The organism is Pseudomonas sp. LBUM1652 (assembly GCF_059716105.1).
In genome coordinates this window covers 4,171,251-4,401,936 of record NZ_CP166804.1, presented here as the reverse complement: position 1 = coordinate 4,401,936, position 230,686 = coordinate 4,171,251, and the positions used below count along the sequence as shown (strand labels likewise).

The window sequence follows — 230,686 nt, the reverse complement described above, 5'->3', positions numbered from 1 at the left end:
GCAACTGGCCGATATCGTCGTGCAGCTCACGGCTGAGGCGATGGCGTTCGTTTTCCTGGACTTCCAGCAGGCGGTCAGCGAGTTCTTGCGGCTGGAATTTGATCGATTTGCGCGACAGCCGATATTGCACCCAGACGCAGGCGGTGGCGGCGATGTTCAGCAGCAACAGTCCCAGGCCGATCTGTGTGGAAAAACCATAGGTCAGCAGGCTGCCAAGTGTGGCCGCGATACACAGTATGAGCGTGAACCGGCGTGCATTTTCCCGGGAGGGTGGCCATGTTGTGATCGACTTGAGGCTGGCGTACATAACGGATGGAGCCAATGGATTTTCGCTGCGGGCAGACCGGCCGGTGGCTGGCGGGTCTCTGTCTGAAAATGCTGTCAATTATGTTATTGATTTCAACGTGGTTCAGTGTGCGTATTTTGACTGCCAACTTCGTAGATGTCTTTCTCTGAAGTCACTGTGCCATTAACTAGAAGGCAACTAGTGGGCGGCATAATACCACTTAAGATACCGTTGGTCGCGTTCGCTATATATGTCCAATGAGCCAGCAAATACGCCATGTTGGACGCGAGTTCCATAACTGGGGGAAATCGATTTATTGTCATCGATAGATATCGGTGTTGCCTGAAGTTGGGTTCTTTAGACACAGGCAAACCCTGAGCCCGGCTGGAAATATTCGCCTCTGTCAGGTGTGATTATTTAATTCGATTTGTCGCTGGCAGGTATGAACTGTTCAATTGCGACATTGGACGATGCGAACGGCGATCTTGTCAGCGGTGGATCACACCCTATCAGGCCTGGCGCTCCGAAAAGGACAAGAGGGGCAAGCGTTTGGCTGTGAGCGCTGGTTGAAACTCGGGTTGACCAACTTGAAAGGCGAAGGCCTCGATCAGCAAGGTTTGTTCACTGTTATCGAGGCTCAGTTGTCCGGTGTTCTGGTCGACCAGTTCAAGTTGCCAGGCCATCAGTGTGAAGCAATCCTTCAATGCATCCAGGGCCTGTTGGTGCAGGTCGACGTGGTCCTGAGCCAGATTGAGCAAGCCGTAAATATGCAGGGAAAACTCGGAAATCGCTTCAAGCGCCAGGGCTTCAGCTCTGCTGGCAAGCTTGAGGAGCGTGCTGAGCATGCAGTCGATGGCGTCCTTGTCGTTGCTGATCAGTTGCAGATGACTGAGGCATTCTTCGGACTTGGCCAGGAGCGTTTCAGCTTCGACAAGAAATTCGGGGAACCGTTGCGCCCACTCTTTACGGTCGATTGGCATGCTTATCTCCACAACGTCATGTCTGATGAGGGAATGCCGTGTGTGACGACGATCGTGAATCGTCGGGAGATCGCGCCCAGACGTGCAGGTACACAGGCTGAGAGGTTCCAGGGGGTTTGTTTCCGCTGAACTGCGATCGCACACAATAGCCTGACTCCGTTCATGCAATGAGAATGGCGTCACATTAATGGCTATTGGATATTGCGAATATCAGGTTGGGCCTGATTGTTACTAGGGGAATCCCTTAGGCGCGGGAACCTACCGTGCAAACCGAGGTCGCGCCGCGAAGACTTTAGCAGATGAAAAACACGGGGCCAGTAAAGCATGATGTTAATGTGACATCAATGCCCTGATGTGGCATTTTGATAGTGATTTCTGCGGGGATCAAGATTCGGCATTTACAGCCGATAACACCTCTTAGTGAATTCATCAGAACAACCCCAGGAGTCATTGATGGCCGGCATTCTCGACACGGTAGACCAACGCACGCAACTGGTGGGTGAGAATCGCCTGGAAATTCTCATGTTCCGCCTGGCCGGACGGCAATTGTTCGCGATCAACGTGTTCAAGGTTCAGGAGGTTCTGCAACTGCCAAAGTTGACCCTCATGCCTCAGCGTCACCCGTTTGTCTGCGGTGTGGTCAATCTGCGCGGGCAGACCTTGCCGGTGATCGACCTTTCGCAAGCGATCGGCATGCGTCCACTGGTACCCGGTCCGAACAGCACCATCATCGTCACTGAGTACAACCGCTCGGTGCAGGCCTTCCTCGTCGGTGGTGTGGATCGCATCGTCAACATGAACTGGGAAGCCATTCTACCGCCGCCAACCAGTGCTGGCCGCCAGCACTATCTGACCGCGATCAGCAAAGTTGACGATCAGTTGGTGGAAATCATCGACGTCGAAAAAGTGCTCGCCGAAATCGTTCCGTACAACGCCAAGGTATCGCGCGACAAGCTCGATGATCCGGTGCTGGAACGTGCCCGTGGCCGAGAAGTGCTGCTGGTGGACGACTCCAACGTGGCACTCTCGCAATTGCGTGACACGCTTGGCCAGCTCGGCGTGAAAATGCACATTGCCAGTGATGGCCTGAAGGCGCTGAACATGCTCAAGGCCTGGGCCGACACCGGCGTGAACATGACCGACAAACTGCTGATGGTGTTCACCGACGCGGAAATGCCGGAGATGGACGGCTATCGCCTGACCACCGAAATCCGCAACGATCCACGCCTGCGTGGGCTGTACGTGGTGTTGCACACCTCGCTGTCAGGCAGTTTCAACGACTCAATGGTGAAGAAGGTCGGCTGCGATAATTTCCTCTCCAAGTTCCAGCCGGACAAACTGGTCGATGTGGTTCGCCAGCGTCTGATGCTCGATGAAGTGCTGGCCTGATAGCCCTGCTCAAAGGCTGACTTCATGTCAGCCTTTGATTCGTTGATGAAGCTCGTATAGGGTGGCGTTTTTTACCCATCAGGGAGCTGGCCATGCTGCGTCTGAGCGCGCTTTATCGTTACCCGTTGAAATCCGGCAAAGGCGAGGTTCTGCAAGGGATCAGCCTGGACAAGCTGGGGCTTGAGGGTGATCGACGCTGGATGCTGGTGGACGAAGCCAGCGGGCGTTTCCTGACTCAGCGCGCAGAAGCGAAGATGAGCCAGTTGTCGGCACTGTGGAATGCCCACGGCGGACTGACGCTCAGCGCACCTTCGCATGCGTCGATTGAAATCGCCGTGCCGGACAGCGGTGCCGAACTGCGTGGTGTGACCATTTGGCGTGACACCTTGCGGGTGCCGGACGCTGGCGATGACGCAGCGAAGTGGGCCAGTGATTTCATCGGTAAGCCGACCCGTCTGGTGCAGGTGCCTGTGGATCGTGCGCGTACGACGCAGGCTGGTTATGGCAAGGAGGACGATCAGGTCGCATTCGCCGATGGTTTTCCGTTGTTGCTGATCGGTGAAGCGTCGCTGCAGCACCTGGCGCAACAGGTCGGACGGCCGCTGGAAATGCTGCGTTTCCGGCCGAATCTGGTCATTGAAGGCAGCGACGCGTATGCCGAAGACAGTTGGAAGCGTGTTCGTATTGGCGATGTCGAGTTCCGCGTAGTCAAGTCGTGCTCACGCTGCATCCTCACCACCATCGACCCGCAAACGGGCGAGCGCAGCGCTGATCGCGAACCGCTGGCGACGCTGCAAAAGACTCGCGCGCAGGCCGATGGCGCGATGTTCGGGCAGAATCTGGTGAATGACAGCAATGGTCGTCTTGAGGTCGGGATGCCGGTGGAAATTCTCGAGTAACCCAACCCTGAAATGAAAAATGCCCGTGTCTTTGGACACGGGCATTTTTATTACGCCGGGGGAAAGCCGTGGACTCAGCCGCGGTATTCGCACAGGTAAGCGGTGTCGACTGCGACTTTCAGCTGGAACTTGCTGTTGGCCGGTACGTTGAACTGGCTGCCGGCGGCGAAGGTTTCCCAATCGTTGCTGTCGGGCAATTTGACGCTCAGTGCGCCGGAAACAACGTGCATGATTTCACGCTGGGCCGTGCCGAATTCGTATTCGCCCGGAGCCATGACGCCGATGGTCGCCGGACCTTCAGCGGTGCCAAAGGCGATCGACTTGACGGTACCGTCGAAGTACTCGTTGACTTTAAACATGGGCGATTCCTCGAAAAGGGCTAAAAAGTGGGGCGGCCAGTATGCACAAGGCCATTAACGCCGTCACGCCCCTAAAGCGGCAGAACCAGCGGCAGCAAGCGTGCGGTATTGCGCGCATCCTCCAGCGCCCGATGTTGCTGACCGCTGAACTGCATGCCGGCCAGTTGCAGCGCGCCGTTGAGCCCCAATGGCCGTTCCAGGCGCCGGGCCTTGGCGAAGCGTTGCTTGAGGTTCATATGCGGCACCCGGCTCAAGGCGCTGTCAAGTTGTAGCCGCTGCCATTCCTGCAATAACTGTTTGCGGTCGTAATCGCCCCAACTCGCCCAGCCTTCAAGACGTGTCTGATGCTGACCAAGCCAGCGCTCGAACGCTGGCCAGACCTCCGTCAAAGGCTGCGCCGTGTCGATATTGGCCTGGGTGATGTGCGTGAGTTCACGACAAAACGGCGTCAGCAATGGCCGACGTGTGGGTTTGACGAAACGCTGAAAGTGATCCTGTTCGCGTCCCGCACGATCGACCAGCGTGGCGCCGATTTCGATGATTTCCATTTCCGTAACCGGCCAGCCACCCTCGTCGGTGGTGGCTTCCAGATCAATGACCAGCCAATGGGGCATCGCAGGGTTCCTGATTTCCGCGTCCTGATAGATCAGAGCGTAGTCAAACCCTGCGTTTGCGCCTGGCGACTCACTCTACTTGCAACAGAACCTGACGATTTTTTACCTGATCGCCGACCTTGACCTGCACCCGCTTGAGCACGCCGTCGATGCCGGCCTTGAGCGGGTGCTCCATTTTCATTGCCTCCAGCACCACCAGCAATTGACCCTTGCTGACCGCGCTGCCTTCGCTGACCAGTACGTCGACGATGGCGCCATCCATCGGCGCCTTCAAGGTGCCGGAGCTGACGCTGGTCTGACTGCCGATCACGGCATGAGTTCGATCCTCCAGGCGCAGGCTGCCGGGATGGGTGAACAGCCAGAGTTGCCCGACATCGAGGCGATAGGCGTGACGTTGGCGCAGGCCGTCGATTTCCAGCGTGACCGATTTTTCGCTGTGATTAATCAGTTTCAGTTCAAGGGAGCGTTCCGCGGTTTGCACCTCAATCACCTCTCCCGCGAGCTTGAGCAGTTGCACGGTCCAGTTCTGCTCATCGAGGCCAAGCCGATAGTGCAGCGGTACATTGGCGTTGTTGCGCCAATGGCTCAAGGGCGCTCGGTGCTGTCGAGCGGACGCCTGGTAAAACAGCACAGCGGCAATGGCCAGTTCTTCGGCACTCGGTGTGTACGGGTGCAGGCTTGGGTGATCGCTGAAGTGCCGAGGAATGAATCCGGTACTGAATTCGCCACTGATGAACTGCGGATGTTGCAGCAGGTTGTCGAGTAATCGCTGATTGCTTTGTACGCCCAGCAGGACACTATCCTGCACCGCGCGCAGCAGTTTGCGCCGCGCCTCTTCACGGGTAGCGCCGTGAGCGATCAGTTTGCCGAGCATCGGGTCATAGAACGGGCTGACCGATTGCCCTTCGAACAGTCCGTGATCGATTCGTGCGCCGTGCTCAAGCGCCGGTTCCCATGCTTCGATGCGGCCGGTTTGCGGGAGAAAATCTTGCGTCGGATCTTCGGCGTACAGCCGTACTTCCATCGCATGACCATGGAGTTGCACTTGCTCCTGGGTCAACGGCAGCGGCTGCCCCTCGGCGACCGATAATTGCCAGGCGACCAGATCCAGCCCCGTGATCAATTCAGTCACCGGATGTTCCACTTGCAAGCGGGTGTTCATCTCCAGAAAGTAGAACTGCCCGCGCGCGTCGAGCAGGAACTCCACGGTGCCAGCGCCGACGTAATTCACCGCGCGCCCAGCCTTGAGCGCCGCTTCACCCATGGCCTGGCGCAACTCGGCGGTCATGACCGGGCAGGGCGCTTCTTCAATGACTTTTTGATGGCGCCGCTGGATCGAGCAGTCGCGTTCGCCAAGGTAGACCAGGTGGCCGTGGTGATCGCCAAACAGTTGCACCTCGACATGTCGCGGTTCGATCAGTGCTTGTTCGAGGATCAATTCGTCATTGCCAAATCCATTGAGGGCTTCAGAGCGGGCGGTACGCAGTTGTGCAGGCAGCTCGTCAGCGTTGTGCACAAGACGCATACCGCGCCCGCCGCCGCCGGCGCTTGCCTTGATCATCAGCGGGTATCCGATGCGTTCGGCTTCGCGCAGCAACGTTGCGTCGTCCTGTTCTGCACCTTGATAACCGGCAATGCACGGTACGCCGGCATCGAGCATGGCGAGTTTCGACAGGCGCTTGCTGCCCATCAATTCGATGGCGTCGGCGCTCGGGCCGATGAAGGTCAGCCCGGCCTGTTCGCAGGTTCGGGCGAATTCGGCGTTTTCCGAGAGGAAACCGTAGCCGGGGTGGATTGCATCGGCCCCGCTGCGGCGAGCCGCGTCGAGGATGGCGGGGATGTTCAGATACGACTGCTGCACCGGCGCCGGGCCGATGTGCACGGCTTGATCGGCCATTTGCACGTGCAGTGCATCGGCGTCGGCATCGCTGTAGACGGCGACGGTGCGATAGCCGAGGGCTTGGGCGGTGCGCTGGATACGGCAGGCGATTTCACCGCGGTTGGCGATCACGATTTTGTGGATGGCGGGCATGGGCTGTTCCCTCGAAAGTTGCGGTGTATGTGCTGGCCTCTTCGCGGGCAAGCCCGCTCCCACAGGGTCAGGTGGCCCACCCGGGTTTGCGTTTTTGCATGAACGCCATGGTTCCTTCGATTCCCTCGGCACCCGTCACCGCTTCGCTGAACCACTGCGCCGCCTCATCCAGCAGCTCACTTGATGGCTGCCCGGCACTGGCCAGCAGCAGTTGTTTGGTCATGGCATTCGCCTCTGGTGCACAGCACAAAACATGTTGCAGCACCTCATCCAACCGCTCGGCCAACGCTTGCGCATCCTGCTCGACAAAATGCACCAGCCCCAACCGCCGAGCCTGATGGCCGTCGAAACGCGCAGCGGTTAGGGCCAGGCGTCTGGTTTCAGTCAGGCCGATGCGTTGCACCACAAACGGGGCGATCTGCGCCGGTAACAGGCCGAGACTGGTTTCCGGTAAGCCGAACTGCGCTTTGTGGTCGGCAATTGCGATGTCGCTTACGCAGGCAAGACCGAATCCGCCGCCCATGACCGCGCCTTGCAATACGCAGATCAGCACTTGCCGCGCGTGCTGAGCTTCTTCGAGCAGCGCGCCGAACGTCCGGTTCAAATCACGGTAAGCGTCGGCTCCCTGGGCGCGGGCACTGGCCATGTCCTTGATGTCGCCGCCAGCGCAGAAATGTCCGCCGCTGCCGCTGAGCACCAGGGCCCGAACAGTCCGGTCATCGTGAACGGCCGCCAACACGGCGCGCAATTCGGTGACCATCTGCAGGCTCATCGCATTGCGGCTGTCCGGGCGATTGAGGGTGATGTGGAGTACGCCGCCGTGCAGCTCCAGCAGCAGCGTCTGGCAAGCGGGTAGGGTGCTCATTTCTTTTTCCCCGGCAAAATACCCATCAGTTTGCAGATGATCCCCAGCATGATTTCGTCGGCGCCGCCGCCAATGGACACCAGTCGCACATCGCGATAGGCGCGGGCCACCGGGTTGTCCCACATGAAACCCATGCCGCCCCAATATTGCAGGCAACTGTCGCTGACTTCGCGACCAAGGCGCCCGGCCTTCAGCTTGGCCATCGAAGCGAGGCGGGTGACGTCCTGGCCTTTGATGTACTGCTCGGTGGCCTGATAGACCAGCGCTCGCAGGCATTCGATTTCGGTCTGCAGTTCGGCGAGGCGGAAGTGGATCACCTGATTGTCGATCAGTGCACTGCCGAAGGTCTTGCGCTCCTTGCAATACTCAATGGTGCTGTCGATGCAGTATTCCAGGCCCTTGATCATGTTCGCCGCACCGAACAGACGTTCCTCCTGAAACTGCAGCATCTGCATCATGAAGCCTGCGCCTTCGTGACCGATGCGATTGCGCTGCGGCACGCGCACGTCGTCGAAAAACACTTGGGCGGTTTCCGAACTGCGCATGCCGAGCTTGTCCAGATGCGAACTGAGGCTGATCCCGGGCGTGTTCATCGGCACCATGATCAGTGACTTGTTGATGTGCGGCTTGTCGTCCGAAGTGTTGGCCAGCAGGCAGATGAAATCGGCTCTCGGCGAGTTGGTGATCCACATTTTGCTGCCGTTGATCACGTAGTCGTCGCCATCCTTGCGCGCGGTGGTCTTGAGCCCGGCAACGTCAGAGCCGGCACCGACTTCGGAAACTCCGATGCAGCCGACCTGCTCGCCGGTGATCGCCGGACGGAGGAATTCTTCGCGCAGTTCATCGGAGCCGAAGCGCGCCAGCGCCGGGGTACACATGTCGGTCTGCACGCCGATCGACATCGGAATGCCGCCGCAGTGAATGGTGCCGAACTCTTCGGCCGCGACAATCGAATAGCTGTAATCGAGGCCCATGCCGCCGAATTTTTCCGGTTTGGAAATCCCTAGCAAACCGAGTTCGCCAGCCTTGCGGAAAATCTCGTGGATCGGAAAGCGTCCGGCCTTTTCCCATTCCTCGACGTGCGGATTGATCTCATGGTCGACGAACTGGCGGACGGTGCGGCGCAGCGCTTCGTGTTCCGGGGTGAAGATCATTTTTATTGTTCTCCGTAAGATCCGTGGCGGTCAGAACCGGCTGACGCCGAAGCTGTTGGGTTGTAGTGCGCGAATGTCCGCTTCGTGACAGATATCCAGCAGGTAGCCGAGCAGGGTGCGCGTGTCGCGTGGATCGATCAGCCCGTCGTCCCACAGGTTGGCGCTGCCATACAGCGCGGTGGATTGGCTGTCGAGTTTCTGCGCGGTGACCTGTTCGAGCATGTCGAGCATTTTTGGATCGGGCACCAGCCCGTCCTTGAGCTGTTTGGCTTCGGTGACGATGCGCAGCACCTTGCCGGCCTGGGCGCCACCCATCACCGCCGTACGGCTGTTGGGCCAGGCGAAGATGAACCGTGGATCGAGACCGCGTCCGCACATCGCGTAGTTGCCGGCGCCGTAGGAGCCGCCGACGACAATCGTCAGTTTAGGCACCCGTGCGTTGGCCACCGCTTGAATCAGTTTCGAGCCGTGTTTGATAACGCCTTGCTGCTCGGATTCGGTACCGACCATGAAGCCGGTAGTGTTGTGGAAAAACAGCAGCGGCGTCTGGCTCTGGTCGCACAGCTGGATGAACTGCGCAGCCTTGCTCGCGCCGTTGGGGGTGATCGGGCCGTTGTTGCCGATGAAGCCGCAGGCGCGGCCCTGGATTTTCAACTGGCCGCAAATGGTTTGCTGATCGAACTCGCCCTTGAATTCGAGGAACTCTGATTCATCGGCGATGCGCGCGATGATTTCGCGCACGTCATAGGGCTTCTTCGGATCGTCCGGGATCAACCCCAACAGTTCATCGATGGGGTAGAGCGGCTCCTTGTACTGCGGTTCCGGCAGCCACGGCAGTTGTTCATTCCACGGCAACATGCGCAGGATTTCGCGAACCTGACGGACACCGTCGGCATCGTTCTCGGCCAGGTATTCGGCAGTGCCGGCGACCTGTGCGTGCATCTCGGCGCCGCCCAGTTCTTCATCGGTGGCCACTTCACCGGTCGCCGCTTTGAGCAGCGGAGGGCCGGCGAGAAACAGCTTGGCTTTGCCGCGCACTACCACCACGTAATCCGACAGCCCCGGTTGATAAGCGCCACCCGCCGTGGCCGAACCGTGAACCACGGTGATCTGCGGCAAGCCCATCGCCGACATGCGCGCCTGATTGGCAAAGCTGCGCGCGCCTTCGACGAAAATTTCCGCCGCGTAATTGAGATTGGCGCCGCCGCTTTCGGCCAGGGTGATCACCGGTAGTTTGTTTTCCTGGGCGATCTGTTGCAGGCGCAGGGATTTTTTCAGGCCGCTGGGCGAGATCGTCCCGCCCTTGATCGCGCTGTTGTTCGCCACCACCATCGCGCGAATGCCCGACACGTAACCGATGCCGGCAATCAGCCCGCCACCGGCCGCGCTGCCGTCCTTGTCATCGTGCAGTTTGTAACCGGCGAGGCTGGCCAGTTCGAGGAACGGCGCGCCGGGGTCGAGCAGCAGGTTCAGGCGTTCGCGCGGCAGCAATTGCCCGCGCTTGTCGAATTTCGCCTTGGCTTCAGCGGCCTTGTTCAGCAAGTTCTGTTCGAGTTGTTGCACTTGCTCGATGGCCGTAAGCATCGCCGCACGGTTGCGGGCGAATGCTTCGCTGTGCGGATCGAGTTGGGACTGGATCTGCGCCATGGCTTACTCCTTGTCCTTGAGTACGTCCGGAAGGTACGCCCGGTGGAAACCGTTGTACGACTCGCTGTGCGTCGCCTTGTGCAACGGCCATGCCCGACTGCCGAGACTGGCGGCGCCGTCGATTTTCAGCGTGCTGCCACTGATGAATGCTGCCGCCGGGCTGAGCAGAAACACAATCGCCGCGCTGACTTCCGACTCGGTGCCGATGCGTTTGAGCGGCACGTGTTCGCGCAGGGTCGGGATCACCGCTTTGAACGCGCCTTCGTAGGTGTCCATGCCGCTGGACGCAATCCAGCCCGGCGCAACCGCGTTGACTCGCACCCCGGCATAACCCCACTCGAACGCTGCGGTCTTGGTGAAATTGTCCATGCCCGACCGTGCCGCGCCGGAATGGCCCATGCCGGGCATGCCGCCCCACATGTCGGCGAGCATGTTGACGATATTGCCGCCGTGCTTGCTCATCGACTGGTTGAACACTTCCCGCGCCATCAGGAAACCGCCGACCAGATTGGTGCGCAGCACGGTTTCGAAACCTTTCTGATTGATAGAAGCCAGCGGCGACGGGTATTGGCCACCGGCGTTGTTGACCAGTCCGTGGATCGGCCCATGTTCTGAGATCAACTCGGTGACCAGCAGTTTGACGGCTTCTTCATCGCGGATATCGCACGCTTTCCAGTGCGCGCGACCACCGTCCTCGGCGATCTCGGCAGCAACCTTTTGCAGCTTTTCCGGCTTGCGCCCGACCAGCAGCACATTGGCGCCGAGGGCTGCGAGCTCATGAGCGGTGCAGCGACCGATGCCGCTGCCGCCACCGGTGACGATGATGGTTTGGCCGCTGAACAGATCGGCTGTGAAAATCGACGCGTAAGCCATGCAAACAATCCTCTAGTCGAACTGCTCGGCGATGCTCTGTGGCACCGGGATCTGGATTTCCAACAGTTGCTGGGCGAAGGCTTTGCCTTGCGGATCGATGCGCAGACTGGCCACGCCACCGCCGCCGAGGGCGTTTTCCAGGAGAAAATTCAGGCTGTGGGTACCGGGCAAATACCAGCGTTCGACCCGACCGTGAATCGGGTCGAGGACATGGCTCATCCAGTCGACGATGACCGCCGGGGTCAACGCTTCGGCGATCCACGGCAGGTATTCGGGCCGGCGTGGCAGGACGCCAATGTTGCTGTGGTTGCCCTTGTCACCGGAACGCGCCACGGCCAGTTTCACCAGCGCAACACTGGCGTCGGCGCGGCCTTGAGGTTTGGGGGGTTGATCGGCGATTGGCAGATCGTGGCTGTCGAGTGCGGTCAGTGAGGGCAGGGCGCATGGGTGTTTTTCACCGGCCATTTCGACGTGCAGCGCGCAGGCACTTTTGTCGATCAGGAACGAAAACAGGCGGATCACCGGATAGACCGTCGGCCGTCCGCCGACGATGCCGGTCAGCCCCGGCGCCATGCCGGTCGCGGCCTGGGCGATTTCCCGGGAGAACACAATCAGCGCCTGTTTGTGCGGATGGCGCACCGCAATTTTTATCACCACTTCGCGGCTGTCGCGCCGCTGGCCGTGGGGGCCGTAAGTGGCTTCGCTGCCCAGAAGTTCAATGTTGGTTTCGCTATAAGGCACCCAGCCTCGTTGACTGAACATCTCGGCGGTCTTGTCGATGATCGCCTGGCTGACGCGTTGTGCTTTTTCCACCGCGTCGATGCCGGCGATCAGGCAACTGGCGGTGCAGCGGAAGCCGTCCGGCCAGGTGGCGCTGACTTTGTATTTGTCGCTGGCAGGCAGACCTTTGGCGCCGTGCACATGCACTGCGTTTTTACCTTGTTGCTGAAGTTTGACCTGACTGAAATCGCAGACCACATCTGGCAACAGATAGGCCTGCGGATCACCGATTTCATAAAGCATCTGCTCGCCAACGGTCAGCGGCGTGACCAGTCCGCCGGAGCCTTCGGGTTTGCTTACGATGAATTGGCTGTCGGCGCTGACTTCTACGATCGGGAAACCGATGTGCTCGTAATCCGGCACGTCGCGCCAGTCGGTGAAGTTGCCGCCGGTGCATTGCGCGCCGCATTCGATGATGTGTCCGGCCAGCGCGGCCTGGGCGAGTTTGTCGTAGTCGTGCCACGACCAGCCGAATTCATGTACCAGCGCTGCGCTGACCACGGCGCTGTCGACTACCCGGCCGGTAATGACGATATCGGCGCCCAGTCGCAGGGCTTCGACGATGCCAGGGGCACCGAGGTAGGCGTTGGTCGATACGCACATCGGTGGCAGAGGGGCGCCGGTGAACATTTCGCTGATGCCGGTGAGTTGTTTGAATTGCGGTTGCAAGTCATCGCCCAGCAGGACGGCGATTTTCAGTTCGACGCCGGCCTTGTCGCACGCCGCTTGCAGCGCCGTAGCGCAAGCCTGAGGATTGACCCCGCCAGCATTGCTGATGACGCGGATTTTCTGCTCGGCCAACTGTGGCAGCAGCGGCGTCAGCACGTCGACGAAGTCACCGGCGAACCCGGCCTGCGGGTCTTTCATGCGTGCGCCGGCCATGATCGACATGGTGATTTCGGCCAGGTAATCGAACACCAGGTAATCCAGGCATCCTCCCGCCACAAGCTGCGCGGCGGCGGTTGACGTGTCACCCCAGAAGGCACTGGCGCATCCGATGCGAACGGTTGTGGGCATTTTTGTCTCCGACTCAGGAACCTGCGACAGAAGTGTCTGGAGGCTACCAAGCAAGCGCTTGGTTTGTAAACAACTGAAACTATCTTCTACCCAAGCGCTTGCTTGGTCGCCGTCGGCGGCTTAAATTGCGCGCAACCCTGCGGTTTCAGGGGGCAACAGACTGATCGACTGTAGGAGAGAACGGGTGGACGAGCAAAAAGCCCTGAGGGTCATGCGCGAACTGGTCGACGGCGGCCAGTTGACCGACCCGGACAGCGCCCGTGGCAAATTGCTGCAAGTGGCGGCTCACCTGTTCCGCAACAAAGGCTATGAGCGCACCACCGTGCGCGATCTGGCCGGCGCGGTGGGCATTCAGTCGGGGAGCATTTTTCATCACTTCAAAAGCAAGGATGAAATCCTGCGCGCGGTGATGGAAGAAACCATCCGTTACAACACTGCCTTGATGCGCGCAGCGCTCGCCGACGCCAGCAATGTCCGCGAGCGGGTGTTGGCGCTGATTCGCTGCGAATTGCAGTCGATCATGGGCGGCAGCGGCGAAGCCATGGCGGTGCTGGTCTACGAATGGCGCTCGTTGTCCGAAGAGGGCCAGGCCAAAGTTCTCGCGTTGCGCGATGTTTATGAAGACATCTGGCTGCAAGTGCTGGGCGAGGCCAAGGACGCCGGATTTATTCGCGGCGACGTCTTTATTACCCGACGTTTCCTCACTGGTGCATTGTCCTGGACCACCACTTGGTTCCGTGCCGGCGGCAGTTTGAGCCTGGATCAGTTGGCCGATGAGGCGCTGATTCTGGTTCTTGAAGAGCGTTGAAGCACTTTCTATCGGGTCGGGAAACTGGCTAACTGGGCGAAACCGCCTAGCTTGAATGCATTGATCGGTACTTTTTCGGGGAGTGGGGTGTTTTGAAGTCTTCGCCAATTCGGACGGCCGCGGGGTTTTTGCTCGCAGCGCTGGCTGCAATATGGGTAATGCCCACACAGGCGGCGCAATTGGTGCGGGTGGGCGCGGCGCATTTTCCGCCCTACACCGTTCGCCCGGAAAACGGCGCCGACACCGGTCTCTTGCCACAATTGGTCGAGGCGTTGAATCGCCTGCAAAGCGACTATCAGTTCGTGCTGGTACCGACTTCGATTCCCCGGCGTTTCGGTGATTTCAAGCAGGGCCGGATCGATATGGCGATCTTCGAAAACCCGGAGTGGGGCTGGAAGGAGATTCCCCACACCGACGTCGATATGGGGCTGGAGGACGCCGAAATTTTCGTCGCACAACGGGAAGAAGGGCGCAAGGAGAGCTATTTTGCCGATCTCACCGGCAAGCGTCTGGCCTTGTTCAGTGGTTATCACTACGAGTTCGCCAACTTCAATGCTGATCCAAAATTCCTTGCCCATAACTTCAAGGCCACACTGACCTATTCCCACGACAGCAACCTGTTGATGGTGCTGCGCGGGCGCGCGGATATCGCGCTGGTGACCCGCTCCTATCTGAGTGATTACCTGCTGCGCAACGAAAAGGTGCGCGATGAGTTGCTGGTGTCGCAGCGCATCGATCAGGTCTACCACCACTACGCAATTCTTCGTCCAACCGCACCAATAACCGGTGATGCGTTCGGCAAACTGCTGAAAGGTTTGCGCGACAACGGTGAGATGCTGAAAATCTTCGATCCGTACCGGATTGCGGTAGTGCCGGTGCCCCATCACTGAAGCACTGATTGCTGCCCAAGCCTAAATTTCTCCGCTCGGCTCACGTCCCATCGTTGAACTGTCGACGATTATCGTGAGCCCGACCCATGTCCAATCTGAATGACCTGACTGCCCTGGCCTTGCCTTCGGGCAGCCAATTGGTAGCCGATGCAACCGAAAGCCGTCTGAGCCTGAGCCTGGATGGGCAACCATTGATTCGCCTGCGACTGGATCGTGAGGCCAAAGGGCCGATCCAGATCGATGAGCGTTTTGCCCTGCCGCCTGGCCAGGCGCTGTGGGCTGCCTGTTACTGGCTGTTTGCGCGGGACCCGGAGTGCCAGCAATTGACCTGGCAACTCGATCAGCCACCGACCGAGGCCTTGCTCAGCGGTTTGTTGGTAAAGACCGATGTAGCCGGTGAGTATTGCTGCGAGCGCACGCTGTTCTGGCAACTGCCGCAACCTTGGCTCGGCGCGTCGCTCACTGGCAGCTATCCGCAGCAAATGGTCATCAGCGGTGGCAAGCGTCATCCACAGCGGCCGGTGAAGCCGCGGGGTGAAGTCTATCGGCGTTTTGATGCTCGTCTTGGCGCATGGATTTCCCTGCGTACGGTAGAGATCGAAGAGGATCTGCCGCGTTTCAATCGCTGGCAGAACAGTCCGCGGGTGGCCAGTTTCTGGCAGGAAGAGGGCAGCATTGAAAAGCATCGCGAGTACCTGAGCAAACTCGACGCCGATCCGCATTCGCTGACCTTGATCGGCTGTTTCGATGATCAGCCGTTTGCCTATTTCGAAGCCTATTGGGCCAAGGAAGATCGCATCGCACCGTTCTACGAAGCCGACAACTACGACCGTGGCATTCACATGCTGGTAGGGGAGGAGGATCACCGCGGTCCGCACAAAGTAGCGAGTTGGTTATCGGCGCTGGTGCACTACCTGTTTCTGGATGACCCGCGCACGCAGCGCGTGGTTGCCGAGCCGCGTGCCGACAACGCGAAGATGATCGGCCACATGCAGAATCAGTGCTTCCATTGCGAGAAAGAGTTCGACTTCCCGCACAAGCGCGCGGCGCTGATGATCCTGGGGCGTGAGCGGTTTTTTGATCGCTGTAAGTTGGCTTGAAGCAAAAGATCGCAGCCTTCGGCAACTCCTGCACGGGTATCGCGTTAACCCTGTAGAAGTTGCCGAAGGCTGCGATCTTTTTTGTGCGGACAACTCGGTTTCAGCGACGACCCACAGCCACCGCATCCCGACGACTGCCCGACACCTTGCGGCAGTGCACCAGAGCATCACGAATCATGAAGTTGACCAGGGTCGGCGAGACGCCGAGTTCCTTGGCGATGTCCTTTTGCGGCACGCCGTGCAGGCGGTACATCTCGAATGCATAGCGAGTGCGGCTGGGCAGCTCGGTCAGCGCATCGGCAATGTTTTCCAGGGTCGAGAAGTTGATGTGCGAGGTTTCCGGCGAAGCACCTTGAATGACCACGTTCAGCCCTTCCTCTTCAGGGCCGGAATACTTCTGCTCCAGCGCCTGTTTGCGGTAGTGATCGATGGCGAGGTTGCGCACGATCTGGAACAGATAACTCAGTTGAGCCTTGATCGACGACGTGATCGGTGGTGCTGATTGCAGTCGGAAAAACGCATCCTGCACGACATCCTCGGCACGCGAGCGGCAGCCAGTAATGCGCGCTGCAATTTTGACCAGAATCAGTCGGTTGTCGACAAAAGCCTGGAGTAGCGGTGAATCGCACCTGCTTGTGGATACTTGTTCCGTCATGGAAATCACCTTGCTGCCAATTGGTTCGTGGGACGCCGGGGAGAGGAGGGGCGCCCTACACATCGAGCGACAAATTATGTTGAATGATAATGATTGTCAAATGAGAAAGAGAAGTAATGCTCTGAATTATTGCGATCTGAGAACTGCGACACGCCTCCGCACCCCGGCCCCATTGACGATCCAGCCTGCCGACTAATTATTTCAAGACGTCATCCGTTCTCATTGGTGAATGGTTCCGGATAAAGAGTCCCGGCCAGACAGCATTCCCATGCCTTGCGCGGTCGGCGTAGACCGCGTCCTGCATGCCCTCGAAGGGCGTGACGCAGCAACCCGATTCCACTAGCAAGCCGAATTCAGGCAGGAAACCTCATGACCGACGCGTTCGAACTCCCCAGCACCCTGGTCCAAGCCCTCAAGCGCCGCGCGACCCTGACGCCGGATCGACTGGCCTTGCGTTTTCTCGCTGAAAACGAAGAGCAGGCTGTGGTGCTCAGCTATCGCGAACTGGATCAGCGCGCGCGCACCATTGCTGCCGCGTTGCGGGCCGAGGCCGAGTTCGGTGATCGCGCGGTGCTGTTGTTTCCCAGCGGTCCGGATTACGTCGCGGCATTCTTCGGTTGCCTGTATGCGGGCGTGATCGCGGTGCCGGCCTATCCGCCGGAGTCCGCCCGCCGTCATCACCAGGAGCGTCTGCTGTCGATCATCGCCGACGCCGAACCGCGCCTGCTGCTGACCAGTGCCGACCTGCGTGAAGCGCTGCAACAGATCGAAGGTGCGCCGCCGCTGTTGTGCGTCGATACCCTCGACAGCGCATTGGCTGATCGTTGGGTCGAACCCGATCTGCCGGCAGACCACATCGCCTTTCTGCAATACACCTCTGGCTCTACTGCATTGCCCAAAGGCGTGCAGGTCAGCCATGGCAACCTGGTCGCCAACGAGTTGCTGATCCGTCACGGTTTCGGCATCGATGTGAACCCGGACGACGTCATCGTCAGTTGGCTGCCGCTGTACCACGACATGGGTTTGATCGGCGGATTACTGCAACCGATTTTCAGCGGCGTACCGTGCATCCTGATGTCGCCGGCGTACTTTCTTGGTCGGCCATTGCGCTGGCTTGAGGCGATCAGCCAATACGGCGGCACCATCAGCGGCGGGCCGGATTTCGCCTACCGTTTGTGCAGCGAGCGGGTCAGTGAATCGGCGCTGGAGCGTCTCGACCTGAGCCGTTGGCGTGTGGCCTATTCCGGCTCTGAGCCGATCCGTCTCGACACCCTTGAGCGCTTCGCCGAGAAGTTCGTGACCTGCGGTTTCAGCGAAGACAGTTTCATGGCCTCCTACGGTCTGGCCGAAGCGACGCTGTTCGTTGCCGGCAGCCCGCGTGGCACCGGTATTCCCGCGCTGCGCGTGGACGATCAGGCGCTGGCGCAAAACCGCGCCGAGCCTGGCGATGGCAGCCCGATCATGAGCTGCGGCATCAGCCAGCCGGAGCACGCGGTGCTGATCGTCGAGCCGACCAGTCTGCAAGAACTCGTCGACAACGCCGTTGGCGAAGTCTGGGCTGCCGGGCCGAGCATCGCTCATGGTTACTGGCGCAACCCCGAGGCCAGCGCCAAGACCTTCGTCCAGCACGCCGGCCGTACCTGGCTGCGCACGGGGGATCTGGGTTTTATCCGCGAGGGAGAGCTGTTCATCACCGGTCGTTTGAAGGACATGCTGATCGTGCGCGGCCACAACCTGTATCCGCAGGACATCGAGAAGACTGTCGAAAACGAAGTGGAGGTGGTGCGCAAGGGCCGTGTCGCCGCGTTTGCGGTTACTCAGGACGGCGAGGAGGGGATCGGTATCGCCGCGGAAATCAGCCGCAGCGTGCAGAAAATCCTGCCGCCGGACGCATTGATCAAAGCCATCCGCCAAGCGGTGGCCGAGGCATATCAAGAAGCTCCGAGTGTGGTGGTGCTGCTCAATCCGGGCGCGCTGCCAAAGACTTCCAGCGGCAAACTGCAACGTTCGGCCTGCCGCAATCGTCTGGCCGACGGCAGCCTCGACAGCTACGCAGTGTTCCCTTCGACCACTTCCGAAACCCGGGATGCGACGGCATCAGCCTCTGAACTCGAAACCCTGATCGGCAAAATCTGGGCCGAACAGCTGAACGTCAAACAGGTCAACGCCGACGATCACTTCTTCCTGCTCGGCGGCAACTCGATCGCCGCCACGCAAGTGATCGCCCGCGTCCGCGAGGAACTGGGTCTTGAACTGAATCTGCGCCTGCTCTTCGAAGCCCCGACCCTGTCCGCGTTCGCCGCTGCGGTGGCGCAACAGCAACAGGACGGCGGCAGCGCTCAGGGCGAAATCACTGCCCTGTCGCGCAGTGAGCCGATGCCTCAATCGCTGGCACAAAACCGTCTGTGGATCACCTGGCAGCTCGATCCGCAAAGCAGCGCCTACAACATTCCCGGCGGCCTGCGCTTGCGCGGTGAACTGGACGAAGACGCTTTGCGCGCCAGTTTCCAGCAACTGATCGACCGCCACGAATCCCTGCGTACACGCTTCTTCGAACGCGACGGTGTGGCGCTGCAACAGGTCGACGCGACAGCTGAATTCAATCTGCAACTGATCGACATCAGCGACCTGCCAGCCCATGAGCGTGAGGCCCGTGCCCGGCAGATCCGTGAGGACGAAGCGCGTACCCAGTTCGATCTGGAAAAAGGCCCACTGCTGTGGGTGACGCTGATCCGCCTCGACGATGAAGATCACCAACTGCTGGTGACGCTGCATCACATCATCGCTGACGGCTGGTCGCTGAACGTGTTGATCGATGAGTTCTCGCGTCTGTACGCCGCCGATTCCCAAGGGCAACGTGCCGAACTCGCACCGTTGCCAACTCAATACGCCGACTACGGCAGCTGGCAGCGCCAATGGCTGGCGCAAGGCGAGGGCGAGCGGCAACTGGCGTATTGGAAAGCGCAATTGGGGAATGAGCATCCGACGCTGGAACTGGCCACCGATCATCCGCGTTCCGCCTTGCAGGTTCACAGCGCGGCACGACACAGCGTGCGCTTGGGCGTCAGCCTCAGCCAAGCGATCCGACAGACTGCCCAAGCGAACGATGCCACGCCGTTCATGCTCTTGCTATCGGCGTTCCAGAGCCTGCTGCATCGCTACAGTGGGCAGCGTGATATCCGCATCGGTGTGCCCAATGCCAACCGTCCGCGCCTGGAAACCCAAGGCCTCATCGGCTTCTTCATCAACACCCAAGTGCTGCGCGCTGACGTCGATTCGCGGCTGTCCTTTATCGAGTTGCTGGCGCAAACCCGTCAGGCTGCACTCGGCGCACAAGCGAATCAGGATCTGCCATTCGAACAACTGCTCGAAGCTTTCCCGCAGGCCCGCGAGCAAGGTCTGTTCCAAGTCATGTTCAACCATCAGCAGCGCGACCTGAGTGCGCTCAAGCGCCTGCCGGGCCTGCTCGCCGAAGAATTGCCGTGGCACAGCCGCGAGGCCAAGTTCGACCTGCAACTGCACAGCGAGGAAGACCGTAACGGGCGCCTGACGCTGTCCTTCGACTACGCCAACGAACTGTTCGATGCGCAGACGATCGAGCGTCTGGCCGAACACTTCAGCAATCTGTTGCGCGACGTCTGTGAGCATCCGCAACACGCCATCGGCGATCTGCAACTGCTGACCGCCACTGAACACGATCAGCAAAAAGACTGGAGCATCGCCCCGTGCGCCCCGGCGCAACAATGGCTGCCAGAGCTGCTCAATGAACAAGTGCGCCTGACCCCGGAACGCACCGCGCTGGTCTGGGACGGCGGCAGTCTCGATTTCGCCGAACTGCACACGCAAGCCAACCGCCTGGCGCATTACCTGCGCGACAAAGGCGTCGGCCCGGATGTCTGCGTGGCCATCGCTGCCGAGCGTTCGCCGCAGCTGCTGATTGGCCTGCTGGCAATCATCAAGGCCGGCGGCGCCTACGTGCCGCTGGACCCTGATTATCCGGCTGATCGCCTGGCCTACATGCTCAGCGACAGCGGCGTCGAACTGCTGTTGACCCAGACCGAATTGCTTGACCGCTTGCCGGCCAGCGAAGGCGTCAGCGTTATCGCCATGGACGCGTTGCACCTGGAAAACTGGCCGAGCCAGGCACCGGTTTTGCACCTGCACGGCGACAACCTCGCCTATGTGATTTACACCTCCGGCTCCACTGGCCAGCCGAAAGGCGTCGGCAACACGCACGCGGCACTGGCCGAACGTCTGCAATGGATGCAGAACACCTATCGCCTCAACGAAACCGACGTGCTGATGCAAAAGGCGCCGATCAGTTTCGACGTGTCGGTGTGGGAATGCTTCTGGCCGCTGATCACCGGTGCACGTCTGCTGATTGCCGGCCCGGGCGAACACCGTGATCCGCATCGCATTGCTCAGCTTGTTCAGCAATACGGCGTGACCACGCTGCATTTTGTGCCGCCGCTGCTTTCGTTATTCGTCGACGAGCCGCTCAGCGCTGAATGCACCAGCCTGCGCCGTGTCTTCTCTGGCGGCGAAGCCTTGCCGGCGGAGTTGCGTAACCGCGTACTGGCGCAACTGCCAGCGGTGCAACTGCACAACCGATATGGCCCGACCGAAACCGCGATCAACGTCACTCACTGGCATTGCACAACGGCCGATGGCGAACGCTCGCCGATTGGCCGACCGCTGGGCAACGTGGTGTGCCGCATTCTCGACGCCGACCTCAACCCCATGCCGGCCGGCGTACCCGGTGAACTGTGCATCAGCGGCATCGGCCTGGCCCGTGGTTACCTCGGCCGCCCGGCACTGACTGCCGAACGTTTCGTTGTCGATCCATTGGGTGAGCAGGGCGCGCGTCTGTACCGTACCGGCGACCGTGCACGCTGGACAACCGACGGCGTCATCGAATACCTCGGCCGTCTCGATCAACAGGTCAAGCTGCGCGGCTTTCGTGTCGAACCGGAAGAAATCGAAGCGCGTTTGCTCGCTCAAAACGGCGTCGCCCAAGCCGTGGTGCTGGTACGCGAAACCGCCGCTGGCGCACAACTGATCGGCTACTTCACCGCCACCGACGCCCGCGAAGATCAGGACGCGCAGATCACTCGCCTGAAAACCGCTCTGGCCGCTGAACTGCCGGAATACATGGTCCCGGCGCAACTGATGCGCCTTGACGAAATGCCCCTCAACCCGAGCGGCAAACTCGACCGTCGTGCCTTGCCTGAGCCGCAATGGCAAGTGCGCGAACACGTCGAGCCGGTCACTGAACTTGAGCAACAGATCGCCGCGATCTGGCGTGAAGTGCTGGGTCTGGCGCAAGTTGGCCTGCGCGACGATTTTTTTGCCCTCGGCGGTCACTCGCTGCTGGCCACGCAAATCATCTCGCGTAGCCGTCAGGCCTGCGACGTCGAGTTGCCGTTACGGGCGCTGTTTGAACACAGCGAACTCGGTGATTTCGCTGAACAGATCCGTCTGATCCAGGCCAGCGGCCGCACCAACAAACAGCCGCCAATTGAAAAAGTCGACCGCAGCCAACCGGTACCGTTGTCCTATTCGCAACAGCGCATGTGGTTCCTCTGGCAGATGGAACCGGACAGCCCGGCGTACAACGTTGGCGGCATGGCGCGCCTGCGCGGCGTATTGCATGTCGAGCGTTTCGAGGCAGCGTTGCAAGCGCTGATCCTGCGTCACGAAACCCTGCGCACCACGTTCCCGAGCGTCGATGGTGTTGCTCGTCAGCGCGTGCATGCCGAGACTGGCGTGCGCATGGACTGGAAGGACTTTTCGAAACTCGCGTCTGATGTCCGTGAGCAAAACGTCCAGCAACTGGCTGACGAGGAAGCACACCAGCCGTTCGATCTGGAAACCGGTCCGCTGCTGCGTGCCTGTCTGGTCAAGACCGCCGAACATGAGCATTACTTTGTCCTGACCCTGCACCACATCGTCACCGAAGGCTGGGCGATGGACATCTTTGCCCGCGAACTCAGCGCGCTGTACGAAGCCTTTGTCGATGACCGTGATTCGCCGCTGGAACCGCTGCCGGTGCAGTACCTCGACTACAGCGTCTGGCAGCGTAACTGGCTGGAGTCCGGCGAACGTCAGCGTCAGCTCGACTACTGGACCGCGCAACTGGGGCGCGAACATCCGCTGCTGGAACTGCCGGGCGACCGTCCGCGTCCGCCGGTGCAAAGCCATCAGGGTGAACTGTTCCGTTTCGACCTGAGCGACGATCTCGCCGCCCGCGTCCGTGCGTTCAATGCGCAAAACGGTCTGACCCTGTTCATGACCATGACCGCCGCGCTCGCCACGCTGCTTTACCGCTACAGCGGCCAGAACGATCTGCGTATCGGCGCGCCGGTGGCCAACCGCATCCGCCCGGAAAGCGAAGGGCTGATCGGTGCGTTCCTCAACACCCAGGTGTTGCGCTGCCAACTCGACGGCAAGATGTCGGTCGGCGAGTTGTTCGAGCAGGTTCGTCACACCGTGATCGAAGGCCAGTCCCATCAGGATCTGCCGTTCGATCATCTGGTCGAGGCTCTGCAGCCACCGCGCAGCGCTGCTTACAACCCGCTGTTCCAGGTGATGTGCAATGTGCAGCGCTGGGAGTTCCAGCAGAGCCGCATGCTCGCCGGCATGACCGTCGAGTACCTGGCCAACGATGCGCGGGCGACCAAGTTCGACCTCAACCTGGAAGTCACCGACCTCGACCATCGCCTCGGGTGCTGCCTCACGTACAGCACCGATCTGTTCGACGAACCGACCATCGCGCGCATGGCCAAACATTGGCGCAACCTGCTGGAAGCGCTGATCGCTGATCCGCAGCAGCGCCTGAGCGAACTGCCGCTGCTCGACAAACCTGAGCAGCAGCACCTGCTCGACAGCCTTGGCATCGAGCCGGGTGAGCATCGTCTCGATCAGTGCATCCATCACCTGTTCGCCGAGCAGGCCCTGGTGCGCAAAGACGCGCCGGCCCTGACCTTCGCCGGCCATACCCTGAGTTACGCCGAACTCGACGCCCGCGCCAATCGCCTGGCCTGGGCGCTGCGTGAGCGTGGCGTCGGGCCGCAGGTGCGCGTGGGGTTGGCGCTGGAACGTTCGCTGGAAATGGTCATCGGCCTGCTGGCGATCCTCAAGGCTGGCGGTGCCTATGTGCCGCTTGACCCGGAATACCCGCTCGACCGTCTGCACTATATGATCGAAGACAGCCGCATCGGTCTGCTGCTCAGCGACCGTGCGATGTTCAAAGCGCTTGGCGATTTGCCGCCGAGTGTGGCGCGCTGGAGCCTGGAAGATGACAGCGCGGCACTGGCGGATTACCCGGCCACGGAGCTGCCCTTTATCAGCCTGCCGCAGCATCAGGCCTACCTGATTTACACCTCGGGCTCGACCGGAAAGCCGAAAGGTGTGGTGGTCTCCCACGGTGAAATCGCCATGCACTGCCAAGCCGTGATCGAACGCTTCGGCATGCGCCCGGACGACTGCGAGCTGCACTTCTATTCGATCAACTTCGATGCCGCCACCGAGCGTCTGCTGGTGCCGCTGCTGAGTGGCGCGCAAGTTGTGTTGCGTGCGCAAGGTCAGTGGGACGCCGAAGAAATCTGCGGGCTGATTCGCACCCATCGCATCAACGTGCTGGGTTTCACCCCGAGCTACGGCAGCCAGTTGGCGCAACTCCTGGCGACGCAAAACGAAGTCCTCCCGGTGCGGATGATCATCACCGGCGGCGAAGCATTGACCGGCGAACACCTGCAACGGATTCGCGCAGCGTTCAAACCGAGTCTGTTCTTCAACGCCTACGGCCCGACCGAAACCGTGGTCATGCCACTGGCCAGTCTGGCCCCGGATTTGTTGGAGGAGGGCGCCGGCAGTGTGCCGATCGGCAGCGTGATCGGTGCGCGTGTTGCGTACATCCTCGACGCCGATCTGGCACTGGTGCCGCAAGGTGCGACCGGCGAACTGTTCGTCGGCGGCGCCGGTCTGGCGCAGGCTTACCATGATCGTCCGGGCATCACAGCCGAGCGTTTTGTCGCTGATCCGTTTGCCGTCGATGGCGGTCGCATGTACCGCACCGGCGATCTGGTGCGCCAGCGCGCCGACGGTCTGGTCGAGTACCTGGGCCGGATCGACCATCAGGTAAAAATCCGTGGTTTTCGTATTGAGTTGGGCGAAATCGAAACCCGCCTGCTCGATCACGATTCGATCCGCGAAGCGGTGGTGCTGGCAGTGGATGCGCCGAGCGGCAAGCAACTGGTTGCCTACCTCGTCACCGAGATCGCAGAGCAAAGCGAACCCAAACAGGCCGAATTGCGCGAAGCCCTCAAGTCGCACCTCAAGACGCAATTGCCGGATTACATGGTGCCGACGCACCTGATCCTGCTGGCTAGCATGCCGCTGACCGCCAACGGCAAACTCGACCGCCGCGCCTTGCCGGCGCCGGACCCGGAGCTCAATCGTCAGGATTATGTGGCACCGAGCAACGAGCTCGAGCAAACCCTGGCGCAGATCTGGTGCGAAGTACTTAACGTCGAACAGGTCGGGCTCAACGACAACTTCTTCGAACTGGGCGGCGACTCGATTCTGTCGATTCAAGTGGTCAGCCGAGCGCGCCAGCAGGGCATTCATTTCAGCCCGCGTGACCTGTTCCAGCATCAGACCGTGCAGACTCTCGCCGCTGTGGCGAGTCGGGGCGAGCAGGTGACGGCCGAACAAGGTTTGGTCGCCGGTGAATCACGTCTGACGCCGATTCAGCACTGGTTCTTTGATACTGATATTCCTCAGCGTCAACACTGGAACCAGGCGTTGCTGCTGGAGCCGACCGTTACGCTGGAACCGCACCGTCTGGAGCAGGCGCTGCTGGCACTGATCGAGCAGCATGACGCCTTGCGTCTGCGCTTCACCGAGGCCAACGGCGAGTGGCAAGCGACGCACCAACCGGTGTCCGATGCGCCTGTGCTGTGGCAAGTGCGAGTGTCCTCGATGGACAAGTGTGAGGCATTGTTCGCCGATGCCCAGCGCAGTCTCGATCTGGAAAATGGCCCGCTTCTGCGCGCCTTGCTGGTCGATGGCCCGGAGGGTCAGCAACGCCTGTTCATCGCTATCCATCACTTGGTGGTCGACGGTGTGTCGTGGCGCGTTTTGCTCGACGATCTGCAAACCGTGTATCGCCAACTGGAGGCCAATCAGTCAGTCAAGCTGCCGGCGAAAACCAGCGCCTTCAAGGATTGGGCGGCACGCTTGCAGGCTTACGCCGGCAGCGAATCCCTGCGTGAAGAACTCAACTGGTGGCAAACCCAACTGGCCGGCCCGAACGCTGATCTGCCATGCGAAAATCCACAGGGCGGCCAGCAAAATCGCAACGCTCAAACGGTCAGCGTGCGTCTGGATGCAGAACACACCAAACAACTGCTGCAACAGGCGCCAAGCGCTTATCGCACCCAGGTCAACGATCTGTTGCTGACCGCCCTGGCCCGCGTGATGTGCCGCTGGAGCGGACAAGAGTCGGCGCTGATTCAGCTGGAAGGTCACGGCCGCGAAACCCTGTTCGACGAGATCGACCTGACCCGTACCGTCGGCTGGTTCACCAGTGCCTATCCCCTGCGCCTGACTCCGCACAACATCGAAGAGGCCGCAGGACAGGGCGCTTCGATCAAGGCGATCAAGGAGCAACTGCGCGCGGTGCCGCATAAAGGTCTGGGTTATGGCGTGCTGCGTTATCTGGCCGATGATTTCAGCCAGCGCAGCATGTCGGCGCTGCCGAACGCACCGATCACCTTCAACTACCTCGGCCAGTTCGACCAGAGCTTCGGCAGCGATGCGCTGTTCCGTCCGCTGGATGGGCCGGTCGGCGCGGCCCACGATCCGCAGGCACCGTTGCCGAACGAGTTGAGCGTCGACAGTCAGGTTTATGGCGGTGAATTGCTGCTGCGCTGGACCTTCAGCGCCGAGCGTTACGACGCGCAGACCATCAATGATCTGGCCGACGCCTACCTCGCCGAACTGCAAAGTCTGATCAGCCATTGCCTGCAAGACGAGGCCGGTGGCCTGACGCCTTCGGACTTCCCGCTGGCCAGACTGACCCAGGCGCAACTCGATGCCTTGCCAGTGCCGGCCACGCACATCGAAGACGTTTATCCGCTGACGCCGATGCAGGAGGGCATGCTGTTGCACACCTTGCTCGAACCGGGCACCGGTCTGTACTACATGCAGGATCGCTACCGCATCAACAGTGAACTTGATCCCGAGCGTTTCGCTCAGGCGTGGCAAGCGGTGATCGCCCGTCATGAGGCACTGCGTGCATCGTTCTGCTGGAACGTCGGCGAAGACATGCTGCAAGTGATTCACACCCCGGGCCGCACGCCGATCGAGTACCTCGACTGGAGCGCCATCAGCGATGCCGATCAAGAGCCAAAGCTGCAAGCACTGCTGAAACGCGAGCGTGAGGCCGGGTTCGATCTGCTCAATCAGGCACCTTTCCACCTGCGCCTGATCAAGGTCGGTGCGGCACGCTACTGGTTCATGATGAGCAACCACCACATCCTCATCGATGCCTGGTGCCGTTCGTTGCTGATGAATGACTTCTTCGAAATCTACACCGCCCTTGGTGAAGGTCGCGAAGCCCAGTTGAGCGTGCCGCCGCGTTACCGCGATTACATCGGCTGGCTGCAACGCCAGAGCCTGGCCGAGGCGCGCCAATGGTGGCAGCAGAACCTGCGAGGTTTCGAACGCACCACGCCGATCCCGAGCGACCGTCCGTTCCTGCGTGAACACGCCGGTGAAAGCGGCGGGATGGTCGTCGGCGACCGCTACACCCGACTCAACGTCGAGGACGGTGCCCGTCTGCGCGAACTGGCCCAGGCCCATCAACTGACCATCAACACCTTCGCCCAAGCGGCGTGGGCACTGGTGCTGCGGCGCATGAGCGGTGATCGTGACGTGCTGTTCGGTGTAACCGTGGCCGGGCGTCCGGTGGAAATGCCCGAGATGCAACGCACTGTCGGCCTGTTCATCAACAGCATTGCGCTGCGGGTGCAGATCCCGGCGGACGATCAGCGCGCCAGTGTGCGTCAGTGGCTGAGTGCTTTGCTCGACAGCAACATGCAATTGCGCGAGTACGAATACCTGCCGCTGGTGAGCATTCAGGAACAGAGCGAACTGCCGAAAGGCCAGCCGCTGTTCGACAGCCTGTTCGTCTTCGAAAACGCCCCGGTGGAAGTTTCCGTGCTGGACCGCGCGCAGAGTCTTAACGCGACTTCGGACTCGGGTCGTACCCACACCAACTTCCCGTTGACGGCGGTGTGCTACCCGGGCGATGACCTTGGCCTGCATCTGTCGTATGACCAGCGTTACTTCGACGAGTCGACGATCGAGCGGATGCTCGGTGAATTCAAGCGTCTGCTGTTGGCGCTGGTCGATGGCTTCCATGGCGACATGGCCGACCTGCCGTTGCTCGGCGCTGAGGAACAGGACTTCCTGCTTCACGATTGCAACCAGAGCGCCCATGGCTATCCGCTGGAGCACAGCTATGTTTCGCTGTTCGAAGCGCAGGTCGCGCAGCATCCACAGCGGATTGCTGCCAGTTGCCTCGATCAGCAATTGAGTTTCGAGGCGCTGAACCACAACGCCAACCGTCTCGGTCATGCACTGGTTGCGGCCGGGGTGCAGATGGATCAACCGGTGGCGTTGCTGGCCGAACGTAACCTTGATCTGTTGGGCATGATCATCGGCAGCTTCAAGGCGGGTGCCGGGTACCTGCCGCTGGACCCGGGCCTGCCGAGTCAGCGCCTGCAACGGATCATCGAGCTGAGCCGCACGCCAGTGCTGGTGTGCAGCGAGGTGTGCCGCGCGCAAGCGCAGACTTTGCTGGATGAATTCAGCTGCGCCAATCGCCCACGTCTGCTGGTCTGGGAAGAGGTGCAAGCAGCCGCGACATCCTTGGTAAACCCAGGCATCCACAGTGGCCCGGACAATCTGGCCTATGTGATCTACACCTCGGGTTCCACCGGCTTGCCGAAAGGTGTGATGGTCGAGCAGCGCGGCATGCTTAACAACCAGTTGAGCAAGGTGCCCTATCTGCATCTGACTGACGCTGACGTCATCGCGCAGACCGCTTCGCAAAGTTTCGATATTTCGGTCTGGCAATTCCTCGCCGCGCCGCTGTTTGGTGCGCGGGTCGACATCGTGCCGAACACCATCGCCCACGATCCGCAAGGTTTGCTGGTGCATGTGCAGGAACAGGGCATCACCGTGCTGGAGAGCGTGCCTTCGCTGATTCAAGGCATGCTCGCCTCGGATCGCCTGAGCCTCGACGGCCTGCGCTGGATGCTGCCGACCGGTGAAGCGATGCCGCCCGAGTTGGCGCATCAGTGGCTGTTGCGTTACCCGCAGATCGGCCTGGTCAACGCTTATGGCCCGGCGGAATGTTCCGATGACGTGGCGTTCTTCCGCGTCGACCTGGCCTCGATTCGCGGCAGTTACTTGCCGATCGGTACACCGACCGACAACAACTTGCTGTACCTGCTTGATGGCGCGCTGGAACTGGTGCCGTTGGGTGCGGTGGGTGAGTTGTGTGTGGCGGGCACCGGCGTCGGTCGCGGGTATGTCAGCGATCCGCTGCGCACTGCACCAGTATTTGTGCCGAACCCGTTCGGCGCGCCGGGCGAGCGTCTGTATCGCACGGGTGACCTGGCGCGACGTCGTAGCGATGGCGTGCTGGAATATGTTGGCCGGGTCGATCATCAAGTGAAGATCCGCGGCTACCGCATCGAGCTGGGTGAAATCGAAGCGCGTCTGCACGAACAGCCGGAAGTCCGTGATGCGGCGGTTGGCGTGCAGGAAGGCGTAAACGGCAAGCACTTGGTCGGGTATCTGGTTGCTGCGGGTTCGGCGGTCAATCCGAGTGAACGTCTGGAGCGAATCAAACAGCGCCTGCGTGCCGAGCTACCGGAATACATGGTGCCGCTGCACTGGTTGTGGCTGGAGCAACTGCCGCTCAACGCCAACGGCAAACTCGATCGCAAAGCCTTGCCGGCGCTGGAGATCGGCCAGTTGCAGAGCCAGGATTACCTGGCCCCGCGTAACGAACTGGAACAGACCCTGGCGGATATCTGGGCCGAAGTGCTGAAGGTCGACAAGGTCGGCGTGCGCGACAACTTTTTCGAACTGGGCGGCCATTCGTTGCTGGCGACGCAGATTGCTTCGCGAGTGCAGAAAACCCTGCAACGCGACGTACCGCTGCGGGCGATGTTCGAATGCAGCACGGTGGCGGAACTGGCCGAGTACATCGATGGGCTGGCGGCGAGTGATATCACCGAGGAGAAGGTGGATCGCTTGAATGACCTGATGGCGGAGCTGGAGGGCTTTTGATTTTCTAGCGCCTGAACCGGCCTCTTCGCGAGCAGGCTCGCTCCCACATGGGGTTTGTGTCGATCGCAGATCCCCAGTGGGAGCGAGCCTGCTCGCGAATGGCGGCGCTACATTCGCGTACATTTCCAGGGTTGACGATCCAGAACCGGCAGCTCAGTCTGCCGGTTCTCTTTTTTCCCGCGCAGGTGAATCGATGCCTTTTTTCACGGTGGACGGACAAGCCCTTCATTACATTGACCAGGGCACCGGCCCGGCTGTGCTGCTGGCCGGCAGTTACCTGTGGGACCAAGCCATGTGGGCGCCGCAGATCGCTGCGCTGTCGCCGCACTATCGGGTGATTGCGCTGGATCTGTGGGGCCATGGCGAGTCCGGGCGATTGCCGCAAGGCACCACATCTCTGGACGACATCGCCCGTCAGGCGCAGGCCTTGCTTGATCATCTGGATATCGATCAGGTGATTTTGGTGGGATTGTCGGTCGGCGGCATGTGGGGCGTGCGTCTGGCACTGGCGGCACCGCAGCGGCTCAATGGTCTGGTGTTGATGGACACCTATGTTGGTGTTGAACCCGAGCCCACCCGTCAGTACTACTTCTCGTTGTTCAAACAGATCGAAGAAACCGGCGAAATCTCGGAGCAATTGCTCGATATCGTCGTGCCGATTTTCTTCCGGCCGGGGATCGATCCACAGTCGGCGCTTTACCAGGACTTCCGCGCAAAACTGGCGGCGTATTCAGCCGATCGCCTGCGCGAGAGCATCGTGCCAATGGGCCGCATCACCTTTGGTCGCGATGATCTGTTGCCGCTTCTGGGCGAGCTGAATGCAGCGACCACGCTGGTGCTGTGCGGCGATCAGGACAAGCCACGGCCGCCGTCGGAAGCCAAGGAAATGGCAGAGCTGATCGGCTGCCCGTGGGGGCTGGTACCGGAGGCAGGGCATATCTCCAATCTGGAGAATCCAGAGTTTGTGAATGAGGCATTGCTGAAGTTTTTGGCTGAGCGCAATTAAAAAGATCGCAGCGTGCCACAGCTCCTACAGAGGATCGCATTCTTCTGTAGGAGCTGCGGCACGCTGCGATCTTTTGATCTTGCTTACTTCGGCCCGAGAATCTTCACCAACTTGTCCGGCGTCGGTGCGCCTTGCTGCTGTTGCAGTTCACCCTTGTCGTCCATGTAGAAAATCGCTGGTGTGGCCTGCAACTCCAGGTCTTCCATCAACTGCATGTTCGCTGCGAGTTTGGTTTGCACCGCCGCTGGAATGTCTTTCAACGCCTTGAGCGAGCTGCTCTTGCCGGCCTTTTCGTGATCTTCCAGGGCTTTACTCGGATCCTTGGCCGCCAGCAGCGCGGCGGACTTGCCCGGGCTGTCTTCGCGGATGATACCGACCATGATGTGGCGCAACTGCACCTTGCCGGCTTTGACCCAAGGTCGGGCCTGTTCCCAGAACATGTTGCAATACGGGCAATTCGGATCGCTGAACAGGTACACCGTGCGCGGCGCATCTTTGTTGCCGTCCTGAATCCAGTTGCTCGCCTCGAACTTGGCCCAGACTTCCTTGGCCAGCGGCGCGTAGACCAGTTTTTGCAACGGGTCGCTGCTCAAGTCTTTGCCATCGGCGTCGTACAGATTGCCCAGCAGCACGTGTTTGCCGTCCGGGGTCAGGTACAGCGCCATGCCGCGGTTCTGGTACTGCGCCGCGTAACCGCGCAAGCCATCGGGGGCATCGAACTGGCCGACGATTTTTGCGCCTTTGGCTTCGATCTGTTTGATCGCCGCAGGCAATTCTTCAGCGGCCTGAACCGACGGCAGTTGCAGCAGGGCAGTGCCCAGAATCAGCGTCAGCAGGTGGCGGAGGCGGGGCATGGCAGTTTCCTTGAAGAGGTGGACGGTGCGGCGGTCGGATTTGGGGTATCGAAGTTTTCCAGGGCGCGAGCCAGGCTGGCGTTCGACAACTCGCCCAGATGACTGGCCAACAATCGACCATCGGGGTTATAGAACAGGGTAGTCGGCAATGCCATGGAACCCACGGCCTGGCCCAGTCGGCCGCCGCGATCGAACAACACGTTGTTGAGGCTCAGGCCTTGAGTTTCGAGAAATGTCGCCACGCTTTGCATGCTTTCGGCCTGATTGACGAACAGGAACGTCAGGTCCGGGCGTTGCTGCTGGGCATTTTCCAGCACCGGCATTTCGCGCCGGCACGGTGGACACCAGGTCGCCCACAGGTTGATCACCAGCGGGCCGCCCTTATAGTCGCTGAGTTTGATGGTTTCCCCGGCAGCGTTACGCAGGGTGATGTCCGGCAGTCGGGTGCCTTGTTCGTAGATGTTCAGCGACAGCGTCGCCAACAGCCAGAACGCTACACCGCTGGCGACGCCAAAGCCCAAAGGCCGACGCAGGCCCGGACGCCGCCAGCCGCGATACAGCGCGGCGAGCAGCAGGACGATCACCCCCGGCCAAGCGAGGAAACCGCCATCGCGCAGATCGACGATCTGCCACGGATCGTTGCGGTAGTGCGACCAATACAAAGCCACAAAGGCAATGCGCGCTGCCAGCATGCCGAGCAGAAAAAGACTGAACAGCGCCGACTCGGGATTATCGCCACCGCGTTTGGCCACTCGCCAACCGACGAAGGTTGCCAGTGCCAAGGCACTGATCAGCAGCAGGTGGTTAAGCGCGATGGCAAAGGTGCCGAGGGTGAAAGTCAGCATTAATTGGCGTCTCGGGTGGTGGTCCAGCGTTGCAGGAACGTATCGGCATCGACTTCGCCGGTGATGCGCTGGCTGCGGCGCTCTTCGCCATCGGCGCCGATCCACACGAAACTCGGTGGCCCGGGCACTTTATAACGGCTGAGCAATTCGCGACTGGCGGCGTTGTCGGCGGTGACATCCAGTCGAAGCAGACGTACATCGCTCAGCGCCTGCATCACCTTGTCCTTGCCGAACACCTGCTTTTCCATGACTTTGCACGATACGCACCAGTCGGCGTAGTAATCGAGCAGCACCCACTGGCCCTGAGCCTTGGCGGTATCGAGTTCGCGTTGCAGTGCCGCCGGATCCTTGATCGTGGTGAACGCGTCATGGCCACTCGGCGCGGCGCTGGTTGCACGACCGGCGCTGTAAACCTGCAATGGCTGATACGGATCATCGCTGCCGCCTGCCGCACCTACTACCAGCAAACCGCCCCATAACCCGAGCAGTAATCCAGTAGCACCAAACAGTTGGGCGACACGGCCAAAGCCATCGGACTGTTTCCAGGCACAATAAGCAGCGATCAACAGCAGGGCGCCACACAGACCGAGCCACAACGATGGATCCAGCACCGGGCGCAACATCAACAATGCCGTCGCGAGGAACAGGAAACCGAAGATGCCCTTGAGCAGATTCATCCAATCGCCGGGTTTTGGCAGGAAGCGATTGCCGACCGTCACCAGCAGCAACAGCGGCACACCAATGCCGATCCCCAGCGAGAACAGGATCAACCCGCCGTGCAAGGCGTTGCCGCTTTGCGCGATATACAGCAGGGCACCGGCCAGCGGTGCGGTCATGCACGGACCGACCAGCAAGCCAGATAGCGCGCCGAGCACGCCAGCACCAATCAGGCTGCCGCCGCTGCGACTGCGCGAGGCGTGTTCCAGTCGATCACGCAAGGCCACTGGCAATTGCAATTCAAAGAAGCCGAACATCGGTAGCGCCAGCACCACAAACACTGCCGCGAAGGCGCCGAGCAGCCACGGATTCTGTAACCAGGCTTGCAAGTTTGCCCCGAGCAGCGCAGCAATCACGCCCATCGCGGCATACACCAGCGCCATGCAAATCACATAACTGCCGGCCAGTGCGAAACCACGGCGTGGCGTCGCGCCACTGCCGACAATCATCCCGGCCAGAATCGGCAACATCGGCAACGTACACGGGGTGAACGCCAATAGCAGGCCGAGGCCGAAAAACACCAGCAGGCTCCAGCCCAGCGCTCGTTGTTGCAGGCTGCTGGCCAGAGCTTGATCCGGTGCTTCGGCGCCTGCCGAGGCGGTCGCTTTGCCGCCCAGATCAATGACCCGGGTTTGCGGCGGATAACAAAGGCCCGCATCGGCACAGCCCTGATAACTGACTTTGATCTGCCCGGTGGCCGCCGCCGGGATCTTCACTTCCAGCCCTTGGCGATAGACCGGTTGTTCACCGAAGAACTCGTCGCTGTGGGATTCACCTTCGGGCAATGTTGGCTGCTGCTCGGCGGTCAGGCCGTCGAACTTCAGACGTTTCTGGTACAGGTAATAGCCGTCGGTGATCTGCCAGAAGAGCTGGGTTTCACCCGATTCCAGGCGTTCGGAGGTGAGTACAAACGCTTTGTCGACCGGCAAAAACTCCGGTTTAGTCTCAAAAGGATTGTTCCCGGCCTGGGCCAGGCCCGAGATCAGAAGCGTAAACAGTAGAAAAATATGACGCATGGAGAAGCCTTGTCCCTGTGCAATTGAGGTGCAGAATGGGCGGCGGCGATTAACCGATAATTAACCGTATCCTACAAGGCTCCCCGGGTTCGGCCAATCAGTCACGCAGCAGTCCGGGCCAATTGCTGTCATTGATTGGGTGCGGGCCGGAGACCAGTCGATCCGTCTGAATGTTGTAAATCAGGTACTGGTTGTTGGTGAGAAAGATGTACCAGTAACTGTCTGCGAAAGTTCGATCATTTTGTGCGGCCGTGATCATTCGATTTTTGAACGGGATCAACGCGCCCATACGATGCTGGCCGAACGGGTTGCGGGTCAGTGTTTTTGCTTTGTAGTTGAACGTCAGGTAATGACCGTCATTGAGAATGAACCTGAAAAGAAAAGGGTGCCCCGTTATTTCTGCCCACGTGCCGGCAATGATTTTGTCAAAGTAGGGAACAATCGGTTTCCAGAGCGTATCGGCGACTTTGTAAATACCGGTGACCCTATCTTCATCCTGGTTGTATTTGCACACGGCCGGTATGTCGCCGTAGTAAAAGAACAGCCAGGCGATGTCTTCGTCGCTACCGGCGTTGAACCCCAGCGAGGTCGAGGTAAATCCGAAGCGCAAATCCTTGGCATGCAGATCAAATGCATCCCAGCGACCCATGATGGGGCGTGGATAGCCATCGGGTACCGTATTGTCGCCAATGCTGAATTGAGAGTAAGTGTCGGTGTTTTTGAAGAAGAAATAGATTCTATCGGGGCCGGAGCGCCAATCAACGGCAACGAAGTTTTCAAGTTTTGGCATGTTTGTTAATTCCTTTTAACGGGTTGTTTTAATGTGCAGGCAGGTTATCCGGCTGGATTAATTATCAGTAGTGCTTAAGTGTGGGATTTCATTTCTCGGGACTTATTGAAGTGCCGGCAGTGCGCAATTAAGGAATGTGTTCCGCCGGGTGCAGGCCTGCTCAATTCTGCGAGCGGCTTCCCGTCACTACCGAGGATGGCCATAATTGCCGCTTAATCCTCACCTGCTTCACTCGCATTTTTTTCAGGGAGCGCCCATGCACGTACTGGTTTGCGAAGACGATGAGCTGATCGCCAGCGGCATCGTTGCCGGCCTCACGGCTCAAGGGCTGACTGTCGAGCACGTCAACACCGCGTCCAAGGCGCGGGCGATGCTCAAGGTTGCCGAGTTTGACGTGATGGTGCTCGACCTCGGCCTGCCCGACGAAGATGGCCTGAAACTGCTGCAGCAACTGCGCCAGCACGGTCTGGAGATTCCGGTGCTGATTCTGACCGCACGCGATTCGGTCACTGACCGGGTCGACGGCTTGCAGGCCGGTGCCGACGATTACTTGCTCAAACCGTTCGATCTGCGTGAGCTATTCGCCCGTCTGCAAACCTTGCTGCGTCGAGTGGCCGGGCGCAGCGTCAACCTGATTGAACACGGTGCGTTGACCTACGACCCAAGCAGCCGCGAAACCATGCTGGCCGGGCAACCGGTGGATTTGTCGCGACGCGAACAATCCCTGTTGCAGGCTCTGCTGCACAATCGCGGTCGGGTGCTGTCCACCGAGCAATTGAAAGACAGCGTCTACGGTTTCAATGATGAGCTGGAGAGCAACGCGTTGAACGTGCATATCCACCACCTGCGCAGCAAACTCGGCAAAGGCATCGTCGAAACCGTGCGCGGTCTGGGTTATCGCCTGGGGCCGGCCGATGGTGGAGAACAAGGCAAGTGATGAGTCTACGACTGCGCCTGAGCCTGACTCTCGGCGCCGCGTTTGCGCTGATCTGGGCGCTGGCGGCCGCCTGGATGCTCAGCGACCTGCGCAATCAGATGATGTTTTCCCTTGATCAGCGTCTGGTGGCGTCGGCGCGCATGGTCGCCGGTTTGCTGGAGCAACTTCCGACGTTGCCGAGCAAGGGCGAAGGCACCCATTTCAGTGCCGAACAACTGAACATTCCCGGTGGCATGGCCTGCCAGGTCAGTTCCTTGCGCGGAGAAATTCTCGCACGCAGCCACAACAATCCCGAACAAGCGCTGGAAGCCGAGAAAATGGGCTTCCACGACCAGATGATCGACGGTGCGCCGTGGCGCAGTTTCACTCTCGCCCGGGGCGATGTGCGGATTACCACAGCGGATCGGCAGATCGAGCGTGAAGCGCTGAACATGTCGATCCTGCTGGCGGCGTCGGTGCCGGTGGGCGTGGCGTTGCTCGGCTGCCTGTGCCTGCTGTGGCTGGGGATCGGCCAAGGGCTGGCGCCGCTTAACCGTCTGCGTGAGGCCTTGATGCGGCGCAATGCCGATTCGCTCGAACCGTTGCAATTGCAGGCGTTTCCCAGCGAATTGAAGCCGTTGCTCGATACCCAGAATCAACTGTTCCAGCGCATTGGCAAGACCATCGAGCGCGAACGTCGGCTGACCGGCGACGCCGCCCACGAGCTGCGCAGCCCGCTCACGGCGATCAAGACCCACCTGCAAGTGGCGCGCATGACCGACGGTGCCGCCCGCGATCAGTCGCTGGCCAAGGCCGAGGAGGGCGCTGATCGCCTGCATCGCACGCTTGAGCAATTGCTGTTGCTGGCGCGGGTCGAGGGCAGCCTGTCGTTTGACGACGGCTCGCAGTGCAGCGCCGAGCAAGTGGCGCGGCTGGCGATTGCCGATGCCACGGGCGGCGAGCGCCTGCGAATCAAATTGCAACTGCCGGAACAGCTTTCGACAGCGCCCTTGCAAATGCCGGCGGTGCTGTCGATTGCCGCGCTGCGCAATCTGCTCGACAACGCCCTGCGCCACACCCCCGAAGACTGTGCGGTCGAGTTGAGTCTGGAAACCATCGGCAACCGCGTACGTTTTATTGTGCGCGACCATGGCCCGGGCATCGCTCAGGATGATCTGCAACATCTGACCCAACGTTTCTGGCGCAATGGTCAGAGTACCGGCTGCGGCCTGGGCCTGGCGATTGTTCAGGCCATCGTCCAGCGTTGCGAATGTGCCCTGCATTTCGACAGCCGCCCGGATGGGCTGCGCGTTGAGTTGACCATGCCATTGCAGACCATTTGAAACCCTCTCGCGGGATCTGCATGCGGCACATCAAATGTAACCTCTCTCCAATGGCTATCCGGCTGTCGTGACGTTAAGGTCACGACAGCTTTGACTCAATGGATTGAGGGAACAGCGCCATGGAAGCACCCATCTGTATTCGTCCGGCCATCCTGGCCGACGTCGGCATCATCTGTCGCATCATCGAACGTTCGATCCGCTTCGGTTGTGCGCTCGATCATCGCAACGACCCGCTTATCGTCAACGACTGGATCCGGCAGCAATCTGCCGATTTGCTCAGCGCCTGGCTTGCCGACCCGCATTTCTATCTGAATATCGCCTTGCTGGCGGACAAACCGGTCGGTGTCGGCATGGCTCAGGGCCGTGGCGACATTGTTCTCTGCTATGTACAACCGGAATCCTTTCGCCGTGGCGCGGGGCGAGCGCTGATGAACGATCTGCAAGGCTGGCTACGGGTGCATGGTGTACTTCACGCCCACCTCAACAGCACACGCACTGGCGAAGCGTTCTATCGTCATCTGGGCTATCGCGAATCTGAACCACCCCTCATACACAAAGGCTTGCAGATCCTGCCCATGTACAAGCCACTGCCATTATCCGGATGACGAGTCGATCAAGGGGCTAAATCCTCGCCTCGCTTATGCGTTTCCAGAACAGGAAAACCTGCAAGTGCGCCCCGCGACCGGAACGCGCACCTGTCCGGTGTGCTGTTTTGGTCACAATCCATAGCGAATTGAGGGGTCGAGAGATGTCAGTCGCCACCAGCCTTATCGAAGAGTCGCCGGCCCGGGTTACCACGGTGCCAGCGGAAACGTTGTATCAGTTCAATGAATCGCCACTGCTGACCCGTCAGGCACAGCAGGAATCCAATGCCCGCAGCTATCCGCGCCGCATTCCACTGGCGCTCAAGCGTGCCAAGGGTCTGTATGTCGAAGACGTCGAAGGGCGCACCTTTATTGACTGCCTGGCCGGTGCCGGCACGCTGGCACTGGGGCATAACCACCCGGTGGTGATCGAAGCGATCCAGCAGGTATTGGCCGATGAGTTGCCGCTGCATACGCTCGACCTGACCACCCCGGTCAAGGATCAGTTCGTTCAGGATCTTTTCGGTCTGCTGCCGGTTGAGCTGGCGGCGCAAGCGAAGATCCAGTTCTGCGGCCCGACCGGCACTGATGCAGTGGAAGCGGCGTTGAAACTGGTGCGCACTGCGACCGGGCGCAGCACGGTGCTGTCATTCTCCGGTGGTTACCACGGCATGAGCCAAGGGGCGTTGAGCCTGATGGGCAGCCTGGGGCCGAAAAAACCGCTGGGCGCATTGCTCAGCAACGGCGTGCAGTTCATGCCGTTCCCGTATGACTATCGTTGCCCGTTCGGCCTCGGCGGCGCAGCCGGGGTGAAGGCCAACCTGAGCTACCTGGAAAACCTGCTCAACGATCCCGAGGCCGGCGTGCAATTGCCAGCAGCGGTGATCGTCGAGGCGGTGCAGGGCGAGGGCGGGGTGATTCCGGCGGATATCGAATGGCTGCGCGGCTTGCGTCGGATCACTGAGAAAGCTGGTGTGGCGCTGATTGTCGACGAAATCCAGAGCGGTTTCGCCCGTACCGGCAAGATGTTTGCCTTCGAACACGCTGGCATCATCCCGGACGTGGTGGTGCTGTCCAAAGCCATCGGTGGCAGCCTGCCGCTGGCGGTGGTGGTGTATCGCGACTGGCTCGACACCTGGCAGCCGGGCGCTCACGCCGGCACCTTCCGCGGCAACCAGATGGCGATGGCAGCAGGTTCTGCGGTGATGCGTTATCTGGTTGAGCACAAAGTGTGCGAACACGCCGCCGCCATGGGTGCGCGCTTGAGCGAGCACCTGCGCATCCTGCAGCGCGACTTCCCGCAACTGGGCGATATTCGCGGCCGTGGCTTGATGCTTGGCGTCGAACTGGTCGACCCGAACGGCGCGCCGGACGCACTCGGCCATCCACCAGCGTTTGCGCGGCTGGCACCGCTCGTGCAGCGCGAATGTCTCAAACGCGGTTTGATTCTGGAGTTGGGTGGCCGTCACGGCGCGGTGGTGCGTTTCCTCCCGCCGCTGGTGATCACCGCTGCCGAAATCGACTGCGTTGCCGAGATCTTCGGTCGTGCGTTGGCTGCTGCCATCGCCGCCGAGTAAATTTTTCGCCGCGCCGAACGTTCTTTCTACATACCCGGCTGCACCTGCCGTGCAGCCCCCCCCTACAACGATGGAGAACCAGCATGACGTCAGTATTCGACCGCGAGGACATCCTCTTTCAGGTCGTGGTCAACCACGAAGAGCAGTACTCGATCTGGCCGGATTACAAGGCCGTGCCAGAAGGCTGGCGCACCGTGGGCAAGAGCGGCCTGAAAAAGGAATGCCTGGCCTACATCGAGGAAGTCTGGACTGACATGCGCCCGCTGAGCCTGCGGCAGAAAATGGAAGGGCAGGCTGCGGTTCAATAAGCTTCCGGCCAAAAAGAAACCCGCTGGACTGGAGACAGTCAGCGGGTTTTTTCATGTCCGGAACATGCGTTGTCTTTGCTGGCCTCATCGCCAGCACGCTGGCTCCCACATGGGATCACCTAACCCTGTAGGAGTGAGCCTGCTCGCGATAAACGATAACGCGGTGTAACTGAGCTTACGCCCCACTCAACCCCTTGAGCAGCAGATCCACATTCCCCTCAAGCTCCGCCACCGGATCTTCGGCATCAGTACTCAACACCACCAGATGACTACCGGACTCGGCGATCGCCGCTTTCACCGCGTCTGACGGTTGTCGGTGATGCAGCACCACCGCCACGTCATTGTCCTTGAGCGCCGCCGTCAATTGCTTCAAATCCTCCGGCGTCCACTCTGTATCAGGACGTGGATCCTGCCCGATCAGCTCCAGATTCAGGCTACCGATCAGATAGCCGAAGTGATCGCTCAAGCTCATCACACTCAGATTGTCTGCATTGGCCAGACGCGCCTCGCTGTCGGCGCTGAGTTTGAGCAGGCGCTGTTTCAACGCCGCCAGGTTCGCTTCGATCTTCGGCTTGGCGGTCGGTGCCAGACGCACCAGATCCGCTGCCATCACGTCTGCCATGCGCCCCATGTTGTTGCTCGCCAGCCATGGCTGGCTGTTCAGTCCATCGACCTTCAACCCTGGTTGCACGGCAATACCGGGCAGGGCACCGTCGACCGGGCGTGCGGCATCGACCTCAACAATACGGATGTTGCTGCGACGGGCGATCGGGTACAGCGGGTCATCGGCCCACAGCGAGCGCACGCCGATGACCGCGTCGGCATTACTCGCCAGTTTGTCCAGCGCCGGAGCGCCGCGACCCGTGAAGTAAGCGGTCTGGCGGCTGCCCGGCAAGTTCGCCGGCGCCGCGCGTTCCAGGTTGATACCGGTGCCTTTGAGCAATGCTTCGCCCAAGCCGTAGGTGATCGGTAGCGAGGCCAGCACCCGCAAGGGCTTGGCGCTTTCGGCGGCCATCAACGGGCTGCAGACCACGCCGCACAGCGCCATGCTCAGGGTCAGTTTTCTCAGTGAAAAAGCCATTTATCCAAGGTTCCCTTTCAGACTGGGTACGACACCGCGCGCGATGGCGGCGAGGGCGAACGCAATGCCGGCGACCAGAATGATCGCGGCGCCGGACGGGATCGGCAGATCGAAGACGATCGGCGCAAGGATCCCGCACAAGGTGCTGACGGTGGCAATCAGTACCGAACACCAGAAGAAGCCCTTGAGCGACTGGCTGAGCAAACGCGCCGCCGCCGCCGGAATCACCAGCAGGGCACCGACCAGAATCGCACCGATGACTTTCACCGCCGCCACGGTGATCAGCGTCACCAGAATCACGAACAAGTAATCGAGGGTCTTCACCGCCACCCCCCGTACCGCCGCCAGTTGCGGATTGAAGCTGGCCAGCATGATGCGGTTGTACAGCGGCAGCGCGAGGGCCATGACCAGCGAACCGACGATGGCCAGCACCGCCAGATCATTGCCGTTGACGGTCAGCACCGAACCGAACAGCACGTTTTCCAGAATGTGTACGTTGATCTTGCCGGCCAGAATCAGCAGCAGGCTCGCACCCAGCGCCAGGGATACCGAGAGGAACACGCCGATCAAGGTGTCAGGCGCCAGACCCGTGCGGTTGCGCAGGTAGTTGAGCAGAATGCCGAACAGCAGGCAGTAACCGAACAGGCTGCCATACGGCCCGGTGTAGGGTTCGCCGAGCAGGATGCCGATGGCCACGCCGGTTAGCGCTGCGTGGCCGACTGCTTCGGAGAAAAACGCAAAGCGCTTGACCACCACCAGCGTGCCGAGGCCGCCGAGCACCGGGCCTATCAACAGACCCGCGAGCAGCGCATTGACCACAAAACCATAGGCCAGCGCTTCGGGCAGGTAACCCGACGAGGCCCAGCCCTGAACCATCAAACGAAAGGCTTCGTAACTCATCAGACAGCGCTCCGTGGATGGGTCGAAAACAGCGTCAGCAGACGCTCCGGGGTCAGCGCCTGTTGCGGTGTGGCATCGAACAGCACGCGACGGTTGAGACCGGTGACGCGATCGGCCAGACGTCCGACCGCCTCCAGATCATGTTCGATCCACAACACGGTGATGCCCGCCGCGCGCCAGTCCCCGAGCAGGCGTTCGAACACCTGAATCCCGGCCTCGTCGAGCGCCGACATCGGCTCATCCAGCACCAGCAGTTGCGGCGCCGGGATGAGCCCTTGGGCGAGCAGGACCCGCTGACGTTCGCCGCCGGACAGCGCGCCCATGCGTCGCTTGCGCTTGTCTTGCATGCCGACCCGTTCCAGCGCCTCACCGATGGCGCCAGCGTAGTGTTTGCTCAAGCCGAGAAACGCCGGGCGGCGCTGGCACATGGCGGCCATGAAATCGTCGACCGTCATTGGCAAGCCGCGGTCGAATTCCAGCGCTTGCGGCACGTAGCCAATGGTGTCGGGCTCGCCGGGCCATTGCAGGCTCAACTGGCCTTGATGCGGCATTTGGCCGAGCAAGGTCTTGATCAGCGAACTCTTGCCACCACCGTTGGGGCCGACCAGCGCATGCACGCTGCCGGGGTGTACCTGGAAGGTGACCTTGTCGAGAATGGTGGTGCGCCCAAGGGTCAGGCTGACATCAGCAAAATCGAGAGTCGGCCCGCAAACCTGTGGGAGCGAGCTTGCTCGCGAAGGTGTCGTGTCAGCCAACGGATGCGTTGAGTGTTCAACCGCATTCGCGAGCAGGCTCGCTCCCACAGGGGTTTCGGACTGGTCAGAGAAGGTTTCTTTGGAGGTCATGCCCCTGACTCCTGAATCGCCCGCACCACGGTGTTGAGGTTGCCGGTCATTTCCTTTTCGTACTTGTCGGTGGTGTATTCGCCGTAGGAAATGTGCGACAGCGGGTACAGCTTCACACCGGACTCTCGCTGAATGGTGTCGACGTAAGAGGACGGAAAGTCCATTTCCGAGAAGATCACCTTCACGTCCAGTTCGCGCAGTTGGTCGATGGTCTTCTTCAACTGGCTCGGGCTCGGCTCGATACCGTGGGCCGGTTCGACCACGGCCGTCACTTCCAGACCGAATTCGCGCAGCAGGTAGTCGTAAGCCGCGTGAACGGTGGCGACGCGCAGTTCGGCGTTCGGTGCCTGGGTCAGCTTGGCCAGCGCATCGGCGCGCATCTGCCGCAGACGTTTGCCGTAGGCACGGGCGTTCTGGGTGTAAGTCTTGGCGTTGTCCGGGTCGAGTTTGCCCAGTTCCCGGGCGATGTTGTTGACCTGGGCAATCGAAGCGCTGATCGACAGGAACGTGTGCGGGTTGACCACTTTGCCGGCACCGCGCGCGGCAACCCCGGTGGCGGCCAGCAGCGGCACGTTTTCGTTGGCTTCGATGGTCTTGATGCTCGGTGTTTCGCTGGCGGCGATCATGCGGTCAGCGAAGTCGTCATGGCCGACACCGTTGAGCACGATCACGTCCAGGCCGCTGATACGTTTGATGTCCTCGGCCCGTGGCTCGTAAGCGTGCGGGTTGAAACCGGCCGGAATCAGCGGCACGACCTCGGCCTTGTCGCCGACGATGTTCGCCACGTAGCTGTAATAAGGATGCAGGGTAATGCCGATGCGCAGGCGTTTTGCCTGATCGGCACTGGCCAGTGGGCTCAACAGACAGGCACACAGGCCCATTAGAAACAGGCGCAACAACGGACGGCGTGGCGATGAAATAGACATGGGCAAACGGTCTTCTCTCGGGTGAGTGCGAGGAATCAATGGCGATGTTCGCGGGTAACCCCGGCATCGTATTGCGCGACGATCTGTTTCCAGCCGGCGGCGGACAGGGCCGCGTCGGTCAGCGCTTGAGGCGCCTTGAGTTCGGCTTGGCGGTTGAGCCATATATCTGGCGCCGCTTTGGCATCGGCATCGACGCGCATCAGAAACGAACCGGCGACGGCAGGCGTCTGGCTGTGACCGAAATAGGCGCTGTCGGCCTGCATTTGCCAGACGTGACCGCCACGACTGACGGAACTGGCGTCCTGGGCAAACGGAGCGAAACCTTCATCCGCCAGGTTTTGCGGGGTTGGCAGGGTTTTCTGCTCTTCACGCAGCAACTGGATTTCGTCCAGCGTCACCCGCAGGTCGGCATAGATGCCTTGCTCGGCGGCGCTAAGGTCACGCCGGGCATCGAACTGGTTGCTGGCGACGGGCTCCGGTTCATGGGAAACCCCGCGCCAGGCCACCGCGGAGCCGGCCAGCGCGAGGATCAGCAGACACAACAACAGGACGTTGAGGGTTTCGTGGCCAGCACCTGCCGGGCGCACGATTTGTGTGGTGGGCGTACTCATGGGGCTTCGATATCCGCTTGGTCGATTTCGACTACGTGGCCTGGGCCCGCGTCGAACAGCACGTAGAACTCGGCGCCGGGTTTCTTGAAGGTCAGGGTTGAGTCACTACCGAGCTTGCCGGGCACCAGAATGGTTTCGTCGTAGCCAATCACGTCGAGGGTCACGCCCGGGGCGCCGCTGCCGTCGGAAAAACCGCCGGTGCATTGGATCTGCTCGTCGTCGATGGCTTTGCATTCACACATCGGGTTATGCGCCAGAGCGCTGGCGCTGAAACCGGCGAACAGCACCAGCAGCGCGGCGCTCAGCCGCAGGCGGGAAGGGCGAGAGCAGCTCATGGTTTGGCTCCTTGTGTGTTCAGCCAGGCAAGGGTGGCGGGAGAGGCCTGGCTCAGGGGAATCGAGGCCTGATGCATGCTGCCGTCCCAGCCTTCCATGGTGATCCACAGTTCGGCATCGGCTTTGGTTTTTTCCGGGACTGGCAGTTGGGCACCCATGCGGTAAGGGGTGCCGAAGAAAATCACTCCGGCGGCGCGCAGACTGCGGGGTTTGCCGATGCGCAGATAAGTCGCCTTGACCTTGTCGACGCAAGCGTCACACAGGGCGGCGTTGAAGCCTTTCAGATAACCGGCCGGGCCGCCGCGCGGCGCTTCTTCGCGCAACTCGGCGAGGCGCAGGCTCCAGGGGCCGACCTGAATTTCGCCGACTTCCCGTTCACCGAGGCCACTGTCGCCGCGGAACAGGGCGGCATCGGCGAAGTATTTGGGCATGAAGCCCAGCGGAATCAGCAGCAACAGCACGTTGATGTGAAACCGCCATTTGTGCCAGAACAGACTCAGGCGTGAGGGTTGAGCAGAAGCAGTGGATTTGCTCACAGGTTGGCCTCCGACACTTCACGATTCATGGCCGGTTGGGGCAGGACACGATTCTTTTTACTTTCCCGCTTGAGTGCGTTGGCGGTCGCCAGGGCGGTGCGTTTGGTCCAGATCAACAGGCCGCTGAGCACCATCATGCTCAGCAGCAGGCCGAAGAAAAACCAGATCAGCTTGATCCACAATCCGCCAAAGTCCCCGGTATGCAGCGGGCGCATGGATTCGGTGACGAATTCCAGTGAGGAACGATCGGACAACAACCGCGAAGCCGCCATGTCACCGTTGTACGGATTGATCGTGGCGGTCTGGAACATCAGCGGATACCAGCCCCGGCCACCGACACTCATATGGCTGTAGGCATTGCCCGGCAGGCTGACGAAACTGACCTCCAGGCCGGGGATCTTCTGCTGGGCGATTTCAATGGCGTGATCCAGGCTTATTCGCGTGGGCGGTGAGCCGTCCGGCGAAAGCGGTACAGCCTCACGGGCCATTGCCGGGATGATCGGTTCGCTGGAAATGGAAATCTGGTTATCCGACAGCAACGCCTGAATCAGGAACCAGGTGCCGGTGATGGAAATCACCGCAATGAACCAGATCGACCAGATACCGCTGAGACGGTGGAAGTCTCCCCAGAAAATCCGCGCGCCGTGGCGAAAGCGCAGGGTCGGGTTAAAGAAACCTTTCCAGAAGCGTTTATAAACCACCAGCCCAGTGATCAGCGAAACCAGCAAAGGCAGGCCGAGGAACGACACCAGATACCAGCCCCAGCTGAAACCGTTGGTGAACGGCACGAGCCACCAGCCATGCAATGCACGGGTGAACGCCTTGAAATTGAAGGTCGGTGCCGTGCCCTGGATCACCCCGGTGTAAGGGTTGACGTAGACCGTCAGCGAACGACCGTCCGGGTAGCTGACCTCTACGTCCAGGGCAAAGTGTGATTCGTCGGGGCGGCTGATGCTTTCGACCACGGTCTGTGGTTCGGCTTTCTTGATCGCCGCCAGCACCTGATCGTAGCTGAGCAGCGGTGCATCGTCCGACGGCTGACTGGCGCGCATCTGCGGATTGGCGAGCCAGACGATCTCCTGGCTGACCACCGCCAACGTCCCGGTCACGCAGACGATCAGGACGAAAAACCAGATGGGTAACGCGAGCCAGCTATGCACCAGGAACCACAGTTTGGAGCGGGATTTCTTCGACATGATTACGCGTCTTGATTTCGGTGGAAGGGAGCACGGCTACGGGCTTCGCAGCACGGGATTCCCCGAAAGGCGTTCGTGGCTTTTGCCTACGCGAACGGCCTGCATCTCTATAGGACGGATGAGCGAGGTAAATCCCGATGATCGATATGAAAGCAAATGTTTCGCAATTCGCATCTGCACCACTGAACCCTTGTGGGAGATCAAACACGATTCATGAATGACGCCATCACCCTCCGCCAATTGATGCCCGCCACCCGCTCCCTATGATGGAAATCACCCGGATTGCCTCAGTGAGCGCCTTTGATGACCCCCAGAACCCTCTACGACAAACACATCGATGCACACACGGTGTGCCGCCTCGACGATCAGGGCCACGTGCTGCTGTATATCGATCGTCAGGTGATCAATGAGTACACCAGCCCGCAGGCTTTCAGCGGTTTGCGCGATGCCGGACGTGACGTCTGGCGCCCGGGCACTGCGCTGGCGGTGGTCGATCACGTCAACCCGACTGCGCCTGTGCGAGTGGCGGCAATGGCTGATGAGGGCGGCGCGCGGCAAGTGTCGTATCTGGCGGAAAACTGCCGGGACTTCGGCATCGAGCTGCTGGATATCCTCGATAAGCGCCAGGGCATCGAACATGTCATCGCTCCCGAGCAAGGCTTCATTCTGCCGGGCATGGTGATTGCTGCCGGCGACAGCCACACCACCACCTATGGCGCACTCGGCGCCTTCGGTTTCGGCATTGGTACCTCGGAAATCGAGCATCTGCTGGCTTCGCAGACCCTGGTCTACAAACGCCTGAAAAGCCTGCGCGTGACCGTTGATGGCGAACTTGCCCCGGGGCTGACCTCAAAAGACGTGATCATGGCGCTGATCGGCCGGATCGGCGCGTCCGGGGCCACCGGCTTCGCCATCGAGTTTTGCGGTTCGACCATCGACGGTCTGAGCGTTGAAGCGCGGATGACCATCTGCAACATGGCGGTCGAAGCCGGTGCGCGCGGCGCATTCATGGCGCCGGACGACAAGGTCTTCGCCTACCTCAAAGGCAAACCCCGGGCGCCCGCAGGTGAGCTGTGGGAGCGCGGACTGACAGCGTGGCGAGAATTGCACAGCGATCCGGGCGCGGTGTTCGACCGGGAAGTTCATCTCGACGCCAGCCTGCTCGAACCGATGGTCACTTGGGGCACCAGCCCGGATCAGGCCGCCGCCATTGGTGCGCGAGTGCCGGATCCACAGGACATCAACGACCCGATCCTGCGTCAGGGCATGCGCCGCGCCCTCAAATACATGGGCCTGGAAGCGGGCATGGCGCTCAGCGATATCGTCATCAGCCATGCGTTTATCGGCTCATGCACCAACGCGCGGATCGAGGATTTGCGTGATGCCGCCAGCGTCGTGCGCGGGCAACGTGTGGCTGGGCATGTGCGGGCGATGATCGTGCCCGGCTCCAGCGAAGTCCGCGCCCAAGCCGAGGCCGAAGGTTTGGCGCAGATCTTTATTGATGCCGGTTTTGAGTGGCGCCAGTCGGGCTGCTCGATGTGCCTGGCGATGAACGACGACGTACTCGCTCCCGGTGACCGCTGCGCTTCGAGCACTAATCGCAACTTCGAGGGCCGTCAGGGCGCCGGCGCGCGCACCCATCTGATGAGCCCGGCAATGGTGGCCGCCGCTGCGATCACAGGACGACTCACCGACATCCGCCACTTTGGAGAACGCTCATGAGCCTGCAGCCCTTCACTCAGGTCAGCGGCCAGGCCGCGCCATTGCTGGCGGCGAACGTCGATACTGACGTGATCATGCCTAAACAGTTTCTCAAGGGTATCGATCGTCAGGGACTGGATCGCGGCTTGTTTTTCGATCTGCGGTTTCTGCCCGATGGCACGCCAAATCCCGAATTCGTGTTGAACAAGCCAGCCTGGCAAGGGGCGAGTTTCCTTGTGGTCGGGCCGAATTTCGGCTGCGGTTCCAGCCGTGAGCATGCTGTGTGGGGCTTGCAGCAGATGAGCATCCGCGCGCTGATCGGCAGCAGTTTTGCCGGGATCTTTTATGACAACTGCCAGCGCAATGGGGTGTTGTTGATCTCGCTGGAAGAGGCGCAGGTGCAGCGGATCGGGCAGCTTGTCGGCCAGCCTGACAGCGCGCGGATCAGTGTTGATCTGGAGGCACAGCAGATTGAATTGGCGGATGGCTCGGTGATTGATTTTCAGATTGATACGTTGCGCAAGACTGCGCTGTTGCTGGGGCTGGATGCGATCGGCAGCACGTTGCAGCGGCATGAGCAGATCAAGGCGTTCGAGCGCGAGCATCTAGCTAACAACCCTTGGCTGTCCTGATACACCTCTGACCCTGCAGGCGTGAGCCTGCTCGCGATAGCGGCCATTCAGTCAATGATGATGTTGGCTGACACTGTGCAATCGCGAGCAGGCTCACTCCTACATTGGTTTTGTGGAGTTTTAACTACAGGGACAGATCCCGGAAATGCACCTGCAAAAACTCCACACACGCGCGCAATTTCCCCGAATGCGCCAACCGCGTCGGGTACACCGCCCAGACGTTGGCGCTCTGACTGTAATCGTCCAGCACCTGCACCAACCGTCCCTCATCCAGCAACGGCTTCACGTCCCACAATGAGCGCAGCAACATCCCACGACCATCCAGCGCCCATTGCAGGACGATCTCGCCATTGTTCGACGACAACGGCCCGCTGACCCGCACGCTTTCCTGCGTGCCGTCACGATGCAGATCCCAGATGCCGAACGCGTTGTCGCGCTCCTTGATCACCAGGCAATCGTGCTGCTGCAAATCATCTAGTGTCTGGGGCGTACCACGTCGTCGCAGATAGTCCGGTGCGGCACACAACACCCGTCGGTTGCTGGCCAGACGGCGAGCGATGTGTTGGCCGGGAATGTCATCACCCACGCGGATCTCCAGATCGAAACCCTCATTGACGATGTCCACCCCCCGGTCAAACAAATCGAGGCGAATCTCCAGTTGCGGGTAACGCTCGGCCAGCAACGAAACTGCAGGCGCGACGTGATTGCGGCCGAAACCGAAACTGCTGCAGATGTGCAGACGCCCAGACGGGCTGTCATGGGCGTCGGAAAGTTCGTCGTGCAGTTGCTGGAAGTCATCGAGAATGCGCAACGCCCAGCGCTGCACCCTTTCGCCGTCCTCGGTCAGAGACACGCGGCGACTGGTGCGGTGCAACAGGCGCGTGCCGAGGGTGGTTTCGAGAATCTGGATGCGCTTGCTGACGTAAGCCGGGGAAAGGCCCAACTCATCCGCCGCAGCGGCGAAGCCGTTCTTGCGGATCACGGTGAGCAGCACGCGCAGGTCTTCGGGCAGGGGCACGGTGTCTTTCTTCTGGGTCATGGCAAAACGAGCACTTGCGGCACAAGCCGCCAGCATAGCATCGGCACTTGCAGGCTCGGTTCAGCGCAGAAAATCCAGCGCTTCGGCGAGCAATAGTTCGGGGATTTCTTCGGCGATGTAATGGCCGGCGGGCAAGGATTGGCCGCTAACGTTGGCGGCGACCTGCTGCCATTCCTTGAGCGGATCGAAGCAGCGCCCGACCGTGCCTTCGGCACCCCACAAAACCCGCAGCGGCAGATTCAAATGGCGCCGCGCAACGATGTCGGCGCGATCATGTTCCAGATCGATGCCGGCGCTGGCGCGGTAGTCCTCGCAGATACCGCGAGCGCTGCCCGGCTGCTGCAAGCAGCGCAGGTATTCGCCGAACGCTTCGTCGGTAAACGGCTTGAGTCCGGCACTGCGACTGCCCATCACGCTGCGCAGGTAAGACTCGGGATCGGCCTCGATCAGGGTTTCCGGCAGCGGCGCCGGGCGAATCAGGAAGAACCAGTGCCAGTAGGCGCGGGCGAAGGCTTCGTTGGTTTGTGCATACATCGACAGGGTCGGGGCGATGTCCAGCAGCATCATGCGTTGCACGGCGGCGGGGTGGTCGAGCGCCAGGCGATGGGCGACCCGGGCGCCACGGTCGTGGGCAAGGACCGAGAACTGCTCGAAGCCCAGCGCCTGCATCAGTTCGATGTTGTCCCGGGCCATTTCGCGTTTTGAGTAGTTGTGGTGCAACTCGTCGGCGGCCGGGCGCCCGCTATCGCCATAACCGCGCAGGTCGGCGGCGACCACGGTGAAGTGCTCGGCCAGTTGTTCGGCAATCTTGTGCCAGATCACATGGGTCTGCGGGTGACCGTGCAACAGCAACAGGCCCGGGCCGCTACCGCCGAGACGATAGGCAATGTCGACGCCGTTGACGTGACGCTGGTTTTTGAGGAATCCGGCAAACATCGGGCTGATCCTTGTTCAGGGTTTTATAGATGCATCCTGAAATTGTCCGGGGGTTGGGGCAAGGGGCAAAGCGTGAGGGGCGGGTTCATGAAGTGTGTTGTCAGTGATGGCCTCATCGCGGGCAAGCTCGCTCCCACAGAGATCTGAGGGGTGACAGCTATTTATGCCACCCCGCGAAACACTGTGGGAGCGAGCCTGCTCGCGAAGAGGCCAGTGATAACACTCCAAAGCTCAACCTTGTTGAAACATCTCCATCGCCCGCTGCTTGATCTGCTCTTCAGTCAGATCTTCCTTGTGCGTGGCCAGAAACCACAGATGCCCATACGGATCCTTCAACGTCCCGCTGCGATCACCGTAAAACTGATCCTTGACCTCGGACACCACCGTCGCACCGGCATCCAGCGCCCGTTGGAATGATTTATCGACATCGGTCACGTATAGATGCAAACCGACTGATACAGCTTTGTCGGGATTGCTCAATGGCCCCTGATCGCACGGCGAGCCGAGCATGATTGCGCTGTCGCCAATACGCAGCTCCGCGTGGCCGATGCCGCCGTCGGGCATGGCCAGACGCATGACTTCGGTGGCACCGAAGGCTTTCTTATAGAAATCGATGGCCTCAGCAGCCTTTTGGATGCCGAGATACGGGGTAATGCTGTGATACCCCTCCGGGATAGGTTTGACGCTCATGACGTTCTCCCTGATTGTTGTTCTACGAGGTGTAACTTCACCGGATTACCGGAAAAACCACTATAGGGCTGTCTTCGCGGCCAGGATTTTCGCCCGACGAGCAGCACCCATCATCAGTCCTGGATAAAGTGTGGCCCCGGCCCCTGTTCGCCCAACACGTCACCCTGATTGCGCAACGGGCAGGCCTCCATCGACAAACAGCCACAACCGATGCAGCCCGTGAGCCGGTCGCGCAGCAGTGTCAATTGATTGATCCGCTCATCCAGCTCCCGACGCCACTGCTCAGACAGAATCTTCCAGTCCGCTGCCGTCGGTGCGCGATCATCCGGAAGATTTTTCAGTGCCTCACCGATCTCTGCAAGAGGAATCCCCAGACGCTGCGCAACTTTGATCAACGCCACCCGGCGCAGCACGGTTCGTGGATAACGGCGTTGATTGCCGGCATTGCGCTGGCTCTTGATCAAGCCTTTGGATTCATAAAAATGCAGCGCGGTGACCGCAACGCCGCTGCGCGCCGCGACCTCGCCGACGGTTAGCTGCTTGTGCACATTCTCTTTGGTGATCATTTGAAGAGAGCTCTTGACCTTGACTTAACTAGAGGTTTTACCCTGCGCTTCGTCGAGTCGCAAGATTCGCCTTACAGCCAAGTGGGGACTTTTCATGCAAACATCAGCGAAAAATCGCAGCTTCACACAATTGATCGAATTCGAGATCGAGCCACGGCAGCAACCGGCGCTGGTCTCGGCGCTGTCGATGCAGACCGAGCGTCTGGCCCAGCGCTACGGAGGTTTCGTCAGCGCGAGTGTGCAAGCCAGCGACGATGGCCGGCGGGTATTGAGCTTTCTGCAATGGCAGAGCCGCGAGGCGGGGGAGGCCGCATTCAGCAGTTTCGAAAGCGGCGAGCAGGATTTCTGGCAGTTAATCCGCACCCATCAGGCGAAAACCGTGACTTTCAACTCGTTTCAGGTATTGAGCAGCATCGCCCGCAGTCACGACGATGCACTGCACTGCAATCTGGTGAGTTAGATGGACAACTGGATCAGCTGCTTAGAACGTTTATCGATTTTTATAGATATCTAAGAGATAGGAGCAGTCATTGCTGATTCACTGATAGCCACTATTGAAAGCGTTGATTTCTGCGCGAGCGTACCGGGGCGTAGCCTTTCTCCATCGACCCCCACCGCTCGCCAGGACGCTCCCATGAATCGTTTACTGACTGTTTCTCTGCTGCTCGCTGTCTCCGTACTTGCCGGTTGTGCCTCTCACAACTCTCCAGAGCTGCGCCCCTACACCGAAGAAGAATCTCGGGAGTTGGCGATGGAAGCGCTGAACCGCAGCGGTTTGTCCTTTGACGAATACCACGCTAAAAAAGCTCAGTTGCTCGGCCAGTCGCAGTTCGACAAGAAGGCTGAAATGAGCGCGGAACGTGCCGTACAGCTGCACGGTCGGCCAAGCTGAAAACAAACTGTACTGCTAGAAGTTTTACCCAACTGTCCGTGGGTTTACCGGCCTGCGTGGGATAGGGTCTACACCTGAATGACCCTGACGGATTTGCCCACGATGACCCTCTCGCTTGATCTATTGTTGGGCTTTGCCCTGTTTGCTCTTGTCACCTCGATAACGCCGGGGCCAAACAACACCATGTTGTTGGCATCGGGCGTGAACTTCGGCTTTAACCGCACCATCCCGCACATGCTGGGCATTACCTGTGGCTTTTTTGTCCTGGTGGTGGCGGTCGGTTTTGGCCTGGGCGCGGTGTTTCAGACCTATCCGATTCTTTATACGATTCTGCGTTATGTCGGTGCGGCGTATCTGTTGTATCTGGCGTGGAAGATTGCTCACTCCGGACCGGTCGGTGACAACGTTCAAGGCGAAGCCAAACCGATCAGCTACCTCGGCGCAGCAGCGTTCCAGTGGGTCAATCCCAAAGCGTGGATCATGGCCATCGGTGCCATCAGCACGTACACGCCGATGCAGGGTTACTTCACCAATGTGCTGGTGATCGCTGCGGTGTTCGCCATCATCAATCTGCCGAGCGTCGGCGTCTGGGCGGCGTGCGGCACGCTCCTGCGCAATGTGCTGAAGGACCCGCGCTGGTTGCGCGTGTTCAACTGGGGCATGGCGGCGTTGCTGGTGGTTTCCCTGTACCCGTTACTTCTCGAAAGCTTTAGCTGACGCATTGCTTCAACCGCCGGCCCGATGCCTGTTAAGCTCGGCTTCAGGAGCGTTCCTACGCACTTTTAAATGAAGTTGTTCTTCTTTAACGGCATCCGATCAGGTATTGATGACGCTCTCGAACCGACGCGCAGCTCACAAGGCTGCGCTGTGCCGTTTGCAGATACGAGCCTCCTGATCCCGGAACACGCTCTGCGAGTCTTTTATGAACACACGTCCGTTGTATTTCGATTACGCCGCCACTACTCCGGTGGACGAGCGGGTCATCCAGGTGATGATCGAATGTCTGGGGTTTCACGGTAATTTCGGCAACCCGGCTTCCAGCTCCCATGCTTTTGGCCAGCAGGCCCGGCAAACGGTTGAGCAGGCCCGCCGACAAGTCGCCGAACTGGTCGGCGCGCAAGCCGAACAGATCGTCTGGACTTCCGGTGCTACCGAGTCCAATAACCTTGCTCTCAAAGGTGTAACCCAAGCGCGCGGCGTGTCCGGCGGGCACATCATTACCAGCCAGATCGAACACAAAGCCATCCTCGATACCGCCCGTCAATTGCAGGACGCTGGCGTTGCCGTGACTTATCTGGTGCCGGACGCCGACGGCCTGATTACCCCGCAAGCGGTCAGCGAAGCGATGCGTGATGACACCTTTCTGGTGTCGCTGATGCTGGTTAACAACGAACTCGGCACCGTCAACGACATCCCTGCCATCGGTGAAGTCGTTCGCGGTCGCGAGGCGTTGTTCCATGTCGATGCGGCTCAGGGCGCGGGCAAAGTGGCAATCGATCTGACGCAATGGCCGGTTGATCTGATGTCGTTCTCGGCGCATAAACTCTACGGCCCCAAAGGCATCGGTGCGCTGTACGTCGGCCCGCGTGCGCAACAGCGCGTCCAAGCGCAGATACATGGTGGCGGGCATGAGAGCGGGTTGCGCTCCGGAACACTTGCGACGCATCAGATCGCCGCGATGGGTGCGGCATTCGCCTTGGCCGCTGCCGTATTCGATGAAGAGAAAAACTCCATCGTCGCTTTGCGTGAATGCTTGCTCGAACAACTTTTGAGCCTGCCGGGCGTGCGCCTCAACGGCAGTGCCACGCAACGCATTCCGCATACCTTGAGCCTGACCTTCAGCGAAGGCGAGTTCAATAGTGCGGCGCTTAGCCATTCAATCGCATTCTCCGCGACCTCGGCCTGCAATTCCGCGAGTAACGCGCCATCCCACGTGCTGTTGGCACTGGGACATGACACAAGGCTGGCCGGGCGTACGATTCGCCTGAGTCTCGGCCGTTTCACCACCGCTGAAGATATCGACAAGGCTTTTGAACTGATCAAGACCGCCTGCACCAGTGCTCCGGCATTCTGGGCAACAGGGCTTTAAACGCGCCGACCTGATGGCGACGAACAATAACGATGAAGTGATTGGCAGGAGACATGATGAGTACCCAGACTTTGACCGAGGGATCGGTTCCCCAGCGCCTGGCGCACACCCGTGAACTGATGCGCCGCGAAGGCATTCATGCGCTGTTGGTGCCTTCCGCCGACCCGCATCTGTCGGAATATCTGCCGGGGTACTGGCAAGGCCGCCAGTGGCTGTCGGGTTTCCATGGCTCGGTCGGGACTTTGATTGTCACCCACGATTTCGCCGGCGTTTGGGCCGACAGTCGTTACTGGGAACAGGCGACCAAGGAACTCAATGGCAGCGGCATCGAGCTGGTCAAGCTGCAACCCGGTCAGCCAAGCCCGCTGGACTGGCTAGCCGAGCAGACACCTGAAGGTGGCGTGGTTGCGGTCGATGGCGCGGTGATGGCAGTGGCCTCTGCGCGCACACTGGGCAGTAAACTTGAAGCGCGCGGTGCCCGTCTGCGTACCGATATCGATCTGTTGACGGAAGTCTGGAGCGACCGGCCGACGCTGCCGAATGCACCGATCTATCAGCATCTGCCGCCACAAGCGACCGTCAGCCGTGGCGATAAACTCGCCAAACTGCGGGAAACCTTGCAGGAGCGCGGCGCCGATTGGCACTTCATCGCCACCCTCGACGATATCGCGTGGCTGTTCAACCTGCGTGGCGGCGATGTGTCGTTCAACCCGGTGTTTGTTTCCTTCGCCTTGATCAATCAGCAGCAGGCCACCTTGTTTGTCGCGCTGAGCAAGATCGATGCGCAGTTGCGCGCAGTACTGGAACACGATGGCGTGACGCTGCGTGATTACAGCGAAGTGTCCGGCGCCTTGCGCGCCGTGCCGAGTGGCGCGAGCCTGTTGGTGGATCCGGCGCGCGTCACCAGCGGTCTGCTGGATAACCTCGACAGCGGTGTGAAATTGGTCGAAGGCTTGAACCCGACGACACTGGCCAAGTCGCAAAAAAGTGAAGCCGACGCCGCGCACATCCGTAAAGCGATGGAGCAGGACGGCGCAGCGCTGTGCGAATTCTTCGCCTGGCTGGAGTCGGCCTGGGGCCGCGAGCGCATTACCGAACTGACCATCGACGAGAAGCTCACCGCTGCCCGTGAACGTCGTCCGGATTACGTTTCCCTGAGTTTCAACACTATCGCGGCATTCAACGCCAATGGCGCGATGCCGCACTATCACGCCACTGAAGAAGAACACGCGGTGATCGAAGGCGACGGCCTGTTGCTGATCGATTCCGGCGGTCAGTATCTCGGCGGCACAACCGACATCACGCGGATGGTGCCGGTCGGTACGCCAACCGAAGAGCAGAAGCGCGATTGCACGCGCGTGTTGAAAGGCGTGATTGCGCTGTCGCGGGCACAGTTTCCGAAAGGCATTCTATCGCCGTTGCTGGATGCCATCGCTCGCGCGCCGATCTGGGCTGAAAGCGTCGACTACGGTCACGGCACCGGTCACGGCGTCGGTTATTTCCTCAATGTTCACGAAGGCCCACAGGTCATTGCCTATCAGGCAGCGCCGGCGCCGCAAACCGCGATGCAACCGGGCATGATCACTTCCATCGAGCCTGGTACTTATCGTCCTGGCCGTTGGGGCGTGCGTATCGAGAACCTGGCGATGAACCAAGTGGCGGAGAGTAGCGAGTTCGGCGAGTTTCTCAAGTTTGAAACCTTGACCCTGTGCCCTATTGACACGCGCTGCCTGGTGCCAGCGTTGCTGACTCAGGACGAGAAACAGTGGTTCAACGCTTATCACGCGCAGGTGCGTGAACGGTTGAGTCCGTTGCTCGACGGTGCTGCGCTGGAATGGCTGAACACGCGTACTGCGGCCATTTGATGGGTTGGCACTCAGGCGCTGAAGTCCGCGCTTGAGTGCCGGGATCAATCTAGGTCAAGGCTTCTTCGACGAAGTCCAGGCGATCCTGCCCGAAGAACATCTGGTTGCCGACAAACATTGTTGGGGCACCGAAAACGCCACGTTTAACCGCGGTTTCGGTGTTCACCTTCAGTGCAGCCTTCACGGTTTCATCGTTGGTCAACGCCAGGACTTCATCGGGATCGAACCCATGTTCGATCAATACGCCAGCAACGATTACCGGGTCGTTGAGGTTTGCGCCTTCCACCCACAACGCAGCGAACAGACAATCGATAAACGCCTCAAAGCGTTCCGGCTGGCGTAGCTGTATGCCAGTGACGGCGCGCATCAACAGCAGCGTGTTGATCGGGAAGTGCGGGTTGAACTTGAGGGACACGCCATACCGTTTGGCGTAACGATCCAGATCCTGAAACATATAGCGACCCTTGGCCGGAATCATTGCCGGCGATGCATTGCCGGTCGCCTTGAATACACCACCGAGCAACATCGGAATGTATGTCAGCTCGCTATTGGTATCAGCGCAGATCTTTGGCAGCTGGGTGTAGGCCAGATACGTCGCAGGGCTGCCTAGGTCGAAATAGAATTCCACGGTTTTCGTCATTGTCGCTGCTCTCTATTTATTGTTTTGGGCGGTGGGTTCACCAGCGTTCGTTCCAGGGACGCAGATCCAGCTCAAAGGTCCACGCATCACGTGGCTGACTGTGCAAATACCAATAGTTTTCGGCGATGTGTTCTGGGTTGAGAATACCGTCCTGATCCTTGGTGGCGTATTTCTCAGGGAAGCTGTTGCGGATGAAGTCGGTATCAATGGCTCCATCGACTACCACATGGGCGACGTGGATGTTCATAGGGCCAAGTTCCCGCGCCATGCTTTGCGCCAGTGCGCGAATGCCGTGTTTAGCTCCGGCGAACGCGGCGAAGCCTGACGCACCGCGAAGTCCGGCAGTGGCACCGGTGAACAGAATCGTACCGCGCTGACGGGTGACCATGCGTTTGGCTACTTCCCGGGCATTGAGGAAGCCGGAGAAACAGGCCATTTCCCAGATCTTGAAATACTTGCGCGCGGTTTCTTCGAGGATGCTGCAGGGCACGTTGGCGCCGATGTTGAATACAAAGGCTTCGATTGGACCGAGGCGGGTTTCGATGTCTTCAATCAGAGCGATTACGTCTTCTTCTTTGCGCGCATCGCAGGCAAAACCATGAGCTTCGCCGCCCTCAGCCTCAATGGCCTCCACCAGCGGCTGCAATTTGTCGGCGCTGCGCCGTGTAACACAGGCGATGAATCCTTCCTTGGCAAAGCGCTTGGCAATGGCTCCGCCGGTTGCATCGCCTGCACCGACAACCAATACGACCTTCTTGTTATTCATGGGTAGACCCCTTTAGTAAACGATCGTTAAGTGAACGAACGTTATGCTAGGATCCGGTTAACGTCAAGGCGGTCAATTCGAGGGCAAACACATGCGTTACTCCGCCAGTCACAAGCTGGAAACCCGGGAGAAATTATTGCAGAACAGTGCGCTGTCGGCGAAGCGATCCGGGTTTTCCACGGTCGGTGTCGATGGCTTGATGAAGGCTATTGGCCTGAGTGGCGCGGCGTTTTACAGCCACTTTTCGTCGAAAGATGCGCTGTTTATTGCCATCGTCGAGAGAGAGTTGGGGCAAAGCATGGAGCGATTGGGTGGGCAAAGCGAGCCGGATCGCGAGCGGCTGCAACGCTGCCTCAGACATTATTTGAGCATGGCTCATGTTGAACAACCCGAATCTGGCTGTGCTTTGCCTGCGTTAGGCGCGGAAATCGCTCGCTCGGATATTCAGGTACGTGAGCAGGCAGAGCTGTGGATCTGCCGGCTTCAGGAGAGTTGGGCGCGGATACTTGAGAGTGACAGTCTGGCATGGTCGGTTCTGTCGCAGTGCGTGGGAGCACTGGTGGTGGCGCGTATGTTGGCCAGCCCGGACATTCAGAGAACAGTGCTGAAGTCCAGCCATGACGAGATTTGTCGCCAGATCACCAGGCAGCCCTGACCTATTTACAGATGACGATCATGCTGCGGCTGGTATAGCCCGCAGGATTGAGGCCGAATGGATAGTCGCCAGGCTCCTCCACGGAATCCCCCGATTTGGCGATAACTTTGTAGCCTTTCGGAGCGCAGGAGCTGGCTGCGCTGTTATAGCACTGGTCCCAGGAGGACGAGAGCCCCGAGCAGTTGATGTGCAGCCCTTTTTTGCCGTGCTTTACCTGGGTTTTCGAGGTCGCCGCGCAACCCGCGATTGCGAGTACGGCGATCAATATCAAAATTCGTTTCATTCCCGTCCTTATAGCGGCCACGAGTCTGGCGCTCGGGTCTGCCTGTATTCGCCTGCGCTCAAAGCGTTTTGAAATCCCTGTACGAAAAAATCCATGTCTGGCATTGGGTTACGAGCCTAAACATGGCCTATATGAACGCCAATTGCCAGACCTTCGTTAAATCCTGTTTCAATCTGCCGCGATGGCAGGCTTGGCGGCACTGCCCATGGTCATTGTCGCGCCGACGGAAGCCAGAATAATGCACAGGATCGCCATCCATTGTGACAGCGTGAGGTATTCCTGCAGAAACAGCAGGCCCGACAATGCTCCGAACGCGGGTTCGATGCTCATCAAAGTACCGAAAGTGCGCGCGGGCATGCGGGTGAGCGCGACCATTTCCAGTGTGTAGGGGAGGGCAGTGGACAAGATCGCGACGCCAATCGCGATTGGAATCAGTGATGGTGTCAGTAGCGCAGCGCCAGCATGCACGATGCCTATGGGGGCTACAAACAATGCCGCAATCATCACGCCTAACGCTGCGGTCGTGACGCCGTTGTCAGCGCCGGCCTTCTGACCGAACAGAATGTAAAGTGCCCAGCAGACTCCGGCACCCAGGGCGTAACTTGCACCGATCAAATCGATTCCGGCAGTGGTTGCTCCCGTCGGTATCAACAGCATGAGTCCGGCGGCGGCCAGGCCGATCCATAGAAAGTCGATGGCGCGACGGGATGCATATATAGCTACAGCGAGCGGGCCAGTGAATTCGAGAGCAACTGCTATGCCCAGCGGCACTGTGCGCAATGACATATAGAAGAGGAAGTTCATGCCGCCCAGCGCCATGCCGTAGACAATCACTGTGCGCAACGACTTGGATGTCAGCTTCGCGCGCCACGGACGCAGCAGTAACAACATGATCACGCTGGCGAAGATCAGACGCAGAGTGGTGGTTCCTTGAGCGCCCACTACGGGGAACATGCTTTTGGCCAGGGATGCACCGGACTGGATCGACGCCATGGCTATTAATAGCAGGCCAACCGGGAACAGCATGGAGGCAAGAGAGCGTGGTTGGTCATTCATTGCGCGGCATCGTCCGAAATAAGAGCAGAGTATTGTTTTGGCTATTGGGCAATATACTGCGCAATCTCGCCTATGCCGTCTATATATAAGCTGGGTTTTCAGCTGTTTCGATGAAAAGTAAAATTAACGGTTGACGGCAGACTCTGGAAGTCTATAATTCGCCCCACTTCCGGCGCAGTCGAAACGGAAAACTCCTTGAGATTCAATGAGTTATACGGTTTTCGGCGGCGGGTTGCTTCAGTTCGCCGAAGCCTGGAGGGAGTTGAAAGAGCGGTGATGTTTGGCTCTTTTAACGGTTCGATCTTCTCGGTCGAAAGCGGAGAAAAAGAGGTGTTGACAACAGCGAGTAACGCTGTAGAATTCGCCTCCCGCTAACGAGAGATCGGAAGCGCAAGTGGTTGAAGTTGTTGAAGAATTCTTCGAAAACTTCTGAAAATAATCACTTGACAGCAAATGAGGCTGCTGTAGAATGCGCGCCTCGGTTGAGACGAAAGATCTTAACCAACCGCTCTTTAACAACTGAATCAAGCAATTCGTGTGGGTGCTTGTGGAGTCAGGCTGATAGTCAACAAGATTATCAGCATCACAAGTTACTCCGCGAGAAATCAAAGATGTAACCAACGATTGCTGAGCCAAGTTTAGGGTTTCTTAAAAACCCAAAGATGTTTGAACTGAAGAGTTTGATCATGGCTCAGATTGAACGCTGGCGGCAGGCCTAACACATGCAAGTCGAGCGGATGAGAGGAGCTTGCTCCTGGATTCAGCGGCGGACGGGTGAGTAATGCCTAGGAATCTGCCTGGTAGTGGGGGACAACGTTTCGAAAGGAACGCTAATACCGCATACGTCCTACGGGAGAAAGCAGGGGACCTTCGGGCCTTGCGCTATCAGATGAGCCTAGGTCGGATTAGCTAGTTGGTGAGGTAATGGCTCACCAAGGCGACGATCCGTAACTGGTCTGAGAGGATGATCAGTCACACTGGAACTGAGACACGGTCCAGACTCCTACGGGAGGCAGCAGTGGGGAATATTGGACAATGGGCGAAAGCCTGATCCAGCCATGCCGCGTGTGTGAAGAAGGTCTTCGGATTGTAAAGCACTTTAAGTTGGGAGGAAGGGCATTAACCTAATACGTTAGTGTTTTGACGTTACCGACAGAATAAGCACCGGCTAACTCTGTGCCAGCAGCCGCGGTAATACAGAGGGTGCAAGCGTTAATCGGAATTACTGGGCGTAAAGCGCGCGTAGGTGGTTTGTTAAGTTGGATGTGAAATCCCCGGGCTCAACCTGGGAACTGCATTCAAAACTGACAAGCTAGAGTATGGTAGAGGGTGGTGGAATTTCCTGTGTAGCGGTGAAATGCGTAGATATAGGAAGGAACACCAGTGGCGAAGGCGACCACCTGGACTGATACTGACACTGAGGTGCGAAAGCGTGGGGAGCAAACAGGATTAGATACCCTGGTAGTCCACGCCGTAAACGATGTCAACTAGCCGTTGGGAGCCTTGAGCTCTTAGTGGCGCAGCTAACGCATTAAGTTGACCGCCTGGGGAGTACGGCCGCAAGGTTAAAACTCAAATGAATTGACGGGGGCCCGCACAAGCGGTGGAGCATGTGGTTTAATTCGAAGCAACGCGAAGAACCTTACCAGGCCTTGACATCCAATGAACTTTCCAGAGATGGATTGGTGCCTTCGGGAACATTGAGACAGGTGCTGCATGGCTGTCGTCAGCTCGTGTCGTGAGATGTTGGGTTAAGTCCCGTAACGAGCGCAACCCTTGTCCTTAGTTACCAGCACGTAATGGTGGGCACTCTAAGGAGACTGCCGGTGACAAACCGGAGGAAGGTGGGGATGACGTCAAGTCATCATGGCCCTTACGGCCTGGGCTACACACGTGCTACAATGGTCGGTACAAAGGGTTGCCAAGCCGCGAGGTGGAGCTAATCCCATAAAACCGATCGTAGTCCGGATCGCAGTCTGCAACTCGACTGCGTGAAGTCGGAATCGCTAGTAATCGTGAATCAGAATGTCACGGTGAATACGTTCCCGGGCCTTGTACACACCGCCCGTCACACCATGGGAGTGGGTTGCACCAGAAGTAGCTAGTCTAACCTTCGGGAGGACGGTTACCACGGTGTGATTCATGACTGGGGTGAAGTCGTAACAAGGTAGCCGTAGGGGAACCTGCGGCTGGATCACCTCCTTAATCGACGACATCAGCTGCTCCATAAGTTCCCACACGAATTGCTTGATTCATTGAAGAAGACGATAAGAAGCAGCCCGAAATTGGGTCTGTAGCTCAGTTGGTTAGAGCGCACCCCTGATAAGGGTGAGGTCGGCAGTTCGAATCTGCCCAGACCCACCAATTTTGTGTGGGAAACGCCTGTAGAGAATACGGGGCCATAGCTCAGCTGGGAGAGCGCCTGCCTTGCACGCAGGAGGTCAGCGGTTCGATCCCGCTTGGCTCCACCACTACTGCTTCTGAAGTTTTGAAAGCTTAGAAATGAGCATTCCATCAGTATGATGATGAATGTTGATTTCTAGTCTTTGATTAGATCGTTCTTTAAAAATTTGGGTATGTGATAGAAAGATAGACTGAACGTTACTTTCACTGGTAACGGATCAGGCTAAGGTAAAATTTGTGAGTTACTCTGAATTGAGTATTATCGAATTTTCGGCGAATGTCGTCTTCACAGTATAACCAGATTGCTTGGGGTTATATGGTCAAGTGAAGAAGCGCATACGGTGGATGCCTTGGCAGTCAGAGGCGATGAAAGACGTGGTAGCCTGCGAAAAGCTTCGGGGAGTCGGCAAACAGACTTTGATCCGGAGATGTCTGAATGGGGGAACCCAGCCATCATAAGATGGTTATCTTGTACTGAATACATAGGTGCAAGAGGCGAACCAGGGGAACTGAAACATCTAAGTACCCTGAGGAAAAGAAATCAACCGAGATTCCCTTAGTAGTGGCGAGCGAACGGGGACTAGCCCTTAAGTGGCTTTGAGATTAGCGGAACGCTCTGGAAAGTGCGGCCATAGTGGGTGATAGCCCTGTACGCGAAAATCTCTTAGTCATGAAATCGAGTAGGACGGAGCACGAGAAACTTTGTCTGAATATGGGGGGACCATCCTCCAAGGCTAAATACTACTGACTGACCGATAGTGAACTAGTACCGTGAGGGAAAGGCGAAAAGAACCCCGGAGAGGGGAGTGAAATAGATCCTGAAACCGTATGCGTACAAGCAGTGGGAGCCCACTTTGTTGGGTGACTGCGTACCTTTTGTATAATGGGTCAGCGACTTATTTTCAGTGGCGAGCTTAACCGAATAGGGGAGGCGTAGCGAAAGCGAGTCTTAATAGGGCGTCTAGTCGCTGGGAATAGACCCGAAACCGGGCGATCTATCCATGGGCAGGTTGAAGGTTGGGTAACACTAACTGGAGGACCGAACCGACTACCGTTGAAAAGTTAGCGGATGACCTGTGGATCGGAGTGAAAGGCTAATCAAGCTCGGAGATAGCTGGTTCTCCTCGAAAGCTATTTAGGTAGCGCCTCATGTATCACTGTAGGGGGTAGAGCACTGTTTCGGCTAGGGGGTCATCCCGACTTACCAAACCGATGCAAACTCCGAATACCTACAAGTGCCGAGCATGGGAGACACACGGCGGGTGCTAACGTCCGTCGTGAAAAGGGAAACAACCCAGACCGTCAGCTAAGGTCCCAAAGTTATGGTTAAGTGGGAAACGATGTGGGAAGGCTTAGACAGCTAGGAGGTTGGCTTAGAAGCAGCCACCCTTTAAAGAAAGCGTAATAGCTCACTAGTCGAGTCGGCCTGCGCGGAAGATGTAACGGGGCTCAAACCATACACCGAAGCTACGGGTATCACCTTCGGGTGATGCGGTAGAGGAGCGTTCTGTAAGCCTGTGAAGGTGAGTTGAGAAGCTTGCTGGAGGTATCAGAAGTGCGAATGCTGACATGAGTAACGACAATGGGTGTGAAAAACACCCACGCCGAAAGACCAAGGTTTCCTGCGCAACGTTAATCGACGCAGGGTTAGTCGGTCCCTAAGGCGAGGCTGAAAAGCGTAGTCGATGGAAAACAGGTTAATATTCCTGTACTTCTGGTTATTGCGATGGAGGGACGGAGAAGGCTAGGCCAGCTTGGCGTTGGTTGTCCAAGTTTAAGGTGGTAGGCTGGAATCTTAGGTAAATCCGGGATTCTAAGGCCGAGAGCTGATGACGAGTCATCTTTTAGATGACGAAGTGGTTGATGCCATGCTTCCAAGAAAAGCTTCTAAGCTTCAGGTAACCAGGAACCGTACCCCAAACCGACACAGGTGGTTGGGTAGAGAATACCAAGGCGCTTGAGAGAACTCGGGTGAAGGAACTAGGCAAAATGGCACCGTAACTTCGGGAGAAGGTGCGCCGGTGAGGGTGAAGGACTTGCTCCGTAAGCTCATGCCGGTCGAAGATACCAGGCCGCTGCGACTGTTTATTAAAAACACAGCACTCTGCAAACACGAAAGTGGACGTATAGGGTGTGACGCCTGCCCGGTGCCGGAAGGTTAATTGATGGGGTTAGCTAACGCGAAGCTCTTGATCGAAGCCCCGGTAAACGGCGGCCGTAACTATAACGGTCCTAAGGTAGCGAAATTCCTTGTCGGGTAAGTTCCGACCTGCACGAATGGCGTAACGATGGCGGCGCTGTCTCCACCCGAGACTCAGTGAAATTGAAATCGCTGTGAAGATGCAGTGTATCCGCGGCTAGACGGAAAGACCCCGTGAACCTTTACTATAGCTTTGCACTGGACTTTGAATTTGCTTGTGTAGGATAGGTGGGAGGCTTTGAAGCGTGGACGCCAGTTCGCGTGGAGCCAACCTTGAAATACCACCCTGGCAACTTTGAGGTTCTAACTCAGGTCCGTTATCCGGATCGAGGACAGTGTATGGTGGGTAGTTTGACTGGGGCGGTCTCCTCCTAAAGAGTAACGGAGGAGTACGAAGGTGCGCTCAGACCGGTCGGAAATCGGTCGTAGAGTATAAAGGCAAAAGCGCGCTTGACTGCGAGACAGACACGTCGAGCAGGTACGAAAGTAGGTCTTAGTGATCCGGTGGTTCTGTATGGAAGGGCCATCGCTCAACGGATAAAAGGTACTCCGGGGATAACAGGCTGATACCGCCCAAGAGTTCATATCGACGGCGGTGTTTGGCACCTCGATGTCGGCTCATCACATCCTGGGGCTGAAGCCGGTCCCAAGGGTATGGCTGTTCGCCATTTAAAGTGGTACGCGAGCTGGGTTTAGAACGTCGTGAGACAGTTCGGTCCCTATCTGCCGTGGACGTTTGAGATTTGAGAGGGGCTGCTCCTAGTACGAGAGGACCGGAGTGGACGAACCTCTGGTGTTCCGGTTGTCACGCCAGTGGCATTGCCGGGTAGCTATGTTCGGGAAAGATAACCGCTGAAAGCATCTAAGCGGGAAACTTGCCTCAAGATGAGATCTCACTGGAACCTTGAGTTCCCTGAAGGGCCGTCGAAGACTACGACGTTGATAGGTTGGGTGTGTAAGCGCTGTGAGGCGTTGAGCTAACCAATACTAATTGCCCGTGAGGCTTGACCATATAACACCCAAGCAATTTGCGTCGAAAGGCCAGATTGCGGTGTGTGAAGACGAAACGAACCGAAAGTTCGATGTTCACAAAACACCGAAAGCTGTCACATACCCAATTTGCTGAAGCGAGGCCAACAGGTCACGACTCAGTACCCGAATTTCTTGACGACCATAGAGCGTTGGAACCACCTGATCCCATCCCGAACTCAGCAGTGAAACGATGCATCGCCGATGGTAGTGTGGGGTTTCCCCATGTGAGAGTAGGTCATCGTCAAGATTAAATTCCGAAACCCCAATTGCGAAAGCAGTTGGGGTTTTGTTTTGTCCGCAGGAAAGTTTTTTGCTCGCGTCAGCCACATCAAACCATCGCAACAGCTACCGCTGGGAAAATCGTTCTGAAGTGACCGGGTAGTTTTGGTATGGTGCAGCTCGTTTTTTCACGGACTGATGTCATGCCCACGGATCGGCACTCATTTATGTCAAAGAGTTGCTGTAGAAATGCCTGAGCCAATCCCGATCAAAGATCACGAAAAAGAGACGCGTCTGGTCAACACGCGATTGATCGCCTGCGCCTTGTTCGTCTTCGCTGTCAGCTGTGCCCTCGTCGTTCGCATGTACATTCTGCAAGTTGTGGAATTCGACTATCACTCGACCATCTCTGAAAACAACCGGGTGCACGTCTTGCCAATCCCGCCGACACGCGGGCTGATCTACGACCGCAATGGCGTGCTGCTGGCCGACAATCGTCCCAGTTACAACCTGACCATCACTCGTGAACGCGCGACTGATGTGAATCAGGAGCTGGATGAGGTTATAAATCTTCTGCATCTGCCTGCAGAAGATCGCAACGTGTTCGACAAGGCTATGAAGCAGTCTCGGCATCCATTCACGCCGGTGACGCTGTTTTACGAACTGACCGAAGAGCAGATTGCCGTGTTAGCGGTCAATGAATTCCGTTTGCCTGGCCTTGATGTCGAAGCGCAGTTCGTCCGTGATTACCCTCTTGGTGCGCACTTCGCCCATTCAATAGGCTACGTAGGCCGGATCAACGAGAAAGAATCCAAGACCCTCGACTCGGTTGAATACCGTGGCACCCAGTCCATCGGCAAAACCGGTATCGAGCGCTTCTACGAAGCACAACTGCACGGTCACGTCGGTTACGAGGAAGTTGAAACCAACGCCCAAGGCAGAGTACTGCGCGTGCTCAAGCACACCGACCCGGTGCCAGGCAAAAACATCGTCCTGAGTCTCGACGTCAAACTGCAGGAAGCAGCCGAGGCCGCGCTGGGTGATCGTCGTGGTTCAGTTGTGGCGCTTGACCCGTCCACAGGGGAAGTGCTGGCCATGGTCAGCAATCCGAGTTTTGACCCGAACCTGTTCGTCACCGGCATCAGCTCCAAGGAGTATTCGGCGCTGCGTGACTCCATCGACCGACCGCTCTTCAATCGCGTGCTGCGTGGCTTGTACGCGCCGGGCTCGACTATCAAACCGGAAGTGGCGATCGCCGGCCTAGATGCCGGCGTGGTAACGCCGCAGAGCCGCGTGTTCGATCCGGGCTATTACCAACTCCCGGACTTCGATCACAAGTACCGTAACTGGAACCACAGCGGCGACGGCTGGGTAGATATGGACGCCGCGATCATGCGTTCCAACGACACCTACTTCTACGACCTTGCGCACAAACTGGGCATTGATCGCCTGCACGACTACATGGCCATGTTCGGTCTTGGTGAGAAAGTCTCGCTGGATATGTTTGAAGAATCTCCCGGACTGATGCCGTCCCAAGCCTGGAAGCGTGCCACAAGGCGACAGGCTTGGTTCCCCGGCGAAACAGTCATCCTCGGCATCGGTCAGGGTTATATGCAGGTGACGCCGCTGCAACTGGCTCAAGCCACCGCACTGATTGCCAATAAAGGTGTGTGGAACCGTCCGCATCTGGCCAAGACCGTCGATGGCGTAGCACCTGTGGACGAGCACCCGATGCCGAACATCCTGCTCAAGGATCCGCGCGACTGGGAGCAGGTCAACCATGGCATGCAGATGGTGATGCACGATGCGCGCGGCATTGCCCGGGCGGCGGCAGCGGGTGCGCAATACCGTATAGCTGGCAAGAGCGGCACGGCGCAGGTGGTGGCGATAAAGCAAGGCGAGCGCTACAACCGCGAGAAGACGCTGGAGCGCCACCGCGACAACGCCTTGTTCGTCGGTTTCGCTCCAGCTGAGCATCCGAAGATCGCGATTTCGGTGATGATCGAAAACGGTGAGGCGGGTGGTCGTGTCGCAGGTCCCGTGGTGAGGCAGATCATGGACGCCTGGTTACTCGATCAGGATGGCCATCTCAAGCCGCAATACGCGGCGCCGAGCAAGGCGCCGGGTGATCCGCACGTTTAGTCGGAACTCAGACCTTCTCATCGATTCTTTTGGCATCGATCGCGGCATCGCGTGCGGCCACAATGGCTGCATCCGAGGCCGGCGTGCCCAGCTCACCTTTGCGCCATAACTGATGCGAGAAAAGGCCGTCTATGGCTTCAGCGCTGGGCGCCTTGCCCTTGGGTAGAAAAAGGGCTGCCATATCAATGGTGTTGGCGAAGTTTTCTTTGGTCAGGTTGTACTTGCCCAAATGGCTGCCTCCCCACCCGGCATCCGCCGCGACCAACTCGATGGACGTGTCCCGATAACTGAGTGCCGCCGTTTTCAATGCGCCTGAGGCATTGAGCAGTGAGTTGAGTTGATCCATGTCTGAAGCGCTCAGCTCGTTGTCGGGGTTCAGCGCTTTGAGGTTGCCATCGGCTTCAACAGTAAAGCCGAATTTCTTGTTGGCGATATCCGGGAAGGTGTAACTCAAGGCCGATTTGAAGTCTTCAAACGCCAGTTTCAGCGATTCGTGGGCGTTTTTGTGCTGTTCGGCAATTTGAGGGAAGTCAGCTGCCTGGGATCGGCCTAGCCAGACATCGATCGCTTCCATGGTCGGGCTGATTGTCTGGGCTTCATCACTGGGATGATAAACCGCCGCCGGATTGAGGTTGACCGCCGCCTTTTTGAGGTCTTCGCTGAGCGACGCTGTTGTCAATGGTTGGGCTGTTTTGCTCAGCTCAAAGGCTGATGGCTGGATAAAAGCAGAGTTTAAAGAGATCGCCATTTCGTCATTCCCTGATCGTTGGTTGTCAGCCCTTTATCGGCGATTAGAGACTTGCCTTTAGTTATAGGGCGACAGTGGGCATTACTGAATGTGTCGGAGACATTCCAAAAATCATGCCCCGGGAACCGGGCAACTCATGTCACCTTCTTCACACTTCAAATACTGCTTCAGCGCCTCGACCCGCACCTTGGTCACAGCCGTCATGCAATTGCTGTAAACCCACGGATAAACACTCCCGCCTGTCACGCCGGACGACGAAAACTTGCACTCGGCATCACGAAACCCGATCCACGCCCGCTGCGCATTCACCAACAGCTTCTTGCCATCCGGGTTGTCCTTCAAACGCCCGGTGATCTGCTGATATACCTTATTCAACTCTTTGTCCGCCGCTTTGAAATCCTGGCCGGCACACTGGTTCATGGTGGCTTGGTCGCTGGCATTGGCGCAGTCGACGGCGGCGTGGGCGAGGGCCGGGAAGAGAAATGACGTCAGGGCCAGGAGCAGGCGTGGGGACATAAGAAATGCTCATTTAAAGTTAAAGAGCAAGCAGTGTAGCCGGACTAAACAGGGTACCGGGCAGCCGTTTGATACAACTTCAGGTTGGACATGTGGTCATACAAGCCTAGTGTTCAGAACAGGAGGTGACGTGTGAAACCAGTACCTAACAGCTTTGAACGCAAGATAACGCTCAAATCGCCACGATCGCATGTCTGGCGCGCGCTGGTGGATGCCGAGGCGTTCGGCCAGTGGTTTGGCGTAGCGCTGGAGGGCAGACGTTTTATTGCCGGTGAATGGACACAAGGTCAGGTCACATATCCGGGTTATGAACATGTGCTGTGGAATGTGCTGGTCGAGCGGGTCGAGCCGCAGCAGTTGTTTTCATTCCGTTGGCATCCGTATGCAGTCAATCCGAAGATCGACTATTCCCAGGAGCCGACGACGCTGGTCAAGTTCGATCTGCAGGATTACGAGGATGGCACGTTGCTAACGGTGTCCGAATCGGGGTTTGCCCATATTCCCGATATCCGCCAGAAAGAGGCGTATTACAGTGACAGCCGTGGCTGGGAAGAGCAATTGAGCAGGCTCGAGCGCTTTCTCGCCGAAAGCGCCAAGGCCCGTCTGCGCGAAAACAGTGACGCTTCGTCGCTCGATGACTGACACGTCTAAGGGTTTTCGGAAGGGCTGCTATGGCGAATGTCTTACACGCGATGGTAGCTATTGCGACTATTGCCGATTGGATCCAGCGCGTAATCTACACACATCAACTGAAGCACAGGGAGTGCTTCAGGATCAGGGATGATCGACCATCTGCAAGGATCGCTGCCGACAGGGAGTCGATAATGGTCTTGGGAAAAACCCGCTTCGGCGGGTTTTTTTTCGTCTGTAGAAAAGTGCTGCGCTTAAACACAAACACCGCCGGATCGCGGTGTTTGTGCCTCGACAGGTTTACGAAGCGATCAACTGCCGCAACACATAATGCAGAATCCCGCCCGACTTGAAGTACTCCACCTCATTCAAGGTGTCGATCCGGCACAGCACTTCGATTTTCTCCTGGCGCCCGTCTTCACGGGTGATCACCAGGGGCAGGTTCATCCGCGGCGTCAGTTCGACGCCGCTCAGGCCCAGAACTTCAAAGGTCTCCTTGCCGGTCAGGTTCAGGCTCTTGCGGTTCTGATCAAGCTTGAACTGCAATGGCAGCACACCCATGCCCACCAGGTTGGAGCGGTGGATCCGCTCGAAGCTTTCCGCGATCACGGCTTTGACGCCCAGCAGGTTGGTGCCTTTGGCTGCCCAGTCCCGACTTGAGCCCGTGCCATATTCCTGTCCGGCAATCACCACCAACGGCGTTCCCGATGCCTGATAACGCATGGCCGCATCGTAGATCGGCATTTTCTCGCCGGTGGGAATGTAAAGGGTGTTGCCACCTTCTTCGCCGCCGAGCATTTCGTTGCGGATGCGAATATTGGCGAAGGTACCGCGCATCATCACTTCATGGTTGCCGCGACGTGAGCCGTAGGAGTTGAAGTCTCGCGGCTCCACACCTTTTTCGCGCAGATAGCGTCCGGCCGGGCTGTCGGCCTTGATGTTGCCGGCGGGGGAGATGTGGTCAGTGGTCACCGAGTCGCCCAGCAGCGCCAGTACCCGCGCAGCTTTGACATCCTTGATCTCCGGGAGCGGGCCGGAAATATCGTCGAAAAACGGCGGATGCTGGATGTAGGTCGAGTCGTCCTGCCACACATAGGTTGCCGCCTGCGGCACTTCGATGGCTTGCCACTGCTCGTCACCGGCAAACACCTCGGCGTATTCCTTGTGGAACATCGCGGTGTTGACTTGACTGACCGCGTCGGCGATTTCCTTGCTGCTTGGCCAGATATCACGCAAGTACACCGGATTGCCCTGCTGATCGTTACCCAGCGGTTCGCTGCTGATATCGGTACGCACAGTACCGGCCAAGGCATAAGCCACCACCAGCGGCGGCGATGCCAGCCAGTTGGTTTTCACTAGTGGATGCACCCGGCCTTCGAAGTTGCGGTTGCCGGAGAGCACCGAGGCGACGGCGAGATCGGCTTTCTGAATAGCCTTTTCGATCGGCTCGGGCAAAGGCCCGGAGTTACCGATGCAGGTCGTGCAGCCATAGCCGACCAGAGAGAAGCCGAGCTGGTCGAGGTACTGCGTCAGTCCGGCGGCCTTGTAGTAATCGGTGACCACTTTCGAACCGGGTGCCAGCGAGCTTTTGACCCACGGTTTACGGGTCAGGCCCTTTTCCACGGCTTTTTTCGCCAGCAGCCCGGCCGCCATCATCACGCTCGGGTTGGACGTGTTGGTGCAAGAGGTGATCGCAGCGATGACCACGGCACCGTTTTTCAGGCGATAGGTGTGGCCTTCATATTCGTACTCCGTTTCCCCGACCAGATCGGCATTGCCCACGGCCACGCCGCCGCCACCTTCACTTTCAAGGCGTCCTTCTTCTTTGCTGGTCGGCTTGAATTGCAAATCGAGGAAGTCGCTGAAGGCCTGGGCGACATTCGGTAATGAAACGCGATCCTGCGGGCGTTTCGGCCCGGCAAGACTGGCCTCAACGCTGCCCATGTCCAGCGACAGGCTGTCGGTAAATACGGGCTCCTGACCGGGCACACGCCACAGGCCCTGAGCCTTGGTATAAGCCTCGACCAGTTTCACCACTTCTGGCGGCCGTCCGGACAGGCGCAAGTACTCCAGCGTCACGTCATCGACCGGGAAGAAACCGCACGTCGCACCGTATTCCGGCGCCATATTGGCGATGGTCGCGCGGTCGGCCAGCGGCAGATCGGCGAGGCCATCACCGTAGAACTCGACAAATTTGCCGACCACGCCTTTCTTGCGCAGCATCTGCGTTACCGTCAGCACCAGGTCGGTGGCGGTAATGCCTTCCTTGAGCTTGCCGGTCAGTTTGAAACCGATCACTTCCGGAATCAGCATCGACACCGGTTGCCCGAGCATCGCCGCCTCCGCCTCGATCCCGCCGACGCCCCAGCCAAGTACGCCGAGGCCATTGATCATGGTGGTGTGGGAATCGGTGCCAACCAGGGTGTCGGGGAAGGCATAGGTGCGGCCGTCTTCGTCCTTGGTCCACACGGTGCGGCCGAGGTATTCGAGGTTGACCTGATGGCAGATCCCGGTGCCCGGCGGCACCACGCTGAAGTTGTCGAAAGCGCTCTGGCCCCAACGCAGGAAGGCGTAACGTTCGCCGTTGCGCTGCATCTCGATGTCGACGTTCTGTTCGAAAGCGCTGGCGGTAGCGAATTTGTCGACCATCACTGAGTGGTCGATCACCAGATCCACCGGCGACAACGGATTGATTCGCTGCGGATCACCGCCAGCCTTGGCCATGGCGGCGCGCATCGCAGCGAGGTCGACCACGGCAGGGACACCGGTAAAGTCTTGCATCAGCACGCGGGCGGGACGGTACTGGATTTCCCGGTCGGAGCGACGCTCCTTGAGCCAGGCGGCGATTGCCCTGAGGTCGGCGCCGGTGACGGTTTTTTCATCTTCCCAGCGCAGCAGGTTTTCCAGCAGGACTTTCAGCGACATCGGCAGCGTGTCGATATTGCCGAGGCTCTTGGCGGCATCAGGCAGGCTGAAATAGTGGTAGGTCTTGTCGTCGATCTGCAGGGTCTTGAGGGTTTTCAGGCTATCGAGGGACGGCATTACAATCACTCCTTTGAATCCGCACGGCTACGGATTGAGGGGACGGGCAGAGCTAACAACGTAGCCCTGTTTTCAGTAGCTGGCTAATAACTGGACTCTATGGGCAAGTCCAAGGTTCCGACTTCGGCTATCATGCGCCGGTTTTCGTGACAGGCTTTGCTGCAACGCAAGACCTGAGCATCGCGCGGAGGGCGAATAATCGTCCTCTGCCCAGGAGTAAGAATGAACACCCTATTCATGCATTGCCGGCCCGGCTTCGAAGGCGAAGTCTGTTCGGAGATTTCCGACCTCGCGGCGCAGTTGAACGTGGCCGGCTACGCCAAGGCCAAAGCGGCCACCGCGTGCGCCGAGTTTGTCTGCACCGAAGAAGACGGCGCCGAGCGCCTGATGCGCAGTCAGCGTTTCGCCGAGTTGATCTTCCCGCGCCAATGGGCGCGTGGCGTCTTCATCGATCTGCCGGAAACCGACCGGATCAGCGTGATCCTCGCGAATATGGCCGAATTCCCGGTGTGCGGCAGCCTCTGGCTGGAAGTCGTCGACACCAACGACGGCAAGGAACTGTCGAACTTCTGCAAGAAATTCGAAGGCCCGCTGCGCAAGGCCCTGACCGGCGCCGGCAAACTGGTGGATGACGCCAGCAAGCCGCGTCTGTTGCTGACGTTCAAAAGCGGTCGCGAAGTGTTTCTCGGCATGGCCGACGCCGGTAACTCGGCGATGTGGCCGATGGGCATTCCACGTTTGAAGTTCCCGCGTGAGGCGCCGAGCCGTTCGACGCTGAAACTGGAAGAGGCCTGGCACCACTTTATCCCGCGTGATCAGTGGGAAGATCGTTTGCACAGCGACATGACCGGCGTTGACCTCGGCGCAGCGCCGGGCGGTTGGACCTGGCAACTGGTCAATCGCGGCATGCTGGTGACTGCCATCGACAACGGCCCGATGGCCGAAAGCCTGATGGACACGGGGTTGGTGCAGCACTTGATGGCCGACGGCTTCACCTTCAAGCCCAAGCAACCGGTGGACTGGATGGTTTGCGACATCGTCGAGAAACCGGCGCGTAACGCGGCGATGCTCGAAGAGTGGATTGGCGAGGGCCATTGCCGCGAGGCCGTGGTTAACCTGAAATTGCCAATGAAGCAGCGTTACGCCGAGGTGAAGCGCCTGCTTGAGCGCATCGCCGATGGTTTCAAGGCGCGCGGGATAAAGGTCGATATCGGCTGCAAACAGCTGTATCACGACCGTGAGGAAGTGACCTGCCACCTGCGCCGGCACGATGTGAAAAAGACCAAAAGATGACCGAGCACCCGGCAATGCGCGACAATGCCGGCCAGTTTCAGGAGTGAATCATGAGTGAAATGATCGACACGCCGGTCGACGGCACCCTCGACGCCACCGGCCTCAATTGCCCGGAGCCGGTGATGATGCTGCACCAGCACATCCGTGATCTGGTGCCTGGCGGACTGCTCAAGGTGATCGCCACTGATCCCTCGACTCGCCGCGACATTCCCAAGTTCTGTGTGTTTCTCGACCACGAACTGGTGGGGCAGCACGAAGAGGCCGGTACTTACCTGTACTGGATTCGCAAGAAGTCCGGCTGACAGACAAAAAAAGACCTGCAAATGCAGGTCTTTTTTTATGGCTGATCAGCCCAACGAACGACTGATACGAATGCGCTTGCGTGCGCTGCGTGTCAGCCTGATCGACAGCATCAGCGCCGCACAGCTCAAGCCCACGATCAAACCTTGCCACAAGCCGCTCGGACCACGCGGTTCGCCGAGCCAGTCGGTCAGGCCGAGGGCGTAACCCACCGGCAGGCCGATGCCCCAATAGGCGAACAGAGTCAGGATCATCGTCACCCGAGTGTCCTGATAACCGCGCAGGGCACCGGCGGCGGTGACCTGAATCGCATCGGAAAACTGGAACAGCGCCGAGTACACAATCAACATCGCCGCGATGTGAATCACCGTCGGATCAGCCGTGTAGATCGCCGCAATCGGTTCACGCAGCAGCAACATCATGCTCGCCGACAGACAGGCATAAGCCAGCGCGGTGCCCATGCCGACGCCTGCGGCGAAACGCGCCTCGCGTGGTTCTTCGCGACCGAGAGCCTGACCGACGCGCACGGTCACGGCCATGCCCAGCGAGTAGGGAATCATGAACACCAGTGAGCTGACGTTCAGCGCAATCTGGTGCCCGGCCACCACGGTAGCGCCAAGGCTGCCGATCAGCAGCGCGATCACCGCGAAGATGCTCGACTCGGCAAACACCGCGATGCCGATCGGCAGACCGATCGCCAGCAGACGCTTGATGACTGCCCATTGCGGCCAGTCGAAGCGGCTGAACAGTTCGCTCGAACGATAAGCCGGTGCCCAGCGCTCGTAACCGGCCAGGCCCAGCGCCATCACCCACATCACAATTGCCGTGGCCCAGCCGCAGCCAACGCCACCCATGGCTGGCACGCCGAAGTGACCATAAATGAACACGTAGTTCAGCGGGATATTCAGCGCCAGCCCGCACAGGCCCAGCACCATCGCCGGGCGGGTACGACCGAGGCCGTCACTGAAGCAGCGCAGCACATGGTAGAACGCCACCGCCGGCAGACCACTGGCGATACCGTGCAAATACTGCATGCACGGGCCGATCAGCTCTGGATCGACTTTCATCAGGTGCAGCACCGGTTCGGCGGCAACCAGCATGGTGGTCGCGATCAGTCCGACCACCAGCGCCAGCCACAACGCCTGACGCACGATCGGGCCGATCTCGCTATGGGTGCCGGCGCCGTAACGCTGGGCGACTTTTGGCGTGGTGGCCAGCAGGGTGCCGGTCATCAGCAGGAACACCGGCACCCAGATCGAGTTACCCAGTGCCACGGCCGCCAGATCCTTCGGTCCGACGCGACCGGCCATCACTGCATCGACGAAGCCCATGGCCGTGGTTGCCAGTTGCGCGATGATGATCGGCAACGCCAGGGCGAGCAGGTTCTTGAACTCCAGGCGAATCCGCGCGGGGCGGGTCAGGGAGACGGCGACAGGTTGGTCAGTTACAGAATTCACAGGCAAAGCGTCCACGGAGATTGATGCGCAGGGCGCCGCATTCTACGCCGCTGACGCTTTGGTCAGGAAAAATCCTCTGTTGCGGATTTGTAATCACAAAGCCTGCTGGCCCAACCGTGCATCTGCACCTAAACTGCCGATCCGCCCAAGGAGCCCGCCATGCTGATTGTTGCCGACGAAAATATTCCGCTGCTCGATGCCTTTTTTGAAGGTTTCGGCGAGATCCGCCGGGTACCGGGCCGCTCCATCGACCGTGCGACGGTCGAGCAGGCTGACGTGTTGCTGGTACGTTCCGTGACCAATGTCAGCCGTGCGTTGCTGGAAGGCAGCAAGGTGCGCTTTGTCGGCACTTGCACCATCGGCACCGATCATCTGGATCTGGAGTATTTCGCTGAGGCCGGAATTGCCTGGTCGAGCGCGCCCGGCTGCAACGCCCGGGGCGTGGTCGATTACGTGCTCGGCAGTCTGCTGACCCTCGCCGAAATCGAAGGTGTTGATCTGACTCAACGCACTTTCGGTGTGGTGGGCGCAGGTGAAGTGGGCGGTCGTCTGATCAACGTCCTGAAGGGCCTGGGCTGGAACGTGAAAGTCTGCGATCCGCCGCGTCAGGCTGCCGAAGGTGGCGATTACGTCAGCCTGGAGCAAATCATCGAGCAGTGCGATGTGATCAGCCTGCACACGCCACTGACCCGCAGCGGTGACGGCGCGACGTGGCATCTGTTCGATCAGCAACGTTTGCAGCAACTCAAACCCGGCGCGTGGCTGATCAATGCCGCACGCGGTCCAGTGGTGGATAACGCTGCACTGCGCAAAGTGCTGCTGGAGCGCGAAGACCTGCAAGCTGTTCTGGATGTCTGGGAAGCCGAGCCCGAGGTCGACGTGTCACTGGCTGATCTCTGCGTCCTGGCCACGCCGCACATTGCCGGTTACAGCCTCGACGGCAAACAGCGCGGTACAGCGCAGATCTATCAGGCTTACTGCGACTTTATCGGTGTGCCTGCAAGCATCCAGCTCACTGACTTACTGCCAGCACCCTGGTTGTCGGAAGTGACCTTGCATGCTGACAGCGATCCGGCTTGGGCGTTGGCGATGTTGTGCCGTGGCGTGTACGACCCGCGCCGGGATGACGCAGATTTTCGTCGCAGCCTTGTAGGCAATGTCAGCGAGCAGCGGGCGGCGTTTGATGTGTTGCGCAAGCAATATCCGGTTCGGCGCGAGATTGAAGGGCTGAAAGTGCGGATCGCCGGGGATTCGCCGGTGTTGCAGCAGATTGTGGCGGCGCTGGGCGCGGTGGCAATCTAAGCCACCGCACTGGCAGACAGAAAAAACCCGGCCAAAGGGGCCGGGTCAGGAAGACGGTGGCTACATCACTTTTGTTCGGCAGGCTTGACCAATCGCTTATCCAGTTCGCGGCAGGCGTCCTGGATCATGTCTTCAGTGATCGGTACTTCGCGCCCCTGTTCATCGATAATCGAGCAACCCAGAGTCTGGCCGGGCTTGGTGCGGATCACTTCAATCTTGTCTTCGCTGCTTTGTTGCAAGGACATGGCCTGTCTCCTCATCAGGTTGTGCGCCTAGGTTAAAACCCCCACGTGACCGGGCTGTGACAACTCCCTGCGGTCTGTCGGCGGCATCTCCACTCAAACAGAAATGACCGCTCGTCTCAACCGGGACTTTAGACCAATAGCAACTATGGCCTAGTCTTTGGGGGCATATTTAACCTGACTCATTGTGATTTACAGAGTTCCACCCCATTGAGCTTGTAGGTTGGCCCTATTCATCCGTACAGATGTGAACCCGAATGATCTCGATGCTTTCCTCAAGGCACCGGCGCGCCCTGCGCCTGACCAGCCATTTTCTTGCGCCGTATCGTTGGCAGGCCTTCGGCGCGCTGCTCGCGTTGATCCTCACCGCTGGTATCACTCTGTCGATGGGGCAGGGCATCAAACTACTGGTCGATCAGGGATTCATGACCCAGTCGCCGCACCTGCTCAATCAATCCATTGGCCTGTTCATGCTGCTGGTGCTTGGTCTGGCGGTGGGTACATTTGCCCGGTTCTACTTGGTGTCGTGGATCGGCGAGCGTTGTGTGGCGGACATTCGTCGACAGGTGTTCAACCATCTGGTGTACCTGCATCCGGGGTTCTACGAGGACAACCGCAGCTCGGAAATCCAGTCACGCCTGACCGCTGATACGACATTGCTGCAATCGGTGATCGGCTCGTCGCTTTCGCTGTTTCTGCGCAATCTGCTGATGGTCATCGGCGGCGTGGTGTTGCTGTTTATCACCAATCCAAAACTTACCAGCATCGTCGTTATCGCCCTTCCATTGGTGATCGCGCCGATCCTGATCTTCGGCCGCCGCGTGCGTAACCTGTCGCGGCTGAGCCAGGACCGGATTGCCGACATTGGCAGCTACGTTTCCGAAACCCTCGGCCAGATCAAAACCGTGCAAGCCTACAACCATCAGGTGCAGGACGAGCAGCGCTTCGCCACCACTGTCGAACAGGCTTTCGAAACGGCGCGCAAACGAATCTTCCAGCGGGCATGGCTGATCACATTGGTCATCGTGCTGGTGTTGGGTGCCGTGGCGGTCATGCTGTGGGTTGGCGGGATGGACGTGATTGCCGGGCGAATTTCTGCCGGTGAACTGGCCGCGTTCGTCTTCTACAGCCTGATTGTCGGCAGCGCTTTCGGCACACTGAGTGAAGTGATTGGCGAGCTGCAACGCGCGGCCGGCGCCGCCGAGCGGATTGCCGAATTACTGCGCTCGGAAAATATTATCCAGCCGCCAACCTCCGGATTGGTAACGTTGCCTGCGCGGGTGAGGGGCGAGTTGGAGCTGCAGGATGTAAGGTTTTCCTACCCTTCAAGGCCAGAAAGCTACGCCGTCGACGGTTTGAATCTTACGGTCAGGGCAGGCGAAACCCTGGCATTGGTGGGGCCGTCCGGTGCCGGTAAATCCACGGTGTATGACTTGCTGTTGCGCTTCTACGATCCCGGCCAAGGCCGGATTCTGCTCGATGGCGTGCCATTGACGAGTCTGGATCCGCTGGATCTGCGTCGCTGTTTCGCCCTGGTTTCACAAACGCCGGCACTGTTTTTTGGCAGCGTGGAAGAGAACATCCGTTATGGCTGTCCGACGGCGACGCTGGAGCAAGTCAAGGAGGCGGCGCGGATTGCTCATGCTCACGACTTTATTGAGCAGATGCCCGACGGATACCAGACCCATTTGGGCGATGGCGGTCTCGGACTCTCCGGCGGCCAGCGTCAGCGGTTGGCTATCGCCCGGGCGTTGTTGGTTGACGCGCCGATCTTGCTGCTGGACGAAGCTACCAGCGCCCTTGATGCGCAAAGTGAACACCTGATTCAGCAAGCCTTGCCGAGCCTGATGCACAACCGCACCACACTGGTCATTGCCCATCGTTTGGCCACGGTGAAGAATGCCGACCGGATTGCGGTGATGGATCAGGGCAAGCTCGTGGCAATCGGTACGCATCAGGAATTGATTGTGAGCAACCCGTTGTATGCACGGCTGGCGTCATTGCAGTTCAGTGATGGCCAGCACGCGACAACCAACTAGTTGGCGCCCCATAAAAAATGCCCGCATTTCTCAATGCGGGCATTTTCGTTTAATCGAACCGTAGTCGATCACTGATCATCAAAATAGCGTTCATGCCAATCCACCAGCGGTTGCGGCGAATTGAGCTTCTGGCCGTAGATCACCGAATAAGACAGCACGTTTTGCACGTACTGGCGGGTTTCGTCAAAGGGGATGCTTTCCACCCACACGTCGAAACTCAGGTGATCAGCGCCGCGCAGCCACTGACGTACGCGGCCTGGGCCGGCGTTATAGGCGGCGGAAGCGAGTACGCGGTTGCCGTTGAACTGGCTGTGCACCTGGCTCAGATAAGCAGCGCCGAGCTGGATATTCTTGTCCGGATCGAGCACTTGCTGCGGCGAGGCCAGCGGAATGCTGAACTTGCGCGCGGTTTCCTTGGCGGTGCCGGGCATCAATTGCATCAGGCCGCTGGCGCCGACGCCGGAGCGGGCGTCATCCATGAAGGCACTTTCCTGACGGGTGATGGCGAACACCCAGCTCGAATGCAGGCCGCGAACCTTGGCTTCCCGAACGAGGGTTTCGCGGTGGGCCATCGGGAAGCGAATATCCAGATCGTCCCAGTACTGAGCCTGACTGATTGTGCGGATCGCCGGGAAATACCACTTCAGGTCATAGGCAAGTTTCGCCTGGGCGACCATTTCGTCACGGTTGAAGTGGCGGCTGACGTGATACCACTCGCGGCGACCGTCGACGATCTGCCCGCGGGCATGGAATTCCAGCGCGCGGCGCACGCCCGGCGTATTGCGTACCTTGTTGATCAGCGCCTGATTGAGCACCAACGGCTTATTGTTCAACGAGTACGGGGATTGCGAGCGATCGGCGGCGAGGAAGCCGTAGAAATCACGCTCCCGTGCCAGACCTTTGTATAGCGTCTGCGCTTCCGGGTTTTGCGGTTGCGCCAGTTCCAGGCTGCGTGCCTGCCAGTAGCGCCAGCGATTGGTGGTCGCCAGATCCTGCGGCAGGCGGCGGGTCAGTTGATAAGCGTCGTCCCAGCGAGCCAGGCGCAGCAACAGGCGCAGGCGCCATTCGGAAACGGTGTTGTCACGCAACTCCGGATCGTATTTGGTCATCACGTCCAGCGCGCGGCTGTCGAAACGCCGAGCCAGAGTCAGGCCGATTTCCCGGGCGATCGCGACTTTCTCATCGCGGGAGAAATGCATGCTGCTGGCGTAACCGTCGAGCAACGCCATGGCCTTTTCCGGATCCTGGCGGGCCAGGCGGCGCAGGCCAAGGCTGACCACGTCGGACATCGGCTCATCGGCCGGGGTGAAACGCGACTGTTGATTCAACAGCTCGGGTTTCTGCGCCACATCGACCAGCAAACGACCGCGTGGGGCGAGGGTGGTCAGGCCGTTGACCAGGCTGTTGGCCAGCGGATAGTTGCGCGCCTGAGCCGCAAGTTTGGTGCGCTCCCAGCGTTTCTGTTCGGTCAACTGGCCGTCGGCGGCCCAGATGCCGAACAGCGCATCACACGCGGCGGGTTGCGATTTGCCAGTCAGCCAGAGCTTGTCGGCATTGGCGTAGCCCTCGGCTTTTTTACCGTGGGTAATCTGGTACTGCGCATTGAGGCAGTCCAGTTCAGTGAAGTTGAGTTTCGGGTCGTAATACTTGACGAAGGTCGCCCAGTCCCCACGGTCGGCGAGCCAGCGCAACCAGCGCAGCTTCATCCAGTTGGCCTGGGGCAGGTCGCCGTGTTCGGCGAGGAATTTCTCGATTTCCGCGTTGCTCGCGGTTTTCAGGCGCGCGGTCAGTTCGTCGTAGGCCAGATACGGTTCCAGCGGATAATCGGCCAGAGCCTGGCTGTATCGGAAATACGGGCCGGTATCGCCCTTGGCCAGCGCGCGCTTGGCTTCATCGTAATACTGGCGCTGGGTGGACAGGTCCACCGCCTGGGCGGATTGAACGGCAGTGGCGGTAAGTAGCAAACAGGACAAAACACTGAGAAGGCGACTGCGCATGAGACATCCGGGCAGAGAAATCATGACAAGTGCCGACAAGGATCAGCACTGAATTGTCTGTAGCTTAGCCTTTTGCCAGCAAGCGGCGAAAGCTTTGCCGGCCTCGCAGCACAAGTTCGCAACAAATGTTGTGCAGAGTGCTTCAACAGACAAATTGCCGGCCTGTTGAAGCCCTATCTCAGGTAGAATGCGCGCCCGGTTTTTGGAGAAGCTCATGACCCTGCTCAAATTCAGCGATGTGTCCCTTGCATTCGGCGCGATGCCGTTGTTGGACAAGGTGTCCTGGCAGATCGCCCGTGGTGAGCGGGTGTGCATCATCGGCCGCAACGGCACTGGCAAGTCCAGCATGATGAAACTGGTCAAGGGCGACCAGAAGCCCGATGACGGCTCGGTGTGGCGTGCCCCCGGTCTGAAAATCGGCGAATTGCCGCAAGAATTGCCGGTGGCCGACGAGCGGACGGTGTTCGACGTTGTGGCTGAAGGCCTCGACGGCGTTGGCGCATTGCTCGCCGAGTACCATCACCTGAGCCAGAACATCGTCACCGACGCTGATCTGGACAAGCTGATGCACGTCCAGCACGACCTCGAAGCCCGTGACGGCTGGCGCTTGCAGACTCTGGTCGACAGCACCCTGAGCCGCCTGCAACTGCCGGCCGACAAGACCCTCGCCGAACTGTCCGGCGGCTGGCGTCGTCGCGTACTGCTTGCGCAGGCGCTGGTGTCCGAGCCGGATCTGCTGCTGCTCGACGAGCCAACCAACCACCTGGACATCGGTGCGATTGCCTGGCTTGAAGAAGCATTGAAGGATTTCCAGGGCGCCGTGTTGTTCATCACGCACGACCGTTCCTTCTTGCAAAACCTCGCCACGCGCATCCTGGAACTGGATCGCGGCGGCCTGATCGACTGGAACGGCGACTACGCCAGCTTCCTCGTGCACAAAGAAGCCGAGCTCGCTGCCGAAGCCACTGCCAACGCGCTGTTCGACAAGCGTCTGGCCCAGGAAGAAGTGTGGATCCGTCAGGGCATCAAAGCCCGTCGTACCCGTAACGAAGGCCGCGTGCGCGCCCTGAAAGCCCTGCGCGTCGAGCGCAGCGAGCGTCGTGAGCGTACCGGCAAGGCCAACATTCAGCTGGATACCGCCGACAAATCCGGCAAGCAGGTGATGGTGCTCGAGAACGTGAGCTTTGCTCATCCGGGCGGCCCGTTCCTGATCAAGGATTTCTCGATGGTTCTGCAGCGCGGCGACCGTATCGGTCTGCTTGGCGCCAACGGTACCGGCAAGACCACCCTGTTGAAACTGATGCTCAACGGTCTGCAACCGACCAGCGGTAAAGTGGAAGAGGGCACGCGCATCGACGTGGCTTACTTCGACCAGTTGCGTCATCAGCTGGATCTGGAAAAAACCGTTATCGACAACGTCGCTGAAGGTCGCGACTTCATCGATATCGACGGTCAGAGCCGCCACGTACTGAGCTACCTCGGCGACTTCCTGTTCAGCCCGCAGCGTGCCCGCACGCCGGTCAAGGCGCTGTCGGGTGGTGAGCGTGCGCGCTTGCTGCTGGCCAAACTGTTCAGCAAACCGGCGAACCTGCTGGTTCTCGACGAACCGACCAACGACCTCGACGTGGAAACCCTCGAGCTGCTCGAAGAAGTGCTGCTGACCTTCAACGGTACTGTGCTGATGGTCAGCCACGACCGGGCATTCCTCGACAACGTGGTCACCAGCACACTGGTCTTCGAAGGTGAAGGCAAGGTGCGTGAATACGTCGGTGGTTATCAGGACTGGATCCGTCAGGGCGGTTCGCCGCGTCTGTTGGGCGTGACCGAAAGCAAGTCGGGTAAGGCGGATCTGAATTCGGCGGTGGTAACTGCCGAGCCCGCGCCGGCAGCCGCTGCTCCGGCAGCCAAGAAGAAGCTCAGCTATAAGTTGCAGCGCGAGCTGGAAGCCTTGCCAGGCGACATCGACGCCAAGGAACAGCAAATCGCAGCGGTTGAAGCTGAAATGGCCGAAGGTGGTTTCTATCAGCGCCCTGCGGCCGAAACCGCCAAGGTGATTGCATCGCTTGAGCAGTTGCAGGCCGAACTGGATGCTCTGGTGGAGCGCTGGGCCGAGCTGGATGCCTGATTGATCCGGCAATAAAAAAGCCCGGCCTCATTCGCGTGAGGCCGGGCTTTTTGCAGGAACTGCCGAAGGGTTTAGCGTTTGACCAGATGCACCGCCAGCACATCACAAGGCGCGCCGTGCAGTACATCGTTGGCGGTCGAGCCGAGCAGCAGCGCCAGACCATGCCGGCCGTGACTGCCGACCACGATCAAGTCGCAGGTCTTTTCCTTGGCGAAATGGTGGATTTCCTGGCGCGGCTGGCCGTAGGCCAAGTGGCAGTTGGCACCTTCGAGTTCGGAGTACTTGAGCTTCAGGCGCTCAAGGCGTTCCTTGGCTTGATCGAATTGCTGCTGTTGCAGTTGTGACAGGTCCATCGGCACGTCGCCGCCGAATGCCATGGCCATCGGTTCGACAATATGTACCAGCGACAGCTGGGCGCCATTGCTCACCGACAGCTCTCGGGCGCGGTGGATAACAGGGTCGCACTCTTCGGTCAGATCTACGGCGACCAGGATGTGGTGGTAGGGCATGAGGTGCTCCTCCTGAGGTTTCAATATTGGTAAGTATGGCTGGTTTCAAGCGCATTGGTTCCAAAGTGACGCAATGGGCTCATCAAGATTCGGGAGTACAGATATGACGGTCTGGATAGTGGTGTCAATCCTGCTGGTGGTATTGAGTCCGCTGGCGTGGTTGCGCCCATCGCGGGCGCAGAGTGGCCGCATCGCCCTGCGCATGGAGGCTCGGCGCATCGGCCTGGCCATGCAACTGGCACCTCAGGAATGGCCGCACTGGCTGTCGCAAGAGCCGCCGAGCCCGTGCGCGCAGTACCATCGGCCGCGCCGTGGCAATCAGCCGGCGTGCTGGACGTACTGGCAGAAATCGCCGGGCGTGTGGGTCAATCAGTGGCAAGAAGTCTGCGAAGATGGGGCGTTGCTCAATCATTTCGAAAAATTGCCGGACAACGTCTTCAAGGTGGAGGCGGACAAGCAGATGATTGCTTTGTATTGGGGCGAGAAGGGCGAGGCGACGGTTTTGAAGGAAATCGACGCCACACTGAAAGCGCTGGCGTGACTCGCGGAATTTTCGCACTGCAACGGTGCGAAGGGGCCGGCAGACGAGCAATAAAAAGCCCGACATCATTCATCGGGCTGGGTTGGCCAGGCAGGCCGGTAACTCTTTTTTCACTGAAGTAACGTCGGTAAGTCAGCAAATTTTTCTGTAGTCCTGCCAGCGTAGCCTGTTAAACAAGGCTTGCCGCGAATTAGGGCGACTTTTCTAACTATTGATCTTATGAATGGCTGCACATGAAGACGCGTGTTGCTGGTCTTCGTGGTACGGAAATGACCGCAAAGTCGCATTTCAACCCGTATTTTGGGCGATTGACAATTGTTGGAAATTCCGTGAAGGTGACGTACCCAAATCAAACGGGCGTATGAATTGAGCGTTTGTCTTACAGAGCGCTCCTACAGAATCCCGACTATCGCGTTGGCGGGTGTGCCGGGTGGATTGGCGTCAGCATCGACGAAAAAGCGTCCTGCCGAGCCATTCGCCTGCGTCCGACGTGTACTGTTCAGCTTCCATATCGTGGAGATCAGTTGATGATTTACGAAGGTAAAGCCATCACGGTTAAAGCTCTTGAAAGTGGCATCGTCGAATTGAAATTCGACCTCAAGGGTGAGTCCGTCAACAAGTTCAACCGTCTTACCCTGAACGAACTGCGTCAGGCCGTAGACGCCATCAAGGCAGATGCTTCGATCAAGGGCGTGATCGTCAGCAGTGGCAAGGACGTGTTCATCGTCGGCGCCGACATCACCGAATTTGTCGACAACTTCAAGCTGCCGGATGCCGAGCTGGTTGCTGGCAATCTCGAAGCCAACAAGATCTTCAGCGATTTCGAAGACCTCAACGTTCCGACCGTGGCCGCGATCAACGGTATCGCACTGGGTGGCGGTCTGGAAATGTGCCTGGCGGCTGACTACCGCGTCATGTCCACCAAGGCCAAGATCGGTCTGCCGGAAGTCAAACTGGGTATCTACCCAGGCTTCGGCGGTACTGTGCGTCTGCCGCGTCTGATCGGTGTCGACAACGCTATCGAGTGGATTGCCGCCGGTAAGGAAAACCGCCCTGAAGACGCCCTGAAAGTCAGCGCAGTCGACGCCGTGGTTGCTCCAGAGAAGCTGCAGGAAGCTGCCCTTGAACTGATCAAGCGCGCCATCTCCGGCGAGTTCGACTACAAGGCCAAGCGTCAGCCGAAGCTGGAAAAGCTCAAGCTGAACGCCATTGAACAAATGATGGCTTTCGAAACAGCCAAAGGTTTCGTGGCCGGTCAGGCTGGCCCGAACTATCCGGCGCCGGTTGAAGCAATCAAAACCATCCAGAAAGCCGCGAACTTCGGTCGTGACAAGGCGCTGGAAGTTGAAGCTGCAGGTTTCGTCAAACTGGCCAAGACCTCTGCCGCGCAGAGCTTGATCGGTCTGTTCCTGAACGATCAGGAGCTGAAGAAAAAGGCCAAGGCCTACGATGAAATCGCCAAGGACGTGAAGCAGGCAGCCGTACTCGGCGCCGGTATCATGGGTGGCGGTATCGCTTATCAGTCGGCCTCCAAAGGCACGCCGATCCTGATGAAGGACATCAACGAGCACGGTATCGAGCAGGGTCTGGCCGAAGCCGCCAAACTGCTGGTTGGCCGCGTTGATAAAGGTCGCATGACCGCAGCGAAAATGGCTGAAGTGCTCAACGGCATTCGTCCGACCCTATCCTACGGCGATTTCGGTCACGTCGACCTGGTGGTCGAAGCTGTGGTCGAGAACCCGAAGATCAAGCAAGCCGTGCTGGCGGAAGTCGAAGACAAGGTCAAAGAGGACACCATCCTCGCGTCCAACACCTCGACCATTTCCATCAGCCTGTTGGCCAAGGCCCTCAAGCGTCCGGAAAACTTCGTCGGCATGCACTTCTTCAACCCGGTGCACATGATGCCGCTGGTGGAAGTGATCCGTGGCGAGAAGTCCAGCGAGCTGGCAGTTGCCACCACCGTTGCCTACGCCAAGAAAATGGGCAAGAACCCGATCGTCGTCAACGACTGCCCGGGCTTCCTGGTCAACCGCGTGCTGTTCCCGTACTTCGGCGGTTTCGCCAAGCTGGTCAGCGCCGGTGTGGACTTCGTCCGCATTGACAAAGTCATGGAAAAATTCGGCTGGCCAATGGGCCCGGCGTACCTGATGGACGTGGTCGGCATCGACACCGGTCACCACGGTCGTGACGTGATGGCTGAAGGTTTCCCGGACCGCATGAAGGATGACCGTCGCTCGGCCATCGACGTGCTGTACGAAGCCAAGCGCCTGGGTCAGAAGAACGGCAAGGGCTTCTACGCCTACGAGGCCGACAAGAAAGGCAAGCAGAAGAAAGTCGCCGATCCGTCGGTACTGGAAGTGCTCAAGCCGATCGTTTACGAGCAGCGCGAAGTCACAGACGAAGACATCATCAACTGGATGATGATCCCGCTGTGCCTGGAAACCGTGCGTTGCCTGGAAGACGGTATCGTTGAAACTGCCGCTGAAGCCGACATGGGTCTGGTCTACGGCATCGGTTTCCCTCCATTCCGTGGTGGTGCGCTGCGCTACATCGATTCGATCGGTGTTGCCGAGTTCGTTGCCCTGGCTGACCAGTACGCTGATTTGGGCGCGCTGTACCACCCGACCGCGAAGCTGCGCGAAATGGCCAAAAACGGCCAACGCTTCTTCGGTTAAGCGCCCCCAACTAGAGTGAGAGTGAACTTATGAGCTTGAATCCTAGAGACGTCGTGATTGTCGACTTCGGTCGTACTCCGATGGGCCGCTCCAAGGGCGGCATGCACCGCAACACCCGCGCCGAAGACATGTCGGCGCACCTGATCAGCAAACTGCTGGAACGCAACGCCAAGGTTGATCCTGCAGAAGTCGAGGATGTGATCTGGGGCTGTGTAAACCAGACCCTGGAGCAGGGCTGGAACATTGCGCGCATGGCGTCGCTGATGACCCAGATCCCGCACACCTCGGCCGGTCAGACCGTCAGCCGTCTGTGTGGCTCGTCGATGAGTGCTCTGCACACTGCTGCGCAAGCGATCATGACCGGCAACGGTGACGTCTTCGTGGTTGGCGGCGTCGAGCATATGGGTCACGTGAGCATGATGCACGGTGTCGATCCGAACCCGCACATGTCGCTGTACGCGGCGAAAGCCTCGGGCATGATGGGCCTGACCGCTGAAATGCTTGGCAAAATGCACGGCATTACTCGCGAGCAGCAAGATGCTTTCGGCGTGCGTTCCCACCAGTTGGCCCACAAGGCTACTGTGGAAGGCAAGTTCAAAGACGAAATCATCCCGATGCAGGGCTATGACGAGAACGGTTTCCTGAAACTGTTCGACTACGACGAAACCATTCGTCCGGAAACCACCCTGGAAAGTCTGGCGGCCCTTAAGCCTGCCTTCAATCCAAAGGGCGGCACCGTGACTGCCGGTACTTCGTCGCAGATCACCGATGGTGCTTCGTGCATGATCGTGATGTCGGCGCAGCGTGCGCAGGACCTGGGTATTCAGCCAATGGCGGTGATCCGTTCGATGGCAGTAGCGGGTGTGGATCCGGCGATCATGGGCTATGGTCCAGTTCCGGCGACACAAAAAGCCCTGAAGCGTGCGGGCCTTGGCATCAACGATATCGACTTCTTCGAGCTTAACGAAGCTTTCGCCGCACAGGCTCTGCCAGTGCTGAAAGATCTGAAAGTACTCGACAAGATGAACGAGAAGGTTAACCTGCACGGCGGCGCGATCGCCCTGGGTCACCCGTTCGGTTGCTCCGGTGCGCGTATTTCCGGCACCCTGCTGAACGTGATGAAGCAGAATAGCGGCACCTTCGGGGTGGCCACTATGTGCATTGGTCTCGGCCAAGGCATCTCTACCGTCTTCGAACGCGTTTAAGCGTCTCGTCGATGGAAGCCGGGGCCAAGTGCCCCGGTTTTTGTTTTTGTGGATTTATTTTGTTTTTATTTTGAAAAAATTTGAGTGAGGGCCAAACCATGCCGATACAACCTGGGCTCTACCAACATTACAAAGGTCCGCAGTACCGTGTATTCAATGTTGCGCGGCATTCCGAGACTGAAGAAGAAGTGGTCTTTTACCAAGCCCTGTATGGCGATTACGGCTTTTGGGTGCGTCCCTTGAGCATGTTTCTGGAGTCGGTCGAGGTTGACGGCGAGCAGGTGCCACGCTTTGCTTTGGTGCAAGCCGAACCGAGCCTTTTTTCCAAGGCCTGAGGCGAGTGCGCACAGAACCCTGTGCTTGACCTCACCTTGTATCAACTATATATAGCGGTGCCGCGTCAGGCGCCAACCGCCTTTCACTTCTAGAATTCAGGAATTTTCTGATCCATGGGCAAATCGCTGGTCATTGTGGAATCCCCGGCTAAGGCCAAGACCATCAACAAGTATCTGGGTAACCAATACGTGGTGAAGTCGAGTATCGGCCATATCCGAGACCTGCCCACCAGCGGTTCGGCTAGCGCCAGCAAAGAGCCAGCCGCCAAGCGCGGCAAGGCTGCCGCAGGCGAAGGTCCGGTGCTCACGCCGAAGGAGAAGGCGCGCAAGCAGCTCGTCTCGCGTATGGGTGTCGATCCCGATCATGGCTGGAAAGCCAAGTACGAGATCCTCCCGGGCAAAGAGAAGGTGATCGAAGAGCTGCGCAGGCTCGCCAAAGATGCTGACACCATCTATCTCGCAACCGACTTGGATCGCGAGGGGGAAGCCATTGCATGGCACCTGCGCGAAGCCATCGGTGGTGACGACAGCCGCTACAAGCGCGTGGTGTTCAACGAAATCACCAAAAAGGCCATTCAGGAGGCCTTCTCCAAGCCAGGCGAGCTGGACATCGATCGTGTCAACGCTCAGCAGGCGCGTCGCTTCCTCGATCGCGTCGTTGGCTACATGGTCTCGCCGCTGCTGTGGGCCAAAATCGCCCGTGGCCTGTCCGCCGGTCGTGTGCAATCGGTTGCCGTGAAACTGGTGGTCGAGCGTGAGCGTGAAATCCGTGCGTTCAACCCGGAAGAGTACTGGGAAGTGCATGCCGATCTCGGCACCACCAAGGGATCGACAGTACGTTTCGAAGTCGCCCGCGAGAAAGGCGAAGCCTTCAAGCCGCTGAACGAAGCCCAGGCCATGGCCGCGCTGGAGAAGCTCAAGTCTTCCAGCTACAGCATCGTCAAGCGCGAAGACAAACCGACCAGCAGCAAGCCGTCGGCACCGTTCATCACGTCTACGTTGCAACAGGCTGCGAGCAACCGCCTTGGCTTCGGCGTGAAGAAAACCATGATGATGGCCCAGCGTCTGTATGAAGCCGGCTACATCACTTATATGCGTACCGACTCGACCAACCTCTCGGCGGATGCCGTGACGATGGCGCGTGCTTATATCGAAGACGAGTTCGGCAAGAAATACCTGCCGGAAACGCCAAACGTCTACAGCAGCAAGGAAGGCGCACAAGAGGCTCACGAAGCGATTCGTCCGTCCGATGCCAATACCATTCCGAGCAAGCTTGCCGGCATGGAGCGTGATGCGGAGCGTCTCTACGAGCTGATCTGGCGTCAATTCCTGGCTTGCCAGATGCTGCCGGCGCAGTACCTGTCGACTACCGTCAGCGTCGGTGCTGGTGATTTCGAGCTGCGCGCCAAGGGCCGTATCCTGAAATTCGACGGTTACACCCGCGTCATGCCGCAAATTGCCAAACCTGGTGACGACGACGTGCTGCCCGATATGGCGCAGGGCGATGTGATGAAGCTGATCAAGCTAGATCCATCGCAGCACTTCACCAAGCCGCCGGCTCGTTACTCCGAAGCCAGCCTCGTGAAGGAAATGGAAAAGCGCGGCATCGGTCGTCCTTCGACCTACGCGGCGATTATTTCGACCATTCAGGATCGCGGTTACGTGACCCTGCATAACCGTCGTTTCTATTCGGAAAAGATGGGCGACATCGTTACCGAGCGTCTGTCTGAGAGCTTCTCGAACCTCATGGACTATGGCTTCACCGCCGGCATGGAAGAGAACCTCGATGACGTGGCCCAGGGCGAGCGCGACTGGAAAAACGTGCTGGACGAGTTCTACGGCGACTTCAAAAAGAAACTGGAAGTAGCCGAAAACCCTGAAAGCGGCATGCGTGCCAACCAGCCGGTAATGACTGACATTCCGTGCACGACTTGCGGCCGTCCGATGCAGATCCGTACCGCGTCGACCGGTGTATTCCTCGGCTGCTCGGGCTACAGCCTGCCACCGAAAGAGCGCTGCAAGGCCACTGTCAATCTGGTGCCGGGCGACGAGATCGCTGCGGACGACGAGGGTGAATCGGAATCCCTGGTGCTGCGCGGCAAGCACCGCTGCCCGATCTGCAGCACGGCGATGGACGCTTACCTGCTCGACGAGAAGCGCAAGCTGCACATCTGCGGTAACAACCCGGATTGCGCGGGCTACGAAATCGAAGAAGGCAGCTATCGCATCAAGGGCTACGAAGGTCCGAGCCTGGAGTGCGACAAGTGCGGCAGCGAGATGCAGCTCAAGACCGGCCGTTTCGGCAAGTTCTTCGGTTGTACCAATGCGACGTGCAAGAACACCCGCAAACTGCTGAAAAGCGGTGATGCGGCGCCGCCGAAGATGGATCCGGTGAAGATGCCTGAGCTGAAATGCGAAAAGGTCAACGACACCTACATCCTGCGTGACGGTGCGTCTGGTCTGTTCCTTGCGGCCAGTCAGTTCCCGAAAAACCGTGAGACCCGTGCTCCGCTGGTGATCGAGATTCTGCCGCACAAGGACGAAATCGATCCGAAGTACCACTTCCTGTGCGAAGCGCCGCAGAAGGATCCTGATGGTCTGCCAGCGGTGATCCGCTACAGCCGCAAGACCAAGGAGCAATACGTGCAAACCGAAGTCGACGGCAAGCCTACTGGTTGGAAGGCGTACTTCGACGGTGGTAAATGGACGGTTGAAGACAAGCGCTCTGCAAAGGCCAAGGCTGAGTAAGCGTTAGGCTGATACTGAAAAGGCCGCATGAGAACCTATGGGTTTTCATGCGGCCTTTTTGTTTTGTGCTTGCGGTGAGATCGGCTGATCCACGACACTGTCCGGCCTGTGTGAAGCAATTATTTCGTTGTGGAGACTGCCGTCATGGCCCACGAGTTCTATACCCGTACCAATCAGAAAATCTATTTCGCCGGCCTGTCGCTGGAAGCCTTGGCTCGGGCTGAAGAGGGGCGGGCGATGAACTCCTTGGCGCTGATTCAGGCTGGGCGCGAATCGACGTTGTTCCACTTGTACGGCGCGCTGTTGGGTTTGTGTCACGAGATCGCCGGGTTCTATCGACTGCCGCAGGCCAATGCGCCACGGGCCGAGATGTTGCTGACACGCGAAGTGCTGGAGTCGATTGCCATTCCCGAGCTGGCTGAAATGGTTGAACTGGCGGGCAATCCGGAAACCTGGCTGGCAAAACTGTTGGCAGCGCATTCGGCGCTGTTCCAGCCGCCACGGGCGCCACGCAAGCCCAAGGGTGACGTCACACAGCCATTGATTCAGGCGGTTAACCTGGATGAGGAAGAGGCGCCGCAGGAGTTGAGTCGAGAGGAGCTTGAGAGTTGGCGGCAAAACCTCAAAGGTCTGGCCATTCGTTTTCGCGAAGGTTTGAACGAGTGCTGACGAGGATTGACACGGTGGCAATCTGAAACATGCTGCTGGTCAAGATCCCGAGCGAAGCCTGAATGATGTCTATATAATGCCTGCCTTTCGTGGAGAACAGACCTATATGCCAACGTCCTTTCTAGAAATTGTCGAGTTACCCGACGGCCGAATCGAACTGCGCAGGGCTGAGGACGAGGGTTCTTTGGTGACTCTGGATTTCTCCGAGGATGCCAAGACATTCCTGCAGGGCCAGCACGTGGAAATCGCCAAGGCGATGTTGAGCGTCGGCGTGCAGATGGCAGGCCGGATGATTGAAGGTGAGTTTGATAAGGAAGAAGGGCCTCGGGTTCTTCATTGATTCCCGACTGCTTTTGGTTCCTGTCGATACCGCTTCAGATCGGCTTCTCTATCCATGGAGAAGCCCTGCGCTTCAAACAGCGCACCAAACCAGCCAATCAACCCAATCGAATGTTCAGACTCTGAGCGTCGCCTGTGCGTGCAGCGCTGATCAGTTGTTGTCGTGAACTCGTGTTCAGTGGGTTGAGCCAAGTGACTACCGTATGGCTGCGACCTAGACGCAACGCTTCGCAGGCCAATTGATGAGCACTTTGTGTGCCTCTGGGTTGCAGCAGCAGAATGCGCTCGCGGTTCAGGCCTGCATCCCGCAACCATGATTGGGTCAGGCTGGCGGGTGGCGCAATCAGCGTCAGCCAGCGTGCGTCTTGATCGTCGCTCAATTCGCGAAGTATCGGGGCGAGCAGGTTCAGACAGCTCCCGGTCGCACCGCGCAGTGACAGCTCACTGAATACTTCGGGTTCGGCATTCCAAGGGCGTTCGACCACGTCTTTCAGGATCGGCGCCATCGGTTGCGCCAGAAACGCATCGAATAAAGGCAGTTGTGTTTGCTGAGGTGTGTGTGGGAACTGCATAAAGCCTCCTTTAGCGGCGGATTACGCCGACACTCAAGCCTTCAATCACCAGTTCCTGATCTTTCAGGTCGACTTCGATGGGGGCAAATTCAGGGTTTTCTGCGATCAGCCAGACTTTGCTGCCTTCACGCTTGAAGCGTTTGACGGTCACTTCATCGCCAATGCGGGCGACGACAACCTGGCCATTACGCGCTTCACGGGTGGTGTGGACTGCCAGAAGGTCGCCGTCGAAAATGCCAATGTCCTTCATGCTCATGCCGTGCACGCGCAGCAGATAGTCGGCACGTGGGTGGAAGAACGCCGGATTGATGTTGCAGGATTCTTCGATGTGCTGCTGGGCAAGGATCGGCGCGCCGGCTGCGACTCGGCCGATGATGGGCAGGGTAGAGTCGTCGGCCTTGGCTTCGAAACCAGGGATTCGAATGCCGCGAGAAGCGCCCGGGGTCATTTCGATGGCGCCCTTGCGGGCCAGTGCCTTGAGGTGTTCTTCCGCAGCATTGGGCGATTTGAAACCCAGTTCCTGAGCGATTTCCGCGCGGGTCGGCGGGTAGCCATTGTCTTCGAGGCAACGTTTGATGAAGGCCAGAATCTCGGCTTGGCGTGGCGTCAGCTTTAGCATAATGATCGCTCTGTCTTTTTATACAGTGACTGGGATTATATACAGTGAAGCAGTCTTGGCAATGCCCGTTTTTTTGCAGGCCGCCGGACGGTCGGCAGACGTGCTTATTAATGCACTGGCCTTGTGTGGTTAAATAGCTGACCGACCATTCCCAAAACGAACAGGCAGGCTTGACAAGGCACAGGCTGAAACGTATGTTTCAAACAAGTGTTTGTCAGGCGGAGTAGCCATGGCCCAGTCGGAAACCGTTGAACGCATTCTTGATGCTGCCGAGCAGTTGTTCGCGGAGAAAGGTTTCGCTGAAACCTCATTGCGTTTGATTACCAGCAAGGCTGGCGTCAACCTGGCAGCGGTGAACTATCATTTCGGCTCCAAGAAAGCGCTGATTCAAGCCGTTTTCTCGCGATTCCTCGGGCCGTTCTGTATCAGCCTCGATAAGGAGCTGGAGCGACGCCAGGCCAAGCCTGAAAACAAGCCGACCCTCGAAGAGTTGCTGGAAATCCTTGTTGAGCAGGCGCTCGTGGTCCAGCCGCGCAGTGGCAATGATCTGTCGATCTTCATGCGGTTGCTCGGTTTGGCGTTCAGCCAAAGCCAGGGGCACCTGCGTCGTTATCTGGAAGACATGTACGGCAAGGTGTTCCGCCGTTACATGCTGCTGGTCAACGAGGCGGCGCCGCGCATTCCTCCGATAGAACTGTTTTGGCGCGTGCACTTCATGCTCGGTGCGGCGGCGTTCAGCATGTCCGGCATCAAGGCTTTGCGTGCGATCGCAGAGACCGATTTCGGCGTTAACACCTCCATCGAACAAGTCATGCGCCTGATGGTGCCGTTCCTTGCCGCAGGCATGCGCGCAGAGACCGGCGTCACCGACGCTGCCATGGCCACCGCGCAGTTGCGCCCGCGCAGCAAATCAATGCCGGTAGCCGCCAAGGTTTGACCGCACACGGGTGGGCGCGGCAGCTTGTATCCGCTAAGCTAGCCGCCCATGCCGACTCTCGTTCTGAACCCGTTCTCTATCGATATCGCTGACCTGCCGGGCACTGCCTTCGGTGGCGATCTCGTGCGCAACGGGTTTTTCGTTTTCAAGGAATCTCTATGACTGCTGGCCTGCAAGGCTCGTTGATGGTGGACGTCGCCGGTACCTGGCTGACGGCCGAAGATCGCCAATTGTTGCGCCAGCCCGAAGTGGGCGGCCTGATCATTTTTGCCCGCAATATCGAGCATCCGCGCCAGGTGCGTGAACTCAGCGCGGCGATCCGTGCGATTCGTCCGGATCTGCTGCTGGCGGTGGACCAGGAGGGCGGCCGCGTGCAGCGTCTGCGTCAAGGCTTTGTGCGCCTGCCGGCCATGCGCGCCATCGCCGACAATCCGAACGCCGAATATCTGGCCGAGCAGTGCGGCTGGATCATGGCCACCGAGGTGCTGGCGGTCGGACTCGACCTGAGTTTCGCCCCGGTGCTCGATCTGGATTACCAACGCAGCGCCGTGGTTGGCACGCGTTCGTTCGAAGGAGATGCCGAGCGCGCGGCTCTGCTCGCCGGAGCCTTCATCCGTGGCATGAACAGCGCCGGGATGGCCGCCACCGGCAAGCACTTCCCTGGTCACGGCTGGGCCGAAGCGGACTCTCATGTCGCGATCCCGAATGACGAGCGAAGCCTCGACGAAATCCGCGCCAACGACCTCGTACCCTTCGCCAGACTCAGCAAACATCTGGCTGCGGTCATGCCAGCCCACGTTATCTACCCGCAAGTCGATTCGCAGCCCGCCGGTTTCTCCCGCCGCTGGTTGCAGGACATCCTGCGCGGCGAGTTGCAGTTTGACGGCGTGATCTTCAGCGACGATCTGTCGATGGCTGGCGCCCACGTGGTCGGCGACGCCGCCAGTCGTATCGAAGCGGCACTCAGTGCCGGTTGCGACATGGGCCTGGTGTGCAACGACCGCGCCGCCGCCGAGTTGGCCTTGAGCGCCGCACAACGGATGAAGGTCAAGCCATCGGCGCGCATCGCGAGGATGCGTGGTCAGGCGTTCGCCAGCACCGACTACCGTCAGGATCCGCGTTGGCTCACCGCTATCGGCGCGCTGAAAGAAGCTCAACTGATCGATTGAGGATTTTTCGTTATGACGGTTTACGCAATCATCGGTGGCACCGGCCTGACCCAGCTTGAAGGTTTGAGCATTCGCCAATCGCTGGCGGTGGACACCCCTTACGGCGCGCCGTCGGCCGACGTGCAAATCGGCGAATATGCCGGCAAGGAAGTGCTGTTCCTTGCCCGTCACGGCCACCCGCATCGTTTCCCGCCGCACAAGGTCAACTACCGCGCCAATCTGTGGGCGCTGAAGCAGGCAGGTGCCGAAGCGATCATTGCGGTCAATGCCGTTGGCGGGATTCATCCGGCGATGGGCACCGGGCATTTCTGCGTGCCACATCAGATCGTCGATTACACCAGCGGGCGCGAGCACACTTACTTCGCCGATGATCTGGAACATGTCACCCACATCGATTTCAGCTTCCCCTACAGCGAGCCGCTGCGTCAGCAATTGATTGCTGCGGTGGCCGCCGAAGGTTGCGAGTACAGCGATCAGGGTGTTTACGCCTGTACCCAAGGCCCACGCCTGGAGACTGTTGCCGAGATCGTGCGACTGGAGCGTGATGGTTGCGACATCGTTGGCATGACCGGTATGCCGGAAGCGGCACTGGCTCGTGAGCTGGATCTGGATTACGCCTGTTTGGCGTTGGTGGTGAATCCGGCGGCTGGCAAGACCGCCGAAGTGATCACCATGGCCGAGATCGAGCAGGCGTTGCATGACGGGCTGGGGAAGGTGAAGTCGGCGTTGGCGCGGTTGTTGGCCGGCTGAAGGGGTGATAAACGCCATGACGACAATCATCAGTCAGCTTCACTCGCTGCCGTGGACTGAGGCATTCAGCCGTAATGCTCTGGCCAAGGCTCGCGATTACGCCATCGAGGATAGGATAGAAATCCATTTAGTCGATGACGAGATGATTGAGGCGGCCTGCGCGGGTTCTGAAAACTACGTCTATCAACAGATCATCTACTTGATTAAAGATCAGCAGGAGCAATTCGGTCTGCGTTGCTTTTGCTCCTGTCCGGTCGAGATCAACTGCAAGCACAGCGCGGCGGTGCTCTTTCACTTGCAGGCTCGCGCCGATAAAGCGCCTGAAAGTGATGCCCCGGTTCAACTGAGCCGATCACTGGAACATTGGCTCTCCAGTATTCCTGTGGCGACCCAGCCCACTGAAGAAACCTCGCAAGCGGCCAGTACGCGGCTCTTTTATAAACTCAATGCAACACCGGTGCCGGGCAAGTGGCTGGTAGAAATCTTCAAGGTCTACCAGCTCAAGAGCGGAGAGCTGCGCGACGTCAAACCGTTGTTCTCGCTATCAGACATGCTGATGCGTCAGCCCGGTTATCTGACCGAACTTGATCTGCGAATTGCCAGGCTGCTCGTGGCCATGCACTCCCATCATGCCTATTACAGTGGCTATCCGCTGGAGGGCAGCAGTGGCGCCGAACTGCTCGAAATGCTGTTGAAAACGTCGCGCCTGTATCTGGATTTTGAAGTGTTGCAGCCGCTGACTGCGGGCGCCAGAAGAAGCGCGCAGTTTGCCTGGGCCGAACAAGCCAATGGCAGTTTTCGTCCGCAATGGAGCAGCGATGAGGCGTCGGTGGAAACCGTGCTCGCGCTGGAGCCGCTGTATTATCTGGATCGCGAGCGGCACCACATCGGCCCGCTGTTTAACGAGCTCGATGAGAAACTCGCCTGTCATTTGGCATTGGCACCTGAGATTCCGGCCCGCCAAGCGATGCAGTTCAGCCATCGGATGAGTGCGGCAACGCAAGTGGCCCCGCCGCACCAGCTCACGGAGCGGATCGTCGATGATGTGTTGCCCAAGGCTCATCTGACCCTCGCCAGCGGCAAACGCTACACGCGCTGGCAGTACGAACCCGAGCACCGTGCAGCTTTGCTGTTCACCTACGACGGTCATCCCGTCCAGGATCGCAACCCGCAGGTGATGGTTCTTGCGGGCGTTGAAACCCTGCGTATTCAGCGTCAGCCTGCTGCCGAAAAAGCCCTGCGTCAGCAGCTACAGAAACACGGCTTCAAGAAGGCCACGCGCAAAAGCAGCGTTGATCATCCGGGTGAGAGATTTGACCTGCCCGATGATTCAACGTGGCTCACCTTTGCTCAAAATGGCATTCCCGCATTGCGCGAGGCAGGCTGGCAGATTGACGTCAGCAAGAACTTCCATTTCAACGTAGAGCCGGTCGAGCATTGGTACGCCGAGGTTGAGGAAGAGTCGGGACGGCAGTGGTTTGATTTGCAATTAGGGATTGTCGTTAACGGCGAACGCCACAGCCTGTTGCCGATTTTTCTGCACCTGTTGCGCACTCATCCACAGCTTCTCGACCCAGCCAGACTCGCTCAGCGCGGTGATGATGAGCTGCTGTTGGTCGAGTTGGGTGCCGGTCGCTTCAGCAATAGCATCAGTGGCAAAGTCGCCCTGCCTTTTGGCCGGGTCAAACCGCTGATGGCCACGCTCAGTGAGTTGTATCTGGGCAATCATCTCGGCGATAAATTGCGCTTGAGTGCTCCCGATGCAGCGCGCCTGAGTTTGCTTGAAGGTGTATCGCTCGATTGGCAGGGTGGCGAGCGGCTGCGCAATTTTGCCAAGCGCCTGCGTGAGTCAACTCATACGCAAGTCGCCGCGCCGGCCGGACTCAACGCGCAGATGCGACCTTATCAGCTCGAAGGCCTCAACTGGATGCAAACCCTGCGCGAGCTGGAGGTTGGCGGCATTCTCGGTGACGATATGGGGCTGGGTAAAACCTTGCAAACCCTGGCTCACCTGTTGACTGAAAAGCAGGCCGGGCGGCTTGATCATCCGGCGTTGGCCGTGATGCCCACCAGCCTGATCCCCAACTGGCTGGACGAGGCACTGCGTTTCACGCCGCAGTTGAAGGTGCTGGCGCTGCATGGCACCGCGCGGAAAAAAGACTTCGCCAGTTTTGCTGAATACGATTTGGTGCTGACTACTTACGCCTTGCTGCCCAGGGATCTTGAAGTTCTGCAGCCGCGGCTATGGAGCGTGCTGATTCTAGATGAGGCGCAGAACATCAAAAATCCGCTCAGCAAGGCAGCTCAAGCCGCGCGTGATTTGCAGGCCCGTCAGCGCTTGTGCTTGAGCGGCACGCCGCTGGAAAACCACTTGGGTGAGCTGTGGTCGCAGTTCCACTTCTTGATGCCCGGTTGGCTCGGCGACAGCAAATCCTTCAATCGCGACTACCGCACGCCGATTGAAAAGCACGGCAACGCCGAGCGCATGCAGCATCTGACGGCGCGGATAAAACCCTTTTTACTGCGCCGCAAAAAAGATCAGGTGGCGACCGAGTTGCCGCCGAAAACCGAGATTGTCCATTGGGTTGATCTGAGCGACGGCCAGCGCGATGTCTATGAAACGGTTCGTGTGGCAATGGACAAAAAAGTGCGCGACGAAATTGCCCGCAGTGGCGTGGCGCGCAGTCAGATCATCATTCTGGATGCCTTGCTCAAGCTGCGTCAGGTCTGTTGCGACTTACGCCTGATCAACATGCCGTTGACGGCAAAGGCGCTGCGCTCCGGGAGTGGCAAGCTGGTCAGCCTGATGGAAATGCTCGAAGAGTTGCTGGGCGAGGGGCGCAGGATCCTGCTGTTCTCCCAGTTCACCTCGATGCTGGCCTTGATCGAGCAAGAGTTGCAGCAACGTGACATTGCCTATTCGTTGCTGACCGGTGAAACCACGGATCGGCGCACACCGGTGAAGGATTTTCAGGGCGGCAAGGTGCCGCTGTTTCTGATCAGTCTGAAGGCCGGGGGTACCGGTTTGAATCTGACCGCTGCGGACACGGTTATCCACTTCGACCCTTGGTGGAACCCGGCGGTGGAAAATCAGGCAACCGATCGTGCGTATCGAATCGGGCAAAACAATCCGGTGTTCGTTTACAAGCTGATAGCTCGTGGCACAGTCGAGGAAAAAATACAGGCGTTGCAGCAGGAGAAGGCTGCATTGGCTGGGGCGGTGCTCGAGGGTGGCACGACGGGGGGATGGAAATTGGAGCAGAGCGACATCGAGGCATTATTTGCGCCGTTGCCTGTTGCCAAGGGTTGATTGCCTAAGCCGGATACCAATATTTGATGGCCCAATCGCTGGCAAGCCAGCGATAGCTATTTAACAGGCGACGAACATCTCAGCGCTTGTCGAGCTTATCCGGCAACGGCGCAAACAACGCTTCAATATCGTCATTCTGCAATTTCCAGTCGCCAGCCTTGCGTCCATCCAGAACGCCCGCAGCCAAGTCGGACTTTTCCTTCTGCAAATGCTGAATCTTCTCTTCGACCGTGCCCCGGGCAATCATCTTGTAGACGAACACCGGTTTCTCCTGGCCGATCCGGTACGCGCGGTCAGTCGCTTGATTCTCGGTCGCCGGGTTCCACCACGGATCGTAGTGAATCACCGTATCCGCTTCGGTCAGGTTCAGACCTACGCCGCCGGCTTTCAGGCTGATCAGAAAGATCTGACGCTTGCCGCTCTGAAATTCCTTCACCGGCGTGCGCCTATCCCGGGTTTGGCCGGTCAATAAGGCGTAAGCGACATTGCGTTTTTTCAACTCGTTCTCGATCAGTGACAGCATCGAAGTGAACTGCGAAAACAGCAGAATCCGCCGACCCTCTTCGAACAACTCCTCAAGCATTTCCATCAGGCTGTCGAGCTTGCCCGAGGTGCTGCCGCGGGCGGGCAGGGTGGCGTCGTTGACCAGGCGCAAATCACAGCAGACCTGACGCAACTTGAGCAACGCCTCAAGAATGATGATCTGGCTGCGCGCCACCCCTTTGCGCGTGATCTCGTCGCGGACTTTCTTGTCCATGGCCAAACGCATGGTTTCGTACACGTCGCGTTGGGCTTCGTTGAGATCGACCCAATGGATGATTTCAGTCTTCGGCGGCAGTTCGGTGGCCACCTGCTCTTTAGTGCGGCGCAGCAGAAACGGCTTTATCCGACCGTTGAGGTGCTGAAGTCTGACTTCGCTGCCGCGCTTTTCAATCGGCACTCGGTAATCGGCGTTGAAGCTTTTGACGTCGCCGAGCCAGCCGGGCAGCAGAAAGTGAAACAGCGACCACAGTTCGCCGAGGTGATTCTCCAGTGGCGTACCGCTCAGGCACAGGCGCTGGCGCGCATTCAGTTCACGGGCCGCTTGAGCGGCTTTGCTGTTCGGGTTCTTGATGTATTGCGCTTCATCCAGCACCAACACATGCAGCGGCTGTTTGGCCAGAATCTCGACGTCCTTGGGCAGCAGCGCGTAGGTGGTGAGGATCAAGTCGAAGTCGGCCAACTGCTCGAAGTGCTTCTTGCGGCTGGCGCCATACAGCGCCACGACTTTCAGTTGCGGCGTAAAGTGCGCCGCTTCATCGAGCCAGTTCGGAATCAGGCTGGTAGGCATCACCACCATGCACGGCCGATCCAGGCGTCCAGCGTTTTTCTCGCTAAGAATATGCGCCAGAGTCTGTAGGGTTTTGCCCAGGCCCATGTCGTCCGCAAGAATCCCGCCGACTTCCAGTTGCCGCAGCGATTGCATCCAGCTCAAGCCTTCAAGCTGATAGGGGCGCAGCGTCGCGTTCAGGCCTTCCGGCGCTTCTGTACTGAAATCACGGATGTCGCGCAGGCGCTGGGCGAACGTGCGGATCTGCTCGCCGCCTTCCCAAAGCAGCGGAATGCCTTCCAGCGAATTCAGGCGTGTGGCGTCGGCCTTGCTCAGGCGCAGGGTGGTTTCGCCGGGCTCTTGCAGATAGAACTCACCCAGGGTCGCCAGCACCGGTTTCAGTCGGCCCAGCGGAAGCGCCACCTGCAACGGCCCGTGTTCGATATTGCGTTGGGGCACATTGACCAGAATCAGCTCGTCGTCGCGCCGGCGCGCGAGGCGTTCCGGATTGAGAATCTCGGCGTGCGAGCGCATCAGATTGAGCAGAATCGGCAGCAGGCTCAGGCGCTCGCCGTTGACGATGATGCCCAGTTCCAGATCAAACCAGTCGCGCTCCGGTGCCTGTTCGACGGTGGCGTACCAATCATCGACTGCGGTCAGGTCGAAGCCGAACTCCTCATCGATCTGCAATTCCCAGCCTTGCGTGCGCAGCTTCGGCAGATCGTTGAGGGTAAAGGTCAGCCATGCGCTGTCATTGACCATCTCATAGAGTTCGCCGGCGCTTTCCGGGAGTGCTTTGCTTTGGCGCGTGGCGATGCGGAATCCGAGGATTCGTAACTGTTCGCGGTAGGACTGTTCGACTTCCGGATGGCGTTTTATCCGCAGCGTCTGGGTTTCCTGACGAATCAGGATGTCGCTGTTTTTCTGCCCGCTGACGTATTCGTCCAGATAACTGAACGAGAGCGCCGCGCGATGTTGAATGTAGCGCTGCATCTTGCCGTTGCGCGGCTCGAAAGCGCTGAACTCGACACTGGCCAGCCACAGGCGCGGTATCGGTTGCACGTTGTCGACCAACACCTGCGGCGGCGCTTTCGGGCTGCGGTTTTCCAACACGGCCTGAAGTTTTTCCAGTAGTTCGGCGTCTTTGGCGGCGGCGGGGTAGTCGAGGGTTTCCTGGATTTTCAGCAGCACCGCTGCGCAGTGCTTGCAGTTGCTGCGAACCGGGCAAGTGCATGCCGCGTCGACCAGCAGCAAAGTGCTTTTTGCCGACTCGCGCAGTTGAATGGTCTGACGGTAGACGTTACCGCCGGAGCCTTCGCAACTGGCTGTAATGGTCGCATCGCCGACCTGGGCGATGCGTACCCGGTTTTCCAAAGCGTAGCGGCGGCCACGCTCCAGGCTCTGTTCCTTGAATCGGCTGACCCAGGAGGGTGCCAACGGTTTACTCAGGGGCGCGGACATAAGGACTTCGGTCAGTCCGGAATGGCTTCAGGCGCTTCCCGTGGCGCAGGCGCCGTCAGGGAAGTGATCTTGATCAGCAGGGCCAGGTGGCCGTTGTCGAGATAATTGAGTTGGCCGTTTTTGGTGTGACTGTCCTGTTTCAGGCGCTCACTGGCGGTGACCATACCGTTGCTGTCGATCTGATTGACCCAGAAGTCGGCAGCCACGTCGGTGAAACGCCCGAGTTTCATCTCAAGCGTGCCCTCGATCGGGAACTGGCCGAACTGTTCCTGGCCGTCGCTGACCGCTACTTTCGCAGGTGCCTCGCCAAGGGTTTGCTGCCAGGCCTTGTGCATCAACACGCTGTACTCCCCGCTGGCAGTGAGTTTTGCGGCAACTTCACCCAGTGCGGGCGTGCGCTTGGTTTCATCGCCAAGTCGTTGTGCGCCGGCGGCCCAGTCTTCCGGCGCGGCGCGGCTGACAATGGCGGGTACAGCGTTCTGACGGACCAGAATCATTTCGACCTGATACGTGTCATCGGCAAACGCCGTGGGTGCTACCAAAGTCAGTAGCAAAGTCAGTGAGCGAAACAGGCGCATGCGGCGTCCTTCAAGCAGTTTTCGGAATGAGGCGCTCGAACAGCGCCTCTACAGTATTAAAGCGCTCTTCCGGGCGCTCCATCGGCACCTGAAACTTGAACATCGTGGCGCCTTCGAATTTGTAGCGTTTGGGCTGGCTCTGGATCAGTTTGATCAAGGTCATCGGGTCGACCGGCGTCTGCGCGGCGAACTCGATACGGCCACCTTGCGGGCCGCCATCGACCTTCTTGATGCCCAGCTGTTCGGCCTGCAGTTTCAAGGCCGTGATGCGCACCAGATTTTTGGTCGGTTCCGGCAGCAGGCCGAAGCGGTCGATCATTTCCACTTGCAGATCCTTCAGGCCTTCCTCATCGGTGGCCGAGGCGATGCGCTTGTACAGGATCAGACGGGCGTGGACGTCCGGGAGATAGTCTTCCGGAATCAGTGCCGGAACCCGCAGGTTGACCTCCGGGCCACCGCCGAGCGGTTGATCGAGGTTCGGCTGCTCGCCCTTACGGATTGACTTCACCGCGCGCTCGAGCATTTCCATGTACAGCGTAAAGCCCACAGCCTGAATCTGGCCGCTCTGGCCATCGCCAAGCAATTCGCCGGCGCCACGGATTTCCAGATCGTTGGTGGCCAGCACGAAACCGGCGCCGAGATCCTGGGTATTGGCAATCGCCTCCAGACGTTTTTCCGCGTCCGAAGTGATTTGCTGGCGCGGCGGCGTCAGCAAGTACGCGTAAGCCTGGTGGTGACTACGCCCCACGCGACCGCGCAACTGGTGCAGTTGCGCCAGGCCGAACTTGTCGGCGCGCTCGATGATGATGGTGTTGGCGCTCGGCACGTCGATGCCGGTCTCGATGATGGTCGAGGCGATCAGCACGTTGAAGCGCTTGTGATAGAAGTCGCTCATCACCTGTTCGAGTTCGCGCTCGCGCATCTGCCCGTGGCCGATGCCGATCCGCGCTTCCGGCACCAGTTCGGCCAAATCGGCGGCGCATTTCTCGATGGTCTTCACATCGTTGTGCAAGTAGTAAACCTGACCGCCACGCAACAGTTCACGGAGCAGGGCTTCTTTGACCGTGCTCTTGTTCTGTTCCATAACGAAGGTGCGCACCGACAGGCGTCGGGCCGGTGGCGTAGCGATGATCGACAGGTCGCGCATGCCCGACACCGCCATGTTCAGCGTGCGCGGAATCGGCGTAGCGGTCAGGGTGAGGATGTCGACTTCGCTGCGCAGGGCCTTGAGCTGTTCTTTCTGGCGCACACCAAAGCGGTGTTCTTCGTCGATGATTACCAGGCCAAGGTTTTTGATCTTCACATCGTCGGAAAGCAGCTTGTGCGTGCCGATGACGATGTCGATCTTGCCTTCTGCCAGATCAGCGATTGCAGCATTTACTTCCTTGGTAGATTTGAAGCGGCTCATCACTTCCACGGTCACCGGCCAGTCGGCGAAGCGGTCGCGGAAGCTGTTGTAGTGTTGCTGAGCGAGCAGGGTGGTCGGCACCAGAATCGCCACCTGGCGGCCGCCGTGCACGGCGATGAACGCCGCACGCATGGCCACTTCGGTCTTGCCGAAACCAACGTCGCCGCAGACCAGACGATCCATCGGTTTCGGCGCGAGCATGTCTTCGCGCACGGCTTCGATGGTGGACTGCTGGTCCGGGGTTTCTTCGAACGGGAAGCCTGCGCTGAACGTTGCGTAGTCGGCCTTCGGGTCGGCGAACGCATAGCCTTCGCGAGCGGCGCGGCGGGCATAAATGTCGAGCAGTTCGGCGGCGACGTCACGCACCTGTTCAGCGGCTTTGCGCTTGGCTTTCTGCCAGGTCTCGGAGCCGAGGCGGTGCAGCGGGGCCAGCGCATCGTCACTGCCGGTGTAACGGGCGATCAAGTGCAAATTGGCGACCGGCACGTAGAGTTTGGCGTTTTCGGCGTATTCGAGCGTGAGGAACTCGGCAGCCTGATTGTCGATTTCCAGAATCGTCAGGCCCAGATAACGACCGACGCCGTGGTCAATGTGCACCACCGGTGCGCCTTCACGCAGCTCGGTGAGGTTCTTGATCACCGCATCGTTGTTGCCGTCGGCACGCTTCTCGCGGCGACGACGCTGCATCACGCGTTGACCGAACAACGGACTTTCCGCGACCAGTGCCAGCGCCGGATCGTCGAGCATCAAGCCTTCGTCGAGCGGGGCGATGGTGATCGCCAGGCGATCCTTGCTCGCGACGAAGTCCGGCCAGCTGTCGACGGTTTTCGGCCGCAGCTTCAAGCGTTCGAGCAACTCCAGCAGGACTTCGCGACGGCCCGCCGATTCGGCGGTGAACAATACGCGGCCAGGGAATTCGTCGAGGAAGGTCGAAAGTGCCGCCAACGGTTGTGTGGCTTTGGCTTCGATTGCCAGGTTCGGCAGTGCCTGCGCCGGGAAGCGTTCGCGGCCGACCCCGGTTTCCACGTCCTGCTGACTGGCAACTACGCGTGGCCAGTTCTTGAGTCGTGCAAAGCAGTCTTCCACCGGCAGGAACAATTCCGCAGGAGGCAATAGAGGACGCGATGGATCGACGCGGCGCTCTTCATAACGGTTACGCACGTCGTTCCAGAAGTTCTCTGCCGCTTGTTCGATGCCCGGTAGCGAGAACACTTGCGTGTCCTGGGGCAGGTAATCGAACAGGGTCGAGGTTTCGTCGAAGAACAGCGGCAGGTAGTACTCGATACCGGCCGGGGTGATACCGCTGCTCAAATCCTGAAAGATCGGGCAGCGCCGGAAGTCGACGTCAAAACGCTCGCGGAAACGCGCCTTGAAGCGAGTGACCGCATCTTTTTGCAGCGGGAACTCACGTGCCGGCAGCAGCTTGACCGAATCGACCTTGTCGATGGAGCGCTGGTTTTCCGGATCGAAGGTGCGCAGGGTTTCGATTTCGTCATCGAACAGGTCAATGCGATACGGCAGCTTGCTGCCCATCGGGAAGAGATCGATCAGCGCGCCGCGAACCGTGAATTCACCGTGCTCATAAACGGTGTCGACGTAGCGATAGCCACTGGCTTCAAGTCGCGAACGCATTTGCTCGACATCGAGCTTCTGGCCGACGTCCAGTACCAGGCTGCTGCCGAGCAGGAATTTGGTCGGCGCCAGACGATGCAGGGCCGTGGTGATCGGCACCACCAGTACGCCATGCGCCAGTTCCGGCAGCCTGTACAGGCTGGCGATGCGCTGGGAAATGATGTCCTGGTGCGGCGAAAACAGGTCGTACGGCAGGGTTTCCCAGTCGGGGAAATGCAGAACGGGCAAATCCGGGGCGAAGAAACTCAGCTCCTGTTCCAGCCGTTCGGCACTCTGGCTGTCGGCGGTCAGTAGCAGGGTGAAGCGCTTGGCAGCGCTGGCAGCCTCGGCAATCGCCAGGCTCAGGGCGGCACCGGGCAGATTGCCCCAGTGCTGTTTACCTGCCTCGGCAGGGAGAAGCGGTAGACGCAGAACAGGCACGGAAGGTTGAGCTCCAGGCGTTGCGACAAAGTCGGTAATTGTAGCGGCGTCCGATGCTGCCTGTCAGTTGCAGACTGCGTCTATCTTCACTGTTTGCGCAAAATGTAGTGGTAACCATAAAAAAGAGCACTTTTTTTGGGGTTATGTAGTGCCGAAACGGGGTGGTGTTACGGAGGGTTACAGACATCGTCTAACAGTCGTCGAAAAATTGACTGTGCTGGAGGCCCCGGTTTTACTGGGCTGGCGAGGGGCGTAATTTTTTTGAACGGAATTTTGTTACCGATTGCGCGACAAGCGCGCATTGCTACAAGAGGCTCGCGGCGGCATAATGTAGCCCCTTTTTTCTGCCCCTACATGTGGAAGGTTCCCGTGACTCAGAAGCCCGACCAGTGTCTTGGTGAATGGATCGACCGTGAAGCACTCGCAGAAGCGATGATCCCGCTTATCGGTCAGCTCTACCGCAATAACAACGTGGTGAGCTCGATCTATGGCCGCAGCCTGATCAACCAGTCTGTCATCGCGATTCTCAAAGCTCACCGCTTTGCTCGCCATCGTTCTTCCGACGATAGCGAACTCTCCGTCCACGAAACATTCCCACTGCTCAAAGCCATGAGCGAGCTCAAGCTCGGCGCGGCTTCGGTGGATCTGGGCAAGTTGGCGTTCAAATTCCGCAACGAAGCCAATGGCCGCACTGCCGAGCAGTTCGTCCGCGAAGAAATGGCTGACGTGGTTGGCCAGCAAAACGCTTCGGCCCGCAAAGGCACTGACGTTGTACTTTACGGCTTCGGTCGTATCGGCCGTCTGCTTGCGCGCATCCTGATCGAGAAAACCGGTGGTGGCGACGGTCTGCGTCTGCGGGCCATCGTGGTGCGCAAAGGCGCCGACAACGACCTGACCAAGCGCGCCAGCCTGCTGCGTCGCGATTCGGTACATGGTTCGTTCAACGGCACCATCACCATCGACGAAGAAAACAACACCATCACCGCCAACGGCAACCTGATTCAGGTGATCTACGCGAAGAACCCGACCGAGGTGGATTACACCCAGTACGGCATCAAAGACGCGCTGCTGGTGGACAACACCGGTGTATGGCGTGACGCTGATGGCCTGGGTCAGCACCTGGCGTGCCCGGGTATCGACCGCGTTGTTCTGACCGCGCCTGGCAAGGGCAAGCTGAAGAACATCGTTCACGGCATCAACCACGGTGAAATCACCGCTGACGACAAGATCGTGTCCGCTGCTTCCTGCACCACCAACGCCATCGTGCCGGTGCTGAAGGCTGTGAATGACAAGTTCGGCATCATCAACGGTCACGTCGAAACCGTTCACTCGTACACCAACGACCAGAACCTGATCGACAACTTCCACAAGGGCGATCGCCGTGGTCGTTCCGCTGCGCTGAACATGGTAATCACCGAGACCGGTGCTGCCACCGCTGCTGCCAAGGCTCTGCCTGAGCTGGCCGGCAAGCTGACCGGTAACGCGATCCGTGTTCCGACGCCGAACGTGTCGATGGCTATTCTCAACCTGAACCTTGAGAAAGCCGCTACCCGTGAAGAGATGAACGAGTACCTGCGCTACATGGCGCTGCACTCCGATCTGCATAAGCAAATCGACTTCGTCAATTCGCAGGAAGTGGTATCCACCGACTTCGTTGGCTCGCGCCACGCCGGTGTGGTCGACGCTGAAGCGACCATCGTTCAGGACAACCGCGTTGTTCTGTACGTCTGGTACGACAACGAGTTCGGCTACAGCTGCCAGGTTGTTCGCGTGATGGAAGACATGGCCGGTGTAAACCCGCCAGCATTCCCGCGCTAAGCCTTAGCTGCAAATGAAAACGCCCCGACTTTGGTCGGGGCGTTTTTTTATGCCTGGTAAATCTCTGTTGCCTGTTCCGGCCTCATCGCCAGCAGGCTGGCTCCCACACTGGATCTTTGTCGTTCACAAATCCCCTGTGGGAGCGAGCCTGCTCGCGATGGCGTCCTATCGGGCGCCGCCAGCAATAGCCGCTTGCGCAGTGCGCAGTTCATGCTTGTTGCCCCGGAACAACACCAGCGTCGCAATCAACCCCAATACCGCCGCACCGCTGAGCCAGATCCCCGGCGCAGCCTTGTTGCCCAGCACATGAATCAGATAAGTACACGCTGCCGGTGTAAAACCACCGAAGGTCGCCGTAGCCAGGCTGTAGGCCAGCGAGAACCCGGTTGTACGCACTTCTACCGGCATGATCTCGGTCAGCGCCACCACCATCGCGCCGTTGTACGAGCCGTAAAGGAAAGACAACCATAGCTCCACGATCAGCAAATGGCTGAAGCTCGGGTTCGCCACCAGCCACGAAAGGGCAGGGTAAGCGGTCAGAATCGCCAGAATCGTCGCTGCCAGCAGTAGGGGTTTGCGTCCGATCTTGTCAGACACCGCACCCATCACCGGCAGCCAGAAGAAGTTCGACAGGCCGATGCACACCGTCACCAGCAACGCATCCAGATCCGATAAATGCAGTTCAGACTTGCCGAAAGTCGGGGTGTAGGCAGTGATCAGATAGAACGACACCGTGGTCATCACGACCAGCGCCATGCCGGCGAGGACGATACCGAAATTCTGGCCAATCGAGCGGACGATTTCCTGCAAAGTAGGGCGATGCGTGCGCGCCTGGAATTCCGGGGTTTCCTCCAGCGAGCGACGAATCACGAAGATCACCGGCACGATCATGCAGCCGATCAGAAACGGCACGCGCCAGCCCCAATCGCCCATTTGCTCCGGGCTCAGCCAGTGGTTGAGACCGACGCCGAGCAGGCCGGCGAACACCACGGCCGCTTGTTGGCTGGCGGACTGCCAACTGACAAAAAAGCCTTTGCGGCCCGGCGTGGAAATTTCCGCCAGATAAACCGAGACGCCGCCCAGTTCAACCCCCGCCGAGAACCCTTGCAGCAAGCGGCCAAGCAGCACCAGCAAGGGTGCGGCGACACCGAGCGTCGCGTAGCCTGGGACGCAGGCAATCAACACGGTGCCGGCGGCCATCATCGCCAGAGTGATGATCAGGCCCTTGCGACGGCCATGGCGGTCAATGTAGGCGCCCAGAAAGATTGCGCCGAGTGGGCGCATCAGGAAACCGGCACCGAAGGTTGCCAGCGAAAGCATCAGGGAGGCGAAGGCGCTATCGGTAGGGAAGAAAGTCTTGGCGATCGCCGTGGCGTAGAAGCCGTAGACCATGAAGTCGAACATTTCGAGAAAATTGCCGCTGACAACGCGAAAAATCGCCTTGCCTTTGCCGGTCGTTGAAGACATTTCTGGATACTCACTTTAAATCTTGTAAGAAAGCGTTTCGCTCGTATCCCATAATGGCCGGCGTGCTTTTGCGGGGAGATGAAGAATTGTTAACTGGACGGTGGCAGGGCGTTGTGGTGTTGGCGGTCGTCTTGTCCGGCTGCGGCAATGGCGACTCCATGGAGAGCATTGGCGGTCCGACCATGGGCAGCACGTATTCGATCAAATACGTACGTCATGCAGGTCTTGCTGATCCTGCACAAGTTCGCCGCGAAGTGGAGGGCATCCTCGCCGAAGTCGATCGGCATATGTCCACTTATCGCAGCGATTCGGACATCGAGCAATTCAACGCATTGCCCGCCAACAGTTGTCAGAAGATGCCCGCTTCTGTACTCGAATTGGTTCGGATCGGTGAACAGCTGTCAGAGCAAAGCGAAGGTTCCTACGACCTCACCGTCGAACCGCTGATGAATCTCTGGGGCTTCGGCCCGCAAGGTCGCGAAGAAAAAGTCCCAAGTGCTGCTGCATTGGCCGAGGTGCTGCAACGGGTCGGTCATCAGCATCTGCGAATCGATGGCGATCAGTTGTGCAAGGACGCCGCGGTTGAAGTCGACTTCAACAGCGTTGCCGCCGGTTATGCCGTCGATAGGATTGCCGCACGACTCGACGCCATGGGCATCCACGATTACCTCGCCGAAGCCACGGGAGAGCTCAAGGCCAAGGGCAAAAAACTCGATGGCTCACCATGGCGCATTGCCTTGGAAGAGCCCCGCGATGATCAGCGAGTCGCCGAGCGCATCATCAATGTCGATGGCTACGGCGTTTCCACCTCCGGCGATTACCGCAACTATTTCCTGCGAGATGGCCGGCGCTATTCCCACACCTTCGATGCGCGTAGCGGCGCACCTGTCCTACATGATCTTGCGTCAGTCACGGTGATTCATCCTTCAGCGTTGATGGCCGATGGACTATCGACGCTGTTGCTGATTCTCGGGCCTGAAAGGGCTTGGGACTATGCCGAAAAACACGACATTGGTGCATTCTTTGTGATTCGTGCCGATACAGGTTTTGTTATCCGCACCAGCAAGGCTTTCGAGCGGTTCAGTGGCGTAAAAACTGACTGAGGACAATACGAAAGCTGGCGTTGTAGTGCAGGCAAAAGTAGCCTACGACGCGACCAAGGGTTAATGTGCGCGGCGTTGACGCTTCTATAGACTGTGTCCGGGTTCATCACTGGCCCCCAATTGTTCCTTCGCGCCGCCGTTCGGCGTGATTTAGCCGCAGGTGCTGCTGGCACCGCGGCCTGTTCTGAGGAGTACGCATGGCTGTCTACAACTACGACGTGGTGGTGCTGGGTTCCGGCCCGGCGGGAGAAGGCGCGGCAATGAACGCCGCCAAAGCAGGGCGCAAGGTCGCGATGGTCGACAGCCGTCGTCAGGTCGGCGGCAACTGCACCCACCTCGGTACCATCCCGTCCAAGGCACTGCGTCACTCGGTGCGGCAGATCATGCAGTTCAACACCAACCCGATGTTCCGGGCCATCGGCGAGCCACGCTGGTTCTCCTTCCCGGACGTGTTGAAAAGCGCCGAGAAAGTCATCTCCAAACAAGTCGCCTCGCGCACCGGCTACTACGCCCGTAACCGCGTCGACGTGTTTTTCGGCACCGGCAGCTTCGCCGATGAGCAAACCATCGAAGTGGTCTGCGCCAACGGCGTGGTCGAGAAGCTGGTGGCCAAGCACATCATCATCGCCACCGGTTCGCGCCCGTATCGCCCGGCGGACATCGATTTCCACCATCCGCGTATCTACGATAGCGACACCATCCTCAGCCTCGGCCACACCCCGCGCAAATTGATCGTTTACGGCGCCGGCGTGATCGGTTGCGAATACGCCTCGATCTTCAGCGGTCTGGGTGTACTGGTTGAACTGGTGGATAACCGCGGTCAGTTGCTGAGCTTCCTCGACTCGGAAATCTCCCAGGCGTTGAGCTATCACTTCAGCAACAACAACATCACCGTGCGCCACAACGAAGACTACGACCGTGTCGAAGGCGTGGACAACGGGGTGATCCTGCACCTCAAGTCCGGCAAGAAGATCAAGGCCGATGCCTTGCTCTGGTGCAACGGCCGTACCGGTAACACTGATCAGTTAGGTCTGGAAAACATCGGCGTCAAGGTCAACAGCCGTGGCCAGATCGAAGTCGACGAGGCTTATCGCACCTGCGTGCCGAACATCTACGGTGCTGGCGATGTGATCGGCTGGCCGAGCCTGGCCAGTGCCGCCCACGACCAGGGCCGTTCGGCTGCTGGCAGCATCGTTGATAACGGTAGCTGGCGCTTTGTGAATGACGTGCCGACCGGCATTTACACCATTCCGGAGATCAGCTCGATCGGCAAGAACGAGCAGGAACTGACCCAGGCCAAAGTGCCGTACGAAGTCGGCAAGGCATTCTTCAAGAGCATGGCGCGGGCGCAGATTGCCGGCGAGCCGCAAGGCATGCTGAAGATCCTGTTCCACCGTGAAACCCTGGAAGTGCTGGGCGTTCACTGCTTCGGTTATCAGGCGTCGGAGATCGTGCACATCGGTCAGGCGATCATGAACCAGCCGGGCGAGTTGAACACTCTGAAATACTTCGTCAACACGACGTTCAACTACCCGACCATGGCCGAAGCCTATCGGGTAGCGGCGTACGATGGCCTCAACCGGCTTTTTTGACGGGCTCCGGCCGGTGGCCTGAGCCGGCCGGGGAGACCGATTTCAGCAATTCTCGAGGGTGGCAGTGGCCAAACCGGGAAAGTCTGTAATCAGGCTGTCAACGCCGAAGTCGGCGAGTCTGCGCATCAGCGCAGGCTCGTTGACGGTCCACACCGACACATGCAGCCCCTGACGCTGCGCCTTCTGCAGGCGTTCCGGCGTACACAGCGTCCAGTTCAGCGCAAGAATCTCACAGCCATAGCTCTGGGCGACCTTCAACGGGTCGAGCCAGGCGTACTCGGCTACCAGTCCGCGCGACACGTCCGGCACCAGATCCAGCGCCGCTTTCAGCACTTCGCGCGAACTCGAGGTGATCGTCACCTTGTCCAGCAGACCGTGGCGCTGAGCCATTTCACGAATTGCCAGCACCGTGGTTGCGGCGCGGGTGCGTGAGGCGCTTTTCACTTCAAGCTGCCAGTGCTCGAAATCACACTTTTCGAACAGCTCTTCCAGCGTCGGAATCGGGCACGGCTTGATCCAGCCCGGGCCGCCCTTGCGCGCGTCGTACGTCACCAGTTCGGCGGCGCTGTGCTCGACGACTTTGCCGCGACGCTCGGTGGTGCGTTTGAGGGTCGGGTCATGGATGACCATCAACTCGCCGTCCTTGGACAGGTGCAAGTCCAGTTCGCAGCGGCGCACGCCGTGCTTGAGACATTCCTGAAAACTGCTCAGGGTATTTTCCGGTGCTTCGCCCTTGGCGCCGCGGTGGCCGTAGATGAGGGTCACGGTTCTTCCTTAATTTAAATGCCTGATTCGTTCTGTTCGCGGGCCAGACGTCGTTCCTGGGCCTGCTTCTGCAAGATATAACGAGCGAGCAGTTGGCGTTGGGCATCGGTGAGGTGTTCGAACTCGGTGCCGACGTCATAGCCGTCGCCCTTGCGGTCGCAATGGGTGACGCGTGCGCGCAACAGCAGGCCCAACGCTTGCGGCATCAGCACCAGTTTCACCGACAGATGCGCGTCTGTAGCGATTGGCGTCGGATACTGAAAGTCGATCCCGCCTTCGGAGATGATCACCGGTTGCGGTTCGCCGATATGGCCGAGCACGGTCAGCGCGACCACCTGGCTGAGCAGGTCGATACGTTTGTTCTGGGATTTCAGGAACGCGGCGATGGCCCGATCGCGCTCGCTGATCTGGCGTAACAGGTGCTGCGACTCGAATTCGCTCAGGTGCAGTTCGCTGAGCAGGTTGAAGAGTGGGGAAGCATCCTGCAACACTTCCTGGCCTGCGGCTTCGGGAGCGGACAGGGGCCGAATTTCCAGTGCGATCGTGTCCTCGATACGGTAGTATTCGCGGCGATCTTCTTCATCTAATGTCGACATGGCGAACCCATGGTAGCGGCGGTGGTCTGAGTGTAAAGCTGGTTATCGACCCCCGCCACAAGGACGTTCCTTTTCCCTCCGAACAAGCCCCGACATGTTCAGACCTCTCTTCGTATTTATCGGCACGCGTTATACCCGTGCAAAGCGTCGCAATCATTTTGTGTCATTCATTTCCCTGACTTCGATGATCGGGCTCGCCCTTGGCGTGGTCGTAATGATCGTCGTGCTTTCGGTGATGAATGGCTTCGATCATGAGATGCGCACCCGTGTGCTGGGCATGGTGCCCCACGCGACCATCGAGTCCACTGAGCCGATCAACGATTGGCAAAGCCTGGCCACCCGGGTCAAGCAGAACCCGCAGGTGACGGCGGTTGCGCCGTTCACCCAGATGCAGGGCCTGCTGACCAACAACGGTCAGGTGTCCAAGGTGTTGCTCAACGCCATCGACCCTGCGCTTGAGCGCAATGTGTCGATCATCGACAACTTCATGAAGCAGGGCAAACTCGACGATTTGACGCCGGGCAGCTTCGGCATCGTGATTGGCGACAAGGCCGCGACCAAGCTGGGCGTGGGCATCGGTGACAAGATCACCTTTGTCGCACCGGAGGTCAGTGTGACCCCGGCCGGGATGTTTCCGCGCATGAAGCGCTTCACCGTGGTCGGCATTTTCCATGTCGGCGCCGGCGAGCTCGACGGTTATCTGGGCGTCACCAACCTGCAGGATCTGGCGAAAATGCATCGCTGGAAGCCTGATCAGGTGCAGGGCATCCGTTTGAAATTCGATGATCTGTTTCAGGCACCACGCGTAGCCTGGAATATCGCCCAGCAGCTCGGCGAAGACCATTACTACGCCCGCGACTGGACCCGTACCCACGGCAACCTGTATCAGGCCATCCGCATGGAGAAAGCCATGATCGGTCTGCTGTTGCTGCTGATCGTTGCGGTGGCGGCGTTCAACATCATTTCCACGCTGGTGATGGTGGTGAACGACAAGAAGGGCGACATCGCCATTCTGCGCACCCTCGGCGCCACGCCTGGGACGATCATGCGTACGTTCATGGTGCAAGGCACGGTCATCGGCGTAGTCGGTACGGCGATTGGCGCGGTGGTCGGGATCTTCGCTGCGCTCAACGTCAGCGCGGCGATTTCGGCTCTCGAAGGGCTGATCGGCCACAAATTCCTTAATGCTGACGTGTATTTCATTGATTATCTTCCGTCGCAGGTGCAGAGCCAGGATGTGGTCATGGTTTGCGCGGCTGCGTTGATCTTGAGTTTCCTCGCCACCCTGTATCCCGCCTGGCGTGCCGCGCGCACCCAGCCGGCGGAGGCGCTACGTTATGAGTGAGTCGGGCATGAGTGAAAAAGCAATCTTGAGCTGCCGCAACCTGGGCAAATCCTACGAGGAAGGCCCGGAGTCGGTGCAAGTGCTGGCCGGTCTGCAACTGGAGTTGCACCCCGGCGAGCGAGTGGCGATTGTCGGCACCTCGGGATCGGGCAAAAGTACTTTGCTCAACCTGTTGGGCGGCCTCGATACGCCAACCAAGGGCAGCGTCTGGCTTGACGGTGAAGAGCTGTCGGCCCTGAGCGAGAAGAAACGTGGTCTGCTGCGTAACCGCGCGCTGGGTTTCGTTTACCAATTCCACCACCTGCTGCCGGAATTCACTGCGCTGGAAAACGTCTGCATGCCGCTGCTGATCGGCACGACGCCGATCCCGGAAGCCCGTCAGCGCGCCACGGCATTGCTGGAGCGGGTAGGGCTGGGCCATCGCCTGGAGCACAAGCCGGCGGAACTGTCCGGTGGTGAACGTCAGCGTGTGGCCATCGCCCGTGCCCTGGTGAACAAGCCGGGTCTGGTGATGCTCGATGAGCCGACCGGCAACCTCGACTCCCACACCGCCCAGGGCATTCAGGATTTGATGCTGGAACTCAGCACCTCGATGCGCACGGCGTTCCTGGTGGTGACTCACGACATGAACCTGGCTCGCCAGATGGATCGCGTCCTGCACTTGCAGGAAGGTTGCCTGACGCCCATCTGATTGGCTGAAACCCGACGTCTGAAAAGGCGTCGGGTCTTTTATTTTTATACGGTGCCCCAGCGAATGTTCAGACCGTTATCGATCTTTATCGGCACGCGCTATACCCGCGCCAAGCGCCGCAATCGCTTTGTTTCGTTCATTTCGATGACCTCGATGATCGGCCTCGCCCTCGGCGTTTTGGCGATGATCGTGGTGTTGTCGGTGATGAACGGCTTCCAGCGTGAAATGAGCTCGCGCATCCTCGGTATGGTGCCGCACGCGACCATCGTCGGCGTCAAACCGATTGATGACTGGCAGCCCGTGGCTGCCGCTGCCATGAAAAACCCAGAAGTCACCGCCGCCGTGCCGTTCACGGAAATGGAAGGCATGCTCTCCTACAAAGGCCTGATGCAGCCGATCCAGATCAGCGGCATCGATCCGGCCCAGGAAGGCAAGGTGTCGATTGTTGCCCAGCACATCGTTCAGGGGCGTCTCGATGCTCTGAAGCCGGGCGAATTCGGCGTGGTGATCGGTGAAATCACCGCGCGTCGTTTCCGTCTGAATGTCGGTGACAAAATCACCCTGATCGTACCGGAAGTCAGCACCGCGCCGGGCGGCATCACGCCGCGCATGCAGCGCCTGAACGTGGTCGGCGTGTTCAAGGTCGGCGCTGAGCTGGACGGCTCGATGGGCCTGATCCACATGGCCGATGCTGCGACAATGCAGCATTGGGAACCGAATCAGGTGCAGAGCGTGCGTCTGGCGGTGAAAGACCTGTATGCCGCGCCGAAAGTCTCCTCGGACATCGCCGCCGGCCTCGGTGCCGACTTCAAGGCTGACGACTGGACCCACACTCAGGGCAGCCTGTTCAGCGCCATGAAAATGGAAAAAACCATGATCGGTCTGCTGTTGCTGATGATCGTCGCGGTGGCGGCGTTCAACATCATCGCGACCTTGATCATGGTGGTAAACGACAAGGGTGCGGACATCGCAATCCTGCGTACCATCGGCGCTACACCCCGGCAGATCATGGCGATTTTCATGGTGCAGGGCACGGTGATCGGGATTGTCGGGACGTTGATTGGCGGCGTGCTGGGCGTGATCGCGGCGCTGAATGTCAGCGAACTGGTGGGCTGGGTTGAGCGGGTGACCGGGCAACACATTTTCAGTTCGGATGTGTATTTCGTCAGCAATCTGCCGTCGGAATTGCAGGGCGGTGATGTGCTGTTGATCTGCTCCGCCGGGTTCATTCTGAGCTTCCTAGCGACGGTGTATCCAGCGTGGCGGGCGGCGAAGATCGAGCCTGCTCATGCGCTGAGATATTCGTAAACTCTGAAAACGCCATCGCGGGCAAGCCCGCGATGAGGCCTGTACTGCTGGCCTCAGTCTTCCTTAGGCAACTCAATCACAAACCGCGTCCAGCCCTCAGCCGATTCGCAATGAATCTGCCCACCATGGGCCCGGACAATCGATTGAGTAATCGCCAGCCCCAACCCCGCATGTTCACTGCTGCCTTCCTGCCGCGCCGGATCCGCCCGATAAAACCGGTCGAACAACCTCGGTAACTGGTCTGCCGAAATCCCTTCACCACTGTTCTCGACGGATATTCGCACTGCGTTCGCTTGATCGAGGATTGATAAGCGCACCACACCTTCAGTCGGCGTAAACCGCAGCGCGTTATCCAGCAAGTTCGACAAGGCCCGGCGCAACATGCTGCGATCACCTTCGATTCGTGCATGCCCTTCACGAGTCAGTGTCACCCCTGCGTCCTCAGCCAAGGGCGCAAAAAACTCTATCAGCGCCTCCGCTTCGTCCGCCAACTCCAATGGCTCACGCTTGGGCATTAACAAACCGTGATCGGCCTTGGCCAGGTACAACATGTCGTTGACCAGTTGCGCCATCCATTGCAGTTCTTCGAGATTGCTGTGCAGCGCTTCGCGGTAATCCTCAATCGGCCGTGGGCGGGTGAGGGTGACTTGGGTGTGGGTCAGCAGGTTCGACAACGGCGTGCGCAGTTCATGGGCGATGTCGGCCGAAAACGCCGAAAGCCGCTGAAACGAGTCGTCGAGGCGTCCGAGCATGGCGTTGAAGCTGTGGGCCATTTCCGCAAGCTCTGGCGGCATTTGCGCTTCCGGCAGTCGGGCATTGAGCGACTGCGCCGAAATCCCACGGGCTACTGCGCTCATGCGCCGCAACGGTCGTAAACCGCTGCGTGCTGCCCAAGCGCCCAGCAGCGCGGTGGCCAGTGCTGACAATCCGACGGTCAGCCAGATCAAATGCTGCATACGTTGCAGGAAGTGTTGGTGATGAGTGATGTCCAGTAACAGCGTCAATTGTGGCGAGTCGGTTTTATCCGGGTAGAGCGGGGCGTTGAGAACGCGGTAGTCGGCGCCGTCATCGCTGATGGTCGACAGACCATTTTTTCGCGGCAAGTCTTGCGGTATGCGGGGCGAACTGTCGAACCAGCGCTGCCCCTGGGCCCCGGTGATACGCAGGGAAAGATCAGCCTGCCGGCTCAGCTCATCGGCCAGTCGTGCCTGGCTTTCACTGGGCTGAACATCCTGCAGGGCCCGGCGCAGGCCGATCAGTTTGCTGTCCAGTTGTTGCTGGTCGAGTTCGATGAAGTGCGCCTCGCTGGCACGATTGAACAGCACCCCGGCAAACAGCGAAACCACGGCGGTACAAGCGGCAAACAACAAGGCCAGGCGCGAACTCAGGGACAACCGGCGCATCAGGCTGAGCGCTCTTCAAGCACGTAACCCATGCCGCGCACGGTGTGGATCAGTTTGTTGGGGAATTCGTCGTCGATCTTCAGGCGCAGTCGGCGGATGGCTACTTCGATGACATTGGTGTCACTGTCGAAATTCATGTCCCAGACTTGCGAGGCGATCAGCGATTTAGGCAGCACTTCGCCCTGGCGGCGCAGAAGCATCTCCAGCAGGGCGAACTCCTTGGCAGTCAGGTCGATGCGCTGGCCACTGCGTTCGACCCGGCGTCGAATCAGATCAAGGCGCAGGTCGGCCAGTTGCAGGCTGGTTTCCACAGCAACGGCGCTGCCACGGCGCAACAGGCTGCGCACCCGGGCCAGCAGTTCGGAGAAGGCGAAAGGTTTGACCAGATAGTCGTCGGCACCGAGTTCGAGGCCGTGCACTCTGTCCTCCACTGTGTCTTTGGCCGTCAGAAAAAGTACCGGCGTATCGAGCCCGGCACTGCGCACCGCTTGCAGGATCTGCCAGCCATTGCGTCCTGGCAGCATCACGTCGAGGATCAACAGCGCGTAATCACCGCTCAGGGCCAATTGCTGGCCGCTGTCGCCGTCGGCCACCAGTTCGGTGTTGAAACCGGCCTCGGTCAGGCCCTGACGCAGGTATTGGCCGGTTTTCGCTTGGTCTTCGACGATCAACAGTTTCATGGGCGACTCGGTGTGTAGGAACTCGGATTTTAGGAACTCTGGCTTTATAACGTGAGAGCAGGCGACAAATCCCAACCTGACAAAGTTGTAATCTGCCTGTCAGGTAGATGCCAGCGCAGGCGCGCTAGAGTTTCCCACAGGCTGAACCTTATCTTGTGGGAGTACGACTATGTTTATGCGCAAACCTTTGGCCTTGGCCGCGTGTTTGCTGGCGCTGAGCTCGCCCGTTTGGGCAGGGCCGGCACACACCTACGACTTTGGCCAATCGGCGCCTGCGGCCAACGCCACGCGCAGCATCGAAGTGGTGATGGGCGACATGTCGTTCGATCCGAAAACCATTCAGATCAAGGCCGGTGAGACCGTTCGCTTTGTGCTGGTGAATAAAGGTCAATTGCTACACGAATTCAACCTCGGTGACGCGGCGATGCACGCCGAGCATCAGCAGGAAATGTTGCATATGCAGCAAAGTGGCATGCTCACGCCTACCGGTATGAAAGAAATGTCCCACGATATGGCGGGCATGGATCACGCTGCGATGGGCCATGGCATGAAGCATGACGACCCGAACAGTGTGCTGGTCGAGCCGGGCAAAACCGCCGAGCTGACCTGGACCTTCAGTAAAGCAACCAGCCTGGAATTTGCCTGCAATATCCCCGGTCATTATCAGGCGGGCATGGTCGGCAAACTGACTGTCAGTCAGTAAGCACTCAAAGGCGCGGGCAAAGGCTGGTAGAATCCGCTGATTATTCAGTCAGGTTTCCGCCATGCATCCCGCAGCCGAACATTCGCCGCTGGGCAAATCCAGCGAATACATCGCCACGTACACACCGTCTCTGCTTTTCCCGATCCCGCGCACCGCGAAATGGGCCGAGTTGGGCCTGACCGCCGACACCCTGCCTTATAAGGGCGTGGACTTCTGGAACTGCTTCGAACTGTCGTGGCTGTTGCCGTCGGGCAAACCGGTGGTGGCCATCGGCGAGTTCAGCATTCCGGCGGATTCGCCGAACATCATCGAGTCGAAGTCGTTCAAGCTGTACCTGAACTCGCTGAACCAGACGCCGTTCGCTGATGTTGCCAGCCTGGAAGCGACGCTGGTCAAGGATCTGTCTGCCGCTGCCGGCAAACCGGTGGGCGTGCGGGTTCGCAGTCTTAAAGACGTGGAAGCCGAAGGTGTCGTGGCGTTGCCGGGTGTGTGCATCGACGATCTGGATATCAGCGTCAGCAACTACGAGCATCCGCGTCCGGAACTGCTGCGTTGTGATGATTCGAAGGTTGTGGAGGAGAGCGTGCATAGCCACTTGCTCAAATCCAACTGCCCGGTGACCAGTCAGCCGGACTGGGGCAGTGTGGTGGTGGAATATCGCGGCGCGGCGCTGGATCATGCCAGTCTGCTGGAGTACATCGTCAGTTTCCGCCAACACTCGGACTTCCATGAGCAGTGTGTCGAGCGGATCTTCCTCGATCTGCAGCGCTTGCTGAAACCGGAGAAGTTGACGGTGTTTGCGCGGTATGTGCGTCGTGGCGGGCTGGATATCAACCCGTATCGCAGCACTGAGAGTTTGCAACTGCCGAACCACCGTCTGGTTCGCCAGTAAGACCTACAGGCAGAAATAAAAAAGCCCTGTCAGTGATGGCAGGGCTTTTTGCGTTTCGGCGGGAATCAGATCCCCATGCTGCCCAGTGTATTGATGATGTTGCGCAGCGTGCCAGCAATGGCAGGGTGTTCGACTTCAAAGCGTTCGACGGCCAGGTTCACGCCATCAGCGAGGCTGGCATCCTGGGTCTTGGTTTCGAGTTCAAGCTCCAACTCGATCTGCTGCATCAGCGTATGCAGATCTTCCCGCTCGGCTTCAGTCAGTGGCGGATTCTGTTCCAACTGCTCGCGCAGGGTATCTAGCTGTTTCTGCAATTCTTGGGCGGGCATGGTGTTTTCCTTTTATCGAGAGGCACTGGCATTGACCGCAGACGCGCGCCAAAGGTCTATGGCTGACCTTTAGATTAATCCACTCTCGACCACCCTGCATGATCCCGATCAGGGCTTTTCGCCTTTGAGGCGGCGCAGGCTGATGTCCGCCAGACAGGTTTCGAGCTCGCCCAGATGATCGATCACCGAGTGCACGCCGAGTCCAAACAACTGCACAGTCGCCTTGCCGCGCAGTTGTTCGCGCTCCTTCTGGCTCAGGGCCTGCCATTCGCCCGGCGCGAGGCCGCACAGCGAACCGCAGGAGGCGAGCCCGATTGTCCATAACCCGGCATTCAATCCCGATTGCAGCAATCGTGGTTCACCGCTGACCAGCACGCAGCCGTCGAGACTGGCGACGTTCAAGTTCATCAACGCTTGCCAGCAGGCGTTGGGAGCAGGCCACGGATTGACTGTTGCAGAATGTTGCGCTGGCTTGATCCACGCCGGCAACGAAGCCGACAGCGGTTGTGCAAGGGCGGGGGGCAACTCATCAAGCCAGGCGCACGGAATCTGCTGGCGCTGCAAACCGAGCACGCTGTCCAGCGCGCCGAGTGTGGCATCGGCATGTTCGGGCAGTGCGACACCGCCTTGTCGGGCGCGGGCACCGAAATCCACCAGACAGCCGCTGAGGCCGAACAGCACGGCAGTCAGTCCGGGGGCAGCGAGGGGCAAGGTTTCGGCGTGTGACATGGCAACGTCCCTGAAATAACGAACAGGCTAGGGCGTGCCGGTGACAGTTGGATGACAACTGTGTGAAAGGCGACGTAGGAGACGTCTCACAGATGCCTTTATTCGCGGACTGCCCAAAAGACCTTTTACGCTTATACTAGCGCTCTTAACGCCCAGGCCCTCGATGCCCGCGCCAGTACAAATCCAAGGAGTTTTTCTATGCGCTGGAGCCCTCCGCTCGCTCAGCTTTGTGTATATGCCGGCCTGCTGCTGGCGCCGTTGGCTGCTCAGGCCGCCACGGAAGAAGACCCTTGGGAAAGCGTCAACCGTCCGATCTTCCAGTTCAACGACTTCGTTGATACCTACGCGCTCAAGCCGTTGGCACAGGGTTATGAGTTCGTGACACCGCAATTTGTCGAAGACGGCATCCACAACATGTTCCGCAACGTCGGTGATGTCACCAACCTGGCGAACAACATCCTGCAGGCCAAACCGGCTGCGGCTGGCGTCGACACTGCGCGCCTGATCTTCAACACCACGTTCGGCCTGCTTGGCTTCTTCGACGTCGGCACCAAAATGGGCCTGAACCGCAGCGACGAAGATTTCGGCCAGACCCTCGGCTATTGGGGTGTGGGTAGCGGCCCGTACGTGATGCTGCCGTTGATGGGGCCAAGCACTTTGCGAGACGCACCGTCCAAGTACGTCGACGGCTTTACCGGCCCTTACCGTTATATCAACGACGTGCCAGTGCGTAACTCGGTGTTCGGCCTGAATATCGTCGACACCCGTGCCAGCCTGTTGTCGAGCGAAAAGCTGATCAGCGGCGACAAGTACACCTTCATCCGCAACGCCTACTTGCAGAACCGCGAGTTCAAAGTGAAGGATGGCCAGGTCGAAGACGACTTTTAATCTCGACCAGTAAGAAGAAGGCGACCCTCGGGTCGCCTTTTTTGTGTGTGCGCTTATTTCATCTGCAGAATCGTCAGGCCGAGCTTTTGGCCGCCGCCATCTTGCGCCCGGACCCAGACTACTTCGGTATCGGCTTCAAGCCCGCTGAGCGCTGCATGCTCGGAATCGATGCGCACGCTCAAACGGTCACCTACCGCGAACTGGCGCGGCGCCTCGACCTGCATGCCACTGCTGGAGAGATCGATACACACCGCTGACACCTGATCCCCTTCATGAATCAACACGACATCGGCATCGACCCGCATGCGGATGAAATCGCGTTTTTCGCTGTAGTCCCGGCCGGTTTGACTCATGGCTTCATCCTTCCATTGGGTTACGGTTTGAGCCGTTCTTATAACTCTCGGTGATTTGACAAGTAAAGTCGTCAAGCGACCATCGGCGCATGCTTGAAACGCCCCGCGGATGGGAGTACCGTCTGCGCCTTAGAAGGGCACCTCTGGTGCAACCGTGTACGGAGCAAACGCTCTAAAGCGGTGCAGCAGAGAGGCTAGAAAGCGAATCCAGTAGTCAGTGCAGGGCCTGTCGCCCCGCCAACTACGCCAACCTAATTCTGGCGCCGTTTGCCCACATGCCAAAAACCAGTGCCACGCTGCTGATAATCGATGATGACGAAGTAGTGCGCGCGAGCCTCGCGGCCTATTTGGAAGACAGTGGTTTCAGCGTCCTGCAGGCCAGCAATGGCCAACAGGGTCTTCAGGTATTCGAGCAAGACAAGCCCGACCTGGTCATCTGCGATCTGCGCATGCCGCAGATGGGCGGTCTCGAACTCATCCGTCAGGTCACCGAGCTGTCGCCGCAAACACCGGTGATCGTGGTGTCGGGTGCCGGCGTGATGAACGACGCGGTCGAGGCGTTGCGCCTGGGCGCGGCGGATTACCTGATCAAGCCTCTCGAAGATCTGGCCGTGCTCGAGCATTCCGTGCGCCGGGCCCTGGATCGTGCGCGCCTGCTGCTGGAAAACCAGCGCTATCGCGAGAAGCTGGAAAAGGCCAACCGCGAACTCGAAGCCAGCCTGAACCTGCTCCAGGAAGACCAGAACGCCGGTCGCCAGGTGCAGATGAACATGCTGCCGGAAAGTCCATGGAGCATCGACGAGTTCAAGTTTGCGCACCAGATCATCCCGTCGCTGTACCTGTCGGGTGATTTTGTCGACTATTTTCGTGTCGATGAGCGTCGGGTCGCGTTTTACCTGGCGGACGTATCGGGTCATGGCGCCTCTTCAGCCTTCGTCACCGTGCTGCTGAAGTTCATGACCACGCGTTTGTTGTTCGAATCCAAGCGCAACGGCACATTGCCGGAATTCAAGCCTTCGGAAGTCCTTGGTCATATCAACCGGGGACTGATCAGTTGTAAGCTGGGTAAACACGTCACAATGGTCGGTGGAGTCATCGACGAGGAGACCGGTTTGTTGACCTATAGCATTGGCGGCCATCTGCCTTTGCCTGTGTTGTACACGCCTGACAGTGTTCGTTATCTCGAAGGACGCGGTCTGCCGGTGGGCCTCTTCAATGAAGCCACCTACGAAGACCACGTGCTTGAGCTGCCACCGACGTTCAGCCTGACGCTGATGTCTGATGGCATTCTGGATCTTTTGCCAGAACCTACGCTCAAAGAAAAAGAAGCGGCTTTGCCCGAACGGGTGAAGTCAGCGGGCGGCAGCCTGGATGGTCTGCGGCAAGTGTTTGGATTGGCCACGCTAGGGGAGATGCCGGATGATATCGCCCTGTTGGTGTTGAGCAGGAATCTTTAATGAGTACCGGTAGAATCCAGTTCGCCGAGCAGGACGGCACCTTCGTCCTGAAGTTCGTCGGTGAAGTTCGCCTGACCCTGTGTTCGGCGTTGGATGCGACTATTGAGAAAATCTTCACCGCGCTGAATTTCAACGCGATCGTGATCGATTTGACCGAAACCCGCAGCATCGACAGCACCACATTGGGCCTGTTGGCCAAATTGTCGATCCTGTCGCGGCAGAAGGTCGGCCTGCTGCCGACCGTCGTCACCACCCACGATGACATCACCCGTCTGCTGCAATCGATGGGTTTCGAGCAGGTGTTCAACATCGTCAACCACCCAGTGCCATGCCCGGAGTGCCTGGACGACCTGCCGGATCAGGATCAGTCGGAAGAGGTTGTGCGGATCAAGGTGCTGGAAGCGCACAAGATCCTCATGGGGTTGAACGATTCCAATCGTGAAGCCTTCCATGATCTGGTGAATGCCCTCGAGCGGCACTGATCCTCTGAAGTGATATTGTCTGGGCCGGCCTCTTCGCGAGCAGGCTCGCTCCCACACTGATGCGGCGTCGATCACACATCCCCCTGTGGGAGCGAGCCTGCTCGCGAAAGCGGCCGCAAGATCACCAAGAATTTCCCAGCAGCCACAAAAAAGGGCGAACCTATGAAGGTTCGCCCTTTTTGCATTCCAGCGACTCAGATCACAGCTTGGCTTGCAGCAATGCCTCAAGCTTTTCCTGATCACGGGCAAACTGACGGATGCCTTCAGCCAGTTTCTCGGTGGCCATCGCGTCTTCGTTGGACAACCAGCGGAACTGCGCTTCGTTCAGGCTCAGACGCGCTTCACCGGCATGACCCGGCGCCAGTTTGCGCTCCAGCTTGCCGGTGTCTGCCGCCAGCTTGTCGATCAGGTCCGGGCTGATGGTCAGGCGGTCGCAGCCGGCCAGTTGTTCAATCTGGTTCAGGTTACGGAAGCTCGCACCCATCACCACGGTCTTGTAGTCATTGGCCTTGTAGTAGTTGTAGATGCGCGTAACCGACTGCACGCCCGGATCATCGGCACCGGTGTAGTCGTTGCCGTTGGCCTTTTTGTACCAGTCGTAGATGCGGCCCACGAACGGCGAGATCAGGAACACGCCAGCATCGGCGCACGCAGCAGCTTGTGCGAAGGAGAACAGCAGGGTCAGGTTGGTCTGAATGCCTTCCTTCTCCAGCACCTCGGCCGCGCGGATACCTTCCCAGGTCGAGGCGATCTTGATCAGTACGCGGTCGCGGCCAATGCCGGCCTTGTCATACAGCTCGATCAGGCGATGCGCGCGTTTCAGCACGGCGTCTTTATCGAACGACAGGCGCGCATCCACTTCAGTGGAGATACGGCCTGGAATCACTTTGAGGATTTCCTGACCCACCGCGACGCCAAAACGGTCGCTGGCCAGGCCCACATCGCCCTTGCAGTCGCTGACGCAGGCATTCAGCAGCTCGGCGTAAGCAGGAATGGCCGCTGCCTTGAGCAGCAGGGAAGGGTTGGTGGTGGCGTCGACCGGCTTGACCCGGGCAATCGCTTCGAAGTCGCCGGTGTCGGCAACCACGGTGGTCATTTGTTTGAGTTGTTCCAGCTTGGAAGTCATGTGTGTGCTCTGTCCTGTGGGTTTGACGACATTACCCGAGCGCTGACAGCCACTCAAGGGCGGGTGCGTGTATCGACGGCCCATGCGGCAACAACCTGAAAACGATTGTTTGAAAGGTAGGGCGCGGTATCGATGAATACGATGCCAAAACCGCTCACAGGTTCAACGCAACTGACCTGCGTACAGATCAGTCGCGCATGGCCTACTGCGCGTTCAATTGAGTGGCGGCGGCCATTTTTGCCGGTTTCGGTTGCCCGCCCGAGGTCAGCAGGCCGAAGTTTTTCTCGCGATCGTTACTGCCCGAGTCACTGTTCTTCCATTCGTATATCGATGTCAGCGGGATGTTGAGTCTTTTTACATCGGCGATGAATGCGCTGATTTTGTTGGCTTGTCCGTCATTGCCACCGTTGGAGGTGAGCGCCGAGATGCCCCATTCACTGAGGACGCCGGGCAGGTGGAAGTTCTGCTGGATGAAGGCCTGCGCATTGCTGATCTGCGTGGCGGTCATGCCGTAGGGGTGATAGGAGATCGCGTTCAGGCATTTCGGGTATTCACTGACGATGCGGCTCAGCGCCACGGTTGAGGCAGAGCCGGCCGTCGGTGGCCGGGCGAAACCGTAGCCGACCCGTGGCGTCGATTGCGGTTTGTCCTGCAACGACTTGCACACCGCGCTCATGAACGGCACGAACGTCGTGTCGAAATTACGAGTCGGCCAATAGGTTTCAAGGTCCGGCTCATTCCAGATTTCAATCGCCGCCAATTGCGCGCTGTAGGTTGTCTCCAGACCGGTCAGCGCGTTGGCAAAGGATTCGCCAGCCGTTGCCAGTTCAGCGCTATTGCCTGACGCCGAGGTCAGCGGCTTGATGGCGCGCACGGTCAGCAAAACTGGCAGGCCAGCGGATTTGGCCGCTGCAAAGGCATCACTGACCTGCTTCTGATAGGCCTTGGCGCTCAGGCTGTCGCTCCACACGCCGAAGCGCACAAAACTGAATCCTGCTTCTTTGATGTGTGCGGCATCTTCGGCGGTGAAGTTCTGAATCTTCACCTGAACACCGATGGTTCTGGCGGGGAGGTTGGGGAACAGTTCACTGGCGTGAACCTGCGTCGCGGCACTGAGCGCCAGTAACACTGGGGCGCTGAGCCGTTTGAGATGGGCTGATTTCATGTCGGTTCTCCCGATGGGAATGACAACGGCGAATAGTTATCTTGTTACATGAGTTACGAAACTAACAACGACGCTTAGTGCGCGAATGTTATTTATTGTCAGGAAGTCATTATCCGAAAATCACAGTTATTTTTAGTCCGGTAATTCTGGTTGGGGCGCTTTTGGGCCTGTGGTACTTAATACGCTGTAGTAACAGGGCGAATCTATTTCTGAGTGCATGAAGATCTAGTGGGTTCATTAAAGTTCGCTCTAGATGTTGGCAGTTTGATATTACACAGGAAAGTAAACCTTGTTCAAAAAGATCCTTGTCGTCTGCGTGGGCAATATATGCCGAAGTCCGACAGCAGAACTTCTGCTGCGTAACGCGCTGGCGCCTTCAACGATCTCGGTGACCTCCGCAGGCCTCGCCGCACGTGTCGGCGAAGGCGTTGAAGCCTCGGCGCGGCAGGTGCTGGAGGATCACGGGCACAGTGCCCAGGGGTTTCAGGCGCGGCAACTGACAGCCGACATCGTCAATGAATCAGACCTGATTCTGGTCATGGAAAAACAACACGTAAATCAAGTATTGAAAATTGCCTCTCACGCCAGAGGCAAAGTGTTTTTGCTCGGCAAGTGGCAGAGCGAGCGCGAAATACAAGATCCCTATCGTCAAGGCAAGGCCGCTTTTATTCATGCCCATGCATTGATTGAAGATGCTGTCAGCTCATGGGCACAACGTCTCGCACGTTGATGAATATTCTTCAGATCAGTGAATGGTAAGAACAGACTTATGCAGTTACCGTCAGTAATCGCCAGCCGTGATAACGATCAAGACAGTATTGATCTGCTCGGCATATTCGGCAGTTTGATTGACCAGAAGTGGTTGATCGGCGCGTTCACCGGCGCCTTCATGGCCGCCGGTGTTGCCTATGCAGTGTTGGCCACGCCCGTGTACCTGGCGAACGCGCTGGTGCAGGTCGAACCGAAAAAGAACGACATGCTCGGGTTTTCCGACCTCAACAGTATGCTCGGTGGGCAATCGCCGTCGGTGACCGAAATCGGCATCATCAAGTCCCGCGCAGTGATCGGCAAAACCGTCGATGACCTGCGTCTGGATATCGATGTCACTCCCAACCGGTTCCCGGTTATTGGCGGTTTTCTCGCCCGCCGTTATCGCGGCGAAACCGAGTTAAGCGTCGCGCCGCCGCGTTTCGGCTTCAACAGCTACGCGTGGGGCGGTGAGCGTGTGGACATCGCCCGGCTCAACCTGCCGAAAGAGCTGTTGGGCAAGAAGCTTACGCTGATCGCCGGTGAGCAAAATCACTTTCAGTTGTTCGATGAGAACGACAATTTGCTGGTCGACGGCGTCACCGGCGAAGCCTTCGCTCAAGACGGCGTTGAAGGCCTGATCGCGCAGCTTTCGGCCAACCCCGGCACGCGTTTCGAAGTGGTGCGTAATCCACGGATCGTGACCATCCAGAGCTACCAGGATGCGTTGGATATCACTGAACAGGGCAAAGAGTCGGGAATTATTCGTCTGGCGCTGGCCAGCTCCGATGCGCCCGAGGCGGTGAAGATCCTCAACAAGATTGCTGCACTCTACGTTGAACAGAACGTGCGACGCACCTCAGCTGAAGCGGCACAAAGCCTGGCTTTTCTGCAAAGCCAGTTACCGCAGGTCAAACGTGATCTGGCCAAGGCCAGCGATGCGCTCAACGCTTACCAGACTCACGGCAAAACCGTGAACATCTCCCTGGAAACCCAATCGGTGCTCGGTCAGTCCGTGGCGCTCGAAACGCGAATTTCCGAGCTGAAAATGCAGCAGGCGGAGATGGATCGCAAGTTCACCAAGCAGCATCCGGCCTATCGCGCGTTGATGAGCCAGATCGGTGAATTGACCCAACTGCAGAAGTCACTGGAAGGCAAGGTTCAGGACTTGCCGGCCACGCAACAGGAATTGCTCAACCTGACCCGCGATGTTGAAGTTGCCTCGCAGATCTACACGCAACTGTTGAACAAATCCCAGGAGCTGGACATCGTCCGGGCCGGCGCTGTCGGCAACGTACGTTTGGTGGATGCGGCGGATGTCGACCTGACCAGTCCGGTCAAACCGAAAAAACCTTTGATCGTGCTCATCGCAACGTTCCTCGGCGCCTTCCTCGGCGTGGCGCTGGTGCTGTTGCGCAAATCCCTGAGCCGTGGTCTGGAAGGGCCAGAGGCCATCGAGCAACTCGGCCTGCCGGTCTATGCATCGATTCCCTACAGCGCACTGCAACAGGAAGAGGACGGGAAAAAAGGTCGCGCCCGCGACGGCGCCGACAAACCGGCGTACCTGTTGGCATTGCGCAACCCGACGGATCTGTCCATCGAATCGATCCGCAGCCTGCGCACCTGTCTGCACTTCGCCGGCCTGGACTCGACCAACAACCGCATCATGATTTCCGGGCCGAGCCCGCAGGTCGGCAAGACCTTCGTGTCCTCCAACCTCGCCGCCGTCATGGCGCAGAGCGGCCAGCGTGTGGTGCTGATCGATGCCGACATGCGCAAAGGGCATCTGCACAAGACCCTGAACGTACCGATCGAAAATGGTCTGTCGGACCTGCTGGTCAAACGCTGCAGCGTCGAACAGGCGATCAATAAAATCGAAGGCGCCGACCTGCACTTCATCAGTCGTGGCCAGGTACCGCCCAATCCTTCCGAGCTGTTGATGCACGCCAATTTCCGCGAGCTGCTGGCGCAACTCAGCGACATGTACGACGTGGTGATCATCGATACACCGCCGCTGCTGGCCGTGACCGACGCGGCGATTGTCGGCCGTGATGCGGGCATCAGCCTGATCGTCACGCGCTTCGGGGTGAACCCGGCCAAAGAGATCGAGTTGACCATTCGCCGCTTTGCCCAGAACGGCATCGAGCTCAAAGGCGCGGTATTCAACGGCGTCGAGAAGCGCGCGTCCAGCTATTACGGCAACGGCGGCTACGGCTATTACAACTACGAATACGCGTCCGACAAGTCCTGAGTTTCAGCGGTTGTCCTTACTTTTGAAGTGGGTGAATTGTGAAGAAAATACTGCACGTGGCTGAAACGATAAAAGGTGGCGTCGCGACGGTGATCCGCACGATTTCAACGTCCCCCGAAGACGACGCTGCCAACTATCAGCTGGTCTATCTGGTCCCGCAGGATCAGGAAAAAGAACTGCACGGCATCGCACCGCAGCAGATACGTACTTTCGCCCGTACCGGGCGCAATGTGCCGTCGCTGCTGCGTTTCGCCTGGCGTCTGGCCCAGGTGATGCTCAAGGAGAAACCGGACGTGGTGCATTTGCACAGCACCTTTTCCGGGGTAATCGGTCGTTGCGTGTGTGTGCTGTTGCGACCGTGGCGCAAACCGAAAATCGTCTACTGCCCACACGCCTTTTCGTTCCTGATGGAAAGCTCGCCGACCAAGCAGAAAGTCTATGCGTGGATCGAGCGCGTGTTGCAGAAGGTCACCGACGTAATCATTTGCGTCAGCCAGTACGAACTGGATAAAGCCGCACGGTTTGGCATTGATCGCAAGCGCATGAAGCTGATCTACAACGGCATTCATCACCGCGACGATGCGGCGAAAACCCACAATCCAGAGCCTATTCACCTGCTGTTTGTTGGCCGTCTCGACTACCAGAAAGGCTTCGACGTGTTGCTCAAGGCTTACGCCAAGGTGCAGCGCAACGATCTGAAACTGACGGTGGTGGGTAGCGCTGTCAACGAGGATGCGGTCGAGTGCCCACCCATGGACTCGGTTGAATACTTGCCGTGGGTTACGCCGAGCGAAGTGCACGCGCTGTATCAAAAAGCCGATGCGCTGATCGTCCCGAGCCGTTGGGAAGGCTTTGCCATGGTGCCGCTGGAAGGCATGGCCATGGGGCTGCCGGTGATTGCCAGCAATTGCACGTCGTTACCCGAGTTGGTCACTGACGAAGTGTCCGGTTACGTCTTTCCCTCAGGTGACCATCAGGCACTCGCCGACGTGCTTTCGAAAATCCAGAAGCCACGGTTGCTCGACCTCGGCAACGAAGGTCGCAGCATCGTCCGCGAGCGTTTCAGCGCTGCGTTGATGATTCGCCAGACCTACGATCTGTATCGCGCTCCCTCTTATTAAGTAGAACTCAAGCTTATGAACGTAACGATTTTGCATGGCTACAGTGCGTCCAACTCCGGTGACGGCCTGCTCGTCGATCTGGCCATTGCCCTGGTGCAGCGCAACTTTGGTGATGACACCGCGATCAGCGTCGTGGCTTCCGATCCCGAGTCCTTCAGCTATTTGCCGCACCCGCGTTTTGACGCGCCGGTGATGGCGGCCAAAGGTTTGGGCCGGGTCAAGCAAGCCGTGTTTCTCAATCAGTCCTACGCGGGGCTTGCCGATCTGTTGAAGAAAACCGATCTGATCGTCGGCGTCGGTGGCGGCTACATGCGCTCGAAAAGCGCTTTTGAACACATCAAACTGAAACTGGGCCACGCCAAGCAACTGGAAACCGCGATCCTCAGCAAAGTGCCTTCGGTGTACCTGCCGCAGAGCATCGGCCCGTTCCACGGCGAGAGCAGCAAAATCGTCGAGCATTACGCCAGCGCCGATGCGGTGTTCGTGCGCGACAATCGCTCTTCGGCGATCTTCGATGCCTGTGAAAACGTCTACCGCGCGCCGGATCTGGCGGTGCAGTCATTGGCGAGCAAAATCCTTCTGCAACCCAAGTTCACCCGCTGCGCCTCATCGCCGGCAACGGTCTGTGTGGTACTGCGCAAGCCGCCAGAGTGGAGCAAGGAAAAGAAAGTCGCCTACGTGGCCAACCTGAAGTTGCTGCTGCAGCGCCTCAAGAACAAAAGCAAAGTCGTCTGCGCCGTACAAAGCGCTGTGCGTGGCAACGATGACGGTGCGTTCTATCGCGAACTGGGCATCACCGAAGACCTGCTGTCGCTGAAGGCCACCATTGCTAAATATCAACCGGACCTGGTGATCTCCGTGCGCCTGCACGGGGCCATCGAATCGCTGCTTTCCGGCGTGCCGGCGTACCACATCAGCTACGAGCGCAAAGGCTTTGGCGCCTATCAGGACATGGGCGTCGAGGACTGGGTCATCAACGGCGGCGACATCGATGTCGACACCATCATCAACACGGTTTACGCACCGAATGCACTGTCGAATTTCGGCAAGCGCCTGACCGATACCTGCCGCGAGATCGAGGCGAAAACCGTGGCCATGGACGACATCATCAAAGGGATCGTTCGATGATATTTCGGCTACTGCTTCGCGGCGGTGCATTAGGCGCGAAGTTTTTGCTGGTGCTGGCCATCACCCATTTCCTCGGTTATGAGGCCCTGGGTTTTTACGGCGTGGTGGTCGCGGCGTCGTTGATCGCGTCGAAGTTCTACAGCGTCGGTTTCAGTTCCGAGATCAATCGGTTGATCAGTGTTGGTGGCAGTTCGCGCCGGGTTGTCGACAAGGTTTTACTGCTGTACCTGGCGGTGGGGCTGGTGTTGTCGCTGGTGACCGTGGGGATTTACTCACTGTTCCAGCAAGTTGATGCGCCGATCGCGCTGATCGCTTGTGTGACGCTGGTGTTGCTCACCGAGCACCTGTCGTTCGAAATCAACTCGTTCGTGTTTTCCGCACAGAAAGCCACGGCGGGTGCGTTGCTGTTTTTCATCAAGACCGGCCTGTGGGCGTTGTTGGCCGTGGGCGGGATGATGCTCGGCTGGGTGTCGGGCGTCGCCAGTGTGTTGTGGCTGTGGGTCGCCGCCAACGTGCTGGTGATCATCGCGGGTTACTTGATTGTGGTGAGAGTTCATCACGGGCGAGAAGCCGGGACGCTGGCTACGGGCGCCGTGTGGAAGGCCGGGTTGCCGTTCTATCTCGGCACCGGGTTGATCGCGTTGAGTCAGTACGCCGAGCGCTTTCTGATCATCGACCTTGAACCCTACGCCAGCCTCGGTAAATACGTATACGCGTGGTCCGCCGCCAACACCTTGCAGGCGTTGTCTTACGCGGTGGTGGCGGTGGTCGGCATTCCGGTGCTGGCCAAGCGTTTTCAGGCGGATCAACAGGCGTTCACGGTCAAGCAGCTGTTCGTGAACAAGTGGGTTGCACGTTCGCTGGTGGTCTCCGCTGCCGTGGCGGTGGCGATTTATCTGTTCTTCAACATCGTGCTCGATTACGTCGCCACCAGCGTGCCGCGTCCGGATAACGCGCTGCTTGCCGTGCTGATTTTCTCCTTTGCCCTGCGTGCGATTGGCGACATCGTCTGGGGCGGGTTGATCGCTTCGAAAAACAGTCGGGTGTCACTCGCCAGTGCGGCGATCTGCTTGCTGGTTTCGGTGCCGGTCAGTTACGTGCTGATCAAGCACTATTCGATCTATGGCGCGGCCTGGGGCAACGTCTTCGCGATCATTGTGCAACTCGGCGTGATTGCTCTGTTGACCCGCGTGACCGGCACGAAAAAGGCTGCCGTGTCATGGGCCTGAAGCTGCCGTGCATCGAGTTTCGTGGCAAGAAACTTGATTCGTACGTCTCGTTCCTGATCCTCTTCACCGGGTTGTTTCTGTCGGTGGCCATGCCGCTGCTGATCCCCCGTGATCCCGGCCCGGATGCCATGACGTTGTGGTCGTCTTACGCCCGCGCCGACAACTGCAATTTCTGGAACCCGTTCTCGCCGGATCGCTCTTCCTACGAGTGTTCGGCATTCCTGCTGCGGCCCACCGGGATCAACCTGACCAATGCCTGGGCCTATGGCATGTTCTGCAACTTTTTCCTCACGGCGATTCCGGTTGTGGTGTTCCGGCGCATGCCGCTGGCGATCTTCGGCACCCTGTGTCTGTGGGGCATCGTGCGCTCGTTTTTCCTGGAAAACCTGACCAAGGAAATCATCGTATCGGTGGCGGTGCTGAGCATTTTGCTCAGCTCGTTGACACGCAAATATCGCGGCGGCTTTTTCCTCTCGGCGGTGATCTACGGCGTACTGATCCGGCCGTACTGGATTCTGTTTTCGCTGTCGTGGGTCGGCGTCTGCGTGATGAAGAAGTACGTGTCGCGTTTCACCTTCTTCCTGATGCTGTTCCTGTTCTACCTGGCGGTGGCCATGGCGATCCAGGTGGCGCTCGGGTTTCCGGTGTCGTCGATTCGCGCCAGCAACAACGAGTTGCGCACGGCGGGGGAGGAGGGCTCGAAGTCGTTGATCGTGTCCTGGCTCAGCGGCAGTGACTTCGTCTCGCAAGCGCTGGACTCGATGATCATCTTCTTCCGGCTGTCGTTCCCGGTGGAGCTGATTCTGCTATCGGGGCCGGGCCAGGTGATCTTTGTGGCGTTGATGATCATGACCGCGCTGCTGCTGTTCAAAGTCATCACCTCGACCGATTACAAAGGCGCGCCGATCCAGACCAAACCCAAGGAACTGATCGCGATTCCGCTGGCGTTTTTGCTGGTGCAAGGCTTGTTCGAGCCGGACTTCGGCTCTTTCGCCCGGCACTTCTCGATGGTGGTGCCGGTGCTGTTTGTCGGCCTGGGATTGATGCTGCGCGCGAACAAACCGGTGCAGGTTGAATCAAGAATTCTGAATTGAGGCAGGTGCTTTATGTCGAGCAAGAAAAAGTCCCTGGAGATCGAAACCCTGCGTGGCCTGGCGTGCCTGCTGCTGGTGCTCTATCACGTCATCGGCCCGTTGGGCGGTGGTTTGAAGATTGATCTGGGCTCGCCGTTCCGGGTGCTCGCCGACTCGATGGTGTACGTGCGCATGCCGCTGTTCACCTTCATTTCCGGCTACATCTATTCCATCTACAAAATCCGCGGTAATGACTTTTCGACGTTCTTTTACGGCAAGGTGCGGCGGTTGATCGTGCCGCTGTTTTGCGTGGGCGTGCCGTTTTCGGTGTTGCAAGCGGTAGGGCCGGGGGTGAACAAGGATGTCGGCGTGATGGATGCGTTGTTGTCGTTCTGGGTGCCGATCAATCACTTCTGGTTCTTGCAGGCGGTGTTCATCATTTTCATGTTCGTCGGCTTGCTGGAGTGGCGCGGTCTGCTGCGCTCGGCGACCCGCTTGTATCTGCTGTTCGCGTTTGCCGCCGTGGTATTTCTGCTGCCGCCGTTCAAGTTCGACGCGTTCGGCATCAACGGTGCGATCTACCTGCTGCCGTTTTTTGTGGCGGGGATGATTGGCCAGGAAAACGTCAGCCAGTTGAAGCAGACGTTCAAGGTGATCGGCCCGTTGGTGTTTGTGTTGATCTCGCTGACGCTGTTGTATGTGGCGGCGGTGGATCGCGAGTTGATTGTTGATCGCCGCAGTCTGATCGGTCTGACCGTGGGCTGCGTGTCCTGCTTCGCGCTGCTGTCCAGTGACATGCGCTCGAAGTGGCTGACCTGGCTGGGCGGTTATTCCTATGCGATTTTCCTGTTTCATGTCTTGTTCGCGGCCACGTCGCGGTTTGTACTGGGGCGCCTGGGCGTGAAGGATGAGAGCCTGCTGGTGTTCGGTGGTGTGGCGTGCGGTTTGCTCGGGCCGGTGGTGTTGTCGATGATTTTCAGTCGGTTCAATTTCACTTCCGTGCTGTTTTTGGGTGAGCGTGCGGCGAGTAAAAAACCGCCGGCGACCATCACTCCGGTGGTGCAGGCCTGAGAATGCTAAAAGCTTCGCGAGCAGGCTCGCTCCCACATTGGATCTGTGTCTACACACGATCACTGTGGGAGCAAGCCTGCTCGCGAAGGGGCCACTACGGACTAAAGGAAATTTTGCATGTTGGTAGTTGATGACACCCGGCCAGTTGCGGCCGCGGTGGTTGAGGTGGGCGATGCGCGCGAGCGCTTTGCCCAGTGGCGCGAAGGCAAGGCCGGCAAGGTTTTGTCCGTCTCGGTAATCGGCGACAGCTACAGCGCCGGGCAGGATTTCTATCTGAACAAACTGGTGCAGCGTGTGGCCGGCGAGGTGGGTTTTGCCGGCCCCGGTTACGTCGGCTTCAACCATGGCGCGGCGCTGGGTGGCACCCATTTCAAATACACCCGCAGCAGCGAAAAGTACTTTGGTGGTGGCTGGGATGTGTCCAGCCTCGGCCAGGCCAGCCCCGACAGCCGCACGGTGACGGGGCGCCCCGGCGCCTGGTTGCAGATCGATGCCAACCCGACACCCAGGATCAGCACGGCGGTCACTCAGGCGAAGTTGCTCTATCTGGGCAATGGCGAGTCCAGTGAGCTGCGCTATCGCTGGACGCCATCGGAAGACTGGAAGCCGTTGACGCTGGCCGGTTCCGGCGTTCAGGAAGTGCCATTGCCGGGCACGCCGACAGCGGCGGACTGGGCGTTCAAACTGGAAGTGGTGAAAGGCGCACCGACGCTGTTCGGCCTTTGGATGAGCAATGATCAGAACGGTGTGCGGGTGTCGAAACTCGCGGCGTCTGGCGCGGCATCTGCTGACTTCTATCACAAGGATCCGCACTGGCAGACGCAGTGGAAAGCCGCCGTGTCGAAGATTCCCGCCGACGTTTACCTGATCATGCTCGGTGGCAACGATCAGGGTTTCGGGGTGAAACCCGAGGCGTATCTGCAGAACGTTCAGGGGCTGGTGGGGATGATCCGCGAGATCCAGCCGAAGGCGAGCATCAACCTGATCATGCGGCAGGACACCACGCGCTCCAGTGCGTATCCGATGTCGGCGTATGCACAGGTTCTGCAGCCCTGGGCGCATGAGCAGCATCTGGGTTACGCCAACCTGCAATGCGCCTTTGGCCCCGACGTCAAACGCTATGCTGCCGCGATGATTGGTCCGGACAAGATTCATCCAGTCCCGGCTACGGGTGGAAAGGTGATTGCCGATTATTTCTATGGCTGGATCGTGGGTGGCCACACAGGCAATTGCAGCGAAATACCTACCCGTTGATCGTTCCCACGCTCTGCGTGGGAACGATCAGGCTGCGGCAACTATTCGAAGGCCTCGACCTGATCGAGCAATTCCGTGAGCTTCTGCGGCATCAACCGCGTATCACAACGGGTTTCCACGTTGATGATGATCGCCGGGTCGTTACAGCAAATGCGCACGCGAAAGCGCCAGTCGCTGAAAATCACTTTCAGGCCATCGCGGTCGTCGATTTCCAGCGCCTGTTCGCCGTAAAGCTTTTTCAGATGGGCGAGGAGGGGATAGGGGTCGGCCATCGTCCGGCGAATATCGCCGGACGAAGGAAACATGCCGATGCGCTCCACCAACAGGATGGTGCCCAGCCAGGACTCGTTGGCGCTGGGCAACGGCTGGTGGCGTGACAGCCAACTCACCACCCCGAGGTTGCCCACCTCGCGTTCAATCTCTACGGAATGTTGTGCAATGTTCATGGTGACCTGCCTGAAGTGAAGAGTGGGCGTCGAGTGTCGGAGCCGTCTCAGCGGCCCTTGAGGTACACGTTTTCGTAGCAGAAGTTGGTCGCTTGCAGATAACCCTCGGCATCGCCGCAGTCGAAGCGCAGGCCCTTGAACTTGTAGGCCAGCACGCAACCGTTCTGCGCCTGTTTCATCAGCGCATCGGTGATCTGGATTTCGCCGCCCTTGCCCGGCTGGGTATCGGCGATCAGATCGAAAATGTCCGGGGTCAGGATGTAGCGGCCGATGATCGCCAGGTTCGACGGGGCGTCCTGTGGCGCCGGTTTTTCCACCATGTTGTTGACCCGGTAGATGCCGTCGGAAATCAGCTCGCCAGCGATCACACCGTACTTGTGCGTTTGATCAGCCGGGACTTCCTGGATGGCGACGATCGAGCAGCGGAATTTCTTGTACAGCTGGATCATCTGCGCGAGGACACCGTCGCCTTCCAGGTTCAGGCACAGGTCGTCGGCCAGTACTACGGCGAAGGGTTCGTCGCCGATCAATGGGCGACCGCTGAGAATGGCGTGGCCCAGGCCTTTCATTTCTACCTGACGGGTGTAGGAGAACGTGCAGGTGTCGATCAGCTCACGGGTGCCGGCGAGAAACTTCTCTTTCTCGGTGCCGCGAATCTGGTGTTCCAGTTCATAGCTGATGTCGAAGTGGTCTTCCAGCGCACGCTTGCCCCGGCCAGTGACGATTGCCATGTGTTGCAGGCCGGCGTCCCGAGCTTCTTCAACGGCGTACTCGATCAACGGTTTGTTGACGATCGGCAGCATCTCTTTCGGCATTGCTTTGGTGGCCGGCAAGAAACGCGTGCCGTAGCCGGCAGCGGGGAACAAACATTTACGAATCATAAAAGTATCCTGGACAGTCATGGAACACAGCCAACGGGTGCGTGCACTAACGAAGGAGTGCAAGTTTCAATAGTTATTGAACGAATGCTTTAATACCTGAGTCAGGTTGTTAATGGCAAATAGCGGAGGCGCTAAAACACGACAATGTTATGCGATGTCGGTTAGAGCGTTATTAGTTATTTTTAGTCGGTATCTGTTGATAGTGATGAGTGCACTTGCAGTGCTAATAAGTACCGGGCAATACAGTGTGACCTGCAAAAATAAATATTGCCAGTCATTGAACTAGTTTTGTTTTCGGTTGTTGTCGCCTTGTTTGTGTGGATTGCGACACATCTCCACAACAAGAGGCTTGACACGCTACTTGGCACTTATCCAATTACGGACCCGCGCTATGAAGATTCTGGTAACCGGTGGCGCCGGCTATATCGGCTCGCACACCACACTTGCTTTGCTTGAAGCAGGTTATGAAGTTGTCGTGCTGGATAATCTCTGTAACAGCAGCGACGCGGCATTGCATGCGGTGGAAGCCATCTGTGGCAAGAGTGCGCTGATGATTCGCGGTGATGTCTGCGACCGGGCGCTGCTCGACCGGATTTTCCAGGAGCATGCCATTGGAGCGGTGCTGCATTTCGCCGGGCTCAAAGCCGTCGGCGAGAGTGTGCGCAAGCCGCTGGCGTACTACGAAACCAACGTCAGCGGCAGCATCACGCTGTGTCAGGCGATGGCGGCGGCGGGGGTGTTCCGACTGGTGTTTAGCTCCTCGGCGACGGTGTATGGCGAGCCTGAGCAAATGCCGATCCGCGAGGATTTCCCGACCGGTAATCCGACCAATCCCTACGGCCAATCCAAACTGATTGTCGAAAACGTCCTGCGCGACCTGAGCCAGTCGGAGCCGCGCTGGAGCATCGCCTTGCTGCGGTACTTCAACCCGATCGGCGCGCATCACAGCGGTCAGATGGGCGAAGACCCGAACGGCATCCCCAATAATCTGGTGCCTTATATCAGCCAGGTCGCGGTGGGCAGCCTGCAAGAACTGTCGATCTTCGGCAACGATTACCCGACCGTCGACGGCACCGGCGTGCGTGACTACATCCACGTTGTGGATCTGGCGGACGGCCACCTCAAGGCTTTGCAGTCGATCACTGACCGCACCGGCATTCACACCTGGAACCTCGGTACCGGCGATGGCTACAGCGTATTGCAAGTACTGCGCGCCTTCGAGCAAGCCTGCGGGCAACCGGTGCCATATCGGATGATGCCGCGTCGTTCGGGGGATATCGCCGAGAGTTGGGCTGACGCTTCCAAAGCAGAGCAAGAGTTGGGCTGGAAAGCCACGCGTAGTTTGCAGGACATGGTCACCGATACTTGGCGCTGGCAATCGAACCATCCCAAGGGTTATCTCGGCTGATGTCGTTTTGATGCGAAATGTTAGTTTCGGTCAGGTGTTAGATATCGTCGGGAAAATACGCTGGAAATGCCTTTTGCAAGTCCGTAGATATAAACCTGCCGTTCGACTTTTATCAGTTGGGTAAGACTGTGAAAGAACAACGGATCTTGTTCGCATTTTTCGCGGACTTGAACTCTACCACCTCTAACACCAATCGGTTTTTAACAGGTTGAATGTTAGAAAGGAGTTGATATGAAAAAAGTGATGGCAGTTGCCCTGTTGACGATGTTGAGCAACTGGGCTGCCGCAGCTGAAGCACCGCTGACGGCGGTGACCAATGTAGGTGGCAGTGTGGCGGCTTCTCAAGCGCCTGCAGCCAGTACTGCAATGGTTGCCAGTGCAGTAGCGGCGTCCAACAGCGGTGGCAGTGCCAACGGCGGTACCACCGGCACCACAGGTACCACCGGTACAACCGGCACGCATAACTAACAGAAGTTTTGTTAGTGCAGTACAGGGTCGCCCGACGCAAGTCGGGTGACTTCTTTTTAGATTCGCCCTTGAATAGCGTAGTGCCATTATGACTCGTAGTTTTTCTCTTTTGATGTTGGCAAGTTTCGCTTTACAAGGTTGCATGTTTTCCCCGGGCCAATACCTGAGTACCAGTGACATCACCCGCCAAGGGGCCAGTGAAAGCAGCCGGGTCGAGCTGATCCCGATCACCCCCAAGCTGATTTCCACCACCCGCGCCACGTACAAGCGTGAGCCAGTGCCGGCGGAGCTGTTGGCGACCCCGGCCGAGTACCGCATCGGTAACAACGATGTCTTGTACATCACGGTCTGGGATCACCCTGAGCTGACAGCCCCGTCCGGCGCGCAACAACAGATCGATGCCAACGGCCGACTGGTGCGCTCCGACGGCACGCTGTATTACCCGTTCATCAAGGAAGTCCAGGCCGCCGGCCGGACTATCCAGCAATTGCGCGCGGACATCGAACAACGGCTGTCGGCGTTCATCGCCGAACCGCAAGTGGATGTCGCGGTGCTGCGTTTCGCCAGTCAGAAAGTCGTGGTCACCGGCGCGGTGGCCAAGGGCGGCCCGCAAGCGATTTCGACCAATCCGCTGAGCGTGGTCGAAGCCCTCGGTTCCGCCGGTATCGATACCAACAATGCTGACTTGTCGGGCCTGACGCTGACGCGCAACGGCCGGGTTTATCCGCTGAATCTCGACTCGCTCAATCAGCAGGATTCCGAGTTGCAGGGTGTCTACCTCAAGGGGGGCGACCAGTTGTATCTGCCGTACAACGACAACAAGCGCATTTACGTCATGGGCGAGGTCAACCAGCCGCGCGCATTGAGCTTCAAGACCGCCACCATGAACCTGTCGGATGTGCTCGGCTCGGTCGGCGGCTTGAGCCAGACCACCTCCAACGGCAACGCGGTGTACGTCATCCGTGGCGTGGAAAACCTCGACGTCGAGCCGGCGAAGATCTACCAGTTGAACGCCGAATCGCCGACCGCCATGGCGCTCGCCACGCACTTCGAAGTCCGTCCCCAGGACGTGGTCTACGTCGGGCCTGCCAACGTGACTCGCTGGAACCGCTTCATCAGCCAATTGGTGCCGTCGGCGTCGATTGTCGGGACCGGGGCTTCCGCTGCGAAGAACTGGAGCGAATACAGTAACAACAGCAAATAAGGCCGCCGACTGTGAACACGTTGAAAGTTGGCGTCTGCCTGAGTGCGGCCCTGATGTTGTGTGGCTGCAACCCGCTGATGAGCGCTTCGTTGAACAACCTCAAGTCGGCGGTGATCGGGCCGGACGAGGTGGACGTGACCGCGGCCCAGGTGGCCGAGGTCAACTATCCGCAAATCAAACTGACCACGCCGTCCGGCTCCGGGGTGTTGGCGCTGGTGCGCGAGCGTGAAGACCTGCAATTCTGGGTCGCCTCCGGCAAACAAGTGTTGCTGCTGCGTGATGGCCTTGCCGTGCGCAGTATCGGTCTGGGCCTGGAAGGTGATCTGGACGGCACGCGTCTGGCGGATAACTCACCGTTCAAGCAAGGCCTGCATCAAGTCGCCGATGGTTACACCACTCGGCGCTGGATCGATCTCTACAAGGGCCAGGAAGTCGGGGTGATCGTCAACAGTCGCTTCTCCCGCAAGTCCATGGACACCCTGACCATTCTCAACAAGGACTACCGCGTGCTGCGTGTCGATGAGCAGATTGACGCCCCGGCCATTGGCCTGAGTGCGACCAATCGATATTGGGTCGATCCCGTCGACGGTTTCATTGTGCAGAGCGAGCAACAGCTGACGTCGCAGTTGCGCGTGAAGATCGTGCAACTGACGCCCGCGCGCAGGCATGTCCCGTGAAGCGCCTGAGGATTTTATCGGCATGCCTGCTGTTGATCTCCAGCGTCAGCCAGGCCGCAGTCACCGTCAGCGGTGACGTCGCCAACCCCGGGCCGGTCAAGCTGCCGGCGGGCGGGCGCCTGCTCGATGTGATCAATGAGGCTGTACCGAATGCCGAAGGTTATTGGCTGGCGGGTGTTTTGTTGCGGCAGTCATTGCTGGAAGAACAGGCGCGGCTCAAGGCTGGCGTGCTGTTTGATCTGGACGTGTTGCAGCGCATGGCGCTGCTCTTCGACAAACCGAGCCGTGCAGCGCTGGCACTGCGTTTGACCGAGCAAGTTCGGCAGATGCAGGTGACGGGGCGGCAGGTTGCCGATCTCGATCCGGTCGCGGTGGAAGTCGGTTTCGCGCGCAACATTCGTCTCGACGATGGCGATCGCCTGATCTACCCCAAGCGCGTCGATGAGGTCGAAGTGCTCGGTGCTGTCGCCCAAACCTGCCACTTGCCTTATCAGCCGCTGCTTGAAGCGCGTGAATACCTTGAAGGCTGCACGCCGCTGGACGATGCCGAGGCCGATTACCTGTGGCTGATCCAGCCCAATGGCGTGGTCCGGCGCGTCGGCATCGCACACTGGAATCGCGAGAGCGGGCACTTCCCCGTAGCCGGCAGCAAGATTCTGGTGCCGGTAAAAAATGATGATCTTGATCCGCCTGTCCCTGAGCTGAATCAGCAGTTGGCCGAATTGATTGCCACGCAGCTGGCCGAGGTGGTTCGTTGAATTTACGTTTTGCAGCTGTGTTGTTATTGCCGTGTGGTCTGGCGTATGCCGAGCCGCGCATCACTCAAAATGACTTCGGTGGCACCGGCCTGTTGCAGACGCCGACCGCACGCATGGCGCCGGCCGGCGAACTGAGCGTCAACGCCAACCGCACCGAGCCTTACAGCCGCTACAGCGTGTCGCTGCAGCCGCTGGACTGGCTCGAAGGTTCCTTTCGTTACACCGCGATCACCAACCGGCCGTACGGCTCCGAGGCCCTCAGCGGCAGCCAAAGCTATAAGGATAAGGCGGTCGACGCCAAAGTCCGGCTGTGGCAGGAGAGCCACTGGCTGCCCGATGTAGCCCTGGGCTTCCGAGATATCGGTGGTACGGGTTTGTTCTCCAGTGAATTCTTTGTCGCCAACAAGCGCTTCGACAATTTTGATTTCAGCGCCGGCATTGCCTGGGGTTATCTGGGCAATCGCGGCGACATCGACAACCCGTTGGGCTATGTCAGCGATCGCTTCGATACCCGGCCCGCCCTCGAAGGCACCGGTGACGTCAACTCGGGTTCGTACTTTCGCGGCAAGCCTTCGTTTTTCGGTGGCGTGAGTTACCAGACGCCCTGGGATCGGCTCAGCCTGAAACTCGAATACGAAGGCAACGACTACAAGCACGAGCCGAAGGACAACATCATCAACCAGGACTCGCCGATCAACTTCGGCGCGGTGTTCAAAGTGGCGGACTCCGTCGATGTCAGCGCCGCGTGGGAGCGCGGCAATACGGCGATGTTCGGCATCACGTTCCACACCAATTTCGCCACCCGCAAGGCACCCGCCAAGACCTACGACCCAACCCCCGAACCGTTGCCGGCGAAGATGCCGACCACGTCGATGGAGCAGGTCGACTGGGCCAACGTCTCTCAGCGTTTGCAGCAGAACGCCGGCTACAAGGTCGAGCGCATCACCCAGCGTGATTCCGAGCTGATCGTGTATGGCGAGCAGCAGCGTTACTTTCATTCGTCCAAGGCTGTCGGCCGTGCGAGCCGGATTCTGGATAACAGCGTCAACGACGACATTAACTGGTTCACCATGGTCAACAAGCGCTACGACTTGCCGCTGGAAGAAACCAGCGTGCCGCGCCAGACCTTCCGCGAAGTGATCAACAACGAGGAACCTCTGCTGTCGCTGCACCGCACCACCGAGATCAATCCGGCGATGCCGCACAACGAGAAAACCCTCTACACCGAAGCGCCGCAGCACTTCAGTTATGGCGTCGGCCTGGGCTTCAAACAGAACGTCGGCGGCCCGGATGGCTTTCTCTATCAATTGAGTGCCGACGCGGACGCCGAATATCGCTTCAACCGCAACACCTGGTGGAGCGGCTTGCTCAGCGCCAACCTGATCAACAACTTCGACAAGTTCACCTACGATGCACCCAGCGGCTTGCCGCGCGTGCGTACGGATTTGCGTCAGTACCTGACCGAATCCGAGGTGACCATGCCGATGTTCCAGCTCAGCCATACCGAGCAACTGGATAAAGACTGGTATGGCATGGTTTATGGCGGTTATCTGGAGTCGATGTTTGCCGGGGTAGGGGGCGAGGTGCTGTTTCGTCCGACCGGTGAGCGCTGGTCGGTGGGGGCGGATCTGAACTACGTGCGTCAGCGTGAGTTTGATCAGGGCTTTGGTCTGCGTGATTACTCTGTGGTCACCGGGCACATCACTGGCTACACGGATTTGCCTTACGACACGCTCGCGGCCATTAGCGTCGGCCGGTATCTGGCCGGTGACTGGGGCGGCACGCTGGACATCTCCCGCGAGTTCTCCAACGGCGTGCGCTTCGGCGCCTGGGCCACCATCACCACAGCCAGCAGTGCCGAGTACGGGGAAGGTAGCTTCGACAAAGGTCTCTATCTGTCGATCCCGTTCGACGAAATGATGAGCATGTCGACCATGCGCCGCGCCAACCTGGTGTGGGCGCCACTGACCCGTGACGGTGGTGCGCGGCTCAATCGCGGTTACCAACTGCACTCGATGACCGATAGCCGCGATGACGACATGTTCTATCGCAACTTCGAGAAGATCACCGAGTAACGGCTGATCGATCAACGTTCAAGCCGACGCTATCCCTGTAGGCGCTGCGGCACGCTGCGATTTTTTGATCCTGATCCTTGAAGATCAAAAGATCGCAGCGTGCCGCAGCTCCTACATGGGTCATGTGACGAACCCCGGATCCTGGCCAACACGCGATCCCCTGTAGGAGTGAGCCTGCTCGCGATAGCGTCGGCACATTCGAAATCATCATTGACTGACTCACCGCTATCGCGAGCAAGCTCACTCCCACAGGGATATGTGTCAAACCCCAAACCCTGGCCCACCCCAAATCCCGGCCCACCCCAAATCCCGCGCACAAAAAAGGGGACTTTCGTCCCCTTGCGGTGTTGCCTTGCGTAATGCTGAACCTCAGTAAATATCCTTCGACAGCAACGTAAACGGTGTCTTCACCAGGATCTTCAAGTCCAGCCACAGCGACCAGCTGTTGATGTACTGCAGGTCAATCTCGACACGCTTCTGCATCTTGTCGAGGGTGTCCGTCTCACCACGGCAGCCGCTGATTTGAGCCAGCCCGGTAATGCCCGGTTTAATCCGGTGACGCGCCATGTAAGCGAGGATTTTCCCCGAGTAGAAATGGTTGTGCGCGACAGCATGCGGACGTGGGCCAACCAGTGCCATGTGCCCTTGCAGCACGTTGAACAGTTGCGGCAACTCATCCAGCGAAGTGCGGCGGATGAAGCGGCCAACGGGGGTGATGCGCGAGTCGTTGCGGCTGGCCTGTTTGACGTCTTTGTCATCGTGCACACGCATCGAGCGGAACTTCCAGACCTGAATCACCTTGCCGTTCCAGCCGTGGCGATCCTGCTTGAAGAACACCGGGCCTGGCGAGTTGATCTTCACCGCCAGGGCAATGATCGCCAACACCGGACTCAACATAATGATCGCCAGCAGCGCCACGGCTTTCTCCACCAGGCTTTTGCTCAGGGCAGCGGTCGGGCGACTGGTCAGCGGGCTTTCATTCAGGTAGATCGCCGGCAGGCCGTCCACGACTTTAACCGAGTGATTGAGCAGCGTCAGACTGTTCAAGTCCGGCACCCAGACCACATCGACGTTGGCACCGAGCAAATCGACATACATCGCTTCGATTTTCGCCGCTTCCGACAGCGGCAGGGTGATGTACAACCGGCGGATGTCGTGGGCCTTGATCAGCTCAAGCAACTGTTCCTGAGCACCGACGATGCGCGGGGCATCCGACTCCAGCGCAGGCACGGTACCGTTACTGATCAAACCTACCAGTGGCAGGTTCTCGATCTGGCTCAGCTTCTTCGCCAGACCCAGCGCTAGCTCACCCGTACCAACGATCAGGGTCTTGTGCTCGCTTTTGCGTGAACGCTGATAGAACTTCGAAAACGCATGCAACGGTGCATACAACAGCGCCTGTCCGAGGAAGCCATACACCGCCCAGCTGAGAATCACCTGTCGGGAAAACAGCTCATCGGCCTTGCAGATAAACGCGATGCACGCCAGCGCCGCCATCGTCATGGACCAGCCCATGAACAGGCGACCCAACCCCGTCAGATAGTTATCGCGTTTGCGATACACACCACTGAACGTATAAGCCGGCACCGAAGCCAGTACCGCCAGCGTTGCGCACATTCGGTAGTAGAACGCGACCGTACCGGTGTGCTGCTCGGCCAGTACAAACAACAGAGCAACGATAAATCCCTGTGCCAGCGCCCATTGGCCCCAAAAGGTCAGTCCCTTGAGGCCCGTGCTTCGATTGATACTGAGAGAAAGATCCATACGATATCCCCAAAAGACGTCCATTCAGGTTTCAACAGTTGAAAGCCGAGTTGTTAGTCAGAGTTATTATTTTTGTTTTAACGAGTGTCCTGAGGTAACAACGCCGATATGCCGAACTGTCGTCAGTCAATAGACTAAGTTATTGCCGGGAATGGTGTCTGACGAGTTCTAACAAGATGGCACAATGCCAACTTTTTAATAATTAAATATAAGGGTGTTAGAAAAGGTCGCAGAGAAGGGGGTGAATAATCGAAGGGGTATTTGTTACTGTTTGAGGGGTGGAGGCAGGGATTTTATTCATCAAGGGAGGTGAAGCCAAACAGAGTGCTCTTGTTGTTTTTGTAGTCGCACTGTTTTCTGTTTGATGTGTTCGCAGATATCGCTGTCTTTAAGCCACGATTTCTTGAATGAGGCAGTAGCCGCGGTTTCTTACAGCGCGGAACAGTCGCTCACCCTTACTGGCGCTTTTGAATTTGTCTTGCAGGCGACTCAGGCACATCTCCAGCCCACGATATTGCTCCGGCTCTCGGCCGATACTGAGGATCAGTTCATCGCGGCTGACTACGCGCTCTTCGTGGTGCAGCATTTTTCTGACCAGTGCAGTTTCGAGCCCGGTGAGACTGATCTCTACGTCTTCTTTGATCAATGCGCCTTGATCATTGTCGAGGTGCCAGGTCTCAGTGTAAGGAGCAGCACTGTCGAGAGCGGGAGGCGGGTTGCCGGCTTCAGCGGTTATTGCCGGAGTACTGTGAAATGGATTCGCCGATTGAGCGGCCAGCCATTCAGACTCAAGCGTGGCCAATATGCGCTGGGTGTCATGTTCAATTGTGCGAGCGACATTTTTACGGGTGCTGCCTGGGTAAGTGAACTCCATCAGCACGGGGGCGGAAGAGGGCGAAGTAGCACCTTCAATAAACATTTGCGCCTGAGACGTACCAAACGAATTGAATCGTTCGCTGGACAGAATGCTCTCAAGCTCACGTTGCGACGTTGTACTGTGAGTCACGACGACAAAATATTTTCTGGGGAGGGTTGTACTAGTTTCCATGTCTCTCTCCTTAACTGCGTACCAAAATTGGCTAAAAGGTAAATCGGCAGGCGAGCAATGACTTCCTCGGAAGTAATCGACAGGCAGGGTCTGGGCCCGAAAATGGCCCTCGATAAGTTCCACTCGTTCTGCTGCTATGTTGTTAAGTTTATTGTTATGTTGGCGCGCTCATTCAATCGCTTTGTTATTAGTAGGCGTGAAGTACAACTAGAGCTATATGGCTGCATCAGACGATCCTTCGTAAGCATGCAAAAGAGTGGCTGCCCTTGAGTCAGGCAGTCGATATCAGGCCGCGCATCAGGCGATAGCCATAGCCGCGGATACTCTGAATCGCGTTTGTACCATACATGTCCTTGATTTTTCCACGCAAGCGGCTGATTGATTTCTCCAGCGCCCTTGGGTCGTAGAAATTGGTATTGAGCCCCATGATGTTGGCGATTTCATCATGGCTGAGGATGTGGTTGCCGGTTTGCGCAAACGCTTCCAGGATCTTCATTTCAGCGAAAGAGATATCCAGCTTCTTGCTGGTGCTCATCAGACAGATACGAGTAGGGTCGAGCGTCAGATTGATATCTCTTTGCCATTCTTCACTGTTGAAGAACTCGGCAAGCAACTCGGCACCTTCGTCGGAAAGGGTATTGAGCTTGATACAAAAGTCCGCCCCGGCAAGAAAATACTTGATCTTGTTGAAGGCGCCGCGACCAGTGATGACCGCACAAATGATGGGCTTCAAGTTATCGGTGCGCAGGTTCTCCACCAGCGCAAGATTGTCTTCAAGGGCTTGCGGGCTGTCGATGACAATGAAGATGGCTCGATATGAACCAGAGAGTTCATTCTGCTTATATGAGCTAGTGTACGAATTGGCATCAAGCGCCATGTCGTTGCGGACGTGCTTGGCGAGTAGCGCTCTAAAATGTTCAGCCACGCCACGGGTACGGCCCAGAGTAAGAACACCGGGTTCGTCGTTTGTCGGGCGCGGACTTCTAGTCGCCAAGTTCCCTGAGAGCATCATGCATTGACTCGAATTAGGTGCTGACATCGGGATGTTAAAGCACCGGTTCTCATCTGTGACTGACAATTGGTAACATTCGACCAGTTTTTAGACGTGGCTCCCGAGTTTTCTAACAATAATTAAGCTTTTCAGGCTTTTAGTTGATTTTTTCGGGAGTGTGAACTAGTCATTAGATGGTGGCAATATGGAATTGTGCCACTATTTTGAACTCAATGCGACAGCTTTGTTTATGTCCTTTGGCCACTGTCTGGCCATCCAAGAGAATGTGATATTGATCACACTTTATTGGGCGCGCAACTTTTTTCTATATAAAGGCCTAAATATTTCCCGAGTAGTTCGTAGGCGGACGATTACTAACATGGCTTGAGTGTGTCTTTTGATAAGACATATTCTGCGTCGCCTAGTCAGGCAACGGGTGTCGATATACCGATTGTTTCACTTCAGATACTCAATTCCTGAGTGCAGTTTAACGGGCCGCTCGCGATGAGCGCTCTGACGGAGGATTAATGGATTTCTGGACCTTTTTCCAGGTGTTGATTTTAGGCGCGGTAGAAGGCCTGACCGAGTTCCTGCCCATCTCAAGTACGGGCCACCAGATTATCGTCGCCGACTTGCTGGAATTCGGCGGTGAACGCGCCATGGCGTTCAACATCATTATTCAGCTCGGCGCCATTCTTGCCGTGGTCTGGGAGTTCCGGCCGAAAATCTTCGAAATCGTCAAAGGCCTGCCCACCGAACGCAACGCACAACGCTTCACCCTCAACCTGTTGATCGCCTTTCTTCCGGCCGTGGTTTTGGGCGTGCTGTTCGCTGATGCGATCCATGAATACCTGTTCAACCCGATCACCGTTGCCGTCGCTCTGGTCGTCGGTGGCATCGTCATGTTGTGGGCCGAACAGCGCAGCCACGTAGTGAGCGTCGATCATGTCGACGACATGCGCTGGTCTGACGCGTTGAAGATCGGTTTCGTACAATGCCTGGCGATGATTCCGGGCACCTCGCGCTCCGGCTCGACCATCATCGGTGGCCTGCTGTTCGGCCTCTCGCGCAAAGCCGCTACCGAGTTCTCGTTCTTCCTCGCCATGCCGACCATGGTCGGCGCCGCCGTGTACTCAGGCTACAAATACCGAGACCTGTTCGAACAAAGCGACCTGCCAGTCTTCGCCCTCGGCTTTGTCACTGCGTTCATCTTCGCCATGATCGCCGTGCGCGGCCTGCTCAAGTTCATCGCCAACCACAGCTACGCCGCGTTCGCCTGGTATCGGATCGCGTTTGGCTTGCTGATTCTGGCAACGTGGCAGTTTGGCTGGGTCAACTGGACGGCAGCGGCGGCAGGCTGATTACTGACTGCTGATCAACGCGGCGACGGCGAGGTCGTTTAACTCGCTGTCGGGGGATTCCCGACGAAAACGCTGCAAGGCCGAGGTGAAATACGCGGCTTGCAGCATGCCGTCGCTGGCGAGGTAAAGACGTGCGTCTTCCAACTCCTCGGCGGAGTAGACGCGTTTGAAGTTTTCGGTCGTGTTGTTGGTCGCAGAGAAGGGCGTCAGCAACAGCACCAAGACTGAGAAACCCGAGAATTGCGTGGCCTCCCACGGCGTATCGGTGCTCCCCATACAAAAGCCATCGCAGTGCGCGTAGACATTCGAGGTAACGCTAAACAAGGCAAGGAGGGAGTAACGCTTGAAGCGGGAAAAATTAAACGCGGGCATAAACACAAGACATCCTGTCAGTACAGCAAAACTCGGGGCAGCGCTCATTCGCTGCCCGTACATTCAAATCATCAATCAACGGCCTTCAAGCAACTCCGCCGCCTGATCCAGCAACGCCAGCGGGTCCTTGGCCTTGTGAATATCCACCGACAACAACTGGCGGAATTTACGCGCCCCCGGAAACCCGGTGCCCAGGCCAAGCACATGCCGCGTGATGTGATGCATCGACCCACCGGCCAGCAAATGCTCGGCAATATAAGGCCGCAACTGCGCCAACGCCTCGGCCCGGCTGATCACCGGCGCCGAACTGCCGAACAACTGCTGATCCACCTCCGCCAGCAAATACGGATTGTGATAAGCCTCACGCCCCAGCATCACACCGTCGAACGTCTGCAAATGCTCATGGCAGGCCTCCATCGTCTTGATCCCGCCGTTCAGCACAATCTCCAACGCCGGAAAATCTGCTTTCAGCTGCGCCGCGACGTCATAGCGCAATGGCGGAATGTCGCGATTCTCCTTCGGCGACAACCCCTCCAGAATCGCAATCCGCGCATGCACCGTAAAACTCGTACACCCGGCATCCCGCACCGTCCCGACGAAATCACACAACTGCTCGTAACTGTCCCGCCCATTAATCCCGATCCGATGCTTCACCGTCACCGGAATCGACACCGCATCCCGCATCGCCTTCACACAATCCGCCACCAATTGCGGATGACCCATCAGGCACGCGCCGATCATGTTGTTCTGCACACGATCGCTCGGGCAGCCGACATTCAGGTTCACCTCGTCGTAACCGTGCTCCTGCGCCATGCGGGCGCAGGCGGCCAGATCCAGCGGAACGCTACCGCCCAACTGCAAAGCCAGCGGATGCTCAGCTTCGTTGTGACGGAGGAAACGCTCGTGATCGCCATTGAGCAGCGCGCCGGTGGTGACCATTTCGGTGTAGAGCAGGGCGTTCTTCGACAGGAGGCGTAGGAAGAAACGGCAATGGCGGTCAGTCCAATCCATCATGGGCGCAACGGAGAACCTTCTAGACAGCGTAGAGCCGGTGTTTGTTGGGTATATAGCTGATTTATGTACCATTTTGCTCTACGTGTTCTAGGCCGATTTCAGGGGGTAAATAGGCGTTTTCTGAGGTCGGTTGGTACAATGTACCAATCACTTTTCCAATTGTACCAGTTGACTATGGCCACGATCAGAGCACGGAAACGCACCGACGGCAGCACCAGTTACACGGCACAGATACGCCTGTTTCGCGATGGGGTGCAAGTTTACCAAGAGAGTCAGACCTTCGCCCGAAAACAGGCCGCACAGGCTTGGGTGCGTAAAAGAGAAACCGAGCTGGACGAACCAGGTGCGATCGAGCGGGCGAACCGACCTGGTGCGACGATCAAGGAAATGATCGATCGTTACTTGGCTGAAATGACCAAGGCGCGCCCTCTCGGGAAAACGAAGCTCGGTACGTTGAAGGCGATTACCGAGTGCTACCTGGGAAAGTTGAACGACAGAGATATAAGCAGCCAGCACCTGGTCGAGTATGCGTTATGGCGCATGGGCAAGGAGGGTGGGGGCGTTCAGCCTCAGACCGCTGGCAACGATCTCGCACACTTGGGCGCGGTTCTCTCGATCGCTCGACCCGCTTGGGGTTATGAGGTGGATCCGCATGCAATGGTGGACGCGCGCCGAGTATTAAAAAAGCTCGGTTACAACATGAAAAGCCGCGAACGCGATCGCCGGCCCACCCTAGACGAACTCGACAAGCTGCTTACACACTTCCGGGATATCCAGACTCGTCGTCCAACTTCTATCAACATGCTTAAGCTGACGGGTTTCGCGTTGTTTTCCACGCGTAGGCAAGAAGAGATCACTCGGATCCTATGGGATGACTTGGACGAAGCTGGCCAGCGGGTGCTGGTTCGTGACATGAAGAATCCAGGCCAGAAGATCGGTAACGACGTCTGGTGTCATTTGCCGCCAGAAGCATGGGCGATACTTCAGACAATGCCTAAAGTGTTGCCTGAGATTTTTCCTTACAGCGCTGAATCCGTGTCCACGTCCTGGACAAGGGCCTGCAAAATCCTGGGCATCGCAGATCTGCACTTTCACGATCTGCGCCATGAAGGCGTCAGCCGGCTTTTCGAAATGGACTGGGATATTCCGCGGGTGGCGAGTGTGTCGGGACATCGAGATTGGAACTCGATGCGCCGTTATACCCACCTGCGCGGGCGAGGGGATGTTTATGCATCTTGGGAGTGGTTCGAGCGCATCCTGCAGGCGCCCGTAAAGCTGGGCGCCAAAACGTTAAAGTGAGTTAGCTGCTGCGCGGTGCGCTATTCAGTTGGTGGCTTTCCTTGACTGCTGCAGCGCGCTGTTCGTCCAGGTAAGCCGACAGATCTGCAATATGAACACCTTTCGCACTTTTCTGGCTCGGCTCCATGCGAGTAATCGGCAGCTTTATCTGCCCGGCACCCACTTTGCGTTGAAACATATCCGTTGTCAGGTGCGTGAAATAATCCTGGCACACTCGATCCAACGGAATTACCACTTGGCCATTGTATTGAGCCATCAGTACAAACAACGTTTTCATAGTGCGATTCCTTCGAGTGAATGAGGTCGATCAATTGGGATTAGGTTGGCTGTTGAGTTGCCAGCCAGTAGTTGAGCGACAACAGCGAACTCTGCCGCGTCGATGTCGCCCAACTCCTTGGCGAAAGTGGTAAGGCATTCAAGACGGATACGCGCTACTTCGGTTTTACGTACCCGATAATCAAACAGTGCTGTACCTACGATTCTGATAGCCATCAGATGCCGAGTGTGGGAGTCACTGTTGTTGAGTGTGTTAGCTTTCGAATCACTGCCGCTTTGGTGCTTTACTTCCATCGTGTTGCCCTCGGTGGTGGTTGATGTCGGGGAGGTGCAACTCCTCGACATCGCTTCTTTTTTCCGTCAGTCCTTCCGGGCCAGGTGAATGACTAGGTCGGCGTAATTTGGATCCTCTTCAGTGGAGGACTGCCATTCCAGAACCCTCAAAATCTGTTGCCGGCTACAGTCGTCAACCAGGATTTCGCGTTGGCCACCAGCGGCGCGAACCTCCAGAATCTGCAGCAGACCTTCCTCCCCGTAAGCACCCGCCTGAATGATCGGCTCGCTTTGCCCGGTGAAGTCCAAACGGTTTTGCACCGATTGGAGTTTGCATGTTTCGCCGTCGCCGGCATTGCCCATAAACACTTGGATTTGCATCGGTGTAGCCTCCTTTTTACGCTTTGAAGATCCAGCACTTGACCGTCGTCGGACGGCCTTGGGCCAGTGGGGTTTTGGCGTTCAACGCCGCACGTACAGCGCTGTGCACTGCCTTGTTGGCCTCAAGAAATTTGTGTGAGCGGGATTCTTTGAGCAGGTCGCGTAACGTGGCCACGTCCGCCAGTTTCTGTTTGTGCTCGGCGGCGCGTTCGCTGAATTCGTTGAGGTTGATCGCAATGACAGTCGGGTCGCTGCTGTGGTCGACCACGGGGTCTTCGCTGAGCGATTGCAGGTAGTCGTAGACCTCCCAAAATTCGGCAACGGCCGGGTGGTCTGAGCTGATCGAGGCCTGGCGTTCAATTGCCATGCGCACGATCTGTCGTTGGGTGGCGGACACCTGTGGCTCTTCCAGTTTCAGGATCAGGCGTAGGGCATCGAGCAGCGAGAGCAGTTGCGCGTGGTTCTTGCTGATCCGCTCGACGCGGATGTACCCGCGCAGGTCGTAGCCGCAGCTGCTGCAGTTGCCCTGTTCGTTGGGATACTCGGTGCCGCAGGCGAAACAGTGGGTGTGCAGGCGGCGCAGTTTGGCTTCGTGTTCCGGCATGCGCTGGGCGAAAAGCTCGAGCACGGCCGACTCCTTGCCGACGGCTCGAATCAGGAAGTGGCTAAGCGTGCCGCCGTCCAGGGCGTTCAGCTTGTCTGCCGCCACACGGCTTTGCGGAGTAACGACCGGACGGACGAAATGCAGTTTGACGATCCGCGTCATGATCGCTTCATGGGCGACCACCGCGGCGTTCTGGCTGATGGCGATTGTGCCGCGAAACGGCGGTTCATAGGTTTCGTTGCCGGCGGTCTTTACCCCCTTTGTGGCCAGTGTGCCGCCGCCGTAGAAATCCTTTAGTTCGTCCCACTCAAAGGTCTTGGCGTGCGAACGATCATCGCCGTGACGGTCGGCTTCCAGAAACACCACGGGCATCCCCGACACCTGGCCCATCAGCCGCGAGCGGCCGGCTTTGGTCGACTTCATTGGGTCAAAGCCTTCATAACCTTCGCGGCCGAGCAGTTTCCACAACAGGTTGAGCAAGGTGGTCTTACCGGCACCGGCCTCCCCGGTGGCTTCCAGAAAAGGAAATGACTGATACCGACCACGGATCTGCTCACAGAACAGCGAGCCAAAGAAGAACACCAGGGCCACCAGACCTTGCGCGCCGAAGCACGTCCACAGCAACGGCAGCCAGTCTTCGTTAAAGTCCTTGCCGTCGCGCTGCAGTTTGATCGGTACGCCTTTTTGCAGCGTCTTCAGACGCAGTTTGCCGAACTCGAAATAGTCCTCGCTGTTGACCTTGTAGGTGACGCCATCCCTGATCGCGATATCGCCATAGACGTAGCAGCCGTATTCTTTGCTGTAGCCGACGTAGTCGATCGTCGACACGGTTTTAATGCCGAACAGTTGGTCTTTCATTAGTTTGTCCAGTTGTTGACCGCTGCCGGTGTACATGGCGCCAGCGGCCATTCCGAGCAGGCGTTTTTTGAATTCGCTGGCGGCTGAAAGCTGCCCGCTGGTGAAGGTGTTCTTCACGCTTTCGGAGTCGTGCGGGAAGTCGACCCGCAGGTAGTACCAGGACTCGTCCGTAACCTCGTTACGCTGGAAGTACAGAGCTTGTGGATAGCAGTTGGCGATCTCGACGACACTGCCAGACTGTTGCAGCGCTTTCTCCCGTTGTTGTGCCTGATTGAGCAACTGGTCGTCGTGGTTCTCGCTGTCCTCGATGTCTTGCATCGCCCGGTTGAATTTCTCCATGTCCAACTTGAACCAGTACAGGCGGCTGCCGAAGCCCAGGTGGAATTCACCGCGCTTGTTCCAGTCGTACATCAGCAACGCTTTTTCGGCGGCGCTGTCGGCCAGCAGAAGGGCGCCGAGGTGACGCGCCTGTTTCAGATCAGCTGCGACCTGGTCGGCACGCTCGCTTTCGTCTTCAATGAAACTCCAACGCTGATGCAGGTCGTTCCAATCAGTCTTGCGGCCGTCACGCAGCGGGATCTGTACAGCCTCGCAAATGAACCCCAAGGCTCGAGCCTGTTTTGCCCAGCGTTTGGTGTAGGTGTGGGCACCCGGTTCGTTGTCGAGTGCCCACACCAGCTTGGGTAGCTTCCCGCCACGGTCACGGGCGAGCGCCCGCAGCGATTCTTCGGGGAAGGCATTCGAGGACATGGCCGATACGGCAACGATGTCGTTGTGCACCAGGGCGATGGCGTCAAAGATGCCCTCGACAATCCAAATCTCTTTCGCTTCCAACAGATCCACACAAGGCGGACACCACCAAACGCCGCGATAGCTTTCCTTCGATTTGAACCGGGCTTTCATCTTTCCGAAACGGTGCGGACGGTCAATCAGGCGTTCCCACCAGCCGCCTTTCTCCAACGCGAAGCGCACCGTGGCGCTGCCCGCATTGTGTTCAGGCGAGTAGAAGCTTTCCTGAGTGAACCAACCCTGGATCAGCTCGATGCGAAAGCCTCGGGCGAACTCCAGATAGGCGCGAGCGGTGGCGTTGGGGTGTTGGTCGGTCGCCGGCGCGCGCTTGCTCCAGTCTTCAAACAGGTCGTCGTACAGTTCCTTCACATGCATCGTGTGAGCGCATTTCTCAGGTCTGCCGCAGATCACCAGCCACGGAGCATCGATACGGGTGTACAGCGTCTTCTGGCGGCACTTGGGGCAAGTACCTCCACGCATGTAGTCGGCGTTTGCCCGTTGCTTAAGCCCGTAATCGGTTTTCAGGCGCTCGATCACGTCGCTGCGCAATTGCTCTTTCATGGATTACTTCACTTTCTTGAGGCAGTAGGAGAGGGCGCCAATCAGGTGTTTCTGAGCGGCCATCACGGGGCAGTTGGCGAGGATTGAGCCGTGGCGCAGTCCATCGGGAATGAGGCGGAATTGATCTGCGTACCAAAGTTCGTTGAAGCTGAGACGGTATTGCTCACGCAGATTGGCCAAGAGCGCCTGAGCCTGTGCAGGCGTCAGTTTTGCGTTGATGTTCAGGGCGTTTTCCATCGTCAAACCTCAATTTCGGGCGCAGCTCACCCAAACCCATGGATATGGGGAGCGGGAATTCGTTGGTTGGGTGTTAAGGAGTAGTGACGCGGAAACGCCCGTTGTCCGGCGCGTTCAGAATGCGTTCATAGATCAGGCTGACGGGGACAGCCCAAACTTCACCGGTGCCTGTGTCAGTGATAACTGTATGTGTTGCCGTGCTGGTCAGTACGTCCAGGCGCTGCCGATCGCTAGCGGCAGATAAATCGCTGTAGGCCAGGTGAACAATTTTTTCGGCTGTCGGAGTCAGTACGTCGAAGTCGGACACCAAATGTTGAACGGCGCGTTTGACCAATTGCTGGTCGTCGCTCAAGTGTTCGCATCGGTGCCGTTCGAGGAACAGCGACGCCGCGGCTTTGAGCATGTCTTGATATTCCTGTGCAGCAGGCAGATTGTTCATTGGGCTTTCCCCGCACGGTATAAAGCGATGGCTGCAAGCACTTCGGCGTGTCGTGCAGCAACATGGAGGTTGTGGGCGTCCAGGATCAGCTCGGCTTCTTCTTCGCTGATCGAACCGTCTTCCAGCGCTTTGGCGATCGCCTGGTCAACACAACCGCGTTTTGCTGCTACCTGCACCGACCGAGCGTAAAGCTCGACGTTGTCCAAGGTTTCAGGATCAGCAACCGGCACAAACAGCCCGCCATACATTGACGCGATGTAGTTGGGGAAATGGTGCGTGCCGCAAGCTTGCTCCAGAATGAAAACTTGTGCGTCGGTGAGAGGACTGCACCCGGCGTTTTCGTATGCATGGTTGTCGAACTTTTTAAGCTTCAGTCCCAAGCGTGCAGCAGCGGCCTCACGTCCGCCGGTATAGCTGCGGATAATCTCGCTCATGACTTCTTTGCGGGTGTCTAGGATCGGGTTTTTCATCTTCTACTTTTCCCTGTTGAGCGCCGCTATTACTGTTCGATCACGCCGTCTTTAATCCCTAGCAACACAGCGGCGCGATGTGCCTCCCCCCGGCGACCTTTGATCCGACCGTTCAATAGGTCGCTGACTAAATTTTTGTTCAGTCCGTGTTTGCGACTGAACTCCGCAATACTGACTCCTTTTCGATCAAGCGCCGCCCGGGCTTGCTCGTGCGTAACGGTGGCGGGCATAGTGCTCCCCTTGTTTGTTTCTGTTTGTTTGCGTTTGTCTGTGGTGATTCTTGGTCAAAAAAATGATCAAGTCAATGGTGGTGAATAAAAAAATGCTCATAGCGGATCGAGTGGGTGAACGCCTCAGGGAAGAGCGCGAGCGCTTGGGGTTAAATCAAACTGATTTTGGTGTGCTGCTTGGCGTCAGCCGTGGCACACAAAAAAACTACGAATTGGGAGCGAACTCTCTCGATCTCCGATACGTCACGGCTCTTGAAGAACGTGGCGTTGATGCTGCTTATGTGCTGACTGGCCGGCGGTCTACTCCTCTGGGTCAACTTTTTAGCGCATCAGAAGAAGAGTTGATAAACCAGTTCAGAACCATCTCTGATGAGGATCAAAAAGCGATCCGTCGTTTCCTTGAGGCCATGGCTGACGACGCCGCCAGGCGTCGGTCTTAATTCACAAAAAGCCATACATCATTGGGAAAGCTCCCATTCCAATGCTTTTTGCCACGCCCCATAAAGTCGATTCAGCAATGCACTTTATGGAGTAGTAAGCATGTTGGATCGCAAGAAGAACGATCACGCCGCGTTCGATTACACCGAGTCAGAGATAGTAGGACTCACCCCCATCGAGCTTCGACTGATCGCTCTGTATCGCAAGCTAAGTCGCGTCGAACAGCAACAAGTTCGACGTTTGGCCGAGATACTGGCAATCAACCCAAAGGAGAAAGTAGAGGGCTGACCGTCATTCCTTGAATGATCCCGATCGCCGGCGCTATAGCGTTGGCGGTTTGTAACTACGCCACCGCCTGCGATCCCAACTGCTCGAAAAGCTCCCGCTGCTTCGCTCGGGGCATTTCCCGCAAGCGATCGATCAACATCCGCTCGAACGTCTGCGATGACGGGCTGAGCGTGTGCGAGAACGTCAGATTTGCCACCCATGTGTGCCCGCACTTTGCGTCCAGGCACTGGCAGTACAGTTTTACAAAGGCTCTGGTTACCTCTTCCCGCGAGGCAATCCGGCCCTTGTGTCCGCAATTGCATACAACTCTCATTGTGTCCCTCCCCAGGGGCAGCTGATCGCCGCCATTTTGCCACAATATGTAGTGGTATTCTCTCTGGTACCCATTTCATGCAGTGGTATCCACTGATTCTGGTGCAGGTCTCCAGCTAAAGCGCCTGTCTTCCCGAAGCGTGTCATTCAGTTGGTTGAACAGCTGACAGATTGGCCTGATCTCGTTGCTGGTATACACGCGATCAATCTTTTCGATGTCCCCGAAACCACCGGTGTTTTCCGGGATGATGCCGGCCAGTGCCGGGTTCATGCGCCAGGCGGCGATAACGTCGTTTCGGGTGATGTTCTTCACCTTCTCCAGCTCGTCTTTGGCCTGGAAGTCACCCACGGGGATGATCTGAATCGCGTTTTCCTTGCCGTTAGGAATGTTGACGAACATCGAGCGGAAGTTGCCCACGCCCTTGCTGGCACTGATCTGTGCGCGCAGCTCGTCTTCGTCCTCTTCGGTCAGGTCAGGATCGTTGGTGTAGAAGATGTAGCCGGCGTGCGCGCCGTTGCTGTAGTACCGACGGCGGAAGAGGGTGGCCGCCTCGTTGAGCAGCAGCGCCTGCAGGCCGCCCAAGTAGTCCGGGATCCCGTAGATGTTCTGTTCCACGTCGTAATCCATAACGTGGGAGATCTCGTGCTGTTCGAATTCCATTTCCTTGTTGTCGGGCAGCAGCATGACGAAACCGCCGTCGACCTTTACCCGCATATTGATAGCTGGAAGGTGCTGCAGCTCCAGCACTTGGCCGAATGCATTGGTGTCGTTGTAGAAATACGATTCGCCAAACACCATGTAGTCCAGCCCGGCGCGCCCCATTGTCTCGGTGCTGCAGCCTGCCGACGGGATGAACTCACGCAACAGCAGGTTGCGTTTGAATTTTGGAATGGCGCCGTGGTGCGCGTTGGCGCGCAGCAGCTTGGCCAGACCAGCCCGTGACACCGGAGGTTTGTAGATCTTGCCGTCGTCGCTGGGAAACACGCCCACGTACTCGCCGATGTTGCCGGACAGCACTTGTTCCGGTTCCCCGAACGTAAATGAGCGCATCGGTTGCTGCGTTGGTTGGGCTACGTGTTGCTTTCTGCGCTTGCGGTTGGCCATGGCTGCTCTGGTTACTCGTGACGTAGCGGCTGCGACGCCGCTTGTTGGTGTTCAAAGGTTCGTTGGACAGGGCGTGCATCACCGCCCAGGCAATGTCGGCGTGACCGGTGGCTTCGGTACGTGATGCGCTGTAGGTGATCTGGCCACTGTTGGTGGCGCCGCGCTTGATCGTCAGGAATGCCTGGGCGATATCGGTCCAGCCGGCGTCCCACTCGATGCGACTGCCTTGAATCGTGTCCTGAGCCTTCAGTACCAGGGCGTTTTTCGCCTCAAGGCTGTAGTGAATGGGCGTCGCCTTGGCGTAGAAGTCGCGCACCAGATCGAACACGCCGTAACCCACACCGGTGACGTCAATGCCGATGTGCTGGACGTTGAAGCGCTCGGTCAGCTTCTTGACCTGTGCGGCTTGGTAGGTAAACGAGTGGCCCCGCCAGCTATGTTTCTCCAGGATCCTGAACTTCGCCCCGGGTTCGAGTGGCGGCGCGATGACCACACAGGTGGCGTCGTCGCGGGTGCGGCTCGGGTCGTAGCCCAGCCAGACCGGACTGTTGCCGAACGGTCGATCCAGATCCGCGTTGTAGTCCTCCCACAACGACAGATCCGAGTAGCAGCGTTCCAGATCCTTGAGGCTGAATGCGCTTTGGGTGCTGTCGATGAACTTGCAGTAGAACAGCTGCTGAAATTTGTCTTCGTCGTACTCCAGCTGCAGCTGCTCCAAGTCGAACAGATCGCAGCCGCCGGCGATCGCATCGTCCAGCGTGATTGTCTTGCGCCATTGGCCATCCGGACAAAGCGCGCCCTGCGTGTAAGCCGCTTCGCTCGGCCACACACCGCCGGCCTTCTTGCCGCGTTTGCTGTTGCGGAATTCCTCACCTGACCAGAATGGGTACGCCTGGTGCGACACGGCGCTGGGCGTCGAGAAATAGGTTTTGCGCCACTTCTTGTGTGTGCCCATGGCGCTGGCCACGGTGCTGAGTTTTTCGAAGTCGCGGATCCAGAAATATTCGTCCACGTAGACGTGGCCGTGGTAGCCCTGGGCGGTGCTGCTGTTGGTGCTGAGAAAGCGCAGTTCGGCGCCGTTGCTGAGCGTGATCGGGTTGCCCGTCAGCTCGATATCAAACCACTGCTTGGCGAACTGGATGATGTAACTGCGGAAGATCTCGGACTGCGATCGGCTGGCAGACAGGAACACCTGATTGTCACCGCTCAGCACGGCGTCCATGAACGCTTCGCCGGCGAAGTAGTAGGTCAGGCCGACCTGTCGGCTTTTGAGGATGTTCCGGACGCGGCGTGTCAGCGGGTTCTGTTTCGCCTCGAACAGCTCTTTCTGGTAGCCGTACATCTTCGAGATGAATTTATCGAGGAAATCCACTTCGGTCAGGCCGCTGATGTCGTTCTTGGCCTTCTTTTCCCGCTTCTTGCCGCCGCCTTCGCCGCGTTCACGACGTTGACCAGGCTGGCGTTCGCGAGGCTCGTCCGGAGCGTCAGACGGCGTCGCCCGTGCAGGCTTGGCCGCAAGTCTTTTCAGCCGCTCAAGTAGGCCCGTCAGTCGCTCCAGTTCGTCCAGTTCGGCTTTCGTCAGCGGATCGATCTTTTCCAGAATCAGGGTGATTCGCCGGTTGACCGCGCTCAACGGTTCTTCATCCGTCAGCATCTCGTCCCAGCCGCCTTGGCGGATCCAGTAGTAGACGATTCGTATGTTGGGCAGCTTCAAATGCGCCTGTATTTCCTTCACCGAACAGCGGCGCAGGTAGAGGCGTTTTGCGGCTTCTTTAACTTCGGTCGGGTAGTTCATGGGCCGCAGTCTATGCGGCGAAAACCCCGGAAACGCGGGGTTAAATGCTGCGATCCGCCTATCTCTCGAAAATAGGAGAACTCTGAATTTCAACCGTTTGTTTGGCGGTAAACGGCTCCCTATCGTGGCGGCTCATTCAACGATTGAGCGCAGTCACCACTCATGCCCCGTTCCCTTGTCTCCTACTGGAAACGTGTAGCCACCAGCGGCCCGACCGTCGATGGCCGCGAGATCCTTCCCCAGGAACTGCGCGACATCGCCGAGACCTACACGCCGACTTTGTACACCGCTGTTATCTGGTGTGAACACGAACGCTGGTTCGGATCCCACGGAACGGTTTTCGCTGTGCGCCTGGTCGAGGAGGGCGACGATTTAGAACCTGGCCAAGTCGCCCTTGAAGCGCAACTGAAGCCAAACGACAAGCTGCTGCGCCTGAATGACGCCGGCGAAAAGCTGTTCACCAGCATAGAGATCAAGCCGAATTTCCGGGGCCGTGGCAAAGCCTACATGACTGGTATCGCCGTCACCGACGAACCCGCCAGCGTCGGCACGCAGGAACTCTACTTCTCCAGTCGCACCAGCCGCGATGCGTACTACGCCGCCTCCCAAGAACTCGGCCCTCTGCGCGAAACCGAAGCGCAGGGCGAGATTGGTCGCCTTGTCGGCATGTTCACCCGCCTGTTCAAGCGTTTCGGCATTGACGACACCGCCGCCGAAACCACTCCGCAAACCCCAACCGAGAGCAAACCCCCAATGGATGAAGCTACCGCAACGGCTTTGAAAGCCCTGCTGGCCCAGCTGCTGGTCGTCGCTGCCGGCATTCAGGCCGTGATTGAGCCTGCTGCCGAAGACGCACCAGAACCCGATCAAGCCCCGATCGATGACGTCAGCGCGGCAGTCGACGAGATCGTCACCACCGCCGAAGAAGAACGCGAATTCAAGCGCAACGGCGGCAGTTCCAACAAAGCAGTGTTGGCAGCTCTGACCAGTCTGCAGCAACAGTTCACCACGCTGCAGAACACCAGCACCGGCCGTCAGTTGCCGCGTTCCACCGGCGCAGCTGACAAAGCCAAAGTGCGGGTACTCTGACATGGCCCGTTCCCTGAGCGCTTACGGCGCGAAAATGTATGCGGCAATGCAGCTAGCTATGGCCGAGACCTATGGTGTCGAGCTGTCCAGCAAGATGTTCAGCGTTGAGCCGTCCATCACCCAAGAACTGAACGACGCCATCACCGCCAAGTCGGACTTCCTTTCGCGCATCAACGTCATTGGCGTAAGCGAAATCAAGGGCGAGAAGGTGTTTATCGGTGTGTCTGGCCCTGTCACCGGCCGCACCAACACCAAGACCACCGACCGCGAAGCGAAAGACGCTTCCGAGCTGGACAACACCACCTACGAACTGTCGTCTACCGAATCCGACGTGGGTCTGCCTTACGCAAAAATCGACGCCTGGGCCAAATTCCCGGACTTCCACCAACGCTACTCGGCTGCTGTGCAGAAACAGATCGCCCTGGATCGCATCATGGTCGGATTCCACGGCCTGAAAGCCGCTGCGCAGACCGATATCGCCGCCTATCCAATGCTGCAGGATGTGAACAAAGGCTGGCTGCAGCAACTGCGCGAGCAAGCCCCGCAGCAGGTACTCAAGGAAGGCAAAACCGCTGGCAAAGTAATCCTGGGGCAGGGCGGTGATTACGCCAACCTGGACGCCCTTGTACATGACACCAAGCAAATGGTGGACGAACGCCTGCGCGATGGCGGCGACCTGATCGCCATTATCGGCACCGACCTGTTAGCGGCCGACAAGGCAAAGCTTTACGCCAAGCAGGGTGATACACCCACCGAGAAAGAGCGCATCGAGGACGCTCAGGTGATCGCCACTTATGGTGGTCTGCCAAGCTTCAGCGTGCCGTTCTTCCCGGTTAACGGCGTGCTGGTTACCAGTTGGGACAACCTGTCGATCTATTTCCAAGACTCCAGCTGGCGCAAGCAAACCGTAGACAACCCGAAACGCTCCCGTGTCGAGGATTACAACAGCCGCAACGAAGGCTACGTGATCGAGCAGCTGGAAAAGATCGCGTTTACTGAAAACGTTGAGTTGGCCGCATGAGCCTGGCCCTTGCCCACAAGCGCCGTACTTTGGCACAGGGAACCGCTGCAGTAATCGCAGCAGCCGCCGCACCGCTGGCGTATTCGCCGGCGGAAGCCCTGAGCAGCCCGGCCAACGCGAAAAAGCACCTGCTGCTGATGGAAGCGTCGCTGGATCAGGATCTGCAGCGCCTGAGCGATATCAAGGGTCTCGCCGGGCGTCAGGCACTCAAGCGCGAGGAACTGCTGCCCAAGTATCAGGACTTCATTCAGCGTTACATGGATTCGGGCCTGGTGATGCCGAACCGTGTCCTGGTGCAGGTGATGGTCTGGCTGTTCGACACCGAGCAGTTCGAAGACGGCCTGGCACTGGCGGACTTTGCGATCGGGCAGGGCCAGGAGATGCCCGAGCGGTTTAAGCGCCGCGACGTGCAAACCTTCGTTGCGGATGCAGTGATCGATTGGGCTTACGCCGAATACAACGCGCAACGCAGCCCGGAGCCGTACCTGTCCGATCTGCTGCCGCGTGTCGACGGTGAATGGGAGCTGACCGAACAGATCCCGAGCAAGTACCACAAGTTGATCGGCATGCGCGCCATGGAGGCCGAGCAGTGGGAAACCGCGCTTCAGCATCTGGAACGCTCCACCGAGCTGTACGCGAAAGCCGGCAATGAGACGCGCATTGCGAAGTGCCGCAAGGCGATCGCCAAACAAACTCCCGCCGTGACCGGCGCTCAATAACCGACTACCCCCCCAGCGGGGAACTGTGGACGTGTGTCTGCCATTCATGGCCAGCCCCACGAAAAACAGTCTCCCCGCCCTATTCGAGCGGCCAGCAATGAGCTTTTCCGGGAAACCCACCACCTTTGTGGAACAGGCGATTGAGAACGACGGCTTCTGGCCGAACCTCTCCGTGTCCGAGTTTCAGAAGGGCTACCGCCTGCCGGCGGAGTACCTGGTAGACATGCTGGTCACTGATTTGACTACGGCGATGATTGAGATCAATCGCGATTTGTCCAAACGCAAAGGCCAATGGCAGAGCGTGGGCATCACCTCCGTGGAATCTGGGGACCCTAAGGTGCTGCCTGATTCCACATTTCACGTAGCGACGTACAAGCGCGCCGTGTATTGCCGCGCCAAGTCCAGCTTGCTGACGCAGTTCGCCACGGTGAGCCGCCGTGAAAGCGCCGAAAACACCGGCAAAGAAATGCCCGAACGCGGCGAGACGTTTCTGCAGTTCAGTCAGCAGGCGGTTCGCTCGCTACAGGGGCGCGGCCGAATCACGGCGGCGATCGTATGATCAAGCTGCAGACACTGACCGCGTATCTGTTGGAACGCCGCCTGGTCGAGCCTGAACAACTCGACAGCTGGACGGAGCAGGTAAAGCTTTCGCTGATCTGGAAACCCGACGTCGACGGCATGCACTTCGCCGATATGCACTATCGCGCCGTGATTGTCCTGGAGCGTTTCACCGCCAGCCCGGCTCGCATGATGGCGTTGGTCGGCAGTTGGCTGGAAAAACACGACTCCAACCGTGACCGCCACGAACTGCCGGCGCCGGAGTTCCTTGTGGAGCCTCTGGATAACGATCTGTTCGACGTGGAAGTCACGCTGGAATTTGTCGAGCCGCAGTATCTGGCCGAAGACCCTGCCGGCGAGATCGCAGCCTTCGGCAAGACCTGGGCCTTTGTCCCGTTTGATCTGTGGATTGCAGAGCACGGCGAGGTGGCCACCGATGGCCGGGCGTAGCACGTTCGAACTCGACATTCGCGGTCGCTTGGGCGTGCGCGAACAACTGGCGTTGCTGAGCCTGCCGCCGCAATTGCGCCGCCGCTTGCTGAACCAGGTCACCAAACGCGTGCGGACGATGAGCCGCAAGCGAGTGCGTGAGCAGAAGAACCTGGACGGCACACCCTTCGCCCCACGCAAGGGCGACACCAAGGGCAAAAAGAAGATGGAAGCCGGCCTGGCCAAGTTGATGGTGGTCACCCGGGTGTCTGCTGATGAAGCGGAATTGGGCTGGAAAAACGCCCTGACCCGATGGGTCGCCGCGCAGCAGCACAACGGCGTCAGTGAGCGCCGCACCGCCCAGCAGATGCGCCGATGGAACAAGACCCCGCCGGGTTTGGCAGCAACCGACAAGCAAGCCAAGCGCTTGCGCCGGTTGGGTTTCCGTGTGCGCCAAGCAGGCAAAAAGACGCTGACCCGGCCGTCGGTGGCGTGGATTCAGGAGCATGTGAATTACGCCAAAGCCGGTCTGTTGATCCGGATCCTCGACGACCAGCGCAGCGAAAGCACTGGCGCGCAAAGCTGGGAAATCACCTTGCCGAAACGCCAGTTCATCGGCGCCGAAACTGAACGCGACACCAACCTGCTGATTAACCAGGTGTTGCAACAAATCCTAACTTCACCCCGCTAACGAGGCACTGCATGGCACTCGGTCAAGTCACCGTCGACAATCTCAATCTAGGCCAGGGTGCCGTGACAGAGGTTGAGCGTTACTTTCTTTTCATCGGCCCTGCGGCCAAAAACGTCGGTCAGATCATTCCGCTGAACACCGACAGCGATCTGGACGCCGCCCTGGGCGTCCCGGCGAGCGATCTGAAAACCCAAATCACCGCCGCACGTTTGAACGGTGGCCAGCGCTGGGCCTGCATGGCGGCTCCGATCGGCCCCGAAGGCGATTGGGCCACCGCACTGCAGAAAACCCAGCAACAGGGCGTTTCAGTAGAAGCGGTGATCGTCACCAAGCCCGTAGTGAAAGCTGACGAACTGACGGCCATGCATGACGCCGCCGTTGCGCTGAACAACACCTACGGCCGTCGTGTTTTCTTTCTCGCATGCACCGCCGGCATCACCGTCGACCAGACCTGGGCGCAATACCTCACCGAGCAAAAAGCATTGGTAGCAGGGGTGGCCGCACCACGCGTTGCAGCGGTGCCGCAGCTTCACGGCAATGACCTCGGTGTGCTGGCCGGTCGGTTGGCCAACTCGGCGGTAAGTATCGCTGATAGCCCGATGCGCGTGGCCACCGGCCCGGTGCTGGGACTTGGCCAGGTGCCCACTGATAGCGAGCTGATCCCGCTGCCGTCTGCTGTGCGTAGTGAGCTGGATCGCGCGCGGCTCTCTGTGTCGCAGATCTATCCGGATTACCCGGGCGTGTACTGGGGCGACTGCAACATGTTGGACACCCCGGGCAGTGACTTTCAGGTCGTGGAATACCTGCGCATCACCGATAAGGCTGCTCGCCTGATTCGCCCGCTGCTGATCCGCCGTGTCGCCGATCGCCGCTTGAACAGCACCCCCAACAGCATGGCGGTGAACACCAACCAACTGATGGCGCCGCTGCGTGCCATGGCCAAGTCCGTCAAGTTCGCCGGCGAGGTGTTTCCCGGGGACATCGAGCCGCCGAAAGACGGTGACCTGGTGCTGGAATGGCTCAGCAAAACCAAGGTTGCGGCCTACATCAAGCTCAAACCCCTCAACTGCCCGAAAGACCTCACGGCGAACATCGCTCTGGATCTTTCCACTGACAAAACGGAGTAACGCCCCATGGCAAAGATTGGCGGCAAGAACTTCGACGTGAGCCTGGGCGATCTGTCGCTTCACGTCGAGAGCTGCACCCTGGACATTACCGACAACTCGGCTGTGGCCCAAACCCGGGGCGTGCCTGACGGCTACGTGGAGGGTGACGTGGCCGCTGCCGGCGAACTGGAACTGGACAGCTCCAACTTTCAGTTGCTGATCGATGCGGCGCGATCGGCGGGCAGCTTCCGCAAGCTCAAGCCGTTTGATGCTGTGTTCTTCGCCAAGGCCGGCGAAGACGAGGAACTGCGCGTGGAAGCCTTCGGCTGCAAGGTGAAGATCTCCAGCCTGTTGTCGATCGACCCGAAAGGTGGCGAGAAAACCAAACACAAGGTGCCGTTTGACGTCACCAGTCCGGACTTCATTCACATCAACGGCGTTCCGTACCTCGACGCTACTGAGATCGAGGGGATCCGCTAATGGTGGATTGGTTCGACCGCGCTCAGGAGCTGGAGCAGCGCCAACGTGACCAGGCAATCAAAGCCCAGTTGCTGACGCCTGTGCCGGTCGGGCCAAGCCTGACCCATTGCCAGGACTGCGACAACGAGATCCCGCCGGCGCGCCAGGCACTGGGCGGTAAAACGCGGTGTGTTCCGTGCCAGACGGGCTTTGAGCAGAGTAAACGCTGATGACGACTGACACCGCACGCCTCGGAACGCTAGAGCAGAGATTCGCCGTATTTGAGCACCGGCTCAGCGAGTTGGAAGACCGCCACGAAACCGTGCCTACCCGCGTGACCAAGTTGGAACAGGGGTTCGAACACATGGCCGGGCAACTGTCGGAACTGAACGCTGGCCAGCAGACCCTGACGGTCGCGGTGAACGACATCGGCGCCAAGGTCGGCCGCTTGCTGACCATTCTCACGGTGGTCGCTTCTGTGCTGCAGATGGTTGTGCCGGCACTGTTGCGAGCGTGGTTCCCATGAGCCTGCGCGGCAGGATTCAGGCCGGTCTGATAGCGCTGGCCAGCGCTCCGTTGGTGATCTTCCTGGGCACTTGGGAAGGCCGTGGCCAGAACACCGTCTATGCCGACAAGTTGGCCAGCGGACTGCCCACTGTCTGCAAGGGCATCACCCGACACACCAGCCCGTTCCCGGTGGTAGTCGGTGACTACTGGTCGCCCGATCGTTGCGCGGAGGTGGAGCAGCTGGTGATCCGCAAAACCCAGCTGCAGCTGGCCGACTGCATCACCAACCCGGACGTGGCCCAGAACACGTTCAACGCCTTGACCAGTCACGCGCATAACGTGGGTGTGCCCAGCACTTGTGCCAGTCGGGCGGTGGCGTTGATCAATGCCGGCCGCATCGCAGACGGCTGCAGTGCGTTGGCCTGGTCACCTGACGGCAAGACGCCGGTATGGGCGTATGTGACCGACACGCAGGGCCGCAAGCGCTTCGTTCAAGGCCTGCACAACCGCCGGCTGGCTGAAATGGAGCTGTGCCTGCGATGAGCCTTTCCCCGTTGCGCCTGGCGCCTTTCGTGCTGTTGGTGGCCCTGCTGGTGTGGGTGGCGTTCGATCGGGTAACCGAGCAGCGCGACGACGCCAGGCGCGAGCGCGACAGCGCGCAATGGGAAGCGAACGGCCTGCGTGAAGCGGCCCGAATCAGCGGCGAAATGCTCGCTGAGCGGGACGCGATCGACCAACGAAACACCCAGGAATTGACCGATGCACTCACTGAAAACGAGCGCCTGCGCCGCGCTGTGGGCGATGGCACTGGCCGGTTGCATGTCCGCGCCACCTGTCCCGCCGCCGGATCTTTGTCCGCCACCGCCGGCACCGCCCGCATGGCTGATGCAGGACGCGCCGAACTCGCAGCAGACGCTCGACCGGATTATTTCACCCTCCGGAATCAGCTCGCCCTAAGCCGGCAAATGATTCTCGGACTGCAGCAATACGTCCGTGGCGTGTGCCAGCGATCGCCAGTGCACCAGGACACCACTTTTCCCAACCTCAATAAGAGATCTACCCAATGAGCCAACAGAACAACACCGAAATCACCCTGGAAGTCGGCGAACAGGAATTCACCTTCAACCTGACCCCGGCCGACGTCACCAAGTATTTCAACGCCCTGACCCAAACCAACAAGGTCGCCCCGGGCAACAACCTGTTGATGACCACTGTGCTGCAGGAACAAAAAACCGTGCTGAAACCGCTGCTGGGCAACCCGGTGATGGTGATGCAGATCGCCGGCGCGCTGCTCGAGGAGTACGCGCCCAACGTTGAGGTGATCGTAAAAAAGCGCTCGAGCACGCTGAGCGCCTAAGCGAAAACGGACTGGGCCAGTTGATGGCCCTGACGAACCGCTGGCTGCCTGGTGCGGAACCCACGCCCGAGGCGTTGGGGACGGCCAAGTGGCTGGAGGACGAACACTGGAGACGCATGGAGTTTGCCGTGGCTAACGGCATCGCTCTTGCGCTGAACGGGTAACGACTTTGGCAGACCGTAGCGCCAGCCTGGCTTTCATTCTCAGCTTGCAGGACAAGGTCACCGCGCCCTTGGGCAAGGTGAAAATGGGCTTTTCCGAGCTGGCTGATCAGAGCGAAAAGCACATCAAGACCATCGGCTTGGGCATCGGCGGCGTGACGGCGGCTGTGGTCGGGATCCGTGAGTCCATGGAACCGGCGCTGGAGGTCAATCGCGCCTTGGGCGACGTCCGATCGTTGGGCGTTGCCGAGGATGCGTTGTCTGCGCTCAATGCCAAGTCGCTGCAGTTCGCGGTGAGCTATGGCGAGAACGCCAAGGATTTTGTGGCCTCGGCTTACTTGATCGAGGGCGCCATCAAGGGGCTTGCCGGCAATCAACTCGCCACGTTCACCAACACCAGTAATTTGCTGGCGAAGGCCACCAAGTCTGACGCCGAAACCATGGGCGAATACGTCGGCACGCTCTACAACCTGCAGAAGTCCCAAGCGGATGCGATGGGGAAGGGCGCATGGGTGGAAAAACTCGGTGGGCAAACGGCGCTGGCCGTACAGCTGTTTCGTACCAGCGGCGCCGCGATGAAAGACGCCTTCAAGGAAGCCGGCGCGATCGCCACTACTTCCGGCGTCGACCTGGCTGAACAGATGGCGGTGATCGGAACGCTGAGCAGCACCATGGAAGGCGGCGACGCCGGCGGACGCTACAAAGCGTTCTTCGAAAACATCGGCGCGGCGTCGGAAAAGCTCGGCATGCAGTTCACCGACCAGCAGGGCAAAGTCCTGCCGATGATGGCGATCCTGGACAAGCTGCAGGGCAAGTTCGGCGACCTGACCAGCGCGTCAGCCGGGGCCAAGTTAATGGAGGCCTTCGGCGGCGAAGGCGCCCAGGTGATCGGCGCGCTGGCCAAGGATACCGATCGACTGCGTAACGGCATCGAGCAGTTGGGCAAGGTGCGCGGACTGGAGAACGCCGAGCAGATGGCCCGGGCGATGGTCGATCCGTGGCAACAGTGGGCGTCCCTGGTCGAGGTCATGCGTGTGGTGTTTGGCCAGGTGCTGATCCCGGTGCTGACGCCGTTCATGAACAAGATGGTCGACATCGGCAAAACCCTGGTGCGTTGGTCGCAGCTGTTTCCCAACATCACCCGGGTGATCGGCATCACCGCACTGACCATTATGGCGATCGTCGGCGCCATGTCGTTGTTGACCGTCGTGGTCGGCGTTGCACGGATGACCTGGCTGGGTCTGGTGTCGGTGTGGAAGGTCGTTCAGTTGCTCAACCTGCGCACCGTTGCCGGCTTCGTCCTGCAGAAACTGGCGATCCTGGCTTACATGGCCGTGATCTACACGCTTAGCGCCGGCCTTGCTCTGGTGCGGGGCGCCATGCTGCTGTGGCAAGGCGCGATCTGGCTGGTCAACGCGGCACTGTTGGCCAACCCGATGGTGTGGATTGTGGTCGGTGTTCTCGCCCTGGTGGCCGTCATTGTCGCGGCGGTCTACTACTGGGACGAATGGACGTCTGCCCTGATGAACTCGGCCGCGTTCCAGTTCGTCGCCGACAAACTCCAGAAGCTGTCCGACTGGTTTAACTCCATGGGCGGCTGGTCAGGCATGGCCAAGGCGGCATGGGACAGCATCGTCGGCATTTTCACCAAGGCCGTAAACGGCGTGATCGAGCTGCTGAACAGCATCCCGGGCGTGAATATCGAAGCGCGCTTCGGCGGTATGCCTGAAGTGCCCGGCGTCGATGCCGCGACCAATGCCGCTGACACCGCCAACGCCGCGCAGAAAGCCCAGCAAACCATCAACGCGGCAATCCCCAGCCTTTCGCCGGCGCGCCCTTCGGCGGTGCCGCCCGGCGGCTTGCTGACCAGCATCCAGAACAACAACAGCAGCCAGAACAAGGGCACGCATGTGGAGAACGTGAACATTCACACGGGCAAAACCATGACGCCGCTGGAGATGGAAAACATGGTCGCTATGGCGGTCGGCGGATGAGCGAGTACGTAGACCTGTTGATCGTCAACAACGACCTGGCACTGGATCCATCCCACCAGCCTTTGCTGATCGATGATCGCGCCTGCATCGCCCAGGACATCGCTCACATGATCCGCGATAGCGTGCTGCTGGTGACGCTGGTGGCCGAGCGCGATCGGCTTCGACAGCGCGACTGCATCCAGCAACTGGAACTGTTGGTGGAGGACGACCAACGCCTGGTGCCGGGCACGGCGCGGATTATCCAGCAGGAGCCAGGTGTGTACCTGGTCACTGCGAAAACCCTGAAATTTGGTTCGATTGAGGTAAGTCTGTGAGCCAGGTCGATTTTAAAAAGGTGATCGCCGACGCCGGCATCCCGACCACCGAGGCCGGTTTGAAGGCCGCGTGGGAAAAGGAAGTCGAAGCCCAAGGCGCGAAGGTAGCCAACACCAGCAGTTATTCGCCGTTCTGGCGGGTGATGACCGCGCTGGTGACCAAACCGGTGTTGTGGCTGTTGGATTTTCTGTGCCTGACGGTGCTGCCGAACTTCTTTGTCAAAACGGCTGCAGACGCGTGGCTGGACATGCTCGCCTGGGCGGTCAACGTCGAGCGTAAAGGCGCCACCAAAGCCCGCGGTAAATTGCTGTTTACCCGCGCCTTACCGGACGGCGTCATGGAGCTGGAAAAAGGCATTGTGGTGCAGTCGGCCGCCATCAACGGCAACGTGTACAAACTGATTACCATGGCGCCGGCGACGTTCGTAGCCGGTCAGTTACAGCTGGAAGTCCCCGTGGAGGCGATCGAATCGGGCAGTGGTTTCAACCTCGCCCCGGGTTACTACGCCATTCTGCCGGTGCCCATCCCCGGCATTGTTCAGGTAGTGAACAAGGACGGTTGGCTGGAATCACCAGGTGCGGATCCGGAGCCGAACGACCAGCTGCGTTTGCGCGTGCGCAACCAGTTCTCGGCCGTGAATCAGTGGCACACCGACGCGGTGTATCGCGCCATGATCTCGGCCTTTCCGGGCGTGCGTCCGGACGGCGTTTACTTCGAACACGGTGCACCGCGTGGCCCGGGCAGCGCGAATGCCTTTGTGCTTTTTGATGCGGGTGTGCCGGCGGCGACTTACCTGGAGCAAATCAATTCGCACATTCGCGACCAGGGCAACCATGGCCACGGCGATGATCTGCTGGCCATGGTGATGCCCGAAGTACCCGTGAGTGTTGCGATGACGCTCTGGCCGCAACCGAATCTGAGCGCCGAGCAGATCGATACGCTGAAAAGTGAGATCGAGCTATTTATCCGCGCCGCGTTTCGGGAAAGCACGCCCCGCGACTATCAGCCGACGCTGACCTACCCCCAGTCGCGTTTCAGCTTTAGTCGACTGGCTGAGGAATTGCACCAGCGGTTTGCCGATATCGCCTCACTGCGGTTTACCCCCGGCGTCGACATCACCAGCGGTTTGGACATCCCGCGCCTGACGTCGCTGCAGGTGAACGTGCAATGAACAAACTCAAACTGCCGTTCTGGCTGGGTGGTACTGAGCTGAAAAAGCTGGTGGCCGCTGCACAAGCGTGGTGGGAAACCGTCACCGGCTGGCTGCGCTGGCCTTACTCGCAGATCGATCCTGACACTTGCCACATGAGCATTCTTGAACTGTGGGCCTGGCAGCGGGACGTGACGCGCTTCAAGGGCGAACCCGAGTCGCTGTTTCGCCTGCGCGTGAAATACGCGTTTATCAACTCGGTCGACGCCGGCAGCACCGCCGGGTTGAAACGCATTTTTGAGCGCATGGGCGTGGGTTACGTCGAGATTGAGGAACGCCAGCCCGACCGCGATTGGGACGTGGTGCTGCTCAAATTCAGCAACGCTCAGTTGTCGCTCAATCCCGAGCTTTTGCGCGTGCTGATTCAGCAATACGGCCGAACGTGCCGGCGCTACGACTTCGTCACCATCACCCCTGTGGGGCTGCAAATCGCCCTGATTGACTTCAACGACGACCAGCAAACGCTGGTTGCCAGCCTGTAGGAGCGCACCGTGAGCGCCAGTATTACCTTGGCCGGCGAAAGCCAAATCGCCCTTAAACAAAGCCAGCAAAAGCCGCTGATCGTCAGCCGATTCATCTTTGCGAATGTGCCCGGGCTTGATCCGACCGCGCCGCTCGATCGCGCTGCCGGCAAGCCACCGGCTGCGCAGATTGTTCACGTCTACGCCATCCCGGAAAAGAACGCGGGTTACGTGAACCCGAACCAGGTGGTGTACAGCGCACAGCTGGGGTCAGACGTCGGGGATTGGGACTTCAACTGGGTCGGGCTTGAGGACGCCGACGGCATCTTGTTCGCCGCGTCGTCGGTGCCTCTGCAACAGAAGCGCAGGAACATTCCGCCGGAGCAGATCGGCAACAACGTCACCCGCAATTTTCTGGTGGCCTTCGACGGCGCCATGAAACTGACCGGCGTGAAGATCGACGCCAGCACTTGGCAGCATGACTTTACGGTGCGCCTGGCTGGCATCGATGAACGAGAGCGCCTGAGTAACCGTGAGGTGTACGGCCGCGCCTGTTTTTTTGGTGACTCGCTTGCATTCGGAAAGGGCGAAAACGGTTTCCAGTTGGGCGCCGGCACTGCCTACATCGAAGGCATCCGGGTGTTCATGGAAAAGCCTGTGCCGTTATCGGGCGTTGCCGTTGGAACCGTGACACTCGACGTTTGCCTGGAGCGGCAATTAAGCGATCGGGTCGCGACGTGGAAAGTGATTTTCGGACAGCAAGGCGACTATACCGACGCTGCCGGGGTTCGACATTACTGCGTGCCGATCGCTTATTACGCATCCCCTACAGAGATTTATGACGCCCGTGAGCCTGAGCCGATCGCCGGCGCACTCATTAAACATCTGGCGGCGCGTAAAGGGGATTACGCGGAGTTGCGCGCCCGGGCAACCACCAAAGCAGACGTGGGACTGGGCAACTTGCCCAACGCAATCAGCGACGATCCAGCAACCAACAGCAGCCAGATCGTGGCATCGACAGCCGCGCTGAACAAACTGCAAAAACAGGTGGGCGACACCATGACTGGGATGGTGGCGTCCTTCGCCATGAATAGCCCGCCGGCGGGTTGGCTGGCATGTAACGGTGCGGCAATTTCTCGTACTGCTTTCGCCGGCTTGTTTGCACGTATCGCAACACACTACGGAGCCGGCGACGGTTCAACCACGTTCAATCTGCCCGACATGCGCGGCTTGTTCCCTCGCGGCTGGGACGACGGGCGCGGTCTGGATCCCGGACGAGCATTCGGCGTCTATCAGGACATGATGATCCACTCGCACGCGCACGGCGCCTCGGCCGCAGCCGTAGGCGATCACGTGCACGGCGCCTGGACAGACGCCCAAGGCAATCACGTGCACAGCGCCTGGACGGATGCCCAGGGCAACCATGATCACGGGTTCCGAACTGTCGACAACGGCGCCGGCATCAATGTGGGTTATCCGGCAGGCGGCAGCGTCTGGACTGAACTTGAAATTCCTGGTGGCAAAAACGCCGACGGTCGCCCCATGCGCACTGATTACCAAGGAAACCATGCTCACAACGTCGGCATCGGCGCTGCTGGCCAGCACGCGCACAACGTAGGCGTGGGTGGCGCAGGTAACCACACCCACGGCATCTCCGTGGCTGCCGCCGGCGGCATCGAGACACGGCCCCGAAACTTGGCCCTTTTTTACTGCATCAAGTATTGAGATCGAGCATGACTGAAAAACTGGTGTACCAGACTGACCACCTCGGCATCTTCATTGGTGCCGTGAAGGCTGAAGAATCGCCGCTGGAGCCGGGCGTCTATTTGATTCCTGGTGGATGCGTCGAAGCGGAGCCGCCCACGATTCCGGAACACAAAGCCGCGTGGTGGAACGGTAAAGCCTGGCAGTTGGTGGATTACTTCGGCGGCGTTGTGGTGTACAGCACCGACACCGGCGAGCCGCGAACATTGGAAGGCTTCGAAGGGGTGCCGGCGGGTTTCACCATGAAGAAGCCCGGGCCTAGTCAGGTCTGGAAGAATGGCGAATGGGTTGATGACATCGACGCCGTGTTGGCTGCACTTCGGGACAAGAAACTGCAAGCGATCGCCGCCGGCAGCACGGCTTATATCGCCGGTGGCTTTACCTCCAGCGCACTGGGTGAGCCATACCGCTACAGCAGCGCGATCGATGACCAGGTAAATTTGAATGGCCAGGTGCTGCTGGGCCTGGACGACGTTTACCCGTGCTATGACGCCGACCAGGTGCTGGCCTTCCGGCCGCATACCATCGAACAGTTGCAGAAAGTCAGCCTTGACCTGGTGCGCTTCCGGCAGGCCGCACAGCAGCACGCGGAAACACTGCGCCAAGCTGTGGCGAAGGCTCAGAAAGACAAAAATCTGAAGGCAATGAAAGCCATCACCTGGACGCCGCCGGCATGACCTGGGCACCGGTGACAATGCGCTGGCCGGAGCAGGCCACGCAGTGGATGGCCGGGCTGTCAGCGGCCAAGGATCTGGCCGGTGGCGAACTGGCCAGCACCGCCCAGCGCCTGGTTGGCCTGAGTGGACTGGCCAACACCAACCCGGGGCCGGTCGGTGATGCAGCAAAAGGCGCGATCGCGGCCGGACGCGCAGCGCTGGCCGAGCAGATGGGGCAGGTTCCGGCGTGCCTGGTCGTGACGCCATTTCAAAGCGGCGTTGGCCAGGGCGCAGGATATCAGCGCTTTCTATCCGCGCCCAACGCGCTGGAACATCTCGCCAAGAAACTGGAAGACGCCAGCGACAGCGGGCGTCCGACTGGGCCGCAATACGCGTTGTCGATCCTGTTCCTGGGCACGCGCCTGGAACAGCTGGCCAGTAGCTTGGCGCGATTCAATGCGCTGCTGCCGATCCCTGACCTGGTGCGCACCGAGCGCCGGGCGCAACACCTGGTGAAACTGGAGAGCGAAAAGTGGGAGATTCCCGGCGCCGGTACTTTGCCACGCTGGCAGGGTTTGCCGCTGGAGCGTTGCACGGTTGTCAGAGCTGCCAAACAGTCGATGGCGGGGCAGATAGCCGTGCTGGAAGGCTACGCCGCCGACAGCACGCCGTTGGCCGATCTGGCAGCTCTGGCAGCTCGCAAGAGCGCCCAGCAGCAGGGGCGAGATAAACAATTGGCTGACCTGAAAGACCTGCTGGCCGGGGGCAACCCTGACGTCAGCATGCGCGCGCGGATGATTGGCCCAGGCACTGCCGGCGAATTACGCCGCGAGTTGTTGGCCGGCGATGCGCCGGGCCATGAATGGATTCAATGCGCCGGGGTTTTGTTGGTCGGCAGCAAAGAAGGGCTGAGTTTTGTCCAGGAACTGGTGGGCCTATGACGCTGCTACTCGACGGGCAAAAAGTCCAGGGCAAGAACCTCAAGGTCACCGCCAACCTGCGAATCGAAAGCGGCGACATGTCCGGCCAGACCAGCAACACCGACAAGGCGCACAAAGGCTTTAAGCCTAAGACGCTTGCCGTCTCGCTGATGATTCCTTTCGTGGATAAAACCCAGCTGACGGATCTGTTGCGCATGGCTGAAGCCACCGCCGGCGGCGGTCAGTTGCATCTGTACCGGATAGTGAACGACACGGCCGAAACCTTCGGCGTGCGTCAGGTGGAATTTTCCGACGGTGTCAGTGCGCGGGAAGCCGACACCCTGAAAGCCTGGCTTGTGCAATTCACGCTGAGCGAACGCGAATCGAACCCTGAGAAAGTCGAAGGCCGGCGCGCCGGCAACAAGGTAGACGCTCAAGGTGCCCCGGGTAGCCCGGTCGGTGACGGCGGTGCCGGCAACGGAGAAGGAACCAGCGACAACCCCGCGCTGAGCGGCTTCGAAAAGGTTCTGGGACGTGTGGATAAGTGGCTGGGCGGGAGTGAGCAGACTTGAAACTGCACAAGATACTTTCCATCAACGGCGCCCGGATCGCTCTCATCAGGGAGGACGTCCGGCTGGACGCTACCAGCCCCGGCCGGGCGAACTTCACAGTTAAATCCTCTGTGCCGCTGAAAGGGCTGGTGACGCTGGACATCGGCTACAACGAAGGCACGTTGCAACGCCACTTCATCGGCTATGTCGAGCGCTGCACCGCCGCCAATGCGGTCGAACAGGTACTGTTTTGCCGGGAACTGGCCGCAGTGCTGGCCAACCCGTTGCCGTTGAACCTGCGTCATGTGGATCTGCGCGCCGTGTTGGTCCAGGTCAGCGAACAGACCGGACTGCGCTTTCGTGTCCCCGATCGGCCTTATGCCAGCGTGAAGGCGCCGTATTTCTACAGTCTGGCCGCCGGTTACCAGGCGATGGACAGTCTGGCCCGAGTGTTCAGCATTCCCGACTTCACCTGGCACCAGCTGGGCAACGGTGAAGTGTTCGCCGGCAGTTGGGCCGACAGCTTCTTTGGCGCACGTGCGCCGCTGCAAATCCCCACGGAGCTGTTTGACGGCTACCAGGGCAACCAGAGCGCAATGGTCGCGGCCCTTCCCGGCGTGCGACCAGGTGCAACGATCAACAACGGCGAGCGCATCACCACGGTGACGCTGACCAACGACCAGATGGCTATCCGATGGAAGACGCAATCCGCCGCGCTGTAGAGCGGCAATTTCCCGAACTTACCGGTGGTTACCACCTGCCGCGTTTTGCCCGGGTTACCGCCGTGGCCGACGCGCCGGCGGACGCTGGACTGTGCGACGACTTCCGTCCGCGATACGCTGTGGACATTGTCGTACTCGGCCCAGATGACGAGCCAGATCCGACCATGCCGCCGCTCAATGGCGTGCCGTTGCCGCTGCCGACCGGTGGCGAGGAAATGGGGATTTATGCCTTTCCGGAGGAGGGCACACGGGTCGTGGTGTGCTTCGCGTACGGCCTACCGAACAAGCCCTATATCCAATCGATCTTGCCGCACGGCCTCAGCATGCCGAAGGTGCCGAAAGGTGATCAGGTGTGGCAGCACAGCGAGGCCGCCCAGCAGCGCGTCGACGCCGACGGCAATTGGTTGCGCCAGACCGATGGCAAGATCCGGGATCAGGCGATCGAGCGCGAGGTTGAAGCCCTGGACAACCGCGAGCAGTTCCAGAGCCACACACGGGCGGTCGACGACCATTCGACCGAGTCGGTGGGTGGCGTGAAGACGATCGAGGTGTTGGGCGCACTCAAGCTGATGTCGGGCGGATCCGCGAGCTTGGCGGCGGTGGACGATCTCCACCAGGCTACCGGCCGGGATCTGAATTCGGTTGTGGGCCAGAAGTACAACGCCACAGTGGGTGGCGACATGCAGGAACGGATTGAAGGGGTGCGCGAAAGTGTGGCTGGAATTAGTCAACGAATGCAGGCTCCAAAAAGCTGGATAGGTTCAGCGAATGTGAACGTGCTGCAGGTGCTCTGTGAACTTTTGGATCTAGTACATGAGATGAACACGCAGCTAGCAGCTCACTCACATCTACCAGGGACAGCTCCGAGTCAACTTGATGTGGCGGGATTTACTTTGAAGGCGAGCCAAGCGAGAACGCTAAGTAGAGAGTTAAAATCAATAACGGATTAGATTAGGTGAAAGTACGTAAAGTCCCTGATTCTCAAGTTGGTTGCGATTGTTTCACTATTGTCTGTGAATCCAAAATGAGCAGTATTATCTTCTGTCGATATTGTCGCGTCGGTCTATTTTGAGTTTTTTAATGAATATTGCAGCCAGTGGATGCGTGGTTTGAATGGCTGCAATATTCGTTGTTTTTGCGCTGTCTATATTTCGGGTGTTAACAACTATTTCGAGTCATTAGGCGGTTTTTTTTCGTTTTTTGAACTGGGCTTTTCAGAAGGAGGTGAAGGTTCGATAAGCTTCTTTGTGTTGTTCGTGTTTTTACTACTTAGGCTGTTAGCGATATCGAGCGCCCTCATTTGGTCGGCAGCCTGGCGCAGCGTCTTCATGCTTTCCTCGCTTGGATTAAGTGATTCGTAAAGACTCTTTAAGTAATCTTTATTTTGGGTTACTCCGATTGGAAGGCTTTTTAGGTGGTCGAAGTTGTTCGAAAATAGGTTGCCGATTGTTTTCGCGTAATCAGAGTTTGTGCCGAACATCTCCTTCAGTTTTTTCTGATATTCGTCATCATAAGGAAGTTGAGAAGCTCGGTAATAGTCCGCTAGCGATTTTCCAAGTGAGCTAGCTATTCCAATACTTTTAGTTTTTGTTGTGCTTTTTTCTCTGATGTTATTAATGCTGTTTTGTAGTGAGTCTATTATTCCTTTGGAGGTAAGGCCTTCTGACTTTAAATTATCAATCTCTTTTTGCATGGATTCAATGTCTGAGTCACGGGCGGCCAGAGCTAGTTCGCCCTGTAGCAATGCAGCATCTGTCGTTCTAATTAACTCGTCGAGTTTTATAACGAAAGACCCCATGTCGTCAGCAGTTCCGGATAGGCCATTGAATACGCTAAGGTAATAAGTTAAAAGTTCATTGTCCGAGAAGTCAGGGTATCTGACTTTGTGGTCGATTTCACTCCATCCCTCTTGGAATATAGTCCTAACCTGAATTTCGACTAAAATAGGTTCTTTTTCTGGGTTATAAGAAATGGCATAGTGAATAGAGCGGTACCCAGCCTCGTGAATATCTTCGCTAGCTCCGCGTTCAATGATTTCTGTAAGCTCTCGATCGCCTTGTCTTTTGAAAATTGCAGTGTCCGTTACTCCCCAGGTCGCTCGGATTTGTTCGTCGACTGTTATACAGTCTTCTTTCAATAAGTGTAATGCTCTTACACCAATGAGGTCTGAGACAACTGATCTATAGTTCTCAGCTGTAACTCCCGCCCATTTGGGTTTTATTGGAGTTTCTAAATTTTTTCTTAAAAGTTTTTTTAATAGGCTGAAAGTGTCTTTAATTCGCCATCTTACAGAGTGAACGGCGTTAAATGCTTGAATTCTATTTGCTATCGCCCCTCCATGGAGAGCCAAAATTTGCGAGGCTTGTTCATGATGCCTGGCAATGGCTTCAAAGTTAGCCCAGTCGAGTCCAGATCTGTCCCAGTCCTCAACGGTATAGCCAGCTTTCTGTAAAAACTGGTCCCGGGTCATTTGAAAGTGCATTGATAACTTCCTGTAGTTTTTTCAAGATCGTACAGTATTTTTGCAGAGTAGCGATAGACGGTGATAGTTACTATTTTTTGATGTGCATAGTTGAGCAGTTTGAGCAGTGCCGTTCGTATCAAAAACTGACTCAGTAAGGTAGTTCCCCCCCCCCCCTCTCATCTGGTTTTGTAAGCTTCGTTGCAGCTCCTGCAATAGTGCTACACGGTGCGGTGACAGAGCGATCTGTTGATTGTTCGCTATGCTGCTTTTGCTCCTATGGTTCCACAGCACGGCTGTCGAGTCCTCCTCGTACTGAATGATCTCGTCGGGTAACTCAGGTGCCACTTTGATTGGGCTAATGGAGTAAAGCCATTCGGGAAGCTTGCGAAGCGTAAACAGATTATGCCCTTGATTCTGCCATCCTCAGCAACCATGTCGATTTCCGACACGGTTGAATCAATCCGCATAATCTTCAGTTGCCAAGGGCGTGCATATTGATCCGAGTTCTGAGGCAGTCGGAAGCGGATCGCCATCATCGGTGGTCGGCCGAAACTCTGTCACCCACCAAAAAAAATTCCTGAAAAAGCACTTATCCCCCTCCCGCCGACGGACTTTGTGTCCTTTTTTTGTGCAAATCCAGATGTATTGCAAACGATCCTCCCGCCCAAGCGGGCCGTGGTGCACCGCAGGACATCAGCGATTTCATTATGTGAAAGGTTTTGAAAGGAAATGCAATGCGGTTGCACAGCGGTGCCAAGGGCGGTCACGAAAGGAGTGTCGCCGGCATGCCCGGTTTCATTGAGCGAGAGCTTTTGAAACGAGGGTTAAGGCGCATTTTCAAAAACGCGCCCGATCTTTTTTGGACAGAGATTGGCTGTGTGCGGGGAGAGGCTGAATACGCTGCAAGCCACAACAGGCGGGGGCTGTGCCGTGTTTGATGCCTTTCACACTATTGAACGTGATTGATGATCAGACCGCCATCCTCCAGCCAAGTCAGATTAGATCGAAAAAGGCAGTTTTATTGAGAGTTGTTCTCAGGGGGAGGGGTGGCTTTTTCAAAAAGAGCGATATCAGCGATACGACATTGCAAGCGGGGCTGGAAGCCCCGGTTTCAAAGGGCTTCCGATATTACAATGCAAGGTAATACGAAGCGATATGAACAGTAATATTTCCAGCAAGCCCTTGTATTCATTGGGTTTTAAAGAATAGAAATATAGCTTTATAGAAAGGTAACACTATCGCTTTCCTATCGCTCAAATATCGCCTTTCCACAGAAACTCCGGAAGCCTTAATCTACAAAGGCTGCGGCTGATTTTCGGAGGGGATATTACTAATATTACTGTTTTTTTTGACCCGCACGTATTTTAGAAATGTCAGCGCAGCGGGCCTGCCAAGCGGTCACGCTCGTCCTCAGACATAAGCTCGCGAGCTTGAATCTCAAGTGACACATAAACCAGTGCATGCATCACTCCGCAAAGGTAGGCGAGGCTGGCATTCAAAGTTGGACGACCTGATGCCGCAATTAAGGCGTCTCGGCATTTATCGGATTTGGTCTGATCCGGCTCTAATTCGTGAGCCATCAAATTTCTCAGTTTGTTCAGCTGATTGACCATTAACCAAAAATGGTCGGTTCCCGAATTGAGGGGCATAAACGACCTGGCCAATCCGACTATTTGCTGAAAAGTGAGTCGCAAACCGCGTAGGTGATCGGGATTTCGAACTGACTGGTAGCAGAAGTCCCGAATGACCCCCTCAATCAACAAGTGAGCTTTCAAGACTGCGGCTTGCTCATCAAGTTCTGTGGAGAAATGTTTGCTGAAAAGGTCCCCGTGTGTTTTGAGAAACTGCGGACCTTCAAAATTCTCATCAGTGGGAATGGCGGACATTGGAAACGGCTCCTAAAACGGCCCCCGAAGCGGCGACTCCAGATCTCAGCTAGGCTGAAACCCTTGAAATGATTGGAGCGGGTGAAGGGAATCGAACTCTCGTTATCAGCTTGGGAAACTGAACAAATCTCACCTTCCCTTGCTGGATTTATTAAATAACGCTTTGGAGATTGTAAGATTAATCTTCCGTTCCAGATAGAATCTCTTCGAGAAGGTCATCCTCTTCAATTTCGTTATTAATATCTATTGCTGCCTTCTCCAGGGAGTGAAGCGCTGTAGTTTCTATAGTTCTCAGCATTGACCATATTTCATCGTCACCGAATTCTCTTAGCACGGGACGAAGGGCGCCGGAGTATACCTTGAGTTTTCCTAAGGTTTCAGTTTCGTAAAATGAGGCTGTTTCTATGATTTTTCCAAAGTTACTATTTCCGCATTGTTTAAAGAGAGCTAACGCAAAAGAGCCGCAAATTTCTACGTGAAGTTCACAGGATGAGGTGGTAGGTCTTGTAAATTTCTCTATGTTATTTTTAGTTACTTCTACTCTTGCGCCCGGCATCAGCTTGTCGAGAAAATTTAATAGCTCGTTAGAATCGTGTTTTTCAATAAGAGCTGAAAGTTTTTTTAGTTCTGTTGGCAGGTATTTCAATGTGTAGTGTTTAGAGTATCGAAGAGGGTCAATAGTTTTAAGGAATTGAAGTGCGTGCTCCCATTGTTGGAAGTTTGCAATAGCCGAGTCATAAATTTTTATTGCTTTCGCTTCTGACAGGTCTCGAATGAAAGCTGCTGCGTGATAGTCGAGAATACTTTTATGAAGAAAGGTTATCGTATCGATTCCCTCTTCTAGCATTAGGCAGGAGACTTTAATAATGTCTTTTCGAAATTTTTCATTTTCGCAGGTCATGCTTTTTCTGTATTTTTTTGCGGCTGCGAATACTTTGTCAAATTTTGCGCTGGTCATTGAGCGGCCGATTTTGCTCTGTACGGCCATGAAACAAAAAGTTTCAAAAAATATCTTTAAATCGCTTTCGGATAAGCCGCTATGGTGTTGCCTATTAAATCCAGGCTTCTGCTTGTCGTGTTTGGCAAAGACAACGCCAAATAGCTTGTCAAAGAAACCGGAGAGAGTTGATGGTATTTCTTTCTCGGTCTGATAAATCATAACCACTAATGTCAGCATCAGCGGTGTGTGAACCACGCCCTTGATGCTTTCTGCACAGTTTTCCAAAGCTGTAATTACATCTGATTTTTTAGCTGGGTCATCTATAAGCTTCGAGACGAATGGATTATAATCACTGGTTGTAAGTGGAACAAGTTTTATTACTTTGAAGCCCGAGGCGTTTTGGATGTTGCTTCTCGGCCGGCTGGATACAACTATTTTTAGTGATTTGTATTTTCTTTGGATTACACCGAGCTGTAGGATTACATCGGGTACGCATTCACTAGGTACTTCGTCAAACCCATCTAAAAGTAAAACTATCTTGTCTGACTGTGCTAGGTAATCAAAAATTTCATCGTTGTATTTTATGCTGATGGATTCAAGAAATAACGATATAGAATCTAGCAGGGAGCGGCTTGATGTAATCGTACGCAGCTCTAAAAATATCGGGATTCTTTTTGGCTTTTTTGTTCTTATCATCGACGCTGCAAGGTGTCGCAGGAACATCGACTTCCCTTGTCCGACAATCCCTTCAATTACTAGATTGCCTGGCGGCAATTCGTCTATAGAAGCAATCTGTTTTGCTTTTCGCTGATGTTCTATTTTTGATGGGTAGTAGAAGTCTTCGAGAGGTTGTTCCTCTTCTCCCGACCATATCGTCTTTACGTAGTTTAGCTCCACGAGTGTTGATACGATATTGTTTATGCCCGCATCCGTGGACCATTTATACAATCCTGTTTGGACCTTGCCTTTTGCGCCGTTATACAGATCAGTGATGATTGGCCTTAGGGTGTTTGTCAAAGCGATTGTTGTCAGTGTAGCGCCCGTCATAAAATATCCCTATTAGTGGTTCAGGGGAGGAGAATACCAGCCGTAAGTTGTAAAAAGCGATTCTGAGCGTCAGCAATAGATCGAAATAGATGTGGCACGGGCTGGATCAATCGTCGGGCATACCCCCGGAAGTGGTGGGTACGATCCGATCCCAGGACAAACCCAGTGGCGTGATCACTCGCCTGTCACTGCTTGTTAGGGCTCGCCGCTAGGCAGGTGTGGGCCAGCTACTAAGGTTGTAGGATTCACAAAACCGCATTTGTGCCCAAGATAGGTGACAAACTAGTCCTTTTCCAGATTTCTTAATCGTGCCAAGCCCTGATTTATAAACCTTGCATTTTCCCCAATTCGTTCAAGTGCCCCGCGAGCATTCTCACCCACGGCCTCATGTCCCTGCTGCTCGACTAACAAAACCAACTCCATCAGCGCAGCTTCAAGCCCGAGCTGGTTTTCATACATTTTTTCGAGGACGACGGTGAGGGAATATTCGTTGGCCATATGTTCGACTCCATTCGGAAAGCAGGAAGCATAGCAGTGCACTAGGGGGCTGATTTCGGTTCAAGGTTGGGAAAAAGGTAATTTTGGTAAGCCGGTGCTAAAAATTGGCTGCAGCCCTTATAGACCGTGGCTTTGATGTATTACCTTTGAAGGTAATATTTGGTAAGGCTGGAGGTAATATTACGCCAAGTGGCTGATTTTATTGGGTTTTATAGACAGCTGAAATTACTACGACTAAAGGTAATTTTTTAACCTTTTCCTTACCCTATTATTACCTTTGTGAGTCACCTATAAGTAGCTGTATTCGTTAGGTTTTTTCTGAAATTAAAAAGAACATTACCAATATTACCTTTTTCCCATGGGTCAACCTGAAAACGGGGGCAAGCACAGACGGGGCGGTGGCTAGCCTTCCATTCGCTTGGTGTAACGCTCACGAAGTCGCCTGCAGCCACGATGAACAGTGCCGGGATTGGAGCCGAAAACCGCTGCTTAAAATTTGCTACAGCAGTCGGCAGAGGGGATGGGACAGGGAGGGAGGAGAGCAGAGCAGGTACACAACTGGTACACGGGTTCGTGACGAGGCGCTTGGGCTTTTATTTGCAGGACGTAAAAGAAGGGTCAGTCCGATCCATCATAGGAGCGACGGACAGCGCTTGTAAAAAGTGCACAGAGCATCTCGCAAATGGCGACAGGCTCTGGTTCGATCACTGTGCTCATTAAACGTTTTAAACACAGAAAAACTCGCATGTTTAGATGAGGCTTATTGTTGTAGTCGCTCACCTACAACACCTTGCGCCACGCCCTACACCTAAGACAGAATCCGCCGGCTTGTGACTCTAGCTCGCGGGTTCTATCGTTCCTGGGTCACTGAAAAACAGTGATCGGGTTTGGTAGACCCGCAGCATTGATGCATTGCGTCATCCCAGCACAGCGCCTTTCTTGGGGGCTGTTTTGATGGTGGCCATGCGCAGGGCTTCTTCGGAAGCGCCGGTTCCAATGCCCGGTCTACCAACCTTCGTATGGCCGCCACCCATCGTTTGGTAGCGAGAGGGTGAAAGCTCCACAAATAGCATTGGAGTTTCACTTATGTTCAAACCAACACCCAACCCGCCAGAAACCGACCCCGCATCCCCCTACGAATCCCCCCATTCCAAAAAGCTCCACGAAGCCGCCGAGCGTGCGCTTGATCACTATCTCCTTCCCGCCAGCCAGATCATGGCCAGCACCAACGAGCCCGAACGCATGTACTTCGCCAATCCGAAGTACGACACCGAGTCCCTGCTGGCCAACGCCAGTGAAACGCTGAGTTCCGCGTCCGAGTTGCTCAACAACTTCGCCGCGCTGCTTGATCCCTCGAACCGCAAAACCGCGCTAGGCATTGCGCAGGTGGTGATGTTGGGCGAGTTGGCGGTGAATCAGGCGTTGGATCACGTCGAAATCAAGCCGTAAAACCCGTGTCCCTCTGCGGCGTGCGACAGGCCGTCGCCGCAGAGGGGCGGGCATCTGAATCGGCTTTTCCAGCGTCTTTTTGCACCAGTAGCGATGTGCCACAAATTGTGATGGCAATGCGTCATCACGCGACTCTAAAAGTTCAACCATTGTACAAAAATAAAAAGTTGTACAAGTTTTCCTAAAGTTTATAGCATCCCTTCCAGATACCTTTTGCTGAATCGATAAATCTTGTGTGCAGACGCCCTGTTTGCGACGTGATGGTTTTGTCTGCCGATGCTTGTGTCGGGTCTCTTTGACGCATCAACAGCATCGCATTTTGCATTTCCGGGACAGCTGGAGCGTCCCGTAACACGCCTTGGATGACGACCCCCGAATGTCTGGACGGTGACTGCGGTTGCCGAAGATCTATTTTTTGTGCCTGGCGTTTCGCGTCAGGGCGTTTGAGGCTGAATATGGCAGTTGCATCGAATTTCCTGGGTGATATCAAAGTTTCCCGCAAGCTGGGAACCGGTTTCGGCATTCTGTTGCTGGCTGTTTTGGCGGTTGCTTTCATTGGCTATAACAGCAACAGCGTGCTGGTTGATCGCTTGAGTACGACGCGGCTGATCGGCACGTTGAATGACGCTACGCAAAATATGCGTCTGTCCGAGAAACAGTACGAAGCCGCTGCTGACGCTGCCTTCGTCGATTCTTATCACGCTCAGTTGAATGTCTTGCAGGGCCTTGTGAGCAAGGCGCTGGACACGTTGACGCGCGCTGAAAACCAGCAAGCCTTGAAGGCGTTGCAAGCCACGATTGTTGCCTACGATCAGAAGGTAAAGCGGCTGATTGATGCCGATAAGTCGACGACGGATGCCCTGAAACCGCTGGGTGCGCTGTCGGACAAGTACGCGCAGACCTTTGCCGGCATGCTTGAAAGCACCACAACCAATGCCCTGGCGTCCGCCGATGGCGAGCGCGTGCGGGAGCTGCGCACGGTGGCCGACTTGCGCAACGGCATGACCACGTTTCGCCTGATGTTGCGTCGTTACATTGCGGTACCCGACGACGCGAACAAAAAAGTGCTGATGGAAACCATCGACACGTTCCTGAGTGATATCACCAAGGCGCGTACCAGCCTGCCGGCGACCCTGTCGAGTCAACTGGAAGAAGCGCACGCCGGGATGCGTCGTTATCGCGAAGTCTTGGTGGAAGTGGCCGGGCTGTTTGAGCAGAAGCAGAGCATGCGCCAGCAGGTCGACCAGGAAAGCAAGGCGATGGACAGCATCATGAACGGCCTGATGGACACCCAGCAGCGCCTGGCGCGTGAAGATCAGCGCTCAGCCTTTATTCAGATGGCGGTGTTGACCGTGTTGGCGCTGGTGGTCGGGCTGTTTGCTTCGGTGGTCATCTCGCGGCAGATCACTTTACCGCTGGCGCTGACGGTTGATCTGGCTCGGCGTATTGCCAAAGGCGATCTGACGGTTCAGGCCAAATCGGCGCGCAAAGATGAGTTGGGCGATCTGCAAAACGCGATGCAGGACATGGCGCAGAACCTGAATACGCTGGTGCAAGGCATCGGCAACGGCGTCACGCATATTTCCACCTCAGCGGAAAAACTCTCGGCCATGAGCGAGCAGACCAGCGCGGGTGTTCGTCAGCAGAAAAGTGAAGTGGATCAAGTCGCCACGGCGATGCACGAAATGGCTTCGACGGTGCAGGAAGTTGCCCGTAACACGACAGACGCCTCGGCTGCCGCGACCTTGGCCGAACAGCAGGCGCGTCACGGCAGTACGGTGGTGAAGCAGGCGACGGTGCAGATCAGCGAGCTCGCTGTGGCCATTGAAGAGTTGGGTGGTGCGATGAACGTGCTGTCTCAGGACAGTGAGCAGATCGGCAAAGTGATCGATGTGATCAAAGCCGTCGCGGAGCAGACCAATTTGCTCGCGTTGAACGCCGCTATCGAAGCGGCGCGGGCAGGCGAGCAGGGCCGTGGTTTCGCCGTGGTGGCAGACGAAGTACGTTCGCTGGCGCAGCGGACACAGGACTCGACCAAGGAAATCGAAGCGCTGATCGTCACCCTGCAACAAGGCACGCAAGCGGCCTCGACGCTGATGGCTTCCAGCCGCGAGCGCACCCTCGATACGGTGGTGTTGGCGCAGAAGGCCGAGCTGGCGATTACCGAGATCAATCAGTCCATCGGGACGATCCAGGAAATGAGCCTGCAGATCTCGGCCGCTGCCGAGCAGCAAAGTGCCGTGGCCGACGAGATCAATCGCAGCATCGTCAGTGTGCGTGATGTGGCCGACCAGTCGGCGGTTGCCAGCGAAGAGAGTGCGGCGGCGACGATTGAGTTGGCGTCGCTGGGGCAGGACTTGCAGCGAATGACCGCGCATTTCCGCACTTGATTTTGTGAACGATGATCCCACGGCGCCTTCAATATATTCAGGCGCCGTTGGGCTACAGTTATGGCTGGGTAGCACATAACCGAACAGCTGCTTATTGATCACATGGACGTTTACAACCCGTTATCAGGGGGCTTCATGACCGAATTTCCAAAATCATCCGCCTCTCCCGGAGGCTGCCAGGGCTGTAAAAACAAAGGCGCGCCGGATCTGGATTTCGCCTTCGCGTTTCAGCCGATTGTGGATCTGCGCGATCAAACGACCTTTGCCCATGAGGCCTTGGTTCGAGGCGTGAATGGCGAAGGAGCGTTGTCAGTCCTGGAGCAGGTGGACGATCAAAACCGATATCGATTTGATCAACTGTGTCGTGTGCGGGCGATTTCCACGGCGGCTCAGTTAGGTATGACCGAGTACCTCTCGATCAACTTTTTGCCGAATGCCGTTTACCGTCCGGAATTGTGCATTCGCAGCACGCTTGAAGCAGCGCGCGCTCACGGGTTCCCGCTGGATCGCCTGATCTTCGAGGCGGTTGAGGGCGAGCACGTTGAAAAGAACAGCCATCTGACGAACATTTTGCGTGAGTACCGTGAGTTTGGTTTCAAGACGGCAATCGACGACTTTGGCGCAGGGTATTCCGGCCTTAACCTGTTGGCGGATTTTCAGCCGGATTTGATCAAGCTGGACATGGCGCTGGTCCGGGATATTCACCTTGATCGTGTGCGCCAGACCATCGTGCGTAACGTCGTGAACATGTGCAGAGAATTGGGCGTTGAGGTGATCGCCGAAGGTATAGAGGATGCCCAGGAAAGAGACTTTCTCGCCGATTGCGGCATTTATCTGATGCAGGGTTTCTGGTTCGCCAAGCCTGCTTTCAAATCGCTGGCGCAGATCCCCAAAGGTGCGTGGCTGGAGAGATGATCTCGTTCAGCCTGCACTGATCCGCTCGATAACGGCGGCCAGCGCAGGTCGCTTGTTCTGCCACTCAGCCTTGGTTATTCCCAACAAAACCACGTCGACCCGAACCCCATCTTTCACCACGTTCTGCCGGCGAACGCCTTCAATCTCAAACCCGAATTTTTGATGCATCTTCACTACCGCTGAATTCATCGCCAGTACCTCGCAATTCAGCTTTTCCAGCCCCGCCACATCAAACGCGTAATCGAGCATCCAGAACTCGACCACGCTGCCCAAGCCCTTGCCCTGCAAGCCAACGTCCAGATAAAACGCCCAATCTGCGGTTTTCTGCGCAGCGTTGATCGCGTTCAACGAGACGATCCCGACCGCTTGCTGATCCTTGATCACTACAAACACTTGCTGCCGAGGGTTGTCCTGCAAAGAGGCCAGCCAGTTAGCGTGTTCCTGTTCGGTGATTTCATGAGAGGTGTACATGAATTTGCGCACGTCCTCTTGATTGCGCAGGGTGCGGACATGGGCCTGGAGGGCGGGGTCGGCTTCGGTGAGCGGGAGGAATTGCATGGTGATGTCCTTGTCTGGCGGTCAGGCGATACTGAACCGGCGCTGTCGATCCGGAAAATTTCATGTTGCGGTGTACGGGGCAGGCCTAGGATGTTGGCACAAGATCGTTGCTTTTCATCCCGAGGGGAATCGTGCCATGCGCCTTGATGTCTTCAAAGTGTTGTTGATTGCGGGAACGGTGTCGGTGTTGAGTGCGTGTTCGGGGGCGGGCGGGTTGACGACCAGCAGTTGTTTTTCGGCGGATTGTCAGTCGCTGGACGGGCAGAGCCATGCGACGACTTTGAAGTTTGGCGGGAGCAGTATTGGTAGTAGCTTGAACCAGTACAGCTCCGGGATGTTGCATGACGATTGAGTGTTTGTGCCTGAACCTGAAAAAAAGTGGGGCCGCTCGCGACCCGTCGGGGATAAATCCCCTCACCACAGGTTCAATGTGAGCCTGACTGCTCAGTGCAGGTCTGGTTGATTGAGTGTCAGGCTCGATTGCTTACTGCGGCACGGCCAGCCATTCACCAATGACCTTCTGGTATTTGCCAGTGACTTTGCTCAGGTGCAGCCACTGATCAACGTACAGCTTCCAGCTGATGTCATCACGCGGCAGCAAATAAGCCTTCTCGCCGTACTGCATGAACTGTTGCGGATTGACCGCGCACAATCCCGGTTTCAACTTCTGCTGGTACAGCGCTTCCGAGGCGTCGGTGATCATCACGTCGGCCTTGTTGTCGAGCAGTTGCTGGAAGATCGTCACGTTGTCGTGCAGGGCCAGTTGCGCCTTGGGCAGGAAGGCGTGGACGAAGGCTTCGTTGGTGCCGCCGGCGGGTTCCACCAGGCGCACGCCGGGCTGGTTGATCTGTTCGACGGTCTGGTATTTGGCTTGATCGGCGCAGCGCACCAGCGGGATTTTGCCATCGACGTCGAGGGTGTTGCTGAAGTAGGCCTTTTTCTGCCGGTCCAGCGTGACCGAAATCCCGCCCATGCCGATGTCGCACTTGCCAGCCTGCATGTCCGGCATCAGGGTTTTCCAGGTCGTTGGTACCCACTCGACCTTGACCCCGAGGCTGTCGGCCAGCGAGCGGGCCATGCTGATGTCGATGCCTTCGAAGTCGCCGTCGGTGCGTTTGAAGGTGTAGGGCTTGTAGTCGCCGGTGGTGCAGACGCGCAGTTGGCCTTGTTGCTGGATGGTGTCCAGGTGCGAAGAGGTTGGCTCAGCGTGGGCGCCGGCGGCCAGGGTGAGCAGGCCGCAGAAGATCATCGTGCTTTTTAGCGTTGTCATGGCGATCGGGCTTATGCAGGGAAAGGTGGCCCAGTGTAGTGAAAGCCTTTGCCAGGTGTCATCCCGGCTCGGGACTCAAAGTGCCCAGCCATGCAACCAGCGCCACAATCAGCAGCGCGATGGCCAACTCCAGCAAAACACTGCGCCTGAGAGCATTCGCGGCTTTGCGGTGCTGGCCGTCGCGCAAGGATTGTTCGAGTAATGGCCCGAGGTAAAAACGGTTCAGCGCCGCTAACACCAGCATGGCCGCAAACAGCACGACCTTGATCGCCAGCAGAATTCCGTAGGCACCGAGCAACACGTCATCGAGTTTGGGGCCGACGATGAACAGGTAATTCACCACGCCGCTCACCGTGAGCGTCAGCACAATCACCGCGCCCACCGGTTCGAAGCGTTTGACGGCATGAGCCAGTTGCCGAAGGCGTGGTTCATCAACAAGCCCGCGCGCCATCAACACCAGCGCCAGCATGGCGCCCAACCATGCCCCGGCAGCAAGCAGGTGGAGGATGTCGCTGAGGAAATGCCAGATCCGCAGCCATCCTTCGTCCATCGCGCCATGCCCGCTCCAGGCCAGCGAGGCGAGGGCGATTGCGCCGGCAATCGAAGCGATCCATAACCCCGGCCTGATCAACACGACGATCAGCGCACCCACCCGCACCGCCCACGCCAGCCCCACGTCGGTTTCAAACAGCATCATTTGCAGATGCGGCCACAGCGCCGCGAGCTCGGTTTCGCCACTCATGGCGCTGGTCATCAGCACTCCGCCAGCCACTGACAGCAGCATCCCGAACAGCGCCATGGCGCGCAGCATCGGCTGAAACCGCAGCACCCGGTTAAAGCTGTAGACCCCAAACAACGCCACCCCGAACAACAGCAGCAGATCCACATACAACGCCAGTCGCAGGATGATGTTGCTCAGTTCGCCCATCGCTCACTTCACTTTGAACGTGACGTTGCCGGTGATCGGATGGGTGTCTGAAGACACCGCGCGCCATTCGACTTTGTAGGTGCCGGCAGGCAACGGGGCGAGGGGGGTGATGAGCATGGTTTTCGGGTCGCTGCCGGCGCTGACTTTGGCTTTCATCGGCATCGGCGAATGGGCCATGCCGGCCATTTCGGTCATCACCAGTTTGGCCCCGGAGAACTGGGTCATCAGGTTTTCCGAGAAGTGCAGTTCGATCTTGCCGGGCGCTGCGCCGTCCGCGCCTTCGGCCGGGGTCGATGAGAGCAGTTTCGGGTGGGCCTGGGCCAGGCTGCTCAGGAGCAGGCCGGTGGCGAGTATGACGGCGGTTTTCAATGTGCGCATGCGAGGCCTCTTACCGCGCTTGGGCGGTGGTTGTTTTGTTATTGAATATGGCTTCAGAACCACAGCCGCACGCCAAGCACCAGGCGCGCTTCGCTGCGATCCTCGCCTTCGGCCCGCGCGTAATCGGCGGTGTTGCCGTAGGTGCGGTTCCAGGTCACGCCGATGTAGGGGGCAAATTCACGGCGAATTTCATAGCGCAGGCGCAGGCCGGCTTCGGTGTTGGACAGCCCTGAGCCGATGCCCCGTTGCGGATCGTTTTTGCCGTAGACGTTGAGTTCGGCGGTTGGCTGAAGGATCAGGCGATTGGTCAGCAGAATGTCATAGTCGCCTTCCAGCCGAATGGCGCTCTGGCCACCTTCACCGATAAACGCAGTGGCCTCGGCTTCGAAGTTGTACAGCGCCATGCCCTGCAATCCGAAGGCAGCCCAGGTTTGTGGGGCGCCGGGCTTGAAGTCCTGGCGCACACCGCTGACCACGTCCCACCACGGCGAAATCGCGTGGCCCCAAAGCGCCTGGATTTCCGCGTCCTCGGTCTTGCCGTTGCTGCGTTCGCCTTCGGAGCGCAGCCACAGGCGATTGCTGTCGCCGCCGATCCAGCCGGATAAATCCCAGGCCAATGCGCTGCCGTCGTCGGCGTCCTGCCATTCGAGTTTGTCGGCGAGGAAATAGCTGTTGATCGCGCTGTCATGCACTTGATGGCCGCCGGGGCTGGTGAACACGGCGGCGCGGTCGGCGTCGGTCAGCGCGGGGATCGGTGTGCGACTTTCAGTCGGGGCGGCGGGCTGCATCATGCCGTCGTCCATGCTTTGCATCGCCGAGTGATCCATGCCAGGCATCTGGCTGTGATCCATGCCCTGCATGTCGCTGGCGGCCATGGCCGAGCTGCCGACAAGCAGTAAGGACAACGCGGTGAATCGAGTCATGATCGGCCCCTTCATTCTTCCACCCGTACTTCGCGGAACATGCCCATTTCCATGTGGTACAGGAGATGGCAGTGATAGGCCCAGCGGCCGAGTGCGTCGGCGGTGACGCGATAGGTGCGGCGTGTGCCCGGGGGCATGTCGATGGTGTGTTTGCGCACCTGGAAGTCGCCATTTTCGTCTTCCAGGTCACTCCACATGCCGTGCAGGTGAATCGGGTGGGTCATCATCGTGTCGTTGACCAGCACCACACGAATGCGCTCGCCGTACTTGAGGCGCAGCGGCTCGGCATCGGAGAACTTGATGCCGTTGAACGACCAGGCGAATTTTTCCATGTGGCCGGTGAGGTGCAGCTCGATGGTGCGGCCCGGGTCGCGGCCGTCCGGGTCTTCGAAGGTGCTGCGCAGGTCGGCGTAGGTCAGCACACGGCGACCGTTGTTGCGCAGGCCGAGGCCGGGGTCGTTGAGTTTCGGCGCGGTGGTCATGGCTTGCATGTCCACCAGCGGGTTGTTTTTTTCGCTGTCGGGATGCGCTTGCATCGGCCCCATGGCTGAGTGATCCATGGCGCTCATGTCCATCGATCCGTGATCCATCCCGCCCATGCCCATGTCGTCCATGTTGACCAATGGCCGTGGATCCAGCGATGGCACCGGGGCGGACAACCCGGCGCGGGTCGCGAGGGTGCCACGGGCATAACCGGTGCGGTCCATGGCCTGGGCGAAGAGGGTGTAGGCCTCGGTTTCGGGCTCGACGATCACGTCGTAGGTTTCGGCCACGGCGATGCGCAGTTCATCGACGCTGACCGGTTTGACATGCAAACCGTCGGCGGCGACCACGGTCATCTTCAGCCCCGGAATGCGCACGTCGAAATAGCTCATGGCCGAGCCGTTGATCAGGCGCAAACGCAGTTTTTCGCCGGGGCGGAACAGCCCAGTCCAGTTTGTGTCGGGCGCGTGGCCGTTCATCAGGAAGGTGTAGGTGGCGCCACTGACGTCGGCGATGTCAGTGGGGTTCATGTTCATTTCTGCCCACATCTTGCGGTCGGCGACGGTGGCGTCCCAGCCTTTGGCGCTGACGTCGTTGATGAAGTCACCGACGGTGCGTTTGTGGAAGTTGTAGTAGTCGGACTGTTTTTTCAGGGTCTTCATCAGGCTGGTTGGGGTTTCGTCGGTCCAGTCGCTGAGCATCACCACGTAGTCGCGGTCGTATTGGAACGGCTCCGGGTCTTTGGCGTCGATCACCAGCGGCCCATAGACGCCAGCCTGCTCCTGGAGCCCGGAATGGCTGTGGTACCAGTAGGTGCCGTTCTGTCGGACTTTGAATTGATAGACATACACGCCACCCGGCTCGATGCCATGAAAACTCAGGCCCGGCACGCCGTCCATGTTGGCCGGCAGCAGAATGCCGTGCCAGTGAATCGAGGTGCTGTCCTGGAGTCGGTTGCGCACCCGCAGCGTCACCGTGTCGCCTTCGCGCCAGCGCAGCAGCGGGCCGGGGAGGCTGCCGTTGATGGTCATCGCCGTGCGCGGTTGGCCGGTGAAGTTGACCGGGGTTTCGCCGATGAACAGCTCGAACTCGCTGCCGCTCAGTTCGTTGATTTGACCGGGACCGCTCAGCGCCCAGACCGGCGCACGCCACAGGCCGAGGCCACCGAGCAAACCACCGGCGGCCAGGCCTTTGACGAAGGTGCGTCTTGAGGTGTTGGAAGGCATGCGCGCTGAGTCCCCGTTTGATCCATGACAGAGAGGCTAACCAGCGCCAGCTTTCAGTAGGCTGAGGGGCAGATTACAGTTTTGACAGGTTCAGCATTGACCTAAAGCCCCAACCCCTCCTGAACCACTTGCAACAGGTTGTTCTCAGTCAACGCAATGGCATCCAGCTCCTGCCCGGTTTCAACGGTCTGCAGCCACCAATGGCTTTCGTGGTGTTCATCGACGGTGCGCAACAGATAGGTGTTTCGCTCCGGCAGGGTGATTTGTACCCGTCCAGAACCATCTTCGGTAAAGCGTGCGATGGGATCAAATGTCAGGGTTTGGTCATTCGCCTCGATCACCAATTGATCGATGGCGTAGTCATGGGATTCGCCATCCGGGGAGGTTTCGCAAATGTGCGTTGGATTGCGCCGAATCTTCAGGCCGACTTCGGTCACCGGTTGCAGCCACGCCTCGATGCGGTGGTACAGGTCGTAGACCTGCGCGGGCCAGCAATCGATCTCCAGTTCCGCGCAGGTGATGTCGGCCGCGTGGTTGTGCCGGGTTTGCTTGAGCTTCGCGGCGAGTTCGTCTGCTTTACTCATTTCGGTTCCCTGTATTTGATGGCTGCTTATTAATCGTAGACCTTTCAACGGGGTACGGCCTTGCCTTGCGTCATGCGCTTGCAACACTGGCGTGTCCAAATCAGCCCTGACCACGTCTGGTCAGGAACGAAAACCACGGACGCAGGCGTCCCAAGGAGCGGGTACATGAAAAAGCTGTTTACAATTTTGGCGGTGATTGCGCTGACGGCCGGTAGCATCGGTCTGAGTTCGGCGCGCCAATCCCAGTCCGGCAAGGTGCAGGCGGAATCGGTGGCGGGGGTATTCGATTACTACCTGTTGGCGCTGTCCTGGTCGCCGACGTTTTGCCTTACGCACAAGGATGACGTGCAGTGTTCGGGCAAAGGTTACGGCTTTGTCCTGCACGGTCTGTGGCCGCAATACGCCAAGGGCGGCTGGCCGGAGTCCTGCCCGCCACTGACCACGTTGTCGGCGGCGCAAAGCAACAAAGGCATGACGCTGTTCCCGACCAAGAAGTTGCTTGATCACGAATGGTCGAAACATGGCACGTGCAGTGGTCTCGGCGCGATGGGCTATCTGGATGCGGCGGATAAGGCTGTTGGCGCGGTAAAAATCCCGCAAGAGCTGCAACCGTTCAGCACCTCCTATTACTTTGAGGCGCAAGAAATCGCCGACTTGTTCCGCAAAGCTAACCCGGGGATTCCAGCGGATGGCATCGCGGTGATTTGCAGCGGCCCGGAATTGTCCGAGGTGCGCGTGTGCATGGGTAAAGACTTGCAGCCTGGCGCTTGTGGCAAGGGTGTGAAAACTCAGTGCCGGGCGGGGGATATTCGCGTGCCGCCGTCGCGCTGAGGTGATTTGAATCAGAATTGCTGAGCGCTGAGCGCTGAGCGCTGAGCATTGAACAGAGAGCACTGAGCACTGAGCTCTGAACCTGTGGTGAGGGGATTTATCCCCGATGGACTGCGCAGCAGTCCGGTTTCTTGGGGCCGCTGCGCGACCCATCGGGGATAAATCCCCTCGCCACAGGGGCCTCGTGTCCACGCTGCTTATCTACTGCAAAACCGATCGTAAAAATAAATCGACCTGTGGCGATCATCCAAATCCACCGCGCGCCGATACAACTGGGCGAGAGCGGGGTGTTTGCCCCCTGCATCCGTGTGAACTACGCTCACAAAACATAAGGGTTTCGGGCTTGCGCCCCTGTCGTACCTGCCCAGGACATGCTTTTGCCTATCCCCATTCACGATCTGCAACAGGCCCCCGGCGCGCTTAAACGCCTGCCGCTGCGTAAAGCGGCAGCGTTGTTTGTCGTTGCAGTGAGCTTGTGCCTGTTTGGTTTGCTGTACCTACAACTGGAGCAGTCGCGGCGTCAGGATCTGGCGGTGGCGCAAATGGCCTCGAGCAACCTGACCCGGGCGATGGCGCAGCAGGCAGAAGACACGTTTCTCGCGGCGGATCTGGTGATGACCAGCCTGGTCGACTGGATTCAGGATGATGGTTACGGCGCGGCGCAGAAGCCACGCCTGCAAAGAACTTTCGCCCGCCGGGTGCAGCAACTAAGTCAGTTACACGGCATGTTCCTGTTCGACCAGCAGGGCCAGTGGGTGCTTACCTCTTTCAACGATCTGCCCCATGACATCAACGTGGCTGACCGTGAGTACTTCAAGTTCCATCAGCAGAACGCCTCGACCGTGGCGCACATCGGCCCGGCGATTCGCAACCGCGAGGATGGCGAGTGGATCATCCCGATCTCCAAGCGCGTCAATGACCGCGCCGGCAATTTTCAGGGTGTGTTGCTGGCCGGAATCAAGATGGCGTACTTCGACCAATTCTTCAAAAGCTTCAGCCTCGACGACAACGGCATCATGTTCCTCGGCCTGACTGACGGCACCTTGCTCGCTCGTCGTCCGTTTGACGAATCGCTGATCGGTACGTCACTGGCCCAGGGCGAGATCTATCAAAAGCTGTTGCCCAACGCCGCGGCCGGTACGGCGATGTTCAATTCGGTGGTCGACGGCGTTAACCGTTTGTACGGCTATCGACAACTGGCGTCGTATCCGTTGGTGGTGTCTGCCGCGACCTCGCGGGACACAATTCTCAAGGGTTGGTATGAACGTGCGTTCCAGTCCAGCGTGATCGTGGCGCTGGTGATCCTGGGCATTGGGCTGTTTGGCTGGGTGTTCATCCATCAGGTGCGCGACGGTGAGCGGATCGAGAAGAACCTGCGCAAGGCACAACGCTCGCTGGAGCAGATCGCCACCCACGACAGCCTCACCGGACTGGCCAACCGGCGACTGTTTGAACGGTCACTTGAAATCGAGTTTGCCCGGGGTGCGCGGCAGGTCAGCCCGGTCAGCCTGATCATGCTCGATATCGATTTTTTCAAGCGTTACAACGATGCTTATGGCCACGTGGCCGGCGATCATTGTCTGACGCAAGTGGCGCAGGTGCTGAAGAACTGCTGCCAGCGCAAGTCGGATCTGGCAGTGCGCTACGGGGGCGAGGAGTTCGCGGTGCTGTTGCCCGATACCGACATCAACGGCGCATTGGCGATTGCCGGGCAGATTCGCCGCAGCGTGATCGACAAACGCATTACCCACAGTGGATCACCCACCGAATATCTCACCGTGAGTCTGGGCTGTTATTCATTTATTCCCAATGGCAATGACAGCCCGGAAGTGTTTATCCAACGGGCGGATGCGGCGCTGTATCAGGCGAAAAATGCCGGGCGCAACCGGGCGGCGGTGCTGTCGCCGGAGGACGGTTTAGCGGAACTCATGCGCTCCGATCGCTAAGCCACAACCTGCACAAAAACCTGTGGGAGCTGGCTTGCCACAGGGATTTTCATTGAGTGAGGATTGTGAAAACGCTCATAGGAGCGTTCTCACCAAGGGTGGCTCTTGTTCGTTCAGCCGCCCGTGCCACCGCCTGCGCCGCCCGTCCCGCCGCCGGCCGAACCCGTGCCGCCACCGGCACCCGAGCCCGAACCGCTGGCGCCGCCATTGGTGCCGGTACCGGAACCGGCGCCATTGGCACCGCTACCGCCAGAAGGCGCGCCCGGCGTGTTGTCCGGCGGCATGGTCGAGCCGCTGGTGGCGCCGGATTTGGTGCCGGTAGCATCAGCGCCATCGTTGGCCGCGAAGCTGGCGGCCGAAGCCGTGGCCAGCAGGCCGGCGAGCAATAACGAGGTGAATTTGCGCTTCATCATGGTAGGTCTCCAAAAAGGGGATTTACCTGATATTGGTCTGACGCGCCGAACGCTTGGTGCCGGTAGAGTGACGAGCGGTCAATCAAGTGGCCTCCTGATCTTCGCGAATATTGGCTATTTGCCTAACCACGCACCGGGACTAACGTAGCCACACATTCACTCGCCCCGGAATCCACCATGAAAGCCCGTACCGATTTCTACACCGCTTCCCCCGACGCTCTGAAAGCGATGATCGCCCTGGAAACTGCCGTCTCCAAACTGCCGCTGGAAAAAAACCTGATCGAACTGGTCAAGCTGCGCGCCTCGCAAATCAACGGCTGCGCGTTCTGCATCGACATGCATACCGCCGATGCGATCGAGGGCGGTGAAACGCCACGTCGTCTGTTCGCCGTGACCGCATGGCGTGAAGCGCCGTTCTTCAGCGACCGTGAACGCGCCGCGCTGCTGTGGACCGAATCGCTGACCCAACTGAGCCTGACCCACGCCCCGGACGAGGATTACGACGTCGTCGCCGCGCAGTTCACGCCGAAAGAAATGGTCGACCTGACTGTGGCGATCAGCACCATCAATAGCTGGAATCGTCTGGCGGTGGGCTTCCGTAAAACGCCGCAAGCCTGAGGTTACACCGCAGATCAATGTGCATCGGCACTCGGCGCGGCCGGTGGTTGTACCTTGCGCATCAAGGGCACCATGGCGGTGGCGATGACGAAGCACACCATGATCATCAGGAACGTGTCGCCGTAGGTTTGCGTTTGCGCCTCGCGGTAGGTCAGCAGCCATAGCTGACGCAGGCTGGCGGTGACGCCGATGTCGCCGCTCTGGCCCAGGGTGGCGAGGTTGCCGCCGACCTGGGACAGCCACTGATTCATCGCCTCGTTGCTGCTGTTCAGATGCTCGGCCAGCCGTGTGAAGTGCAGGTTGGTGCGGTCATTGAGAATGGTTGCGCAGGCAGCAATGCCAATCGCGCCACCCAGATTGCGCATCAGGTTGAACAGGCCCGACGCATGTTTGAGCCGCGCCGGCGCCAGCCCGCCGAGGGTCAGCGTCACCGCCGGCGGCACCGCCAGTTGCTGGGCAATCCCGCGCAGGGCTTGCGGCAGCATCAACTCTCCGGCGCCCCAGTCGTGGGTGATCGGGCTGAACTCCCACATCGACACCGCGAACAAACCCAACCCGATCATCATGATCCAGCGCAAATCCATCCGGTTGGCCAGAAAGGCGTACAGCGGAATCGCCATGATCTGGAACACCCCGGTGGAGAAAACCGCCAGACCGATGTCCAGCGCGCTATAGCCACGCACCCGGCCGAGGAACAGCGGCGTCAGGTAAATGGTCGCGAACAGACCAATCCCGGTGACGAACGAAAAAAAGCAGCCGAGCGCGAAGTTGCGATCCTTGAGTGCGCGCAGATCGACGATCGGATTGGCCACGTGCAACGTGCGGCCGATGAAGGCCAATCCCGCCAACCCGCTGATCCACGCGGTGGTCAGAATCGTCTGATCGCTGAACCAGTTCCAGCGCGGGCCCTCCTCGAGGGTGTATTGCAGGCAGCCGAGAAACAGCGCCAGAAACACCATGCTCAGATAGTCCGCGCCTTTAAGCAGTGACAGTTCCGGTTGATCGATCTTCACCAGCATCGGCACCGCCACCGCAACAAAAATCCCAGGTACCAGGTTGATATAGAACAGCCAGTGCCACGACGATATATCGGTAATCCAGCCACCGATCACCGGCCCCAATGTCGGCGCCAGTGAAGCGACCGCGCCGATGGTTGCGGCGGCAATCACCCGCTGTTTGCCGGTGAAGAAAAAGAACGCGGTGGTGAATACCAGCGGAATCATCGAGCCGCCGAGAAAGCCTTGCAGCGCGCGAAAGGCGATCATGCTCTGGATGTTCCAGGCCATGCCGCAGAGCAGGCTGGCGAAGGTGAAGCCGACCGCCGAGGCACAGAACAGCCAGCGCGTGGAGAACACTCGCGATAACCAGCCCGACAGCGGGATCACGATGATTTCGGCGATCAGGTAACTGGTCTGCACCCACGCGGTTTCATCGGTGCCGGCGGACAGTCCGCCACCGATATCGCGCAATGACGCCGAGACGATCTGAATATCCAGCAGCGCAATGAACATGCCGATGCACATCGTCGCGAAGGCGAAGACTTTGGTAGCGGTCGCCATGTTTGCCGCGTTGAACGGTTGCGCCGGGGCGGCGAGGATGGTGCTCATGGCGCGGCTGCCACGGCGCTGTTTTCAGGTTGCGCGCGGGTGTCGACTTCAGCGGTCACTGACAGGCCCGGACGCAAATGGCCGAGCACGCCATCAGCCGGGTCGAGCCGAATTCGCACCGGTACGCGCTGGACGATTTTGGTGAAGTTGCCGGTGGCGTTTTCCGGCGGCAGTACGCTGAATTGCGAACCGGTAGCGGGGGCGAGGCTGTCGAGGCGTCCGTGGAATTGCTGACCTGATAACACGTCGGCACGAATGCTCACGCGTTGGCCGGGTTTCATCCGCGCCAATTGGTCTTCCTTGAAATTGGCATCGACCCACAAGCCGCTCGCCGGGACCACTGACAGTTGCTGCGAACCGGCCTGTGCGTAGGCGCCGACCCGCGCGCGGCGGTTGCCGATGACGCCATCGACCGGGGCGCGTAATTCGGTGTAGCCGAGGTTGAGTTGCGCCAGATCACGTTCGGCGCGCGCCTGCTGGAGAGCGGCGCGGGCTTGCTGTTTCTGCGTATCGATCACCGCCAGTTGACGTTGCGCGGCGAGCAGTTCGGCTTGCGCGCGGGCACTCAGGGCCTGGGCGGTTTTGAAGGTGGCGTCGGCGCGCTGGGCGCTTTCCACCGAGACGGCATTGGTGGTCACCAGACGTTTGTAGCGCGCGTTGTCATCCCGCGAGCGCGCGGTTTCGGCACCCGCTGCATCAATGCGGGCACGGGCCTGACCGATCACCGCGTGTTGCAGTTGCTCGGTGGCGTCGAGGTTGGCCAAAAGCGCTTGTTCGGCCGCCACCGCGCCTTCGGCTTTGGCCAGGTTGGCGCGGTAATCGCGCGCATCGAGGCGGATCAGCACGTCACCCGCCTTAACCGGTTGGTTGTCGCTGACCAGCACTTCTTCGATGTATCCGGCGACCTTTGGCCCGATCACCGTGACGTTGCCACCGATATAGGCATCGTCGGTTTCCTCGAGAAAACGTCCCGTGCCCCACCAGTGCACGGCATACAAACAGGCGAACACCAGCGCGATCAAACCGGCACAGGGAATCAACAGACGTTTAAGCAGGGGAGGCCTGGCGCTGACCGGGGTGACGAGGGCGGGTTCGAGGGGGGGCATGCTGGTCATGGAGGGATACCTGCGGAAACGGGTCGTTATTACGGTCGTAATATGACGTAGGTAATATTTGGTGGCAATTGAAATCTTCGACCGATCGTCAGTTGTTCCTCCAAGGGATATATGCGGGTTCCAGACGGGCGCTAGGGGAAACCCTGATGTCTGGCAAATCAATTGTTTAAGAAATGTAAGCGCTGTAGGAAGCGTCTTGCATTTGTGTAGGAGGGCTCCGACTATCACGATCATTGATAGTGTGGCATTACGCCATTTGATGATTGCAAGGATGTTGCGTGCCGTATTCGCTTCAAGCTGTGTTTCGTCGTTGTGCCACGCGTTGCCCGCTGTTGTCGGCCTTTGTGTTGAGTGTGTGTGCCTCATCGCTTGAAGCGGCCGAACCTGTCGCGCCGGGCCAGGAAGTGCTGCGCCAGCAGCAACAGCAACAGCGCGATCTGCAACAACTTCAGCTTGAGCAAAGAAAGCGCCAACTGGAGCGCGGCGCGTTCGGCCCGGCAGCGGTCACTCCGGCGATTCCCCAGACCGTAACCCCCGATGAGCGTTGCTGGCCGTTAAGCGGCACGCGCATCGGCGGCGTGACATTGATCGACAGCGACAAACTCAACGCACGGATCAAACCGCTGCTGGCACCGTGCATGGGCGTCGGCCAGATCAATCATCTGCTGGCGACCATCACCGCGATCTATGTCGAGAAGGGCTACATCGCCAGCCGCCCGTACCTGAGCAGCGCACCGGCGGCGGGGCAGTCGCTCGACGTCATGGTCGACGAAGGCTATATCGAGTCCATCGAACTGGCCGATCAGAGCCTGCCGGTTTCCCTCGGCGGCGCCTTCCCGGGGATGCTCGGTGGGCCGCTGAACCTGCGTGACCTGGAGCAAGGTCTGGATCAATTGAACCGCTTGCGCTCTGTTGACCTGACCGCCGATATCGCCCCCGGCAGCCAGCCCGGCGCCTCGCGGATCATCCTGCGTTCGCGCACCTCCGGGCAGTCACGCTGGGCCTTGAATGCGGGAATCGACAACCTCGGCAGTGCCAGCACCGGGCGCGACCGCGACACGCTCAGCCTGAGTCTCGACAGCCCGCTGGAGCTCAACGACCTGTTAAGTCTCAGTGCCAGCGACACGCTCAATCAGGGCGATCGCTATAACCGCAACGCCAGCCTGTATTACGCGATTCCGCACGGCTACTGGACTTACAGCGCATTCGCCAGCCACGCCGAATATCGCGCACCGTTTAAATTGCCCAGCACCACTTTTCACAGCACCGGCATCACCGATCAAGTGAGCCTGCGCGCCGACCGCGTGCTGTGGCGCGACCAGAGCCGCCAGCTCAGCGCCAACCTGCAACTGGCGCACAAGGACGTCGACAGCTATCTGGAACACGTGCGCCTGGGGATTCAGAGCCCGACCCTGACCGTGGCCGAAGCCGGACTCAATCTGTTCTGGCTCGACCGCGCGGTGTGGAACCTCGATGTCAATTACGCCCAGGGCCTGCGTTGGTTTGGCGCCGATGACGACTCGCAGCATCCAGTCAAAAACCTGCCCAAGGCGCAATTCCACAAGTACCGCGCCGGCCTTAGCCAATGGCGCAACGGTCAGCTCGGCGCGCAAGCCTGGCAGTGGCAGAGCCAGCTCAATTTGCAGTACAGCCCCGATCCGTTGCCGGCCATCGAACAACTGCTCGGCACCGACGATTCGGCGGTGCGCGGTTATCGGGTCAGCAGTGCGTCCGGTGCCAGCGGCGCGATCTGGCGCAACACCTTGCGCCTGCCGCTGCGCAATGAATGGCCGATGCAGATCACCCCGCGCGTCGGTCTCGACCACGGCTGGATCAAGGCCGATCACGGTGCCCAGGGCCAACGCCTGAGCGGCGCCAGTGTCGGCCTGAATCTGGGCTGGAAAAACCTGCAAGTGGACGTCGATTACCAACGCGCCCTCAACACGCCCAACGGTCTGCAGCATGAGCCGCAGACCTGGCTGATGCGGGTCGGCTTACAGATATGAACGCTACATAAACAAAGAATGCAGTGAACAAACAGCCGTCGGATCTGAGCGCGACAGCCACGGCCAGGAAAAATCGCGCGACGTGATGCCGTACTCACATGGAGACGTTTTTATGCCAGCACACACCTTTGCATTTCATCTTTCCCCACGGGGCAAATTGCGCTGGGCAATCGCCAGCCTGTTCTTCGCCGTGCACCTGCCCAGCGCTCTTGCCGGTGGTGTCGTCGTCGCACCGGGCCCCGGCGGTACCGCGCAACTGCAAACCCAGGGCGGTGTGCCCATCGTCAACATCGTCGCGCCCAACGGTTCGGGCCTGTCGCATAACCAGTTCCTCGACTACAACGTCGACCGTCAGGGACTTGTGCTGAACAACGCCTTGCAGGCCGGACAATCGCAGCTCGCCGGGCAACTGGCGGCCAACCCGCAATTGCAAGGGCAAGCCGCGAGCGTGATCCTCAACGAAGTGATCAGTCGCAACCCGTCGGCGATCAACGGCGCGCAGGAAATCTTCGGTCGCGCCGCCGATTACGTGCTGGCCAACCCCAACGGCATCTCGGTCAACGGCGGCAGTTTCATCAACACGCCGAACGCCAATCTGGTGGTTGGTCGCCCTGAATTGAACGACGGCAAACTGCAATCGCTCAACACCCGCGACGCCAGCGGTCAGTTGCAGATTCAGAGCGGCGGCCTGCGTAACGCCGAGGGCTCGATCAACCTGATCGCCCCGCGTATCGACAGTCAGGGCGCGCTCACTGCCCGTGATCAACTCAACCTCACGGTCGGACGCAATCAGGTGGATTACGCCAGCGGCCAGGTGAAAACCGTGGACCCGGCAGGCAGCACCGCTGATCAGCGCATCGACGCCAGCCTGTTCGGCGCGATGCAGGCCGGTCGCATCAACATCGTCAGCACTGCCGAAGGTGCCGGCGTGCGGGTCGGCGCGGTGCAAGTGGCCGGGCGTGACGGGGTGCAGATTCGTTCGGCCGGTGACCTCAGTGTCAGCGGTGAGGCCGTGACCAACAGCCTCGATGTGACCCGCGCGGGTATTCGCAGCAGTCAGGGCGATGTCGGCCTGCACAGTGGTAAAGACCTGACCCTGGCCGCGACCGATGTCAGCGGCCGTGATGTGACTGTCGACGCCAAACGCAACCTGACCCTGAGCACCGTGGAAAGCCGCAAACTCCAGGAAAAGCGCGAAAACTGGAACAACAGCACCATCGGCATCACCTGGGAAACCTACGACCGCACCCAGACCGACAGCGAAGCGCGTCAGCACGGCAGCCAAATCGTTGCCAGCCGTGACGTGAAACTGTCCTCCGGCAAAGACACCGAACTGAACGCGGCCAAGGTCGAAGCGGCGAAGAATCTGGATGTGAAAAGCGGCGGCGATCTGCGCCTGACTGCGGCCACCGAAAGCCACATCCAGACTGATCAGGGCAACCACCGCAAGCACCTGTGGAAAGCCAATTGGAACACCAGTAGCGAAGAGCAACGCAGCGTCACCACCCAGTTGAAGGCTGGCAACATCGCCCTGCAAACCGCTGCATTCTTGCGCTCCGAAGGCGCCGAACTGGACAGCACGGGCGACCTGGAACTGGCCGGCAAACAAGTGGAAATCGCTACCGCTACACGCAGCAATCGCAGCAGCGACAATAGCTACTCCGGCGATCTGGTCGGCGGTGGCTTCTTCGGCAAGACCGGCGATGCCGACAAGGGCCAGAGCCAGCATCAGGGCAGCAAAATCAACGCCGCCGGCAAGCTGGTCGTCAAGGCTGACGACGTGCGTATCAGCGGCAGTCAGGTGCGTGGCGGCACCGACGCGAGCGTGATCAGTGACAAGGGTTCGCTGATTATCGACGGCGTCCAAGACACCTCGCATAGCAACAATCACGACAAGGACAGCAAGTTCTTCGGCATCACCAAAAACGAGTCGCGCCAGAACGCCAAGGACAGCACCACGGTACGCAGCGAACTGGTGTCCGACAGCAACCTCAAGCTCAAGAGTGCCAAGGACATCGAAGTCGTTGGTTCGACGGTGAAGGCGGGCGGCGCGCTGACGGCGGACGCGGCGGGGGATGTGAATGTGCATTCCGCGCAGAACACTCACGACAGCAGCACCACCACTGAAACCCGTGGCTTCGACGCTTATGCGAAAGAGCAAACGCCGGAGCAGTATCGCGCCGGGATTCATTACGAAGACAAGCAGCAAACGGTGACCAGCAACGACGTCACCCAGCAAGGTTCCAGCCTTAGCGGCGGCAGCGTGCAGGTGAAGGCTGGCGGCGACCTGACGATCAAGGGCAGCGAGGTGAAATCCACTGCAGGCGATACCCGCCTGAGCGGCCAAAACGTGTCGTTGCTGGCCGAAGAAGACAGCCACAAAACCTCCACCGACAAGAGCAGCACCGGCGGCGGTTTCTACTACACCGGCGGCCTCGACCGCGCCGGCAATGGCGTCGATTTCGCCCACAGCACGTCGCAAGACACCACGAGCAAAACCACTGCGCAAACCAGCAGCGTGCAGAGCAGCGGCGGTTTGACGATCAATGCCGACAAGCTCGCCACCGAAGGTGCTCAGGTGAAGGCCGGTAATGGTCTGAACATCGCGGCCAACGAAGTCGACAACCGCGCGGCCAGCAATAACGAAAGCAGCACCCACACCGAGAGCAATTGGTCGGCGGATATCGGCGCCAACGTCGAGTACAAAGACATCGCCCGGCCAATAGCCGGTGCGGTCAAGGATGTGCTGAACGGCAAGGTGCCGGACAAGGATGCGCTGGCCAATCTCGGCCAGCCGAATGTCGGCATTGATGTCGCGGTCGGTCACGGCAGCGCCAATAAAACCGAGCAAAGCAGCAACGCTGTAGTCAGCAGCTTCGACGCTGGTAACGTCGACGTGAAAGTCGCTGGCACGCTGCAAGACCGAGGCACCCAGTACAGCGCCGGCGCCGGCAAAGTGAACATCAGCGCCGACAAACTGGTCGCCGATGCCGCGAGCAACACCCACAGCAGTACGGATAACGCGGTAGATGCCAAGGTTGATGTGCGCGTCTACACCAAAACCGGTGAGGACGTGAATGTCGCCGGCAGCGGCGCGGGCGGCAGCAGCCAATCGACCAAGAACAGCTCCACCGCCGTGGTCGGCGGTTATGCCGGCAGCCAGGGTGTGAACATCAAAACCGCAGGCGATGCCCAGTTCGAAGGCAGCCGTATCGACGGCGGGCAGGGCAACGTGAGCATCAAGACCGGCGGCAATCTCGCGCTCAATCAGGCGACCGACCGCCAGAGCAGCAGCGGCACCAGCCTGCGCGGTAATGGTTCGCTGACGGTCGGCACCTTGCCGGGCACCGATGGCACCAACGTTGACCTCGGCGCCGGGTTCCAACTCGATCACAGCGGCAAGCAGACCTCTGACACGCAGGCCCATGTGGCGAGCATCAGTGGCACCGGCGTGCAACTGAGCAGCGGCGGCGATCAGGTCCAGCAAGGCACGAAAATCGACAGCGCGGGCGCCATCGATCTGAAGGCTGACGGCAAGCTCGATCTGCAAGCGGCCGCCGACACCCACAGCGCTACCGGCAGCAATCTCGGCGGTGGTTTGAAGGGCGGTGGCAGCAAAACCAGCAGCGAGAAGAGCCGCGATCAGGGTGGCAATCTCAGCGGTAACTTCAACATTGGTCGGGTCAACGAGAGCTCGCAGACCCTGACCGGTGGCCAACTCAACAGCCAGAGCGGTATCGCCCTGAGCGGCGATGCGGTGCATCTGCAAGGCACGCAGGTCAGCGCGCCAAACGTCAGCATCGATGCGCAGAAGGGCGGTTATGTGCAGGAGTCGGCGCAGTCCACTGAAAGCCGTAACAACTGGAACGTCGCACTGAATGCCGGCGGCAACCTGAGCAGCAAAACGCCTACGGCCGCCGATGAAAAGGTCAGCAGCGATCACGGCTTCAATGCCGGCGCCAAAGTGGGCGTGGATTACCTGCAAGGCACCTCGCAGCAGAACAGCCAGATCAAGGCTGACACGGTGCTGCTGAACAGCGCGGGTGATGCAGAACTGGCGGGTGCGCGGATTGATGCGAAGTCCGTCAGCGGCAAGGTCGCGGGTGATCTGACAGTCGAGAGTCGTCAGGACTCAAAGACTCAAGCCAAAGTTGATGTCGATCTTGCCCTGACCGCGAAAAAGAATCCGCCAAGCGACAAGGAAAAACTCGCGGGTACTGACTACAAGCCAACGCTGAAAGCGCAGGGCGAATACGCGCACAAGGACAGCGTGACCCAGGCTTCCGGCATCAGTGGCAGCCAAGGTGTGAGCTTGAATGTTGACGGCGCCACACAACTAACCGGCGCGCGGATCTCGGCGAGTGAAGGGAAAGTTGATCTGGGTGGTTCGAAGGTCAGCAGCACTGACCTGAGCAACCTCGATTACGGGGTAAAAGCCGGGTTGGATCTGCCGCAGAAGAAGGAGGAAAACGCAGCGAAGGTTTCCTTTGAAGACGGCAACCTGAAAGTCGGCCCGGTCACCCTGAGCGGCCACTTGGACGGCCAGCCACTGCAAGCCGGGATCGACGAAAAAGGCTGATCCAACACCGTAAAACTGTGGGAGCGGGCCTGCTCGCGAAGGCGTCGTGTCAGTCACCGAACGTTGTGACTGGAGCGCCGCTTTCGCGAGCAGGCTCGCTCCCACTTTGGTTTTACGCCAGGCGTTAGACCTCAATCATCTTCGCAAACACAGAAGCTGCGTCAACCTGACGCTACAGCATGACTGAGCGCGTTGCGGTACTTCGGCTCTTAACCCAGATGCGGAAAATATCTCTATTAACTAAAGGATTTGTGAGTTTTGGCCGAAGGCAATAAAAGCGGCAAGAACAGGAAATTATGGGGGTAACCGTTTAACCTTGATGAAACAGGATGTTGGATATTTTTTGGAGGTGGTCATTGGATCCGTTGCTGTTCAAGGTTCTTGCCTCGGTCGGCGGGATGTTGCTCAAGCCCGTTTGGATAAAGAAGCTTGGAGACTTGTTAATGACAATGCTTTGGCGAGGGAGTGTTAAAGCCGCGGGAAAAAATGCTGACATGGACTCAGATCTACTGCTTCATTTAGCGGATTCGCGCGCGTTAAAGCGTCTGATGGTCAACACCTTCAAGGCCGACCGTCCGGTCCCTTCGGCGCTTGATTTTGCGATCGCTGTTTCATTTGAATTGACCCAAGGTCGATCGGCTCACTTGCAAAATCCAGGGCTGGTAAAAATTCGCCATTTCGCCGTAGAACTGCGCAGAGAGTGGTTAATCGGGATTATTCAAAGTAAAGCATTACGCCAACGCTTTCATTTTTTACGAGATACCCACCCTGCAAAATTTGTTGCTGTGGAGGCCTCCTGTTTATCGGGAGATGACGCGTTGCTGGGTAACCGTGCGGCGCTGATGGTGAGATATTTCGAAGGGTATAGCTCGTCTGACTCAACAGAAAATGTGAAAGTCTGGTTGCCGGATAAAGAAGGAGTCGTTCATTACGATTCCCACCAGTGTCGCACTGTGACGGTCAGCCTCAACACGTCGCAAGGCGCTGACCAAGGTTTTTTTCGGGTGGGGTTCAATTATTCAATTGAATGCTCTGGGGAGTGGCTTCAAATCTGCTTTTTTGACAGTAAAACCCAAATGGAGGCGGGACATTTCGGTGGATACTCAGTGGGGAGAGCCACGAATGAGATCTTATGGGCTCGATAATATGTTTACGCTTGAAGAGCTTTTGACTGACCTGCAAGCCAACGCGACATTTCCTTAGGTCGCCCATCAGTCTCCGGATCCTTAGAATTCATTGCTTCGGCTTAATAGGAAGCATTACTATTCACGCCCCTTTCCTCAGCACGCCGCCCATACCCCCATGCGTCCCCGCAGACCCGGCTTTTTCGAGCATTACGAAGAGTTGATCGGCACCTGGACCCGCCGCTTGCGCAATCGCGCGCAGGCCGAGGATCTGGCGCACGACACCTTTGTGCGGGTGCTTGAGTCCGATTCGGCGGCGGTGCAGCAACCCCGGGCGTATCTGCATCAAACCGCGCGCAACATCGCCGTGGATGGGTATCGGCGTGAGGATCGGCGCGGCGCCATGGAGTCAGAGGCGATCGATCACAGTGTGTCGTCGTCCGGCGACCCGGAGCATTACATGCATGCGATCCAGTTGGCCGACTCCATCGAACGGGCGCTCACCGAGTTGCCGGTCAATTGCCGCAAGATTTTTGTCTGGCAAAAGATCGAAGGGTTGACCCAGGCGGAAATCGCCGAACGTCTGGGCCTGTCCAAGAACATGGTCGAAAAGTATATGATCCGCACCCTGCGGCACCTGCGTGATCGCCTCGACGGGCTGCAGTCATGAGCGGCCGCCGCTTTTCATCCCCACCCCAACAGGACATTCCATGATGGATTCTTGTGATTGCGCGTGCGGGCAAACGACGGTGCGCGATGACGCGGCTCGCTGGTTTGTACGTTTGCAGGAGCCGGCCATCAGTGCCGACGAGCAGCAGCGCTTTGACGCCTGGCTGAACGAACATCCGCAGCACCGTGACGAATTTCAGTTGCTGCAGGGTTTGTGGACGGCGGCGGATCTGCTGCCCGCGCCACGTCTCAAAGCCCTTGTTGAAACCACGCCTGCGCGCCGCGAACGGCGCCCGTTGCTGCGTTATGCGGTGGCTGCCAGTGTGCTGGCGGTGGCGCTTGGACTCGGGCTGTTCAGCGGTTTGAATCACCCGGGGGGTTACAGCGCCGAGTTTTCTACCGCCCTCGGCGAACGCAAACATGTGGCTTTGCCGGACGGCTCGGTGATCGACCTCAACAGTCGCAGCCGCTTGCAGGTGCGCTATGAAAAGGACCGCCGCGTTATTGAGTTGAGCGAAGGCGAAGCGATGTTCAGTGTTGAGCACGACAGCGCCCGGCCGTTCGTGGTCGAGGCCGGTAGTGGCAAGGTGACGGTCACTGGCACTCGTTTCGATGTGCGCCGTGATGTGTCGCAGACCCGTGTCGCGGTGGAGCAGGGCACGGTGAAAGTGCAGGGGCATGATGCGCCCGAAAACGAGTTCATCAACCTGACCGCAGGCTTGGCCACTTATGTCGATGGTCAAGGCACAGTCGCGGCGGCCTATGCGGTCAACCCGGCGGAACTGACGGCGTGGCGCAGCGGCAAACTGGTGTTCAACAACGCCAGCCTCAGTGAGGTTGCTGCTGAAGTGTCGCGTTATCGCGACAAGCCGCTGACGGTCGCCAACCCGGCCGTAGCCAGTCTGCGGCTGACCAGCGTGTTCAAATCCGACAACACCGACGCCTTGCTCAAAGCCTTGCCGAGCATCCTGCCGGTGGCCGTTCGCACCCTCGCCGATGGCAGTCAGGAAATAATTTCAAAATAGCATTCAGGTTTTTTTCGAGTTCATCGTCTTCCTGTTCAACTGCAACTGGTTTGCATTAACAGCCGCACACTCTTGCGATCCACAGGACTACGTTCGACGTGAAAACCATCCCTGCCAACAACAAGAAATCTCCTTGGTTGCCGCTGGCCCTCGCGCTGGCGGTCAACGCTGCCGTGCCTTTGGCATTCGCGGCCGACGCCATTCATATTCGCGCCCAGCCGCTGGGTCAGTCCTTGAGTGAACTTGGGCAGCAAACTTCGCTGCAAGTGTTTTTCAGCCCGGAGCTGGTCGCCGGCAAACAGGCTCCGGCGGTCGATGGTGATATCTCGCCGGAGCAGGCGCTGCGCCAATTGCTGCAGGGCAGCGGTCTGGATTATCAGATCAACGAAGGTTCGGTGACCCTGTCGCCCACCGCGACTTCCGCCGCCACCAACGGCCCGCTGGAGCTCGGCGTGACCGACATCAAAGTGGTCGGCGACTGGCTCGGTGATGCCGACGCCGCCGTGGTGCAGAACCATCCCGGTGCGCGCACGGTGATCCGCCGCGAAGCGATGGTCGAGCAGGGCGCAATGAACGTCAGCGACGTCCTCAAGCGTGTGCCGGGCGTGCAGGTGCAGGACTCCAACGGTACCGGCGGCAGCGACATCGCGCTGAACGTCGGCGTGCGCGGCCTGACGTCGCGTCTGTCACCGCGCTCCACCGTGCTGATCGATGGCGTACCGGCAGCGTTCGCGCCGTATGGTCAGCCGCAACTGTCGATGGCGCCGATTTCTGCGGGCAACCTCGACAGCATCGACGTGGTCCGTGGCGCCGGTTCTGTGCGTTATGGGCCGCAGAACGTCGGCGGGGTGATCAACTTCGTCACCCGCGCGATCCCGGAAAAAACCACCGGTGAAATCGGCACCACCCTGGAAACCACACAGTACGGCGGCTGGAAACACATCGACACCGCGTTCCTCGGCGGCACCGCCGATAACGGCATGGGTGTAGCGTTGCTCTACTCGGGCGTCAACGGCCACGGCTACCGCGAGCGCAATAACGGCAACGACATCGACGACGTGCTGCTCAAGACGCACTGGGCGCCGACCGATCAGGACGATTTCAGCCTCAACTTCCACTACTACGACGCCAGCGCCGACATGCCCGGTGGCCTGACGCAGAAGCAGTACGACGACAAACCCTACGATTCGGTGCGCGACTACGACAACTTCACCGGTCGGCGCAAAGACGTGTCGTTCAAGTGGATTCGCCAGATCGATGAGCGTACCCAGGCCGAAGTGCTGACCTATTACACCGACAGCTTCCGTGGCAGCACCATCGCCGCCCGCGACCAGAAAACCCTCAGTTCGTATCCGCGTTCCTACTACACCTTGGGCATCGAGCCGCGTGTGTCGCGCGTGTTTGACGTTGGCCCGACGACTCAGGAAGTCAGCGTCGGTTACCGCTATTTGAAAGAGGCGATGCACGAGCAGTCGAGCCGTCTGGCGCTGGTCAACAATCAGCCGGTGGTTACGCCGACCTCCGACGGCCATGTGTTTCAGGATCGCACCGGCGGCACGGAAGCCAACTCTGTGTATGTCGACAACAAAATCGACGTCGGCAATTGGACGATTACGCCGGGTATTCGATTCGAACACATCAGCACCGACTGGCACGACCGCGCCGTGCTCGACACTGCCGGCAGACCGGTGCCGGAGAAAAACCGCAGCATCGAGAGCAACGAACCGCTGCCGGCGCTGAGCGTGATGTATCACTTGTCGGATGCGTGGAAGCTGTTCGCCAACTACGAGACGTCGTTCGGCAGCCTGCAATATTTCCAGCTCGGTCAGGGTGGTTCCGGTGACAACACCGCCAACGGTCTGGAGCCGGAAAAGGCCAAGACTTACGAGATCGGTACGCGCTACAACGATGACGTGTGGGGCGGGGAAGTGACGCTGTTCTACATCGACTTCGACGATGAACTGCAATACATCAGCAATGATGTAGGCTGGACCAATCTTGGTGCGACCAAGCACCAGGGGATTGAAGCGTCGGTGCATTACGACATGGCAGCGCTCGATCCGCGCCTTGATGGCTTGACCGCGAATGCCGGTTTTACCTATACCCGTGCGACGTATGAAGGGGAGATTCCGGGGTTCAAGGGGCGTGATCTGCCGTTTTATTCGCGTCAGGTGGCGACGGTGGGGTTGCGGTATGACGTCAATCGCTGGACCTACAACATTGATGGTTTTGCTCAGTCCAAGCAGCGCTCGCCGGGTACCGGGGTGAATGCTGATGGCAGTTTCAATGGCAATTACATTACTGACGGTACGGCGGATGGGCAGTACGGCGATATTCCGGGTTATGTGACCTGGAACGTGCGCGGGGGGTATGACTTTGGGCCTCAGGTGTCGAATCTGAAGTTGGGGGCGGGGGTGAAGAACGTCTTCGATAAGCAGTACTTTACGCGTTCCAGTGATAACAATTCGGGGATGTATGTGGGGGCGCCGCGGACGTTTTTTGTGCAGGCCAGTGTGGGGTTTTGATTGATTGGTTGATTGGGTGAATATCCGTTTTTGGGGTGATGGCTTATTAGGGTTCCGCCCTTACGGCGGGTCACTTTGGCAAACGCCCCAAAGTAACCAAAGGTCTGTGCCCTGACGTACGGCCCTCGCTGTGGCTCGGGTTCCTTCGCTGCGGGATTGATCCGGGGGCATCGCCTCCGGTTTGCTTCGCTGCACCTCCTCTCGATGTGTTTGGCTGCGCCAAACGGTCGCTGCGCTCCCACCCCCGGATCAATCCCTCCACTCAGCCTGCCGACGGGCCTTCAGATCAAGAGCGGTACTCGAGCTTGCGCTCATTGTGTTGAGTGGGGCGGCATGCGCCGCGTGCGGGGTGTACTCGTTTTCTTGTGGGAGCTGGCTTGCCAGCGATGGCGGCCTGATAGCCCACCAAGCTCTCGCGGGTGTACTCATTCCTTGTAGGAGCTGCCGAAGGCTCGGGCCGCGATCGGACGATCTTTTGATCTGCTTTGGCTTTGGCTTTGGCTTTGGCTTTGGCTTTGGCTTTGGCTTTGGCTTTTGATCTTGCTCTTCAGCCCATCGGCAGGCCGAGCGTAGGTGTTCATCCGGGGGGTAGGCGCGCAGCGCCGTGCGGCGAAGCCGCACACATCGAGAGGAGGTGCAGCGAAGCAAACCGTAGGCGATGCCCCCGGATGGACACCGTAGCGAGGGAACACTGAGCCTCAGCGAAGTGCCGTACGTCAGGGTAAAGCCTTTTGGGTTACCTTTTCGGCGTTTGGAAAAGGTGACCCGCCGTAAGGGCGGAACCCTAATCAGCAACACCCGCAGCAACGGATATGCCCCCAACCCCAACCCAAACCCCCAAACAACAATCTGGCAGATGCACTAAGTTCAGACTTTCAACACCTTCCCACCAATGGCCACCGCCACCAGCAACACCGCCATCAACCCGAAAGCAAAACTCAAACTGCTGGCATGAGCAACAAAACCAATCACCGCCGGCCCCGCCAGAATCCCCGCATAACCCAACGTAGTAATCGCCGGCACCGCAATACTTTCCGGCATCACGGTTTGTTTGCCCACCGCCGTGTACAACACCGGCACGATATTCGAGCAACCGGCACCGACCAACGCATAACCGACCAGTGCAGCCTCCCAGCTCGGGGCGAACGTTGCCAGAAACAAGCCTGCCGCCGCCAACAGGCCACCAAACAAAATGATCCGCGTCGCCCCGACAATCCGAACAATCCGGTCACCCATCAAGCGTCCGGCGGTCATGGTCAGAGCGAACGCCGCGTAACCCAGCCCCGCATACGCCGTGTCGATCCCGCGCTCTTGCGCCAGGAACACCGCACTCCAGTCCAGCGCCGCACCTTCGGTGAGGAATACGATGAAGCACATCCCGCCGATAAACAGCACGATGCCGTGGGGGATGGCGAATGCAGGCCCGGAGCTTTCGCTGCCGTAGGGCAACATGTGCGGTACACACTTGAACAAAGCGGCGATCAACACCGCCACCACCACCAGCATCGCGCCCAACGGCGAAAGGCCGAGGCCGAGCAGGGCGCTGACGCCCGCCGCGCCGACGATGCCGCCAAGGCTGAACAGACCGTGGAAACCCGACATCATGTTCTTGCCGCTCGCACGCTCGACGATCACCGCTTGCAGGTTTACCGTCGAATCCACCGTGCCGAGGCCGGCGCCGAACATGAACAGCGTGGCGATCAGCGCCGGAATCGACGACACCGTCGCCAGCAACGGCAATGCCGCGCAGATCAACAGCGTGCCGCCAGTTGCCACTCTGCGGCAGCCGAATCGCGTTGCCAGAATCCCCGCCATTGGCATCGCCAGAATCGAACCGACGCCCAGGCATAACAGCAACAATCCCAGCGTGCCCTCATCAAGCCCGGCCCTAGTCTTGGCGTACGGCACCAGTGGCGCCCATGCGGCAATGCCGAGCCCGGCGATGAAGAAAGCGATGCGCGTGGACATCTGTTGCAGGCGTCCGGGGACGAAAGTGTCTTGGGGGTTGAGGCTGGTCATATCGATCCTTGGCGAAAAACGTCGCGTCCCCGAAGGACAGTGATTGAGCGTCGAGGTTCGATCGCAGGTGTTCCGGGGACGTGCAGTCGACATCCTAACCTGTGGGAGTGAGCCTGCTCGCGATAGCGGTGGATCAGTCGACATTTTTTTGCCTGGCACACCGCTATCGCGAGCGGGCTCACTCCTACAGGTGGTTGCGGTTTACAGTGGACTACTTTGGCAGCAGGGACACAAAAGTGATGACGCAGTTCTACGATGCGCGGGGCAACATCTACGGAGTGATCTCTCCCGAGGCGCTACGCATGGCGGGAATCGACTTGCCGACCAGCGCTGGCGAATGTGCGTCATCACGCCAGACCTGGAGTCATCACGCCGTCGCTCTCTGCTGCGAATGGCCCGAAGGTCAGCGGCCAGCAGACAGCAAATCCCACCGCAGCGACGGTCTGCTCGTGGGTCCGTTCCAGACGTCGCCGCCATTTGACGTGCTGATCATCAACACCGACGGTACCCTCGCCGAGCGCAGTGGCAATGGCCTGACGATCTTCTCGCAAGCCCTGACCGAGCAAGGTGTACTGCCCGAGCAGGGCGCTCTGTTGCGCGTGCATCATGACAAAGGGAGCGCGGTTGAGACCTCTGTGAAACCGGCCGAAGTCGAAGGCGTGAGAGGATTCTGGCTGGATCTCGGCCAACCCGAATTCGGCCCGTCCGCGGTCGGTGCACAGAACGCAGAAAGCCGCGAATTCAACGGCTGTGGAACAAGCCATATTCAATCCCTGGCACAACTCGATCCCTCGTGGAGCCACAGCCAGTTCGTGCGTATCGGCAATCCGCACTGCGTGACGTTGCTGACAGAAGTTGCCGCGCTGCCCAGTAACGAACAGATGCGCGCATCGCCACTGAACGAAGGCCTGACGCGAATCGCTTATGCCATGCCCACCGGCTCAGGGCAGCCCTGTCCGGCGGGCATCAATCTGCAATGGGCCGCGCGCGAGTCCGCACGACGTATCGTCGCCCGGGTGTTCGAACGCGGCGAAGGGCCGACGGCCTCCTCAGGCACCAGCGCCAGCGCAGTGGCCTCAGCGGCGTGGCGGGTCGGATGGGTCGAGGCAGGTGAAGTACACGTCGTCATGCCCGGCGGCACGGCGCCTATCCTGCTCGAAGAAGCAAATGGAGAATTGCTGCGCCTCAGTCTGTTCGGTACGGCCCAACCGATCCTCTAGCGCTGCCGAAGGTTTGCGATACCGTCAATGAGCCTTGAACAACGTCACGCTCACCACCTGATCACCCTCGACAACCAGCCGCAGCAACGCCTGCGGAGTGGGCAACGCCTCAAAACACTCAATAATCACCGAGTGCGCCGACGTCGCCAGCAACGACAAGCTTCGGGCGTGCCTCAACTGGCGTTTCACCGGGCGCCAGTCCCGAGGCCAAGCCGGTTTTGAGGTGTACGCTCAGCGGTGGGCCAACCATGCCCGAGGCTACGATCGCAGCGAATTACACCGCTTCACGCAGGCGCGGGTCGAGGCCGTGGCTAGCTGCAAATGCCCGTACACGACACCCTTAGACGAACTCCACCACCGGCATCTGCCGCTTCATCAACACCTCGCCGCCGCGAATCGAATACAGCGGCAAGCCCTGACTGCGAATAACCTCGTAATCGCTGTCCGCCGACAGAATCAGCAGGTTCGCCGGGCGCCCCTGTTCCAGGCCATAACGCTCGCCCAAGTGCATGGCTTTGGCGCTGTTGTCGGTCACCAGATCCAGCGCACTTTGCAGGTTGCGGTAACCGAGCATGTGGCAGATGTGCAGCCCGGCTTCCAGCACGCGCAGGATATTGCCGTTGCCCAGCGGATACCACGGATCGACGATTGAATCCTGGCCAAAACACACGTTCATCCCGGCTTCCAGCAACTCGTTCACCCGGGTCACGCCCCGGCGTTTCGGGAAGTTGTCGAAGCGTCCTTGCAGGTGAATGCTTTCGGTCGGGCAGGAGACAAAACTGATCCCGGAGTGGCCAAGCAGGCGGAACAGTTTGGCGCAGTAGGCGTTGTCGTAAGAGCCCATTGCCGTGGTGTGGCTGGCGGTGACGAGGGCGCCCATGTCGCGGCTGCGTGCCTCTTCGGCAAGCACTTCAAGGAAGCGCGAATGCGGGTCGTCGGTTTCGTCGCAATGCACGTCGACCAGGCAACCGGTGCGCTCGGCCAGGTCCATCAGAAACTTCACCGAACTCACACCCTGATCGCGGGTGTACTCAAAGTGCGGAATCCCGCCGACCACGTCCGCACCCATGCGGATCGCTTCTTCCATCAGCTCGCGGCCGTTGCGGTATGACTCGATGCCTTCCTGCGGGAACGCGACGATTTGCAGGTCGATCAGATGACGACTTTCTTCGCGCACTTCAAGCATGGCTTTGAGTGCAGTGAGTTGCGGGGCGGTGACATCGACGTGGGTGCGCACGTGCTGGATGCCGTGGGCGGCCAGGGTCTGAATGGTTTTCTTGGCGCGGGTCTTGGTGTCTTCTTCGGTGATGGTGACCTTGCGCTCGCCCCAGCACTCAATGCCTTCGAATAGCGTGCCGCTCATGTTCCAGCGCGGCTCGCCAGCGGTGAGGGTCGCGTCGAGGTGAATGTGCGGCTCGACGAAGGGCGGCACCACCAGATTGCCGCCGGCGTCGAGGTCGTCCGGTCCGAGGGACGGCGCTTCGGTCTGGCGGGCGATGCTGCGGATCAGCCCGTCCTCAAGGTGCAATTCGTGCAAGCCTTCCTGGTTGCGCAATCGGGCGTTGATGATGTGCATCAGGCGAATCCTTTTTTATAAGTCTTGAAGTGGCGCGCTGGCGCTGCGGGCGCCGAGCAGGCCGGTGACGATGACATACGTTAGCGCGGCAGCGGCGATGCCTACCAGCGGCGCAACCCACGGCGAGCTGAACGCGGCGACGGTACCGACCCCGTAGGCCCCGAGGCCCGGCCAGTTGAAGGCGGGCAGCCGTGCGTCGGCCAGGCGCGGATAGTGCCCACGCCAGCGGAAGAAGAAGTCGGCCATGATCACCCCGCCAATCGGCGGGATCACCGTGCCGAGCAGAATCAGATACGGCACCAGCATGTCGTACATGCCCAGCAGGGCGAGCAGGGTGCCGATCACTGCGCCGGCCAGGGTTACGGTTTTGCGTCGGCCGGTGCGCAGCAGATTGCAGCCGGCGACGGCGAAGTTGTAGATGGTGTTGTCCTGGGTGCTCCAGATATTGAGTAGCAGCATGGCCATCGCGGCCATGGCGAAGCCTTGCAGGAGCAGCACTTCCACCACGTCCGGCTGCTGATAAACGATGGCGCCGTACGCACCGATCAGCACCATCAAGCCGTTGCCGATGAAAAAACCGATCAGGCTGGCCAGCACCGCGACTTTTGCCGAGCGCGAGAAGCGCGTCCAGTTGGTCGCCTGGGTCGCGCCGCTGACGAAGGTGCCGAACACCAGAGTGATCGCGGTCGACCAGTCTAGCGAGCCGCTTGGCACCACGCTGAGCAAGCCCTCGAAACCGCCGACTTTCACCGTCGCCACCCACATCGACAACATCAACAGCAGCATCATCGCCGGCACCGCGATGTACGACAGAATCTCCAGGCCGCGATAGCCGACATACGCCGTGGCGCAAAACACCAGGCCGAACAGCACCATCAAACCCAGCACCGCGCCTTCGCCCAGATCAAAGTATTTACCGAGCACCACCGCAGCGGTCGCTGTGCCCCAGGCGTACCAACCAATCTGGGTGAAGCCGAGGATCAGGTCGCTGAGCTTGCTGCCGACTTCGCCAAAACAGAAACGACCCATCAGCACCGAGTTGAGACCGCTCTTGAAAGCGATGTAACCCAGGCCCGCCGCGTACAGGCCGAGCAGCAGGTTGCCGACGATGATCACCGCCATCATCTCGGCAAAACCGAACGCCACACCGAGCTTGCCGCCGGCAAACATGGTCGCGGTGAAGAAGGTGAAGCCCAGCAATACCATGGCGGTCGAGGCCAGGCCTTTGCGTGCATGCATGGGGACTTCACTGAGGGGGTAATCGTTGCCGGGATCGTTTTGCGTCATGGGGCGTTCCTTGCTGAAAAGGGGAGACGCGGGGAGGGTTGCAGTGGTCGTGCCAGGTTTGAGTAGCGTCCGTCCCAATGTTTGAAGATGTCTAAGTTATTGATTGTTGAACATCTAAGTGTTGGATCAGTAGGCATGTCGTGTTCTAACGAATTTATTGTTTGTGTGAAAATCTTCATATTTTGGATTAAGTATGGATTGCTCCCATGGTCTTGTTGGAATAATCCTACAGGATATTAGTCTTATTCCTGCCTTTAATTTATTGACCGTAAAGGCTTGATCCAATATATCTATAAGTGCAAGTGATTCACGATTTTTCAGAAAATTCTAATGGCGATACAAGGATGTGCGATGAATATTCGAAACGTTGATATCGAAACTATTAAAGATGTTATTCGGGCGGACGGCGTTATGATGAGCGCTGGCTTTGGGGAGAAGTACGTAGATCCACTTCTTATGCAAGTTGAGAACACTCCCCCGGGAATGGAACTGACTAGGCCTGTACATACGGGGGCGGCAACAAGTAATTGTACTCAATGTTTCAGTCGGTGTTGCTATGCTTCTTACTCTCCGAAATCAATAAAAAGTGGCACCTGTTATGGACTGGTATCCAGAGCCAATGTAGTCGTTTTTAACTAGGTATGTGCCGCCTCAAGGCGGCATTTCAATTGACATAAAGAAGTGTTAGTGAGTGATTTCTCGATGGTTGATTCTATGGCGACTTATTCTGGCTCACACAGGGTTTTAGTGAATGAATTTTTAAATAGCCTGTATGAGAGTAAAAAGTTTGATCTTGCTTGTCTGATTGATAAGAAGCTGGCTAATGCCTTTGCTATACACGTGGCAAATAAGGTTGAAAGCTATGTTCGCCAATCCATCGAGGCAGAGGTGTCACATGTTAATGAAAACCTTGGGGTCAGTATGGCCTACGAGGATTTTTTAGAGCAGGACGAATTGTATCTCGAGTTTTTGAGGAAGTACGAGTCGCTGAGGTACTTGCTGGATAAACTTTTTGTGGATGAGCTAGAGAATTTCTCACTAGTTAAAGAGTATTTTGCAAAGTCGCTTCCAGAATTGCTGCGTAGTGGTTTTTTGGATGGTCCTCATGAAGTGAGTGATGTGTTTTTGCTGGGAGACGAGAGTCACGATGGAAATAAAAACGTGGCACTTTTTTATGTTCAAGGATGCCCTGCTTTTGCCTTGAAGTTGCGTGATTTGGAGTTGGAAAGGAAAACAAGCGAGTTTCTTGGGGCTTTTTTCAATGAACAATGTGGTATTCGCGGTTGGGAGTTTCCAGAATATATATCGGGGCAGGGTTTCGGGTGGGTGAAGTGGTGTGATCAGGTTCCTTTGAAAAGCAAGGCGGAGGTAGAGAATTACTATAGATTGGCAGGTTATTTGATTGCTGCGGCTGCGTCGTTAGGAATTACCGACCTCCATTATGAAAATATCGTAACTCATCAAGGAAACCCCGTTCCGGTCGACTTGGAGGCGGTATTTCATCATGTCTATGTTGATGCGCCGCGTTTGGGAATACCCAGAACAGGGCTTGTGCCGAATGTTATTAAGTACACAGATGGACTTGCCGACACCGAGCACGCGGGCATAGGAAATATATTTCGGAAACAATCCGTTAGAAAAGCATCATTAAACACAAATCCAAATGCGGTGGTGTTTGATGGTGAGGTACAGAATCCAATAGACTATATTGAACATATCGTTGCAGGTTGTGCTGAATGCTACAAGGTCATAATTTATGAGTATCAGCGTTTTGTAGAGTTTTTGAATCAAACTTCTAATCTAAGAAATAGAATAATCTTGAGAGATACGGCTAACTATTGCTTGGTGATTGAGGCTTCCTATCATCCGAGGTTTCTAAAGAATAATCAGGATAGAAAAAAATACATCGAGTCTTGCCTAGGATCAGTCGAAGATCATCGGGCTGACTCCGCTCTCTTAAGGGCGGAGGTTGAATCCTGCTTTTTTGGGGATGTTCCCAGATTTACTTCTTGTGCGAAAGATCTTGCTGTTTGGTCAACTCATGCTGCTGAAAGTATTAAGCTGATTAATTATGTAAGCGGATACGACAGTGTGAGGGATGATTTATATCGCATAGTGAAGGAGGGGTTTGGTAACGAGATTCAATTTTTAAAGTGCGTATACCGAGAGGCGGAAAAAATAGTTGACTTGAACTGTAGGTTTAATCGGGTTCATGGTTTTGAGGAAGAAGAAGGTTCTAATTGCTTGGTTCTAAAAAGAATGCCTTCTGCAGTAAATATAACTGCTAAACACATGATTGATACTCGGTCTCCTCCTTTAATGTTTACTAGTAGGTGTGAAAGCTATCTCGAGTTAACTACCGTAGGGTTTGATTTGTTTTCAGGTTCGGGTGGGCTTGGTTATCTCGCTGCTACTGGGAGATTATTCGAATCAGAATCGGAGAATAAGGAGTTTTTGTTTGCATATTTTGAAATGATTTTAGGTGATGAGTTGCTATCGTCGTCTCCAATAGGTGGAGCATATGTCGGTGGGCTAAGTTCTATAGCGCCAATTTTTATAGATGGAAATTCCTCCTTCATTTCAACTGCAACCGATAAAATTGTTGCGGCTTTTTATTCTGAAGAATATAAAAATCTAGGTTCGGGCTTGATCTATGGTCTTGCTGGAGCTTTGGTGGTCGCCAGCTGTTATTTTCAATTGTCAAAGAAGGAGGAGTGGCAAGATATTTCTAGATTACTATTCGAGGCGTTAGTCGCGAGATCTGAATTAGACGGTGAACAGATAATATTCCCTAGTAATATCTCAATGCATCCTAAAAAAATATTATGTGGGCTTTCGCATGGGCAAGCAGGTATCGCTTATTCGATCGCTGTATATGCGATGGTTTTTGATGTATCTGATGGAACGGTCATTCCATTGATAAAAGGCGTAATTACGTCGGAAATCAACTGCTTTGAGCGGCAACTTGGCAACTGGCCAGATTTAAGACATAAGCCTCGAAGCATAGAGCTTCAAAATGAGTTTGGATGGGCGCATGGAGGCGCGGGAATTATTTATGTGTTCGATTTTTTAAGAAGACATTTTAATATCGACGTGCTTGACAGGTTTTTGCAGGAGCACAATTTTCGAGCGATGTTCGAGAAGAATTTCAAAGCTTCGGCCAGTAAAGAAAATTTCTCAGTTTCAAACGGAGTGTTGGGGGTAGAGTTAATTTATCAGCGACTATTCAAGAAAGCTTTGAACGTCGATTTAGAAAGTAAGTATTGGTCGATTCAGGGGGCGTCTACTTTAGGGTGTGGTCTGATGAAAGGGTGTGCAGGAGAGCAACTAGCCCTGAATTCTCTAATGACGGGTGACCAATCTTTTCCTCTGTTGCCTCATGAACTGTTCAAGCTGAGTTTTCGGGAAGTATCCAAATGAATGTCAAAGGATTTGTTGATACTTATACGCTACTGAAGTTGTCCATGAAATCAAAGGACGTAAGTCGTTTGGCCTTTTTAGTAGTGTTGGTTTTCCTTACCGCGATAGGTTTTGGTCTCGTACCGTTATTTTTGCAGAGGATGCTTGCGGTTGCATCAGGTAATCATGAGCAGTTTTTGATATTTTTGAGCCTGGTAGTCGGCGTTATTTTTATATCTCAGGTGTTTTCTCATTTGTCCGATGTAATGACAATGATGTTTATCCAGCGGGTGAATATAAATCTTGGTGAGATGTTCATTAAGAGATCTATTCGTTTGTCTGCATGTGAGAGCCTGATAAAAGGCCCGGCGCAACTGGCGCAGGTGCTGCAATGTGCTTCTGCGAGTATGGATAACACAATTCGATCAATGCTGGTTAGTATACTGCCCTCTATCGTTCAAATATTCGTATCGTTAGTTGTGTTGTGGTTTTTTAAAGATTTTTTCGTAATGTTCATGATTTTTTTGTATGTTTTTACGTATGCAATTATTAGCTCTTCAATGATTGGGCGCTTGTCAGAGTTGTTCAAGGTTGTGATATTAAAAGAGATGGGGAGTTCAAAAACCATTCATGGCATTGTTTCTAATATTGAGACAATACGTATATATTTGGCCGATGAATTTCTGTTGCGTTTTTTTCGTGAAGATCAAGAAGGTGTTTATCAGTCTTGGTTGGGTTTTTATAGGAGAAGTACTTGTCTAGAAGTTTTTAGGGTATGTGTTTTTTCGCTTGTTTTTTTTGTTGTTCTTTATGAGTCTTCACTAAGGTTACTTTCCGGAGAGATAGGTGTTGGTCATTTTGTAATGGTTGCAGCCTATATGTTTCAGGTGTGTCAGCCATACGATGCTCTTTTAAAAAGTATTGGTAGCATGATTGAATCACTCGGTGGCTTTGCACCCTTGCTGAAACATCTCGACGCTTGTGAAGTTCGGCATGTTGGTAAAGGTAATGAGCTTCCGAATATTAGTCATCACCTGGAATTTTCTAATGTTCGATTTTCTTACCCTGAGCGACCTACAGAAAAGGTGCTGCACGATTTGTCAATCCGATTTATTCCGGGTGAAGTAGTTGCGATCACCGGTCCATCTGGTGTGGGTAAGTCGACAATTGTCAAGTTGCTGATGCGGCTCTATACACCCTCTTCGGGTTTAATTAAATATGGTGGTGTTGCGATAGAAGATTTGTCTGATCAAGACTTCTATTCTAGGTTTTCTTTCGTATCCCAAGAGGTTGGTTTATTCAACGGGTCGTTAAGATTTAATCTAAGAATCGCTGATCAAAATGCACCTGATGAAAGATTAGAAGCAGTTTTAAAACTTGCTGACCTTGGTGGATTCCTAAAAGGCTTGCCATCCGGGCTGGATACGGAAATTGGAGACAGGGGTTTAATGTTGTCGGGAGGCGAGCGTCAACGTCTTGCCTTGGCAAGAAGTTTTTTGCGAGACCATAAGGTCGTCGTTTTTGACGAGAGTACGGCATTCCTTGATGAGGTTGCTGAGCGAGCAGTGATCTCAAATATCAAAAAATATAATGCGTCTAATATTGTGATCATTGTTGCTCATCGAGAGTCGATATTAAAGTTGGCTGATCGAGTGGTCTCGTTTAATGGCGAATTTTGCGTGGAGCTTTAATCGTGAGAATATTGTCTGTTTCAATTAAAGGGTACCGCTCTGTTGATGATGTGTTTCTGAATCTTGATGGTTTGAATATTTTTCATGGTGAAAATGGAGTTGGGAAAACTAATTTATATAATGCACTCAAGCTCGTGCAGGCTGCTGCAACGGGAGAGTTTTCGAAGTTTATCGTTCGGGAGGGTGGCATGCAGTCGATCCTTTCGGAGAATTCAAAGCGCAATGCAGATCGTTCAAAAATTATTTTTGAAGTGCGGTTCTCGACTTTTTCAGATGATGATGGCTATTACAGTTACGGAATCACAGCGGGACTAGTGCCGCAAAAAACCGCTTTTGGAGAAAAGATTGTATTGGGCGATGGTTTTGAGTTTGAACCTCAAATCAAAACTGAAAAACTGATTTTTCATAATGGACGGAAAAGTCATACTTTGATGTTCCGAGAAAATGGTTTCTTGAAGGTGATGGATCGAGAAATGGCCGTTCTCGACATGTCGAATGCTATTCGACTATTCCCCTCTGCTACGGCATTAAGCTCTCTCACGGATGCAGAACGTTTTCCAGAGGTGTTACGTGTCAAACATGAAATTATGGGGTGGCGTTTTTATCACGGTTTCAGGACTGATATTGAGTCGCCCATTCGCAAGCCTTGCTACGCAGTTAGTGACACGGTACTTCATTCGTCTGGAGCAAATCTCGCTGCGGTTCTGGCGACGCATAAATATATAGTTCAAGATCTCGATGTTGTTGAAGAGTTGATTGCGGATACATTCGGAGGGGCTATTTTGGAGATTTCAAGGCCGGAACGTACCGTTTCTTTTGGACTTCGATTTCCTCAAAGTAATCGCACAAGCAATGCGTGGGAACTGTCTGACGGCACTTTGCAATATATTTGCCTAGCTGTTGCGCTGACATCCAGTTCTTTGCCTCCATTCATTGTTTTGAATGAGCCTGACAACAGTTTGCATCCCGATATGCTCAGGTCGTTGGCTGTTTTGATTAGTTCTGCCAGCAAGCGATCGCAGATTTGGGTTGTTACTCATTCACCGATATTGAAAGATATTCTTGAAGAGTCAGGGACGTCTAAATCTCGGCATGTCATTAAACGGGGGCTTCATACATGGATTGAAGGGTTGGCTCTAAATGGTGAAGTTAATACTTTTTGACACAATCGAAAGCTGGGATTTTGATTCACACAGCGCAGGGATAGGCATGAAATTGGTGCATTGATGATGCATCTTGGAACACTGATTCTTCGGCATTTAGCGACTCTATATGAGTGGTTTGGCCTTTGTGCACTTGCGCCATTCCGGGACGCGGACGCCGCGCGTCAAAGAAATCGCAGCAATGCAGCGACGATCGCTTCAGGGGCGTCTTCCTGGACGAGGTGGCCGGCGTTGGGGATTGGGTGAAATTGTGATCCCGGGATCATCTGGTGTAACGCCCGACCCCGTTCGATGGGAATCCATTGGTCGTCCTCACCCCAGAGAATCTGCACCGGGCAGCGTATCGCCGGGTACAGATTTTCGGCTTCACGGGTATAGCGTTCGTCCATCTGCGCGATCTGCCGATAGAACGCCGCTTGCCCCGGATCGCCGAGCCACGGCTGCACGTACGGGGCCAGTTCATCATCGGGAATATCCCGGTGAATCGCCCCGCGAATGTAGGTCGGCACGATGGCGCGCTGGATGTAGTCCGGCAGGCCGCTGAACGCCGCTTCATGCTGGCGCACGTGCTGCACGAACGGCGACCCCCACGGCGTCAGCGCCACCGGGTCGATCAGCGTCAGGCTGCGGTAATCCTTTTCGTTGAGCAGATGCGTGCGCAGTACCGTGGCGCCGCCGAAGTCGTGGGCGACTACGTCGGGGCGCTGGATGTTCCAGTGATCGAGCAGTTGCGCGAGGAGTTGATTTTGCACGCCGAGTGACACGTCAGCGTCCGGTTGTTCCGAGCGCCCGTAGCCCAGCAAATCGAAATAATGCACGCGGTGCGTGGCGAAAAAGTGCGGCGCGATGCGATGCCAGACATAGGACGAGAAGGGCGTGCCATGCACGAACACCAGCGGCGGGCCGTCGCCGCGTACGGCATGCCGCACCGGGTGGCCGTTGAAGTCAAAGACCTGATCCAGCAGCCAGTCCGTCATGGGCCTGTCCTCTTGGCGGGTTTGAGCCAAAGAGCATAGGCATAAAAAAACAGCCGGGGAGGCTGTTCTCTATTTCCCTGGATAAACACCGATCCCGTAGGAGCTGCCGAAGGCTCGGGCCGCGTTCGGCAGCTCCTACACGGGGTATCGGTGTTGGATCATTCGCCGCGATAGATGCAACCGCTGGTGCAGGTCTCATGAATACGGATCGCGCTGAGTTCCGGCAGCAGCGGCTTCATTTCATTCCAGATGAATTTGGCCAGCACTTCACTGGTCGGGTTTTCCAAACCGGGAATGTCGTTCAGGTAGTTGTGATCCAGACGCTCGTACAGCGGCTTGAAAATCGACTTGATCTCGGAGAAGTCGCGGATCCAGCCGGTGTGCGGATCAAGGTCGCCGCTGAGGTGAATCGCCACCTTGAACGAGTGACCGTGCAGACGCCCGCACTTGTGGCCGTCCGGGACGTGCGGCAGGCGGTGGGCGGATTCGAATGTAAATTCCTTGAAGATTTCCACAGTATTTTCAGCTCTGTTCAGATGGCGTTCGCCGCAGCGATTCGGGCAGGCCGCGAGTTTATCAGCTTGTGTTTGGCCGTGCTGACTAAAGGGTCAGCAAGCGTTCGGCGAGGCGACCGTTGGCAGTCAGTTCGAGGAATTCGTCACCGAGGCGCCGGCTCTCGTCCATTGCCGCGTGCCAGTACTTCTGTCTGCTCGACGCATCGCCCATGAAGCGTTTGAAGTCGTTCCTGTCGGGCAGTTTGCCGTAGGGCAGGCGCGCCAGATACTCCTTCGACGGCGCCAGCAACAGCACGTCCTGCAAGCGCTCCACCGATGCGCGGCGCCACGGCAGGGTTTTGTCGAACCAGCCCGGAATCACCCGGTCGGTGAAGTGCGGATAGAGCACGATGCCGTCGCCGCTGTAGGGCAGGTCGAGGTGATAGTCGAGCAGACCGCCGTCGCGGAACGTCCCCTCACCCGCGCCCGGCAAGTCGCGCACGCCCTCCATCACCATCGGGATCGAACCCGAGGCCAGCAGTGCCTGGCGCAGATTGCCGGCGTTGAGCGCGACGAAGCGCGACGGGAAATCGTTCAGTGCGTTGACCGGTGGCGCCAGGCGCGGATCGTGAATGATCAGCCGTTCGAAGTGCCGCGAGAGCCGCGCGCGACCACGCAGGTTGTCGGCGATCACCGAGCCCAGCGCCAGGCCAAGTCGGCCACGATGATCATCAGCGAGGCGGCCCTGGCTTTTGACCACCATGATGTTCAGGCGGTAATCGGCGTTGTTCAGGATGCTCGCGTCGCGACCGTCGAGCAGGTCGTTGAGCATGCGCTGCGAGCTCTGACTGATCTCGGCCATGGTCACGCCTTTGTTGAAATTCTGCTCGGCGTACAAGCGCCCGAGGCGGCGGATGCCTTCGGCGGCATCGGGCAGGCAGGCACTGGCGAAGCGCCAGGAACCGACCGAGGCGCCGATCAGCGAGCGCTCGCGTGGCGCGCTCGGCAGCCATTTACCGAACAACGCCAGATCCAGCCCCTGAATCCCCAACGCCTTCGGCCCACCGGCCGCGCCGGGCAGGGTGCCGACGTCTGCGGCGTTCAGACCCTGGGCTCGAATCCGCGCCATGGCTCGGGGGCCGGCCTTGAGGGTGAGGGCGGGGAACTTGATGTGGATGGCTGTCATACCGGTCTCGATCGTTAGCAAGCGAAGGATTATAGAACCACTGCTACCACAGGGGGACCCTTTATTGCCTTGGAGCAATGATGGCAATTCAGTTTCAGTTAAGTTGCTCCCGCTAAGGTGCCCACCGTCGCAACACATAAAAAATACGGAGACACCCATGAAAACCCTGACTGCCCTTTCCCTCGCCTCGATCCTCGGCCTCACCGCCAGCCTC

202 protein-coding genes, 2 tRNA genes, 3 rRNA genes and 1 pseudogene (2 of these 208 only partly in view) are annotated in these 230,686 nt (G+C 58.2%); 115 read left to right on the top strand and 93 right to left on the bottom strand.

The window, feature by feature from the left end:
* Together ACA069_RS19735 and ACA069_RS19730 are read right to left on the bottom strand one after the other, a co-directional pair.
* On the bottom strand, positions 1-307 hold the 5' portion of the coding sequence (locus ACA069_RS19735) for a sensor histidine kinase (RefSeq protein ID WP_401267229.1). 587 nt of this gene lie to the left of the window's left edge; the window shows 307 of its 894 coding nt (coding positions 1-307); its start codon is at positions 305-307; its stop codon lies off the left edge, out of view.
* Positions 308-795: 488 nt separating this feature from the next.
* Entirely contained in the window at positions 796-1,266 is a 471-nt protein-coding gene (locus ACA069_RS19730; RefSeq protein ID WP_187679547.1) for a hypothetical protein, read from the bottom strand.
* 453 nt (positions 1,267-1,719) lie between these two features.
* Here ACA069_RS19730 and ACA069_RS19725 point away from each other — a divergent pair, with 453 nt between their 5' ends.
* A complete protein-coding gene (locus ACA069_RS19725; protein WP_497615054.1) occupies positions 1,720-2,655 on the top strand; it encodes a chemotaxis protein CheV in 936 nt (311 codons plus the stop codon).
* 92 nt (positions 2,656-2,747) lie between these two features.
* Positions 2,748-3,554 carry an MOSC domain-containing protein gene (locus ACA069_RS19720; protein ID WP_497615053.1) on the top strand — a complete coding sequence of 269 codons (807 nt, stop codon included), beginning with the start codon at positions 2,748-2,750 and terminating at the stop codon, positions 3,552-3,554.
* A 74-nt stretch (positions 3,555-3,628) separates the two neighbouring features.
* On the opposite strand, the gene ppnP is transcribed toward ACA069_RS19720, so the two are convergent.
* The 8 genes from ppnP to ACA069_RS19680 form a co-directional block, all read right to left on the bottom strand.
* Positions 3,629-3,913 (bottom strand): pyrimidine/purine nucleoside phosphorylase, encoded by a 285-nt coding sequence (gene ppnP, locus ACA069_RS19715; RefSeq protein ID WP_169914502.1) that lies wholly within the window; start codon positions 3,911-3,913, stop codon positions 3,629-3,631.
* Between the two features lie 71 nt (positions 3,914-3,984).
* Positions 3,985-4,527 (bottom strand): 3'-5' exonuclease, encoded by a 543-nt coding sequence (locus ACA069_RS19710; protein WP_187679545.1) that lies wholly within the window; start codon positions 4,525-4,527, stop codon positions 3,985-3,987.
* Between the two features lie 70 nt (positions 4,528-4,597).
* Complete coding sequence (locus ACA069_RS19705) at positions 4,598-6,559, bottom strand: acetyl/propionyl/methylcrotonyl-CoA carboxylase subunit alpha (RefSeq protein ID WP_497615052.1); 1,962 nt, start codon at positions 6,557-6,559, stop codon at positions 4,598-4,600.
* A gap of 67 nt (positions 6,560-6,626) precedes the next feature.
* Positions 6,627-7,424 carry an enoyl-CoA hydratase/isomerase family protein gene (locus ACA069_RS19700; protein WP_497615051.1) on the bottom strand — a complete coding sequence of 266 codons (798 nt, stop codon included), beginning with the start codon at positions 7,422-7,424 and terminating at the stop codon, positions 6,627-6,629.
* Complete coding sequence (gene atuD, locus ACA069_RS19695) at positions 7,421-8,578, bottom strand: citronellyl-CoA dehydrogenase (protein ID WP_497615050.1); 1,158 nt, start codon at positions 8,576-8,578, stop codon at positions 7,421-7,423. The genes ACA069_RS19700 and atuD overlap by 4 nt, the downstream gene beginning before the upstream one ends.
* Positions 8,579-8,608: 30 nt before the next feature.
* Positions 8,609-10,225, bottom strand: coding sequence for a geranyl-CoA carboxylase subunit beta (atuC, locus tag ACA069_RS19690; RefSeq protein WP_497615049.1), 1,617 nt, complete (start codon positions 10,223-10,225; stop codon positions 8,609-8,611).
* Positions 10,226-10,228: 3 nt separating this feature from the next.
* The gene (locus tag ACA069_RS19685) at positions 10,229-11,098 is read right to left on the bottom strand and encodes an SDR family oxidoreductase (protein ID WP_187679540.1); all 870 of its coding nucleotides are present in this window, start codon (positions 11,096-11,098) and stop codon (positions 10,229-10,231) included.
* Between the two features lie 12 nt (positions 11,099-11,110).
* Entirely contained in the window at positions 11,111-12,895 is a 1,785-nt protein-coding gene (locus ACA069_RS19680) for an acyclic terpene utilization AtuA family protein (protein WP_497615048.1), read from the bottom strand.
* Between the two features lie 184 nt (positions 12,896-13,079).
* Between ACA069_RS19680 and ACA069_RS19675 the strand changes: the two genes are divergently transcribed.
* The 3 genes from ACA069_RS19675 to ACA069_RS19665 all read left to right on the top strand — a co-directional run bounded on the left by ACA069_RS19675 (position 13,080) and on the right by ACA069_RS19665 (position 15,693).
* Positions 13,080-13,703, top strand: a complete 624-nt coding sequence (locus ACA069_RS19675) for a TetR/AcrR family transcriptional regulator (protein ID WP_497615047.1) — start codon at positions 13,080-13,082, stop codon at positions 13,701-13,703.
* Between the two features lie 92 nt (positions 13,704-13,795).
* Entirely contained in the window at positions 13,796-14,593 is a 798-nt protein-coding gene (locus ACA069_RS19670; protein ID WP_497615046.1) for a substrate-binding periplasmic protein, read from the top strand.
* Between the two features lie 86 nt (positions 14,594-14,679).
* Positions 14,680-15,693 (top strand): GNAT family N-acetyltransferase, encoded by a 1,014-nt coding sequence (locus ACA069_RS19665; protein ID WP_497615045.1) that lies wholly within the window; start codon positions 14,680-14,682, stop codon positions 15,691-15,693.
* 100 nt (positions 15,694-15,793) lie between these two features.
* On the opposite strand, the gene ACA069_RS19660 is transcribed toward ACA069_RS19665, so the two are convergent.
* Entirely contained in the window at positions 15,794-16,348 is a 555-nt protein-coding gene (locus ACA069_RS19660) for an RNA polymerase factor sigma-70 (protein WP_064120208.1), read from the bottom strand.
* 369 nt (positions 16,349-16,717) lie between these two features.
* Between ACA069_RS19660 and ACA069_RS19655 the strand changes: the two genes are divergently transcribed.
* Together ACA069_RS19655 and ACA069_RS19650 are read left to right on the top strand one after the other, a co-directional pair.
* A complete protein-coding gene (locus tag ACA069_RS19655; RefSeq protein ID WP_497615042.1) occupies positions 16,718-29,716 on the top strand; it encodes a non-ribosomal peptide synthetase in 12,999 nt (4,332 codons plus the stop codon).
* Between the two features lie 193 nt (positions 29,717-29,909).
* Entirely contained in the window at positions 29,910-30,722 is an 813-nt protein-coding gene (locus ACA069_RS19650) for an alpha/beta fold hydrolase (RefSeq protein WP_497615040.1), read from the top strand.
* 83 nt (positions 30,723-30,805) lie between these two features.
* On the opposite strand, the gene dsbG is transcribed toward ACA069_RS19650, so the two are convergent.
* From dsbG to ACA069_RS19630, 4 genes are all read right to left on the bottom strand, one after another.
* Positions 30,806-31,576, bottom strand: coding sequence for a thiol:disulfide interchange protein DsbG (dsbG, locus tag ACA069_RS19645; protein WP_497615038.1), 771 nt, complete (start codon positions 31,574-31,576; stop codon positions 30,806-30,808).
* Entirely contained in the window at positions 31,552-32,421 is an 870-nt protein-coding gene (locus ACA069_RS19640; RefSeq protein ID WP_187679532.1) for a TlpA disulfide reductase family protein, read from the bottom strand. The genes dsbG and ACA069_RS19640 overlap by 25 nt, the downstream gene beginning before the upstream one ends.
* Positions 32,421-34,154 (bottom strand): protein-disulfide reductase DsbD, encoded by a 1,734-nt coding sequence (gene dsbD, locus ACA069_RS19635; protein ID WP_497615036.1) that lies wholly within the window; start codon positions 34,152-34,154, stop codon positions 32,421-32,423. The genes ACA069_RS19640 and dsbD overlap by 1 nt, the downstream gene beginning before the upstream one ends.
* Positions 34,155-34,251: 97 nt before the next feature.
* Positions 34,252-34,944, bottom strand: a complete 693-nt coding sequence (locus tag ACA069_RS19630; RefSeq protein WP_497615034.1) for a hypothetical protein — start codon at positions 34,942-34,944, stop codon at positions 34,252-34,254.
* Between the two features lie 256 nt (positions 34,945-35,200).
* Here ACA069_RS19630 and ACA069_RS19625 point away from each other — a divergent pair, with 256 nt between their 5' ends.
* The 5 genes from ACA069_RS19625 (at position 35,201) to ACA069_RS19605 (ending at position 39,672) form a co-directional block, all read left to right on the top strand.
* The gene (locus tag ACA069_RS19625; RefSeq protein WP_187679529.1) at positions 35,201-35,881 is read left to right on the top strand and encodes a response regulator; all 681 of its coding nucleotides are present in this window, start codon (positions 35,201-35,203) and stop codon (positions 35,879-35,881) included.
* Complete coding sequence (locus ACA069_RS19620) at positions 35,881-37,203, top strand: ATP-binding protein (protein WP_497615033.1); 1,323 nt, start codon at positions 35,881-35,883, stop codon at positions 37,201-37,203. Before ACA069_RS19625 ends, ACA069_RS19620 begins: the two co-directional genes overlap by 1 nt.
* Positions 37,204-37,322: 119 nt before the next feature.
* The gene (locus ACA069_RS19615; RefSeq protein WP_497615031.1) at positions 37,323-37,808 is read left to right on the top strand and encodes a GNAT family N-acetyltransferase; all 486 of its coding nucleotides are present in this window, start codon (positions 37,323-37,325) and stop codon (positions 37,806-37,808) included.
* Positions 37,809-37,951: 143 nt separating this feature from the next.
* Positions 37,952-39,364, top strand: coding sequence for an aspartate aminotransferase family protein (locus ACA069_RS19610; RefSeq protein WP_497615029.1), 1,413 nt, complete (start codon positions 37,952-37,954; stop codon positions 39,362-39,364).
* An 83-nt stretch (positions 39,365-39,447) separates the two neighbouring features.
* The gene (locus tag ACA069_RS19605; RefSeq protein ID WP_187679525.1) at positions 39,448-39,672 is read left to right on the top strand and encodes an MbtH family protein; all 225 of its coding nucleotides are present in this window, start codon (positions 39,448-39,450) and stop codon (positions 39,670-39,672) included.
* A gap of 175 nt (positions 39,673-39,847) precedes the next feature.
* Here ACA069_RS19605 and ACA069_RS19600 read toward each other — a convergent pair whose 3' ends face one another.
* From ACA069_RS19600 to ACA069_RS19565, 8 genes are read right to left on the bottom strand one after another with little or no spacing between them, the layout of a single operon-like run.
* Entirely contained in the window at positions 39,848-40,753 is a 906-nt protein-coding gene (locus ACA069_RS19600) for a metal ABC transporter substrate-binding protein (RefSeq protein WP_497615027.1), read from the bottom strand.
* Positions 40,754-41,653 carry a metal ABC transporter permease gene (locus ACA069_RS19595; protein ID WP_007917717.1) on the bottom strand — a complete coding sequence of 300 codons (900 nt, stop codon included), beginning with the start codon at positions 41,651-41,653 and terminating at the stop codon, positions 40,754-40,756.
* The gene (locus ACA069_RS19590) at positions 41,653-42,498 is read right to left on the bottom strand and encodes a metal ABC transporter ATP-binding protein (RefSeq protein WP_497615025.1); all 846 of its coding nucleotides are present in this window, start codon (positions 42,496-42,498) and stop codon (positions 41,653-41,655) included. Before ACA069_RS19590 ends, ACA069_RS19595 begins: the two co-directional genes overlap by 1 nt.
* Positions 42,495-43,424: a metal ABC transporter substrate-binding protein gene (locus ACA069_RS19585; protein WP_497615023.1), complete on the bottom strand. Its 930-nt coding sequence runs from the start codon at positions 43,422-43,424 to the stop codon at positions 42,495-42,497. The genes ACA069_RS19590 and ACA069_RS19585 overlap by 4 nt, the downstream gene beginning before the upstream one ends.
* 35 nt (positions 43,425-43,459) lie before the next feature.
* Complete coding sequence (locus tag ACA069_RS19580) at positions 43,460-44,035, bottom strand: DUF6162 family protein (RefSeq protein ID WP_497615021.1); 576 nt, start codon at positions 44,033-44,035, stop codon at positions 43,460-43,462.
* The gene (locus ACA069_RS19575) at positions 44,032-44,370 is read right to left on the bottom strand and encodes a hypothetical protein (protein WP_187679521.1); all 339 of its coding nucleotides are present in this window, start codon (positions 44,368-44,370) and stop codon (positions 44,032-44,034) included. Before ACA069_RS19575 ends, ACA069_RS19580 begins: the two co-directional genes overlap by 4 nt.
* Positions 44,367-44,906, bottom strand: coding sequence for a PA2404 family protein (locus tag ACA069_RS19570; RefSeq protein WP_497615019.1), 540 nt, complete (start codon positions 44,904-44,906; stop codon positions 44,367-44,369). Before ACA069_RS19570 ends, ACA069_RS19575 begins: the two co-directional genes overlap by 4 nt.
* A complete protein-coding gene (locus tag ACA069_RS19565; RefSeq protein ID WP_401267208.1) occupies positions 44,903-46,102 on the bottom strand; it encodes a PepSY-associated TM helix domain-containing protein in 1,200 nt (399 codons plus the stop codon). The genes ACA069_RS19570 and ACA069_RS19565 overlap by 4 nt, the downstream gene beginning before the upstream one ends.
* A gap of 303 nt (positions 46,103-46,405) precedes the next feature.
* Here ACA069_RS19565 and leuC point away from each other — a divergent pair, with 303 nt between their 5' ends.
* Both leuC and leuD read left to right on the top strand, forming a co-directional pair.
* Positions 46,406-47,824, top strand: coding sequence for a 3-isopropylmalate dehydratase large subunit (leuC, locus tag ACA069_RS19560; protein WP_497615018.1), 1,419 nt, complete (start codon positions 46,406-46,408; stop codon positions 47,822-47,824).
* Positions 47,821-48,435, top strand: a complete 615-nt coding sequence (gene leuD / locus ACA069_RS19555) for a 3-isopropylmalate dehydratase small subunit (RefSeq protein WP_497615016.1) — start codon at positions 47,821-47,823, stop codon at positions 48,433-48,435. The genes leuC and leuD overlap by 4 nt, the downstream gene beginning before the upstream one ends.
* A gap of 124 nt (positions 48,436-48,559) precedes the next feature.
* Here the strand turns inward: leuD and ttdR are convergent, their stop codons facing one another.
* From ttdR to soxR, 4 genes are all read right to left on the bottom strand, one after another.
* Positions 48,560-49,510 (bottom strand): L-tartrate utilization transcriptional activator TtdR, encoded by a 951-nt coding sequence (gene ttdR / locus ACA069_RS19550; RefSeq protein WP_497615014.1) that lies wholly within the window; start codon positions 49,508-49,510, stop codon positions 48,560-48,562.
* Between the two features lie 24 nt (positions 49,511-49,534).
* Entirely contained in the window at positions 49,535-50,410 is an 876-nt protein-coding gene (locus ACA069_RS19545) for an alpha/beta fold hydrolase (protein ID WP_497615012.1), read from the bottom strand.
* A gap of 231 nt (positions 50,411-50,641) precedes the next feature.
* Positions 50,642-51,100: a VOC family protein gene (locus tag ACA069_RS19540; protein WP_187679514.1), complete on the bottom strand. Its 459-nt coding sequence runs from the start codon at positions 51,098-51,100 to the stop codon at positions 50,642-50,644.
* 113 nt (positions 51,101-51,213) lie between these two features.
* The gene (gene soxR, locus ACA069_RS19535) at positions 51,214-51,666 is read right to left on the bottom strand and encodes a redox-sensitive transcriptional activator SoxR (protein WP_489879125.1); all 453 of its coding nucleotides are present in this window, start codon (positions 51,664-51,666) and stop codon (positions 51,214-51,216) included.
* 94 nt (positions 51,667-51,760) lie between these two features.
* Between soxR and ACA069_RS19530 the strand changes: the two genes are divergently transcribed.
* From ACA069_RS19530 to ACA069_RS19510, 5 genes are all read left to right on the top strand, one after another.
* Positions 51,761-52,126 carry an antibiotic biosynthesis monooxygenase gene (locus ACA069_RS19530; protein WP_489879126.1) on the top strand — a complete coding sequence of 122 codons (366 nt, stop codon included), beginning with the start codon at positions 51,761-51,763 and terminating at the stop codon, positions 52,124-52,126.
* Between the two features lie 174 nt (positions 52,127-52,300).
* Complete coding sequence (locus tag ACA069_RS19525) at positions 52,301-52,558, top strand: outer membrane protein assembly factor BamD (protein ID WP_187679511.1); 258 nt, start codon at positions 52,301-52,303, stop codon at positions 52,556-52,558.
* A gap of 102 nt (positions 52,559-52,660) precedes the next feature.
* Positions 52,661-53,275 (top strand): LysE family translocator, encoded by a 615-nt coding sequence (locus ACA069_RS19520; RefSeq protein ID WP_187679510.1) that lies wholly within the window; start codon positions 52,661-52,663, stop codon positions 53,273-53,275.
* A gap of 205 nt (positions 53,276-53,480) precedes the next feature.
* Complete coding sequence (locus tag ACA069_RS19515) at positions 53,481-54,647, top strand: aminotransferase class V-fold PLP-dependent enzyme (protein WP_497615009.1); 1,167 nt, start codon at positions 53,481-53,483, stop codon at positions 54,645-54,647.
* A gap of 56 nt (positions 54,648-54,703) precedes the next feature.
* Positions 54,704-56,512: an aminopeptidase P family protein gene (locus ACA069_RS19510; protein ID WP_497615007.1), complete on the top strand. Its 1,809-nt coding sequence runs from the start codon at positions 54,704-54,706 to the stop codon at positions 56,510-56,512.
* Between the two features lie 49 nt (positions 56,513-56,561).
* On the opposite strand, the gene ACA069_RS19505 is transcribed toward ACA069_RS19510, so the two are convergent.
* Positions 56,562-57,152, bottom strand: coding sequence for a 2-hydroxychromene-2-carboxylate isomerase (locus ACA069_RS19505; protein WP_187679507.1), 591 nt, complete (start codon positions 57,150-57,152; stop codon positions 56,562-56,564).
* Between the two features lie 37 nt (positions 57,153-57,189).
* Positions 57,190-57,918 carry an SDR family oxidoreductase gene (locus ACA069_RS19500; protein WP_187679506.1) on the bottom strand — a complete coding sequence of 243 codons (729 nt, stop codon included), beginning with the start codon at positions 57,916-57,918 and terminating at the stop codon, positions 57,190-57,192.
* A 91-nt stretch (positions 57,919-58,009) separates the two neighbouring features.
* On the opposite strand from ACA069_RS19500, the gene ACA069_RS19495 reads away from it, so the two are divergent.
* Positions 58,010-58,573, top strand: coding sequence for a TetR/AcrR family transcriptional regulator (locus ACA069_RS19495; RefSeq protein WP_497615004.1), 564 nt, complete (start codon positions 58,010-58,012; stop codon positions 58,571-58,573).
* 1 nt (position 58,574) lies between these two features.
* Here the strand turns inward: ACA069_RS19495 and ACA069_RS19490 are convergent, their stop codons facing one another.
* The gene (locus ACA069_RS19490; protein ID WP_187679504.1) at positions 58,575-58,856 is read right to left on the bottom strand and encodes a hypothetical protein; all 282 of its coding nucleotides are present in this window, start codon (positions 58,854-58,856) and stop codon (positions 58,575-58,577) included.
* A 168-nt stretch (positions 58,857-59,024) separates the two neighbouring features.
* Entirely contained in the window at positions 59,025-59,912 is an 888-nt protein-coding gene (rhtA, locus tag ACA069_RS19485) for a threonine/homoserine exporter RhtA (RefSeq protein WP_187679503.1), read from the bottom strand.
* 668 nt (positions 59,913-60,580) lie between these two features.
* Between rhtA and ACA069_RS19480 the strand changes: the two genes are divergently transcribed.
* From ACA069_RS19480 to mrdA, 6 genes are all read left to right on the top strand, one after another.
* A 16S ribosomal RNA gene (locus ACA069_RS19480) occupies positions 60,581-62,117 on the top strand.
* Positions 62,118-62,199: 82 nt separating this feature from the next.
* A tRNA-Ile gene (locus tag ACA069_RS19475) sits at positions 62,200-62,276 on the top strand.
* A 31-nt stretch (positions 62,277-62,307) separates the two neighbouring features.
* Positions 62,308-62,383, top strand: a tRNA-Ala gene (locus tag ACA069_RS19470).
* Positions 62,384-62,633: 250 nt separating this feature from the next.
* Positions 62,634-65,527, top strand: a 23S ribosomal RNA gene (locus tag ACA069_RS19465).
* A gap of 151 nt (positions 65,528-65,678) precedes the next feature.
* A 5S ribosomal RNA gene (gene rrf / locus ACA069_RS19460) occupies positions 65,679-65,794 on the top strand.
* The 16S, 23S and 5S rRNA genes sit together here with 2 tRNA genes alongside, the layout of an rRNA operon.
* Positions 65,795-66,015: 221 nt before the next feature.
* Positions 66,016-67,908 carry a penicillin-binding protein 2 gene (gene mrdA / locus ACA069_RS19455; protein WP_497615002.1) on the top strand — a complete coding sequence of 631 codons (1,893 nt, stop codon included), beginning with the start codon at positions 66,016-66,018 and terminating at the stop codon, positions 67,906-67,908.
* A 7-nt stretch (positions 67,909-67,915) separates the two neighbouring features.
* Here the strand turns inward: mrdA and ACA069_RS19450 are convergent, their stop codons facing one another.
* Together ACA069_RS19450 and ACA069_RS19445 are read right to left on the bottom strand one after the other, a co-directional pair.
* Entirely contained in the window at positions 67,916-68,656 is a 741-nt protein-coding gene (locus tag ACA069_RS19450; RefSeq protein ID WP_497615000.1) for a hypothetical protein, read from the bottom strand.
* A 111-nt stretch (positions 68,657-68,767) separates the two neighbouring features.
* Complete coding sequence (locus ACA069_RS19445) at positions 68,768-69,172, bottom strand: lysozyme inhibitor LprI family protein (protein WP_497614998.1); 405 nt, start codon at positions 69,170-69,172, stop codon at positions 68,768-68,770.
* 132 nt (positions 69,173-69,304) lie between these two features.
* Here ACA069_RS19445 and ACA069_RS19440 point away from each other — a divergent pair, with 132 nt between their 5' ends.
* A complete protein-coding gene (locus ACA069_RS19440) occupies positions 69,305-69,814 on the top strand; it encodes an SRPBCC family protein (RefSeq protein ID WP_489880926.1) in 510 nt (169 codons plus the stop codon).
* Positions 69,815-70,102: 288 nt separating this feature from the next.
* Here the strand turns inward: ACA069_RS19440 and acnA are convergent, their stop codons facing one another.
* The gene (acnA, locus tag ACA069_RS19435) at positions 70,103-72,844 is read right to left on the bottom strand and encodes an aconitate hydratase AcnA (protein ID WP_497614996.1); all 2,742 of its coding nucleotides are present in this window, start codon (positions 72,842-72,844) and stop codon (positions 70,103-70,105) included.
* 222 nt (positions 72,845-73,066) lie between these two features.
* Between acnA and rlmM the strand changes: the two genes are divergently transcribed.
* Both rlmM and tusA read left to right on the top strand, forming a co-directional pair.
* Complete coding sequence (rlmM, locus tag ACA069_RS19430) at positions 73,067-74,137, top strand: 23S rRNA (cytidine(2498)-2'-O)-methyltransferase RlmM (protein WP_497614995.1); 1,071 nt, start codon at positions 73,067-73,069, stop codon at positions 74,135-74,137.
* A 50-nt stretch (positions 74,138-74,187) separates the two neighbouring features.
* On the top strand, positions 74,188-74,439 hold the full coding sequence (tusA, locus tag ACA069_RS19425; RefSeq protein ID WP_007953079.1) for a sulfurtransferase TusA: 252 nt from the start codon (positions 74,188-74,190) through the stop codon (positions 74,437-74,439).
* A gap of 45 nt (positions 74,440-74,484) precedes the next feature.
* Here the strand turns inward: tusA and ACA069_RS19420 are convergent, their stop codons facing one another.
* Positions 74,485-75,894, bottom strand: a complete 1,410-nt coding sequence (locus tag ACA069_RS19420; RefSeq protein ID WP_489880928.1) for an MATE family efflux transporter — start codon at positions 75,892-75,894, stop codon at positions 74,485-74,487.
* Between the two features lie 159 nt (positions 75,895-76,053).
* Between ACA069_RS19420 and pdxB the strand changes: the two genes are divergently transcribed.
* Positions 76,054-77,196 (top strand): 4-phosphoerythronate dehydrogenase PdxB, encoded by a 1,143-nt coding sequence (pdxB, locus tag ACA069_RS19415; protein ID WP_489880929.1) that lies wholly within the window; start codon positions 76,054-76,056, stop codon positions 77,194-77,196.
* Positions 77,197-77,261: 65 nt separating this feature from the next.
* Here pdxB and ACA069_RS19410 read toward each other — a convergent pair whose 3' ends face one another.
* Entirely contained in the window at positions 77,262-77,441 is a 180-nt protein-coding gene (locus ACA069_RS19410; protein ID WP_401271930.1) for a PA1571 family protein, read from the bottom strand.
* Between the two features lie 254 nt (positions 77,442-77,695).
* On the opposite strand from ACA069_RS19410, the gene ACA069_RS19405 reads away from it, so the two are divergent.
* On the top strand, positions 77,696-79,477 hold the full coding sequence (locus ACA069_RS19405) for an ABC transporter transmembrane domain-containing protein (protein WP_497614992.1): 1,782 nt from the start codon (positions 77,696-77,698) through the stop codon (positions 79,475-79,477).
* A 68-nt stretch (positions 79,478-79,545) separates the two neighbouring features.
* On the opposite strand, the gene ACA069_RS19400 is transcribed toward ACA069_RS19405, so the two are convergent.
* Entirely contained in the window at positions 79,546-81,474 is a 1,929-nt protein-coding gene (locus tag ACA069_RS19400; RefSeq protein WP_497614990.1) for a transglycosylase SLT domain-containing protein, read from the bottom strand.
* A 214-nt stretch (positions 81,475-81,688) separates the two neighbouring features.
* Here ACA069_RS19400 and ACA069_RS19395 point away from each other — a divergent pair, with 214 nt between their 5' ends.
* The gene (locus ACA069_RS19395) at positions 81,689-83,599 is read left to right on the top strand and encodes an ATP-binding cassette domain-containing protein (protein ID WP_187677516.1); all 1,911 of its coding nucleotides are present in this window, start codon (positions 81,689-81,691) and stop codon (positions 83,597-83,599) included.
* A 71-nt stretch (positions 83,600-83,670) separates the two neighbouring features.
* Here the strand turns inward: ACA069_RS19395 and ACA069_RS19390 are convergent, their stop codons facing one another.
* Positions 83,671-84,108 (bottom strand): universal stress protein, encoded by a 438-nt coding sequence (locus tag ACA069_RS19390; protein ID WP_489880932.1) that lies wholly within the window; start codon positions 84,106-84,108, stop codon positions 83,671-83,673.
* Positions 84,109-84,211: 103 nt separating this feature from the next.
* Here ACA069_RS19390 and ACA069_RS19385 point away from each other — a divergent pair, with 103 nt between their 5' ends.
* The 7 genes from ACA069_RS19385 (at position 84,212) to ACA069_RS19355 (ending at position 92,621) form a co-directional block, all read left to right on the top strand.
* Positions 84,212-84,649 carry a hypothetical protein gene (locus ACA069_RS19385; RefSeq protein WP_489880933.1) on the top strand — a complete coding sequence of 146 codons (438 nt, stop codon included), beginning with the start codon at positions 84,212-84,214 and terminating at the stop codon, positions 84,647-84,649.
* Between the two features lie 527 nt (positions 84,650-85,176).
* Positions 85,177-87,324: a fatty acid oxidation complex subunit alpha FadB gene (fadB, locus tag ACA069_RS19380; RefSeq protein WP_497614988.1), complete on the top strand. Its 2,148-nt coding sequence runs from the start codon at positions 85,177-85,179 to the stop codon at positions 87,322-87,324.
* Between the two features lie 29 nt (positions 87,325-87,353).
* Positions 87,354-88,529 carry an acetyl-CoA C-acyltransferase FadA gene (gene fadA / locus ACA069_RS19375; protein WP_007910465.1) on the top strand — a complete coding sequence of 392 codons (1,176 nt, stop codon included), beginning with the start codon at positions 87,354-87,356 and terminating at the stop codon, positions 88,527-88,529.
* A gap of 98 nt (positions 88,530-88,627) precedes the next feature.
* Positions 88,628-88,864: a DUF1653 domain-containing protein gene (locus ACA069_RS19370; RefSeq protein WP_042560169.1), complete on the top strand. Its 237-nt coding sequence runs from the start codon at positions 88,628-88,630 to the stop codon at positions 88,862-88,864.
* 114 nt (positions 88,865-88,978) lie between these two features.
* On the top strand, positions 88,979-91,612 hold the full coding sequence (topA, locus tag ACA069_RS19365; RefSeq protein ID WP_489880934.1) for a type I DNA topoisomerase: 2,634 nt from the start codon (positions 88,979-88,981) through the stop codon (positions 91,610-91,612).
* A 144-nt stretch (positions 91,613-91,756) separates the two neighbouring features.
* The gene (locus ACA069_RS19360; RefSeq protein ID WP_489880935.1) at positions 91,757-92,281 is read left to right on the top strand and encodes a DUF6586 family protein; all 525 of its coding nucleotides are present in this window, start codon (positions 91,757-91,759) and stop codon (positions 92,279-92,281) included.
* Between the two features lie 106 nt (positions 92,282-92,387).
* Positions 92,388-92,621, top strand: a complete 234-nt coding sequence (locus ACA069_RS19355) for a hypothetical protein (protein ID WP_008082203.1) — start codon at positions 92,388-92,390, stop codon at positions 92,619-92,621.
* Positions 92,622-92,718: 97 nt separating this feature from the next.
* Here ACA069_RS19355 and sulA read toward each other — a convergent pair whose 3' ends face one another.
* Positions 92,719-93,192, bottom strand: coding sequence for an SOS-induced cell division inhibitor SulA (sulA, locus tag ACA069_RS19350; protein ID WP_489880936.1), 474 nt, complete (start codon positions 93,190-93,192; stop codon positions 92,719-92,721).
* Positions 93,193-93,202: 10 nt separating this feature from the next.
* Positions 93,203-93,811 carry a transcriptional repressor LexA gene (lexA, locus tag ACA069_RS19345; RefSeq protein ID WP_003226590.1) on the bottom strand — a complete coding sequence of 203 codons (609 nt, stop codon included), beginning with the start codon at positions 93,809-93,811 and terminating at the stop codon, positions 93,203-93,205.
* 229 nt (positions 93,812-94,040) lie between these two features.
* Between lexA and ACA069_RS19340 the strand changes: the two genes are divergently transcribed.
* The 4 genes from ACA069_RS19340 to ACA069_RS19325 all read left to right on the top strand — a co-directional run bounded on the left by ACA069_RS19340 (position 94,041) and on the right by ACA069_RS19325 (position 99,977).
* Positions 94,041-94,748 (top strand): TetR/AcrR family transcriptional regulator, encoded by a 708-nt coding sequence (locus ACA069_RS19340; RefSeq protein WP_401271869.1) that lies wholly within the window; start codon positions 94,041-94,043, stop codon positions 94,746-94,748.
* Between the two features lie 158 nt (positions 94,749-94,906).
* Positions 94,907-95,917, top strand: coding sequence for a beta-N-acetylhexosaminidase (gene nagZ / locus ACA069_RS19335; RefSeq protein WP_401271868.1), 1,011 nt, complete (start codon positions 94,907-94,909; stop codon positions 95,915-95,917).
* Positions 95,918-95,929: 12 nt separating this feature from the next.
* Positions 95,930-96,667 (top strand): S-methyl-5'-thioinosine phosphorylase, encoded by a 738-nt coding sequence (locus ACA069_RS19330; RefSeq protein WP_401271867.1) that lies wholly within the window; start codon positions 95,930-95,932, stop codon positions 96,665-96,667.
* Positions 96,668-96,683: 16 nt separating this feature from the next.
* The gene (locus tag ACA069_RS19325) at positions 96,684-99,977 is read left to right on the top strand and encodes a DEAD/DEAH box helicase (protein WP_497614984.1); all 3,294 of its coding nucleotides are present in this window, start codon (positions 96,684-96,686) and stop codon (positions 99,975-99,977) included.
* A gap of 79 nt (positions 99,978-100,056) precedes the next feature.
* Here the strand turns inward: ACA069_RS19325 and ACA069_RS19320 are convergent, their stop codons facing one another.
* Genes ACA069_RS19320 through mfd form a run of 3 tightly spaced genes read right to left on the bottom strand, consistent with a single transcriptional unit; the run spans position 100,057 to position 106,785 of the window.
* Positions 100,057-102,747, bottom strand: a complete 2,691-nt coding sequence (locus tag ACA069_RS19320; RefSeq protein WP_497614982.1) for a DEAD/DEAH box helicase — start codon at positions 102,745-102,747, stop codon at positions 100,057-100,059.
* An 11-nt stretch (positions 102,748-102,758) separates the two neighbouring features.
* Positions 102,759-103,325, bottom strand: coding sequence for a CsiV family protein (locus ACA069_RS19315; RefSeq protein WP_187677527.1), 567 nt, complete (start codon positions 103,323-103,325; stop codon positions 102,759-102,761).
* A gap of 10 nt (positions 103,326-103,335) precedes the next feature.
* Positions 103,336-106,785: a transcription-repair coupling factor gene (mfd, locus tag ACA069_RS19310; RefSeq protein WP_187677528.1), complete on the bottom strand. Its 3,450-nt coding sequence runs from the start codon at positions 106,783-106,785 to the stop codon at positions 103,336-103,338.
* A gap of 354 nt (positions 106,786-107,139) precedes the next feature.
* Here mfd and ACA069_RS19305 point away from each other — a divergent pair, with 354 nt between their 5' ends.
* Entirely contained in the window at positions 107,140-108,603 is a 1,464-nt protein-coding gene (locus ACA069_RS19305) for a glyceraldehyde-3-phosphate dehydrogenase (RefSeq protein WP_187677529.1), read from the top strand.
* 165 nt (positions 108,604-108,768) lie between these two features.
* Here ACA069_RS19305 and ACA069_RS19300 read toward each other — a convergent pair whose 3' ends face one another.
* Entirely contained in the window at positions 108,769-110,070 is a 1,302-nt protein-coding gene (locus ACA069_RS19300; protein WP_497614981.1) for an MFS transporter, read from the bottom strand.
* Positions 110,071-110,123: 53 nt separating this feature from the next.
* Here ACA069_RS19300 and ACA069_RS19295 point away from each other — a divergent pair, with 53 nt between their 5' ends.
* Both ACA069_RS19295 and sthA read left to right on the top strand, forming a co-directional pair.
* Positions 110,124-111,173, top strand: a complete 1,050-nt coding sequence (locus ACA069_RS19295) for an FAD:protein FMN transferase (RefSeq protein ID WP_489880939.1) — start codon at positions 110,124-110,126, stop codon at positions 111,171-111,173.
* Positions 111,174-111,370: 197 nt separating this feature from the next.
* Positions 111,371-112,765, top strand: coding sequence for a Si-specific NAD(P)(+) transhydrogenase (gene sthA / locus ACA069_RS19290; protein WP_007984277.1), 1,395 nt, complete (start codon positions 111,371-111,373; stop codon positions 112,763-112,765).
* A 42-nt stretch (positions 112,766-112,807) separates the two neighbouring features.
* Here the strand turns inward: sthA and ACA069_RS19285 are convergent, their stop codons facing one another.
* Entirely contained in the window at positions 112,808-113,530 is a 723-nt protein-coding gene (locus tag ACA069_RS19285) for a glycerophosphodiester phosphodiesterase (protein ID WP_305438872.1), read from the bottom strand.
* 14 nt (positions 113,531-113,544) lie between these two features.
* The gene (locus tag ACA069_RS19280) at positions 113,545-114,126 is read right to left on the bottom strand and encodes a PilZ domain-containing protein (RefSeq protein ID WP_489880940.1); all 582 of its coding nucleotides are present in this window, start codon (positions 114,124-114,126) and stop codon (positions 113,545-113,547) included.
* A 94-nt stretch (positions 114,127-114,220) separates the two neighbouring features.
* Here ACA069_RS19280 and ACA069_RS19275 point away from each other — a divergent pair, with 94 nt between their 5' ends.
* The 3 genes from ACA069_RS19275 (at position 114,221) to ACA069_RS19265 (ending at position 117,470) form a co-directional block, all read left to right on the top strand.
* Complete coding sequence (locus ACA069_RS19275) at positions 114,221-115,471, top strand: lipoprotein-releasing ABC transporter permease subunit (RefSeq protein ID WP_489880941.1); 1,251 nt, start codon at positions 114,221-114,223, stop codon at positions 115,469-115,471.
* Between the two features lie 7 nt (positions 115,472-115,478).
* Positions 115,479-116,162, top strand: coding sequence for a lipoprotein-releasing ABC transporter ATP-binding protein LolD (gene lolD / locus ACA069_RS19270; RefSeq protein ID WP_187677534.1), 684 nt, complete (start codon positions 115,479-115,481; stop codon positions 116,160-116,162).
* Between the two features lie 63 nt (positions 116,163-116,225).
* Positions 116,226-117,470: a lipoprotein-releasing ABC transporter permease subunit gene (locus ACA069_RS19265; protein WP_401266196.1), complete on the top strand. Its 1,245-nt coding sequence runs from the start codon at positions 116,226-116,228 to the stop codon at positions 117,468-117,470.
* 53 nt (positions 117,471-117,523) lie between these two features.
* On the opposite strand, the gene ACA069_RS19260 is transcribed toward ACA069_RS19265, so the two are convergent.
* Both ACA069_RS19260 and ACA069_RS19255 read right to left on the bottom strand, forming a co-directional pair.
* Entirely contained in the window at positions 117,524-118,873 is a 1,350-nt protein-coding gene (locus tag ACA069_RS19260) for a heavy metal sensor histidine kinase (protein ID WP_497614977.1), read from the bottom strand.
* Positions 118,873-119,553: a heavy metal response regulator transcription factor gene (locus tag ACA069_RS19255; RefSeq protein ID WP_187677537.1), complete on the bottom strand. Its 681-nt coding sequence runs from the start codon at positions 119,551-119,553 to the stop codon at positions 118,873-118,875. The genes ACA069_RS19260 and ACA069_RS19255 overlap by 1 nt, the downstream gene beginning before the upstream one ends.
* A 169-nt stretch (positions 119,554-119,722) precedes the next feature.
* Here ACA069_RS19255 and copI point away from each other — a divergent pair, with 169 nt between their 5' ends.
* Together copI and queF are read left to right on the top strand one after the other, a co-directional pair.
* Positions 119,723-120,256 (top strand): copper-resistant cuproprotein CopI, encoded by a 534-nt coding sequence (gene copI, locus ACA069_RS19250; protein ID WP_401266200.1) that lies wholly within the window; start codon positions 119,723-119,725, stop codon positions 120,254-120,256.
* Between the two features lie 61 nt (positions 120,257-120,317).
* A complete protein-coding gene (queF, locus tag ACA069_RS19245; RefSeq protein ID WP_187677539.1) occupies positions 120,318-121,148 on the top strand; it encodes an NADPH-dependent 7-cyano-7-deazaguanine reductase QueF in 831 nt (276 codons plus the stop codon).
* A 65-nt stretch (positions 121,149-121,213) separates the two neighbouring features.
* On the opposite strand, the gene ACA069_RS19240 is transcribed toward queF, so the two are convergent.
* Together ACA069_RS19240 and pcrP are read right to left on the bottom strand one after the other, a co-directional pair.
* On the bottom strand, positions 121,214-121,477 hold the full coding sequence (locus tag ACA069_RS19240; RefSeq protein ID WP_187677540.1) for a DUF4404 family protein: 264 nt from the start codon (positions 121,475-121,477) through the stop codon (positions 121,214-121,216).
* Between the two features lie 108 nt (positions 121,478-121,585).
* Positions 121,586-122,206, bottom strand: a complete 621-nt coding sequence (pcrP, locus tag ACA069_RS19235) for an HAD superfamily inactivated hydrolase PcrP (RefSeq protein ID WP_497614974.1) — start codon at positions 122,204-122,206, stop codon at positions 121,586-121,588.
* Between the two features lie 198 nt (positions 122,207-122,404).
* Between pcrP and ACA069_RS19230 the strand changes: the two genes are divergently transcribed.
* Positions 122,405-123,094: an MlaA family lipoprotein gene (locus ACA069_RS19230; protein WP_489880946.1), complete on the top strand. Its 690-nt coding sequence runs from the start codon at positions 122,405-122,407 to the stop codon at positions 123,092-123,094.
* A 53-nt stretch (positions 123,095-123,147) separates the two neighbouring features.
* Here ACA069_RS19230 and ACA069_RS19225 read toward each other — a convergent pair whose 3' ends face one another.
* Entirely contained in the window at positions 123,148-123,447 is a 300-nt protein-coding gene (locus ACA069_RS19225; protein ID WP_187677543.1) for a PilZ domain-containing protein, read from the bottom strand.
* Positions 123,448-123,722: 275 nt separating this feature from the next.
* Here ACA069_RS19225 and rssB point away from each other — a divergent pair, with 275 nt between their 5' ends.
* Positions 123,723-124,904, top strand: a complete 1,182-nt coding sequence (gene rssB, locus ACA069_RS19220; protein ID WP_150604487.1) for a two-component system response regulator RssB — start codon at positions 123,723-123,725, stop codon at positions 124,902-124,904.
* A complete protein-coding gene (gene rssC, locus ACA069_RS19215; RefSeq protein ID WP_042560140.1) occupies positions 124,904-125,386 on the top strand; it encodes an anti-sigma factor antagonist RssC in 483 nt (160 codons plus the stop codon). The genes rssB and rssC overlap by 1 nt, the downstream gene beginning before the upstream one ends.
* A 199-nt stretch (positions 125,387-125,585) precedes the next feature.
* Here the strand turns inward: rssC and tal are convergent, their stop codons facing one another.
* Positions 125,586-126,512 (bottom strand): transaldolase, encoded by a 927-nt coding sequence (gene tal, locus ACA069_RS19210; RefSeq protein ID WP_201237474.1) that lies wholly within the window; start codon positions 126,510-126,512, stop codon positions 125,586-125,588.
* A 202-nt stretch (positions 126,513-126,714) separates the two neighbouring features.
* A complete protein-coding gene (locus ACA069_RS19205) occupies positions 126,715-127,677 on the bottom strand; it encodes a glycoside hydrolase family 5 protein (protein WP_497614970.1) in 963 nt (320 codons plus the stop codon).
* A 289-nt stretch (positions 127,678-127,966) separates the two neighbouring features.
* On the opposite strand from ACA069_RS19205, the gene ACA069_RS19200 reads away from it, so the two are divergent.
* The 8 genes from ACA069_RS19200 to ACA069_RS19165 all read left to right on the top strand — a co-directional run bounded on the left by ACA069_RS19200 (position 127,967) and on the right by ACA069_RS19165 (position 137,551).
* A complete protein-coding gene (locus ACA069_RS19200) occupies positions 127,967-128,407 on the top strand; it encodes a low molecular weight protein-tyrosine-phosphatase (RefSeq protein ID WP_187677546.1) in 441 nt (146 codons plus the stop codon).
* A gap of 39 nt (positions 128,408-128,446) precedes the next feature.
* Entirely contained in the window at positions 128,447-130,675 is a 2,229-nt protein-coding gene (locus tag ACA069_RS19195) for a polysaccharide biosynthesis tyrosine autokinase (RefSeq protein ID WP_401266215.1), read from the top strand.
* Between the two features lie 38 nt (positions 130,676-130,713).
* The gene (locus ACA069_RS19190) at positions 130,714-131,796 is read left to right on the top strand and encodes a glycosyltransferase (protein ID WP_187677548.1); all 1,083 of its coding nucleotides are present in this window, start codon (positions 130,714-130,716) and stop codon (positions 131,794-131,796) included.
* Between the two features lie 15 nt (positions 131,797-131,811).
* Positions 131,812-132,924, top strand: coding sequence for a polysaccharide pyruvyl transferase family protein (locus ACA069_RS19185; RefSeq protein WP_187677549.1), 1,113 nt, complete (start codon positions 131,812-131,814; stop codon positions 132,922-132,924).
* On the top strand, positions 132,921-134,153 hold the full coding sequence (locus ACA069_RS19180) for an MATE family efflux transporter (RefSeq protein ID WP_401266221.1): 1,233 nt from the start codon (positions 132,921-132,923) through the stop codon (positions 134,151-134,153). Before ACA069_RS19185 ends, ACA069_RS19180 begins: the two co-directional genes overlap by 4 nt.
* Positions 134,144-135,247 (top strand): hypothetical protein, encoded by a 1,104-nt coding sequence (locus ACA069_RS19175; protein ID WP_187677551.1) that lies wholly within the window; start codon positions 134,144-134,146, stop codon positions 135,245-135,247. The genes ACA069_RS19180 and ACA069_RS19175 overlap by 10 nt, the downstream gene beginning before the upstream one ends.
* Positions 135,248-135,259: 12 nt before the next feature.
* A complete protein-coding gene (locus ACA069_RS19170) occupies positions 135,260-136,297 on the top strand; it encodes an acyltransferase family protein (protein WP_497614968.1) in 1,038 nt (345 codons plus the stop codon).
* Between the two features lie 117 nt (positions 136,298-136,414).
* Positions 136,415-137,551 (top strand): SGNH/GDSL hydrolase family protein, encoded by a 1,137-nt coding sequence (locus ACA069_RS19165; protein WP_497614967.1) that lies wholly within the window; start codon positions 136,415-136,417, stop codon positions 137,549-137,551.
* Between the two features lie 41 nt (positions 137,552-137,592).
* On the opposite strand, the gene ACA069_RS19160 is transcribed toward ACA069_RS19165, so the two are convergent.
* Both ACA069_RS19160 and galU read right to left on the bottom strand, forming a co-directional pair.
* Positions 137,593-137,997, bottom strand: coding sequence for a phosphohexomutase domain-containing protein (locus ACA069_RS19160; RefSeq protein ID WP_187677554.1), 405 nt, complete (start codon positions 137,995-137,997; stop codon positions 137,593-137,595).
* A gap of 47 nt (positions 137,998-138,044) precedes the next feature.
* The gene (gene galU, locus ACA069_RS19155) at positions 138,045-138,878 is read right to left on the bottom strand and encodes a UTP--glucose-1-phosphate uridylyltransferase GalU (protein WP_187677555.1); all 834 of its coding nucleotides are present in this window, start codon (positions 138,876-138,878) and stop codon (positions 138,045-138,047) included.
* Between the two features lie 391 nt (positions 138,879-139,269).
* Here galU and galE point away from each other — a divergent pair, with 391 nt between their 5' ends.
* The 6 genes from galE to ACA069_RS19125 all read left to right on the top strand — a co-directional run bounded on the left by galE (position 139,270) and on the right by ACA069_RS19125 (position 145,468).
* Complete coding sequence (galE, locus tag ACA069_RS19150; protein ID WP_489880952.1) at positions 139,270-140,286, top strand: UDP-glucose 4-epimerase GalE; 1,017 nt, start codon at positions 139,270-139,272, stop codon at positions 140,284-140,286.
* 231 nt (positions 140,287-140,517) lie between these two features.
* The gene (locus ACA069_RS19145; RefSeq protein WP_016775457.1) at positions 140,518-140,754 is read left to right on the top strand and encodes a hypothetical protein; all 237 of its coding nucleotides are present in this window, start codon (positions 140,518-140,520) and stop codon (positions 140,752-140,754) included.
* Positions 140,755-140,842: 88 nt separating this feature from the next.
* Positions 140,843-141,958, top strand: coding sequence for a polysaccharide biosynthesis/export family protein (locus ACA069_RS19140; RefSeq protein WP_489880953.1), 1,116 nt, complete (start codon positions 140,843-140,845; stop codon positions 141,956-141,958).
* An 11-nt stretch (positions 141,959-141,969) separates the two neighbouring features.
* The gene (locus tag ACA069_RS19135) at positions 141,970-142,635 is read left to right on the top strand and encodes a YjbF family lipoprotein (RefSeq protein ID WP_497614964.1); all 666 of its coding nucleotides are present in this window, start codon (positions 141,970-141,972) and stop codon (positions 142,633-142,635) included.
* On the top strand, positions 142,632-143,393 hold the full coding sequence (locus ACA069_RS19130; protein ID WP_497614962.1) for a capsule biosynthesis GfcC family protein: 762 nt from the start codon (positions 142,632-142,634) through the stop codon (positions 143,391-143,393). The genes ACA069_RS19135 and ACA069_RS19130 overlap by 4 nt, the downstream gene beginning before the upstream one ends.
* On the top strand, positions 143,390-145,468 hold the full coding sequence (locus ACA069_RS19125) for a YjbH domain-containing protein (RefSeq protein ID WP_497614960.1): 2,079 nt from the start codon (positions 143,390-143,392) through the stop codon (positions 145,466-145,468). The genes ACA069_RS19130 and ACA069_RS19125 overlap by 4 nt, the downstream gene beginning before the upstream one ends.
* Before the next feature lie 369 nt (positions 145,469-145,837).
* Here ACA069_RS19125 and ACA069_RS19120 read toward each other — a convergent pair whose 3' ends face one another.
* The 3 genes from ACA069_RS19120 to ACA069_RS19110 all read right to left on the bottom strand — a co-directional run bounded on the left by ACA069_RS19120 (position 145,838) and on the right by ACA069_RS19110 (position 149,292).
* Positions 145,838-147,232, bottom strand: coding sequence for an undecaprenyl-phosphate glucose phosphotransferase (locus ACA069_RS19120; RefSeq protein ID WP_489880957.1), 1,395 nt, complete (start codon positions 147,230-147,232; stop codon positions 145,838-145,840).
* Positions 147,233-147,620: 388 nt separating this feature from the next.
* A complete protein-coding gene (locus ACA069_RS19115) occupies positions 147,621-148,280 on the bottom strand; it encodes a winged helix-turn-helix domain-containing protein (protein WP_187677562.1) in 660 nt (219 codons plus the stop codon).
* Positions 148,281-148,551: 271 nt separating this feature from the next.
* Complete coding sequence (locus ACA069_RS19110; RefSeq protein WP_489880959.1) at positions 148,552-149,292, bottom strand: winged helix-turn-helix domain-containing protein; 741 nt, start codon at positions 149,290-149,292, stop codon at positions 148,552-148,554.
* 506 nt (positions 149,293-149,798) lie between these two features.
* On the opposite strand from ACA069_RS19110, the gene ACA069_RS19105 reads away from it, so the two are divergent.
* Positions 149,799-150,632, top strand: a complete 834-nt coding sequence (locus ACA069_RS19105) for an undecaprenyl-diphosphate phosphatase (RefSeq protein ID WP_187677564.1) — start codon at positions 149,799-149,801, stop codon at positions 150,630-150,632.
* Here the strand turns inward: ACA069_RS19105 and ACA069_RS19100 are convergent, their stop codons facing one another.
* Entirely contained in the window at positions 150,633-150,908 is a 276-nt protein-coding gene (locus ACA069_RS19100; protein ID WP_497614957.1) for a DUF2388 domain-containing protein, read from the bottom strand.
* 171 nt (positions 150,909-151,079) lie between these two features.
* Complete coding sequence (gene dusA, locus ACA069_RS19095; RefSeq protein ID WP_497614955.1) at positions 151,080-152,090, bottom strand: tRNA dihydrouridine(20/20a) synthase DusA; 1,011 nt, start codon at positions 152,088-152,090, stop codon at positions 151,080-151,082.
* Positions 152,091-152,192: 102 nt separating this feature from the next.
* Here dusA and ACA069_RS19090 point away from each other — a divergent pair, with 102 nt between their 5' ends.
* Entirely contained in the window at positions 152,193-153,317 is a 1,125-nt protein-coding gene (locus ACA069_RS19090) for a site-specific integrase (RefSeq protein WP_497618273.1), read from the top strand.
* A gap of 1 nt (position 153,318) precedes the next feature.
* Here the strand turns inward: ACA069_RS19090 and ACA069_RS19085 are convergent, their stop codons facing one another.
* The 8 genes from ACA069_RS19085 to ACA069_RS19050 all read right to left on the bottom strand — a co-directional run bounded on the left by ACA069_RS19085 (position 153,319) and on the right by ACA069_RS19050 (position 158,435).
* Positions 153,319-153,594, bottom strand: a complete 276-nt coding sequence (locus ACA069_RS19085) for a pyocin activator PrtN family protein (protein WP_065615903.1) — start codon at positions 153,592-153,594, stop codon at positions 153,319-153,321.
* Positions 153,591-153,887: a hypothetical protein gene (locus tag ACA069_RS19080; RefSeq protein WP_497614953.1), complete on the bottom strand. Its 297-nt coding sequence runs from the start codon at positions 153,885-153,887 to the stop codon at positions 153,591-153,593. Before ACA069_RS19080 ends, ACA069_RS19085 begins: the two co-directional genes overlap by 4 nt.
* 66 nt (positions 153,888-153,953) lie before the next feature.
* Positions 153,954-154,247 (bottom strand): hypothetical protein, encoded by a 294-nt coding sequence (locus ACA069_RS19075; RefSeq protein ID WP_497614951.1) that lies wholly within the window; start codon positions 154,245-154,247, stop codon positions 153,954-153,956.
* Positions 154,248-154,263: 16 nt separating this feature from the next.
* On the bottom strand, positions 154,264-157,059 hold the full coding sequence (locus tag ACA069_RS19070) for a toprim domain-containing protein (protein WP_497614949.1): 2,796 nt from the start codon (positions 157,057-157,059) through the stop codon (positions 154,264-154,266).
* A 3-nt stretch (positions 157,060-157,062) separates the two neighbouring features.
* Entirely contained in the window at positions 157,063-157,296 is a 234-nt protein-coding gene (locus ACA069_RS19065; RefSeq protein WP_497614947.1) for a hypothetical protein, read from the bottom strand.
* Positions 157,297-157,369: 73 nt separating this feature from the next.
* Positions 157,370-157,735 carry a hypothetical protein gene (locus ACA069_RS19060; RefSeq protein WP_497614945.1) on the bottom strand — a complete coding sequence of 122 codons (366 nt, stop codon included), beginning with the start codon at positions 157,733-157,735 and terminating at the stop codon, positions 157,370-157,372.
* Entirely contained in the window at positions 157,732-158,205 is a 474-nt protein-coding gene (locus ACA069_RS19055) for a YmfL family putative regulatory protein (RefSeq protein ID WP_497614943.1), read from the bottom strand. Before ACA069_RS19055 ends, ACA069_RS19060 begins: the two co-directional genes overlap by 4 nt.
* 29 nt (positions 158,206-158,234) lie before the next feature.
* Positions 158,235-158,435, bottom strand: coding sequence for a DNA-binding protein (locus tag ACA069_RS19050; RefSeq protein WP_041074619.1), 201 nt, complete (start codon positions 158,433-158,435; stop codon positions 158,235-158,237).
* Between the two features lie 92 nt (positions 158,436-158,527).
* Between ACA069_RS19050 and ACA069_RS19045 the strand changes: the two genes are divergently transcribed.
* Positions 158,528-158,875 (top strand): helix-turn-helix domain-containing protein, encoded by a 348-nt coding sequence (locus ACA069_RS19045; protein WP_497618271.1) that lies wholly within the window; start codon positions 158,528-158,530, stop codon positions 158,873-158,875.
* 100 nt (positions 158,876-158,975) lie between these two features.
* Positions 158,976-159,161 carry a hypothetical protein gene (locus ACA069_RS19040; protein WP_497614941.1) on the top strand — a complete coding sequence of 62 codons (186 nt, stop codon included), beginning with the start codon at positions 158,976-158,978 and terminating at the stop codon, positions 159,159-159,161.
* A 55-nt stretch (positions 159,162-159,216) separates the two neighbouring features.
* On the opposite strand, the gene ACA069_RS19035 is transcribed toward ACA069_RS19040, so the two are convergent.
* The 3 genes from ACA069_RS19035 to ACA069_RS19025 form a co-directional block, all read right to left on the bottom strand.
* Positions 159,217-159,474, bottom strand: coding sequence for an ogr/Delta-like zinc finger family protein (locus ACA069_RS19035; RefSeq protein WP_064392752.1), 258 nt, complete (start codon positions 159,472-159,474; stop codon positions 159,217-159,219).
* Positions 159,475-159,549: 75 nt separating this feature from the next.
* Positions 159,550-160,419, bottom strand: a complete 870-nt coding sequence (locus ACA069_RS19030) for a phage portal protein (protein WP_497618270.1) — start codon at positions 160,417-160,419, stop codon at positions 159,550-159,552.
* Entirely contained in the window at positions 160,331-162,373 is a 2,043-nt protein-coding gene (locus ACA069_RS19025) for a terminase large subunit domain-containing protein (RefSeq protein WP_497614939.1), read from the bottom strand. The genes ACA069_RS19030 and ACA069_RS19025 overlap by 89 nt, the downstream gene beginning before the upstream one ends.
* A 162-nt stretch (positions 162,374-162,535) precedes the next feature.
* Here ACA069_RS19025 and ACA069_RS19020 point away from each other — a divergent pair, with 162 nt between their 5' ends.
* The 24 genes from ACA069_RS19020 (at position 162,536) to ACA069_RS18905 (ending at position 180,013) form a co-directional block, all read left to right on the top strand.
* The gene (locus ACA069_RS19020) at positions 162,536-163,462 is read left to right on the top strand and encodes a GPO family capsid scaffolding protein (RefSeq protein ID WP_116256716.1); all 927 of its coding nucleotides are present in this window, start codon (positions 162,536-162,538) and stop codon (positions 163,460-163,462) included.
* A 1-nt stretch (position 163,463) separates the two neighbouring features.
* Positions 163,464-164,483 (top strand): phage major capsid protein, P2 family, encoded by a 1,020-nt coding sequence (locus ACA069_RS19015; protein ID WP_064392744.1) that lies wholly within the window; start codon positions 163,464-163,466, stop codon positions 164,481-164,483.
* A complete protein-coding gene (gene gpM, locus ACA069_RS19010) occupies positions 164,480-165,202 on the top strand; it encodes a phage terminase small subunit (RefSeq protein ID WP_110645157.1) in 723 nt (240 codons plus the stop codon). The genes ACA069_RS19015 and gpM overlap by 4 nt, the downstream gene beginning before the upstream one ends.
* A gap of 97 nt (positions 165,203-165,299) precedes the next feature.
* Positions 165,300-165,761 (top strand): head completion/stabilization protein, encoded by a 462-nt coding sequence (locus ACA069_RS19005; protein WP_116256717.1) that lies wholly within the window; start codon positions 165,300-165,302, stop codon positions 165,759-165,761.
* Positions 165,758-166,210: a phage tail protein gene (locus ACA069_RS19000; protein ID WP_497614936.1), complete on the top strand. Its 453-nt coding sequence runs from the start codon at positions 165,758-165,760 to the stop codon at positions 166,208-166,210. The genes ACA069_RS19005 and ACA069_RS19000 overlap by 4 nt, the downstream gene beginning before the upstream one ends.
* Positions 166,197-166,880 carry a phage virion morphogenesis family protein gene (locus ACA069_RS18995; RefSeq protein ID WP_497614934.1) on the top strand — a complete coding sequence of 228 codons (684 nt, stop codon included), beginning with the start codon at positions 166,197-166,199 and terminating at the stop codon, positions 166,878-166,880. The genes ACA069_RS19000 and ACA069_RS18995 overlap by 14 nt, the downstream gene beginning before the upstream one ends.
* Before the next feature lie 11 nt (positions 166,881-166,891).
* On the top strand, positions 166,892-168,007 hold the full coding sequence (locus ACA069_RS18990) for a DUF2586 domain-containing protein (protein ID WP_497614932.1): 1,116 nt from the start codon (positions 166,892-166,894) through the stop codon (positions 168,005-168,007).
* Positions 168,008-168,013: 6 nt separating this feature from the next.
* On the top strand, positions 168,014-168,466 hold the full coding sequence (locus ACA069_RS18985; RefSeq protein ID WP_039756525.1) for a phage protein: 453 nt from the start codon (positions 168,014-168,016) through the stop codon (positions 168,464-168,466).
* The gene (locus ACA069_RS18980; RefSeq protein ID WP_206415018.1) at positions 168,466-168,675 is read left to right on the top strand and encodes a TraR/DksA family transcriptional regulator; all 210 of its coding nucleotides are present in this window, start codon (positions 168,466-168,468) and stop codon (positions 168,673-168,675) included. The genes ACA069_RS18985 and ACA069_RS18980 overlap by 1 nt, the downstream gene beginning before the upstream one ends.
* Positions 168,675-168,971, top strand: a complete 297-nt coding sequence (locus ACA069_RS18975) for a hypothetical protein (protein ID WP_497614929.1) — start codon at positions 168,675-168,677, stop codon at positions 168,969-168,971. The genes ACA069_RS18980 and ACA069_RS18975 overlap by 1 nt, the downstream gene beginning before the upstream one ends.
* Complete coding sequence (locus ACA069_RS18970; RefSeq protein ID WP_497614927.1) at positions 168,968-169,495, top strand: lysozyme; 528 nt, start codon at positions 168,968-168,970, stop codon at positions 169,493-169,495. Before ACA069_RS18975 ends, ACA069_RS18970 begins: the two co-directional genes overlap by 4 nt.
* On the top strand, positions 169,492-170,019 hold the full coding sequence (locus ACA069_RS18965; protein WP_497614925.1) for a lysis system i-spanin subunit Rz: 528 nt from the start codon (positions 169,492-169,494) through the stop codon (positions 170,017-170,019). The genes ACA069_RS18970 and ACA069_RS18965 overlap by 4 nt, the downstream gene beginning before the upstream one ends.
* Positions 170,016-170,309, top strand: coding sequence for a putative phage tail assembly chaperone (locus ACA069_RS18960; RefSeq protein WP_039756535.1), 294 nt, complete (start codon positions 170,016-170,018; stop codon positions 170,307-170,309). Before ACA069_RS18965 ends, ACA069_RS18960 begins: the two co-directional genes overlap by 4 nt.
* Positions 170,310-170,332: 23 nt before the next feature.
* Complete coding sequence (locus tag ACA069_RS18955; protein WP_497614923.1) at positions 170,333-170,473, top strand: DUF6890 family protein; 141 nt, start codon at positions 170,333-170,335, stop codon at positions 170,471-170,473.
* A 5-nt stretch (positions 170,474-170,478) separates the two neighbouring features.
* Positions 170,479-172,464, top strand: coding sequence for a phage tail tape measure protein (locus tag ACA069_RS18950; RefSeq protein ID WP_497614921.1), 1,986 nt, complete (start codon positions 170,479-170,481; stop codon positions 172,462-172,464).
* Entirely contained in the window at positions 172,461-172,778 is a 318-nt protein-coding gene (locus tag ACA069_RS18945; RefSeq protein ID WP_497614919.1) for a DUF2590 family protein, read from the top strand. Before ACA069_RS18950 ends, ACA069_RS18945 begins: the two co-directional genes overlap by 4 nt.
* Positions 172,775-173,950: a baseplate J/gp47 family protein gene (locus ACA069_RS18940; protein ID WP_497614917.1), complete on the top strand. Its 1,176-nt coding sequence runs from the start codon at positions 172,775-172,777 to the stop codon at positions 173,948-173,950. The genes ACA069_RS18945 and ACA069_RS18940 overlap by 4 nt, the downstream gene beginning before the upstream one ends.
* Positions 173,947-174,471: a phage tail protein gene (locus ACA069_RS18935; protein ID WP_497614915.1), complete on the top strand. Its 525-nt coding sequence runs from the start codon at positions 173,947-173,949 to the stop codon at positions 174,469-174,471. The genes ACA069_RS18940 and ACA069_RS18935 overlap by 4 nt, the downstream gene beginning before the upstream one ends.
* 9 nt (positions 174,472-174,480) lie before the next feature.
* On the top strand, positions 174,481-176,175 hold the full coding sequence (locus ACA069_RS18930; RefSeq protein ID WP_497614913.1) for a phage tail-collar fiber domain-containing protein: 1,695 nt from the start codon (positions 174,481-174,483) through the stop codon (positions 176,173-176,175).
* Between the two features lie 8 nt (positions 176,176-176,183).
* Positions 176,184-176,891, top strand: a complete 708-nt coding sequence (locus ACA069_RS18925; protein ID WP_497614911.1) for a DUF4376 domain-containing protein — start codon at positions 176,184-176,186, stop codon at positions 176,889-176,891.
* Positions 176,888-177,811: a hypothetical protein gene (locus tag ACA069_RS18920; protein ID WP_497614910.1), complete on the top strand. Its 924-nt coding sequence runs from the start codon at positions 176,888-176,890 to the stop codon at positions 177,809-177,811. The genes ACA069_RS18925 and ACA069_RS18920 overlap by 4 nt, the downstream gene beginning before the upstream one ends.
* On the top strand, positions 177,808-178,362 hold the full coding sequence (locus tag ACA069_RS18915; protein ID WP_497614908.1) for a baseplate complex protein: 555 nt from the start codon (positions 177,808-177,810) through the stop codon (positions 178,360-178,362). Before ACA069_RS18920 ends, ACA069_RS18915 begins: the two co-directional genes overlap by 4 nt.
* Positions 178,359-179,063, top strand: a complete 705-nt coding sequence (locus tag ACA069_RS18910; protein WP_497614906.1) for a hypothetical protein — start codon at positions 178,359-178,361, stop codon at positions 179,061-179,063. The genes ACA069_RS18915 and ACA069_RS18910 overlap by 4 nt, the downstream gene beginning before the upstream one ends.
* Positions 179,036-180,013, top strand: coding sequence for a hypothetical protein (locus tag ACA069_RS18905; RefSeq protein ID WP_497614904.1), 978 nt, complete (start codon positions 179,036-179,038; stop codon positions 180,011-180,013). The genes ACA069_RS18910 and ACA069_RS18905 overlap by 28 nt, the downstream gene beginning before the upstream one ends.
* A gap of 215 nt (positions 180,014-180,228) precedes the next feature.
* Here ACA069_RS18905 and ACA069_RS18900 read toward each other — a convergent pair whose 3' ends face one another.
* From ACA069_RS18900 to ACA069_RS18880, 5 genes are all read right to left on the bottom strand, one after another.
* Entirely contained in the window at positions 180,229-181,545 is a 1,317-nt protein-coding gene (locus ACA069_RS18900) for a RelA/SpoT domain-containing protein (protein ID WP_497614902.1), read from the bottom strand.
* 21 nt (positions 181,546-181,566) lie between these two features.
* Positions 181,567-181,872 (bottom strand): hypothetical protein, encoded by a 306-nt coding sequence (locus ACA069_RS18895; protein WP_497614901.1) that lies wholly within the window; start codon positions 181,870-181,872, stop codon positions 181,567-181,569.
* A 1,028-nt stretch (positions 181,873-182,900) separates the two neighbouring features.
* Positions 182,901-183,413: a hypothetical protein gene (locus tag ACA069_RS18890; RefSeq protein ID WP_497614899.1), complete on the bottom strand. Its 513-nt coding sequence runs from the start codon at positions 183,411-183,413 to the stop codon at positions 182,901-182,903.
* 178 nt (positions 183,414-183,591) lie between these two features.
* A complete protein-coding gene (locus ACA069_RS18885; protein WP_497614897.1) occupies positions 183,592-185,400 on the bottom strand; it encodes an NACHT domain-containing protein in 1,809 nt (602 codons plus the stop codon).
* A gap of 282 nt (positions 185,401-185,682) precedes the next feature.
* Positions 185,683-185,898 (bottom strand): hypothetical protein, encoded by a 216-nt coding sequence (locus ACA069_RS18880; RefSeq protein ID WP_497614895.1) that lies wholly within the window; start codon positions 185,896-185,898, stop codon positions 185,683-185,685.
* Positions 185,899-186,984: 1,086 nt separating this feature from the next.
* On the opposite strand from ACA069_RS18880, the gene ACA069_RS18875 reads away from it, so the two are divergent.
* From ACA069_RS18875 to rimA, 4 genes and pseudogenes are all read left to right on the top strand, one after another.
* Entirely contained in the window at positions 186,985-187,347 is a 363-nt protein-coding gene (locus ACA069_RS18875) for a DUF6124 family protein (RefSeq protein WP_123532299.1), read from the top strand.
* Between the two features lie 362 nt (positions 187,348-187,709).
* A pseudogene (locus ACA069_RS18870) lies at positions 187,710-188,879 on the top strand (methyl-accepting chemotaxis protein); the annotation flags it as partial.
* Positions 188,865-189,737, top strand: coding sequence for a methyl-accepting chemotaxis protein (locus ACA069_RS18865; RefSeq protein WP_497618269.1), 873 nt, complete (start codon positions 188,865-188,867; stop codon positions 189,735-189,737). The pseudogene ACA069_RS18870 and the gene ACA069_RS18865, both read left to right, overlap by 15 nt.
* A 135-nt stretch (positions 189,738-189,872) precedes the next feature.
* Positions 189,873-190,652, top strand: a complete 780-nt coding sequence (gene rimA, locus ACA069_RS18860) for a S6 modification regulatory phosphodiesterase RimA (protein ID WP_187677668.1) — start codon at positions 189,873-189,875, stop codon at positions 190,650-190,652.
* A 6-nt stretch (positions 190,653-190,658) separates the two neighbouring features.
* Here the strand turns inward: rimA and pseH are convergent, their stop codons facing one another.
* Entirely contained in the window at positions 190,659-191,210 is a 552-nt protein-coding gene (gene pseH / locus ACA069_RS18855; RefSeq protein WP_497614893.1) for a UDP-4-amino-4,6-dideoxy-N-acetyl-beta-L-altrosamine N-acetyltransferase, read from the bottom strand.
* A gap of 136 nt (positions 191,211-191,346) precedes the next feature.
* Between pseH and ACA069_RS18850 the strand changes: the two genes are divergently transcribed.
* Complete coding sequence (locus ACA069_RS18850; protein ID WP_489881084.1) at positions 191,347-191,562, top strand: hypothetical protein; 216 nt, start codon at positions 191,347-191,349, stop codon at positions 191,560-191,562.
* A gap of 132 nt (positions 191,563-191,694) precedes the next feature.
* Here ACA069_RS18850 and ACA069_RS18845 read toward each other — a convergent pair whose 3' ends face one another.
* From ACA069_RS18845 to ACA069_RS18820, 6 genes are all read right to left on the bottom strand, one after another.
* Positions 191,695-192,480 (bottom strand): transporter substrate-binding domain-containing protein, encoded by a 786-nt coding sequence (locus ACA069_RS18845; RefSeq protein WP_497614891.1) that lies wholly within the window; start codon positions 192,478-192,480, stop codon positions 191,695-191,697.
* 58 nt (positions 192,481-192,538) lie between these two features.
* Positions 192,539-193,408, bottom strand: a complete 870-nt coding sequence (gene copD, locus ACA069_RS18840) for a copper homeostasis membrane protein CopD (protein ID WP_497614889.1) — start codon at positions 193,406-193,408, stop codon at positions 192,539-192,541.
* 3 nt (positions 193,409-193,411) lie between these two features.
* Positions 193,412-193,786, bottom strand: a complete 375-nt coding sequence (gene copC, locus ACA069_RS18835; protein ID WP_187677573.1) for a copper homeostasis periplasmic binding protein CopC — start codon at positions 193,784-193,786, stop codon at positions 193,412-193,414.
* Between the two features lie 53 nt (positions 193,787-193,839).
* Positions 193,840-194,661, bottom strand: coding sequence for a copper resistance protein B (locus tag ACA069_RS18830; RefSeq protein WP_497618267.1), 822 nt, complete (start codon positions 194,659-194,661; stop codon positions 193,840-193,842).
* 59 nt (positions 194,662-194,720) lie between these two features.
* The gene (locus tag ACA069_RS18825) at positions 194,721-196,418 is read right to left on the bottom strand and encodes a copper resistance system multicopper oxidase (RefSeq protein WP_497614887.1); all 1,698 of its coding nucleotides are present in this window, start codon (positions 196,416-196,418) and stop codon (positions 194,721-194,723) included.
* Between the two features lie 101 nt (positions 196,419-196,519).
* On the bottom strand, positions 196,520-197,002 hold the full coding sequence (locus tag ACA069_RS18820) for a hypothetical protein (RefSeq protein WP_401266273.1): 483 nt from the start codon (positions 197,000-197,002) through the stop codon (positions 196,520-196,522).
* A gap of 165 nt (positions 197,003-197,167) precedes the next feature.
* Between ACA069_RS18820 and ACA069_RS18815 the strand changes: the two genes are divergently transcribed.
* Together ACA069_RS18815 and ACA069_RS18810 are read left to right on the top strand one after the other, a co-directional pair.
* A complete protein-coding gene (locus ACA069_RS18815) occupies positions 197,168-197,833 on the top strand; it encodes a ribonuclease T2 (protein WP_187677577.1) in 666 nt (221 codons plus the stop codon).
* A 377-nt stretch (positions 197,834-198,210) separates the two neighbouring features.
* Positions 198,211-199,779, top strand: a complete 1,569-nt coding sequence (locus ACA069_RS18810; RefSeq protein WP_497614885.1) for a sensor domain-containing diguanylate cyclase — start codon at positions 198,211-198,213, stop codon at positions 199,777-199,779.
* Between the two features lie 113 nt (positions 199,780-199,892).
* Here the strand turns inward: ACA069_RS18810 and ACA069_RS18805 are convergent, their stop codons facing one another.
* Entirely contained in the window at positions 199,893-200,192 is a 300-nt protein-coding gene (locus ACA069_RS18805) for a hypothetical protein (protein WP_497614883.1), read from the bottom strand.
* A gap of 177 nt (positions 200,193-200,369) precedes the next feature.
* On the opposite strand from ACA069_RS18805, the gene ACA069_RS18800 reads away from it, so the two are divergent.
* The gene (locus tag ACA069_RS18800; protein WP_401266284.1) at positions 200,370-200,810 is read left to right on the top strand and encodes a carboxymuconolactone decarboxylase family protein; all 441 of its coding nucleotides are present in this window, start codon (positions 200,370-200,372) and stop codon (positions 200,808-200,810) included.
* A gap of 14 nt (positions 200,811-200,824) precedes the next feature.
* On the opposite strand, the gene ACA069_RS18795 is transcribed toward ACA069_RS18800, so the two are convergent.
* Positions 200,825-202,417, bottom strand: a complete 1,593-nt coding sequence (locus tag ACA069_RS18795; protein WP_497614881.1) for a DHA2 family efflux MFS transporter permease subunit — start codon at positions 202,415-202,417, stop codon at positions 200,825-200,827.
* On the bottom strand, positions 202,414-203,532 hold the full coding sequence (locus ACA069_RS18790; RefSeq protein WP_497614879.1) for an HlyD family secretion protein: 1,119 nt from the start codon (positions 203,530-203,532) through the stop codon (positions 202,414-202,416). Before ACA069_RS18790 ends, ACA069_RS18795 begins: the two co-directional genes overlap by 4 nt.
* Positions 203,533-203,810: 278 nt before the next feature.
* On the opposite strand from ACA069_RS18790, the gene ACA069_RS18785 reads away from it, so the two are divergent.
* The 6 genes from ACA069_RS18785 to ACA069_RS18760 all read left to right on the top strand — a co-directional run bounded on the left by ACA069_RS18785 (position 203,811) and on the right by ACA069_RS18760 (position 215,460).
* On the top strand, positions 203,811-205,538 hold the full coding sequence (locus ACA069_RS18785; protein WP_497614877.1) for a ShlB/FhaC/HecB family hemolysin secretion/activation protein: 1,728 nt from the start codon (positions 203,811-203,813) through the stop codon (positions 205,536-205,538).
* Between the two features lie 112 nt (positions 205,539-205,650).
* The gene (locus ACA069_RS18780) at positions 205,651-210,117 is read left to right on the top strand and encodes a hemagglutinin repeat-containing protein (protein WP_497614875.1); all 4,467 of its coding nucleotides are present in this window, start codon (positions 205,651-205,653) and stop codon (positions 210,115-210,117) included.
* A 356-nt stretch (positions 210,118-210,473) separates the two neighbouring features.
* Positions 210,474-211,262, top strand: coding sequence for a hypothetical protein (locus tag ACA069_RS18775; protein WP_497614873.1), 789 nt, complete (start codon positions 210,474-210,476; stop codon positions 211,260-211,262).
* A gap of 157 nt (positions 211,263-211,419) precedes the next feature.
* Positions 211,420-211,911, top strand: coding sequence for a sigma-70 family RNA polymerase sigma factor (locus ACA069_RS18770; RefSeq protein ID WP_401266303.1), 492 nt, complete (start codon positions 211,420-211,422; stop codon positions 211,909-211,911).
* Between the two features lie 40 nt (positions 211,912-211,951).
* On the top strand, positions 211,952-212,935 hold the full coding sequence (locus tag ACA069_RS18765; protein WP_497614870.1) for a FecR family protein: 984 nt from the start codon (positions 211,952-211,954) through the stop codon (positions 212,933-212,935).
* Positions 212,936-213,033: 98 nt separating this feature from the next.
* Positions 213,034-215,460: a TonB-dependent siderophore receptor gene (locus ACA069_RS18760; protein ID WP_497614868.1), complete on the top strand. Its 2,427-nt coding sequence runs from the start codon at positions 213,034-213,036 to the stop codon at positions 215,458-215,460.
* 867 nt (positions 215,461-216,327) lie between these two features.
* Here the strand turns inward: ACA069_RS18760 and ACA069_RS18755 are convergent.
* Positions 216,328-217,479 (bottom strand): MFS transporter, encoded by a 1,152-nt coding sequence (locus ACA069_RS18755; RefSeq protein ID WP_497614866.1) that lies wholly within the window; start codon positions 217,477-217,479, stop codon positions 216,328-216,330.
* 239 nt (positions 217,480-217,718) lie between these two features.
* Between ACA069_RS18755 and ACA069_RS18750 the strand changes: the two genes are divergently transcribed.
* Positions 217,719-218,699, top strand: coding sequence for a diaminopimelate epimerase (locus tag ACA069_RS18750; RefSeq protein ID WP_497614864.1), 981 nt, complete (start codon positions 217,719-217,721; stop codon positions 218,697-218,699).
* Positions 218,700-218,723: 24 nt separating this feature from the next.
* On the opposite strand, the gene ACA069_RS18745 is transcribed toward ACA069_RS18750, so the two are convergent.
* The 3 genes from ACA069_RS18745 to codB form a co-directional block, all read right to left on the bottom strand.
* Complete coding sequence (locus ACA069_RS18745) at positions 218,724-218,888, bottom strand: hypothetical protein (protein ID WP_489881071.1); 165 nt, start codon at positions 218,886-218,888, stop codon at positions 218,724-218,726.
* 151 nt (positions 218,889-219,039) lie between these two features.
* On the bottom strand, positions 219,040-220,275 hold the full coding sequence (codA, locus tag ACA069_RS18740; RefSeq protein ID WP_497614862.1) for a cytosine deaminase: 1,236 nt from the start codon (positions 220,273-220,275) through the stop codon (positions 219,040-219,042).
* Between the two features lie 15 nt (positions 220,276-220,290).
* Complete coding sequence (gene codB, locus ACA069_RS18735; RefSeq protein WP_401266322.1) at positions 220,291-221,562, bottom strand: cytosine permease; 1,272 nt, start codon at positions 221,560-221,562, stop codon at positions 220,291-220,293.
* 687 nt (positions 221,563-222,249) lie between these two features.
* Between codB and ACA069_RS18730 the strand changes: the two genes are divergently transcribed.
* The 3 genes from ACA069_RS18730 to ACA069_RS18720 are packed head-to-tail and all read left to right on the top strand — an operon-like array spanning position 222,250 to position 227,815.
* Positions 222,250-224,982: a DUF4135 domain-containing protein gene (locus tag ACA069_RS18730; protein ID WP_497614860.1), complete on the top strand. Its 2,733-nt coding sequence runs from the start codon at positions 222,250-222,252 to the stop codon at positions 224,980-224,982.
* On the top strand, positions 224,979-226,652 hold the full coding sequence (locus ACA069_RS18725) for an ABC transporter ATP-binding protein (protein ID WP_497614858.1): 1,674 nt from the start codon (positions 224,979-224,981) through the stop codon (positions 226,650-226,652). The genes ACA069_RS18730 and ACA069_RS18725 overlap by 4 nt, the downstream gene beginning before the upstream one ends.
* Positions 226,653-226,654: 2 nt before the next feature.
* A complete protein-coding gene (locus tag ACA069_RS18720) occupies positions 226,655-227,815 on the top strand; it encodes an AAA family ATPase (protein WP_497614856.1) in 1,161 nt (386 codons plus the stop codon).
* Positions 227,816-227,979: 164 nt separating this feature from the next.
* Here ACA069_RS18720 and ACA069_RS18715 read toward each other — a convergent pair whose 3' ends face one another.
* The 3 genes from ACA069_RS18715 to ACA069_RS18705 all read right to left on the bottom strand — a co-directional run bounded on the left by ACA069_RS18715 (position 227,980) and on the right by ACA069_RS18705 (position 230,472).
* The gene (locus tag ACA069_RS18715; protein ID WP_497614855.1) at positions 227,980-228,792 is read right to left on the bottom strand and encodes an alpha/beta fold hydrolase; all 813 of its coding nucleotides are present in this window, start codon (positions 228,790-228,792) and stop codon (positions 227,980-227,982) included.
* Between the two features lie 158 nt (positions 228,793-228,950).
* Positions 228,951-229,307 carry a 6-carboxytetrahydropterin synthase QueD gene (gene queD / locus ACA069_RS18710; RefSeq protein ID WP_497614853.1) on the bottom strand — a complete coding sequence of 119 codons (357 nt, stop codon included), beginning with the start codon at positions 229,305-229,307 and terminating at the stop codon, positions 228,951-228,953.
* 85 nt (positions 229,308-229,392) lie between these two features.
* Entirely contained in the window at positions 229,393-230,472 is a 1,080-nt protein-coding gene (locus ACA069_RS18705) for a patatin-like phospholipase domain-containing protein (RefSeq protein ID WP_497614851.1), read from the bottom strand.
* Between the two features lie 157 nt (positions 230,473-230,629).
* On the opposite strand from ACA069_RS18705, the gene ACA069_RS18700 reads away from it, so the two are divergent.
* On the top strand, positions 230,630-230,686 hold the start of the coding sequence (locus tag ACA069_RS18700; RefSeq protein WP_187677596.1) for a PepSY domain-containing protein. The gene runs 252 nt beyond the window's last position; only the first 57 of its 309 coding nucleotides appear in the window; its start codon is at positions 230,630-230,632; its stop codon lies beyond the right edge, outside the window.

Coding starts and splice junctions, on each gene's coding strand:
- ACA069_RS19730 (WP_187679547.1), bottom strand. CDS start 1,266: ATGCCAATCGACCGTAAAGAGTGGGCGCAACGGTTCCCCGAATTTCTT.
- ACA069_RS19725 (WP_497615054.1), top strand. CDS start 1,720: ATGGCCGGCATTCTCGACACGGTAGACCAACGCACGCAACTGGTGGGT.
- ACA069_RS19720 (WP_497615053.1), top strand. CDS start 2,748: ATGCTGCGTCTGAGCGCGCTTTATCGTTACCCGTTGAAATCCGGCAAA.
- ppnP (WP_169914502.1), bottom strand. CDS start 3,913: ATGTTTAAAGTCAACGAGTACTTCGACGGTACCGTCAAGTCGATCGCC.
- ACA069_RS19710 (WP_187679545.1), bottom strand. CDS start 4,527: ATGCCCCATTGGCTGGTCATTGATCTGGAAGCCACCACCGACGAGGGT.
- ACA069_RS19705 (WP_497615052.1), bottom strand. CDS start 6,559: ATGCCCGCCATCCACAAAATCGTGATCGCCAACCGCGGTGAAATCGCC.
- ACA069_RS19700 (WP_497615051.1), bottom strand. CDS start 7,424: ATGAGCACCCTACCCGCTTGCCAGACGCTGCTGCTGGAGCTGCACGGC.
- atuD (WP_497615050.1), bottom strand. CDS start 8,578: ATGATCTTCACCCCGGAACACGAAGCGCTGCGCCGCACCGTCCGCCAG.
- atuC (WP_497615049.1), bottom strand. CDS start 10,225: ATGGCGCAGATCCAGTCCCAACTCGATCCGCACAGCGAAGCATTCGCC.
- ACA069_RS19685 (WP_187679540.1), bottom strand. CDS start 11,098: ATGGCTTACGCGTCGATTTTCACAGCCGATCTGTTCAGCGGCCAAACC.
- ACA069_RS19680 (WP_497615048.1), bottom strand. CDS start 12,895: ATGCCCACAACCGTTCGCATCGGATGCGCCAGTGCCTTCTGGGGTGAC.
- ACA069_RS19665 (WP_497615045.1), top strand. CDS start 14,680: ATGTCCAATCTGAATGACCTGACTGCCCTGGCCTTGCCTTCGGGCAGC.
- ACA069_RS19660 (WP_064120208.1), bottom strand. CDS start 16,348: ATGACGGAACAAGTATCCACAAGCAGGTGCGATTCACCGCTACTCCAG.
- ACA069_RS19655 (WP_497615042.1), top strand. CDS start 16,718: ATGACCGACGCGTTCGAACTCCCCAGCACCCTGGTCCAAGCCCTCAAG.
- ACA069_RS19650 (WP_497615040.1), top strand. CDS start 29,910: ATGCCTTTTTTCACGGTGGACGGACAAGCCCTTCATTACATTGACCAG.
- dsbG (WP_497615038.1), bottom strand. CDS start 31,576: ATGCCCCGCCTCCGCCACCTGCTGACGCTGATTCTGGGCACTGCCCTG.
- ACA069_RS19640 (WP_187679532.1), bottom strand. CDS start 32,421: ATGCTGACTTTCACCCTCGGCACCTTTGCCATCGCGCTTAACCACCTG.
- dsbD (WP_497615036.1), bottom strand. CDS start 34,154: ATGCGTCATATTTTTCTACTGTTTACGCTTCTGATCTCGGGCCTGGCC.
- ACA069_RS19630 (WP_497615034.1), bottom strand. CDS start 34,944: ATGCCAAAACTTGAAAACTTCGTTGCCGTTGATTGGCGCTCCGGCCCC.
- ACA069_RS19625 (WP_187679529.1), top strand. CDS start 35,201: ATGCACGTACTGGTTTGCGAAGACGATGAGCTGATCGCCAGCGGCATC.
- ACA069_RS19620 (WP_497615033.1), top strand. CDS start 35,881: ATGAGTCTACGACTGCGCCTGAGCCTGACTCTCGGCGCCGCGTTTGCG.
- ACA069_RS19615 (WP_497615031.1), top strand. CDS start 37,323: ATGGAAGCACCCATCTGTATTCGTCCGGCCATCCTGGCCGACGTCGGC.
- ACA069_RS19610 (WP_497615029.1), top strand. CDS start 37,952: ATGTCAGTCGCCACCAGCCTTATCGAAGAGTCGCCGGCCCGGGTTACC.
- ACA069_RS19605 (WP_187679525.1), top strand. CDS start 39,448: ATGACGTCAGTATTCGACCGCGAGGACATCCTCTTTCAGGTCGTGGTC.
- ACA069_RS19600 (WP_497615027.1), bottom strand. CDS start 40,753: ATGGCTTTTTCACTGAGAAAACTGACCCTGAGCATGGCGCTGTGCGGC.
- ACA069_RS19595 (WP_007917717.1), bottom strand. CDS start 41,653: ATGAGTTACGAAGCCTTTCGTTTGATGGTTCAGGGCTGGGCCTCGTCG.
- ACA069_RS19590 (WP_497615025.1), bottom strand. CDS start 42,498: ATGACCTCCAAAGAAACCTTCTCTGACCAGTCCGAAACCCCTGTGGGA.
- ACA069_RS19585 (WP_497615023.1), bottom strand. CDS start 43,424: ATGTCTATTTCATCGCCACGCCGTCCGTTGTTGCGCCTGTTTCTAATG.
- ACA069_RS19580 (WP_497615021.1), bottom strand. CDS start 44,035: ATGAGTACGCCCACCACACAAATCGTGCGCCCGGCAGGTGCTGGCCAC.
- ACA069_RS19575 (WP_187679521.1), bottom strand. CDS start 44,370: ATGAGCTGCTCTCGCCCTTCCCGCCTGCGGCTGAGCGCCGCGCTGCTG.
- ACA069_RS19565 (WP_401267208.1), bottom strand. CDS start 46,102: ATGTCGAAGAAATCCCGCTCCAAACTGTGGTTCCTGGTGCATAGCTGG.
- leuC (WP_497615018.1), top strand. CDS start 46,406: ATGACCCCCAGAACCCTCTACGACAAACACATCGATGCACACACGGTG.
- leuD (WP_497615016.1), top strand. CDS start 47,821: ATGAGCCTGCAGCCCTTCACTCAGGTCAGCGGCCAGGCCGCGCCATTG.
- ttdR (WP_497615014.1), bottom strand. CDS start 49,510: ATGCTGGCGGCTTGTGCCGCAAGTGCTCGTTTTGCCATGACCCAGAAG.
- ACA069_RS19545 (WP_497615012.1), bottom strand. CDS start 50,410: ATGTTTGCCGGATTCCTCAAAAACCAGCGTCACGTCAACGGCGTCGAC.
- ACA069_RS19540 (WP_187679514.1), bottom strand. CDS start 51,100: ATGAGCGTCAAACCTATCCCGGAGGGGTATCACAGCATTACCCCGTAT.
- soxR (WP_489879125.1), bottom strand. CDS start 51,666: ATGATCACCAAAGAGAATGTGCACAAGCAGCTAACCGTCGGCGAGGTC.
- ACA069_RS19530 (WP_489879126.1), top strand. CDS start 51,761: ATGCAAACATCAGCGAAAAATCGCAGCTTCACACAATTGATCGAATTC.
- ACA069_RS19525 (WP_187679511.1), top strand. CDS start 52,301: ATGAATCGTTTACTGACTGTTTCTCTGCTGCTCGCTGTCTCCGTACTT.
- ACA069_RS19520 (WP_187679510.1), top strand. CDS start 52,661: ATGACCCTCTCGCTTGATCTATTGTTGGGCTTTGCCCTGTTTGCTCTT.
- ACA069_RS19515 (WP_497615009.1), top strand. CDS start 53,481: ATGAACACACGTCCGTTGTATTTCGATTACGCCGCCACTACTCCGGTG.
- ACA069_RS19510 (WP_497615007.1), top strand. CDS start 54,704: ATGAGTACCCAGACTTTGACCGAGGGATCGGTTCCCCAGCGCCTGGCG.
- ACA069_RS19505 (WP_187679507.1), bottom strand. CDS start 57,152: ATGACGAAAACCGTGGAATTCTATTTCGACCTAGGCAGCCCTGCGACG.
- ACA069_RS19500 (WP_187679506.1), bottom strand. CDS start 57,918: ATGAATAACAAGAAGGTCGTATTGGTTGTCGGTGCAGGCGATGCAACC.
- ACA069_RS19495 (WP_497615004.1), top strand. CDS start 58,010: ATGCGTTACTCCGCCAGTCACAAGCTGGAAACCCGGGAGAAATTATTG.
- ACA069_RS19490 (WP_187679504.1), bottom strand. CDS start 58,856: ATGAAACGAATTTTGATATTGATCGCCGTACTCGCAATCGCGGGTTGC.
- rhtA (WP_187679503.1), bottom strand. CDS start 59,912: ATGAATGACCAACCACGCTCTCTTGCCTCCATGCTGTTCCCGGTTGGC.
- mrdA (WP_497615002.1), top strand. CDS start 66,016: ATGCCTGAGCCAATCCCGATCAAAGATCACGAAAAAGAGACGCGTCTG.
- ACA069_RS19450 (WP_497615000.1), bottom strand. CDS start 68,656: ATGGCGATCTCTTTAAACTCTGCTTTTATCCAGCCATCAGCCTTTGAG.
- ACA069_RS19445 (WP_497614998.1), bottom strand. CDS start 69,172: ATGTCCCCACGCCTGCTCCTGGCCCTGACGTCATTTCTCTTCCCGGCC.
- acnA (WP_497614996.1), bottom strand. CDS start 72,844: ATGCCGTCCCTCGATAGCCTGAAAACCCTCAAGACCCTGCAGATCGAC.
- rlmM (WP_497614995.1), top strand. CDS start 73,067: ATGAACACCCTATTCATGCATTGCCGGCCCGGCTTCGAAGGCGAAGTC.
- tusA (WP_007953079.1), top strand. CDS start 74,188: ATGAGTGAAATGATCGACACGCCGGTCGACGGCACCCTCGACGCCACC.
- pdxB (WP_489880929.1), top strand. CDS start 76,054: ATGCTGATTGTTGCCGACGAAAATATTCCGCTGCTCGATGCCTTTTTT.
- ACA069_RS19410 (WP_401271930.1), bottom strand. CDS start 77,441: ATGTCCTTGCAACAAAGCAGCGAAGACAAGATTGAAGTGATCCGCACC.
- ACA069_RS19405 (WP_497614992.1), top strand. CDS start 77,696: ATGATCTCGATGCTTTCCTCAAGGCACCGGCGCGCCCTGCGCCTGACC.
- ACA069_RS19400 (WP_497614990.1), bottom strand. CDS start 81,474: ATGCGCAGTCGCCTTCTCAGTGTTTTGTCCTGTTTGCTACTTACCGCC.
- ACA069_RS19395 (WP_187677516.1), top strand. CDS start 81,689: ATGACCCTGCTCAAATTCAGCGATGTGTCCCTTGCATTCGGCGCGATG.
- ACA069_RS19390 (WP_489880932.1), bottom strand. CDS start 84,108: ATGCCCTACCACCACATCCTGGTCGCCGTAGATCTGACCGAAGAGTGC.
- ACA069_RS19385 (WP_489880933.1), top strand. CDS start 84,212: ATGACGGTCTGGATAGTGGTGTCAATCCTGCTGGTGGTATTGAGTCCG.
- fadB (WP_497614988.1), top strand. CDS start 85,177: ATGATTTACGAAGGTAAAGCCATCACGGTTAAAGCTCTTGAAAGTGGC.
- fadA (WP_007910465.1), top strand. CDS start 87,354: ATGAGCTTGAATCCTAGAGACGTCGTGATTGTCGACTTCGGTCGTACT.
- ACA069_RS19370 (WP_042560169.1), top strand. CDS start 88,628: ATGCCGATACAACCTGGGCTCTACCAACATTACAAAGGTCCGCAGTAC.
- topA (WP_489880934.1), top strand. CDS start 88,979: ATGGGCAAATCGCTGGTCATTGTGGAATCCCCGGCTAAGGCCAAGACC.
- ACA069_RS19360 (WP_489880935.1), top strand. CDS start 91,757: ATGGCCCACGAGTTCTATACCCGTACCAATCAGAAAATCTATTTCGCC.
- ACA069_RS19355 (WP_008082203.1), top strand. CDS start 92,388: ATGCCAACGTCCTTTCTAGAAATTGTCGAGTTACCCGACGGCCGAATC.
- sulA (WP_489880936.1), bottom strand. CDS start 93,192: ATGCAGTTCCCACACACACCTCAGCAAACACAACTGCCTTTATTCGAT.
- lexA (WP_003226590.1), bottom strand. CDS start 93,811: ATGCTAAAGCTGACGCCACGCCAAGCCGAGATTCTGGCCTTCATCAAA.
- ACA069_RS19340 (WP_401271869.1), top strand. CDS start 94,041: ATGGCCCAGTCGGAAACCGTTGAACGCATTCTTGATGCTGCCGAGCAG.
- nagZ (WP_401271868.1), top strand. CDS start 94,907: ATGACTGCTGGCCTGCAAGGCTCGTTGATGGTGGACGTCGCCGGTACC.
- ACA069_RS19330 (WP_401271867.1), top strand. CDS start 95,930: ATGACGGTTTACGCAATCATCGGTGGCACCGGCCTGACCCAGCTTGAA.
- ACA069_RS19325 (WP_497614984.1), top strand. CDS start 96,684: ATGACGACAATCATCAGTCAGCTTCACTCGCTGCCGTGGACTGAGGCA.
- ACA069_RS19320 (WP_497614982.1), bottom strand. CDS start 102,747: ATGTCCGCGCCCCTGAGTAAACCGTTGGCACCCTCCTGGGTCAGCCGA.
- ACA069_RS19315 (WP_187677527.1), bottom strand. CDS start 103,325: ATGCGCCTGTTTCGCTCACTGACTTTGCTACTGACTTTGGTAGCACCC.
- ACA069_RS19305 (WP_187677529.1), top strand. CDS start 107,140: ATGTGGAAGGTTCCCGTGACTCAGAAGCCCGACCAGTGTCTTGGTGAA.
- ACA069_RS19300 (WP_497614981.1), bottom strand. CDS start 110,070: ATGTCTTCAACGACCGGCAAAGGCAAGGCGATTTTTCGCGTTGTCAGC.
- ACA069_RS19295 (WP_489880939.1), top strand. CDS start 110,124: ATGGCCGGCGTGCTTTTGCGGGGAGATGAAGAATTGTTAACTGGACGG.
- sthA (WP_007984277.1), top strand. CDS start 111,371: ATGGCTGTCTACAACTACGACGTGGTGGTGCTGGGTTCCGGCCCGGCG.
- ACA069_RS19280 (WP_489880940.1), bottom strand. CDS start 114,126: ATGTCGACATTAGATGAAGAAGATCGCCGCGAATACTACCGTATCGAG.
- ACA069_RS19275 (WP_489880941.1), top strand. CDS start 114,221: ATGTTCAGACCTCTCTTCGTATTTATCGGCACGCGTTATACCCGTGCA.
- lolD (WP_187677534.1), top strand. CDS start 115,479: ATGAGTGAAAAAGCAATCTTGAGCTGCCGCAACCTGGGCAAATCCTAC.
- ACA069_RS19265 (WP_401266196.1), top strand. CDS start 116,226: ATGTTCAGACCGTTATCGATCTTTATCGGCACGCGCTATACCCGCGCC.
- ACA069_RS19260 (WP_497614977.1), bottom strand. CDS start 118,873: ATGCGCCGGTTGTCCCTGAGTTCGCGCCTGGCCTTGTTGTTTGCCGCT.
- ACA069_RS19255 (WP_187677537.1), bottom strand. CDS start 119,553: ATGAAACTGTTGATCGTCGAAGACCAAGCGAAAACCGGCCAATACCTG.
- copI (WP_401266200.1), top strand. CDS start 119,723: ATGTTTATGCGCAAACCTTTGGCCTTGGCCGCGTGTTTGCTGGCGCTG.
- queF (WP_187677539.1), top strand. CDS start 120,318: ATGCATCCCGCAGCCGAACATTCGCCGCTGGGCAAATCCAGCGAATAC.
- ACA069_RS19240 (WP_187677540.1), bottom strand. CDS start 121,477: ATGCCCGCCCAAGAATTGCAGAAACAGCTAGATACCCTGCGCGAGCAG.
- pcrP (WP_497614974.1), bottom strand. CDS start 122,206: ATGTCACACGCCGAAACCTTGCCCCTCGCTGCCCCCGGACTGACTGCC.
- ACA069_RS19230 (WP_489880946.1), top strand. CDS start 122,405: ATGCGCTGGAGCCCTCCGCTCGCTCAGCTTTGTGTATATGCCGGCCTG.
- ACA069_RS19225 (WP_187677543.1), bottom strand. CDS start 123,447: ATGAGTCAAACCGGCCGGGACTACAGCGAAAAACGCGATTTCATCCGC.
- rssB (WP_150604487.1), top strand. CDS start 123,723: ATGCCAAAAACCAGTGCCACGCTGCTGATAATCGATGATGACGAAGTA.
- rssC (WP_042560140.1), top strand. CDS start 124,904: ATGAGTACCGGTAGAATCCAGTTCGCCGAGCAGGACGGCACCTTCGTC.
- tal (WP_201237474.1), bottom strand. CDS start 126,512: ATGACTTCCAAGCTGGAACAACTCAAACAAATGACCACCGTGGTTGCC.
- ACA069_RS19205 (WP_497614970.1), bottom strand. CDS start 127,677: ATGAAATCAGCCCATCTCAAACGGCTCAGCGCCCCAGTGTTACTGGCG.
- ACA069_RS19195 (WP_401266215.1), top strand. CDS start 128,447: ATGCAGTTACCGTCAGTAATCGCCAGCCGTGATAACGATCAAGACAGT.
- ACA069_RS19185 (WP_187677549.1), top strand. CDS start 131,812: ATGAACGTAACGATTTTGCATGGCTACAGTGCGTCCAACTCCGGTGAC.
- ACA069_RS19180 (WP_401266221.1), top strand. CDS start 132,921: ATGATATTTCGGCTACTGCTTCGCGGCGGTGCATTAGGCGCGAAGTTT.
- ACA069_RS19175 (WP_187677551.1), top strand. CDS start 134,144: ATGGGCCTGAAGCTGCCGTGCATCGAGTTTCGTGGCAAGAAACTTGAT.
- ACA069_RS19170 (WP_497614968.1), top strand. CDS start 135,260: ATGTCGAGCAAGAAAAAGTCCCTGGAGATCGAAACCCTGCGTGGCCTG.
- ACA069_RS19165 (WP_497614967.1), top strand. CDS start 136,415: ATGTTGGTAGTTGATGACACCCGGCCAGTTGCGGCCGCGGTGGTTGAG.
- ACA069_RS19160 (WP_187677554.1), bottom strand. CDS start 137,997: ATGAACATTGCACAACATTCCGTAGAGATTGAACGCGAGGTGGGCAAC.
- galU (WP_187677555.1), bottom strand. CDS start 138,878: ATGATTCGTAAATGTTTGTTCCCCGCTGCCGGCTACGGCACGCGTTTC.
- galE (WP_489880952.1), top strand. CDS start 139,270: ATGAAGATTCTGGTAACCGGTGGCGCCGGCTATATCGGCTCGCACACC.
- ACA069_RS19145 (WP_016775457.1), top strand. CDS start 140,518: ATGAAAAAAGTGATGGCAGTTGCCCTGTTGACGATGTTGAGCAACTGG.
- ACA069_RS19140 (WP_489880953.1), top strand. CDS start 140,843: ATGACTCGTAGTTTTTCTCTTTTGATGTTGGCAAGTTTCGCTTTACAA.
- ACA069_RS19120 (WP_489880957.1), bottom strand. CDS start 147,232: ATGGATCTTTCTCTCAGTATCAATCGAAGCACGGGCCTCAAGGGACTG.
- ACA069_RS19115 (WP_187677562.1), bottom strand. CDS start 148,280: ATGGAAACTAGTACAACCCTCCCCAGAAAATATTTTGTCGTCGTGACT.
- ACA069_RS19110 (WP_489880959.1), bottom strand. CDS start 149,292: ATGATGCTCTCAGGGAACTTGGCGACTAGAAGTCCGCGCCCGACAAAC.
- ACA069_RS19105 (WP_187677564.1), top strand. CDS start 149,799: ATGGATTTCTGGACCTTTTTCCAGGTGTTGATTTTAGGCGCGGTAGAA.
- ACA069_RS19100 (WP_497614957.1), bottom strand. CDS start 150,908: ATGGGGAGCACCGATACGCCGTGGGAGGCCACGCAATTCTCGGGTTTC.
- dusA (WP_497614955.1), bottom strand. CDS start 152,090: ATGGTACATAAATCAGCTATATACCCAACAAACACCGGCTCTACGCTG.
- ACA069_RS19090 (WP_497618273.1), top strand. CDS start 152,193: ATGGCCACGATCAGAGCACGGAAACGCACCGACGGCAGCACCAGTTAC.
- ACA069_RS19085 (WP_065615903.1), bottom strand. CDS start 153,594: ATGAAAACGTTGTTTGTACTGATGGCTCAATACAATGGCCAAGTGGTA.
- ACA069_RS19080 (WP_497614953.1), bottom strand. CDS start 153,887: ATGGAAGTAAAGCACCAAAGCGGCAGTGATTCGAAAGCTAACACACTC.
- ACA069_RS19075 (WP_497614951.1), bottom strand. CDS start 154,247: ATGCAAATCCAAGTGTTTATGGGCAATGCCGGCGACGGCGAAACATGC.
- ACA069_RS19070 (WP_497614949.1), bottom strand. CDS start 157,059: ATGAAAGAGCAATTGCGCAGCGACGTGATCGAGCGCCTGAAAACCGAT.
- ACA069_RS19065 (WP_497614947.1), bottom strand. CDS start 157,296: ATGGAAAACGCCCTGAACATCAACGCAAAACTGACGCCTGCACAGGCT.
- ACA069_RS19060 (WP_497614945.1), bottom strand. CDS start 157,735: ATGAACAATCTGCCTGCTGCACAGGAATATCAAGACATGCTCAAAGCC.
- ACA069_RS19055 (WP_497614943.1), bottom strand. CDS start 158,205: ATGAAAAACCCGATCCTAGACACCCGCAAAGAAGTCATGAGCGAGATT.
- ACA069_RS19050 (WP_041074619.1), bottom strand. CDS start 158,435: ATGCCCGCCACCGTTACGCACGAGCAAGCCCGGGCGGCGCTTGATCGA.
- ACA069_RS19045 (WP_497618271.1), top strand. CDS start 158,528: ATGCTCATAGCGGATCGAGTGGGTGAACGCCTCAGGGAAGAGCGCGAG.
- ACA069_RS19040 (WP_497614941.1), top strand. CDS start 158,976: ATGTTGGATCGCAAGAAGAACGATCACGCCGCGTTCGATTACACCGAG.
- ACA069_RS19035 (WP_064392752.1), bottom strand. CDS start 159,474: ATGAGAGTTGTATGCAATTGCGGACACAAGGGCCGGATTGCCTCGCGG.
- ACA069_RS19025 (WP_497614939.1), bottom strand. CDS start 162,373: ATGAACTACCCGACCGAAGTTAAAGAAGCCGCAAAACGCCTCTACCTG.
- ACA069_RS19020 (WP_116256716.1), top strand. CDS start 162,536: ATGCCCCGTTCCCTTGTCTCCTACTGGAAACGTGTAGCCACCAGCGGC.
- ACA069_RS19015 (WP_064392744.1), top strand. CDS start 163,464: ATGGCCCGTTCCCTGAGCGCTTACGGCGCGAAAATGTATGCGGCAATG.
- gpM (WP_110645157.1), top strand. CDS start 164,480: ATGAGCCTGGCCCTTGCCCACAAGCGCCGTACTTTGGCACAGGGAACC.
- ACA069_RS19005 (WP_116256717.1), top strand. CDS start 165,300: ATGAGCTTTTCCGGGAAACCCACCACCTTTGTGGAACAGGCGATTGAG.
- ACA069_RS19000 (WP_497614936.1), top strand. CDS start 165,758: ATGATCAAGCTGCAGACACTGACCGCGTATCTGTTGGAACGCCGCCTG.
- ACA069_RS18995 (WP_497614934.1), top strand. CDS start 166,197: ATGGCCGGGCGTAGCACGTTCGAACTCGACATTCGCGGTCGCTTGGGC.
- ACA069_RS18990 (WP_497614932.1), top strand. CDS start 166,892: ATGGCACTCGGTCAAGTCACCGTCGACAATCTCAATCTAGGCCAGGGT.
- ACA069_RS18985 (WP_039756525.1), top strand. CDS start 168,014: ATGGCAAAGATTGGCGGCAAGAACTTCGACGTGAGCCTGGGCGATCTG.
- ACA069_RS18980 (WP_206415018.1), top strand. CDS start 168,466: ATGGTGGATTGGTTCGACCGCGCTCAGGAGCTGGAGCAGCGCCAACGT.
- ACA069_RS18975 (WP_497614929.1), top strand. CDS start 168,675: ATGACGACTGACACCGCACGCCTCGGAACGCTAGAGCAGAGATTCGCC.
- ACA069_RS18970 (WP_497614927.1), top strand. CDS start 168,968: ATGAGCCTGCGCGGCAGGATTCAGGCCGGTCTGATAGCGCTGGCCAGC.
- ACA069_RS18965 (WP_497614925.1), top strand. CDS start 169,492: ATGAGCCTTTCCCCGTTGCGCCTGGCGCCTTTCGTGCTGTTGGTGGCC.
- ACA069_RS18960 (WP_039756535.1), top strand. CDS start 170,016: ATGAGCCAACAGAACAACACCGAAATCACCCTGGAAGTCGGCGAACAG.
- ACA069_RS18955 (WP_497614923.1), top strand. CDS start 170,333: ATGGCCCTGACGAACCGCTGGCTGCCTGGTGCGGAACCCACGCCCGAG.
- ACA069_RS18945 (WP_497614919.1), top strand. CDS start 172,461: ATGAGCGAGTACGTAGACCTGTTGATCGTCAACAACGACCTGGCACTG.
- ACA069_RS18935 (WP_497614915.1), top strand. CDS start 173,947: ATGAACAAACTCAAACTGCCGTTCTGGCTGGGTGGTACTGAGCTGAAA.
- ACA069_RS18925 (WP_497614911.1), top strand. CDS start 176,184: ATGACTGAAAAACTGGTGTACCAGACTGACCACCTCGGCATCTTCATT.
- ACA069_RS18920 (WP_497614910.1), top strand. CDS start 176,888: ATGACCTGGGCACCGGTGACAATGCGCTGGCCGGAGCAGGCCACGCAG.
- ACA069_RS18915 (WP_497614908.1), top strand. CDS start 177,808: ATGACGCTGCTACTCGACGGGCAAAAAGTCCAGGGCAAGAACCTCAAG.
- ACA069_RS18905 (WP_497614904.1), top strand. CDS start 179,036: ATGGAAGACGCAATCCGCCGCGCTGTAGAGCGGCAATTTCCCGAACTT.
- ACA069_RS18900 (WP_497614902.1), bottom strand. CDS start 181,545: ATGCACTTTCAAATGACCCGGGACCAGTTTTTACAGAAAGCTGGCTAT.
- ACA069_RS18890 (WP_497614899.1), bottom strand. CDS start 183,413: ATGTCCGCCATTCCCACTGATGAGAATTTTGAAGGTCCGCAGTTTCTC.
- ACA069_RS18885 (WP_497614897.1), bottom strand. CDS start 185,400: ATGACGGGCGCTACACTGACAACAATCGCTTTGACAAACACCCTAAGG.
- ACA069_RS18880 (WP_497614895.1), bottom strand. CDS start 185,898: ATGGCCAACGAATATTCCCTCACCGTCGTCCTCGAAAAAATGTATGAA.
- ACA069_RS18875 (WP_123532299.1), top strand. CDS start 186,985: ATGTTCAAACCAACACCCAACCCGCCAGAAACCGACCCCGCATCCCCC.
- ACA069_RS18865 (WP_497618269.1), top strand. CDS start 188,865: ATGCAGGACATGGCGCAGAACCTGAATACGCTGGTGCAAGGCATCGGC.
- rimA (WP_187677668.1), top strand. CDS start 189,873: ATGACCGAATTTCCAAAATCATCCGCCTCTCCCGGAGGCTGCCAGGGC.
- pseH (WP_497614893.1), bottom strand. CDS start 191,210: ATGCAATTCCTCCCGCTCACCGAAGCCGACCCCGCCCTCCAGGCCCAT.
- ACA069_RS18850 (WP_489881084.1), top strand. CDS start 191,347: ATGCGCCTTGATGTCTTCAAAGTGTTGTTGATTGCGGGAACGGTGTCG.
- ACA069_RS18845 (WP_497614891.1), bottom strand. CDS start 192,480: ATGACAACGCTAAAAAGCACGATGATCTTCTGCGGCCTGCTCACCCTG.
- copD (WP_497614889.1), bottom strand. CDS start 193,408: ATGGGCGAACTGAGCAACATCATCCTGCGACTGGCGTTGTATGTGGAT.
- copC (WP_187677573.1), bottom strand. CDS start 193,786: ATGCGCACATTGAAAACCGCCGTCATACTCGCCACCGGCCTGCTCCTG.
- ACA069_RS18830 (WP_497618267.1), bottom strand. CDS start 194,661: ATGGCCGCCAGCGACATGCAGGGCATGGATCACAGCCAGATGCCTGGC.
- ACA069_RS18825 (WP_497614887.1), bottom strand. CDS start 196,418: ATGCCTTCCAACACCTCAAGACGCACCTTCGTCAAAGGCCTGGCCGCC.
- ACA069_RS18820 (WP_401266273.1), bottom strand. CDS start 197,002: ATGAGTAAAGCAGACGAACTCGCCGCGAAGCTCAAGCAAACCCGGCAC.
- ACA069_RS18815 (WP_187677577.1), top strand. CDS start 197,168: ATGAAAAAGCTGTTTACAATTTTGGCGGTGATTGCGCTGACGGCCGGT.
- ACA069_RS18805 (WP_497614883.1), bottom strand. CDS start 200,192: ATGATGAAGCGCAAATTCACCTCGTTATTGCTCGCCGGCCTGCTGGCC.
- ACA069_RS18800 (WP_401266284.1), top strand. CDS start 200,370: ATGAAAGCCCGTACCGATTTCTACACCGCTTCCCCCGACGCTCTGAAA.
- ACA069_RS18795 (WP_497614881.1), bottom strand. CDS start 202,417: ATGAGCACCATCCTCGCCGCCCCGGCGCAACCGTTCAACGCGGCAAAC.
- ACA069_RS18790 (WP_497614879.1), bottom strand. CDS start 203,532: ATGACCAGCATGCCCCCCCTCGAACCCGCCCTCGTCACCCCGGTCAGC.
- ACA069_RS18780 (WP_497614875.1), top strand. CDS start 205,651: ATGCCAGCACACACCTTTGCATTTCATCTTTCCCCACGGGGCAAATTG.
- ACA069_RS18770 (WP_401266303.1), top strand. CDS start 211,420: ATGCGTCCCCGCAGACCCGGCTTTTTCGAGCATTACGAAGAGTTGATC.
- ACA069_RS18765 (WP_497614870.1), top strand. CDS start 211,952: ATGATGGATTCTTGTGATTGCGCGTGCGGGCAAACGACGGTGCGCGAT.
- ACA069_RS18755 (WP_497614866.1), bottom strand. CDS start 217,479: ATGACCAGCCTCAACCCCCAAGACACTTTCGTCCCCGGACGCCTGCAA.
- ACA069_RS18750 (WP_497614864.1), top strand. CDS start 217,719: ATGACGCAGTTCTACGATGCGCGGGGCAACATCTACGGAGTGATCTCT.
- codA (WP_497614862.1), bottom strand. CDS start 220,275: ATGCACATCATCAACGCCCGATTGCGCAACCAGGAAGGCTTGCACGAA.
- codB (WP_401266322.1), bottom strand. CDS start 221,562: ATGACGCAAAACGATCCCGGCAACGATTACCCCCTCAGTGAAGTCCCC.
- ACA069_RS18725 (WP_497614858.1), top strand. CDS start 224,979: ATGAATGTCAAAGGATTTGTTGATACTTATACGCTACTGAAGTTGTCC.
- ACA069_RS18715 (WP_497614855.1), bottom strand. CDS start 228,792: ATGACGGACTGGCTGCTGGATCAGGTCTTTGACTTCAACGGCCACCCG.
- ACA069_RS18705 (WP_497614851.1), bottom strand. CDS start 230,472: ATGACAGCCATCCACATCAAGTTCCCCGCCCTCACCCTCAAGGCCGGC.